The organism is Streptomyces sp. NPDC003720 (genome assembly GCF_042875075.1).
Lineage (GTDB): Bacteria > Actinomycetota > Actinomycetes > Streptomycetales > Streptomycetaceae > Streptomyces.
This window is the reverse complement of record NZ_JBIANZ010000010.1, coordinates 1-226,451: the sequence shown is the minus strand read 5'-3', so window position 1 is coordinate 226,451 and position 226,451 is coordinate 1. Positions and strand designations below refer to the sequence as shown.

The following is a 226,451-nucleotide window of genomic DNA, read 5'->3' as shown; positions in this document are numbered from 1 at the left end:
GACGTCACGGCCGGTTTCGGTCGCCGGCAGGTCGACGTACTCCCGCAGCCAAGAAAGCGGGACCCGCATCAGATCTCCATCCCGAACGGCCGGGTGAACCGGACGTCACCCTCGACCATGTCTCGCATGTCTTCGACGTTGTGGCGGAACATCAGCATCCGCTCGATGCCGAACCCGAAGGCGAACCCGCTGTACTTCTCCGGGTCGACGCCGCAGGCGGCCAGCACCTTGGGGTTGACCATGCCGCAGCCGCCGAGCTCGATCCAGCCCTCGCTGGAACAGGTGCGGCAGGGCCGGTCGGGGTTGCCCACGGACTCGCCGCGGCAGACGTAGCACACCATGTCCATCTCGGCGGACGGCTCGGTGAACGGGAAGAAGTTCGGACGCAGCCGGGTCTTCATGCCCTCGCCGAACAGCGACTGGACCATGTGGTCCAGGGTGCCCTTGAGGTCGGCCATGGTCAGGCCCTCGTCGACGGCGAGCAGCTCGACCTGGTGGAAAACCGGGGTGTGGGTGGCGTCCAGCTCGTCGGTGCGGTACACGCGGCCGGGGCAGATCACGTAGACCGGCAGCTCACGGCTGAGCAGCGAGCGGATCTGCACGGGCGAGGTGTGGGTGCGCAGCACGACACCGGAGTCGGCGGTGCCGTCCGGGCCGGTCACGAAGAACGTGTCCGCCTCGCCGCGGGCCGGGTGGTCCGGGCCGATGTTGAGGGCGTCGAAGTTGAACCACTCGGCCTCGACCTCGGGGCCCTCGGCGACCTCGTAGCCCATGGCGACGAAGACGTCCTCGATGCGCTCCGAGAGCGTGGTCAGCGGGTGCCGGGCGCCCGCCGGGACGCGGTCGTAGGGCAGCGTGACGTCGACGTCCTCCTCGACGAGCACGCGGGCGTCCCGCTCGGCCTCGAGCTCGGCCTGGCGGGCGGCGAGCGCCTTGTTCACGGCGCCGCGGGCCATGCCGACGCGCTTGCCGGCGTCGGCCTTGGCGTGCGGGGGCAGGGCGCCGATCTCGCGGTTGGCGAGGGCCAGCGGGGAGGCGGGGCCGGTGTGGGCGACCTTGGCCTCGTGGAGCGCGTCGAGGGAGTCCGCGGCGGCGAAGGCGGCGAGCGCCTCGTCCCGCATGCGCTCGATCTCTTCCGGTTTCAACGCCTCGACCTCGACAGGGTCGTACGACTTATTCGGTGCCGACATCTCTTCCCGTGCTTCCGATTGGCTGGCGGACGGTCCCCGTCACCGGCTTCGAGCCGGCTGTGGCTCTCTGCGGGCCGTGTGCAGGACACAAAGGTGCCAAAGGCCGATTCTAACGGGGTGGGGCTGGACGAATGGCCCGTGGGCCGCTAGGCGAGATACGCCGGCGTGCACACGGGCAGCGTAAATCGGAACTCGGCGCCGCCGCCGGGGGCGCGGCCGACCGTGATGGTGCCCCCGTGGGCCTCGACGATGCCCTTGACGATGTACAGCCCGAGGCCCGTGCCGCCGCGCTTGCTGCCCCGCCAGAAGCGGGTGAAGACGCGGTTCATGGACTCCTCCGGGATGCCGGGCCCCTCGTCGCTCACGGTGACCGACGTGGCCGTTTCCTCGCCCTCGCGCGGGGACGGCGCGGACGTGATGTCAATGGTGACGGTTCCCTCGCCGTGCCGCACCGCATTTTCCAGCAGGTTGCTCAGCACCTGGTCGACCTTGTCGGGGTCGGCCCACAGGGCGGGCAGCGGCTGCTCGACGCGGAGCAGGAAGCGGTCGGCCCGCTGGCCGGCGGCGACGTAGGCCTGGATGTGCCGCCCGACGGCGGCGCCGATGTCGACGGGCTGCCGGCGCACCTCGAGCCGCCCGCTGTCGATCCGGGAGATGTCCAGCAGCTCGGCGATGAGGCGGGTGACGCGGTCGGCGTCGGCGTCGACGGTCTCCAGCATCAGCCGCTTCTGGTCGTCGGTGAAGCGTTCCCACTTGGCGAGGAGCGTGGCGGTGAAGCCCTTCACGGAGGTGAGCGGGGAGCGCAGCTCATGGGCGACCGTCGCTATCAGCTCGGCGTGGCTGCGCTCGGTGCGGTGCCGGGCCTCGGTGTCCCGCAGGGAGACGACCACTGCGCGCACCGGTCCGAGGGGTTCGTCGCGCACGTACCGCGCGGAGACCAGCACCTCCCGTCCGCCGGGCAGCAGCAGGTTGCGCTCGGGCTGCCGGACCCGGATGGCGAGGCCCCCGTAGGGGTCGGTGAGCTGCCACCAGCGCCGCCCCTCCAGGTCCTCCAGGGGCAACGCCTTCTCCAGACGGCGGCCGAGCGCGTCCTCGGCGCGCAGCGCGGTGATGCGCTCGGCGGCGGCGTTGAAACAGGTCACGCGGCCGTTCTCGTCCGCGGTCACCAGGCCGTCGGGCAGCTCGTCGGGGTCGATGCCGGGGCCGGTTCCGGCGCGGCCGGCGTGCCGGGGCGCGGAGCCGCGGCGCACGTCGCGCCCGTCCGGCGCGGTGCCGCTGCCGACCACCCTCATCCGCGTACCCCACCTCTCAGCCGGCGCAGGGCCCCGAACTGGCCACCCTACTAGCTCTGGGTGACGGAGCGGCACCCCGCGGAGGCGCGCTGGGCGCGCGCCGACGCGTAGAGACATACGGCGGCGGCGGTGGCGAGGTTCAGGCTCTCGGCCTTCCCGTGGATGGGGACGCGGACGACGGCGTCGGCCAGCGCGCGGGTCTCCTCCGGGAGCCCCCAGGCCTCGTTGCCGAACACCCAGGCAGTGGGGCCGCCCATGGTGCCCTTGTCCAGTTCCTCGTCCAGGTCGCGGTCGCCCGCTCCGTCGGCGGCGAGGATGCGCACCCCGGCGTCCTTCAGTCCCCCGACGGCCCGCTCGACGGGCACGCCGACGGCGACGGGCAGGTGGAACAGGGAGCCGACGGAGGCGCGGACGGCCTTGGGGTTGTACAGGTCGACGGAGGCGTCGGTGAGGACAACGGCCTCGGCGCCGGCGGCGTCGGCGCAGCGCAGCACGGTGCCGGCGTTGCCCGGGTCGCGCACGTGGGCGAGCACGGCGACCAGCCGGGGCCGGGCGGCCAGGACGTCCTCGAAGGGGGTGTCCAGGAAGCGGCAGACGCCGACCAGGCCCTGCGGGGTGACGGTGGTGGAGATGTCGGCGATGACGTCCTCGGAGGCGAGGTGCACCCGGGCGCCGGCCTCGCGCGCCGCCCCGACGATGTCGGCGTACCGCTCCGCGGCCTCGACGGTGGCGAACAGCTCGACGAGCGTGGGCGTCCCGTCCACCCGGTGCCCGGCGGCCTCCCGCACGGCCTGCGGCCCCTCCGCGAGGAACAGCCGGTCCTTCCCCCGGAAGTTCCGCTTGCCGAGCCGCCGGGCGGCGGCGACACGAGCGGACCGGGGCGAGATCAGCTCGGGGCTGACGGGGGGCATCTTCTTCTTCACCTTCAGGAGAACCTCGACGCACGGTTCCATCCACCGCGCCGGCAGGGAACAGCGCCCCCCAAGGGGCGCGGGGAACTGCGCGACCAGCCACGACGGGCCCGCAGTCGAACGAATCGCTCCGCCGGGCAACAGCAGGACCCGCAGGCCGTCACGGCCTGCGGGTCCATGAGCCGGCCTAGAGCCAGCGCGGCGTCACGCGGCCTTCGGCGCGTTGACGTCGCTCGGCAGAGCCTTCTGGGCGACCTCGACCAGCGCGGCGAACGCGTTGGCGTCGTTGACGGCCAGCTCGGCGAGGATCTTGCGGTCCACCTCGACGTTGGCGGCCTTCAGACCCTGGATGAAGCGGTTGTAGGTCATGCCGTTGGCGCGGGCAGCGGCGTTGATGCGCTGGATCCACAGCTGACGGAAGTCGCCCTTGCGCTTCTTGCGGTCGTTGTAGTTGTAGACCAGCGAGTGGGTGACCTGCTCCTTGGCCTTGCGGTACAGGCGCGAACGCTGACCGCGGTAGCCGGAGGCCTGCTCGAGGATCGCCCGGCGCTTCTTGTGGGCGTTGACTGCCCGCTTGACGCGTGCCACTTCTTAACTCCTTGTAGCGGGGCCGCGGGGGGTGCTCACGCGGCCCGGAAACGAATGGGTCCCGGTCCAGACGTACGGCGTCGCTGGGCGACGCCGTACGTCACTTGCCGAGAAGCTTCTTGATCTTCGCGGCGTCGCCCGGGGCCATCTCGGCGTTGCCGGTGAGGCGACGCGTCACACGGGACGACTTGTGCTCGAGCAGGTGGCGCTTGCCGGCGCGCTCACGGAGCACCTTGCCGGAGCCGGTGATCTTGAAGCGCTTGCTGGCACCGCTGTGCGACTTGTTCTTCGGCATAGCGCCGTTCTCTCCTCGTCGGTGGCGCTCCGGTGCCCGGTCGTGAAAACCGGGCACGGTGGAGCGTCGCTCTTGTTTCGGTTACATCCTCGGGGACTCGCGTCCCCCGGGATCACGCCTCGGCAGGTTCCTCGGACGGCGCCTCGGCCTCGAGACCGGCCTCGGCGGCGTTCTGCGACTTGCCGGGGTTGGCCTTCGCGTCGGCCTTGCGGGCTTCCTGCGCCTGGCGAGCCTCGGCCATCGCCTCGGTCTTCTTCTTGTGCGGACCGAGGACCATGATCATGTTTCGGCCGTCCTGCTTCGGGTTCGACTCCACGAAACCGAGGTCCTGGACGTCTTCCGCGAGACGCTGCAGCAGTCGGTAGCCCAGCTCGGGGCGGGACTGCTCGCGGCCACGGAACATGATCGTGATCTTGACCTTGTCGCCCTGCTTGAGGAACCGGACGACGTGACCCTTCTTGGTGTCATAGTCGTGCGGGTCGATCTTCGGCCGGAGCTTCATCTCCTTGATGACCGTGTGCGCCTGGTTCTTGCGCGCCTCACGGGCCTTCATGGCCGACTCGTACTTGAACTTCCCGTAGTCCATGAGCTTGCACACGGGCGGACGGGCGTTCGCCGCGACCTCGACCAGGTCCAGGTCGTACTCCTGCGCAAGCTCCAGTGCCTTGGCCAGCGGGACGATGCCCACCTGCTCGCCACTGGGACCGACGAGTCGCACCTCGGGAACGCGAATCCGGTCGTTGATGCGGGGCTCGGCGCTGATGGATCCTCCTCGGTAGCACCACGCGACCGCCTGGCGGACAGCCGCGTATGTCTGTTTCGACAGACCTAACCGCTCCGAGGCACAAAAAATGCCCCGGCCGATCACAGGCGGGGCTCCATGGCTACCGGAGCACCGCCGCGGGGACCGCGGGGCGCGATTTCGGACGGCTCCATCGTCCGTACGGAACGATGGGGGCCGTCTGACCGGGTGACCCGCCGTCCCGGAGGGCGGTCGGGTGGGAAGTCGGAGCCTCCACTTGTGGGCCGGGCACAGCGTGTCCGGCCGGTCGACATCAAGGTTAGCAGGATCGCTTGACAAGGGCTAATTGAGGAGGCGTGCCGGGGAACGCCTATCGTGTGGGGCATGAGTGACACCCCTCCTGAGTCCCCCGACTTCGACGCGATGACCCGGGACATCGCCGAGGTCCCCGCCGTCGAGGTGATCGTGACGGTCGCCGTCAACCTGATGAGCGCCGCCGCCGTGAAGCTCGGGCTGAGCGAGGAGGGCGAGAAGTACAAGGACCTGGACGAGGCCCGGAAGCTGATCGGCGCGCTCGCCGGCCTGCTGGACGCGAGCGCCACCGAGGTCAGCTCCTTCCACGCCGCCCCGCTGCGGGACGGCCTGAAGTCGCTGCAGCTCGCGTTCCGCGAGGCCTCGATCGTGCCGGACGAGCCGGGCCAGGGCCCCGGCGAGAAGTACACCGGCCCGGTCTACGGCTGACCCCGGCCCGTCCGGTACGCGGTCCGCGTACTCAATCCCGTACGAACAAGGGCTCGCCCGGAGGCGTGGTCCCGGCCGGCAGCAGTGCCAGGTCGAGGCCGCGCACCAGGCGGGCCCTCAGCGTCTCGTCGGCGGCCAGCCGCGCGGCGACCGCGCGGGCGGCCTCGGCGGGCGGAGCGGCCGGGTCGAGGACGAGGACCAGGGTGCCGTCGGCCTGACCGGGACCGAGGTGGGCGCGCAGGACCGCCGGCTCGGCGGCCACCGCCCCGCGCACGGCGCCGAGGACGGCCGGGTCGGTGAGCGGGTCGGTGCTGGTGCGGCCCTCGGCCAGGGCCAGCAGCGCCGGGCCGGTCAGTTCGAACGGCACCGGTCCGGCCAGGTCGAGCACGACCGTGTCCGCCTTCTCGTGCGCGGCGGCCTCGAGCGCCTGGTGCAGGGGCACGGCGACGGGCCGGGCCGCCGGGTCCCAGCGGGCCAGGGACTCGGTGGAGGTGAAGGCGGGCAGCGCGGTGCGGTCGCCCGCCTTCAGCGTCGGCACCGCCATGTCGCTGGTCTTCTCGCGGCGCAGGCCGCCCTCCCGTCTCCCGCCACCACCCTTCCGAGGAGCTTCGCGCCCCTCTTGACTGTCCTCCTCGACCTCCCCGAGCACGGCGACCACGGGCACCAGCAGCCGGGCGCCCTTCAGCGCCGCGAGGACCGGGCCCACGGCCGTACGGTCTCCCGCCCAGGCGGCGAGCGCGGCGCTCAGCCGGGGGTCGGCGGAACCGTCGTCGTCGGAGTAGCCGGAGTCGGGAATGTTCTTCTTCGCCACGGTCCCGACCCTATCGGCAGGCAGGCTGCGTGCCCGTCCCGGCCCGGGAGCCGGATCCACAGGGGATCCGTTGGTTCGCTGACGTGGTTCTCAGGTGCGTCCGACGGAGCGCACAGCGGCCGCCCCGAGCATCGCGGGCATGAAGTCCTCCCCGTCCGGCCGCCGTGGCCGCCGTTCTCGCCGCCCGCTGCTGTTCGCCGTCCTGGCCGTGGTGGCGACGGGCGGGATGACGGCGGGCGGCACGGTCTGCGTGACGACCCGGGCGCACTCCGGTGCCAGGACCGGGCCGTCGGCCCCTTCGCCGCCGGCCTCGGCCTCGGCCGCGGCGGGTGAGGAGGCGGCGGAGAGCACGGCACAGCCGGTGACGGTGGACCGGGAGGCGCTGCTGGCGCGGGCCATGGCGTCGGTGACGGTGCCGCCGGGGGCCCGGGTGTCGGCGGCGGTGCTGGCGACGGGCTCCGGGCAGAGCGCCGCGTACGGGACGGACGCCTTCGACACGGCGAGCATCGTCAAGGTGGACGTCCTGGCCGCGCTGCTGCTCCAGGCGCAGGACGCCGGCCGGGAGCTCACCGCGTCGGAGCGGGCGTACGCCACGAAGATGATCGAGAACAGCGACAACACGTCCGCGACCGCGCTGTGGCGCGCGATCGGCCGGGCCGGGGGGCTGGACGCCGCGAACGAGCGGTTCGGGCTCACGCACACCTCGGGCGGTGACGGCGACCTGTGGGGGCTGACCCGGACCACCGCGGCCGATCAGCTCGTGCTGCTGCGGCAGGTCTTCGGAGAGGACTCGGAGCTGAGCGCCGCCTCGCGCGCGTTCGTGCGGAAGCTGATGGGCTCCGTGCAGGCCGACCAGCAGTGGGGGGTGTCGGCCGCCGGTTCCTCGTGGGCGCTGAAGAACGGGTGGCTGGCGCGCAGCACGACCGGGCTGTGGGACGTGAACAGCGTCGGGCGGGTGACGGCGGACGGTGCCGGGTACCTGGTGGCGGTGCTGTCGCGCGGGGCCGCCACGCAGGCCGAGGGGATCGCGCTGGTGGAGGCGGCCGCCGAGGCGGCGGTGTCGGCCTTCGCGGCCGCCTCCCCGGGGACCGCGTCCGCCGGGTCGTGAGCCGGGTCAGCCGTACGCCAGGCTCAGCGCCAGGTAGCAGGCGAAGGTGGACAGGACGTAGTAGGCGGCGGAGGCGGCCGGCCAGCGCGGGGCGCGCGCCCGGAAGAAGCGCCAGCCGGCCCGGGCGGGCAGCAGCAGCGGCAGCAGGGCCAGCGGCGCCAGCAGGGCCTCCGGGCGGGCCTGCGTGACCAGCAGCAGCACCGACAGCACCGGGGCGGCGAGCGCCACGGCGACCGTGCCGCCGAGGCCGAGGGTGCTGACGTAGCTGCGCTCGCCCGGCCTGAGCCGGCGGGTGATCTTCTTGGCGAACTCCAGGTGGACGGTGACCAGCACGGTGATCACGATGGCCAGCACTCCCCCGCGGCCGGCGCCCTGCCCGGTGTCGCCGAGGTAGCGGGTGTACAGGTAGACGTGCAGCAGCAGTTGGGCGGGGAAGCTGATCAGGAGGCTGAGCAGCAGCCGGTCGCCCGGGGGCCAGGCCAGCGCCCGGTCCACGGCCAGCACCAGGGCGCAGTAGAGGAGTTGCCCGGCGAGCACCGCGAGGGCGGCCGGGCGGCCCGCGTTCAGGGCGAGGACCACGGCCGCGCCCGCGGCGCACAGCACGAGCAGGTCGCGCTCGCGCACGGCGCCGGAGACCAGCGGCCGCCGGGGGTTGAACGCGCGGTCGTAGGCGAGGTCCCGGATGTCGTCCACGGCGCGCATCAGCAGCAGCGTGACGGTGAGTGTGAGCGCCGCGGTGAGGGTGCCGAGGCCGGGCCGCCAGGCGGGGTGCGCGGGCTGGACGACCGCGAACAGGCCGGAGACGCCGTAGGCCCACAGGAACGCGAACGCCGCGGACGGCAGCGGCGGGTAGCTGCCCGCCACGAAGCGGGCCCAGCGGCTCAGCACGGCCGTGTCCGATCCGAGGGGCGGACGCGCACGGGCAGTTCCCACACGCCGCGCATGAACATCCGGTCGCGCCAGCTCAGTTCGGCCGGGTCGACGGCGAGTTCCAGTCCGTCGAGCCGTTCGAGCACGGCGGTGAGTCCCTCCTGGAGCTCCACGCGCGCGTGGGCCGCGCCGAGGCACAGGTGGCGGCCGTGTCCGAAGCCGATGTGCGGGTTCGGCGAGCGGTCGGCGCGGAAGACGTCCGGGTCGGGGAAGACGTCCGGGTCGCGGTTGGCCGCGTCGGTGAGCGGGACGACCACCTGGCCGGCGGACAGCACGCGGCCGGCCAGGCGCACCTCCTCGGTGGTGACGTGCGGCTGGCCGCCGGTGCCGGCGAACCAGACCCAGCGCACCAGTTCCTCCACGGCGGCCGGGACCGCCGAGGGGTCGCGGCGCAGCCGGTCGGCGAGGCCGGGCGTGGTGAGGACGTGCAGCACGCACATGGCGAGGTGGGAGGCGGTGGTCTCGCCGCCCGCCATCATCAGGCCGAAGCCGAAGACGGCGATCTCCTCGTCGCTGAGCCTGGTGTCCGGCGGCGCGGTCAGGAGCTGGGTGAGCAGGTCGTCGCCGGGCCGGCCGGCCTCGACGGCCGCGCGGCGCTCGGCGAGCTGCCCGAAGAAGTAGTCGTACATGACGGAGTGGGCCCGGGCGCCCTCCTCCGGAGTGAAGCGCCCGGCCGACATCATGACGGTGACCTCGGGCAGCAGCCGGTCCAGGTCGGCCACCGGCACGCCGAGCATCTCGCAGATCACCCGGTACGGGAACGGGGTGGTGAACTCGGCGATCAGGTCGACGGGGCCGTCGGCGGCGCGCAGCCGGTCCAGGAGCCCGGCGGCGATCTCGGCGATGCGGGGGCGGTCCTCCTCGGCCCTGCGGTGGGTGAAGCGGGCCTGGACCCGGCTGCGGCGCCGGGTGTGGGTGGGCGCGTCGCTGGTGACCAGGGCGAGGGCGCTGGACCTGCGGGCGAACAGGGTGCCGCCGGCCCAGGCCTCGCGGCTGAAGCGGTCGTCGGACAGGACGGTCCTGACGTCCTCGTGGCGGGTCACGAGCAGCGCGTCCCGGCCGTTGCCGAGCCGTACCGGCACCAGCGGTTCCTCGCGGAACCGGGCGAGCCGGCCGGGGTCGAGGCAGATGCCGGGCAGGTCGGGGAAGGGGTAGGCGGGAGGCCGCGGGTCCGGTCCCGCCCCGGTGACGGGGCACCGCAGGGTGGGCGCACCGGTCATCGCAGCCACCCCTCGGCGGGTTCGAGCTCCTGGTCCGGGGCGCCGTGCCAGTACTCGTGGAGGGAGGCGCAGCGGCCGTCGGCGGCGAAGCGGAGCACCAGGCAGCCGGCCGCGTTGCGGGGTGCGCCGGTGGCGGGGTCGTACAGGACGCACCACCACTCCACCGCGGCCCGGCCGCCGGAGACGACGGGCTCGCCGAACCACATACGGGCGTCCCGCTGCCGGGACAGGGTGTTCCGCCAGTGCGCGGCGACGGCCTCGCGGCCGGTGTGCGGGGCGCCGTAGGGGCCCTGGTGGTAGACGGCGTCGTCGGTGAAGAGGGCGGCGACGGCGTCCGCGTCGCGGGCCCGCCAGCCCTCCTTCAGGGCGTCGATCCACCGTTCCACGGCGGTCGTGGCCCCGGGCGCCGGGGCGGCGGTCTGCGGCTGGGTCATGTCCGTTCCTTGTACGGGGAGGGCGTCCCGGTGGCCCAGGACGGGGTGGCGGTGATCTCGACGACGGCGGCGAACAGGGAGACGCCGAAGCTGTTGTTGAGCATCAGCACCCGGTCGCCGGGGCCGACTTCGCGGGTCTCCACGAGGTGGTGGAGGGCGGCGAAGTGGTCGCTGGTGGTCATGTGGCCGAGGGCGCGTCCGAAGTCGAGGACGCCGCGGGCCGGGTCGATGCCGAGGGGTTCGAGGACGGCGCGGATGTACTCGGGGCCGCCGGACAGGACGTGGGTGACGCGGGTGATGTCGCCGGGGGTGAGCCCGGCGTCCTGGATGGCGCGCAGTCCGGTCTCGGTGCGGGCCGCGTCCACGGCCTTGCGGGCCAGGGTGGCGGCGCCGGGGTCGCTGCGGGCGTAGTCGATCATCCGGGCGACCAGGTCGATGCGGCCGGTGCGGGTGCGCCGGGGCGGGAAGAGAGGGCCGCGCGGCCGGTTCATCTCCTCCAGCTCGGGCAGCGAGCCGGAGACGAGGGACAGGACGCGGGCGAAGCCGCCGCGGGTCGACAGCACCACGGCGGTGGCCGCGTCGCCGAGGACGGAGGGGCGTTTCATCCGGGCGCCGCTCTGGTAGCGCCAGCGGTCGACGCGTTCGGTGCCGAAGTTCTCGGCGGCGGTCACCAGCGCGGCCGTGCGGGACGGGTCCGCGCTCAGGTGGCCGTGGGCCAGTTCCATGGCGCCGAGAGCCGCGTTGCAGCCCTGCCGCACCTCCATCGCCGGGACCCGGGTGCCGACCGCGTGCCGGAGCACGTACTGGTGCGGGGTCCACAGTTCGGGTCCCTGTTCGTGCAGCGAGGCGTGCAGCACGAGCGCGATGTCGGCGGCCGGGTGCGCGGAGCGTTCCAGCGCGGTGCGGGCGGCCACCACCGCCATCTCCGGCGGCGAGACGTTCCCGGCGACGGCGGCGCCGGTCCAGCCGCCGGCCCGCCACTCGGCCTCGGCGTACCGGCCCTCGGCGACCGCCTGTTCGGCCGGGTAGGGCTCGGGCAGGTGGCAGCCGAGGCCGTCGATGAACAGGTTCGTCACGCGCACGGTCCGTCCTCCCCCGGCTCGGTGCCGTCGCCGGGCAGCAGGCGTACGGTGCCGGCGGCGCCGTCGATCTCGATCCAGGCGCCGTCCTCGATGGCCGTCATGGCCTCGCGGACCGCGACGACCGTGGGGACGCCGAGCAGCCGGCCGCTGATGGCGGTGTGCGAGACGAGGCTGCCGCGCTCGACGACGATGCCCTTGGCGGCCATCATCAGGGCGAGCCAGCCGGGGTCGGTCTCCTTGGCGACGAGTATCCGGCCCACGCACGCCTCGGGCGGCACAGCGGTGTCCCGGACGACGAGGGCGCGGCCGCGTGCCGTGCCGCTGCTGGAGGCGATGCCGCGCAGCACGCCGTCCGCGTCGGGTCCGCCGGCCGCGGCGGTGTCCCGGCGGGAGGCCAGCGCGACCGGCACGGGCAGGCCGCCGGGGACGGTGAAGTAGGCGGGCGGGTCGGCGGCGGCCGCGCTCTCGGCGAACCGGGCGGCGCGCCGGCGCACCAGCGCGCGCAGGTCGGTGTCGGGCAGGGTGCCGTCGAAGGCGCCGAGCACCTCCTCGGTCTGGAGGTGGACGACGTCCTCGGCCCGGTCCAGCAGTCCCGCCTCGACGAGCCGCCGGGCGAGCCCGCGCATGACCTCGCGGGAGACGCCGTAGAGCTGGCTGCGGCAGAACCGCGTGTCCTCGCGGGCCTTGACGCTGAACCGCAGGGAGGCCAGCACGGCGCCGAGCGCGGCCCGCTTGAGCGGAGCGGGGCAGGCCTCGCGCAGGGCGTCCCGGGCGGCGTCGCGGGCGGCGGCCTCGTCGGCCTCGTTGGCGGCGACGGTCAGGCCCTGGCCGATGTAGGGGCGCAGCGCGGTGACGATCTGCCAGGGTTCCTGGCGCGGGGTGAGGACCTCCAGTTTCAGGTCGTGCAGCGCGCGGTCGCCGTAGGTCCGCAGGTGCCGGGCGAAGGCGTCGGCGGTACCGCTGCCGTACTTCCCGCCGGTGATCTCCCGCCAGACCTCGGGCGCGGGGCGTTCCAGGACGGCGGCGCGCAGGGCCGGGTCGGCGGCGGCGCGTTCGGCGAGGGCGAGCGCCGAACGGACCGAGGCGAGCGTCCGGTTGGGGCGGCCGCCGCCCATCAGCCGGGGCAGCAGCGCGCGGCCGTCCGGCACCCAGCGCTCCAGCAGGGCGTCGGCGCAGGTCAGGGAGACCAGGGCGAAGTAGCTGGCGACCATGGTGACGCCCCAGCGGTGCTCGGCCTCGGTCCACATGGTGCGGTAGCGGGCGACGAGTTCGTCGGCGGTGCAGTCCTCGAAGGAGGGCCAGCGCGCCATCAGGTCGTCCCACCAGCGGAGGAACTCGCGCAGCCGGCGCGGCTGGGCGGCGTAGGCGCGGGCGAGGCGGGGCGCCGCGCGCAGCACCTGCTTCCAGGCGCGGCGGCGGGCCGCCCGGTCCGGGGCCGTGTCCTGGTCGCGTTCGGTGAGGCCGAGGGAGCGCTGCCACATGGGGCGGATGAGGTCGAAGCCGGGGATCTGGCCGTGCAGCGCGAACCAGGCGTCGAGCCGGTAGTAGACCCGCCCGTCGAGGTGCCCGATCATCCGGCTGAGGTGGTGCTGGTTGCGGCGCAGGGAGTCCTCGGGCACGCCGAGCCGCCGGTAGAAGTCGGCGAAGCCGGTCCGGTAGAAGACGCGGGCCTGGGAGTAGGTCAGCGTGGAGGTGACGCCGGGGAAGGACTCGGTGAGGTTGTGGTTGGTCCACGGCACCGGCGGCGCGCTCTCCCCGTGCGGGGTCGCGGCCCGCACCACGGGCCGGGCCTGGACGAGGTGGATCCGGCCGTCGGCGGTGAGGGCGCCCTCGACGTCCTGGGGGCCGCCGAAGAGTTCCTCGGCGCGGGCGGCCAGTTCGCCGATGGCGCGCACCTCGTCGTCGGACAGCACGGGCGGTCCGCCGAGCGCGTCCGGGACGGGCAGCGGCACCGGGCCGGCGTCCGGCCGGGCCGGGTCGAGGCCCACCATCACGGACTTCAGGGCGAGTTCGGCGCGTACGGCGCCGGTGGCTCGGTCCACGAAGAAGTGGTCGATGTCGGCCTTCTCCTGCACGATGCCCTCGCCGATGCCGTGCGCCGCGGCCACCACCGCCTGGTCGGCGCCGCCGCGCGGATCGCTGGTGAACATCACGAAGGACCGCACGCCGGGCACCATCCGCTGGACGCCGACCGCGACCCGGACGGCGGTGGCGTCGACGCCGCGCCGCACGCGGTAGAGCACGGCCTCGGGGTTGTAGGCGGAGGCCCAGCAGTCGGCGACGCGGTCCAGGAGGGCGTCCCGGCGGACGTACAGATAGCTGTCGGAGAGGCCGGCGAACGGGTCGTCGGCGCCGTCCTCGCCGCTGCCGTCCGCCTCGGCGGCGACGCAGCCGCGCACGGCCACCAGCCCTTCGGGGCCGGCGAGTTCGTCGAAGCCGGCGAGCACCTGCCGGGCCAGGGCGGGCGGCAGCGGGGTGGCGCGGACCTCGTCGCGGGCCGCGCGCGCCCAGTCGGTCAGCTCCGCCGTGCTCGCCCCGGCGCCGGGGAAACCGGCGGGGACCGGCACGCAGGCGGCGTACGCCTCGGCGGTCAGCGCGAAGAATTCGGGGACGGGCAGTCCGGCGTCGCGCATCTCGTGCTGCCGGGAGAACTTGTGGCCCACCAGGGCCGGGTCGGCGAGGGCGGCGTCGTGGGCGCCGGCGAGCAGCGGGCCGCGTCCGGTGGCCGGGCCGGTACGGGCGAGCGGGGTGGTGGAGGCCATCGTCTACCACACCCCCGGCAGCAGCCGCGCCCGGCCGCCCGCGTATCCCGGGTATCCGGGGACGGCCCACAGCACGCGCTCCTCGACCCGGATCCGCCACACGATGACCGCGGCCAGGGCGAGCAGGAACAGCACGCTGAGCGGGTTGCAGAAGAACGCCACGAACGCGGCGTTGGCCAGCAGCATCCCGGTGTACGCGGGGTGCCGGACGTGCCGGTAGGGGCCGCTGGTGACGATGGTGTGGTCGGAGTAGCGCACCACGTGGTGGGAGTAGAACCGGCCGAGGGTGCGGATGGCGGTCAGGCGCAGCGCGACGGAGGCGGCGAACACCACGGCCGGCACGCTCAGCCACACCGACCAGGCGTGCCAGGGCAGCGGCCACAGCACCGCGGAGACACCGGTGCCGGCCCGGGTCAGGGCGTACGGCAGCAGGGTGCCGTTCTCGGCGGCGGACTGCTTGGGGTGGCGCACGGTGATGCCGGTCTCGGCGAGGATCCACAGCAGGTAGAGGCCCGCGAACAGGGCGGCCTCGGGGTGCGGGCCGGCGGTGTCCGAGGTGAGCAGCAGTGCGATGGCGAGGACGAACAGGGCGCAGGTCAGCGGCAGCAGGGCGCGCAGGACGAGGACGACGAGGCGCTGGTTCATGCCGCCGCCCCGGCGGCGGCGCGGAAGGCCCGGTAGGCCTCGGGGGTCAGGCCCTTGCTGACGTAGACGAGGCTGCCGATCCGGGTGCCCGGTCCGTCGCCCGCGATCAGCTCGAAGGTGAGCCGGGCCTTGTCGTCGGACATGCGGGTCCGTCGCCAGCGCAGCGCCAGCGGGAGCGTGGCGGGCAGGTCGGCCGGCAGGTCGGCGGTGAGCCGCAGCCACAGCATCTGCACCTCCTCCGGCCAGCCGCCGGCCCGGTGCGAGAGCCAGGTGGCGAACTGGCGGCCGGCCTCGACGACCGACTTCACCGAGCGCCGGCCGGGGCGGCGGCTCGACAGGGTGTGCCCGGCCTCCGACAGCAGCACCTGAGCGGTGAACACGTCGTCGTCGCACACGGGTTCGCCGAGCATGACGTTCTCCGGGCGGGTGCGGTGCACCAGGAACGCGCGGGCGGGCTCGGCGGCGGGGGCGGCCGGTAAGGCCTCCGGTCCGGGCCGGCCGCCCTCGGGGCCGGCGGTGAGGGTGAACCAGCTGTCCGAGACGACGGTCGGGCCCTGGGTGACGCGCAGGGTGTGGCGGCCGTTCTCGGGCGGTGCCGCGTAGAGCACGAGGCCCGGGGACAGCTCGGGCATCACCCGGAAGTTGACGACCCATTTCACCCGGGAGCCCGCCGGGACGTCGACGCGGTCGCTGACGGCGTCCGCCATGGCGCACACCAGGAGCATGCCGGGGACGTGGTCCAGCGGGTGGTCGTAGAAGAACGGGTCGCTCTGGTCGACGGTGAGGTCGGTGAGCCAGGGGTCGGCGTCGTGACCCCGGGCCGCCGGGTGCGGTGCTCCGGCCGGGCCGGTCCGCTGAACGCGTGTCTGGGCTCGGGTCGTTGGCGTGGTCATCCGTCTTCCTCGATTCCTGACTGTGCTTGCCGCTCGGCCCGGCCCGCGGCGCCGGTGCCCGCGCTCGCGGTGGCGGCGCGCCGCCCGGCCCCGGTCCACCGCGTGGGGCGCGTCCGCGGCGCCGGGCCCGGTGGCCGGCCGCATCGGTGCGGGCCGTCGTCGGCCCGGTGTTCGCGGAAGTCTTGACGAGCCGCCTGACATGCCGCTGACCTCTGCCGATGGCAGTGGCGTCCGGCATGACAGCGTTGTCCGCGCGTCAGCGGCGGGTCAGCGGCCGGGACCACGATCGGTCAACCGTTCACTCTTCGAGGGACCGGACGCCGGCGGCGGCCGGCCGGGACCGGTTCCGTGATCCGGCTGGGGAGGCCTTCGCATGATTCTGGTGACGGGCGCGACCGGTGTGGTGGGCGGCCAGGTGGCGCGGACGCTGTCGGCGGCCGGCCCGGTGCGGGTGTTCTGCCGTGACCCGGCCCGGCTGCCGGCGCTCGGTCCGGACGGCGAGGTGGCCGTCGGCTCCTACCAGGACCACGGCTCCCTGCGGCGCGCGCTCGCGGGGGTGGACCGGGCGTTCCTGGTCACCCGTGATCCCGGCGGCGACAGCGACGCGCGTTTCCTGCGGGCCGCGGAGGCGGCCGGGGTGCGGCACGTCGTGAAGCTGTCCGCCTACGCGGCCGGCGAGGACGACGCCGACGACCTGATCACGCGCTGGCAGCGGGACTGCGAGGACCTGCTGCGCTCCTGCGGCCTGGAGTGGACGCTGCTGCGCCCGCGCGCGTTCATGTCGAACACGCTGGCGTGGGCGGGCTCGATCCGTTCCGAGGGCGTGGTGCACGCCCTGCACCCGGGGGCGCCGAGCGCCTGCGTCGATCCCCGTGACATCGCCGACGTCGCGGTGGCCGCGCTGACCTCGTCCGGACACGAGGGCCGGATCCACCCGCTCACCGGTCCGGAGGCGATCTCGGCCGCGGACCAGACCCGCGAGCTGTCCCGGGTGCTCGGCCGCCCGCTGGTGTGCCGGGAACTGACGCCGGAGCAGGCCGCGGCCCGCTGGTCGCGCCGTCATCCGCCGCATGTGGTCGAGGCCCTGCTGCGCGGCGCCGAACGGCGGTCGCGGGGCAGCAAGGCGACGGTGGACGGGTCCGTGTCCCGCCTCACCGGCCGTGCGGCCCGGTCGTACGCGCGGTGGGCGGCGGACCACCGGGAGGCGTTCGGACCGGCGCCCGCCGCGCTTCCCGTGCCCGCCCGGGTCTAGAACCCCCCGTCGCGCCGCCGTCCCGTGTTCCGGCCCCGCCACAGGACGACACCGGCCACCAGCAGCACCGCGCCGGTGCCGCCCGCGAGCGGGCCCGCCCAGCCGGACGTGGCGGCGGCCGCCCTGGCGGTGTCCGGGCCGGGGCCGAAGTACTTCTCCCCGTACGACGCCGGACGCAGACCGCGGGGTTCCAGACGGGCCGCGGCCTTCAGCGCCGCCGCGGGGTCGATCATGCCGAAGCCGCGGGAGTCGTCCCGGCCGCCCACCGGGGCGTCGCGGGCGGTGTCCTCCAGGAGCTTCTTCACCTGGGCCGGGCTCAGCTTCGGATGGGCGGCCTTGATCAGCGCCGCCGCGCCCGAGACGTACGCGGCGGCGGCGGAGGTGCCCCAGCCCTCGTAGTACTTGTGGTCGGGGTCGGCGATCACGACGTTCACGCCGGGCGCGCTGACCGCGGCGTACCAGCGGCGGGTGGAGAAGGAGGCGCGGGTGCCGTAGCGGTCGACGGCGGTGGCGGCGATGACGCCCGGGTAGGCGGCCGGGTAGGAGACGTGGTCGCCCTTGGCGCCGCCGTTGCCCGCGGAGGCCACCACCACCACGCCCTTCTTCAGGGCGTACTGCACGGCCTCGTCCTCGCTCGGCTCGGGGTGGGCGGAGTCGGAGTCGTCGCCGAGCGAGAGGTTGATGACGTCGGCGCCGTGGTCGGCGGCCCAGCGGATGCCGTCGGCGAGGGCGTTGCCCCGGGTGGTACGGGCCTTGCCGCGGGCGGAGTCGCCGTCCTCGAGGATGACCCGCACGGGCAGGATCTTCGCCTCGGGGGCGACGCCCATGACGCCGTCGGCGCGTCCGGCGCCGTGACCGTGTCCGGCGATGATGCCGGCCATGGCGGTGCCGTGCCGGGCCCAGTCGCGGTCGCCGGGGCCCGCGCCGAAACCGATCATGTCCTTGGCGTCCAGGACGTTGCCGGCCAGGTCCGGATGGTCGGCCTCGACCCCGGTGTCCAGCACGGCGACGGTGACGCCCCGGCCCTTGGTGGTCTGCCAGGCCTCGGACAGGCGCAGGGCGGACAGGCTCCACTGCTGGGCGCGGATGCCGTCGGCGTGGGCGGCGGCGGACGGCAGCAGGACGAGGGAGCCGGCGAGCAGCAGGCTCACCGCGCTGCCGCGCAGGCGTCGGCCGCGCCGTGCCGGCCGCCTCATGAGGGGCTCTCCGTGGCCGGTCCGGCGGTCTGGCGCAGCCGGCGTTCGACGCGGTCGGCCAGGCCCTGCGCCTCCTGGCCGAGGCCGGCCTGGGCGGCTGCCGAGCCGGCGCCGGACCGCACGGCGTCCGCGGCGGGCTGCGGCGAGTCGACCGTACGGCCGTCGGTCCAGCCGGACACCGCGTAGGCGACGACGGGGGCGTCGGTCAGGACGGCGACGGTCCAGGTGGCGCGCTGCTCGTCGCCGAACCGGGCCGCCGCGGTGCCCTTGGCCGCGTACGGCCGGGGCATCAGGTCGGCGCGCCGGTCCAGGTGCTCGTCGCGGAAGCGGGCCGCGAGGGCGGACATGGCGGCGGGGTCGCCCTTGGTGAACAGCAGGCCCACGGTGGTGACATGGCTCTGGGTGGCGTCGGTGTAGGTGGCGCGCAGCAGCCGTCGGCAGCCGACCGGGGCGAGGACCTTGCGCAGCAGCGGGTCGAAGGCGCCGGCGCAGCCGGTGTCGGGGGCGACGGCGATCCGCGTCCAGGTCCGGTCGGCGCCGCCGGGGCCCGCGCCGGTGCCCTGGACGGTGGGCGGGAACAGCCCGTCCACGGGCACGCTGTGCCACAGGGTGCCGGCCGCGCTGAACCCGGTGCCCGCCCTGCCGCCGGAACCGTCGCCGGTGAGCCAGCTCCCGGTCACCGCGCCGCCGATGAGGCCCAGTCCGAGGACCAGGCAGGCGGCGGCAGCGGCGGTGCGGGGCCGCAGCCACGCCGGGGGCCGGGTCCGCTCGCCGTACTCGGGTTCCCCGAACGACACCACGGGCCGGGCCGGGCCGCCCGCGCTCCAGGACAGGACGGGGTCCGGCGACACCGGCGCGGGGCTCGCGGGGTGGGCGGGGCCGCCCGGACGCCACGCGGGCCGGCCGTCACGCGCGCCGGGCCCGGACGACGGCGCCGGGACCGGCGGGGCCGCGGCGCCCGGGGTCGGCGTGGGCGGTTGCGCGGGAGCGGGCGGCGGCTGGGAGGCCGGGCGGGCGGGAGACGGGGCGGAGGCCGTACGGGTGGCGGCGGGCTGCCCCACGGGGGCCGGGCGGTCGGAGCCGGACGCCGGGACCGGGCCTCCCCGGCCCGGGGCCGTTCCGGAACGGCGCTGCTCCGGCGCCGACGGGACCGGCCGCAGCCGCGTCGTCGTCTCCGTTCCGGACTCGGCGGAGGCTCCCGCCGCCGCGCCCGAGGTCCCGGCGCGCGCGGAGGCTCCCGCCGCCGGGCCCGCGGTCCCGGAACGGCGCTGCTCCGGTGCGGGCGGGACGGGCCGCAGCCGGGTCGTCGTCTCCGACGCGGACTCCGCGGGAGCGCCCGGCCGGCGTGACGGGGCCGCCGTGCGCGAAGCGTGCGGCGGGGCGTCGGGGAAGCGGGCGGAGGCGGGCGGCGGAGGCGGACCCGACGGGTCGGTGCCGGCGGGCCCGGCGGCGGAGGGGAAGGCGGGGAAGCGGGGCCCGTCGGCCGCGCTCGCGGCGCCGGACCGCTCACCGCCCTGCCGCGTCTCCTCCGGAGCGGGTCCGACCGGGTGCCGCGCGGCGCGCGGCGCGAAGACCGAGGGTTCCTCGTCGTCGGCGTCGTCCGGCGGGCAGACGGGCGCGGGGGCCACCCCGGGACGACGCCCGCCCGGCCGGCCGGCGGGCTCCCCCGGGCCACCGGCCCGCCCGGTGGCCGTAGGAGCGGACGCGGTCGCGTCGGCGTGGGCGATCCCGCCCAGGCCGTCGCCCGGCGCACCGGCACCCCCGGACGCGGTGCCGCCCCGGCCCGTGGACCCGCTCGCAGTCCAGGACTCGCCGACGCGGTCACCCGGTCGGGCGGCGGGCGCGGTGCGGACGGGGTCCGCCCCCTGGGCGACGGTCCCCTGCGGGTCGCCGGTTCGACGGGTCGCCGCAGGAGCGGACGCGGTCGCGTCGGCGCGGGCGATCCCGCCCCGACCGTCGCCCGGCTCAGCGACATCCCCGGACGCGGTGCCGCCCCGGCCCATGGACCCGCTCGCAGTCCAGGACTCGCCGACGCGGTCACCCGGTCGGGCGGCGGGCGCGGTGCGGACGGGGTCCGCCCCCTGGGCGGCGGTCCCCCGCGGGTCGCCGGTTCGGCCGGTCGCCGCAGGAGCGGGCGGGGTCGCGTCGGTGCGGGTGATCCCGCCCAGGGACCCGCTCCCGCTCCAGGACTCGCCGCCCCGGTCACCCGGCCCGGCGGCGGGCGCGGTGCGGACGGGGTCCGCCCCCTGGGCGGCGTTCCCCCGCGGGTCGCCGGTTCGGCCGGTCGCCGCAGGCGCGTCGGTGTGGGCGATCCCGCCCATGGACCCGCTCCCGCTCCAGGACTCGCCGCCGCGGCCGCCAGGCCCGGCGGCGGCCTCGCGCGGGGCGGTCGTGCGGGGTTGCGGTGTGTCGGCCGCGGGGGCGCCCGCGCGCGTGCCCTGGGGCGTCGGGGCGTAATCCTGGGGCGCGGTGGCGGGGCGGGGCGGGGTGGCGGGGCGCGGTGGGATCGGGGCGCGGCGCGCTTCCGTGCTCATGCACCCCCCGTTTCCTCGTGCCCGGGCCGTCTTCCGCGAGCGGGCCGCCGCGCTTCTCGGCCGTGCCCGGTGCGAAGCTCCGTCCGGGCACGCATACCCGTACGGCTGGACCGGCATCCCGGTTCAGGCGATGGGGCCGGGAGCGTTCCGCCGTCGTGCGCGTCACTCTACGGGTTGTCCGGGAGAGAACGAGAACCAGTCCACGAGCCCGTGGCATCTGCCCGTATCGTCCCCCTACCCTGCGGTAATCCTGTCTGGCACGCTTCCGTCATGACTGCGCGCGCCGCCGACCGGGCCCGTTACGACCGGGCCACCGCCCATCTCGACGCCCCTCTCGCGATCGTGGATCTGGAGGCGTTCGACGCGAACGCGGACGACCTCCTGCGCCGGGCCGGCGGCAAGCCGGTCCGGGTCGCCAGCAAGTCCGTGCGCTGCCGGGCGCTGCTGGAGCGGGTGCTGGCCAGGGACGGTTTCCAGGGCGTCATGTCGTTCACCCTCGCTGAGTCCCTGTGGCTGGCGCGCTCGGGGTTCGACGACGTCCTCCTCGCCTATCCGTCCGCCGACCGGTCGGGTTTCGCGGAGCTGGCCGCGTACCCCAAGCTCGCCGGCGCGGTCACCGTGATGGTGGACGACGTGGCCCAGCTCGACCTGATCGACGCGGCGCGCGACGGCGGACGTGAAGTGGTGCGCGTCTGCCTGGAGTTGGACACCTCGCTGCGGCTGCTGGGCGGCCGGATGCGGGTCGGGGCCCGGCGCTCGCCGCTGCACTCCGCCGCCCAACTCGCCGAGATGGCAAGGGCGGTGGCCCGGCGGCCGGGCTTCCGGCTGGTGGGGATCATGGCGTACGAGGGCCATGTCGCCGGGGTCGGGGACGCGGTGGCCGGGCGGCCGCTGCGCTCGCGGGCGATCCGGCTGATGCAGGCCGCCGCACGGCGGGAGCTGGCCGAGCGGCGCGCGGCGGTGGTGCGGGCGGTCCGCGCCGTGGCGCCCGGCCTGGAGTTCGTCAACGGCGGCGGGACCGGCAGTGTGCAGCACACCGCCGCCGAGGACGCGGTCACCGAGATCGCGGCCGGTTCGGGGCTCTACCTGCCGCGGCTCTTCGACAACTACACGTCCTTCACCGGGCGTCCGGCGGCCCTGTTCGCACAGCCCGTCGTGCGGCGGCCGGGCGTGGGTGTCGTCACCGTGCTGGGCGGCGGCTATCCGGCCTCGGGCGCCGCAGGCCCGGACCGGCTGCCCGTGCCGTACCTGCCGGAGGGTCTGGCGTACGACCCGCAGGAGGGTCCGGGCGAGGTGCAGACCCCGCTGCTCGGCACGCCCGCCGACGACCTGCTGATCGGCGACAAGGTGTGGTTCCGGCACGCCAAGGCGGGTGAGCTGTGCGAGCGGTTCGACGTGCTGCACCTGGTCGAGGGCGACAGGGTCACGGCCGCCGTGCCCACGTACCGCGGTGAGGGCCACACCTTCCTGTGAGCCGGTGCGCCGCACCCCCGAGCCGGGCCGGCGGGACGCTCAGGGGACGCGGTCGGCCTGGTCCGGCACCACGGAGCCGTCGGCGCGGCGCACCGGTCCGGGCGTGCCGTCGGGCGCGGTCCAGGCGGTGGTCGAGCACGGGTACGGCTCGGTCCGGCGCGGCAGCGGGTCGATGAACATGGGGTTCACCAGCCAGCGCCGGTCGGCGTCGTCGTAGGCCCGGCACATCAGTTCCGGCTTGTCGCGGTCGATGACGAGGTGGGCGCCGGTGGCGTCGCCGACGAAGGTGACGTCGGTGTCGGCGTCGCCGGCCGCGAGGGCGGGCCGGCGCTCCCAGGGCTGCCGCTGCCAGGCGGCGGCGCCCCGCACGCCGTAGATCTCCTGGTTGATCCAGCAGCGCTTGCCGTCGATGTAGGGGATCACCGCTCCCCGGGTCGCGGGGACGGCGCCGCAGCCCTCGGTCCGGGTGGTGATCCGGCCCCGGCGGTCCAGGACCGGGCGGATGGCGAGGGTGTGCGCCGCGTCCACGCCGACGCCCCGTGACCAGACCTCGGTGACGGGTTCGACGCCCGCCGAGACGACGTAGACCCGGAATCCGGCGCGGTGCAGGGTGCGGATGAGGTCGCGCATCTGGGCGTAGGGGCGGACGTAGGCGGGGACGGTGTGGGTGCCGAGGACGCGGGTCGCGCCGACCGGGGCGGCCAGGGCCTCGCGGCGGGCGGCGCGGGCGTAGGAGGCGAGTTCGGCGGGGGTGCGGCCGGCGAAGAGCTGCGGGACCCAGGCGTACTGCGGGACCGTGCGCCGGTGGTTCCAGCGGCCCGCGAAGGCCGGGACGCCGCTCATGGTGGTGGCGTGCTCGCGGATCTCGAGGATCTCGTCCGTGCAGCGCGGCCGGTCCGAGGTCCGCAGGGACGTGCCCGCCCCGGTGCCGCAGGCGGCGGCCAGTGCCCGGTCGGCGGCCTCGGTCAGCCAGGCGCTGGTGTCCTTCCAGCGGGCGGGGCGGGGCAGGCGGTCGTGGCGCAGGGCCCAGGAGAGGGTGGCGTCGGTGACGTCGTTCTTGGTGACGGTGTTGTCCCAGTCGAACGCGGCGACCGCGCCGGTGCGGCCGGAGCAGGTGCCGCGGGCGTCGACGACGCGTTGCAGGCGGGCGCGGTTGTCGCCGTGCCAGGAGGTGGTCAGCCGGGGGCAGTCGGGGCGCGCCGTCGGCGCGGTGGGCGCGGCCGCCAGGGCGGCGGCCGCTGCCAGGGTCCACGCGAGAAGTTGTCGCATATGCGCGGAACCTACACCTCTGCCCCTTACAGGGGGGTGACGTACGCGCCCGAGATCCCGCCGTCCACCAGGAAGTCGGTGGCGTTGACGAAGGAGGAGTCGTCGCTGGCCAGGAAGGCGACGGCGGCGGCGATCTCCTCGGCCCGGGCGAACCGCCCGACGGGGATGTGCACCAGGCGGCGCGCGGCGCGCTCCGGGTCCTTCGCGAACAGCTCCCGCAGCAGCGGGGTGTCGACCGGGCCCGGGCACAGGGCGTTGACCCTGATCCCCTCCCGGGCGAACTGCACGCCCAGCTCCCGGGACATCGCGAGCACGCCGCCCTTGGAGGCGGTGTACGAGATCTGCGAGGTGGCCGCCCCCATCCGGGCCACGAAGGAGGCGGTGTTGATGACGGAGCCCCGGCCCTGGCGCCGCATGTACGGGATGGCGGCCTTGCAGCACAGGTAGACGGAGGTGAGGTTGACCTCCTGGACACGCCTCCAGGCCTCCAGGCCGGTGTCCAGGATGGAGTCGTCGTCGGGCGGGGAGATGCCGGCGTTGTTGAAGGCGACGTCGACGCTGCCGTAGGTGTCGTGGGCGGCGGCGAACAGCGCCTCGACCTGTCCGGGGTCGGTGACGTCGGTCCGGACGAAGAGTCCGCCGGTCTCGTCGGCGGCGGCCTTGCCGGTGACCTCGTCGACGTCGGCGCAGACGACGTGCGCGCCCTCGGAGGCGAGCCGGCGGGCGCTGGCGAGGCCGATGCCGCTGCCCGCCCCGGTGACGACGGCGGTGCGGCCGGCGAGGCGGCGGCAGACGTGTTCTGCGTTCACTGTGCGGAGCCCTCCGTGCTGATGAAGACGTTCTTGGTCTCGGTGAAGGCGGTCAGTGCGCCGGGGCCGAGTTCGCGGCCGAGTCCGGACTGCTTGAAGCCGCCGAACGGGGTCCAGTAGCGGACGCTGGAGTGGGAGTTGACGGACAGGTTGCCCGCCTGGACGGCCCGTGAGACGCGCAGGGCGCGGCCGATGTCCCGGGTCCAGACGGAGCCGGACAGGCCGTAGGGGGTGTCGTTGGCGAGGCGGACCGCGTCCTGCTCGTCGGTGAAGGGCAGCAGGACGGCGACCGGGCCGAAGATCTCCTCGCGGACGGCCGGGGAGCCGGGCCGTTCCCCGGTGAGCACGGTCGGCGGGAACCAGAAGCCGGGGCCGTCGGGCGCGGCGCCGCGCAGGGCCTCGGCGCCCTCGGGGACGTACGACCGTACGCGGTCCAGTTGCCGGCGGGAGATCAGCGGGCCCATCTGCGTCTTCTCGTCGGCCGGGTCGCCCACGACGACGGAGGCCAGCGCGCCGGCGAGGAACTCGCGGGCGCGCTCGTACACCGGTTCCTGGACCAGGATCCGGGTGCGGGCGCAGCAGTCCTGGCCGGCGTTGTCCAGGAAGGAGAAGGGGTCGAGGGCGGCCTCCAGGTCGGCGTCGGCGAAGACGACGTTGGGGCTCTTGCCGCCGAGTTCCAGGGTGACCGGCTTGACCAGCCGGGCGCAGCGCTCCATGACCTCGCGGCCGGTGGCGGTGGAGCCGGTGAACACGATCTTGGCGACGTCCGGGTGGTCCGCCAGCGCGCGTCCGGCGGTGTGGCCGTGGCCGGGCAGCACCTGGAACAGGTGCTCGGGAAGGCCCGCCTCCAGGGCGAGTTCGGCGAGGCGGAGGGCGGTCAGCGGGGTCGTCTCGGCGGGTTTGAGGACGACGGCGTTGCCCGCGGCGAGCGCCGGGAAGGAGCCCCAGGCCGCGATGGGCATGGGGAAGTTCCAGGGGGCGATCACCCCGACGACGCCGAGGGGTTCGTGGAAGGTGACGTTCCAGCCCCCGGGCGCCGGGATCTGGCTGCCGAGGACGCGTTCGGCGCCGCCCGCCGCGTACAGCAGCAGGTCGCGGGCGTTGCCCGCCTCCCAGCGGGCGTTGCCGAGGGTGTGCCCGGCCTCGCGGACCTCCAGCCGGGCGAGTTCCTCGATGCGGCCGTCGACGGTGTCGGCGAACCGGCGCAGCAGCCGGGCCCGGTCGGCGGGCGGGAGCGCGGCCCACTTCTGCTGGACGCGCGCGGCGCGTGCGACGGCGGCGTCCACGTCCGGCGCGCCGGCGGCGGGGACGGTGGCGACGACCTCTTCGGTGGCGGGGTTGAGGACCTGCAGTTCGTGCGGCTCGGACACGTGAGGACCTTTCGCGGGCGTTCGCTTCACAGGCGTTCGAAGGAGCGGCGCAGTTCCCAGTCGGTGACGGCGGCGTCGAAGGCGGCCAGTTCGACCCGGGCCATGTTCCGGTAGTGGGCCACGACCTCGTCGCCGAAGGCGGCCTTGGCCACGGGGCTGTTCTCCCAGAGCTCGGCGGCCTCGCGCAGGGTGGTGGGCACGTGCTCGTAGTCCGCGGTGTAGGCGTTGCCCGGGCAGGGCTCGGGCAGTTGGAGCCGCTGCTCGACGCCGTGCAGACCGGCCGCGACCAGGCCGGCGACGGCGAGGTAGGGGTTCACGTCGCCGCCGGGGAGGCGGTTCTCGAAGCGCAGGGAGCGGCCGTGGCCGACCACGCGCAGCGCGCAGGTGCGGTTGTCGTGGCCCCAGGCGACGGCGGTGGGCGCGAAGGAGCCGGGCTGGAACCGCTTGTAGGAGTTGATGTTGGGGGCGTACAGGAGGGAGAAGTCGCGCAGGGCGGCGAGCTGCCCGGCGAGGAAGTGCCGCATGACGTCGGACATGCCGTCGGGCCCGGCCATGGCGTTGTTCCCCTCGGCGTCGGCGAGCGAGAGGTGGATGTGGCAGGAGTTGCCCTCGCGCTCGTCGTACTTGGCCATGAAGGTGATCGAGACGCCCTCCTGCGCGGCGATCTCCTTGGCGCCGGTCTTGTACAGGGCGTGCTGGTCGCAGGTGACCAGGGCCTCGTCGTAGCGGAAGGCGATCTCGTGCTGCCCGGGGTTGCACTCGCCCTTGGCGGACTCCACGGTCAGGCCGGCGCCCGCCATGTCGTTGCGCAGCCGGCGCAGCAGGGGCTCGACGCGGCCGGTGCCGAGGATGGAGTAGTCGACGTTGTACTGGTTGGCCGGGGTCAGGCCCTGGTAGTTGGCGTCCCAGGCCTGCTCGTAGCTGTCCTTGAAGACGATGAACTCCAGCTCGGTGCCGACCCGCGCGGTGTAGCCCAGCTCGGCGAGCCGGTCGAGCTGGCGGCGCAGGACCTGGCGGGGCGCGGCGACGACCGGGGCGCCGTCGTTCCAGGCGAGGTCGGCGACGAGCAGGGCGGTGCCGGGGTGCCAGGGGACGCGGCGCAGGGTGGCGGGGTCGGGGTGCATGGCGAAGTCGCCGTAACCGCGGTCCCAGGAGGACATCGCGTAGCCGTCGACCGTGTTCATCTCGGTGTCCACGGCGAGGAGGTAGTTGCAGCCCTCGGAGCCGTGGTGCAGGACCTCGTCGAGGAAGAAGCGGGCGGCGAACCGCTTGCCCTGCAACCGCCCCTGCATGTCGGGGAAGGCCAGGACGACCGTGTCGATCTCACCGCCGGCGACGAGGGCGCGCAGCTCCTCGACGCTCAGTGGGGGTGTGCGGTCTGCCACGGGAGATCCTCCTTCGGCTGTACGGCACTTTTTCGGCCGGACCGGGAGCCATAAGGTATTGCCGGGAACCATTGCCTGGGAAGGGGGCACGACCGGGATGCCTCGGGAGACGGACGCGCGGGGGGCGCGGGAGCGGGCCGCGCGGGACCGGCTCGCCCCGGTGCTGCGTCCGGTGCGGGCGGGCAACGGCTTCGAGGAGGCGCTGGAGCAGATCCTCCAGGTGGTACGGCTCGGCCTGGTGCCGGACGGCGGGCGGCTGCCCGCCGAACGGGAGCTGGCGGAGCGGCTCGGCATCAGCCGGGTGACGCTGCGCGAGGTGCTGAAGGTGCTGCAGGACCAGGGCCTCGTGGAGTCGCGGCGCGGACGCTACGGCGGCACGTTCGTGCTGCCGCGCGCGGACGCCGGCGGCGAGGACGAGCTGCGGCGGCGGATCGCCGAGGTGGACATCGAGGACGTGCTGCGCTTCCGCGAGGTGCTGGAGGTGGGCGCGGCGGGGCTGTGCGCGGCGCACGGGCTGACCCCGGATCAGGCAGGGCGGCTGCGCGAGGCCCTGCACCGCACCCACGAGGCCCCGCTCGCCGAGTACCGGCGGCGGGACACGCTGCTGCACCTGACGCTGGCCGAGCTGTGCGGTTCGCCGTCGCTGGCCGCCCGGTACGCGGCGGTGCGGGCGAGCGTCAACGACCTGCTGGACTGCATCCCGCTGCTGGTGCGCAACCTGGAGCACTCGCAGCGGCAGCACACCGCGCTGGTCGAGGCGGTGCTGGACGGGGACGCGGACGGGGCGCGGGAGACGATGCGCGAGCACTGCGCGGGCACGGCGGCGCTGCTGCGGGGGTTCCTGGCATGACCGGCCTCCGCAAAGGTGCTATGGGGGACCTTTGCGTCCCGGGAAGGGCGGTGGGCCGGTGCGGCCGCTGATCGGTGTGAGCACGTATCTGGAGCAGGGCGCGCGGTGGGGGGTGTGGGAGCTGGCGGCCGCGCTGCTGCCGGCCGCGTATCCGCGGCTGGTGCAGCGGGCCGGCGGGCTGGCCGCCATGCTGCCGCCGGACGAGCCCGCGCGGGCCGCCGCCCTGGTGGCCCGGCTGGACGGGCTGGTCGTCGCGGGCGGCCCGGACGTCGACCCGGCGTGCTACGGCGCCGAGCGGTCCCCCCGGACCGGACCGCCCGCGCCGGAGCGGGACGCCTGGGAACTGGCCCTGATCGGGGCGGCGTTGGCCGCCCGGGTGCCGCTGCTGGGGATCTGCCGGGGCATGCAGCTGCTCAACGTCGCCCGCGGCGGCACGCTGGTGCAGCACCTGGACGGGCACGCGGAGCTGGTCGGCGTCTTCGGCGGGCATCCGGTGAAGCCCGTGCCGGGGACCCTCTACGCCGGGATCGTGCCCGAGGAGGTGACCGTGCCGACGTACCACCACCAGGCGGTGGAGCGGCTCGGCGCGGGGCTGACGCCCTCCGCGCACGCGGCGGACGGGACGGTGGAGGCGGTCGAGCTGCCGCCGCGGGAGGGGTGGGTGCTCGGGGTCCAGTGGCACCCGGAGATGGGGGACGACACCCGGGTCATGCGGGCACTGGTGCGGGCCGCCGCGTCCGGAGCCGGCCCGGCCCGCTAGGCCGTGCCCGCGAAGTCGCGTCTGCGTCACGACGCCCGGCACGCACTCTCGCCGCACCGGCCGAAAGCCCGAGTACACCCAGTACGAGGGCATCCGGCCGGCACTCCCCCAGCCTTCGGCCGGGGGGACCCCCAGAGCACGCACCGGACGCCGCGACGCCCGCCCTGCGGGCGAACGACGCGACTTCGCGGACACGACCTAGCCCCGCGTCAGCGACAGCAGTTCGCGTGCCGGTCCGGTGGGCCGGTGGCCCGTCGGCCACACCGCGCGCAGTTCGCGGCGCAGGGCGACGCCCTCGACCGGGATGCGCACCAGGCGCCGCATCGCCAGCTCCTCCCCCACCGCCAGCTCGCTCAGCACCGACGGGCCGGCGCCGCTCACCGCCGAGGCCTTCACCGCCGTGGTGGAGGACAGCTCGATCAGCGGCCGGGCCAGACCGCCGAGCGCCGTGTCCAGCACCTGGCGGGTGCCGGAGCCGCGTTCGCGCAGGATCAGCGGGGTGGCCGCCAGTTCGGACGGGGTGAGCGGGCGCCGCCGGCGGGCCCAGGGGTGGCCGGGCGCCGTGACGACGATCAGGCGGTCCCGGGCGATCACCGCCGAGTCCAGGCCCGGCGGCACCGTCAGGCCCTCCACGAACCCCAGGTCCGCCTCGCCGTCCAGGAGGAGTTCCGCGACCTTCGCGGAGTTGCCCGCGAGCAGGGACACCGCGGTGTCGGGCCGTTCGGCGTGCAGGGCGAGCAGCCAGCCCGGCAGCAGGTACTCGGCGATGGTCATGCTCGCCGCGACCCTGAGCCGGGAGTCCCGCCGGTCGCGCAGCGCCCGCGCGCCCGCGTCGAAGGCGGCCGCCGCCTCCACCACCCGGCGGGCCCAGTCCGTCACCAGGGCGCCCGCGTCCGTGAGGCGGGAACCGCGCGGCGAGCGGTCGACCAGGGCCACGCCGAGCTGCCGCTCCATCGAGCGCAGCCGGCTGCTGGCGGCCGGCTGGGTGATGCCCACCTCCCGGGCGGCCGCGCCGAGGCTGCCCAGCCGCGCCACGGCGAGCAGGAGTTCCAGCGCGCCGAGGTCGGGCACCCGGTGCGCCAGCGAGCCGCCGGGCAGGCCGTCGTCCGTCGTGTTCCGCTCGCTCATAAGACCAGCTTATGCCCCCATACACGGGGACTCCCTGGTCGGAGGGGGCCGGCGGCGGGATCGTACGGTCATGGTCATCGCAGCCCACTCCCTGCCCACCGCGCGTGCCGTCCGGGTCCGGCACCTCGGCCCCCACTGGTACGCCTCCGTCATGGGAACCTCGGTCGTCGGCACGGCGGGCGCCGCGCTCCCCGTGCACGTTCCCGGGCTGCGCACGGTGTGCACCGCGCTGTGGGCGCTGTCCCTCGTCGCGCTGGCGGCCCTGCTGGCCGCTCGCGCCCTGCACTGGACGCACCACCGGGACCGGGCCCGCGCCCACCTCCTGGACCCGGCCGTGGCGCCCTTCTACGGCTGCCTGGCCATGGCCCTGCTGGCGGTGGGCGGCGGTGCGGCGGCGGCCGGCCGGGACTGGATCGGCACCGGCCCCGCGCTGGCGCTCGACGCGGTTCTGTTCACCGCCGGCACGGCGGTGGGGCTCGCGGCCGCCGTCGCCGTGCCGTATCTGATGGCGGCGCACCACCGGGGCGAGCCCCGCGAGGCCGGCCCGGTCTGGCTGCTGCCGCTCGTGGCGCCGATGGTGTCCGCCGCGGCCGGCCCGCGCCTGGTGCCGCTGCTGCCGCCGGGGCAGCCGCGGGAGACGCTGCTGCTGGGGTGCTTCGCGATGTTCGGGCTGAGCCTGCTGGCGACGCTGGCGACGCTGCCGCTGGTCTTCGCCCGGCCGCTGGTCTCCGGTCCGCTGCCGCTCGCGCTGACCCCGGGCCTGTTCCTGGTCCTCGGCCCGCTCGGGCAGTCCACCACCGCCGTCGGCGTGATCGCGGACGCGGCCCCCGGGGTGGTACCGGCGCCCTACGACCGCGGGCTGGGCGTGTTCGCGGTGCTGTACGGGGTGCCGGTCATGGGCTTCGCGCTGCTGTGGCTGGCGCTCGCCTCGGCGCACGTGGTGCGGGCCCGGCGGCGCGGCATGGGCTTCTCGATGACCTGGTGGGCGTTCACCTTCCCGGTGGGCACCTGCGTCACCGGCGCCGCCTCCCTGGCCGGGCGCACCGGGCTCGCGGCGTACGACGCGCTGGCCACCGCTCTGTACGGGCTGCTGGTCGCCGCCTGGCTGGCGGCCGCGTCGGGTACGGTGCGCGGGCTGCTCAGCGGAGAGCTGCCCGAAGCGCCCCGCCCAGCACCCGCGGCGCCTCGACAAGCGAGGGTCCGTACCAGGTCAGGTGGCGTCCGCTGACGAGTGCGCAGCGCAGGCCCGGGAAGGCCTCGGGGCCGTCCCCGGCGCCGAAGCGGTAGGGCTCGTCCGGCAGGACGACGAGGTCCGGGCCGGCCGCCACCAGTTCCGCGAGGGGCACCCTGGGGTAGCGGTCGGGGTGGCCGGCGTACAGGTGACGCACGCCGAGCCGGTCCAGCACGTCGCCCGCGAAGGTGTCCCGGCCGAGCACCATCCAGGGGCGCCGCCAGACGGGCACGACCGCCGTCGTCCGGGCCGGGGGGCCGGGCGGGTCCGCCCAGGCCGCCTCCGCCTCGTCCAGCCAGCGGGGCCGGGACGGGGCGCCGCACGCCGTGAGCACCCGGTCCAGCTCGCGGAAGGCCTGGGGCACCGTGCGCACCTCGGTGACCAGCACCTCCAGACCCGCGGCCTTCAGTGCGTCGAGGTCCGGGGCGCGGTTCTCCTCCTCGTTGGCGACCACCAGATCGGGGGCGAGGGCGATGATCCGGTCGACGGCGGGGTTCTTGGTGCCGCCGATCCGGGCGGCTCCGATGTCCGGCGGGTGGGTGCACCAGTCGGTGACCCCGGCGAGCACGCCGGGCAGCGTGCGGGCCACCGCCTCGGTCAGCGAGGGCACCAGCGAGACGACGCGCACCACGGCGGCTAGCGCGCCCGGTCCTGCACGGCCTCGATGTGCTCGGCGACGGCCACCACGATCACCCGGGTGTCCGGGACCGTCGCGCGCCAGCGGTGGCGGACCCCGCCGGTCAGGTACAGGGTGTCGCCGCGGCCCAGCCGGTAGGCGCGGCCCTCGGCCTCGATCTCGACGGCGCCGTCGGCGACGTACATCAGCTCGTCGTTGCGGTGCTGGAACTCGCGGCCCGCGTCGTGGTCGCCGGTGAACTCCGAGGCGTGCAACTGGTGGTGGCCGCGCACCAGGGAGCGGGTGCGGGGCAGGAAGTCCGACTCGGTGACGGGCTCGGCGCGCACGACGTCCACGCTGGCGGCCGGGTCGGCGGCGGCGAGGAGTTCCACGGCCGTGGTGCGCAGGGCGTCGGCCAGCTTCTCCAGGGAACCGCGGCTCGGGCGGGCCTTGTCGTTCTCGACCTGGCTGAGGAAGGGCACCGAGAGGCCGGTGCGCTCGGCCACGACGGCGAGAGTCAGCTCCAGCGCGCGACGCCGCCGCCGTACGGCCGCGCCCACCCGCACGGGCTGCTGCTCTTTGTGGTCGCCCATCGCTCCGGCTCCCTCCTTCACTCGTCGTGCCGCCTGCCGGACGTCCGTCGCCGGACGGTTCCCTGAGGAGTTGTCTGCACCCTACGCATGTTCGGCAAACCGTTTCACGCGCCTGTCACATCCCCGACACGCCGGTGGGCCCGCACCCCCACGGTTCACGCCACTGCGGCGCCGCGGTGCGGGACGGGTCTTGCTTGTTCCAAGGCCCGGACGGCCCCCGATGTTCCGCCGCGGCGGGGGTCATGACCCTCCGTGGTTGGCCGGATCCTTACCGTGGAGGGACCTGGGGGCGTCGGTGCGGCCACGAAGCGGTGCCGGGGCCCGGGGAAACCGCGAGGGGTGGGCGCCGGGGGCACGTCCACGGACGTGCGCGCGGCGCCCACCCCTCGGGCGGCGGTCGGAAGGGTCAGGTCACCCGGCCGCCTGGCTCGAGACGCCCTTGCGGTCGATCGGAGCCCACTTGTCGGCCTGGCCCGGATGCCGCTTCAGCCAGGCGCGGACGGCGTCCTGCTCCTTGCCCTTGCCCGCCTTCTGGATCTGCGCCTCCAGCCCGGTGAGCTGCTCCTCGGTCATCGAGAAGTTCTTCAGCCAGGCGCCGACCTCGGGGTTGTCCTCGGCGAAGCCCTTGCGGGCGAGGGTGTGCACCCCGTCGCCCTTGCCCCAGGCGCCCTCGGGGTCCTTCAGCTTCTTCAGGTCGTAGTCGCTGTACGCCCAGTGCGGCGACCACAGGGTGACGACGACCGGCTGCTTCTTGCCGTAGGCGCGCTTAAGCTCGGCGAGCATCGCGGGCGTGGAGCCGTCGACGACCTGGTACTCGCCCTTCAGGCCGTACCGACCCAGGACCTTGTCCTTGAGCAGGCCCATCATGCCGGCGCTGGGCTCGATGCCGACGATCCTGCCGCCGAACTCGGAGGCGTGGCCCTTCAGGTCCGCCAGGGAGTTCACGTCCTTCACGTAGGACGGGACGGTCAGCTCCAGCGAGGTGGGGCCGTACCACTTGCCGAGGTCGTCCAGCTTGTCGCCGTACTTCTTCCAGTACTCGGCGTGCGTGGTGGGCAGCCAGGAGTCGGTCTCGAAGTCGATCTGTCCGGTGGCGAGGCCGGTGTAGAGGGGGCCGGCCGCGTACTGGGTGGTGTTCACCTTGAAGCCGCGCTGCTCCAGGAGCTCCTTCCACAGGAACGTGGAGGCGATGCCCTCGTCCCAGGGGATGTAGCCGAGGTTGATCTCCTTGCCCTGGCCGATGTCGGTGCCGGAGGCCTCGGAGGTGCCGGAGGACCCGAAGACGCCCAGACCGCCCGCGACGAGCGCGAGGGCGACCACACCGGCGACGGCGACCACCGGGCGCGGCCGGTACGACCAGGCGGTCGTCCGGGTCTTGGCGGCGGCCCTGCGGCCGAGCGGGGAGAGCTGGGTGCCGAGGGCGCTGGTGACCCGGTCCAGGTAGATGGCGAGGACGACGATGCCGACGCCCGCCTCGAAGCCGTAGCCGATGTCGACCCGGCCGATGGCCTCGTTGACCGCGCCGCCGAGGCCGCCGGTGCCGACCATGCCCGCGATGACGACCATGGACAGGCCCAGCATGATCACCTGGTTGACGCCGGCCATGATGGTCGGCAGGGCCAGCGGGAGCTGCACGCGCCACAGGGTGTCGCGCGGCGTGGTGCCGAACGCCTCGGCCGCCTCGACCAGTTCGGCGTCGACCTGCCGGATGCCCAGCTCGGTCATGCGGACGCCGGGGGCGAGCGCGAAGATCAGGGTGGCGACGACACCCGCGGCGGTGCCGAGACCGAAGAAGAGCATGGCGGGGATCAGCAGCACCATCGACGGCATCGTCTGGAGCAGGTCCAGGACGGGCCGCACGACCGCGCTGACCGTCTTGGAGCGGGCGGCCCAGATGCCCAGCGGGATGGAGATCACCAGGGCGATCACCGTGGCCACCAGGACCAGGGCCAGCGTGGACATCGCCCGGTCCCACAGGTCCAGCGAGTCGACCAGCGCGAACCCGGCGAAGGCGAGGACGCCGCCGAGCAGACCGCGCAGCCACCAGGCGATCACCCCGAGGATGCCGGCCATGAGCAGCGGCTCGGGCGCGGCGAGGACGGCGTCGATGCCGTCGTACATGCCCTCCATGACCGCGCGGATCGCGTCGAAGAGCCAGGACAGGTGGTCGACGAGCCAGTTGACACCGGAGTCGACCCAGTCGCCGAGAGGGATCCTAGGCACGGGCGATCACCTTTCCGCCGTTGTCGTTGTCGCAGGCGGTGGGGTCGCCCTGTTCGTCGCCGAGGAGGCCGACCAGGCGCCGGCGCGGCACGACGCCGACCAGCTCGCGCCCGGCGTCCAGGACGGCGACCGGGTGGCTGAGGCGGGCGCTGATGGCGCACAGCTCGGTGAAGGGCGTGTCCGGGGCGGCCGTCTCGCAGCCGCAGTCGGCCTCGTCGCCGCGGACGTCGGTGTCCATCACCGACGCGGCGGTCAGCACCCGGGAGCGGTCGACGTCCTGGATGAAGGAGGCGACGTAGTCGTCCGCCGGGCGCAGCAGGATGTCCTCGGCGGTGCCGGTCTGGACGATCCGGCCGTCGCGCATGACGGCGATGCGGTCGCCGAGGCGCATGGCCTCGTTGAGGTCGTGGGTGATGAAGACGATGGTCTTCTTCAGGGTCTTCTGCAGCTCCAGCAGCTGGTCCTGCATGTCGCGGCGGATCAGCGGGTCGAGGGCGCTGAAGGACTCGTCCATCAGCAGCAGGTCCGCGTCGGTGGCCAGGGCGCGGGCGAGGCCGACGCGTTGCTGCATGCCGCCCGACAGCTCGTCGGGCCAGGAGTCCTCCCAGCCGGCCAGACCGCACAGGGCGAGCGCCTCGTCGGCGCGGCGCTCGCGCTCGGCGCGGGGCACGCCCTGCACGGACAGGCCGTAGGCGGCGTTGTCGCGGACGCTGCGGTGCGGGAAGAGCGCGAAGTGCTGGAAGACCATGCTGATCTTCTTCGAACGCAGTTCGCGCAGTTCGCGGTCGCCGAGCCCGGTGAGGTCCTGGCCGTCGAAGCGGACGCGGCCGGCGGTCGGCTCGAGCAGACCGTTGAGCATCCGCAGCAGGGTGGACTTGCCGGAGCCCGACAGACCCATGACGACGAATATCTCACCCGCCTCGACCTGGAAGGAGGCGTCGATCACGGCGGCGGTGGTGCCGTCGGCGCGCAGCTCCTCGCGGTCGGTGCTCCCGCGCAGTTTCTCCACTGCCTGGTCCGGTCGTCTGCCGAACACCTTGAACAGGCGCTCGGCCTCAAGCCTTGGTTGCACGCGTGCCTCTCGTCTCGGCCGTACATGACAGAAGCCGCGCCTCCCCAGATCCTCATTGGTCAAACTTTTAAGTGTCTTAGGTCACAACGGGGCCGTGTCAGTGCCGTACGGCATGATGCGAGCGTGACCGGACGACTCATGCTCCTCGACACCGCCTCGCTCTACTTCCGCGCCTACTTCGGCGTGCCCGACTCCGTCAGGGCGCCGGACGGCACCCCGGTGAACGCGGTGCGCGGACTGCTGGACTTCATCGACCGGCTGGTGAAGGACCACCGGCCGCAGCGGCTGGTGGCCTGCATGGACGCCGACTGGCGGCCGCAGTGGCGGGTGGACCTGATCCCGACGTACAAGGCGCACCGGGTCGCCGAGGAGCACGAGGGCGCGCCGGACGAGGAGGAGGTGCCGGACACCCTCTCCCCGCAGGTGCCGGTCATCGAGGCGGTGCTGGACGCGGTCGGCATCGCCCGGGTGGGGGTCGCGGGGTACGAGGCGGACGACGTCATCGGCACGTTCACCGCGCGGGCCGACGGCCCCGTCGACATCGTCACCGGTGACCGCGACCTGTACCAGCTCGTCGACGACGAGCGCGGCGTCCGGGTGCTCTACCCGCTGAAGGGCGTCGGCACCCTGCAGCTCACCGACGAGGCGGTGCTGCGCGAGAAGTATGGGGTCGACGGGCGCGGGTACGCGGACCTGGCGCTGCTGCGCGGCGACCCGAGCGACGGCCTGCCGGGCGTGCCCGGGATCGGCGAGAAGACGGCCGCCAAGCTGCTCGCCGAGTTCGGCGACCTGGCGGGGATCATGGCGGCGGTCGACGACCCGCGGGCGAGGCTCACGCCGTCGCAGCGCAAGCGGCTGACCGAGGCCCGGCCGTACGTGGCCGTGGCGCCGGAGGTGGTGCGGGTGGCCGGTGACGTCCCGCTGCCGGACGTGGACACCGCCCTGCCGCGCGCCCCGCGCGACCCGGCGGCCCTGGAGGCGCTGGCGGCGCGCTGGGGGCTGGGCGGCTCCCTCGGGAGACTGCTGACGACGCTCGGTTCGTGATGCTAACTTAGGTAAACCTAACCAATGCAGCAGGAGGCCGTGATGGCAGAGCGTCCGGGACGAAAGCCGCGCAAGCCCTATACCGCCCAGGTGGTGCGGACCGAGCGGCTGACCCCGCACATGCAGCGCGTGGTGCTCGGCGGCGAGGGCCTCGCCGACTTCGCCGCGGACACCTGCACCGACCACTACGTGAAGCTGCTGTTCGGCCCCGAGGGCGTCACCTATCCCGAGCCCTTCGACCTGGAGCGCGTTCGGGCGGAGTTCCCGCGCGAGCAGTGGCCGGTGACCCGGACGTACACCGTGCGCGCCTGGGATCCCGAGCACCTCGAGCTGACGCTGGACTTCGTGATCCACGGCGACGAGGGCCTGGCCGGGCCCTGGGCCCTGCGGGCGCGCCCCGGCGAGACGGTGCGCTTCATCGGCCCCGGCGGCGCCTACGCCCCGGACGCCGGTGCGGACTGGCATCTGCTCGCCGGCGACGAGAGCGCGCTGCCCGCGATCGCCCGCGCCCTGGAGACGCTGCCGGCCGGCGCCCGCGCGCACGCCTTCGTGGAGGTGGCTGGGCCCGAGGAGGAGCAGAAGATCGACTCCGACGTGGAGGTCGTCTGGCTGCACCGCGGGGACCGGCCGGTGGGTCAGGCCCTGGTCGAGGCCGTACGGGCGCTGCGGTTCCCCGAGGGCCGGCCGCACGCCTTCGTGCACGGCGAGGCGGCGTTCGTGAAGGAGCTGCGCCGGATGCTCCGGGTCGAGCTGCAGATCCCGCGCGAGGACCTGTCGATCTCCGGCTATTGGCGCCTCGGCCACAACGAGGACGGCTGGCAGGCCTCCAAGCGGGAGTGGAACGCCCGGATCGAGGCCGAGCAGGAGGGCGGCGCCGCGGCTGCCGCCTGAGCCGGTCCGCGCCGGCGACCGGCCGCCGCCCCCGGCCGCCCGGCGCGCGACCGGAGGTGACCGGCCCTCCCGCCGCGCTCGTACGCTTGACCTCGTGAGACGCCGCACCCCGCCCCCGCCCGCCCCGCTCCCCCAGCGCCACGGCGTCGACCCGGTACGGCTGCGGCTGCCGCACGGCGGGGAGTGGGCGACCGTGCGGGAGCACCTCGTGGCGCGGCTGACGGGCGCCGGGCCCGGCACCGTCGAGGCCATGCTCGACGCGGGGCTCTTCGTCGGCGCCGACGGGAGGCCGGTCGAACCGGAAGCGCCCTACCGGGCGGGGACGTTCGTGTGGTTCCACCGCGAACTGCCCGCCGAGGTTCCGGTGCCCTTCCCGCTGGAGGTGGTGCACCGGGACGAGCACATCGTCGTGGCCGACAAACCGCACTTCCTCGCCACCACACCGCGCGGTTCGCACGTTGCCCAGACCGCTCTCGCCCGGCTCCGCGACGAGCTCGGCCTGCCGTCGCTGACCGCCGCGCACCGGCTGGACCGGCTCACCGCCGGTCTGGTGCTGTTCACGGTGCGGCCCGAGGAGCGCGGCGCCTACCAGACGCTGTTCCGGGACCGGCGGGTGCGCAAGGAGTACGAGGCCGTGGCCCCGTACGATCCGGCGCTCGTGCTGCCCCGCACCGTGCGCAGCCGGATCGTCAAGGAGCGCGGGGTGCAGGCGGCGCGGGAGGTCGAGGGCGAGCCGAACGCGGTGACCCGGGTGGAGCTGGCCGAGCACCGGGACGGTCTGGGCCGGTACCGGCTGCTGCCCGAGACCGGGCAGACCCACCAGCTCCGAGTCCATCTGAACGCGCTGGGCGTGCCCATCCTCGGCGACCCGCTGTACCCGGAGGTGACCGGCCCGGTGCCGCCAGGCGACTTCCGCCGCCCGCTGCAACTGCTGGCCCGCCGCCTGGAGTTCACCGACCCGGTCACCGGAGCGCGGCACGCCTTCGCCAGCGGGCGGACCCTGCGGGCGTGGTCCTGCCCGGCCGCGTGGGCCGGGCAGGAGCCGTAGCGGTCCCGCTCACCGCCCGCGGGACCCGCCGCTCACTCCCCGCGCCACCAGCGCAGCAGCCGCTGCCACACGTTCTCGCGGCGGGACGGGTCCGGCGTCGCGGGGACGGGGGCGGGCACGTGCGGGGCGACCGGGGCCGGAACCGGCGGCCGGGGCCCGGCGGCGGGGGCCGGTGCGATGGGCGCGGTGACGGCCGGCGGGCCCGAGCGCTGCGGCGGCACGGTCGACGGGCGGGGCGGCAGACTCACGTCCTGCTGGGCCTTGGGCTCGAAGCGCACCGGCAGCGACACCAGGTGCCGGGAGGCGATCGACGAGCGCCAGCGCAGCTCCTCCTCGGCGCAGTCGAGCTGGACGTCGGGCAGCCGCATCAGCAGCGCGTCCACCCCGACGTCGGCGATCGCCCGGCCGATGTCCTGGCCGGGGCACTCGTGCGGGCCGCCGCCGAACGCCAGGTGGGACCGGTTGCCCTGCATCCCGGCGGAGAGGTCGGGGCGCACCCGGGGGTCGACGTTCCCCGGGGCCGGCGCGAAGAGCAGCCCGTCGCCCCGGTGGATGCGCCGCCCGCCCAGTTCCGTGTCCTGCTTGGCGAAGTAGCCGAAGACGGTGCTGAACGGCGGCTCGTCCCACAGGGACTGCTCGATGGCCTCCGGCACGGTCATCTGGCCGCCGTTGAGCTGGGCGCGGAAGCCCGGCTCGGTCAGCACCATGCGCAGCGCGTTGGCGAGGAGGTTGGCGGTGGCCTCGTAGGCCGCGAACAGCACCAGCCGCAGGTGCTCGCGGACCTCGTCGTCGGTGAGTCCCGCCGGGTGGGCGATGAGGTGGCTGGTGAAGTCGTCCTCCAGCCGGGCCCGGCGGCGGGCGGTGAGCCGGCCGAGCGCCTCCATGACGTACGTGTGGCTCCGGATGGCGGTCTCGGTGCCCTTGAGCGCGTCGCGGGCGGCCTGCACCAGCCGGTCGCCGTACTCCTCGGGCATGCCGAGGATCTCGCACATCACGGCCATCGGCAGGTGCTCGGCGAACTGCGAGACCAGGTCGGCCCGGCCGCGTTCGCAGAAGTCGTTGACCAGGGTCTGGGTGTAGCGGCCGATGTGACGGCGCAGGCCGCGGTGGTCGATGGGCGCCATGGCGCCGGTGACCGCCGCGCGCAGCCGCTGGTGCTCGTCGCCCTCGGCGTGCGAGCAGATGGGCTGCCAGGCGATGTGCGGCATGAGCGGGTGGTCGGGCTTCACCTGCTCCTGGAGCAGCGGGGACCAGATCCGGCTGTCGCGGGTGTACTGGGAGGGGCTGCGCACCAGTTGCAGGTTCTCGGCGTGGCCGAGCACCACCCACATCGGTACGTCGTCGTGGAGCAGCACGGGCGCCACGGCGCCGTGCAGTTCCCGCAGGTGCTCGTAGAGGCCGTCCAGGTCCTCGACGCCGGGGCCGTGGATCCGGTGCGCCTCGCCGGGGCCGAGGCCGTGCGCCGGGCAGCCGGGCGGCGGGCCGGGGGTGGGTTCGGTGCCGGTCAGGGACTGGGGTTCAGACGTCACGGTGCAGCTCCGGAACGGATGGGTGGGGGTCGGTCGGACGCGGGATCAGCGGAGGGCGCCGGACAGGGCCAGGGAGTGCAGGAAGCGCATCAGGGTCATCAGCACGTCCTTGCTGGAGGCCCGGCGGCGCACGTCGCAGTCGATGATCGGGATGTCCGGGGACAGGTCCAGCGCGGTGCGCAGTTCCTCGATCGGGTAACGGGGCGCGTCCGGGAAGGTGTTGACGGCGACGACGAAGGGCACGCCGCGTTCCTCGAGCCGTCCCATGACGTCGAAGCTCACCTCCAGGCGCCGGGTGTCGATCAGGACGACCGCGCCGAGCGCGCCTTCGAACAGGCCGTTCCACAGGAACCAGAAGCGCTCCTGGCCGGGGGTGCCGAACAGGTAGAGCACCAGCTTGTCGGTGATGCCGATGCGGCCGAAGTCCATCGCCACGGTGGTGGCCGTCTTGGTGTCGGAGCCGTAGTTGTCGTCGACCCCGATGCCGGCCTGGGTCATGGTCTCCTCGGTGGTCAGCGGCCTGATGTCGCTGACCGAGCCGACCATGGTGGTCTTGCCGACGCCGAACCCGCCCACGATCACGATCTTCACCGCGGCCTGCGCCGTCTGCGGCAGATGGTCCTCGGTGCGCGGGCCGGGGATGGTGTCAGAGCCGTTGAAGTCCATGCATCACCGCTTCGAGGAGTGAACGGTCGGGGAGCGCCTGGCGGACGATCGGGGCGCGCGCCTGCACCAGGTCGGCCGCGATCAGCTCGGTGAGCAGGACGGTCGTCGCGCTGAACGGCAGGTTGAGGTAGGCCGAGAGTTCGGCCACGGACAGCGGCGCGGTGCACAGCCGGAGCACCGCCGCCTGCTCGGGGGAGGCGGAGGGCGACGGCGCGGAGTGCGCCACGATCAGCGTCACCAGGTCGAGTTCGGCCCGGGCGCCGTCGGCGGGACCGGCGATGGTGTACAGCCGCTCGGGGTTGCCGGGCCGCCCGGGGCCGCCCCCGGCTTTCGCGGGGAGCGGGGGTGGGGGCGGCGGGGGTGCCGGCGGGTGCGGTGGCCGGCGGCGCCTGCGCCGCGGCGGAGTCATACGGTCTGCCCGTTCCGCCGGGGCGGACTCGTCAGATGGGTGCCGATGCGGACGACGAGGTCGCGCATCATGCCGCTCATCCGGCCCGGCTCGCAGGTCACGTCGGCGAGCACCGCGAGGAAGGCGTTGGCGCCGGCGTTCATGAGGTAGAAGTAGCCGCCGTCGATCTCGATGACGACGAGCTTCATGTCCCCGCTGCCCACGATCTCCTGGGTGATGGCGCCGGCCAGGCTCTGCAGTCCCGCGCAGGCGGCGGCCACCCGGTCGGCGGCGTCGGGGTCGCCGCCGTGCCGGGCGATGCGCAGTCCGTCGGCGGAGAGGACCACGATCATCTGGATGCCCGGGACGCCGTCGTTGAGCTGCTTGAGCATCCAGTCGATGTTGCCTCGCTGCTGGATCACTTGAGGTCCCCCTCGTCGTCGGCCTGGGTGGGGCCTGCCGAATCGTCGATCAGGTGCAGGTAAGCGGTCGGGTTCCGGGTGAAGTCGGTCAGCTCGGCCGCGGTGGCGCCCTCGGGCATGCCCTTCTTCAGGCCGTCCCAGAAGGCGTCGACCCACATGCCCGGCGGCCGGTCCTTCAGTTTCTGCGGCTCGCGGTCGATCTCGGGCGCGGGTTCCGGCTCGGGCGCCGGCTGGGACCAGACGGTCGGCCTGCCCTCGCGCTCGGCGCGCTCGATGGCGGCCTGTTCGGCGAACCGCTGGCTGAGCGGCGTCTTCACCCGGCTGCGGCGCTGCGGCAGACCGCCCGCCGTCCACTCGGTGACCTCGGGGACGTCGTCCTCCATGGAGATCCCGGCGGGGATGCGGGGGCTGGTGGGCCGGCGCTTCTTCGGCGGGCGCTTGGGGCCCTCCAGGGCGCCCAGTTCGGGCATGGGCACGGCGGTGGCGCCGATGCCGTGGGCGGCGCCCACGCCGGGCTCCGTGGTGGTCATCACGCGCGGCACGACGAGGATCGCGCGGACGCCGCCGTAGGCGGAGGCGCGCAGCGAGACCTGCATGTCGAACGCCTTGCAGAGCCGGCCGACGACGGCGAGGCCGAGGCGGGGGCTCTCGCCGAGGTTGTGGGCGTCGTCGGCGGCCATGGCGTCGGTGATGGCCTTCTCGATGCGGGCCCGGGACTCCTCGCTGAGGCTGACCCCGGCGTCCTCGATCTCGATGGCGAGCCCGGTCTGCACCTCGACGGCGGTGACCCGCACCTTGGTCGACGGCGGCGAGTAGCGGGTGGCGTTGTCGAGCAGTTCGGCGGCGGCGTGGATGATGGGCTCCACCGAGGTGCCCTTGATGTTGATGTTGACGATGGAGTTCAGGTCGATGCGCCGGTACTCCAGGATCCGGGACATCGCGCCGCGCAGGACGCTGTACAGCGACACGGGCAGGGGCCACTGGCGGCCGGGGCGGCCGCCGCCGAGCACGGAGATGGAGTCGGCGAGGCGGCCGATCAGCGCGGTGCCGTGGTCGATGCGCAGCAGGTCGTCGAAGACCTCGGGGTTGCGGCCGTGGTCCTCCTCCATCTCCCGCAGTTCGCTGGCCTGCTGGTGGACGATGGCCTGCACGCGGCGGGCGATGCTGACGAAGGAGCGCTCGGTGGCGTCGCGCATCGAGATCTCGTGGTCGGCGCCGCGCAGTGCCGTGTGCAGCAGCGTGCGCTGCGAGTCGGGCAGGTGCCGCAGTTCTGGGTCGTTGTCGACGACCTTGCGCATCACCTCCCGGAGCGGTTCTCCGCCGCGCAGGTGGCGCAGCGCGGTGGGCAGGACCTGGGTGCCGAGCCGGACGATCTCCGCGTCGTGGGTGGCGAGGCGGTGCTCCAGGTACGCGGCGTGCCGGGCGTGCTCGGCCCGCGTCTCGCGGAGCTCGCGGCCGCGGCGGACGATCTCCGCGGCCAGGGCGAGGAGCAGCAGCAGGGCCACGGTCCCGCACCCGACGACGGCGATCCGGGCGGCGGGCGGGACCAGTGCGGCGGCGGCCCCGGTCACCCCGGCCATCACGACGGCGGGCGGCAACAGCACGCGGGCGAGGGGAAGTTCACGGCCGCCGGGAGGCTTTGGAACACTCACCATGGATGCCTTCCGAGACGAGTCGGCTGGGTGTCGGGGGAGCTTGCGAGGGGAAGATTCACGGAACGACCCGGACCTTCGGGATATTCGGGGGCAGACGCAGTAATCGGCTCAACCCGGTGCGTCGCGGGCGAGCTTAGTCCGACCGGATCATCGCCGCGTCATATTCGGCAAGCACCTGAATTCACCCGCGCAACAGGAGTACGCTCACTCCATTTACACGCTGTGCATTTGTTCGAACACCATCCGTGACGCCGTACGGGCATACGAAACCCCCTCACCGTGACGAGTGAATGAGGGGGTTCGGCGCCGGACGCGACCGGCGGAAGCCGGCCGCGTCCGGGCGGGGCGGGGCGGGGCGGGCTCAGCCCACCGACGAGTAGGCCACCACGCCCCGCAGGAGCTGGTCCACGGCCTTGCGCGCGGCCTTCGTCACCGTCGAGCCCTCCACGGGCGCGGCGGCGGCGATCTGCCCGAGCACGTCGATCACCTGCTTGCACCAGCGCACGAAGTCGCCCGCGGGCATCTCCGCCTCGCGCAGCACCTCGTCCAGGCCCTTGCCGGAGGCCCACATGTAGGCGGCCCAGGCGAAGCCCAGGTCCGGCTCGCGCTGGCCCACGCCCTCGGTCTGGCTGATCCGGAACTCCTCCTCGACCGCGTCCAACCGGCCCCAGATCCGGACCATCTCGCCGAGCGCGGCCTTCGCCCTGCCCGAGGGCAGCTTGGGCGCCATCGCGTCGTCGCCGACCCGGGCCTCGTACACCAGCGCCGAGACGCAGGCGGCGAGTTCCGCCGGGGCGAGGTCCTCCCAGACGCCCTCGCGCAGGCACTCGCTGGCCAGCAGGTCCAGCTCGCCGTAGAGCCGGGCGAGCCGCCTGCCGTGCTCGGTGACCTCGTCGCCGCGCAGGTAGTCCAGCTCGGTGAGCAGCGCCACGATCCGGTCGAAGGTCCGCGCGATGGTGTTCGTGCGGCCCTCGATCCGGCGCTCGAGCTGCGTGGTGTCGCGCAGCAGGCGGTGGTAGCGCTCGGCCCAGCGGGCGTGGTCCTCGCGGTCGTCGCAGCCGTGGCAGGGGTGCGCCCGGATCGCCGTGCGCAGCCGGGCGATCTCCCGGTCGTCGGCGGCCTGCGAACGCTTCTTGCGGGCCCGGTCCGGCGGGATGTGCCCGGCCTTGGTGCGCAGCGCCGAGGCGAGGTCCCGGCGGGACTGCGGGGAGCGCGGATTGAAGGACTTCGGGATCCGCATCCGGTCCAGCGGCTCGACCGGCACCGGGAAGTCCATCGACGCAAGCCGCTTGACCTGCCGTTCCGCCGTCAGCACCAGCGGGCGCGGACCGTCGTGGTGGTCGAAGCCCCGGTGGCCGTTGGAACGCCCGGCGGGCAGGCCCGGGTCCAGCACCAGCGCGAGGCCCGCGTACTTGCCGGTGGGCACGTGGATGACGTCACCCGGCTTGAGCTTCTCCAGGGCGACGGCGGCCTCGGCGCGCCGCTGGCTGGCGCCCTGCCTGGCCAGCTCGGTCTCCCGGTCCTTCAGCTCGCGCCGCAGCCGCGCGTACTCCTCGAAGTCCCCGAGGTGGCAGGTCATGGAGGCCTTGTAGCCGTCCAGGCCCTCCTCGTTGCGCTGCACCTGCCGGGAGATCCCGACGACCGACTTGTCGGCCTGGAACTGCGCGAAGGAGGTCTCCAGCAGCTCGCGCGAGCGGTGCCGGCCGAACTGCTCGACCAGGTTGACGGCCATGTTGTACGACGGCTTGAAGCTGGAGCGCAGCGGGTACGTGCGCGTGCCGGCGAGGCCCGCGAGGTGCTCGGGGCTCATACCGCGCTGCCACAGCACGACCGCGTGGCCCTCGACGTCGATGCCCCGGCGGCCGGCCCGGCCGGTGAGCTGCGTGTACTCACCGGGGGTGATGTCGGCGTGCTGCTCGCCGTTCCACTTGACGAGCTTCTCCAGCACCACCGAACGGGCGGGCATGTTGATGCCGAGCGCGAGCGTCTCGGTCGCGAACACGGCCTTGACCAGACCGCGTACGAACAGCTCCTCCACGACCTCCTTGAAGGTCGGAAGCATGCCCGCGTGGTGGGCGGCGATACCGCGCTCCAGGCCCTCCAGCCACTCGTAGTACCCGAGGACGTGCAGGTCCTCGGGCGGGATGGCGGCGGTGCGCTCCTCGACGAGGGCCCGCACCTTCTCCCGGGCCTCGTCGTCGTTCAGCCTGAGGCCCGCGTACAGGCACTGCTGGACGGCGGACTCGCAGGCGGCCCGGCTGAAGATGAACGTGATGGCGGGCAGCAGGCCCTCGGCGTCGAGGCGCTCGATGACCTCGGGCCGGCCCGGCGTCCACACCCGGGAGCGCTGTCTGCGCTCCCGCTCCCGGTCGGCCTCGCGCATCGAGCGCCCGCGCCGCCGGTCCTGGTACGAGGGCCGGCTCGCCTCCATGCGGGCGAGCCGGGCGAGGTCGGGGTTGACGGCCTTCTTGTGGCCCTCGCCCTCCTCGAACAGGTCGTACATCCGGCGCCCGGCGAGCACGTGCTGGAACAGCGGCACGGGCCGGTGCTCGGAGACGATCACCTCGGTGTCGCCGCGGACGGTGTCCAGCCAGTCGCCGAACTCCTCGGCGTTGGACACGGTGGCCGACAGCGACACCAGGGTCACCGACTCGGGGAGGTGGATGATCACCTCCTCCCAGACGGCGCCGCGGAAGCGGTCGGAGAGGTAGTGCACCTCGTCCATGACCACGTAGCCGAGGCCGAGGAGGGTCTGCGAGCCGGCGTACAGCATGTTCCGCAGCACCTCGGTGGTCATCACGACCACCGGGGCGTCGGAGTTCACGCTGTTGTCGCCGGTGAGCAGGCCGACCTTGGCCGCGCCGTAGCGGCGGCACAGGTCGGCGTACTTCTGGTTGGACAGCGCCTTGATGGGGGTGGTGTAGAAGCACTTCTTGCCCTGCAGCAGGGCGAGGTGGACGGCGAACTCGCCCACGATCGTCTTGCCCGAACCGGTGGGGGCGGCCACCAGGACGCCCTTCCCCGCCTCGAGCGCCTGGCAGGCCTCGATCTGGAAGGGGTCGAGGCCGAAGTCGTACATCTCGCGGAAGGACGCGAGCGCGGTGGCCTGCTCGGCTGCCCGCAGGCGGGCGGCCGCGTACCGCTCGGCCGGTGAGAGGTCCTCTGTCATCGTGCTTTCGAGCGTACCGGGCCCCGCTGACAACAGGACGATCATTATCCCGATCGTGTACTGAGCGGCAGCGGATCACGCGGCGGGCGGGAACGACGGGTGCCCCCGTCCTCGGGGACGGGGGCACCGGCGGCGCTGCGGGCGAGGGGTCAGGTCACGTCGTCGTAGCCGTTGACCCGCTCCGTGCTCGTCTGCTCGGGCACCGTGCGGGCGGCCGCGACGGGCTGGATCTCGCCGATGTCCTCGGGGGTCAGGTCCAGCTCGGAGGCCTCGTCGTCGGCGGGGCCGGCGGCCTCGCGGCGCCGCCTGCGCTTGTCGTTGAGCAGGGAGAAGCCGACCGCGCCGAAGTACAGCACCCAGATCGGCCCGGCGAGGGCCAGCATGGAGAGCGGGTCGGTGCTCGGCGTCGCGACGGCCGCGAAGACCGTGATGCCGAGGATCATCGCGCGCCACCAGCCGAGCATCCGGCTGCCGCTCAGCACCCCGGTGAGGTTGAGCATGACCAGCAGCAGGGGCAGCTCGAAGGAGAGGCCGAAGACGATCACCATGCGGGTGACCAGCTGGAGCAGGTCGTCCAGCGGCAGCAGGTTCCTGATGGCGCCGTTCGGGGTGAAGTCGATCAGCACCTTGGCGGTGGTCGGCAGCACCTTGTACGCGAAGAAGGCGCCGGCGAAGAACAGCGGGGCGCCGGTGAAGACGAACGCGTAGGCGTACTTCTTCTCGTGCCGGTGCAGACCGGGCGCGACGAACGCCCACAGCTGGTAGAGCCAGACCGGCGAGGCGAGCACGACGCCCGCCATCAGCGAGACCTGCAGCGCGAGGGTGAACGGGGCGAGGAGCCCGTTGATGGTGATCTCCGCGCACTGGTGCTTCGCCGGCGACTTCGCCAGTTGCTCGAAGCTCTCCTGACAGCCCACCGAGTCGAGGATCGGCTTGGTCAGGAAGTTGATGATGTCGTTGTAGAAGAAGGCGGCGACGATCGTCACGACGACGATGGCCAGCATGGCCTTCGCGAGCCGGTTGCGGAGCTCACGAAGATGATCCGCGAGAGGCATCCGCCCCTCGGGATCTCTCTCCTTCTTGCGGGCAGACTTGAGCAACCCACGTCCTCATCTCGTGCGGCGGGCCGGAGCGCTCCGGCCCTGCGTCAGCGCTGGGTGGTGTCCGACGGCTCGTTGACCGGCCGGGAGCTGGTCACGTCGCCGGGGGACGCCTGGATCGTGCGCTGGGACGGAGGCTGCTCGTTGGAGCCGGGCGCCGGGGCGGAGCTGTTGCCGCCGTCCTCCTTCATCGCCTTGGCCTCGCTCTTGAGGATGCGCGCGGACTTGCCGAGCGAGCGCGCCATGTCCGGAAGCTTCTTCGCGCCGAACAGCAGGACGATGACGACGAGGATGAGAATGATCTCGGGGGCTCCGAGCCTTCCGAACATAAGTCTTTACCTTCTCACCGAGGCGACTGGGTGGGTGCTGTCCGACCAGCCGGACACGTGTCCGAACGATCGTGCTGCCAGCGATCGTAACGCTCAGGGGTGAACGTGAGGCAATCCCCGTGCGTACTCCCGGTCCGCGGCACGCGCCTCGTTCTTCGCGCCGCGATCAGCAGCGTACCTGCCCCACCTCTCAGCATGACAGGGCGAAGTGCCCCAAACCGCGTCCCTTACCAGACTCTCGGGGTCGGGACCGTCACAGCGTGTCCACGGCGCGGGCCGCGCTCACCGCCGCCCGCTCCAGGTCCTCGGCGGCCCGGTTGATGCGGCGCGCCGAGTCGGCGACCTGCCGCCCCAGACGCCGGGCCTCGAGGAAGACCCGCACCGCGAGCACCCCCAGCACGGCGAGTGTCACGAATCCCACGGCTACCGCGAACATCGGCCAGAACATGACGTCGACCTTAGACGGTCCTACACCGTGGAGTGCAGCCGCAGGGTGCGCACGCCGCCGCCGGTGAGCAGTTCGACGATCCGCTCCCCCGCGGGCTTGCGCACCGCGGCGCCGCAGTCGGGGCAGGTGAAGGAGTAGAACGTCGTCCGGCTGGTGGCGCCTATGGCCAGGCGCAGGGCGCCCGCGGCGAGTTCGAAGCGGCCCCGGCAGTCCGGGCAGCCGGCCCGGAACAGCACGGGGACCGCTCTTCTCATCCCGGCGAAGGCGGACGCCACGGTCAACTGGCCGCCGCCCCCGCTCGCCTCCCCCCTGGCTCGGCCCGCACCGGACACCGGAGACTCGCTCAACGCTCTCGCTCCTGCCTGTCGTCACGCCGTTCGCCGGCACCGCCGCCCACCGGCGCGGTGGCCGTGTCGTACGCCGCAAGCGCCTCGCGGGCCGCCCGGCGGGCGCTGTCGGCCAGCTCGGGCGGCGAGACGATCCGGCCGTCGCGGCCGAGACGCAGGGCCAGCCGTCTCAGCGACGCCGGATCGGGGGTGCGCAGAGTGATACGCAGCCCGCCGTCGGGAAGCTCATCGGCGCTGTCGTGCGGGTAGTACTCGGCCACCCAGCGGCCGCCGGGGCCGACCTCGATGACCACCTCCGGGTCCTCGGCGGCCGGCTGCACCAGGGCCTCGGACAGGTCCCGCAGCTCCATCTCGGGCGGCGCGGACGGCTCGTCCAGGATCCTGATCTCGGCGACCCGGTCCAGCCGGAAGGTGCGGCGCGCCTCGGAGCGACGGCACCAGGCCTCCACGTAGGTGTGGCCGACGCTGACCAGGCGGATGGGGTCGATCTCCCGCTCGGTGATCTCGTCGCGCGCGGGCGAGTAGTAGCGGATCCACAGCCTGCGGCGCTCGGAGATCGCGCGGTCGACGTCGGCGAAGACACCGCCCTCGGACTCGAAGGTCACCGACAGCCGGGCGCTCGCGCCGGCCGCCTCGCCGGCCGCCGTCTCCACCTTGGCCGTCGCCCGCAGCAACGCCTGGCGGTCGCCCTCTCTGAGGCCCGGCAGGGTGGACACCGCGCGGGCGGCCACCAGCAGGGCCGTGGCCTCGTCGGCGGCGAGCCGCAGCGGCTCGGCCGCCTCCTCGCCGAGCGCGGCCGGGTTGTGCCACCAGATCCGCTCGCCGTCCGTGTCGATGTCCAGCAGGTCGCCGCCGCGGAAGCTGGTGCCGCACATGGGCAGCAGGTCGAGGTCGGAGACCAGCTCGTCCTCGGTGATGCCGAAGGCGCGCGCGACGTCCGCGATCCGAGCGCCGGGGCGCTCCCTGAGGTAGGTGACCAGGGAGAGCATCCGCCGGGTCTGGTCGATGGCGTTCACGGGCCTGACCGGTTTGCCTGCCATGGTTGTGCTCCGCTCCCCCTCAGCCCTTGGCCACGGCACGCAGCCGGTCCACCACGTCCGCGCGCAGCTCGGCCGGCTCCACGACCACCGCGTCCGGCCCGAACTCCACCAGCCAGGCGTCCAGCCCGTGCCCGTACGGAATCTCCAACTCGTCCCAGCCGTCCCCGAGTTCCCGGACCGCGGTGGCCTTCGCCCGAAGGGGGTAACCGGAGCCGGAGCGCAGCCGGATCAGCGCCGAGCGGTCGGCGATCTCACCGGCCCAGCTCGCGACGGTCTCCCGCACGGTGACCACGTCGGGCACGGGCACGGTGAAACCGGTGCCGCGCGAGCGCACCCGGCCGGTGATCCGGGACAGCCGGAAGACGCGCTCGGCGCCCCGGTCCCGGTCGAAGCCGGCCAGGTACCAGTGGCCGCGCCAGCACTCCAGCGCCCAGGGCTCGACGTGCCGGGGCTCGGGGTGGGCGGCGGAGGCCTTGCGGTAGTCGAAGACCACGGGGCGGCGGTCGCGGCAGGCCAGCATCAGCGGTTCGAAGGCGGCCTCGTGCACCGGGATGCGCGGCTCCAGGGCGCCGTGCGCCTCGTAGGGGTCGACGTCCTCGGGGAGCCCGGCGGCGCGCAGCTTCTGCAGGGCGCCGCTGGCCGCGCCGGCCAGACGGGCCTGCTGCCAGACCTTGGCGGCCAGGCCCAGGGCGGCGGCCTCCTCGGCGTCCAGGGTGATGGGGGGCAGACGGTTGCTGTCGCGGCGGGCCAGGTAGCCGACCTCGCCGTCGAGGTTCTCCACGGTCTCGATGACCAGGCCCAGCTCGCGCAGGTCGTCCTTGTCCCGCTCGAACATGCGGTTGAAGGAGTCGTCGCTGCCCGCAGCGCCCCGCTCCGGCCTGGAGGCCTCGACGTACGCCTCGATGGAGTCGCGCAGCTCGCGCTTGCTGAGCGGCCGGCGTGTGCCGAGCAGGCACAGCGCGAGGTTCATCAGCCGCTCGGCCTTGGCAATGGCCATCGACGCCCTTCGCCTTCCCTATGGTGCTTCCGACCGTTGACCGTACCGCCCCGGGGTGTCGGGGCAAAAGCCGGAGCGGGAAGCGGAGCCGTACTGAACAGCGGCGGTCACGCGAGGAGGGCCCGTGCGGACAGCACGGGCCCTCCTTCGACCAGGTTCGGTCAGCGCTTGGCAACGCCCACGAGGTCGCAGACGAAGATCAGCGTCTCGCCCGGGGCGATCCGGCCGCCACCGGCGCCGCGGTCGCCGTACGCGAGGTGCGCGGGGATGGTCAGCTGGCGGCGGCCGCCGACCTTCATGCCCTGGACGCCCTTGTCCCAGCCCTGGATGACCTGGCCGACGCCGAGCTGGAAGTCCAGCGGGGTGCCGCGGTTCCAGGAGGCGTCGAACTCCTCGCCGGAGGAGAAGGCCACGCCCACGTAGTGGACCTTGACGATGTCGCCCGCTTCGGCGACCTCGCCGTCCCCTTCCCAGATCTCCTTGATCTCGAGGTCCGCCGGCGGCTCGCCGCCCGGGAAGTCGATCTCGGGCTTCTCGATGCTCACGTCAAAAGCTCCTGCTTGTGTACGACACGAAACACGGACAGTCTGTCATCCCCGCTGGTCTGCCGCCCGCCACGGCGCCACGACGGGCCCGGTCACATGGCGGCGAGGATGTCCACCGAGAACACCAGCGTGGCGCCCTTCTTGATGCCGCTGCCGCTCGGCGGGGTGTCGCCGTAACCCAGGTCCGGCGGCACGACGATCAGGACCCTGCTGCCCACCTTCTTGCCGGCCAGTCCCTGCGACAGCCCCTTGACGACCTGCTGCATCTGCTCCAGCGAGAACTGGCTGAGCCGTCCGGTGTCGTACGTCTGCTGGAACGGCTTGTCGCTGCCCCAGACCACGCCCTTGAACTGGCACAGCACCGCCTGGTTCGCCTTGACCTCGGGGCCGTCGCCCTCCAGGACGTAGACGGAGGCCAGCTTCCCCGGCGGGGTGCTCTGCTTGGCCGGCTTGATCTCGGGCGCCTTGCCGTCGGTGTTGGTGCCGACGGTCGGCAGCGCCGGGTCGTCCTGCGGCACCTCCTTGCCCTGGGCGGAGCTCTTGGAGTTGAAGGAGTTGATCAGGTCGATGACGAAGACCAGGGTGTCGGTGCCCTTGATGCCCGCCTGCGCGTTGCCCGACTTGCCGTAGCCCCAGGTGGGCGGGACGGCGATGAGCACGCGGCTGCCGGTCTTCTTGCCCTGCAGGGCGTACCGCCAGCCGTCGATGAGGCTGCCCTGGGCGAGCTGCATGACCAGCGGGCGGTTGCGGTCGTAGGAATTGTCGAAGACCTTGGCGCTGCTCCAGATCTGGCCCAGGTAGTTCGCCTCGATGAAGTCGTTCTCCGCGACCGTGCGCCCGCTGCCCGTGATGACCGTCTTGACCGCGAGGTCCTTCGAGGGGTCGCCCGGGCCCTTGGCGACGGTCGGCTTCTCGCCGAACTTCGTGCCCGCCGTGATCGCCGGCAGCGGCCCGTCCACGATCTTGGGCGGCGGCACGGAGGACGCCGGGCCCGACGGTGTCGGCGACGCGCCGGCCTTGCTGGACTCGGACTTGTCGTCGCCGCACCCGGCGAGCGTGACCAGTCCTGCGGGTACGGCGGCGAGGAGGAGTGAGCGTCGGCGCACGGGAAGGGCCTCGTAATCGGTCGATCTTGCGGATTGGCGTGCGCGCAACTCTACGACGCGACACGGGCGCCGTACGGGAAACGTACGGCGCCCGTGTGGCGGTCCGGCATTTCGGCGCCGAAACGCTTGACTCGCGAGCGGTCTCACATTCCGGCGATGAGCTTCTCCACGCGGTCGTCCACCGAACGGAACGGGTCCTTGCACAACACGGTGCGCTGTGCCTGGTCGTTGAGCTTGAGGTGCACCCAGTCGACCGTGAAGTCCCTGCGCTGTTCCTGTGCCCGGCGGATGAAGTCGCCGCGCAGCCGGGCCCGAGTGGTCTGCGGAGGCACCGACTTGCCCTCGAAGATCTTCAAGTCGTTGCAGATCCGGGCGGCTTGGCCCTTCTTCTCCAGCAGGTAGTAAAGACCCCGGCGACGGTGGATGTCGTGATAAGCGAGGTCTATCTGGGCGACCCGCGGATGCGACATGGTCATGTTGTGCTTGGCCCGGTACCGCTCGATGAGCTTGTACTTCATGACCCAGTCGATCTCGGTTCCGATGCGGTCCAGTTCCTCGGTCTCGATGGCGTCGAGGGTGCGGCCCCACAGCTCCAGGACCTGCGCGACCGTGCCGGTGCGGATGCCGCGGCGGTCGCAGAAGTCGACGGCCTTGTCGAAGTACTCGCGCTGCACCTCCAGCGCGGACGCCTCCCGGCCGCTGGCCAGGCGCACCTTGCGCCGGCCGGTGATGTCGTGGCTGACCTCGCGGATCGCCCGGATCGGGTTCTCCAGGGTCAGGTCGCGCATCACGGTGCCCGCCTCGATCATGCGCAGCACCAGGTCGGTCGCGCCGACCTTGAGCAGCATGGTCGTCTCGGACATGTTCGAGTCGCCGACGATGACGTGCAGCCGGCGGTAGCGCTCGGCGTCCGCGTGCGGTTCGTCGCGGGTGTTGATGATGGGCCTGGAGCGGGTCGTCGCCGAGGAGACGCCCTCCCAGATGTGCTCGGCACGCTGGCTGACGCAGTACACGGCGCCGCGCGGCGTCTGCAGGACCTTGCCCGCACCGCACAGCAGCTGCCTGGTCACCAGGAAGGGGATGAGGATGTCCGCGAGCCGGGAGAACTCCCCGTGCCGCGCCACCAGATAGTTCTCGTGGCAGCCGTAGGAGTTGCCCGCCGAGTCGGTGTTGTTCTTGAAGAGGTAGACGTCGCCCGCGATTCCCTCCTCGTGCAGGCGTCGTTCCGCGTCCACCAGGAGTCCTTCGAGAATGCGCTCGCCGGCCTTGTCGTGGGTGACCAGTTCGGTCACGTTGTCACATTCGGGTGTGGCGTATTCCGGATGCGACCCCACGTCCAGATAGAGCCGGGCGCCGTTTCGCAGAAAGACATTGCTGCTGCGGCCCCATGACACGACACGGCGGAAGAGGTACCGCGCCACCTCGTCAGGAGACAGGCGGCGCTGTCCCCTGAACGTGCACGTGACGCCGTACTCGTTCTCCAGCCCGAAAATGCGGCGGTCCATGACTGAACATTACGCCCGATCCCCCGAGCTGAAACGGGGTTCGGCAGCACGATTTGGATCATTTTCCGATGAAGCCGCAACAACCCCGCTCCGCGCGGGAACTGCGAGGACCCGCCCGGTGGCGAGCAGGACCAGCAGGGACACGGCTCCCGCGGCGCCGGGGACGGCGTATCCCCACAGCGGGCCGCCCGCCTGGACCACCGGTCCCGCCAGGCCCGTTCCCACCGAGGCGCCGACGGTGAACGTCGTGACGAGCCAGGAGAACGCCTCGGTGACGGTGCCGCCCGGCGCGTGCCGGTCGACGATGATGAACGCGCAGGCGATGCAGGGAGCCAGGAACACCCCGGAGAGCAGGCTGAGCAGCACCATGGCCACGGCGTCCGGCATCAGCATCAGCGGCAGGTAACAGACCGCCAGAAGGGCCACCAGGACGCGCAGTCGCCGCTCGGGCGCGCCGCTCCAGGCACGCGCGCCGTACACGGAGCCGCCGATGAGCGCCCCGAGGCCCAGCGCGGCCATCAGCCAGCCGTAGACCGCGTCGCCGCCGTGCTCGTCGGCGTACGGCACCGAGGCCACGGTGATCGAGCCGAGCGCGATGCCGACGAACAGGAAGGCGCCGAGCAGCGCGAGCAGGCCGGGCGAGCGCAGGGCCCCCAGCCAGTGCGCCTCGCGCGGCGCCGAGCGCCAGGCGCGCGAGGGCGGCGAGAGGACCACCGAGAGCGCGCCGAGGACGCCGACGGCGTTCAGCACCAGCAGCGCCGCCCGCTCCGACCACAGCGAGACGCACAGCGTCACCAGCAACGGTCCCACGGTGAACATGACTTCCTGGGCGACGGCGTCCATGGCGTACGCGGTGTGCACCTGCTCCTCGCGGCGCAGCACCGACGGCCACAGGGCCCGCAGACCGCCCTCCAGCGGCGGGGTGAACAGGCCGGCCGCGGCCACGGCCGCGCAGGCGAGGGGCAGCGGGTCGGTGCCGGAGAACGCGAAGACGGCCATCGCCAGCGCGGACGCGACGGCCGCGGGAAGCTGGACGCGCGGCTGGCCGTACAGGTCCTCCAGACGGCCCAGCACGGGCTGCCCGACGGCGTTGGCGACGCCGTACACGGCCGCGAGGGCGCCCGCCAGGCCGTACGTGCCGCCCTCGGCGCGGACGAACAGCACCAGCGCGATCGCGGCGGTCGCGTTGGGCAGCCGGCCCACCAGGGTGCCGGTGAGCAGCCGGGCCGCGTGTCTCGCCCTGAGGATCTCGAGGTATCCCGCGGCCATGTCCCGCCTCCAAGTGTTACGTATAACCCCGCCCGTCATACGTACCATGTGCGCTGTTCACCCGTCCAGACGACCGGACGTGAGCCGGCGGGCCGCGAAGCCCCCGGGCGCACGACCGCCAGAACAGGAGCACCCCCGCGGTGGCACGCAGCAGCACCCGCCCGACCAGCCGGGACGTCGCACAGGCGGCCGGAGTCTCCCAGGCGGCCGTCTCCCTCGTGCTCGGCGGCAAATGGCGCGGCCGGGTCTCCGAGGCCACCGCCGACCGGGTCCGGGAAGCCGCCCGCGACCTCGGCTACCGGCCCAACCTCGCCGCCCGCAACCTGCGCCTCGGCCGCACCCGCACCGTCCTGCTCGTCGTCCCCGCGCTCACCACCGAGTTCTTCGCCGGCGTCTACACCGGCGCCGCACGCGTCGCGGCCCGGCACGGCTTCGGCGTCGTGCTGTACCCCTCCCCCGAGGGCATCGGCCCGGCCCGCGACCCCTTCGCCTCCGCGCAGTCCGCCCTGGACGGCGTCATCGCCTCCTCCATGGCCGCCGACGCCCTCACCGCCATCCGCGGCGACCAGCTCCCCCTCGTCATGCTCGACAGCGACCCGGACGGCAGCCTCGGCGCCGCCACCGTGAACCTGGACATCGCCGACGGCGTCCGCCAGGTCACCGAGCACCTGCTGGCCCTCGGCCACCGCCGCTTCCTGCACCTCGCCGCCGACGTGCCCTCCTGGACCTTCGAGATGCGCGCCCGGGAACTCGCCGCCCGCCTCGACGCCGTACCCGGGACACAGCTGCGGACCGCACCCGCGCCGATCTCCATCGACGGCGCCCGCACCGCCCTCGAGGCCGCGCTGGCCGCCCCCGGCCCCCGCCCCACCGCCGTGGTGTGCGACGACGACAAACTGGCCGCCGGCGCCTACAAGGCCCTGCGCCGCCTCGGCCTGCGGGTCCCCGACGACGTGTCCGTCACCGGCCTCGACGACCTGGCCCTCGCCACCGCCCTCGACCCCGAACTCACCACCGTCCGCCTCGACGCCGAACAGTTCGGAGAACGCGGCATGGAAGCCCTCCTCGCCGTCCTGGAGAACCGGGAGCCGGCCGGCGCAGACATTCCCGTGGAACTCGTCGTACGCGCCTCTACGGCCCCGGCAAGCGCCGCCGAGGCCTAGCCAGGCCGCACGTGGCGGCGACAACGCCCGGCGGGGCCCAGCGGGGCTCTGCGACACGACCACCGCACGGCGAGTCCCAGCGCGGCGTCCCGCGAGCGGCACCGGCCCTGGCGCCGGCACGAGGTCCTCGGCGCACCCTCGGCGAGGGTTGGTGCCCGGGCACCGCCCGGCCAGGGCACGATGCTGCTTCGCCGATGCCGGCCAGGCGCGGCTCGAGCCCTGCACCGCACCGGGGCCGGCTCCAGGGGCTTGGCTACGCCCGCCGCGCCGTGCCGTTCCGGCGCCGCCACCGCATCGCCCCGTCCCGGCGCGGCTCAGCCGGCCCCGGCGGCCCCGTTCCCGCGCAGCTCGCGAGCCCTGCACCGCTCCGGGCCCGGCTCCACGACCCGGCTGAACCCGCCCGGCCATAGCGGGGGGCTTTCCGGCGCCGCCACCGCATCGGCCCGTCCCGGCGCGGCGCAGTCGGCCCCGGCGGACAGGCCCCGGCGGTCCCGTTCCGGCGCGGCTCGCGGGCCACGCGCCGCTCCGGCCGCCTTCGGCTCGGCTCCACGACCTAGTGTCAGGCCGCCCTCAGCCCGGCCCCCGGCGCCCCACCGGCACCCATGCGGCTCAACCACCCCCGTGCCGCCCTCAGTCGGTGTCCGGCAGCAAGCCGCTCACCGTCTCCTCCAGGCGCGGCAGTACCCGCTGGCCTGCCAGGGCCAGCGCGATGCCCGCCACCACACCGGCCCAGCCCACCGGCCCCAGCGGGGTGCAGCCGACCGCGCGGCTCACCACCGGGACCTGGATGAGAGCGACCAGGGCCACCGCCGAACCCAGCGACGTCACCCGCACCAGCGGGCTGTCCCGGCGGTCCAGCAGCGTCTGCGCGAGCTGGGTGCCGACCACCCCGCAGAGCGCCATCGTGCTCGAACGGCGCGCCGTACCCGGCGTGAAACGGCCGACCAGCCACGCCGTCAACGCGCCCAGACACGTGGTCAGCGCCCGGTGCCGGATCTGGCGGATCAACGGCTCGCCCAGCACACCGCCCGCCGCGTCCTCCGGCGACCGCGGCCCCGACCGCTCCGCCGCCTGGGCCCCGGCCTTCGGCGTCACGGCCACCGCCATCGCCGGGAACAGATCCGTGAACAGGTTCACCAGCAGCATCTGCCGCGTCGACAACGGCGCCCGGCCCGACACCAGCGTGCCCAGCAGACCGAAACCCACCTCGCCCGCGTTGCCGCCGATCAGGATCGCGATCGCGTCCGCCACGCTGTGCCACAGCGCGCGCCCCTCGACGACCGCGTCGATCAGCACCGTCAGATCGTCGTCCGTCAGTACGATGTCCGCCGCGTTGCGCGCCGCCGCCGAACCACGGGCATTGATGCCCACCCCGATGTCGGCCGCCCGGATCGCCGCCGCGTCGTTGGCGCCGTCGCCCACCATCCCCACCACCCGGCCCGCATCCCGCAGCGCCTCCACCACCTGCAGCTTCTGCTCCGGAGCCACCCGCGCCACCACACCCGCGTCCCGCAGCATCCGGGCCCGCCCCGAACGGTCCGCCGCGCCCAGCTCGTCCCCCGTCACCACCACCGGCTCCTCCGGCCACCCCAGCTCCCGGGCGATCGCCCGCGCCGTCTGCGGATGGTCCCCCGTCAGCATCACCGGCCGCACCCCCGCCTCGTACAGACCCCGCACCAGCGCCGTCGACGTCTCCCGCGGCACATCCGAGAACGCCAGCAGCCCCGAGAAACCCAGCTCCCGCAGCGGCTCCTCGAGCACCCCGGCCGCCGCCTCGCCCTCCGCCAACCGGCGCCCCGCCACCGCGAGCACCCGCAGCCCGTCACCCGCCAGCACGTGCGCCCCGTCCCAGGCGTGCGACGGCAGCTCCCGGCAGGCCGGCAGCACCGTCTCCGGCGCCCCCTTCACCACCAGCACCCGCGCCCCGTCACCCGTCCGCCCGACCGCCGCCGCGTACCCGCGCGCGGCCTCGAACGCCAGCCCCTCCTCCTGCGTCCACCCCGGATCGTCCCCGGCCGCGTCCAGCACCGCCTCGTCCGTCGCGTGCACCGGCCGCTCCGACCCGCCGTTCGGCCGCGGGCACGCACGCGCCGCCGCCCGCACCGTCTCCGCCGCCGCCTCCTCGCCCGCGGCCGACACCCCGCCACCGGCGTCCCACACCCGCACCAGCCGCAGCCGGTTCTCCGTCAACGTGCCCGTCTTGTCGAAACAGACCGTGTCCATCCGCCCCAGCGCCTCCAGCGTGCGCGGCGTACGCACCAGCACCCCGTCGGCGCTCAGCCGCCGCGCCGCCGCCAACTGCGCCACCGTCGCCACCAGCGGCAGCCCCTCCGGCACCGCCGCCACGGCGACCGCCACCCCACCGCTCACCGCGTCCCGCACCGGCGTCCCCCGCAGCAGTGCCAGCCCCGTCACCGCCGCCCCGCCCCCCAGCGTCCACGGCAGCGCCCGGCGCGTCAGCTCCTGCAGCCTCACCTGCACCCCGCCCGCCGGCGGCGTACGAGCCGCCAGATGAACCGCCCGCGCCGCCTCCGTACGGTCACCGGTGTCCACCACCACGGCCCGGGCCCTCCCCGCCACCACCGTCGTCCCCTCGAACACCATGCACCGCCGGTCCGCCACCGCCGCGTGCGGCGTCCGGTCCGTCTGCTTCTGCACCGGCAGCGACTCCCCCGTCAACGCCGACTCGTCGACCTCCAGACCCTCCTGCCACAACAACCGGGCATCCGCCGGCACCACGTCGTCCCCGGCCAGCTCGATCACATCACCCGGCCGCAGCCCACCCGCGTCCACCGTGCGCGTCCCGCCCGCCGGCGCCTCCTCCTCCGACGGCACCACCCGCGCCTTGCGCTTCTGATCCGCCAGCAGCCCCGACAACGCCCGCTCCGCCCGCAACCGCTGCACCCCACCCACCAGCGCGTTCAGATCCAGCGCCCCCACCACCAGCAGCGCGTCCACCATCGAACCCAAGATCGCCGACGCCGCCGAACCCACCGCCAGCACCGGAGTCAACGGATCATGCAGCTCGCCGCTGACCGCCCGGCCCAACCGCACACCCCAGCGCACCGGACTCACCGCCGGATGCCCCGCCACCGCACCCGCCGCCCCACGAACCCCGGCCGCCGCCCGGCCCAGCCCGCTCACCTCGGCAGCCGGCTCCCGGTCCACCCGCTCCCGCGCCTCCTCCGGATCCAGATCGTGCCAGTGCACCCGCGGACGCGGACGGGGCGCCGAAGCCGCCGCCACCCCCAGACCCGCCCGCACCCCGGAGAACAACGCACCCGCCGCCGCCGCATCCACCGGCACATGCCGCATCCCCGGCAGCACCGTCAGCCGCCCCCGCCCACGCCTCGACTCCCCCACCGCCACCAGCAACCCCGAAAGCGCGGCACCCGACCGCGCCAGCGTCTGCGACCGGCCACCCACCGCACGCGCCGCCGGCACCGCCGTCAGCAGCCGCCACACGTCCTGCAGACCACGCCGGGCCAGCACGTCCGCACCCCACACCACCGCGGCGTCCCCATCCACCAGGGCCACCGCCAGATCACCGGCCCGCAACCCCGCCAGCACCCCGCCCTCGTCCACCGCACCCAGCCGGGCGACCGTGATCACGGTCCCCCCGTCACCACGCATCTCGCACACCACGTCGTCCAACGGCCGCCGCGCGTCCACCACCACATCCGCGAGACCCGCGAAATCCTCCAGCACCGGATCGTCCACCACCACGACCCGCAGCCCCGCCCGCCGCGCCGCGTCCAGCACCGGCTCCGTCCACGGATCCGCCGACCCGTCCGCCGCCCGCAGCGCACTCGGATGCAGCACCACCGTCCCCGCCAGCTCCAACTGCCACAACCGCTCCGGCGCCCGCACCAACACCCCCACCCGCGCCAGCGCGGCACTCAACACGGCGTGGAAGACCGCCGGACCGTACCGCGCCGCCTTCGGCGAACCCGACAGCACCGCCTCCGCCGCCTCCGCGCCGTCATGCTTCACCAGCAGCGTCGCCAGCGCGCCGATCACACTCCCCGCCGCCGCATGAGCCGCGTACTCCTGCGCCGGCGTCTCCCGCAACGGCGGCCGCTCCCACTCCCGGCCACCCACACTCACCCGCTCCGGAGCACACAACTCGTCATGCACCGTGTCGAAAGCCGCGGCCCGCCCCACCACCTCCGCCAGCTGACACCCCCGCAACGCCCCGTCCAGCACCAGCGAAGCCGGACTCTGCCCCGCCCCGTGCGCCAGCGCGTTCGCACCCGCCAGCACCAGATCCATCCCCGGCCCGCCCAGCCGCCGGCGCAGCACCGCCCGCACCCGCGGGTTCTCCCGCAGGAGCGTCACCGCCGCCGTCACCGTCCGCGGCGACGGCGGCAACCGCCATGTGTACGCCGCGAACGCCGCGCCCGTCCCCACCACATCCGCCGCGAGCGCCGCCGCCGCCACCCGCACCCCCACCGGATCCGCCGGATGCGACAACTCCTCCGGATCACCACCCAGCTCCAGACCATGGCGCCGCGCCACATCCACCACATGGTCCAGCACCAGGTCCGACAGCGCGTCCTCGGACGCCGTCACCACCAACCGGGCCAGCCCCTCGTCCCAGTAGGCCACCAGCACATCCGGATGCTCCGCCACCGCGGCGGCCACCCGACGCCCCAGACGCTCCCTGCCGTGCCGCGCCGCCTCCTCGTGCGCCGGGTGCAACGCCACATGCTGCCGGGCGCCCGCACGCCACCGGCCCGCACCACCCGGCAGCGCGTTGCCCGCCACCCGGCCCACCCGCACCGCCGCGTCCGCACCACGCACCCCCGCACGCGCCGTACCCGCCGCCACCCCGGCCGCCGCGCCCACCACCGGAACGACCGCCCGCGCCAGCATCCGCGGCGCCGCCGGCACCAGCCGGGCGGCAGCCGACGGAACCGTCAGCAAGGAGAACACCATCGACCGTCCTCAACGCGTCGTACGGCCCGGCCGGGCCGTAGGCCCAAGAGGCCCACCATGCACGCCATGACCACCGTGCACGGCGGAACCGCCATGCTCACCAGCACCGCCGTGCCCAGCAGCACCAGGCCCCGCGGAACCACCGTGCCCGGCAGACCCACCACGCTCACCGGACCCGCCGAGCCGCTGCCCCGGCCCCTCCCCGGCCGGCACCGTCCGGTGCGTCGCCGCCCACGCCATCGCCTCGTCGTCCGGCTCCACCGCCACCGGCTCCTCCGGCACGTCCGCCACATCCGAACGCTCCACCGGCTCACCGTCCTCCACCGGCTCACCGAGCCGCGCCACCCCCGCACCGGCCTGCCCGGCGGACCCGACGGAAGGCCGCGGCTGCGTCAGCCACGCCACCGCCGCACCCGTCAACGCCACCGGCCACTCCACCACCCCCGCCACCCCCAGCACCCCGGCCCCCGTGTACACCGCCAGCCGCCGGCTCCTCGGCGACACCGCCGCCACCTTGTTCAACGTGCCCTCGGCGACCCTGCTCACCGTCCCGGCACCGGGCAACCGGCCCAGCACCGAGGCAGCGCCCCGCACCGGAGCGGTGAGAACCGAGGACGACCTCTGCTCCGCCATGACTCCTCCACCTCCGCACATCCCTGCCGTGCCCCACCGAGTGCCCCCACACAGCGGGCCATCCCACAGGAAAGCGGCAAAACGCCGCCCACACCTCCAGGTTCCGGCCCCCCGGCCCGAGCCGCACGCGGAACAACCCCCCCAGCCGGACGCACAACTGATCGCGCCCCGGCCGAAACGGCCGGGGCGCGATCAGTGAAGAGACGGCGGCGAAACCGCCGCGGACAGACCTACTCCTCGTCCTCCACGGAACTCTCCGCCTCCGTGGCCGCACCGTCCGCCTCCAGAAGACGCGACAGCTGACGGCCCACGATCCGCTTGAACTTGCGCTGCTGCGGCCGCGTACGGTCCAGCACCGCGACTTCCAGACGCTCCGCCGGAATCTCCCGCTCACTGCCGTTCGTGTCCCGCGACAGCGCCTGCACCGCCAGCTTCAGGGCCTCCGCCAACGACATCCCGTCACGATGACGCTGATCCAGGAAACCGCTGATCTGCTCCGCGTTGCCGCCCACCGCCACCGAGCCGTGCTCGTCCACGATGGAACCGTCGTGCGGCAGCCGGTAGATCTGGTCACCCTCGGGCGTCGCGCCGACCTCGGCCACGACCAGCTCCACCTCGTACGGCTTCTCCGCCGCCGAGGAGAAGATCGTGCCCAGCGTCTGCGCGTACACGTTCGCCAGACCCCGGGCCGTCACATCGTCACGGTCATAGGTGTAACCACGCAGATCCGCGTACCGCACACCGCCGATGCGCAGATTCTCGTACTCGTTGTACTTGCCGGCGGCCGCGAAACCGATCCGGTCGTAGATCTCGCTGAACTTGTGCAGCGCACGGGACGGGTTCTCGCCGACGAACACGATGCCGTCGGCATACTGCATGACCACCAGACTGCGGCCACGCGCGATGCCCTTGCGGGCGTACTCCGCCCGGTCGGCCATCGCCTGCTGGGGTGAGACATAGAACGGCGTCGACACCGGTTATCCGTCCCTTTCTGTCATGGTCACTGGATCACCTCGAAAACAGCCGGGCCACGCTCAGAGCAGAGCGGCCTTCGGACCGTCCGGCTCCTCCAGCCGCCGCTGGAGCACCGCACGCGACAGCTCCGAGGACTCGTCCTCGGTCAGCCGGCGGAAACCGTCCTCGGTGATCACGGTGATGATCGGATAGATCCGGCGGGCGACATCGGGACCACCGGTCGCCGAGTCGTCGTCAGCCGCGTCGTACAGAGCCTGCACCACCAGCGTCGTGGCCTGCTCCTGCGACAGGTCCTCCCGGAACAGCTTCTTCATCGCGCCCCGCGCGAAGATCGAGCCCGACCCCGTCGCCGCGAAGTGGTGCTCCTCGGAACGTCCTCCCGTCACGTCGTACGAGAAGATCCGCCCCCGCTCACGGTCCACGTCGTACCCGGCGAACAACGGCACCACGGCCAGCCCCTGCATCGCCATGCCGAGGTTGGACCGGATCATCGTCGACAGCCGGTTCGCCTTGCCCTCCAGCGACAGCTGCGCGCCCTCGACCTTCTCGAAGTGCTCGAGCTCCAGCTGGAAGAGCTTCACCATCTCCACGGCGAGACCGGCGGTGCCGGCGATGCCGACGGCCGAGTACTCGTCCGCCGGGAACACCTTCTCGATGTCCCGCTGGGCGATCATGTTGCCCATGGTGGCCCGGCGGTCACCGGCGAGCACGACGCCCCCGGGGAACGTGACGGCGACGATCGTCGTCCCGTGCGGCGCCTCGATCACGCCCTGGGTGGGCGGGAGCTGCCGCTTGCCGGGCAGCAGCTCGGGCTGGTGCTCGGAGAGGAAGTCCATGAAGGAGGAGGACCCTGGCGTCAGGAAGGCAGCTGGTAGACGCCCGGTGCTACGAGTGTTGGCTTCCACGCGTTTCCTTCCACGTATGCAGCAGCCCGCCTTATGACCTCGGGCTGATCCTTGAACTGCCCCAGTGCGGCATTGCAGCTGAAGCACAGTACGCCACGGACCCTACCCGTCTCATGGCAGTGATCCACATGTGCGGGCACGGCAGCCAGGCATATACAGCAGACGCCCCCTTGAGAGGCGACCAACTCATCGCGCTCGGCCTCGGTCAGGCCGTAATGACGCTTCAGATGACGTGCTCGCCCCTCTGCCGCGCGGCATGCCTTGCATCGGGTCGACAGCCCGTCCGAGGCGGTCGCGTTGCGGTGCCACTCGCTCCACGGCTTCACCTCACCACACTTCAGACAGAGCTTGTGGCCTTCTGGTACGTCCATCTTCGGGCGCACCTTCCGCCCCAGGCTCTCCTGGCGCTTCCGGTGGTAGTCGGATGCGCAAGCTCTGCAGTGCTGCTGCAGGCCATCCAGATTGGACCGCCGACGGTGAAACGCCGTGCGCGGCTTGCTTTCACCGCACCGCACACAGCGCTTCATACTCTCTTCGCTTGCCAAGCCAAACGCCCCCGTGCGCCTTCGATTCGAAGGTTATTCGCCACCTTTTTGCACGAAGCTCCGAACGAAATCCTCGGCATTTTCTTCCAAGACGTCGTCGATCTCGTCCAGGACGGAGTCCACGTCGTCGCTCAGCTTCTCGTGCCGCTCCTTGAGGTCCTCGGAGCCCTGCGCGTCCTGCGCCTGCTCCTCGACCTCCTCGGTGGAGCGCGTGGCCTTCTGCTGGCCGCCGCCGGTGTCCTTGGTTGCCATATCCCTCACCCCGCTCTGTTCGCCCGACATGGTCGACGGGTCGGCATTCCTGCCGATCGGTGATGATCAGACCCTACAAGCCGGGTCCGACATCGGCCCCGCAGTTGCGACAACGTACGGGGGCCAACTCGATGATTCCCGGACGGCGGGGTTTCCACCCCGGACGCCCGGGCGGGTCCGAGTACCCCGCGGTCTCCGGTCAGCCGCCGGACAAGACCCTGACCAGGTCTTCCGCCGTGCGGCAGCGATCCAGCAGCTCCTTGACGTGATTTCGCGTTCCGCGAAGCGGTTCGAGGGTTGGGACGCGCTGCAGCGAGTCCCGGCCCGGCAGGTCGAAGATCACTGAGTCCCAGCTGGCCGCGGCCACGTCGTCGGCGTACTGCTCGAGGCAGCGGCCGCGGAAGTAGGCGCGGGTGTCCTCGGGCGGTGTCGTGCGGGCCTTCTCGACCTCGCTCTCGTCCAGCAGGCGCTTCATGCGCCCGCGGGCCGCCAGGCGGTTGTAGAGGCCCTTCTCGGCGCGTACGTCGGCGTACTGGAGGTCGAGGAGGTGGAGCTTGGCGGCGTCCCAGTCGAGGTCGTCGCGGCGGCGGTAGCCCTCCATGAGTTCGCGCTTGGCGACCCAGTCGAGTTCGCCGGCCAGGCTCATGGGGTCGTTCTCGAGCCGGTTGAGGGTGTCCTCCCAGCGGGAGAGGACGTCCTTGGTCTGGTCGTCCGCGTCGGCGCCGAAGCGTTCCTCGACGTACTTGCGGGACAGCTCGTAGTACTCCATCTGGAGCTGGACCGCGGTGAGTGTGCGGCCGCTGCGCAGGGTGATCAGACGCTGCAGGCCGGGGTCGTGGGAGACCTGATGGAGGGTGCGTACGGGCTGGTCGACGGCCAGGTCGACGGCGATGAAGCCGTCCTCGATCATGGACAGGACCAGGGAGGTCGTGCCCAGTTTGAGGTAGGTGGAGATCTCGGAGAGGTTGGCGTCGCCGATGATGACGTGCAGGCGGCGGTACTTCTCCGCGTCGGCGTGGGGTTCGTCGCGGGTGTTGATGATGGGCCGCTTCAGCGTGGTCTCCAGGCCGACCTCGACCTCGAAGTAGTCCGCGCGCTGGCTGAGCTGGAAGCCGTGTTCGTGGCCGTCCTGGCCGATGCCGACGCGGCCGGCTCCGGCGAAGACCTGGCGGGAGACGAAGAAGGGCGTGAGGTGGCGCACGATGTCCGAGAAGGCGGTCTCCCGCTTCATCAGGTAGTTCTCGTGCGTGCCGTAGGAGGCGCCCTTGTTGTCGGTGTTGTTCTTGTAGAGGTGGATGGGCTGGGCGCCGGGGAGCTGTGCGGCCCGTTCGGCTGCTTCGGCCATGATGCGTTCGCCGGCCTTGTCCCAGAGGACGGCGTCGCGGGGGTTGGTGACTTCGGGGGCGCTGTATTCGGGGTGGGCGTGGTCGACGTAGAGGCGCGCACCGTTGGTGAGGATGACGTTGGCGAGGCCGATGTCCTCGTCGGTGAGCTGGCTGGAGTCGGCGGCCTCGCGGGCGAGGTCGAAGCCCCGGGCGTCCCGTAGGGGGTTCTCCTCCTCGAAGTCCCAGCGGGCCCGGCGGGCCCGGTGCATCGCCGCGGCGTAGGCGTTGACGATCTGGGATGAGGTGAGCATGGCATTGGCGTTGGGGTGGCCGGGGACGGAGATCCCGTACTCCGTCTCGATGCCCATTACTCGCCGTACGGTCATGCGGCCCTCCTTGCCCGGCGGCACCCTCGGTCGTGGGTACCGCTCGCGTACCGCCGGCGCTCCGGTGCGTGTGCGGTGCCCGTCCCCGCACTGTGCGACTCGGCGGTAGGAAAGAGCCTAGAACGCCTTTGCGCTGGTGGGGAGATCATTTGCGTCATTGGCTGCTCCGGTCGTGGCCTGAAAAGCAGTCGGCTGCGGGTACCCGTGGTGGGCACCCGCAGCCGCCCTGGTTTTACAGGTACTGACCGGTGTTCGCCACCGTGTCGATGGAGCGTCCCGTGTCCGCGCCCTGCTTTCCGGTGATGAGGGTGCGGATGTAGACGATCCGTTCGCCCTTCTTTCCGGAGATGCGGGCCCAGTCGTCGGGGTTGGTGGTGTTGGGCAGGTCCTCGTTCTCCTTGAACTCGTCCACGCAGGCCTGGAGGATGTGGGAGACGCGGAGGCCCTTCTGGTTCTTTTCCAGGAAGTCCTTGATCGCCATTTTCTTCGCGCGGCCGACGATGTTCTCGATCATGGCGCCGGAGTTGAAGTCCTTGAAGTAGAGGACTTCCTTGTCTCCGTTGGCGTAGGTGACTTCCAGGAAGCGGTTCTCCTCGGATTCGGCGTACATGTGCTCGACCGCCGTCTGGATCATGCTTCCGACGGTGGTGGCCTTGTCGCCCTCGTGCTCTCCGAGGTCGTCCGCGTGGAGCGGGAGTCGCTCGGTGAGGTACTTGCCGAAGATGTCCTTGGCGGCCTCGGCGTCGGGCCGCTCGATCTTGATCTTCACGTCGAGCCGGCCGGGGCGCAGGATGGCGGGGTCGATCATGTCCTCGCGGTTGGAGGCGCCGATGACGACCACGTTCTGCAGGCCTTCCACGCCGTCGATCTCGGCGAGGAGCTGCGGGACGATGGTGTTCTCCACGTCGGAGCTGACGCCGGAGCCGCGGGTGCGGAAGAGGGATTCCATCTCGTCGAAGAACACGATGACGGGGGTGCCCTCGCTGGCCTTCTCGCGGGCTCGCTGGAAGACGAGGCGGATCTGCCGCTCGGTTTCGCCGACGTACTTGTTGAGGAGCTCGGGGCCCTTGATGTTGAGGAAGAAGCTCTTGCCGGCGGCTTGTCCGGTGACCTCGGCGACCTTCTTGGCGAGCGAGTTGGCCACGGCCTTGGCGATGAGCGTCTTGCCGCATCCGGGCGGCCCGTAGAGCAGGACGCCCTTGGGCGGGCGCAGCTCGTGCTCCTTGAAGAGGTCGGGGTAGAGGTAGGGCAGTTCGACGGCGTCGCGGATGGCCTCGATCTGGTTGCCGAGGCCGCCGATCTGCTCGTACCCGATGTCGGGGACTTCTTCGAGGACGAGTTCCTCGACCTCGCTCTTGGGGACGACCTCGTAGACGTAGCCGGAGCGGGGCTCGAGCAGGAGGGCGTCGCCGGGGCGGATGGTGACGTCGAGGAGGGGTTCGGCGAGCCGGACCACTCGTTCTTCGTCGGTGTGCCCGAGGACGAGGGCGCGCTCGCCGTCCTCGAGGATCTCCTTGAGGGTGACGATGTCGCCGACGCGCTCGAACTCCATGGCGTCGACCACGTTGAGCGCTTCGTTGAGCATGACCTCCTGGCCGCGCCTGAGGTCGTCGACCTCGACGCTCGGGCTGACGTTCACGCGGAGCTTGCGGCCGCCGGTGAAGATGTCGGCGGTGCCGTCCTCGTTGGCCTGCAGGAAGACGCCGAAGCCGGCGGGCGGCTGGGCGAGCCGGTCGACCTCTTCCTTGAGGGCCACGATCTGGTCGCGGGCTTCGCGGAGTGTGTTGGCCAGGCGCTCGTTCTGGGCGGAGACGCCGGCCAGGTTGGTCTGCAGCTCGACGATCCGCTCTTCGAGAATCCTCGTGTGCCGCGGAGAGTCGGCGAGCTTGCGTCGCAGGACGGCGATCTCCTGCTCAAGGTAGGCGATCTGCCCGGCGGGGTCGTCGGACCCTCGTCCCGGGCGGATGCCGCGGTTCATGTCGTCGTCGTGGGCTGCCACGGTCCTCACCTCCTCCAAGGGGAGCTGGACGCTTCCAGACCCTACCTGGGTGGGTGACGATTGAAACCCCTAGATCATAAAGACTGTCAAGGTGTGTCGTCGGTCACCCGGTGCGCTCCCTCTCGCACGGAGGGGATACCCACTGAACGTGATTCGGAAGCCGCTTGTTCCTGGTCGGTGGCGGTCAATACCCGGCGCGTGTGGCCGGAGTTGTCCGTTCCGGGCCGGTCGGCCGGTTCCGGGGCACGCTTCGCCGCGCTCGTGCGGTTGTGACGCAGAGCGACGGTCGGGTCGGTCGTGGTCATCGTCGGGGCGGCTGGAAGTGTTCGCCCGGTTCCGGGGCTCCCTTTCCCGGTCGGGCGCTCGTACCCGAAGGGGTGCCGAGGGAAACCCGATACCCGTGGAATCCGGCGGGTATGCGGGCGGGGGTAGGGTCGAGGTGTTCAACAGCCGCTGGTGCGGACCTCGCTGGCCGTCGGGCCGGGGGCGCCGGGCGGCGATTCGACGGCAGGAGAGGTGACCGTGCGGCAGGAGGCCCCGGAGGGCGAGGCGCTGGAGGTCTGGATCGACCAGGCTCTGTGTACCGGCGACGGTATCTGCGCCCAGTACGCGCCCGAGGTGTTCGAGCTGGACATCGACGGGCTGGCCTATGTGAAGGGCGCGGACGACGAGCTGCTGCAGGCGGAGGGCGCCACGGTGCCGGTGCCGTTGCCGCTGCTCGCGGATGTGGTCGACTCGGCGAAGGAGTGTCCCGGGGAGTGCATCCACGTGCGCCGGGTTCTGGACAAGGTGGAGGTGCACGGTCCGGACGCGGAGTGAGATCCGGCCGGTGTCCGGTCGTGCCGTGCGCGCGCGTGGGTCGTCTTCGGACGGGTCGCGCGCGTGCGGTGTTTTCGGGCCAGGTGTGCCGGGGCCTGGTGGCGCGCGGGGGGTGTGCGGCCGGGGGTGCGTCACACGCTGTGGGACGCGGTGGGGGTGGAGCGGAGGAACACCTTCCCGTTCCAGTGCCAGCTCGTGGGGGTCTTCAGGTCGGGGCAGCAACTGGGTATGTCGGGCGTGGAGTAGCCGAGCAGGGTGGCGGTGACGGTGCCGGCGTGGAAGGCGAAGTCGGTGACGGTGTGCCGGTCCTTGGGGTCGACGAGGGTGGCGACGACGCGCGCGGCGCCGCCGGCCGCGCCCCGGGTGAGGACGTAGACGCCGTCGGGCGGTGTGCCCATGGGGGCGTCGCAGTGGACGACCGCGACGGTCTCGGGGGCGCCGTCGCCGTCGAGGTCGCCGGTGACCTTCTTGACCACGACCGCTTTCACGGGTCCGCAGCTGAGCGGGAAGTGCACGCCGCCGGTGCCGGGCGGCGCGGCGGCGGGGGCGGTCTTGACCTCGGTGCGCGGGGTGGGCTGGGCGGCGGTGGCCGAGCCGGGCTGCACGGCGGATGACAGGGCGACGACGCCGGCTATCGCGGTGGCGGTGGCGACCCAGTGGATGGGCCGGGTGTGCGTGTGGGCGAGCTCCGGAACGGCGGATGGCTGCACTAGGAGTTTCTCCTGTGAGGGCTGTGCCGGTGGGGGGGTGGCCAGCATGGTGCCACACGTCACAGTGCGTGGGAACGGCGGGGTCGTACGGGATTCTCGCAGGCGGGGGGACGCGCGCGTGAGGGCCCGTGCGCGGCCTGGTGCCGTGTCAACGCGTCGGCGCCGTGGCGGGGTTCCCGGATGTGGTGGGAACTCGGCCACGGCGCCGTCGCGTTGTGCCGGTGGGGAGGGGGCCGTTCAGCGGCCGGTGCCGCCGTCGGCGTTGGGGCCGGCGTAGTCCTCGCCGTAGGCGCCCTTGGCGGGGCGGCGGCGGCGCATGGGCGGCTCGACGCCGTCGGCGAGCCGGCGGGCGGTGAGGAGGAAGCCGGTGTGGCCGATCATGCGGTGGTCGGGCCGGACGGCGAGGCCTTCGATGTGCCAGTTGCGGATCATGGTCTCCCAGGCGGTCGGCTCGTTGAAGCAGCCGATCTCCCGGATGGACTCCACGGTCCGGGCGAGCTGGGTGGTGGTGGCCACGTAGCAGCACAGGATGCCGCCGGGGACGAGTGCCTTGGAGACGGCTTCCAGGCATTCCCAGGGGGCGAGCATGTCGAGGATGACGCGGTCGACGTCGGTGTCGGACAGGTTGTCCTGGAGGTCGCCGACGGTGAGCTGCCAGGCGGGGTGGGGGCCGCCGAAGTAGCGCTCGACGTTCGCCTGCGCGATCTCGGCGAAGTCCTCGCGGCGCTCGTAGGAGTGGAGCATGCCCTGGTCGCCGATGGCGCGCAGCAGGAAGCTGCTGAGCGAGCCGGAGCCGACGCCGGCCTCGACGACGCGGGCGCCGGGGAAGATGTCGGCGAAGGCGAGGATCTGTCCCGCGTCCTTCGGGTAGACGACGGCTGCCCCGCGGGGCATGGACAGGACGTAGTCGGGGAGCAGGGGGCGCAGCGCGAGGTAGGCGACGTTGCCGGTGGTGCGGACAACGCTGCCCTCGGGAGCGCCGATCAGTTCGTCGTGCGGGAAGGAGCCCTTGTGGGTGTGGAAGTTCTTCCCGGCTTCGAGCGTGAACGTGTAGTGGCGGCCCTTGGGGTCGGTCAGCTGAACCTGGTCCCCGACCTTGAAGGGCCCGCGCCTGCGGGCGGCACCGGTCGGTTCGGACATGTGACCAGCCTACCGGCGTTTGCGGGGGCCGCCGACCACGGGAGGGCGGGCCGTCAGGGGCGGGCCATGGCCTTGACGAAGGCGCGCTCGACGTCGGCGGCGGAGAGGACGCCGTAGATCTCGCCGGTCTCCTCGACGACGAGGTATTCGGTGGCGGGGGTGGCCCGGAGGGTGTCGAGGAGTTCCTCCCCGGCCAGTTCGGCGGAGACCCGCATGCCGTCGGTGAGGTCCTGGGCGAGGCCGCTGACGGCGACCCAGGGGCGGCGGTGTTCGGGTACGCCGACGATGGCGGCCTCGCGGACGAGGGAGAGGGGGTTGCCCTCGGCGTCGACGACGACGAGGGCGCGGGCGCCGGCGGCGTTGGCGCGGCGGAGGGCTTCGGAGAGCGGGGTGTCGGTCTCGACGGGGACGGCCCGTCGGGTGAGGGCGCGGGCCTTGAGTTCGGGGAGGTGTTCGCGCAGGCGGGCCATGCGCAGGCTGTTGCCGGCGCCGGTCCAGATGATCGCGGCGAGGATGGCGGCGAGCAGGGCGTCGGTGACGGTGTCCATGCCGCCGACGTCCTGGTTGCCGCCGCCGAAGGCGCCGGACTGGTTGAGCAGGGGGAGGCCGACGAGGACGGAGATGGCGAGGGCGCGGCCGACCCAGGCGGCGGCGACGGTGCCGCTCATGGGTTTGCCGGTGATCTTCCAGACGACGGCGCGCAGCATGCGGCCGCCGTCGAGGGGCAGGCCGGGCAACAGGTTGAAGGCGGCGACGATGAGGTTGGAGATCATCAGGCCGGCGAGCAGGACGCCGGGGACGCTGTCCGGCTGTACGGGCTTCATGGCCAGGTAGAACAGTCCGGCCAGGGCGAGGGAGAGCAGCGGGCCGACGAAGGCGAGGACGAACTCGCGTCCTGGGGTCTCGGCCTCCTTCTCGATCTCGGAGACGCCGCCGAAGAACTGGAGCTGGATGCGGCGGACGGGGAGCTTGAAGCGGATCGCGGCGACGGTGTGGGCCAGTTCGTGGACGAGTACGGAGGCGTAGAAGGCGACGGCGAAGAAGAGGGAGACGAGGTAGCGGGCGGCTCCGAGTTCGGGCAGCACCCGGTCGAGCTGGCCGCCGAAGACCCAGGTGATCAGGGCGGCGACGAGGAACCAGCTGGGCGCCACGTAGACGGGGACGCCGAAGGGGCGACCCATGAGGAGTCCGCCGCCGGGTTCCTTGGGCCGTCGCTGCGGGGGTTCGCCCTTGGCGATGCCGGAGTGGGCGAGGGAGCGGTGTTCGCCGGGGTGCGGGCCGGGGCCGGCCTCGGGCGGCTGCTCGCCGGTGCCGGTGTGGGTGGGACCCGTGGGGCCGGTGGCCCCGCCCGTCTCGTGATCGGGGTCCGGGCGCGCGGCCCCGCTGTCCTGTGGCGCGCCGGAGCCGGGGCGCTCGTCCGCATCATGGGATCCGGGGGTGTCGCGGAGGCCGTCGCGGTCGGCCGGGCCGGGCTGCGGGGCGTCGTCGGGCTCCGGACCGGGGTGGTGGCCGGTGGGTCCGTTCGCCGGGGCCGTAGGGGCCGCGGGGTGCTCGGCCGGCTCGTCGTTGCCGGACCGCGGCTGCCCGCTCCCGCCGCTCACGTCCACGCTGTCCCCTCGTTCGAAGCGTCCTCCGCGCCGCGCGGGCGGGAGGTCTCGGGTCGATGGTATGCGGCCGTGGTGGTCCGTTCCGCCCCGGCACCCCTTGTGTTTGCCCCGCTGTCGCGCGCCCTAACGCGGCCCACGGCTGGGTCGCTGTCAGTGCCGGGCCGTATGGTCTGGGGTCATGGACAGCAGCATCGAGGACGCGGGGACCCTGCCGACTCCGCCCGGACAGACCCCTCCGGCGCCGGCGGCGGCCGCCGGGAAGCAGGGAGTGTCCGGCAGGGAGTCGATGGTGCCCGGCGGAGAGCCGATGACGTCCGGCGAGCAGCCGGGGGCGTCCGGCGGCGGCTCGTCGATGTCCGCCGGGGAGCCGATGGAGGCCGGCAGCGAGCCGGTGGTGCCGGCCCAGAAGGCGGTGGCGTCCGCCGAGGAGCCGGTGGTGCCCGCAGGACACCCGGTGGCGTCCGACGGACAGCCGGTGGTGCCCGCCGAGGAGCCGGTGGTGCCCGCAGGACACCCGGTGGCGTCCGACGGACAGCCGGTGGTGCCCGCCGAGGAGTCGGCGACGTCCGCCCAGGAGCCGGTGGTGTCCGGCGGGCAGTCGGTGGTGGCCGGTGGTGAGGCGGCGGCGGTTGCCCAGGAGGCGGTGGTCGCCGGGGCGGGTGGGGAGCGGGAGGCTGTCGCGCCGTCCTCTTTGTCGCCGTCCCGGGCCGGGGACTTCATGCAGTGTCCGCTGCTGTACCGGTTCCGGGTGATCGACCGGTTGCCGGAGAAGCCGAGCGAGGCCGCGACGCGGGGCACGCTGGTGCACGCGGTGCTGGAGCGGCTGTTCGACGCGCCCGCCGTGGAGCGGACGGCGCCGCGGGCGAAGGCGCTGATCCCCGGGCAGTGGGACCGGCTGCGGGAGAGCCGGCCGGAGGTCGGGGAGCTGTTCGCCGAGGATCCGGAGGGCGAGCGGCTGGCCCGCTGGCTGGGCGAGGCCGAGCGGCTGGTGGAGCGGTGGTTCACGCTGGAGGATCCCGCCCGGCTGGAGCCCGCCGAGCGGGAGCTGTTCGTGGAGGCCGAGCTGGAGTCGGGGCTGCGGCTGCGCGGCATCATCGACCGGGTCGACGTGGCGCCCACCGGCGAGGTGCGGATCGTGGACTACAAGACGGGGAAGGCGCCGCGGCCGGAGTACGCGGAGGGCGCGCTGTTCCAGATGAAGTTCTACGCGCTGGTGGTGTGGCGGCTGAAGGGGGTCGTGCCGCGCCGGCTGCAGCTGGTGTATCTCGGCAGCGGTGACGTGCTGACCTACGATCCGGTGCCGGCCGATCTGGAGCGGGTGGAGCGCAAGCTGCTGGCGCTGTGGGAGGCGATCAGGCGGGCCACGGAGACCGGCGAGTGGCGTGCCCGGCCCACGAAGCTGTGCGGCTGGTGCGATCACCGGTCCCGCTGCCCGGAGTTCGGCGGTACTCCCCCGCCCTATCCGCTGCCGGTGCGGTCCGCCGCGGCGGACGGGTAGCGGCCGCGGGCCGCTCCGAGGCCGCCGCCTGCGGCCTGCCGGGGGCAGGGCAGAATGGGTGCGGACTAGCGAAGGAGTGTCACGTGGCCATCCGCGTCCTACTGGTCGACGACCAGCCCCTGCTGCGCACCGGTTTCCGGATGATCCTGGAGGCCGAGCAGGACATCGCGGTCGTGGGCGAGGCCGGTGACGGTCTGCAGGCCCTCGATCAGGTACGGGCCCTGCAGCCGGATGTGGTGCTGATGGACATCCGGATGCCGCGCATGGACGGTGTGGAGGCGACCCGGCAGATCACCGGACCGGGGCGGGACGGCCCGGCGAAGGTGCTGGTGCTGACCACGTTCGATCTGGACGAGTACGTGGTGGAGGCGCTGCGCGCCGGGGCGAGCGGGTTCCTGCTGAAGGACGCGCCCGCGAACGAGCTGGTGCAGGCGATCCGGGTGGTGGCCGCAGGCGAGGCGATGCTGGCGCCGAGCATCACGCGCCGGCTGCTGGACAAGTACGCCACGCATCTGCCGTCCGGTGAGGAGTCCGTGCCGGACACCCTGCACACGCTCACCGACCGTGAGGTGGAGGTGCTGAAGCTGGTGGCGCGCGGGCTGTCCAACGCGGAGATCGCCGCGGATCTGTTCGTCAGCGAGACGACGGTGAAGACGCACGTGGGTCATGTGCTGACCAAGCTGGGGCTGCGGGACCGGGTGCAGGCGGCGGTGTACGCGTACGAGAGCGGACTGGTGCGGCCCGGCGCGAGTTGAGCCGGCGGCCGGGAGCAGAACCGAGGGCGCCCCTTCCCGTGCGGGAAGGGGCGCCCTCGGTGTCGTGCGGGGTGGGCCGTCAGCCGCTCACACCGCGGCCAAGCTCCCACAGCTGGAGCGACGCCACGGAGTTGAGGGCGTAGGAGACGCCCGTGATGTTGTCGCGGGCGGCGACGTACTGCTTGCCCTGCCACAGCGGCAGCACGGGGACGTCCTCGGCGACGGTGTCCTGGATCGCGGTGAGGGTCTTGACCGCGTTGATGCGGTCGGCCTCGCGCCGGGACTCGGGGATCAGGGTGCGCTGGATGGTGCCGTTGGAGTAGGGCGAGCCGAGGAAGTTGCCCTTGTCGAGGAACGGCGCGACGAAGTTGTCGGCGTCGGGGAAGTCGGGGAACCAGCCCATGCCGTAGACGTCGTAGTCGCCCTTGCGCTCGGCGGGCCGGAACGTCGACCAGGGGTGGCCCTGGATGCTGACGTCGAACAGGCCGCTGTCGTTGAGCTGCTTCTGCAGGATCTGGAACTCCTGCTTGGTGGCCGAGCCGTAGTGGTCGGTGGTGTAGTGCAGGGTCAGCTTCACCGGGGTGGTGATGCCGGCCTTCTCGAGCGAGCTCTTGGCCTTGGTGACGCTGGGGTCGCCGTACTGGTTGAAGAACGAGTTGGAGTGGCCGGTGAGGGTGGCCGGGACCAGCGAGTACAGCGGCTGGGCCTGGGTGCCGTAGACCTTGGAGACGAGTTCGCCGCGGTTGATGAGCTGGGCCATGGCCTGGCGGACGGCCTTGTTCTTCACGGTGGGCGCGTTGGTGTTGAAGGCCAGGTAGCGGATCTCGAGGCCCGGCATGTCGACGAGGTCGACGTTGGCCTGGGAGCCGGAGTCCAGCTTGTCGATCTGGGACGGCGACATGGTGCGCGTCATCAGGTCGATGTCGCCCTTTTCGATGGCCTGGCCCATGGCGTCGGCGTCGTCGAAGGAGCGCATCACGACCTCGTCGTTGTTCACCGTCACGCTGCCCTTGTAGGAAGGGTTCTTGGTGAAGGTGGCGGCGACGATCGCGTTGTCCTTGACCTCGGACTTGACCGTGTAGGGGCCGGAGCCGTCGACGTCGAAGCCGTCGCGCAGCTTGTCCTTGGCGTAGTCCTTGGGGTTGACGATGCCCGCGACCGGGGTCGACAGCTTGTACGGGAAGGTGGCGTCGGCCGTCTTGAGGTGGAAGATCACCTCGCGGTCGCCCTGGGTCTCGACCGTGTCGATGGTGTTGAGCAGGGCGGCGACGCCGCTGTCCGCGTTGATGCGCAGGGCGCGCTCGATGGAGTACTTGACGTCGGCGGCCGTGACCTTGTCGCCGTCGGAGAACTGCAGGCCCTCGCGCAGCTTGCAGGCGTAGCGCTCGTTGCCGCTGTCGGTGAAGGAGCAGCTCTCGGCGGCCTCGGGGACGGGGTTGCCCTCGCCCTTGGGCTGGGTCATCAGGGTCTGCACCGTCTGGCGCAGGATGTTCCAGGTGCCGACGTCGTAGGCGTAGGCGGGGTCGAGGGGCGCCGGGGCGTCGCTGGTGGCCTCGAACCGGTCCGTGGTGCCGACCACGATGGCGTCCGCGCTCTTGCTCCCGCTGTCGGATCCGCCGCACGCGGCGAGAACCGGCGTCAGCAGGCCGGCCACTGCCGGCAGCACCAAAGTCTTGCGGTTCATGCGGGAGTTTCTCCAGAGCTGTTCGAGTCCATGTACTCGGCATGCATGGGTGGTGCGGCGAGTCACGGGGGTTGTTTCGATGTTCTCGCGACGAGATTAGTCCGCGCCCGCACGGGGGTTGGCGGGCGTGGGAGTTGAGCGTCCATCACGGAGTGAAACCGGGTGTGGACACACCGAAAACCCGACAGCGGCAGGATTAGTGCAGCGTCTCCCCAATCGGGACACAAGGGCGCGCCGCCACGTCCCGGATCGGGACGGTCTGCACACTTGGGCAACGTTGTCGAGGACTGGAGGCGTGGGGAACGTCACACCTGGGGCTCGGAGTTGGCCGTTACCGGAATTCGGCCGTGCGCCCGCGCGGAATTCAGTCTCCGGTGTACTTCCCCGGATATTTGTCCAACACGCCCATTGGGCCCGGTACTCGGCCGGTCCCCGGCCCGGGGGCGCCCGCGTGAACGGCTAGCGCATTCGCGTCATCAGGCCGCGCAGGAATGGCAGGTCGACCTCTTCGAGGGAGGAGACGACGGTGCGCCGTTCGGCCGGGGCGATAGGGGCGATGGAGGGGACGGCGACCACCTGGCAGCCGGCGGCCTCGGCGGCGGCGACGCCGGTGGCGGTGTCCTCGACGACGGCGCAGCGGGCCGGGTCGACGCCGAGTCCGGCGGCGGCGAGCAGGTAGGGGTCGGGGTAGGGCTTGGTGCGCGAGACCTCGTCGCCGGCGATGGAGAGGCCGAAGTGGTGGGGGCCCAGCACGGTCAGCACGCGGTCGATGATGCGCCGGTGGGAGGCGGAGACCAGGGCGGTGGGGATGCCGTGTTCGTGGAGTTCGGCGAGCAGTCTGGCGGCGCCGGGCATCAGCGGCAGGGCCCGGCCGATGCGGGCCTCGAAGCCGTCGTTGAGGAGCAAGGAGACTTCGGCGAGGGTGATGGCGGCGCCGGTGGCCTCGATGAGGAAGCCGGCGCTGCGGGTCATGGGGCCGCCGACGACGACGTGCCGCCAGGACTCGTCGAGGACGTGGCCGAGGGCGGCGAAGACCTCGACCTCGACGTCCCACCAGAAGCCCTCGGTGTCCACCAGGGTGCCGTCCATGTCGAGGAGCACCGCCTGCAGGGCGGAGCCTTCGGCCGTACGGGTTCCGAGCGCTGGGACAGTGCTGGTCATCCGGGCGCACCTCCTGGGGGACGACCAGGCCGGTTCCCATGCGGGGAACCGGCCTGCGGTGGACCGACCAGTGTACGTCTCCGGCGCCCGAAGCGCCTCGTTTATCACTCCGGGTCGGGGGTAGCCCTTGAAACACCCCCGTGCAGGCCAGGAGGCCCTTCGGCGTGCCCGGGCGCGGGGGCCGGCGGGTGTGTCAGCGGGCGTTGAAGTACTTGGCCTCGGGGTGGTGGATCACGATCGCGTCGGTGGACTGCTCCGGGTGGAGCTGGAACTCCTCGGAGAGCTGGACGCCGATCCGCTCGGGCCGCAGCAGCTCGGCGATCTTGGCACGGTCCTCCAGGTCGGGGCAGGCGCCGTAGCCGAGGGAGAAGCGGGCGCCCCGGTACTTCAGGGCGAACATGTCCTCCATGGCGGCGGGGTCCTCGCCGCCGAAGCCGAGTTCGGCGCGCACCCGGGCGTGCCAGTACTCGGCAAGCGCTTCGGCGAGCTGTACGGACAGTCCGTGCAGTTCGAGGTAGTCGCGGTAGGCGTTGGCCTCGAAGAGCCGGGCGGTCTGCTCGCCGATCCGGGAGCCGACGGTGACGACCTGGAAGCCGACGACGTCGGTCTCGCCGGACTCCTCGGGGCGGAAGAAGTCGGCGAGGCACAGGCGGCGGCCGCGGCGCTGGCGCGGGAAGGTGAACCGGGTGCGTTCGTTGCCCCGCTCGTCCAGGATGATCAGGTCGTCGTCCTTGGAGACGCACGGGAAGTAGCCGTAGACGACGGCCGCCTCCAGCAGGTTGTCCGTCTGGAGCCGGTCCAGGAGGCCGCGCAGGCGGGGGCGGCCCTCGGTCTCCACCAGCTCCTCGTAGGTCGGGCCGTCGCCGGCGCGGGCCTGCTTCAGGCCCCACTGGCCCTTGAACAGCGCGCCCTCGTCGAGCCAGCTCGCGTACTCCTTGAGCTGGATGCCCTTGATGACGCGGGTGTCCCAGAAGGGCGGGGCGGGCACCGGGTTGTCGGTGGCGACGTCGGAGCGGACGTGTCCCTCCTCGGGGCGCTCCTCGACCTCCACGGCGGCCGTGGCGCGGACCCGGCGCTGGCGCAGTTCGGGCAGCTTGGCGCCGGGCACGCCCCGCTTGACGCCGATGAGGGCGTCCATGAGGCGCAGGCCCTCGAAGGCGTCGCGGGCGTAGCGGACCTCGCCGTCGTAGATCTCGTGCAGGTCCTGTTCGACGTAGGCGCGGGTGAGGGCGGCGCCGCCGAGGATGACCGGGAACCGGGTGCCGAGGCCGCGCTGGTTCAGCTCCTCCAGGTTCTCCTTCATGATCACGGTGGACTTGACCAGGAGGCCGGACATGCCGATGACGTCGGCGCGGTGTTCCTCGGCGGCGTCCAGGATCGCGGAGACGGGCTGCTTGATGCCCAGGTTGACGACGTTGTAGCCGTTGTTGGACAGGATGATGTCGACGAGATTCTTGCCGATGTCGTGGACGTCGCCGCGCACGGTGGCGAGCACGATGGTGCCCTTGCCCTCGGCGTCGGACTTCTCCATGTGGGGTTCGAGGTGGGCGACGGCCGTCTTCATGACCTCGGCGGACTGGAGCACGAACGGCAGCTGCATCTGGCCGGAGCCGAACAGTTCGCCGACGACCTTCATGCCGTCGAGCAGGGTGTCGTTGACGATGTCGAGGGCGGGCCGGTCCTGGAGGGCCTCGTCGAGGTCGGCTTCGAGGCCGTTGCGCTCGCCGTCGATGATGCGCCGCTTGAGCCGCTCCTCCAGGGGCAGCGCGGCCAGTTTCTCGGCCTTGCCGGCCTTGAGGGACTTGGCGGTGGCGCCCTCGAAGAGCTGCATCAGCTTCTGCAGCGGGTCGTAGCCCTCGGCGCGGCGGTCGTGGATGAGGTCGAGGGCGGTCTGCACCTCTTCCTCGCTGAACCGGGCGATCGGGAGGATCTTGGAGGCGTGCACGATCGCCGAGTCCAGGCCCGCCTTGACGCACTCGTCGAGGAAGACGGAGTTCAGCAGGATGCGGGCGGCCGGGTTGAGGCCGAAGGAGATGTTGGACAGGCCGAGGGTGGTCTGGACGGCCGGGTGGCGGCGCTTGAGCTCGCGGATCGCCTCGATGGTGGCGACGCCGTCCTTGCGGGACTCCTCCTGGCCGGTGCAGATGGTGAAGGTCAGGGTGTCGATGAGGATGTCCTCCTCGCGGATGCCCCAGTTCCCGGTCAGGTCGTCGATGAGCCGTTCGGCGATCTCGACCTTCTTCTCCGGGGTGCGGGCCTGGCCCTCCTCGTCGATGGTGAGCGCGATCAGTGCGGCGCCGTGCTCCCGGGCCAGCTCGGTGACCTTCGCGAAGCGGGAGCCGGGTCCGGCGCCGTCCTCGTAGTTCACGGAGTTGATCACGGCGCGGCCGCCGAGCTTCTCCAGGCCCGCCTCGATGACGTCGACCTCGGTGGAGTCGAGGACGATCGGCAGGGTGGAGGCGGTGGCGAAGCGGCCGGCGAGTTCCTCCATGTCGGCGACGCCGTCGCGGCCGACGTAGTCCACGCACAGGTCGAGCATGTGGGCGCCTTCGCGGATCTGGTCGCGGGCCATCTCCACGCAGTCGTCCCAGCGGCCCTCGAGCATGGCCTCGCGGAACTTCTTGGATCCGTTGGCGTTGGTGCGCTCGCCGATGGCGAGGTAGGAGGTGTCCTGGCGGAAGGGCACGCTCTGGTAGAGGGAGGCGGCGCCGGCCTCGGGGCGCGGGTCGCGGGTGCGCGGGGTGAGGCCGTGGACGCGCTCGACGACCTGGCGCAGGTGCTCGGGGGTGGTGCCGCAGCAGCCGCCGACGAGCGAGAGGCCGTACTCGCGGACGAAGGTCTCCTGGGCGTCGGCCAGCTCAGGCGCGCTCAGCGGGTAGTGGGCGCCGTCCTTGCCGAGTACCGGCAGGCCCGCGTTGGGCATGCAGGACAGCGGGATGCGGGCGTTGCGGGCGAGGTAGCGCAGGTGCTCGCTCATCTCGGCCGGGCCGGTGGCGCAGTTCAGGCCGATCATGTCGATGCCGAGCGGTTCGAGCGCGGTGAGGGCGGCGCCGATCTCGGAGCCGAGCAGCATGGTGCCGGTGGTCTCTACGGTCACGGACACGATGACCGGCAGGTCCAGGCCGAGGGCGGTCAGGCCGCGACGGGCGCCGAGCACGGCGGCCTTGGTCTGCAGCAGGTCCTGGGTGGTCTCCACGAGCAGCGCGTCGGCGCCGCCGGCGACCAGGCCCTCGGCGTTGCGCTGGTAGGCGTCGCGCAGGGTGGTGTAGGGGGCGTGGCCGAGGGTGGGCAGCTTGGTGCCGGGGCCGATGGAGCCCAGCACCCAGCGGGGCCGGCCGTCCTTCGCGGTGAACTCGTCGGCGACCTCGCGGGCGACGCGGGCGCCGGCCTCGGACAGTTCGTGGACGCGTTCGGGGATGTCGTACTCGCCGAGGGCGGAGTGGTTGGCCCCGAAGGTGTTGGTCTCGACGCAGTCGACGCCCACGGCGAAGTACGCCTCGTGGACGGAGCGGACGATGTCGGGGCGGGTGAGGTTGAGAATCTCGTTGCAGCCCTCGAGCTGCTGGAAGTCCTCGAGCGTCGGCTCCTGGGCCTGGAGCATCGTGCCCATCGCTCCGTCGGCTACGACCACACGGGTGGCGAGTGCCTCTCGGAGCGCGGACGCACGGGTCCGGCTGTCGGTGGAAGGGGACGTTGGCGACGAGGCCATGAAGGGGCTCCCTGGGGTGCGACGGCTGTCGGCTATGCGCCTTCCCCGGCGGGAACCGGGGCAGGGCACGGCGTCAGGGTAACCGGGAGTGGGCTTGGATGGGCACCGGCGTCCACGAGGCGGACGCGGGGCGTGCCGGATGGCCGGATCGCCACCGGCGTGCCGCGCGGGATGTAACAGGTGTCGTCCGAACCATTGGCGGGAGGTCGACATGGACCGGTAGTGTTCGACATTGCCGAACGGGGTGTTGCACGCTGTTCGGCAATGGTCGAAGGGGACGGAGGGCAGGACGGCGATGGCACGGAACATCCAGTCGCTCGAACGGGCGGCGGCGATGCTGCGGCTGCTCGCGGGCGGTGAGCGGCGGCTCGGCCTCTCGGACATCGCCTCGTCGCTGGGCCTCGCCAAGGGCACCGCCCACGGCATCCTGCGGACCCTGCAGCAGGAGGGCTTCGTCGAGCAGGACGGCGTCTCCGGCCGCTACCAGCTGGGCGCCGAGCTGCTGCGCCTGGGCACCACCTATCTGGACGTGCACGAACTGCGGGCGCGGGCCCTGGTGTGGACCGACGACCTGGCCCGCTCCAGCGGGGAGAGCGTCTATCTGGGCGTCCTGCACCAGCAGGGCGTCCTGATCGTGCACCACGTCTTCCGGCCGGACGACAGCCGGCAGGTGCTGGAGATAGGGGCGATGCAGCCGCTGCACTCCACGGCGCTCGGCAAGGTGCTCTCCGCCTACGACCCGGTGGCGCACAGCGAGGCGATGGAGGCGGACCGCAAGCCGTTCACGGACCGCACGGTGTGCGAGCCGGCGGACTTCGAGCACCTGCTGGACCTCACGCGCGCGCGTGGTTACGCGGCGGACGTGGAGGAGACCTGGGAGGGCGTGGCGTCGATCGCCGCGCCGATCCACGACCGGCGCCGGATGCCGGTGGGCGCGGTCGGCATCGCGGGCGCGGTGGAGCGGCTGTGCCGGGACGGCGAGGTGCGCCCCGAGCTGATCGCCGCGGTACGGGACTGTGCCCGCGCGGTGTCGCGGGACCTGGGCGCGGGACGTTTCTGACCGGCGGCGATCCGCTGCCGGGCGAAAGCTGATCGAAGCCGGTCGACACCGGCCAATCGAAGGACGACCGGGACGCTGGGCGGCGTTCCGGTTCTCGCCATACCCTGAAATGGACATATCGGGCGAGTGGGTACGTCAGTGCAGGGAAGAGCGATAACCGGCAGCGATCAATAACGATCCTGTTTTCGATAACAGAACCCTTGACGCACGCGTGAAGCCGAAGCGAGACTCCCGTCCATCGGTCGGCATTGTCGAACACCTAACGGCAATACGCGCTAGAGTGTGACAACGCCAAGGGCCGGCATCGCTCTCACCCCCGAGGGCGCCAGAACCCCCGGAGGGACCCGGGGTTCGGTTTCCCTGGACGAAGGACAAAGGAGTCGCGGGTGTCCAGCTCCGACATCTTCATCGGCGAGACCATCGGTACCGCCATACTCATCCTGCTCGGCGGCGGTGTGTGCGCCGCCGTGACGCTGAAGGCCTCCAAGGCCCGTAACGCCGGCTGGCTCGCCATCACCTTCGGGTGGGGTTTCGCCGTACTGACGGCCGTCTACACCTCGGCGCCGCTCTCCGGCGCCCACCTGAACCCGGCCGTGACGCTCGCGCTCGCGATCAAGGACAAGGACTTCAGCAACCTCCCCGTGTACTGGGGCGGTCAGCTGCTCGGCGCCATGATCGGCGCGGCCCTGGTCTGGGCGGCCTACTACGGCCAGTTCCACGCGCACCTCACCGACAAGGAGATCGTCGGCGGTCCGGGTGCGCAGGCCACGACGGCCAAGGCCGTCGAGGCCCAGGAGAAGGGCGCCGGCCCGGTCCTGGGCGTCTTCTCCACCGGTCCGGAGATCCGGAACGCGGTGCAGAACCTCCTCACGGAGATCATCGGCACGATCGTGCTGGTGCTCGCCGTCCTCACGCAGGGCCTGAACGACAAGGGCAACGGCCTGGGCACCCTGGGCGCCCTGATCACCGCGCTCGTGGTGGTGTCCATCGGCCTCTCCCTCGGCGGCCCCACGGGCTACGCGATCAACCCCGCCCGTGACCTCGGCCCCCGCATCGTCCACGCCCTGCTGCCCCTGCCCAACAAGGGCGGTTCCGACTGGAGCTACGCCTGGGTCCCGGTGGTCGGTCCGCTGATCGGCGGCGCGATCGCCGCAGGCATCTACAACGTCGCCTTCGTCTAGGAAGCACCGAGCCTCCGCGCACGCGCCGTACGTAAAGCCCCATCACCACGGATCTTTCAGGAGCACACAGTGACCGACGCCCACACCGCAGGCCCGTTCATCGCCGCGATCGACCAGGGCACCACCTCCTCGCGCTGCATCGTCTTCGACAAGGACGGCCGGATCGTCTCCGTCGACCAGAAGGAGCACGAGCAGATCTTCCCGAAGCCGGGCTGGGTCGAGCACAACGCCAACGAGATCTGGACCAACGTCCAGGAAGTCGTCGCCGGGGCCATCGAGAAGGCCGGCATCACCCGGGACGACATCAAGGCCATCGGCATCACCAACCAGCGCGAGACCACCGTGCTGTGGGACAAGAACACCGGTGAGCCCGTCCACAACGCCATCGTCTGGCAGGACACCCGCACCGACGCCCTCTGCCGGGAGCTGGGCCGCAACGTCGGCCAGGACCGCTTCCGCCGCGAGACCGGCCTGCCGCTGGCCGCCTACTTCGCCGGCCCCAAGGCGCGCTGGCTGCTCGACCACGTGGACGGCCTCCAGGAGCGCGCCGAGGCGGGCGACATCCTGTTCGGCACCATGGACAGCTGGGTCATCTGGAACCTGACCGGCGGCGTCAACGGCGGCAAGCACGTCACCGACGTCACCAACGCCTCCCGCACCCTGCTGATGAACCTGCACACCATGCAGTGGGACCCGAAGATCGCCGAGTCCATCGGCGTTCCGCTGGCGATGCTGCCCGAGATCCGCCCCTCCGCCGAGGTCTACGGCGAGATCACCGGCGGCAAGCTCGGCGACCTGCTGGGCGGTATCCCGGTGGCCTCCGCGCTCGGCGACCAGCAGGCGGCCCTGTTCGGCCAGACCTGCTTCTCCGAGGGCGAGACCAAGTCCACCTACGGCACCGGCACCTTCATGGTGATGAACACCGGTGACAAGATCATCAACTCCTACGCCGGCCTGCTGACCACCGTCGGCTACAAGATCGGCGACCAGCCGACGGTCTACGCCCTCGAGGGCTCGATCGCCGTCACGGGCTCCCTGGTGCAGTGGATGCGCGACCAGATGGGCCTGATCTCCACCGCGGCCGAGATCGAGACGCTCGCGCTCTCGGTCGAGGACAACGGCGGCGCCTACTTCGTACCGGCCTTCTCCGGCCTGTTCGCCCCGCACTGGCGTTCCGACGCCCGCGGTGTGATCGCCGGCCTGACCCGGTACGTCACCAAGGCGCACCTCGCCCGCGCCGTCCTGGAGGCCACCGCCTGGCAGACGCGGGAGATCGCCGACGCCATGGTCAAGGACTCCGGTGACGAGCTGGTGACCCTCAAGGTCGACGGCGGCATGACCGCCAACAACCTGCTGATGCAGACCCTCTCGGACGTCCTGGACGCACCCGTGGTGCGCCCGATGGTCGCCGAGACCACCTGCCTCGGCGCCGCCTACGCCGCCGGCCTCGCCGTCGGCTTCTGGTCCAGCACCGACGAACTGCGCGCCAACTGGCGCCGGGCCGCCGAGTGGACCCCCCGCATGGACGCGGAGACCCGCGACCGTGAGTACAAGAACTGGCTCAAGGCCGTCGACCGGACCATGGGCTGGATCGAGGACGAGAGCTGAGCTGAACCCGACAGCTCTGACGAGGAGTAAGTACCCGACATGACCAGTCAGTCCACCCTGCAGTCCGTGCCTGCCCTGGGAACGCACCCGGCCTCCGGCTCGAACCCGAGCCGAGCCGAGACCAGGGAGCAGCTCGCCAAGGCGTCGTACGACCTTCTTGTGATCGGCGGCGGCATCCTGGGCATCTCCACCGCCTGGCACGCCGCGCAGTCCGGGCTCAGGGTGGCGCTGGTCGACGCCGGCGACTTCGCCGGCGCCACCTCCTCCGCCTCCTCCAAGCTGCTCCACGGCGGTCTGCGCTACCTGCAGACCGGCGCGGTGAAGCTGGTGGCGGAGAACCACTTCGAGCGCCGTGCGGTCTCCCGCCAGGTGGCCCCCCACCTGGCGAACCCGCTCACCTTCTACCTCCCCGTGTACAAGGGCGGGCCGCACGGCGCGGCGAAGCTCGGCGCGGGCGTCTTCGCCTACTCCGCGCTCTCCGCTTTCGGCGACGGCGTGGGCCACCTGCTCTCCCCCGCCAAGGCGGCGCAGGACGTGCCCGAGCTGCGCACCGACAACCTCAAGGCCGTCGCCGTGTACGGCGACGACCAGATGAACGACGCGCGCATGGCGCTGATGACGGTCCGCGCGGCCGTCGAGGCGGGCGCGGTCGTGCTCAACCACGCCGAGGTCACCGGGCTGCGCTTCACCAAGGGCCGGGTCACCGGCGCCGAGCTCAGGGACCGGATGTCCGGCACCGAGTTCGGGGTCAACGCCCGCCTGGTGCTGAACGCGACCGGCCCCTGGGTCGACCACCTGCGCCGGATGGAGGACGCGAACGCGGCGCCCTCGATCCGCCTGTCCAAGGGCGCGCACCTGGTGCTCAAGCGCACCGCCCCGTGGAAGGCCGCGCTGGCCACCCCGATCGACAAGTACCGCATCACCTTCGCCCTCCCCTGGGAGGACATGCTGCTGCTCGGCACCACCGACGAGGAGTACGAGGGCGACCCGGCGGACGTCTCGGTCACCGAGAAGGACATAGCCCAGATCCTGGACGAGGCCGCGTTCTCCGTCCGGGACCAGCAGCTCCAGCGCGACCTGATGACCTACGCGTTCGCCGGTCTGCGGGTGCTGCCGGGCGGTCCCGGCGACACCGCCAAGGCCAAGCGCGAGACGGTCGTGACCGAGGGCAGGGGCGGCATGCTGTCCGTCGCGGGCGGCAAGTGGACGACCTTCCGGCACATCGGCCGCACCGTGATGCAGAAGCTGGAGGAGCTGCCGGGCCACCCGCTGGGCGACGACTTCGAGCCGATCTCCTCGCTGCCGAAGAAGCTGCCGCTGCCCGGCGTCGCCAACCCGCGCGCGGTCGCCCACCGCCTGCTGGTGGACCACCCGGCGCCCGGCCCGCGCATGGCCGCCGACACGGCCAGGCACCTGGCCACCCACTACGGCTCGCTGGCCTTCGACATCGCCCGGCTGGCGAACGAGCACCCGGAGCTGGCCCAGCGCGTCCACCCGGACGCCCCGGAGATCTGGGCGCAGGTCGTCTGGGCCCGCGACCACGAGTGGGCCGAGACCACGGACGACGTGCTGCGCCGCCGCACCACGCTGACCATCCGCGGCCTCGCGACCGACGAGGTCCGCGCCAAGGTCCAGGAGCTGCTCGACAAGAAGTAGGACCGGGCGGCGGCCGGCCCCCTCCCTGACCAGGGCCGGCCGCCGTCGCCGCGCCGGAACCCGCCGCACCGGGTCCGGAAGGCCGCGAGGGGCGGCTCCACGCCGATGGAGCCGCCCCTTCCGGCTGCCCCTCCCGGTTGTGGAACGGCGCGGTCCGGCGGGGGCGCGCCGGGTGTTCCGGGGTGGTGAACGGGGCAGTGATCCGGGCAGCCCCCGGTCAAGGGGGTCGCGGGCGCTCCCGCCGGACGCCGTAAGGTTGGGTGGTCAGGCGAGAGCACGTCGGAAGGAGGCACTGGGTGATCGAGCTGGAGGGGGTTCCCGAGCTGATCGACCCAGTCATGGTGGCCGCGTTCGAGGGCTGGAACGATGCCGGTGACGCCGCCTCCACGGCGGTCGCGCACCTGGAACGCGAGTGGAAGGGCGAGGTGTTCGCGGCGCTGGACGCCGAGGACTACTACGACTTCCAGGTGAACCGCCCCACGGTGTTCATGGACGGCGGGGTGCGCAAGATCACATGGCCCACGACCAGGCTGTCCGTGGTGCGGGTCGGCGGGGAGAAACCGCGCGACCTGGTGCTGGTCCGGGGCATCGAACCGTCCATGCGCTGGCGGTCGTTCTGCAACGAACTGCTCGGCTTCGCGCACGAGCTGGGCGTGGAGCTGGTGGTCGTCCTGGGCGCCCTGCTCGGCGACACCCCGCACACGCGCCCGGTGCCGGTCAGCGGGGTCACCTCCGACCCCGACCTGGCGCGCCGCATGGACCTGGAGGAGACCAAGTACGAGGGCCCGACGGGCATCGTCGGCGTCCTGCAGGAGGCCTGCACGCACGCCGGCGTGCCGGCGGTGTCGCTGTGGGCGGCGGTGCCGCACTACGTCTCCCAGCCGCCCAACCCGAAGGCCACGCTGGCCCTGCTGAACCGGCTGGAGGACCTGCTGGACCTGCGGATCCCGCAGGGTGAGCTGCCCGAGGACGCGCGTGCCTGGCAGGTGGGCGTGGACCAGCTCGCGGCCGAGGACAGCGAGGTCGCCGAGTACGTGCAGACGCTGGAGGAGGCCCGGGACACCGCCGAGCTGCCGGAGGCGTCCGGCGAGGCGATCGCCCGCGAGTTCGAGCGGTACCTGCGGCGCCGGGACGTCGGCCCGGCGACGGGCGGGCACGCCACGGCGGACGGCGGCGAGGGCGGCTCGTTCCGCCGGGACACGCCCCGGGACACTCCGGGCGGGCGGGCCCGGCCGCCGAAGCCGGCCAAGCCGGACACGGACGCCCCCGGCGGCGCCGAGACCGACGACGAGGACGGCTCCGAGGACTGAGAAAGGGGCGGTACGCGACTCGCGTACCGCCCCTTCGCCGTCAGGCCGGGCCGGCGCCCGGCCCGGACGGGTGGGTCACAGGGCCACGCCGAGCAGCGCGTCCACGGCCCGGGTGACCAGACCGGGGGCGCCGGTGTCGGTGCCGCCCTCCTGCTGCTGCCGCTCGGCCCAGCGGTCGACGGCGGCGAGCGCGGCGGGCGCGTCGAGGTCGTCGGCGAGGGCCGCGCGGATCTCCTCCACGAGCGCGTCGGCGGACGGGTCGTCGGGCCGGGAGACGGCGGCCCGCCAGCGGCCGAGGCGGTCCTGCGCGTCGCGCAGCACCTGGTCGGTCCACTCCCAGTCGGAGCGGTAGTGGTGGGCGAGCAGGGCCAGCCGGATCGCGGCCGGGTCGACGCCGTCACGGCGCAGCGCGGAGACGAAGACCAGGTTGCCCTTGGACTTCGACATCTTCTCGCCGTGCAGGGCGACCATCCCGGCGTGCACGTACGCCTGGGCCATGGGGAACTCGCCGGTGAGCACCTGGGCGTGCGAGGCGCCCATCTCGTGGTGCGGGAAGGCCAGGTCGGAGCCGCCGCCCTGGACGTCGAAGCCCATGCCCAGGTGGTCGAGGGCGATCGCCACGCACTCGATGTGCCAGCCCGGGCGGCCGCGGCCGAGGCTGCCGCCGTCCCAGCTCGGCTCGCCCTCGCGGGCGGCCATCCACAGCATCGGGTCGAGCGGGTTCTTCTTGCCCGGCCGGTCCGGGTCGCCGCCGCGCTCGGCGGACAGCAGCCGCATCGCGGCCGCATCCAGGTTCGAGACCTGGCCGAAGTGCGGGTCGGCCTCGACGGAGAAGTAGACGTCGCCGTCGAGTTCGTAGGCGGCGCCGAGCTCACGCAGGCGCTCCACGAGCGGCACGATGCCGGGTATGGCCTCGACGGCGCCTATGTAGTGCCGGGGCGGGAGCATCCGGAGGGCCGTCATGTCCTCGCGGAAGAGGGCGGTCTCCTTCTCGGCGAGGGCGACCCAGTCGACGCCGTCCCGGTCCGCGCGCTCCAGCAGCGGATCGTCGACGTCGGTGACGTTCTGGACGTAGTGGACCTGCCGCTTGGTGTCGAGCCACACGCGCTGAACGAGGTCGAACGCGTTGTAGGTCGCCGCGTGACCCATGTGGGTCGCGTCGTACGGCGTGATGCCGCAGACGTAGATACGGGCGACGGGACCGGGGTCGAGGGTGACGAGGCCGCCGGTCGCGGTGTCGTGGATCCTCAGGTCGCGGCCCTGACCAGGCAGGGCGGGGACCTCGGAAGCGGGCCAGGCATGCATGTACATGAGCCTAACCGGCCGCGAGCTGCGGATACGAACGGGATCGGCCCGGATGGCCGGTTGTGCGTTCTTGCGGTTCGCGCCGTGGTGTGCTCACACCGGCGGCCAGGGGATCGCGGGCCACTCCCCGCCGGGCTCCGGGTGGAGTCCGGTCGCGAGCAGCGCGTCGACACGCGCGCGTGTGGCGTCGATCTCGGTCTGGGTGATCAGCGGGGCCAGCCGCCCGGCGAGGGCACCGTCCTCGGCGAGGGCGCCGCGCAGCGCCCCGAGCACCTGCTTGGCCTCGGCCGTGAGCGGTTCGCCGGCCCAGCCCCACAGCAGGGTGCGCAGCTTGTCCTCGGTGTTGAAGGCGACCCCGTGGTCGATGCCGTAGAGCCGGCCGTCCGCGGTGGGCAGCAGGTGGCCGCCCTTGCGGTCGGCGTTGTTGATCACGGCGTCGAGGACGGCCAGGCGGCGCAGCCGCTCGTCGTCGGCGTGGACGAGCAGCGCGGTGCGGCCCTCGCCGACGTCGGCGAGCCCGATGGCCTTCCAGCCGGGTTCCGGCTCCTCGGCGTCCACGAGGGCGAGCAGCTCCGCCTCGGCGACGACGTCGATCCACAGCTGGCACATGCCCTCGCCGTACGGGCCGTCGCGCAGCACGGTGGGCGGGACCAGGCCCCAGCCGGTGGCCTCGGAGACCTCGTAGGCGGCCACCTCGCGGCCGGCCAGGGTGCCGTCGGGGAAGTCCCACAGCGGGCGCTCGCCGGCCACCGGCTTGTACACGCAGGAGGCTTCCCGGCCGTCGAGGGCGACCGTGCAGAACAGCGCCGCGTTGGACGCCTCGCGGATGCGTCCGCGCACGGACAGCTCACCGCGCGCGAGCAGCTCGGCGGCGCCGTCGTCCGCGGCGGTCACGCTCCGCGGCGGTATCCGTTCTGGCGCGGACATACGTGTCCTTCCGGGTCGAGCGGGAGGCTGCACAGCGGGCACGGCGGCCGCCCGGCGTTGACGACGTCCAGGGCGCGCTTGGCGAAGGCCCTGGCCTGCGCGCCGGTCAGCCGGACCCGCAGCATCGGGGGCCCGTTCTCCTCGTCCTGGAGCAGCCGCTCCTCGGCCTCGGCGAGGTCCTCCTCGGTGTCGGCGTCCAGCTCGACCAGAGCCTGCGCCTCCACGATCATGCGCTGCTCCTCGCCGTCCCAGGCCAGGGCCATGGTGCCGACGCGGAACTCCTCCTCGACGGGGGTGTCCAGCGGGCCGGTGTCGGCGACCTCCGTGGGCGCCACGGCGGGGACGGCGGCGCTGCCGCCGCTGCGCCGGACGACCTCGTCCAGCAGTTCGTCCATGCGCTCGGCGAGCGCGGCGACCTGGGTCTTCTCCAGGGCGACGCTGGTCACCCGGGAGCCTGCGACGGCCTGGAGGAAGAACGTACGGCGTCCGGGCAGCCCGACCGTGCCCGCCACGAAACGGTCCGGCGGGTCGAAGAGGAACACCTGACGGGACACGTCCTGTCTCCATTTGGAATCGGGGATTGCTGCGGGGCGGGCCGGGGCGGGAGCGACGGGGTGGATCGCTTCACCCTACTGCGGGCGACGATCACGGTGCGCCCGCACCGCCACCGACCGGTGCGTCGCCCTCGCCGGACTCCTCGCGCGGGGCGAGCGAGGCGAAGTCGCCGGTGTCGCCGAGGCGGACGAGGAACGGCCTGAGGCGGGTGTAACGGATCGCGGTGACGGAACACGGTTCCACGGAGATCCGCTGGAAGAGGTCGAGATGGAGTCCGAGGGCGTCGGCGACGAGCGACTTGATGATGTCGCCGTGCGAGCACATGAGGTAGACGGCGTCGGCGCCGTGGTCGCGCTCCACGCGCGCGTTCCACTCGCGCACGGCCTCCGCGGCGCGGGTCTGCATGGCCCGCATGGACTCGCCGCCCGGGAAGGCGGCGGCCGTCGGGTGGGCCTGGACGACCTCCATCAGGGGCTCGTCCTTGAGTTCGGCGAGTTTGCGGCCGGACCAGTCGCCGTAGTGGCACTCGCCGATGCGTTCGTCGGTGTGGGCGCGCAGCCCGGGCCGGGCGTCGAGCAGTGGCTGTACGGTCTCCTGGCAGCGCTGCAGGGGGCTCGCGACTACCTCCGCGAGGGGCAGCCCCGCGAGCCGTCCGGGGAGCGCGGCGGCCTGGGCGGCGCCGCGCTCGTCGAGGGCGACTCCCGGCGTCCAGCCGGCGAGCACCCCCGAGGTGTTGGCGGTCGACCGTCCGTGCCTGACGAGGATCAGCGTGGGCATGCGGCCCAGGGTAAGCGCATCAGTGCACGCACTGGTGACCGGGCGAAGGGAGAATGCGCTCCGTGATCGTGGACTGCGCCGTGTACCGGCACGGGCACCGTACCGAGGGCCCCGAGGACCTGTCCGACGCGCTGGACGAGGCGCGGGCGGCGGGCGGTTTCGTGTGGATCGGGCTGCACGAGCCGTCGGAGCGGGAGTTCGACCTGGTGACCCGGGAGTTCGGACTGCACCCGCTGGCGGTCGAGGACGCCCTCAAGGCCCATCAGCGGCCCAAGCTGGAGGTGTACGACGACTCGCTCTTCACGGTGCTCAAGCCGGTGGTGTACGAGCCGGAGAGCGACACCGTCTCGGCCGGGGAGGTCATGGTCTTCGTCGGCGACGGCTTCGTGGTGACGGTCCGGCACGGCGCGGGGGCGCCGCTGGCGGCCGTACGGCGCCGTCTGGAGGAGGACCCGGAGATGCTCGGCAAGGGCCCCACCTCCGTGCTGTACGCGATCTCCGACGCCGTCGTGGACCACTACCTGGAGGTGGCGACGGAGCTGCAGACGGACCTGGAGGAGCTGGAGGCGGAGGTGTTCGAGCCGGTGAGCGGCGGTTCGCGGCACACCGCGTCGCGGATCTACGCGTTCAAGCGGCAGGTCCTGGAGTTCCGCCGGGCGACCGGGCCGCTCGCGGTGCCGCTGAGCCGGCTGGCCGGCACCGGACCGCTCGGCGGTGGCGGCGGCGGGGTGCGGTTCGTGGACGACAAGGCGCGGCCGTTCTTCCGGGACGTGAGCGACCACCTCACGCGCGTGAACGAGTCCGTGGAGAGCCTGGACCGGCTGGTGTCGGACATCCTGTCGGCGCACCTGGCGCAGACCAGCGTGCGGCAGAACGACGACATGCGGAAGATCTCCGCCTGGGCGGCCATGGCCGCGGTGCCGACGATGATCGCGGGCGTGTACGGCATGAACTTCGACCACATGCCCGAGCTGCACTGGCTGTGGTCGTACCCGGTGGTGATCGTGGTGATGGCCGTGCTGGAGGTGCTGCTGTACCGGCAGTTCAAGCGGCGCGGCTGGATGTGAGCGGGGCGGGGTCCGGGAGTGGACTTCCGGGTGTCGGTGCGGGCCGTCCGCGAGAAGGAGCGCCGGGGGTCGTAACCACCCGGCCTCCGGTGCGTTGTTCTGCGTGACGGCCGTGGCGGGGAAGACCCCCGAGCCCCCACCACGGCCGCGGAACTCGGCGCGCGGTCCCTATCCGAGACCGGCGCGCTCCAGGGCCTCGCTGCCGGCGCGCAGCGAGGCGATCCGCTCGTCGAGCGTGAAGCCCGCGGGGGCCAGGGACAGGGTGGTGACGCCGGCGGCGGCGTAGGCCTTCATCCGGTCGGCGATGCGGTCCACGGAGCCCAGCAGCGTCGTCTTGTCGATGAGGTCCTGCGGGACCGCGGCCGCGGCGCCCTGCTTGTCGCCGGACAGGTACTTCTCCTGGATCTCGGCGGCCTCCTTCTCGTACCCCATGCGCTGGGCGAGCCGGTTGTAGAAGTTCTGCTTGGCGCTGCCCATGCCGCCGACGTACAGCGCGGTGTAGGGGCGGAAGGTGTCCGCGAGCCGGGCCACGTCCTTGTCGTCGCCGACGGCCAGCGGCAGGGTCGGGCAGATGTCGAACCCGTCGAGGGTCAGGCCGGCCTTCTCCCGCCCGGCGCGCAGGTGAGTGATCGTGGTGTCCTCGAGGTGCTCGGCGGACGGGAAGATCAGCAGGGCGCCGTCGGCGATCTCGCCGGTCTGCTCCAGGTTCTTCGGGCCGATGGCGGCGATGTACAGCGGGATGTGCTCGCGCTGCGGGTGCACGGTCAGCTTGATCGGCTTGCCCGGGCCGCCGGGCAGCGGCAGCGTCCAGTGCTCGCCCTCGAACGACAGCCGCTCGCGGGTCATCGCCCTGCGCACGATCTCGACGTACTCGCGGGTGCGGGCGAGCGGCTTGTCGAACCTGACGCCGTACCAGCCCTCGGAGACCTGCGGGCCGGAGACGCCGAGACCGAGCCGGAAGCGGCCCTGGGACAGCGAGTCCAGGGTCGCCGCGGTCATCGCGGTCATGGCCGGCTGCCGGGCCGGGATCTGGAAGATGGCCGAGCCGACGTCGATGCGCTCGGTCTGGGCGGCGACCCAGCTGAGCACGGTGGCCGCGTCCGAGCCGTACGCCTCGGCGGCCCAGCACACGGCGTACCCCAGCCGCTCGGCCTCCTGCGCGACGGCCAGATTGTCCGCGTCCATCCCGGCACCCCAGTAGCCGAGGTTGATCCCGAGCTGCATGGCCGAATCCCCTTACCCATGAGTAACGTCCGTTGGCTGCGACCTTAGCGAGCCGGGGGCGTCCCCGCACAGCCCCCCGCCCGCCGCCGCCCGCCGCCGCCGGCGCCGGCGCGGCCCTGGAATCCGGGCGCCGACCGGGCCGGACCGGGTTGTCCACAGGCAACCCACGGCACCAGTTCCGGCCAGTAATCTCGCGCACATGGAGCAGAGGCATCTCGGCCGGACCGGCCTGCGCGTGTCCCGGATCGGACTCGGCACCCTCACCTGGGGCCGGGACACCGACGAGCACGACGCCGCGGACATGCTGAAGACCTTCTGGGAGGCCGGCGGCACCCTCGTGGACACCGCGGACGTGTACGCGGACGGCGAGGCGGAGTACCTGCTCGGGCGGCTCATGGACGGCCTGGTGCCCCGCCGGGACCTGGTGATCTCCACCAAGGCGGGCAGCGTCGCGGACCCGGACCGCCGCGTCGACGGCTCCCGCGGCCATCTGCTCGCCGCTCTCGACGCCTCCCTCGCGCGCCTCGGCACCGACCACGTCGACCTGTGGCAGATCCACGCCTTCGATCCCGGCACCCCGCTGGAGGAGACCCTGCAGGCCCTCGACCTGGCGGTGAGCAGCGGCCGGGCCCGGTACGTGGGCGTCGCCGACTTCTGCGGCTGGCAGCTCGCCAAGGCGGCCACCTGGCAGCTCGCCGCGCCGGGCCGCACCCGGCTGGCCGGCACGCAGCTCGAGTACTCGCTGCTCCAGCGCGGCGCCGAGCGGGAGGTGCTGCCCGCCGCGCTCGACCTGGGCGTCGGTCTGCTGCCGTCCTCCCCGCTGGGCCGAGGTGTGCTCACCGGCAAGTACCGGCACACCACTCCGGCGGACTCGCGCGGCGCCTCCGAACACCTCGCGCCGTTCGTCGAGCCGTACCTCGACGACACCGCCTCCCACATCGTGGACGCCGTCGCGACGGCCGCGGACGGGCTCGCGGTCACCCCGCTGCAGGTGGCTCTCGCCTGGGTCAGGGACCGGCCCGGGGTGGCCGCCCCGGTCGTCGGCGCGCGCAACGCGCAGCAGCTCACGGCCGCTCTGTCAGTGGAGGCGCTTAGTCTTCCTGACGAGATCTGCCGGGCGCTGGACGATGTGTCGGCGCCCGTGCACCGCTATCCCGATCACGACTGGAGCACGCTGTGAGCACGGAGCCGGAGACCACGGAGGACACCGGGCCCGAGGGCCCGGACGCCACGGAGAGCCCGGACACGGAGCGGACCCCCGAGCAGGGCGCGGCGGCCGGCGACGACCCCGGGAGCACGGGCGCGGAGCCCGCGGGCGAGGCGGGCGGGGCGGGCGAGGCGGGCGACGCGAAACTGTCCGAGGCGGAGGCCGAGCTGGCCGCTCAGCGGTTGGAGCGGGAGCGGATCGAGCGGCGCAAGGCCGAGCGGACGGCGCCCATCGCGAGCGGCACCGCGCTCAGCGGGAAGGCGGCGGACCTGCTCGCCGCGGTCCGGGCGGTGGAGAGCGGCGAGCGGCCGGCCGCGGCGGCCTTCGCCGAGCCCGCGCCGGCCCCCCGCCGCCCGGCGCCCGAGCCGGTCCGGCGGCCGCAGCCCGTCCCGGTCCCGGCGCCCGCCGCGGCCGGGCCCGCACCCGAGGCCGTGGAGGAAGTGCGGCGGGTGCTCGCCGAGGGCGGGGCGCCCGAGGCCCTGGCCGCGCAGGTGGCGGCGGCACTCGGCGAGGGCGCCGGAGCCGCGCTGCGCGAGGACCCCTGGCAGCTGCTGCGGATCGGCGGGGTGCGGCCGGAGCAGGCCGACGGGTTCGCGCGGGCGCTGCTCGGCCCGGAGTGCGGCCCGGACGACGAGCGGCGGGGCCGCGCGGTGACCGTCTGGCTGCTGGAGCAGGCGGCGCTGGCCGGGCACACCGCGCTGGAGCTGACGGCGCTCACCACAGCCCTGGCGCAGCGCGGCGTGCCGGACCCGGACGCGGCGGTGCAGGGCACGATCGCCGAGGCGGAGGCGCTGCTCTTCCAGGACGCCCTGGAGGAGCCGGGCGCCCCGGCCCCCCGGGAGGAGGACGGCGAGGAGGAGGAGCGCCCGGTCCGGGTCCTCGCCGGTCTCGAGCGGTACGCGCTCGCCGAGGAGAGCCTCGCGGACGGGCTGGCCCGGCTGGTGAACTCGCTGCCCAAGGAGGCCGCCGGGCCCTGGGAGGCGGTCGCCGCCGGAGCGTCCGGCTCGGCGGCCGAACTGGCCCGCGCGGTCTCCGGGCACGCCCTGGTGCTGCACACCGGCGGCGAGGCGGCTCGCGCCGAACCGGCCGCGCTGCTCGGCGCGGCCCGGGCCGCCGGGCTGCGTGCCTTCGCCGTCTGCCACACCCCGGAGGGGCGTCGCCGTCTCGCCGGTCTGCTCGGCGACGCGGAGGACGCCCCGGCTGCCGGCACGGTCGCCGGTGTCCTCTCCGGGGCCGAGGGGCCCGGCCGGGACGCGGAGGGCGCGCTGGACCTGGATCTGCTGATCGTGCTGGACGCGCCCCAGCTCGACGTGGAGAGCGGCGCGATGCTGGTGGAGTCGCTGCCCGACGGGGCCCGGCTGGTGCTCAGCGGCGACCCGTCGGTGCTGTGGTCGGCCGGGCCGGGCCGGGTCTTCGCCGATCTGCTGGCCGCCCGCGCCTGCCCGGTGCTCGCCTCCCGGACCCCGGACCCCGGCCCGCTGGGCGAGTTGGTCTCCGGCATCGGGGCGGGCGAGCTGAACCAGGTGGAGGCGCCCGGCAAGGAGATCGTCATCGTTCCGGTGCGGGACGCGGGCGAGGCGGTGCACCGGACGGTGCAGCTGGTCGCGGACTCGGTGCCGCGGGCGATCGGGGTGCCGCCCGAGCAGACGGTGGTGATCACCCCGGGACACGGCGGCGCCGCCGGCACCCGGGCCCTGAACACCGCACTGAAGGAACGCCTCAACCCGGGGCCCGGCCGCTTCGGCGGTTTCGACCCCGGCGACCGGATCGCCTACTCCCCCGCACCGGGCCGCACGGTGCCGGGCCGCGTGGTGGACGCCGACGCCGAGGGGCTGCGTCTGGAGTGCGCGGGCGAGCCCGTCGTCGTACCCCGGGAGCGGGTGGAGCAGTCGGTGCGGCACGGCTGGGCGCTGACCGCGCACCAGACGGTGGGCGGCCGCTGGCCGGCCGCGGTGGTGGTCCTGCCCGGGGACGCCGCGCAGACCCTCACCAGATCCTGGGTGTACACGGCCTTCGGCCGGGCCGAGCGGCATCTGTCGGTGGTGCACGGTGTGGAGCAGGCGCTGCCGAGGGCCGTGGCGGAGGGCCATGCCAAGCCCCGGACGACCCGCCTGCAGACGCTGCTGCGCGCCCAGGTCCCCGCGGCGGGCTGACCGGCCCGCCGCCCCCGGCGGTGCCATACGGGCGGGCGGCCCGGGCGGCGCCGCCGGGCCGCCGGGTCACCGTTCGGCGTCCAGCGGCTCCAGATCGTCGTCGTCGCCGTCCAGCTCGTCGTCGGCGTCCAGCTCGTCGAGGCCCCCGTCGTCGATCCCGTCGTCCTCGTGGTCCTCGTCGTCGTCCTCGTGGTCCTCGTCGAACACCGCGCTGACGTCGAACCGGCACAGCACCCGCTCCGGGTCGACCTCGTCGAACGGGGCCTCCAGCCACTCACCGGGTTCGGCCGGCTCGTCCGCGGCGGTGACCCACAGCGTGGAGTCGCCCTCCTCCAGGCCGAACTCCTTGTGCCGGGAGGCGATCTCGTCCGGTTCGAACTCGCCGAAGAGGACCCCGAGCGCCCCGGGGACGGTGGCGGCGGCCTCTTCGTTCGCGGCCTCGGCGTCGTCGTACTCCGCCGCCTCGACCCGCTGGGCCTGCGCCAGCAGCCGCTGGGGCTCGGCCACGGAGTAGTCGCGGCGGATCAGCACGCTGACGGCGTTCGGCTCCCCGGGGCCCGCGTACGGGGGCAGCGACTCCTCCGCACCGGGGATCTCGAACGGCGTGACCTCGTCGTAGCGGTCGTAGAGCAGCTCGTCGTACGTCTCGGCGGCCGAGGCCAGCTCGTTGAAGGCCTCGTAGACGGCCTGGTCGTCCTCCCCCGTCCTGCGTTCGACCGCGGCCAGGTGACGGTCGAGCGCGGTCTTGACCGCCTCGACGGCGGCGCGTACCTCGGCAGCGGTGGGCTGCGCAGCATCAGACATAGTGCAGACGCTATCCGTACCGGGCACCAGCCCGCACAATAGATGCGATGCCGGAATACGAATTTGTCGACGTGTACGTGCCTCGCGGGGTGTCCCGCAAGGACGCCACGCGTCTGCTGACGGACCATGCAGAGTACGGACACTGGGAGTTGGACCGACTGAGCCTGCTGCGCGACGGCAGCCGCAAGGTGCGGTTGCGCCGGCGGATCATCCGCCAGGCGCGGGCCACGTGGTGAGGCAGGACGACGCATGAACAACGGAGCGGGCCCCGCCGGGACGGCGGGGCCCGCTCCGGTTTCCACGGCCTCTCGGCCACGGTGTACCGGTCCCGGCGTTCCGGCTAGGCGGCCCGGGCCTTGCGGTACAGGACCGCGCCCGCGAGCAGCGCGCCCGCGCCGGCCGGCAGCGCGAGCCCGAGCGGCACCTCGCTTCCGGTGTGGGCGAGTTGACCGCCGCCCACGGACTGCTGCGAGCCGCCCTGGGCGCTGACCTGGGACGAACCGTGCGGGGTCCGGCCGGTGTCGGTGGGCGGAGTGGCCGGCGTGCCCGGGTGGCCGGGGGTGCCAGGCGTATGGGGGTTGCCCGGGTGGCCGGGGTGGCTCGGGTGGCCGGGGTGGCCCGGGTGACCGGGGTGGCCCGGGTGACCGGGGTGGCTCGGGTGACCCGGAGTACCGGGGTTGCCCGGTTGCCCCGGGTTGCCGGGCGGGTTGTGGTGGCCGCCGCCGTTGGCGCAGTCGTTGCCCTTGGCGGCGTTGCCGACGCCCACGACGTTGACGCTGTTGCCGCACACGTTCACCGGGACGTCGACCGGCACCTGGACGGTGTTGCCGGAGCCGACGCCGGGCGAGTGGTCGCTGCGGCCGCTCGCGTGGGAGCCGCCGTGACCGCCCGAGCCGCTGCCGCCGTGGTTGGCGCACGCGTTGCCCGCGGCCGGGTTGAGGAGCCCGATCACGTTCACGGTGTTGCCGCAGACGTTCACCGGTACGTGCACCGGCGCCTGCACGGTGTTGCCGGACAGCACGCCGGGCGAACCGGTGGCGGAGCCGGCCGCGCCGGCGTCGGCGTGTGCGTAGCCGCTCGCGGCGGCGATCACGCCGGTGGCGGCGGCCATGGTCATAAGACCCTTGCGGGTGCTCTGTCGCATAACGGAATTCCCCCCTGCCTTCGAAGATCTCTGCACCCTCCGCGAAAGGGAATTCGCGGAGAAAGGCCGGTCGGCCCCGGAGCGCATGGCTCGCGCTCCGGGGCCGACGGCTCGTAAAGGACGCCCCTCGGGGAGTCGGCGTCAGTCGTTGACGCAGGCGTTGCCGAAGGCGGGGTTCAGGAGCCCGATCACGTCGACCGTGTTGCCGCAGACGTTCACCGGAACGTGGACGGGCACCTGGACGACGTTGCCGGAGACGACGCCCGGCGAGTGCGTGGCGGCACCCTGGGCACCCGAGTCGGCGACGGCCAGGCCCGCCCCCGCGAGAACCAGACCACCGGTGGCGGCCGCGGCAGCGACGACCTTCTTGATCATTTATTCCTCCTAGTTGACAATGCGATCCCAAGGTGCGGGGATCACATCACCTGTAACGAGGAGGGGTTAATGGGGCTACGAGCTTATCGTCGCATTCACTCTTCTCAGTCGATCTCGCACAGCCGCCCGATTACCTCGGCCCAGGACGTCACGACGCGTCGATGAACCGGTCGAGCACCCGGACGCCGAATTTCAGCCCGTCCACCGGCACCCGCTCGTCCACGCCGTGGAACATGCCGGCGAAGTCCAGCTCCGGCGGCAGCTTCAGCGGCGCGAAACCGAAGCCGCGGATGCCGAGGTCGTCGAAGGACTTGGCGTCGGTGCCGCCGGAGAGCATGTAGGGGATCGCCTTGGCGGTCGGGTCCTCGGCGAGCAGCGCGGACTGCATCGCCTCGACCAGCGCGCCGTCGAAGGTGGTCTCGACCGCCTTGTCGGCGTGCACGTCCTCGCGGCGGACGTTCGGCCCGAGGAGCCGGTCGAGGTCGCCGAGGAACTCCTCCTCGTGCCCCGGCAGGAACCGGCCGTCGATGTGCGCGGTGGCCTCGCCGGGGATGACGTTGACCTTGTAGCCGGCGTCGAGCTGGGTGGGGTTGGCGGTGTTGGAGAGGGTCGCGCCGATCAGCTTGGCGATGCCGCCGAGCTTGGCGAGGGTGGCCTCCATGTTCTCCGGGTCCAGCTCGGTGCCGAGGGCGTCGCCGAGCTCGTCCAGGAAGGCCCGGGTGGTCTTGGTGACCCGGACCGGGAACTTGTGCCGGCCGACCCGGGCGACGGCCTCGGACAGCTCGGTGATGGCGTTGTCGCGGTGGATCATCGACCCGTGACCGGCGGTGCCGGCCACGGTCAGCTTCATCCAGTGCATGCCCTTCTCGGCCGTCTGGATCAGGTAGAGCCGCCGCTGCTCGTTCACCGTGAACGAGAAACCGCCCACCTCGCTGATCGCCTCGGTGACGCCCTCGAACAGGCCGGGGTGGTTGTCCACCAGGTGCCGCGCGCCGTACGTGCCGCCCGCCTCCTCGTCGGCGAGGAAGGCCACCACGATGTCGCGCGGGGGCCGGCGTCCGCTCCTGAGCCGGTCGCGCACGACCGCGAGGGTCATGGCGTCCATGTCCTTCATGTCGACGGCCCCGCGCCCCCACACGCACCCGTCGGCGATCTCGCCGGAGAACGGGTCGTGGGTCCAGTCGGCGGCGTTGGCCGGCACGACGTCCAGGTGGCCGTGGATCAGCAGCGCGGGCCGGGACGGGTCCTCCCCCGCGATGCGGGCCACGGTGGAGGCGCGGCCGGGGTGCGACTCGAAGATCTCCGGCTCCAGCCCGACCTCGGCGAGCTTCTCGGCGACGTACTCGGCCGCGGCCCGTTCGCCGGGCCCCGAGTGGTCGCCGTAGTTGCTGGTGTCGAACCGGATCAGCTCGCGGCAGAGGTCCACGACCTCGTCCTCGCCGGTGACGCCCCTGGCCGTGTCCGTCTCGCTCACGCTGATTCCTCCCACTGTCACTGCTGGTGGTCCCGTCCATCCTCCCCCCGGCCCCGCCCCGCGCCCAAGAGCGGGCCCGATCCGTCACACGCCGTTCGCGCCGGGCGGGCCGCGGGGACGGGGTGTGATCGGCCACCCCCGAAAGCCTGGTAGTGTTTCCTTCGTCGCCGCGGGGGAAACCCCGCACGACAGACACCTTGTCCGGGTGGCGGAATGGCAGACGCGCTAGCTTGAGGTGCTAGTGCCCTTTATCGGGCGTGGGGGTTCAAGTCCCCCCTCGGACACCAGTGAGGCCCTCGCTCCGCGGGGGCCTTTCGCATGCCCTGGAAGCGGCCCGGCTGCTCGTCAGCGGGGCGCGGTGGCGTGCAGGGGCCGTGCGGTGAGGGTGCCGTCGTCCCGCTGCTCGACGCGGGTGCCGAGGTCGCGGCCGCACCGGTCGAGCACGGTGCGCAGCCAGGCGGTGTCCTCGGCGGAGGCGTGTTCCAGGCGCATCCGGCGGGCCCGCAGGGGCACCATGCGCAGGCGGGTCAGCCGGCCGGTGCCTTCCTCGACGGTCACCAGGTACAGCAGGCGCAGGTCGTCCCGGTAGCGCTCGTAGCCGCTGATGCCCTCGTAGTCGTCGACGAGGTCGCCGCAGCCGTACAGGACGAGCCGGCCCCGGTACACCTCGGGTACCCGCGGGTGGTGGGACGAGTGGCCGTGGACGACGTCCACTCCGGCGTCGACCAGGTCATGGGCGAAGCGGATCTCGCCGCGGGGGATCCCGTATCCCCAGTTGGGGCCCCAGTGGATCGAGGCGACGACGAGGTCGCCGGGCCGCCGGAGCCGGCCCAGGCAGTCGGCGAAGGCGGCCGCGCCGGCCGGGGTCGGCGCCGGGATCAGCGCCACTCCGGGGCCGTCCGCGGTGGCGGCCCAGCCGTGCGGGATACCGCTGGAGGGCATCCCGAAGGAGAAGACGAGGACGCGTCCGCCCGACCTCAGGGGCACGGCGGCGGGCCGCCAGGCCGCGACCGCGTCGAGGCCCGCTCCGGCCGTGCGCAGGCCGGCCCCGGCCAGGCTGTCGAGGGTCTCCGCCAGACCGGGGGGCCCGAAGTCGAGCACGTGGTTGTTGGCCAGGGCGCAGACGTCGGGGCGGGCCGCGGCGAGGCAGGACAGGTTGGCGGGGTTCATCCGGTAGTGGACGGCCTTGCCGGGCGCGAAGTCGCCGTCCTGGGTGACGGCGGTCTCCAGGTTGATCACGCGTACGTCGGGCGCGGCCCGGTCCAGGCAGGGCAGTGCCTCGCCCCACGGCCAGGCCGGGGCCACCGGGCGGGGTATCGGGCCGTTCGCGGCCTCGGCGAGGGCGACGTAGTCCCGGGCGTCGCGTACGTAGTCCTCCCGCAGGGCGGGGTCGCCGGGGTGCGGCAGGATCTGGTCGACGCCCCGGCCGAGCATGACGTCACCGGCGAGGAAGAGGGTGACGGCGCCCTCGCGCATGGCCCGGGCCTACACGTGGGCCGGGGCCATGTGGTCGGTGAACCAGTCGCGGGCCAGTTCGGTCACCCGCTCCAGCGTGCCGGGCTCCTCGAAGAGGTGGGTGGCGCCGGGCACCACCTCGAGCCGGCTCTCGCAGCGCATCGCGGCCCGCGCCTCCCGGTTGAGTTCGAGCACCTGCCGGTCGGCGCCGCCCACGATGAGCAGGGTGGGCGCGCTCACCTCGGGCAGCCGGGGGCCGGCGAGGTCGGGGCGGCCGCCGCGGGAGACGACGGCGGCGGGGCGCGTGGCCGGTTCGGCGGCGGCCCACAGGGCGGCGGCCGCGCCGGTGCTGGCGCCGAAGTAGCCCACCGCGAGCCCTTCGGCGTCGGGTTCCTCGCGCAGCCACCGGGTGACGTCGCGGAGCCGGCCGGCCAGCAGCGCGATGTCGAAGACGTTGGTCCGGTCGCGCTCCTCGTCCTCGGTGAGCAGGTCGAAGAGGAGGGTGCCGAGTCCGGCCTCGTTCAGTCCGCCGGCGACGAACCGGTTGCGGGGGCTGTGCCGGCCGCTGCCGCTGCCGTGGGCGAAGGCGACCACTCCGGTCGCGCCCGCGGGCAGGGTGAGCCGGCCGCGCAGCCGGACGGCTCCGGCGGCGATCTCCGCCTCCCGGTCCTCGGGGCCGGTGCCGGCGAAGCGTTCGTGGCGGTGGGCCGTCTGCCGCAGCCAGGCGGTGACCTCGTCGTCGGCGACCTGGGTGAAGTCGCCGTAGAACTGGCCGATCGCGTAGAAGTCGGCCGGGGTGGCCAGGCAGACCAGGTCGTCGGCCTCCCCGGTGAGCCGGTGCGGGAAGTCCCAGGGTGCGACGGGGACCGCGAGCACGATCCGGGCGGCGCCCCGGGCCCGGGCGATCCGGCAGGCGACGCGCGCGGTGGAGCCGGTGGCCACGCCGTCGTCGACGATGACGGCGGTCCGCCCGGCGACGCCGGCCGGCCGGCGGTCGCCGCGGTAGCGGGCGGCGCGCTGGGCCAGGACGGCGCGCTCGTGCGCCTCGACCCGGTCCAGCTCGGCCGCGGACACCCCGCTGCCGCGCAGCACCTGCTGGTTGATGACGCGGACGCCGTCCTCGCCGATGGCGCCCATGCCCAGCTCGGGCTGGCTGGGGACGCCCAGCTTGCGGACCAGGCAGACGTCCAGCGGGGCGTCGAGGGCCTCGGCGACCTGCGCGCCGACGGGGACGCCGCCCCGGGGCAGGCCGAGCACCACGACGTCCTGGCCCCTCAGGTACTCGAGGCGCGCGCCGAGGCGCCGTCCCGCCTCGATCCGGTCGGTGAAGAGCACGGTGGGCCCCCTCACTTCATTCCCGGGACAGCCAGAGCGGCGCGGGGGCCTCCCGGTCGTTCGCGCCCATGTCCTTCATGTCGCCCGCGGCCGCGCGCAGCAGCACCCGGCCCATGGCGATCAGCGCGCGTCCGGCGGCGAGTTCGTCGCCGATGTCGGGCACCGCCGTGTCGTAGGGGTTGCGGCGGGCCTCGGCGTGGCTCTCCAGGACGTTGTCTCCGGTGTCCAGGACGATCCGGGCGGTGGTGTCCGGGTCGTGTTCGGACAGGTAGAGGTTCAGCCGCCATTCCTTGACGGACGGAGGACGGCTGCTCAGGGGTCGAGTCATGGTCCGTCTCTCCTCACTGCGCTGCGAGGCCGACGGGGCGCGCCGGCGCGCGTCACCCCTTCCACTGTGCACCGGACGGGCGGGTGCCGCACCGGCGGCGGAGCGGGGCGGCGGCCCGGGCAGAATGAGGTGCATGACCTCACGCGCCTGCCCCTGCGGGCTCCCTCTGTCCTACGACGCCTGCTGCGGCCGTTTCCACTCCGGGCCGGCCACCGCGCCGACCGCCGAGGCGCTGATGCGGTCGCGGTACAGCGCGTTCGTCCGGGGGGACGCGGCCTACCTGCTGCGGACCTGGCATCCGCGGACCCGGCCCGAGCGGCTGGAGCTGGATCCGCGGATGAGGTGGACGGGCCTGGAGATCCTGGAGACCGGGGAGGGTTCGGCGTTCCACCGCGCGGGGACGGTGACCTTCCGCGCCTCCTACCGGGGCGGTTCGCTGCACGAGCGGAGCCGGTTCGAGCGGGTGGACGGGGCGTGGGTGTACGTCGACGGGGACTTCCTCGACTGACCCCGGCCGGTGCGTGCGGTCCGGGCCCGTGCTGGGGGCGTCAGGGCGCGAGGATGTCCAGTTCCTGGAGGGCGCCCTCGGTGATCTCCCGGGTGAGCCGTTCGGCGCGGGCGCGGTCGCCTTCGCGGACCGCCTCGGCGACCTGGACGTGCAGGGTGACGGCCGCCGGGTCGGGGTCCTCGAACATCACCTCGTGATGGGTGCGCCCGGCCAGCACCTCGGCGACGACGTCGCCGAGGCGGGCGAACATCTCGTTGCCGGAGGCGGTGAGGATGACCCGGTGGAAGGCGATGTCGTGGACCAGGTAGTCCTGGAGCCGGTGTCCGCGCGAGTTGGCCACCATCCCGAGGGCGCACTCGGTGAGTTCGGCGCACTGCTCGGGTGTGGCGTGGCCGGCGGCGAGGCCGGCGGCCACCGGTTCGACGGCGGAGCGGAGCACGGTCAGTGAGCGCAGCTGGTGCGGGCGGTCGGCGCCCGCCAGACGCCACCGGATGACCTGCGGGTCGTAGACGTTCCACTCGCACTTGGGGCGGACGGTGACGCCGACCCGGCGGCGGGACTCGACCAGGTGCATTGATTCCAGCACGCGGACGGCCTCGCGCATCACGGAGCGTGAGACCTCGAAGTGCTGTGCCAGCTCGTCGGTGCGCAGCACGCTGCCCGGCGGATACTCACCCGCGGTGATCGCGGGACCGAGGGTGTCCAGTACGCGGCCGTGCAGCCCTCGGCCCGGTGTGCTCATGGACTCAGCGTACGGCCTGGATCACGGAGACAAAAAGTCAGACTTATACGTCACACACTCTTGAATTCGTCGTACCTAATGGGTTTCAGTGTGGCGACGCCGAAGTGGCGTCGGATGTCGAGGAAGACAGCGAGGCAGTCATGCGCACCCCCCAGGTCGTCGTCGTGATGGGCGTCGCCGGGACGGGCAAGACCACGATCGGTCCGTTGCTCGCCGCCCGGCTGGGTGTCCCCTACGCCGAGGGCGACGACTTCCACCCGCGGGCCAACATCGAGAAGATGACGGCCGGCGTTCCGCTCGAGGATGCCGACCGGTGGCCGTGGCTGGAGGCCATCGGGCACTGGGCGCACGGGCGGGCCGGACTCGGCGGTGTGGTCAGCAGCTCGGCCCTGAAGCGGTCGTACCGCGACCGGCTCAGGTCCGTCGCTCCGGGGGTGGTGTTCCTCCACCTCACGGGCGACCGCGAGCTGATCGAGGACCGGATGTCGCACCGGCAGGGTCACTTCATGCCGACGGCGCTGCTGGACTCCCAGTTCGTCACGCTGCAGCCGCTCGAGCCGGACGAGGCCGGAGCGGCCGTGGACGTCGGCGGCAGCCCCGAGGAGATCACCGCACGCGCCGTGCGGGCCCTCGACGCGCTTTCCGAGACCTCCGAGTAACACCTCACCCCCGTCCCCCGTACCTGCAAGGGAACCCCCGTGACCAGACTCAGCGTCGAGATGCTGGCAGCGGACGCACCTCCGCCGATCACCTCCGCCGGCCATGCCCAGCTCGGCATCGCCGTCCTGGTGGGCATCGCCGTCATCGTGCTGCTCATCACCAAGTTCAAGCTCCATGCCTTCCTGTCGCTGACCATCGGGTCACTGGTGCTCGGCGCGGTCGCCGGCGCCCCGCTGGACAAGGCCATCGTCAGTTTCACCACCGGGCTCGGCAGCACCGTGGCCGGCGTGGGCGTCCTGATCGCGCTCGGGGCGATCCTGGGCAAGCTCCTCGCCGACTCCGGCGGCGCCGACCAGCTCGTCGACACGATCCTCGCCAAGGCGGGCGGCCGGTCGATGCCGTGGGCGATGGTGCTGATCGCGTCCGTGATCGGTCTGCCGCTGTTCTTCGAGGTCGGCATCGTCCTGCTGATCCCCGTCGTGCTGATGGTCGCCAAGCGCGGCAACTACTCCCTGATGCGCATCGGCATCCCGGCGCTCGCCGGTCTGTCCGTGATGCACGGCCTGATCCCGCCGCACCCCGGCCCGCTCGTCGCGATCGACGCGGTCAAGGCCAACCTGGGCGTCACGCTGGCGCTCGGCATCCTGGTCGCCATCCCCACGGTGATCATCGCCGGTCCGGTCTTCTCGCGGTTCGCCGCCCGCTGGGTGGACGTCCCCGCTCCCGAGCGGATGATCCCGCAGCGCCCGTCCGAGGAGCTGGAGCGCCGTCCGGGCTTCGGCCCGACGCTGGCCACCGTGCTGCTCCCTGTGGTGCTGATGCTGGCCAAGGCGCTGGTGGACATCGTGGTGGACGACACCGCGAACATGACGCAGCGCGTCTTCGACGTCGTCGGCTCCCCGCTGATCGCGCTGCTCGCCGCCGTCATCGTCGGCTTCTTCACGCTGGGCCGGCCCGCCGGGTTCAGCAAGGGCCGGCTGCAGCAGACGGTGGAGAAGGGCCTGATGCCGATCGCCGGCATCCTGCTGATCGTGGGCGCGGGCGGCGGCTTCAAGCAGACGCTGATCGACTGCGGCGTGGGCCAGATGATCCTGGACATCTCCAAGGACTGGTCGATCCCGGCGCTGCTGCTGGCCTGGCTGATCGCGGTCGCGATCCGGCTGGCCACCGGCTCGGCGACGGTGGCGACGGTCTCGGCGGCCGGTCTGGTCGCGCCCCTCGCAGCCGACATGTCGACCACCCACGCCGCTCTGCTGGTCCTCGCCATCGGCGCCGGCTCGCTCTTCTTCAGCCATGTCAACGACGCCGGTTTCTGGCTGGTGAAGGAGTACTTCGGGCTGAGCGTCGGCCAGACGGTGAAGACCTGGTCGGTGATGGAGACGATCATCTCGGTGGTCGCGGGCGGGCTGGTCCTGCTGCTGTCACTCGTCATATAGACGCGCGGCGACCGAAGGCGCCCCGCGCGGGCGCCGAGAACGCCGCTCACCCCCTCCCCGTGCGCCGAGGAGGGGGTGAGTCGTGTCTCAGGGGCGCCACAGCGGGTGCTCCCGCTCGGCCCAGCGCCTGCTCACCGTGCCGGTCCGCAGCCCGCGCCGCGCCTCCGGATCGCCGAGCGCCATGCCGATGTGCCCAGCCAGCACCACGCCGATCGTCAGGGCGAGCCAGTCGTGCACGAATGTCGCCGAGGTCCGCCAGACCAGCGGGGTGAAGTGGGTGAACCACATCATCAGGCCGGTGCCGAGCATGACCAGCGTGGCCCCGGCGATCCAGGCCGCGTAGACCTTCTGGCCGGCGTTGAACTTGCCCGCCGGCCGGGAGGAGCGGCGCTTGTCCCGGCTCAGCGCGGCCCACAGCCAGACGCGGTCGTGCGGGCCGAAGCGGTTGAGGAAGCGCAGGTCGGCGCGGAACGCGCGGGAGGCGAGGCCCAGCAGCACGGGGACGGGCAGGGCGAGCCCGGCGCACTCGTGGATCCGGACGACCAGTTCGCGGCGGCCGACGAGCACGGCGAGCTGCGGGATGTAGAGGCAGGCCGCGGTGAGCACGCACACGCCCATCAGCGCGGCGGTGCCGCGGTGCACCCAGCGCTGGGCCGGGCCGAAGCGGCGGACGCGGGAGTCCGGCGGCGCGGGGGTGTCAGCTCGTAGGCTCATCGGTCCGTCCGTTCGACCGGCCGACCCAGGCGTCGACGTCGTAGCCGAGCCGCTCCCAGTAACCGGGCTGGACGCGGTCGGTCACGGTGATGCCGGAGAGCCACTTCGCGGACTTGTAGAAGTACATGGGCGCGACGTAGAGGCGGACGGGGCCGCCGTGGTCGTGGCCGATGTCCTTGTCCTGCATGCGCAGCGCGACCAGGACGTCCCGGCGGCGGGCCTGCTCCAGGGTGAGGCTCTCGGCGTAGGTGCCGTCGAAGCAGGTGAAGCGGACCGCCCGGCCGGCGGCCCGGACTCCGGCCGCGTCCAGCAGCCGGGAGAGGGGGACGCCTTCGAAGGGGGTGCCCGGGACCCGCCAGCCGGTGACGCACTGGACGTCCCTGACCAGCCGGGTCTGCGGCAGCGCGCGCAGGTCGGCGAGGGTGTAGGTGCGCGGGTGGTCGACCAGGCCGTCGACGGTGAGCCGGTAGTCGGCGGGGCTCTTGTGCGGGACGGACGCGGCCACCGAGTAGTAGCGGAAGCCGCCGCCGTTGGGCAGCAGGCCGGTCAGGCCGGTCGGGTCGCTGCCGGAGAGGCCGCCGAGGACGCCCTCCAGGCCGCGCTGCACCACCGGTGCGGTGGCGACGCCCAGCGCTCCGAGCGCGAGGGTGCCGAGGAAGACGCGGCGGCCGACGGGCCGGCCCTGGGCGCCGGGGTCCTCGGGCTGTTCGGGGTTCACGTGTTCATTCGAGCACCTGCGGCCGGGGCGGGGCCAGCCCGTGCGGGCCCCGGTCAGAGTTCCGTAATGACTTCCCGTCCCTGTGCGGGAGCGCTCCCGCCGCGCGGGCGCGGGTCCCCGCCCAGCACGCGGGCGCGGGCCGCGCGGAAGGCCGGCCCCGGCTCGCGGTGCGGGTACGACCAGGGGACGGCGGTGGCGTGCCGGCCGATGCGGCGGAACAGGGCCGCCGCCTCGGCCGGGCGGCCGGCGCAGGACATCGCGAAGGCCAGGTGGTTGAGGTCGGTGTGGCGGCGGGGGTGCTCGTCGTGCTCCCACTCCAGCCACCACTCGAAGGCCGCCCGCAGCACACCGCGGGCCCGGGGGCCCGACCAGTGCCCGCTGCCGGACGGGTCGGCGGGGGCCAGGCCGGTGGCGGCCAGGACGCGGTAGCGCTCGGCGTACGCCACGACCGGGAGGACGGCCAGCGGGGAGTCGGCGGGAGCCTCGGCGGCGGCCCGCTCGGCGAGGTCGTACACCTCGTGGGACTCGGCCCGGCCGCCCTGAGGCCGCTCGGCGAGCCGGGCGACCAGCAGATGGTGGGCGTGGTGGTGTTCGGGGTGGCGTTCGCGCAGTTCGGCGAAGGCGCGCAGCAGTTCGCGCTCGGGGCCGAGGACGCGCGCGAGCTGGACCAGGCCGAGCCAGGGCGTGGGGTCGGCGGGGGCCAGGGCGGCGGCGGCGCGGCAGGCGGCGCGGGCCCGGTCGGGGCTCTCCTTGCCGCGTAAGGACCGCCGGACCAGCGCCAGGGCGTACAGGGCGGCGGCGTCGGGCGAGTCCGGCTCGGCGAGCAGCCAGTCCTGGGCCCAGGCGGCGGCGTACGGCGCGCCGGCGAGCACGGTGAGGCGATGGCCGCGGCGGTCCCAGTCGTCGCCGGTGCGCAGCAGCAGGGCGCGGGTCGCCTGCCGCCGGCCCTGGGCCAGCGCGGCGCGGGCGGCGAGGAGTCCGGCGTCGTCCAGGGCCTCGTCGAAGAGGCCCTGGTCCTCCGGGGCGGTGCCGCCCGGCTGGTCCGGGTGGGCACGGCGGGCGCCGAGCAGGGACGGGGTTGGGGGCACCGCGGGACTTCCTGTTTCTCGGGCTGCCATCGACCGATCACGCACAGCAAACCCCCAGCCTTGGTTTGCGTCAAGCGGAACCGGAGTGTTGCCCTCTTCAACCAGGTTGTGACGGCGGGCACTTGGGGCACGGACCCGCTGGTCGCCACCGGATCCGGGGGACGTGCGGACGGGACGGTGTGGCGTACGCCATGGCACGGCGTCGAGGGGACGCTACAGTCGGCCACCAGGGCCTGTCCGGCCGGATGATCGAGGTACGCAGCGTGTCCGTTCTGGTTCTCCTGCTCGCCGTGAGCGCCGCCGCCTGTGTGGGCTTCGGTTTCGTCCTCCAGCAGAGCGTCGCGCAGCAGGCACCGCTCAGCGACTTCCTGTCGTTCCGGCTGCTGCTGGACCTGATGCGGGTGCGGCGCTGGCTGGGCGGCATCGCCCTGATGGTGGCCGGCATGGTGCTCGGCGCCGTCGCCCTCGGCAAGGGCGAGATCTCGCTGGTCGAACCGCTGCTCGCGACGAACCTCCTGTTCGCGCTCGCCCTGTCGCGGCTGAGGAGCGGCAGGTCGCTCGGCCGTCAGGGCTGGGCCGGGCTCGGGCTGCTCGCGGGCGGCGTGAGCGCGTTCATCGTGGCGGGCGAGCCGCGCGCCGGCAGCGCCGTCACCGACCCGGTGCGGCACTGGCTGATCATCGGCACGATGCTCGGCGCGGCCCTGCTGCTCACCACCTGCGCCAAGCGGTCCCGGCTGGACGGGGGCCCGGGGCTGCTGGCCACCGCCGCCGGGCTGCTCTACGGCGTGCAGGACGCGCTGACCCGGATCTGCGGCACCCGCTTCGCGGCCGGCGGCTTCCCGGAGCTGCTCACCGGCTGGCAGCCGTACGGGGTGCTGGCGCTGGGCGTCACCGGGCTGGTGCTGGTGCAGAGCGCGTTCGAGACGGCCGAGCTGCGGATGTCCCTGCCGGCGCTCACCGCGGCCCAGCCGCTGGCCGGGATCCTGTGCGGGGTGGGCTTCCTCGGCGACCGGCTGCGCACCGACACCGGCGCGCTGGCCTGGGAGGCGGCGGGGCTCGCGGCGATCGTCGCGGGCATCGTGCTGCTCGGGCTGCACCCGGCGATGCCGTCCGGCGCCGCGGCGTCCGAGCGGGCCCGGGACCTCCAGGCCCGCTGAGCCCGCGTGCCGGGCCTGCTTGGATACGGGCATGAATCCTGCTGACGAGATCCTCGACATCGTCGACGAGAACGACCAGGTGGTCGCGCGGGTCCCGCGCGGCGAGGCGTACGCCAGGGGCCTGCGCCACCGGTGCGTCTTCGTCCAGGCCCGGGACGCGGCCGGGCGCCTGTTCGTGCACCGCCGCACCCCCACCAAGCTGGTTTTCCCCTCCCTGTACGACATGTTCGTCGGCGGTGTGGTGGGCGCGGGCGAGTCCTACGACGCGGCGGCGCTGCGCGAGGCCGAGGAGGAACTGGGCGTGTCGGGGCTGCCCCGGCCGGAGTTCCTCTTCAGGTTCCTCTACGACGACGGGGCCGGGAAGAGCTGGTGGTCGGCGGTGTACGAGGTGCAGTGCGAGCTTCCGGTGCGGCCCCAGGCCGAGGAGGTGCAGTGGCACGACTTCCTGTCCGAGGAGGAGGTGCAGCGGCGGCTCGGCGAGTGGGAGTGGGTGCCGGACGGCTTGGCGGCCTACGAGCGGCTGCGGGCGTTCCGGTCGGCCGGGTGACGCGCCGGTAGGGTCCTTGGCGTGAGTGAGTTCGTACGCAACGTCCGGCTCTGGTTCGCCCCGGAGCGGGTGCGCGAAGAGGGCGGCACGCCCGACTACCGGTTCTCGCTGGCCAACGAGCGCACGTTCCTGGCCTGGCTGCGGACCGCGCTCGCGCTGATCGGCGGCGGATTCGCGGTGGACCAGTTCCTGCCGGACCTGCGCTGGGCGTGGCGGGTGGGCCTCGCGCTCGCGCTGCTCGGCGCGGGGGTGCTGTGCTCGCTGCGCGCGGTGAACCACTTCGTGCGCTGCGAACGGGCGATGCGGCGGGGCGAGGACCTGCCGGCCTCCCGGTTCCCGGCGGTGCTGAGCCTGGTCGTGGCGGTGGTGGCGGTCGCGATGGTCGTGGTGGTGCTGGCCGGGTGGGCGGGGTGAGCACGGCCGGCCGGGATCCGGGACTCCAGCCGGAGCGGACCCGGCTGGCCTGGCGGCGTACGACGCTGTCGGCCGCCGTGGCCGCCGTGCTCGCGGTGCGGGCCGCGCTGCACGGCGGGGCGTCGGCCGCCGCGGTCGTCGGATGCGCGCTGTGCTGCGTGCTCTGGCTGGGCTTCCTGTGGGTGGCCCACCACCGCATCCGCGCCCTGGCGGCCGGGGCCCGGCCGCCCGCGCTCGCGCCGCGGTACGCGACGGCGGCCGCGCTGTGCGCGGTGGCGATGGCCGTGTGCGCGGTCGCGCTGCTGGTCTGAGCGGGCGCCCCGGCTCGCACCGGGGAACGCCGCTGCGGGGACCAGGAGACGCCCTCGGCGCCCCGGCCCGGGGCTAGGAGGCGCCCTCGGTGTCCCGGCCCGGGTCCAGACAGCGCCCTCGGTGTCCCGGCCCGGGTCCAGGAACACGCCCGCGGCGCCCCGGCCTGAGTCCAGGAACACGCCCGCGGCGCCCCGGCCCGGGTCCAGACAGCGCCCTCGGCGCCCCGGCCCGGGTCCAGGACACGCCCGCGGCGCCCCGGCCCGGGTCCAGGACACGCCCGCGGCGCCCCGGCCGGGGGCTAGGAGGCGCTCTCGGTGTCCTGGCCGACCGTCACCACGATCTTGCCGCGGGTGCGTCCCTCCTGGTTCAGCCGGTGGGCGTCGGCCGCCCGCTCCAGCGGGAAGACCTCCTGGACGTGTACGGACAGCACCCCCTGCTCGGCCAGTTCGGACAGCTTGCGCAGGTCCTCGGCGTCGGGACGGACGAAGTAGTAGCGGCCGCCGAAGCCGGCCACCTCCGGGTCGGCGATCGACACCAGCCGGCCCTCCGGGGCGAGCAGGTTGGCCGAGACCTTCAGGGTGTCGCCGCCGATGGTGTCGAAGACGGCGTCCACGCCCTCGGGGGCGAGTCCGCGTACCCGCTCCGCCAGCCCCTCGCCGTAGGTCACCGGCTCGCCGCCGAGCTCGCGGACGTAGTCGTGGTTGCGCTCGCCGGCCGTGCCGATCACCCGGGCGCCGAGGTGGGCGGCGACCTGGACGGCCAGGGAGCCGACCCCGCCGGCCGCCGCGTGCACCAGCACGGTCTCGCCGCGCTTGACCTCCAGCGCCTTGACCAGGACCTGGTAGGCCGTCAGCCCGGCCAGCGGCAGTCCGGCCGCCTGCTCGAAGGAGAGGTTGCGCGGCTTGCGTGCCAGGGTGCGCACGGGCGCGGCGACGTACTCGGCGAAGGTGCCCCGGGACAGGAAGTCCTCGCGGACGTAGCCGATGACCTCGTCGCCGACGGAGAACTCCGGCGCCGAGGCGCCGGGCCGCACCACCACTCCGCTGACGTCCCAGCCCGGGATCACCGGGAAGACGGCGTCCAGGATCTGGTCCAGATAGCCCTCGCGGCACTTCCAGTCGACCGGGTTGACGGCGGCCGCGCGGACCTTGACCAGCACCGAGTCGGGGCCGACCTTGGGGTCGTCCGCCTCGCCGTACTCCAGCACCTCGGGCCCGCCGTAGCGGCTGTAACTGATGGCCTTCATGCCCACGACCCTCCGGGGTCCTCGTGCGCCACACGACCGTCGTGCCGGATGCGCACCGTTCGCGTGACTGCGTCTGCGTCGCTCCCACCGGTACCCCGAAGGCGGCCGTCATGACCAGCCGCCGCGCGCGCGGCACGCCGATTATGGTGGCTCCGGTCACGTTCGGGGCCCGGTTCGGCACGCACACTGGACGGCATACCGACCGGTCGGCATCATGAGACGCGTTGCTGTTCGCCCGTTCGTAGGAGTGATGTATGAGCGCCGACCACCCGCCCGGACTCGATCTCGACCGGCTGCGCGCGCTGCTCGACCGTGAGCGGCCCGGCCTGGTGACCGGGCCGCTCACGGGCCGGCTGATCGAGGGCGGACGGTCGAACCTCACCTACGCGCTCTCGGACGGCGCCTCGCGCTGGGTCGTCCGGCGGCCGCCGCTCGGGCACGTGCTGGCCACGGCGCACGACATGAAGCGCGAGCACCGGGTGATCAGCGCCCTACACCCGACGGACGTGCCGGTCCCCCGGCCCGTGCTGCTGTGCGAGGACGACGAGGTGCTCGGGGCGCCGTTCTACGTCATGGAGTTCGTCGAGGGGACGCCCTACCGCACCGCCCAGCAGCTCGCCCCGCTGGGCGAGGCGCGCACCCGGGACGCCGTGCTCTCGCTCGTCGACACGCTGGTCGGGCTGCACGCCGTGGACCCGGCGGCCGTCGGCCTCGAGGACTTCGGGCGCCCGGAGGGTTTTCTGGACCGCCAGCTCCGCCGCTGGGGCAAGCAGCTCGACGCCTCCCGCAACCGTGAGCTGGCCGGCGTCGACGAGCTGCACGCCGCCCTCGGCCGCGCGCTGCCCGCCTCGCCCGCCCCGGCCGTCGTCCACGGCGACTACCGGCTGGACAACGTGCTGATCGGCTCCGACGACACCATCCGGGCGATCCTCGACTGGGAGATGTCGACGCTCGGCGACCCGCTCACCGACCTCGGACTGCTGGTGATGTACAGCACGCCGCTGGGCCTGCCGAAGTCGCCGGTGTCCACGACCGCCGAGGCGCCCGGGCACCCCTCGCCCGCCGAGCTGATCGAGCGGTACGCGGCGCGCTCGGGGCGCGACGTCTCCGCCGTCTCCTGGTACACGGCGTTCGCCTGGTTCAAGCTCGCCGTGATCCTGGAGGGCATCCACTACCGGTACACGCTCGGCCAGACGGTGGGCGGCGGCTTCGACCGGATCGGCGAGCTGGTGCCCGTCTTCATCGACCACGGACTGACCACTCTGCAGGAAGGCTGACCGGACATGGACTTCGCGTTCGACGCGCGCACCGAGGAGCTGCGCGCCAGGCTCCTCGCCTTCATGGACGAGTACGTGTACCCGGCCGAGCCGGTCGCCGAGGAGCAGCGGGCCGCGCTGGCCTCGCCGTGGGACACCCCGGCCGTGGTGGAGGAGCTGAAGGCCGAGGCGCGCAGGCAGGGCCTGTGGAACCTCTTCCTGCCCGACGCCGAACACGGCGCCGGCCTGACCAACCTGCAGTACGCGCCGCTCGCCGAGATCACCGGCCGCTCCCCGCACCTGGCGCCGACCGCGACGAACTGCGCCGCGCCCGACACCGGCAACATGGAGGTGCTGGCGCAGTTCGGCGACGAGCGGCAGAAGAAGCAGTGGCTGGAGCCGCTGCTGGCGGGCGAGATCCGCTCGGCGTTCGCGATGACCGAGCCGGAGGTGGCCTCCTCCGACGCCACCAACATCACCACGCACATCGAGCGCGACGGCGACGAGTACGTCGTCACGGGCCGCAAGTGGTACATCTCCGGGGCGATGAACCCGGACTGCAAGATCTTCATCGTCATGGGCAAGACCGACCCGGACGGCGCCGACATCCGCCGGCAGCAGTCCATGGTGCTGGTCCCGCGCGACACCCCCGGGGTGACCGTCAGGCGCGCGATGCAGGTCTTCGGCTACGAGGACCACTCGCACGGCGGCCACGCCGAGGTGGTCTTCGACCACGCGCGCGTGCCGGTCACCAGCCTGATCGGCGAGGAGGGCGGCGGCTTCGCCATCGCCCAGGCCCGGCTCGGCCCCGGCCGGATCCACCACTGCATGCGGCTGATCGGCATGGCCGAGCGGGCGATCGAGCTGATGTGCCGGCGTGCGGTGTCGCGGACCGCCTTCGGTAAGGCGCTGGCCCAGCAGGGCGTGGTGCAGAACTGGATCGCGGACGCGCGGGTCACCGTCGAGCAGCTGCGGCTGCTGGTGCTGAAGACGGCCTGGCTGATGGACACGGTAGGCAACCGGGGCGCGCACACGGAGATCCAGGCCATCAAGATCGCGACCCCGCGCGCGGTGGTCGGCATCCTGGACCGCGCGATCCAGCTCCACGGCGCCGGCGGCGTGAGCCAGGACTTCCCGCTGGCCGAGCTGTACGCGAGCGCCCGCACGCTGATGCTCGCCGACGGTCCGGACGAGGTGCACCAGCGGTCGCTGGCCCGGCGCGAGCTGAAGAAGTACCTGTAGCGGAGAGCTGACGAGGGGCGGCCGCCCGGGCGGCCGCCCCTCGTCAGCGCCCGGTCACGGGCGCACGCGTCTTCGCCGCCGGTTACGGGCGCAGCGCCCGCAGCAGCAGGTCGGCGAGGTGGTCGGCGACCTGCTGCGGGGTGAGCGGACCGTCGGGGCGGTACCAGGTCGACAGGTGGTGGACCGAGCCGAAGTGGTAGTCCACGACCAGGTCGGCCGGGGTCGCGGTGGAGAAGACGCCCTCGCGCTGGCCCTCCTCGATGAGCGCGCGGAAGCCCTCGTGGTAGCGCCGGCGCTCGGCGCGCACCTGCTTGTTCTTCTCCGGGCTCAGATGGTGCATGGAGCGGAAGAAGATCATCGCGTCGTCGAGGTTCTCGATCGTCGTGACGACCACGTCGGCCGCCGCGCCCCTGAGCCGCTTCTCGACCGGCTCGTCCGCGTTCGCGAAGGTGTCGAGGCGCTCCTGCTGGATGCGCAGCACGCGCGCGTACACCTCGTGCAGGAGGTCGTCCTTGGAGCCGAAGTAGTGGTACAGCGCTCCCTTGGTGACGCCGGCCGCCTCCACGATCTCCTGCACCGAGGTGCGGTCGTAACCCTGCTCGGCGAAGAGGCGGGTGGCGGCGTCCAGCAGCCGCTGCGGGACGGGCGTCCCGTCTCCGTCCGTCGTCCTGGGCACTGCCGCCACCCGCCTTCCCGTCGTCACCGACTGTCGTTCCCGCTGCCCTGCGCCCGGGTGCGCAGTTCCCGCCGGAGGATCTTCCCACTCGCCGTCTTGGGCAGGTCGGGCAGGATCTCCACCTGGCGCGGGTATTTGTAGGCGGCCAGTCTCTCCTTGCAGTACACCGCGAGTTCATCCGGGTCCGGGTCGGCGCCCGGGCGCAGGCTGATGTACGCCTTGACGGTCTCGCCGCGGTAGCCGTCCGGGACGCCGACGACGGCCGCCTCCCGCACCGCCGGATGGGTGTACAGGACGTCCTCGACCTCGCGCGGCCAGATCTTGAAGCCGGACGCGTTGATCATGTCCTTCTTGCGGTCGACGACGTAGAGCCAGCCCTGCTCGTCCATGAACCCGATGTCGCCGGTGCGCAGTTCGCCGCCGGGGAAGGTCTCGGCGGTGGCGTCGGGGCGCCGCCAGTAGCCGGGGACGACCTGCGGGCCGCGTACGACGATCTCGCCCTGCTCGCCGAAGGGCAGCTCCTCGCCCAGGTCGTCCACGATCCGTACGACCGTGTCGGGGCCGGGCACGCCCACCGAGAGCGTCCCGGAGACCGGGTCCACGGGGGACTCCAGGCCGGGCGGCACGGAGGCGCAGGGCGCGGTGCACTCGGTGAGGCCGTACCCGGTGCGGATGTACGGCCCGAAGCGCTCGCGGAACCGCTCGACCAGGGCGGGCGGCACGGGGGCGCCGCCGGAGGAGATGTTCACGAAGGACGAGAAGTGCTCCGGGGTGACGTCCGGGTGCGCGGCGAGGGCCATGAAGGCGGTGGACGGGCCCACCGTGTAGTGCGGGCGGTGCTCGGCGAAGGCCGCCAGCACCACACCGGGCTCGAAGCGGTAGGTGAGCACCAGCGTGCCGGTGCTGTTCAGGCAGGCGCCGAGCTGGCAGACCATGCCGGTGATGTGGAACAGGGGCGCGAGCGCGTAGTACACGGGCGCCTCGGGCAGGCCCAGGCCGGTCCGCTGGCGCTCGGCGTTGTACATGATGTTGCCGTGCGTGTTGGTGGCGCCCTTGGGGGTGCCGCTGGTGCCCGAGGTGTAGCTGATCAGGGCGATGTCGCCGGGGCGCGGGTCGCGGCCCGCCGGGGCCCGGCCGCCCCGGCGGGCGACGGCCACGAGGTCCTCGGCGTCGGGGGCCTGGGGCAGCCGCTCGAAGGTGAGCACGCGCGCGTCGTCGCGGGTCTGGAAGTCGAGTTCGCAGCCGGTGAGCACGATCCGCACCGGCGAGTCGGCGGCCGTGTCCCGCAGGTACGACTCCCAGGCCCGGTCGGAGCAGATCAGCGCGGCGACCTCGCCGTCCCGCAGCACATGGGCCACCTCGGCCGACTTGTACATCGGGTTGACGGGCACGACGGTGGCGCCCGCCTTCCAGGCGCCGAGGACCGCGAGCACGAAGTGCGGGGAGTTCTGCAGCAGTACGGCCACCCGGTCGCCGCGCTCCAGGCCGCGCTCCGCGAGGTGGGCTGCGACCGAGTCGGTCAGGTCGTCGACCTCACGGTAGCCGAGGGAGGCGTCGAAGTAGGCGAGGAATGTGCGGTCGGGGGCCTCGGCGGCGGCCCGGCGCAGGGCGTGCACCAGGGAGTCGGCGGGGTCGACCGGGCCGCGCTGGGCCTCGTCGAGCAGGGCCAGCCAGGGGCGGGCCGCGTAGCGGGACTCGGTCACCGGGCCTCCTCCCACTTGCGCTGGATGTGGTTCATGCCGGCCAGCCAGCGGTCGGGGGTGGCGGCCCGCGCCTGGTAGTACTCGGCGACCTCGGGGTGCGGCAGGATCAGGAAGCGGTCCTCCTCGATGCCCCGGAACAGGGCGTCCGCGACGTCCTCGGGCTCGATCGCGGTGGGCTGCAGCACCAGGTCGCCCGCGCTGCCGGTGGCCGCCAGCATGTCGGTGCGCACGCCCTGCGGGCAGATGGCGTGCACCTTGACGCCCCGGTGGCGGTAGGTGAGCGAGAGCCACTCGGCGAAGGCCAGCGCGCCGTGCTTGGTGACCGCGTAGGAGGGGGCGCCGATCATGGTGAGCAGCCCGGCGGCCGAGACGGTGGAGACGAACCGGCCGGCACCGCGCTCCAGCCAGCCGGGCAGCAGCGCCTGGGCCGCGCGGACGTGCGCCATCACGTTGACGTCCCAGGACAGCGCCCAGGCCCGCTCGTCCAGCGGCGCGCCGGCCCCGCCGTCCTCGAAGGCGACGCCGGCGTTGGCGCAGTAGACGTCCACGGTGCCGCCGAGGGCGTCCCGGGCCTCGTCGACGACGGCGGAGGCGTCGCCGGGCACGGCGATCCCGCCGATCTCCGCTGCCACGGACTTGGCCTTGTCGGCGTCCAGGTCGTTGACGACCACGCGGGCGCCCTCGGTGGCGAACCGCCGGGCCAGCGCGGCCCCGATCCCCCCGCCCGCTCCGGTGACGACCACTCCCGCATCCTGCACGGCTTCCACCATCGGTCTCCTTCGACGCGACGCGACTCGGCTCAGCGACGGCCAGACTAACCGGTCGGTATGTGTGAGGGAAGGGCCGCCGGAGCAAACCTAGGCAGGCCCCGGGGGCGCGGGGCCGTACCGATGTGCGGTTCCGCGGCGCGGGCGCGACCCGCCCCGCACGGCCCGCACCTCCCCACCCACGGAGGTCTCCTCGTGCACCTGTCCAGACGGAGCGTACTGGCGGCGGCCACGGCCGGCGCGGCCCTCCCGGCGGCGCCGGCCCTGCTGGCGGCATCCAAGACCACCGCTTCCCTCCCGGCGGCGTCCACGGCCGCCGCCGGGCATCCGCGCACGGGTTTCGAGCGGCTCGCGGCCGACGGATACCGCCTTCTTGACGGCCGGCGCGTCGGCGTCGTCACCAACCCCACCGGCATCACCCGGGACGCCCGGCACATCGTCGACGTGATGCACGCGGACCCCCGGGTGCGGCTGACCGCCGTCTTCGGCCCGGAGCACGGCTTCCGGGGCACCGCCCAGGCCGGCGGCTCCGAGGGCCGCTACGACGACCCGGCGACCGGGCTGCCGGTGTACGACACGTACCTGAAGAGCGGCCGGCCGCTGGCCGACGTGTTCACCGCCTCCGGCGTGGACACGGTGGTCTTCGACATCCAGGACGTCGGCGCCCGGTTCTACACGTACATCTGGACCCTCTACGACTGCATGGAGGCGGCCGCGCTGGCGGGCAAGCGGTTCGTCGTGCTCGACCGGCCCAACCCGGTGACCGGCCGCTCGGCCCAGGGGCCGGTGCTGCACCGGGAGTTCGCCACGTTCGTCGGCCGGCAGCCGATCGCGCAGGCGCACGGGATGACGGTGGCCGAGCTGGCCCGGCTGTTCAACGGGGAGTTCCTGGACGAGCCCGTCCCGCTGGAGACGGTCCTGATGACGGGCTGGGGACGCGACCGGTTCTACGACGCCGCGGGGCTGCCCTGGGTGCCGCCCAGCCCCAACATGCCCACCCCGGACACCGCGCTGGTGTACTCCGGGACCTGCCTGTTCGAGGGCACCAACCTCTCCGAGGGGCGCGGTACGACCCGGCCGTTCGAGCTGCTCGGGGCGGAGGGCGTCGACGGGCGGTGGGCGGCCGAGGCCAACGGGACGGGACTGCCGGGGGTGCGGTTCCGGGAGGCGTACTTCGCGCCCACGTTCTCCAAGTTCCAGGGGAAGACGGTCGGGGGCGTGCAGATCCACGTGCACGACCGGGCCGCCTTCGACCCGGTGCGCACCGGCATCGCGCTGCTGGTGACCGCCCGGAAGGTATGGGACGGCTTCGCCTGGCGCCCGGACAACTGGATCGACAAGCTCACCGGCTCCACCCGGGTGCGGACGATGATCGACGCGGGCGCGGGCACCGACGAGGTCGTCGGCGCCTGGCAGGACGAGCTGGCGGCGTTCCGGAAGGTCCGCGCGGGATATCTCCTGTACAAGTGAGCCGCCCGCTCTGGCCAACTCCCCCGGGCGGCGGGACGATGCGCCCAGATCGCACCGTTTCGGGGCACGAGGGAGCCTGTCATGGCGGATCCTGGGATGAGCGTGACTCCCTACTGGGAGCTGACCTTCGACGCGGACGGCGACGTGGACGGCGCCGAACGGGACCGGCTGCGGGCGGGGCTCGGGGGCGGCGGCGTCCGTGACCTGATCGTCTTCGCGCACGGCTGGAACAACGACCGTTCGGGCGCCACGGCGCTGTACCGCGCGTTCTTCGCCCCGTTCCCGGGCCTCGCCCCGAGGGCCCGGATCGGGTACGTCGGCGTCGTCTGGCCGTCGATGCGGTTCAGCGACGAGCCGATCCCGGACCTGCCCCGGTCGGTCGCCGCCGTCGAGGCGCAGGCGGCACCGGGCCCGGCGCTGGACAAGGACACCCGGCGCGCCCTGCTGGGCGCCTTCCCGGACCGGGCCGCCGTGCTCGACCGGCTGGCCCGGCTGCTGGACGAGCGGCCGGCCGGGGACGAGGGGCTCGCGGAGTTCGGGCGGCTGGTGCGGCTGCTCGTCGAGCCGGGACCCGGCGGGCACTCGGCGGCGGACGTCCCGGAGGAGGACGATCCGGCCCTGTTCCGCTGCGATCCGGTGGCCGCCTGCGCGGAACTGGCCGACGCGTCGGCGGGGCTCGGCGCGCCGGAGGGGCTCACGCTGCCGAACCCCTGGGACGGCGCCAAGGAACTCCTGCGCCAGGCCGCGTACTACACCATGAAGCGGCGGGCCGGGACGGTCGGCGAGCGCGGGCTGGGTCCGGTCGTCGGGCGGCTGGCGGCCGCGGCGCCGGGCGTGCGGGTGCATCTGGTCGGGCACAGCTTCGGCGGGCGGCTGGTGTCGTTCGCGCTGCGCGGACTGCCCGCCGGGGTGCGCGCGGTGAAGTCCGTGACCCTGCTCCAGGGCGCCTTCTCGCACTACGCGTTCGCCGCCCGGCTGCCGCACGACCCGGGCCGCGCGGGGGCGCTCGAAGGCCGGCAGAAGCGGATCGACGGCCCGCTGGTGTGCTGCTACTCGCGCTTCGACTCGGCGCTCGCCACGTTCTACCCGCTGGCGTCGCGCTGCGCGGACGACGACCGCTCGGTCGGCGGCCTCGCGCTCGGCCGGATGCTGGGCGACCGGTGGGGGGCCATGGGCCACGACGGGGTGCAGGGGGTGCCGGGGACCGGCGCCCTGGACCTCGCCGCCGCCCTGCGCGGACCGCTGCCCGGGGCGGGCTGCGTGAACGTCGACGCGGCGGCGGTGGTGCGGCGCGGGGGCGCGCCGAGCGGGGCGCACAGCGACATCCTGCACCCGGAGCTGGCGCGGGTGGTGCTGGCGGCGGGCCGTATCGCCTGACCCGCCGCCGTCGCCGGGACGTCACCGCGGTGAGGTCACCGCCGGGGCGTCACCGGTGCGAGGTGTACTCCACGACCTGCTGGAAGGTCGGCCGGTTCTGCCAGCTGATCCTCCCGTGCTTGACGCCGCCCAGGGGCCGCTGCGCGATGGAGTCGGCGCACCACTGGTCGCCCGCCGAGCACTGGTCGTCGCCGGGGTAGACCTGGGCGGCGGTCTTTCCTGCGGCCTCCTTCAGGGTGCCGATCAGGACGTCCCGGCAGGCGCCCAGGGCGCCGCCGCCGCAGTACTTCTGCGCCAGGCCGTCCCGCACGGGCTCACCGAGCACCGCCCGGATGTCCTTGTCGACATAGCTCCACCAGCCGTACTGGAAGGAGCTGCCGGCGTGGGATCCGGTCGGGCCGTGGCCGGCCGACGGGGCCTCGTCCACGGGCAGGTTGCCGGTGAACGCGCTGTACAGGTCGGTGCCCAGGCCGGGTTCGAACTCGGCCTTCACCAGCAGCGGCCACCAGGCGTCCAGGATCCGGATGGCGTCCGCGTCGGCGTACTTCTTGGAGCCGGCCGAGGTCTCGGTGCGCTTCGCGCCCGCGGTCACCCACGCCTGGAGCCTGCTCACCGCCGCGGCGGCCGTGGGGTCGGTCACCGGCGACGATCCGATCACCTTCAGCAGCCTGGGCAGCACGTCCTCGGCCCGCAGGTCGGCAAGGGCCGCGTCCGCCATGGCCTGCACGAGCGCGGTGCGGGTCACCCCGCCGGCCGCGACGAGTTTCGCCACCCGGTCGTCGAGCAGGTCGCCGCGGTGCACGGAGCCGTCGCCCCAGGACGCGGTCGTGTAGTCGGCGGCCTGCTTGTTGTTCCAGGAGATGTAGTAGTCCTGGTCGGCCGAGTTCGGGTGGGCGGAGGCCGGGGTGTAGTCGGCCGTGTTGCCGGCCGGGTCCCAGTTCCGCCACTCGTAGGCCGGTTCGGCCAGCACCGGGAACTCCGCGTCGACGCCGCTCGCCCGGACCGGGTTGTCGCCGCTGTTGTAGTACGCGGTGTGCTGCGAGTCGGCGTAGAACCAGTTGAAGGTGTAGTTGATGTGCTGGGCCGCGCTCTGGAAGTCCTTCGGGCCCTTGACGTAGCCGGGGTCGTTGAGCATCTGGAAGCCGATGATGGAGTCGGCCTCGTGCAGGTAGGAGGAGCGCAGGGTGGTGTAGGCGACCTTCCTGCCGCCGACGGTCGCGCGGTACTGCACCGGTCCGTACTTCGTGCGCCACACCCGCATCGTGTACGAGCCCGCGGCGGTGCCGTCGGCCACGGTGGGCTTCCAGGCGTTCTTCCGCTCGACCTGCTCCATGGCCGTGCAGGTGCCGTGGTAGAGGTAGTGGTGGTCGTCCTGGCACAGCTCGACGGCGTAGGTGTCGATGATGTCCTGGCCGGAGGTGGTCGCGCTCCAGGAGTAGTCCTGGCCGCGGCCGAGTTCGACGTACATGCTCAGGCCCGCGAAGGAGGCGCCGCGGGCGCTGATGCCGGGCCCCTGGATCTCCTGCAGCAGGAGCAGCTGGGGTGCGAAGTAGCCGGTCTGCGGCCCGAAGACGGCGATGGGACGGCCGCCGGCGGTGTACTTGCCGCTGACCACGAGGGCGTTGGACATGCCGCGGCGGGCGGAGCTCAGGGAGGCCTTCGCCGCCGCGCCGGAGACGCTCTTCGCGCTCGCGGTGGCCGCGCTGCCGGTGCGGTCGTGGACGAGGGGCTCCGCGGTCACCGAGCCGGCGTCGGGCAGCGCCGTGCCCTTGGGGTCGGCGGGCCGGCCCGCGTACGGGAACCTCGTGCCGTCGTGGACGGTGAGGGCCGCCTCGGCGTCGTTGCGCATCCGGAACGACTCCCAGACCCTGGTGCCTTCGGCCACGCCGTACTTGGACTGGGCGGCGATCAGGGAGAGGGCGTTGTTCACCTCGCCGCCCCCGCCCGAGCCGAACAGCGAGCCGACGACGGAGGCCAGCGCCACCAGGTCGGTGATCTTGAAGTGGTCTATGGTGCCGGCGTTGGTGATGGAGTCCTTGTGGCCGGTCAGGACGTACTCGCCGGGGAAGTAACGGCCGCTGTCCGAGGCGTCGATGTAGGAGTTGATGCCGGCGAGGTAGGCGCTCGCGTCGGCGAGGGCCTGCTGGCCGCGGGCGCCGTTGTGCGCGACGGCGTTGTCGATCTGCGCCTGCAGATCGGCCTCGGTGTACGGCGCGTCGCGGTAGAACTGCTGCTCCAGGCCCTGGTTGGCGGCCGCGCCGCCCGCGAATCCGGTGAGCTGCCCGCGGCCCACGTGCCGGAAGACGTCCATCAGCCACAGCCGGTCCTCGGCGGCCGCGTAGCCCGCGCCGAACTCGGTGCCGTAGCGGGTGGTGCCTGTGATGTGCGGCACACCCGTCTTCTTGTCGCGGACGATGGTCACGTCGCCGCGGCCGGCCGGTTTCTCGGTGGAGGCGACCTGGTCGGAAGGGACGCCGAAGGACGCGTCGTTGAAGAAGGTGTTGATCTTCGCGTCGGTGAGTCCCCGGTATCCGGTCGCGAGGCCGGCGTAGGGGCCGAGCTGGTCCTCGGCGTGTGCGGGCTGGGTGCCGAAGGCCTGGTTGAGCAGGATCTGGGCGAGGGTGGCGTTGCCGTTCTCGCCGGGCGGCAGGATGTCCGAGCACTGGCCGCCGCAGTAGTCGTCCGAGGTCACGGCGGCTTGGGCGGCGGTGGCGTGGGTGAGCGGGGAGAGAAGTCCGGCGACGAGAACGCATATCGACGCCGTCTTCAGGAACCCGGTGAGCCTGCGGGGAGTTCTCAGTTTGTCGAGCAGCACGTTGCGTGGGGCGCGCCGTGGCATGGCAGCTCCTCCCGACGGGGGTGGGCCGGACGTTACCGCCGGTATCCCCGAGATTAAAGATGAACATGCGTCAACTTTCGGGGTCACCGGAAGGGCGCCCGGCGGTCAACCCGGGGCGCCTTATGGGAGGGCATCGGAAAACGGATGGAGCCGGATCGCGTGTCGACACGTCTATTCGGCGAGGTCGCGAGGAACCCGTACGACGACGGAGAAGTGACGCAAGAGCGGACGCAGATGTGACGGAGGTGCATGGCGATGGCCGGATTCCGAAGTCTGGCGAGACAGGTACGAGATCCGCGGTGTGATCTGGCGCTGCGGCGTTACTCGCTGCGCAAGTGCCTGGAGCGGTTCGCCCCTTATGGGCACCGGGCGACCTGGGACCATCTGTGCTCCCGGGCCGGTTTCGGTCCGGAGGACCGGTCCCCCGACCCGGTGCGGCTCGTGGCCGCGCTGGAGGAGCTGGAGGAGGCGCGGGCGGTCTGGCTGGGCTACGAGGCCGAGTTCGCCGAGCGCCGCAAGAAGGAGAAGCACGACGGGCTGCGCCGGCCGGGGACGGTGGACGACTGGCACCGGCTGACCTGGGGCGGGTTCGGCGTCGCCTGGTGCGACGACCCCCGGGTCCATCCCGACGAGCCGCTGGCGGAGGTGCTGCGCCGGCTCATCACCGCGCTGAACCGCGAACCGGGCGCGTGCTGCCCGGTGTGCGACGGGGAGCGGCTGGTGTGGAGGTACGGCCTCGACCACGAGCCGTCGTCCGGACCGGTCTGCGCGGACTGCGGCATCCTGGTGCCCCGGCCCGTGCTCACCCCGCAGGCGCTGGCGTACTCCAGAAGCGAACGCCTGCTGATGTCGGCCTGATCCGCGGGCCGGCCCGGCCGAGGGGGAACGCACCGGGGGTGTGCCGGGGAATGCCGCACCCCCGATGTACCCGGCCGCGGCCGCCTGTCAGTGGCCCCTGGCACCATCGGGGCATGGTGCAGGTATGTCTCAACGGACGCCGGTCGGCCGCCGACGGCGCCTGGGTGCCGTCGTCCCCCGAGGAGTTGGCGCGGTCCGCCGCCGAGGCCGTCGCGGCCGGCGCCACGGAGGTCCACGTCCACCCGAGGACGCCGTGCGGGCACGACAGTCTGTCCGCCCGGGTGCTCGCGCCGGTGCTCGAGGCGATACGGGCGCGGGTGCCGGTGCCGGTCGGGGTGACCACCGGAGCGTGGGCCGAGCCCGACCCGGCCGCGCGGCTCGACCGTGTGCGGGCCTGGTCGGTGCTGCCCGACTTCGCCTCGGTCAACTGGCACGAGCCGGGCGCCGAGGACGTCGCCGCGCGGTTGCTCGCCATGGGCGTCGGCGTCGAGGCGGGCATCTGGTCCGGCACGGACGCCGCCGCCCGGTTCGCGGACTCGCCGCTCGGCCCGAGGGTGCTGCGGGTGCTCGCGGAGGTGACGGACCCCTGCCCGGCGACCGCGGAGGCGACCGCGCGCGCCCTGCTCGCGCGCCTGGGCGCCGCGCACGGCCGCCCGGTGCTGCTGCACGGCGAGGAGGGCGGGGCCTGGCCGGTGCTGCGGCTGGCCGGGCGGCTGGGCCTCGCCACCCGGATCGGCCTGGAGGACACGCTGTTCCTCCCGGACGGGCAACGCGCGACCTCCAACGCCCAGTTGGTGGCGGAGGGACTGGTCCAGCACGAGTCGCCCCCGCGCTCGCCCTGACGCCGGGCGGCGGTTCGCGGCGGACGCGCGGCCGTGTCGCCCCCGGCCGGCCGCTACGGCCGTTCCGGCAGCAGGCGGGAGCCCGTCAGACGGCTGCCGGAGATGTCGTCCGGGTTGGACAGGACGCAGTTCTCCAACGACAGGCAGCCGCAGCCGATGCAGTCGGTGAGGTGGTCCCTGAGCCGGTTCAACTGGCGGATGCGCTCGTCGAGTTCGGACCGCCACGCCTGCGAGAGGCGGGCCCAGTCCTCACGGGTCGGGGTCCGCTCCTCGGGGAGCCGGGCCAGGGCCTCGCGGATCGTGGCCAGCGGGATGCCGACCCGCTGGGCCGCGCGGACGAAGGCGACCCGGCGCAGGGTGTCGCGGGTGTAGCGGCGCTGGTTGCCGGCGGTGCGACGACTGGCGATCAGACCCTTGGACTCGTAGAAGTGCAGGGCGGAGACGGCGGCGCCGCTGCGCGCGGCCAACTGGCCGACGGTCAGCTCGTGGACCTTCTCGGGGATCTGGGGCACTCCGCAGACCCTACCGACCCGACCGGCCCCGCATCCGTTGACATCGCCCCCACACCCGACCATGCTAAGCAGTTGCTTAGGAATACGAGCGAGAGGCCGGGAACATGGCAGAACCGAGGACCTTCACCTCCCCCGACGAACTGAAGGCCGCCGTGGGCGAGCAGCTCGGCCACACGGACTGGCTGGAGGTCGACCAGAAGCGGATCGACCTGTTCGCGGAGGCGACCGGGGACCACCAGTGGATCCACGTGGACCCGGAGAAGGCCGCCGCTGGGCCGTTCGGGACGACCATCGCGCACGGCTACCTCACCCTCTCCCTGCTGCCGCTCTTCGGCCCGCAGCTGCTCCGGGTCGAGGGCGTGCGGATGGGCGTCAACTACGGGACGAACAAGGTCCGCTTCCCCTCCCCCGTCCCGGTCGGCTCCCGGCTGCGCGCCACCGCGGTCATCACCGGCGTCGAGGACGTCAAGGACGGCATCCAGGTGACCCTCGCCTTCACCGTGGAGCGCGAGGGCGGGCAGAAGCCCGTGTGCGTCGCGGAGTCGGTGTCCCGGTACTACCTCTGAGCCGGGGCGTCCGGTTCGGAGGTACTACCTCTGAGCCGGCGCGTCCGGTTCGGCGCCCACCATGCGCAGCACGAGGTCGGCGTAGAGCGCGCCGACCTCCTCGGGCGTGCGGGGCCCGTCCACGTTGAACCAGCGGGCCACGTCGATGCACAGCGACAGCACCGCGAGCGTGGTGCCCTGCACGTCCGGCACCCGGAACTCGCCCGCGGCGATCCCGTCGTCGATGATGCCGCGCACCTCGGCGTCGACCTGGCGGCGCAGCGCGACGATCTCGGCGCGGGCCGCGGGGCCGAGCGCGTCGAGTTCGTACTGCACGACCCGCGCGGTGGTCCGCCGACCGGCGTGCCAGCGGACGAAGGAGCTGACCGCGTCGGCGAGCCGCTCGGTGGCGGTGCCCTCGCGGCCGGCCGCCGTGCGCAGGATGTCCAGGGCCTTGTCGTGGCCGATCCTGCTGATGCGGTGGAGCAGCTCTTCCTTGGTCTTGTAGTGGATGTAGAGCGCGGCCGGGCTCATACCGGCGCGGCCCGCGATGTCGCGGGTCGTCGTCGCGTGGTAGCCGCGCTCGGCGAAGGCCTCCACGGCGGCGACCAGCAGCCGCCGCGCCGCGTCAGGGGTGACCTGTTCCCACGGCTCGACCTCGCCGCCGGCCGTCTCCTCCGCCGTACTCATCGCTCGTTCGCCCCTCTCGGTGACAGGAGCACCACCATACCGCCGAAGGTGAGCGCTCGCTTAGAGCAGCCGCTCAGCGAGGTGGCGGACACGGGATCGCTCGGGGCCGCCCGGGACCGCTCAGAGCTTCTCGAAGGGGTCGTGCTCGGCGAGCAGCTTCTCCAGCCGGGCCTGGTCGACGCGGCTGACGATCTGCCCGGCCTCCTGCCGGTCCCGGATCACCTTGGCGAGGGTGAAGGCCGAGGTGACCAGGTAGAGGACGGCGATGGCCAGGAAGGAACGCACCCAGGCGTCGGCGTCCAGCCGGAGGATGCCGATGGCGGTGGCCGCCATGGCGACCGCGAAGGAGGCGACGGCCTGACCGTAGAAGGCGGCCGTGTTCTGCTGCTTGACCGGTGTTTCGCTCATGGACACGAGCATCGGCGGAGGCGGCTCCCGCCACATCCGCCGGAATACTCAGAACGGCTACTCAGGCCGGCCGGGGCGAACGGCTCAGAAGGCGGAGACCCCGGTGAGCTCCCGCCCGATGAGCAGCTTCTGGATCTGGCTGGTGCCCTCGTAGAGGGTCATCACGCGGGCGTCGCGCAGCAGTTTGCCGGCCGGGTACTCGTCGATGTAGCCGTAGCCGCCGAAGACCTGCAGGGCGTTGTTGGCGGCGCGGACGGCCGCCTCGGACGCGAACAGCTTGGCCTTGGAGGACTCGACGGCGAACGGCCGGCCGCGGTCGATCAGGTCGGCGACCCGCCAGGTGAGCAGCCGGGCGGCGTCCACGTCCACGGCGATGTCGCTGATCAGCTCCTGCACGAGCTGGTGCCGGGCGATGGGCTTGCCGAACTGCTCGCGCTCACCGGCGTAGCGCACGGCCGCGTCCAGCGCGGCCTGGGCTATGCCGACGCATCCGGCGGCGACCGACATCCGCCCCTTGGCCAGCGCGGACATGGCGACGGAGAAGCCCTTGCCCTCCTCGCCGACCAGCGCCGAGGCCGGCACCCGCACGTCGTCCAGGACCAGCTCGGCGGTGGCCTGGCCGCGCAGGCCGAGCTTGCCGTGGATGGTGCGGCGGGTCAGGCCGGGGGTGTCCGTCGGCACCAGGAAGGCGGAGACGCCCTTGTGCCCCGGGGCGTCGGTGGACCGGGCGAACAGGAGCACGACGTCGGCCCAGGTGCCGTTGGTGATGAACATCTTGGTGCCGCTCAGGACGAAGTCGTCGCCGTCGCGCACCGCCCGGGTGGAGAGGCTGCCCGCGTCGGAGCCGGTGCCGGGCTCGGTGAGGCCGAAGCAGCCGACGTACTCGCCGGCGGTCAGCCCCGGCAGCCAGCGCCGCTTCTGCTCCTCGCTCCCCCAGGCGGCGATCGACTTGGCCACCAGCCCGAGGGACACCGACACGATCCCGCGCACCGAGGAGTCGCCGCGCCCCAGCTCCTCCGTGACCAGGCAGTACGCGAGGTGGTCGCCACCGGAGCCGCCGTACTCCTCGTCGACGGTGAGCCCCAAAAAGCCGACCTCGCCGAGCTTCTTCACGATGGCCCGGTCGACCTCCTCGGCCCGGTCCCAGGCGACCACGTGCGGGGCGATCTCGCGCTCCACGAAGTCCCGGGCGAGCTGCCGTACGGCGGCCTGCTCCTCGCTCAGCTCCAGGTTCACCACGCGATCACCCCACACGGATACGGATCTTGAAAGACGTACATTTAAATTAGCACTGCTAGTTTCCACTCGCAGCCCTACTATGTGCGCCATGGCCCGACCGCGCAAGCCCCTCCTCAGCACCGACCGGATCGTCGAGACGGCCCGGGAACTCGTGGACGCGGAGGGCCTGGCGGCCGTCTCCACCCGGCGGCTCGCCGCCGAACTGGGCGTGAGCGGGCCCTCGCTCTACAACCACTTCCGCACCAAGGACGAGATCCTGGAGGCGGTCGCGGACTCGGTGAGCGGGCAGGTCGACCTGTCGATGTTCGAGGACGGCCGGGACTGGCGGACCGCGCTGCACGACTGGGCCGTCTCCTACCGGACGGCGCTGCGCGACCACCCCAACATCGTCCCGGTGCTCGCCCGCGGGCCCGGCCGCCGCCCCGCCGCGCTCCGGCTGGCCGACGCCGTGTACGGCGCGATGGTCGACGCGGGCTGGCCGCCGGCCCAGGCCACCTCGATCGGCGCGCTGATGCGGTACTTCATCATGGGCTCCGCGCTCGGCTCCTTCGCGGGCGGCTTCGTGGACGACGCGAGCGCCTACGACCCGTCCGACTACCCGCACCTCGGGCAGGCCCACCTGCTCGCCGAGCAGCAGGAGAAGATCGACGAGCGGGCCTTCGAGACCGGGCTGACCGCGCTGCTGGACGGGCTGGCGCAGCAGTACGAGGCGGCCCGGCAGAGCGTGTGAGGGCGCCCGGACACTTCGGTCCGCGCCGAAGCGTCGGTGCCGCATGCTGGGTGCATGACCGCCAAGGACGTCCGGGCCGCCGGACTCGCCGCGCTCGCCTCGCTCGTCGCCGACGAGACGCGGGCCGCCTGTCTGCTGGCGCTGCTGGACGGACGCGCCTGGACCGCCGGGGAACTGGCCCGGCACGCCGGGGTGGCCCCGTCCACGCTCAGCGAGCACCTGGGCAAGCTGGTCGCCGGCGGGTTGCTGGCCGAGGAGCGGCAGGGCCGGCACCGGTACGTGCGGCTGGCCGACGCGCGGGTGGCCCAGCTCCTGGAGGACCTGGCCGTCCAGGTGGCGCCCGACGACGCCGCACGCCCGCGCACCCTGCGGGCGTCGAGCGCGGGCTCGGCGATGGCCCGGGGCCGCACCTGCTACGACCACCTCGCCGGACGGCTGGGCATCGCGGTCACGGACGCGCTCACCGAGCGGGGGCTGCTGCGCCAGGACACCGGGTTCGCGCTGACGGACGCGGGACTGCGGTGGTACGGCACGGCGGGCATCGCCCTCGACCGGTCGGCCCGGCGCCCGCTGGCCCGGGCGTGCCTGGACTGGACCGAGCGGCGGCCCCATCTCGCGGGCACGGCGGGCGCCGCGCTGTGCCGCCACGCGCTGGAGGCGGGCTGGTGCGAGCGGATCGGGTCCGAGCGGGCGGTGCGGGTGACTCCGTCGGGGGCGCGGGCGCTGTACGAACTGCTGGGCATCGAGCGGGAGGCGCTGTGCTGAGAACGGGGGTGCGGGGCGTGCCGGTGGCCCGGTGCGGGCCCGCTCCGGCCGGCAGCGCCGTTCCACGCATCCCTCGGATCCTCCCCGGCGCCCCCGGCCGCAGGGCGCCGTCGCTTTTCCGCCAGCCGGCCTCACGCCGTCCCGCCTAGCCTCAGGAGCATGATGAGCAACGCCCCGCGTCACCCCCTGCTGCCCGCCGCGGCCGCCGTGTTCACCGTCGTGCTCTGGGCCTCCGCCTTCGTGGCGATCCGCAGTGCCGGCGACGCCTACTCGCCGGGTGCGCTGGCGCTCGGGCGGCTGCTGGCCGGAGCGCTCACGCTGGGCGTCCTGTGCGTCGTACGACGGGAGGGGCTGCCACCGAGGGCGGCCTGGCGCGGCATAGCCCTCTCCGGGGTGCTCTGGTTCGGGTTCTACATGGTCGCCCTCAACTGGGGCGAGCAGCGGGTGGACGCCGGCACCGCCGCCCTCGTCGTGAACGTCGGCCCGCTGCTGATCGCCCTGCTCGGGTCCCGGCTGCTGGGCGACCCCATGCCGCCGAGGCTGCTGGCGGGGATGGCGGTGTCCTTCGCCGGCGCCGTGACCGTGGGCCTTTCGATGTCGTCCGGGGGCGGCGGGGCCTCGCTGCTCGGGGTGGTGGCGTGTCTGCTGGCGGCGATGGCGTACGCCGCCGGGGTCGTGTCGCAGAAGCCCGCCCTCGGGCAGGCGAGCGCCCTGCAGGTGACGACGTTCGGATGTCTCGTCGGCGCGGTGGTGTGCCTGCCGTTCGCCGGACAGCTCGTGAGCGAGGCGGCCCACGCGCCCGTGTCGGCGACCCTGGACATGGTCTACCTGGGCGTCTTCCCGACCGCGCTGGCCTTCACGACCTGGGCCTACGCCCTCGCCCGCACCACCGCCAGCCGGATGGGCGCGACCACGTACGCCGTGCCGGCGCTGGTCGTGCTGATGTCGTGGCTGGTGCTCGGCGAGGTGCCGGGGGCGCTGACCCTGGTGGGCGGGGTGCTGTGCCTGGCAGGTGTCGCGGTGTCGCGGTCCAGGTCGGCCGGACGCTCGCGCCGGGTCGCGGCCGGGGAGCCGCGACCCGAGAAGGTGCGCTGAACCGGGCGGGCGCCGGCCGCCGGGTCGTGTCCGCGACGTCGCGTCGTGGTGCGTGCTCGGGCACTCCCCCGGCCGAAGGCCGGGGGAGTGCCAGCCTGGCCTAGAACACCACCAGCGCGCGGCCGCCCTTGCCCGCGAGCATGTTCTCGAACGCCGCCGGGATGCCCTCCAGGGCGATCCGCTCGGTGACCAGCACCGAGAGGTCGAGCCGGCCCTCCCGTACGTGCTCGGCGAGGACGGGCACGTCGCGGGCCGGGTCGGTGTTGCCGTAGACGCAGCCGGACAGGGTGCGGCCCCAGTGGAAGATCTCCAGGGCGTTGAAGGTGACCTCCTGGTCCTTGCCGCCGATGCCGACGACGGTCGTCCGGCCGCCGCGGCGGGTGGAGTCCCAGGCGGCGCGGATGCTGACCGCGCGGCCCACGCACTCCACGGCGACGTCGACGCCCTGCTTGCCGGTGAGGGCGCGGATCTCGCGCGCGGTGGCGTCGGAGGCGAGGACGTAGTCGGTGGCGCCGGCCGCGCGGGCCAGTTCCTCCTTCTCCGGCGAGACGTCCACGGCGATGATCCGGGAGGCGCCCGCGATACGGGCCGCCTGGAGCGTGGCGAGACCGACGCCGCCGGCGCCGAACACCGCCACCGTCTCGCCGTCGCGGACCCGTGCCGAGTGGTGGACGGCGCCGTAGCCGGTGAGGACGGCGCAGCCCAGCAGGGCGGCGTCGGTGAGCGGGACGCCGTCGGGCAGCGGCAGCACGCAGGACGCGGCGACCACCGTCTCCTCGGCGAACGCGGCGACGTTCAGGCCGGGGTGGAGTTCGGTGCCGTCGCTCGTGCGGGCGTGCACGCCCGCCGCGCCGGACAGGGCGTTGGCGCACAGCCAGACCTCGCCGAGCGCGCAGGCGTGACAGGCGCCGCAGGCCGGCGCCCAGTTGAGGACGACGGGGTCGCCCGGCGCGACATGGGTGACGCCCTCCCCCACGGACACCACGGTGCCGGCGCCCTCGTGGCCGAGGACCGCCGGGACCGGCACCCGCATGGTCCCGTTGGACAGGGACAGGTCGGAGTGGCAGACGCCCGCGGCGGCGAGGCGGACGCGGACCTGCCCCGGGCCCGGGTCGGGCAGTTCGATGCTGGTGATCTCCAGGGGTGCGCCGATGGCGGGCAGGACGGCGGCTCGTACGGCCATGGCTCGCTGGCTCCTCAGAACTGCAGGGACTTGGTCTGGAGGTACTCGGCCAGTCCGTGGCTGCCGAGTTCCCGGCCCACCCCGGACTGCTTGTAGCCGCCGAACGGGGCGAGCGGGTTGAACCGGCCGCCGTTGATGTCGACCTGGCCGGTGTCCATGCGGCGGGCGAAGGCCACCGCCTCGGACTCCTCCCCGGCCCAGACGGCGCCCGCGAGCCCGTACACGGTGCCGTTGGCGATGCGCAGGGCGTCCTCCTCGTCCTCGTAGCGCAGGACGGACAGCACCGGGCCGAAGATCTCCTCCTGGGCGACGGTCATCTCCGGGGTGACGTCGGCGAGGACCGTCGGGCTGACGAAGTAGCCCCGCTCGCGCGGTGCTTCGGGGCCGCCCGCGACCAGGCGGGCGCCCTCGGCGACGCCCTTCTCGATGTAACCGAGCACGCGGGCCTGCTGCTTGGCGTTGACGACCGGGCCGATGCGGTCGCCGTACTTGGCGGCGGCGGCCGCGGCCAGCTCGACGGCCTCGTCGTAACGGTCGCGGTGGACCAGCATCCGGGTCCAGGCGCTGCACGTCTGGCCGGAGTTGGACATCACGTTGGCGACGCCCACGCCCACCGCCCGGGCGAGGTCGGCGCTCGGCAGGATGACGTTGGCTGACTTGCCGCCCAGCTCCAGCGCCACCCGCTTCACGGCGGCGCCGGCCACCGCGCCGATCCGCCGGCCGACCGCCGTGGAGCCGGTGAAGGAGACCAGGTCGACGTCCGGGTGCTCGGCGAGGGCCTGCCCGGCGACCGGGCCGAGGCCGGTGACGAGGTTGAACACCCCGGCCGGGACGCCGGCCTCGTGGACGGCCTCGGCGAAGAGCTGGGCGGTGAGCGGGGTGTCCTCGGCGGGCTTGAGGACGACCGTGCAGCCGGCGGCCAGCGCGGGGGCGACCTTGGCGACGATCTGGTGCAGCGGGTAGTTCCAGGGGGTGATCGCGCCGACCACGCCGACCGGCTCGTGCAGCACGGTGGAGTTGCCGACCTTCTCCTCGAAGGAGTGGGTCGCGGCCAGCTCGGCGTAGGAGCCCGCGACCGCGATCGGCACGCTCGCGTGCACGGCCTGCGAGAACTGCAGGGGCGAGCCCAGCTCGGCGGTGACCGTCTCGGCGATCTCGTCCTTGCGGGCGACCAGGACGTCGCGCAGAGCGGTCAGGCGCGCGGCGCGCTCGGCGGGGGGCGTGGCCGCCCAGGCCGGGAAGGCCGCGCGGGCGGCGCGTACGGCGGTGTCGACGTCCTGCGCGTCACCGGCCGGGACCCGGCCGACGACCTGCTCGTCGGCCGGGTTCACGACCTCGATCACGTCCCGGCCGGCGGCGGGGCGCCAGGCGCCGTCGATGTACAGGCCGTCATGTGCCTTCATGCTGGTTCCTCCCGGCGGGTCTCCGTCGTCCGGCACACAAACTAGCGGCGATAGTTTTCGTGCGCCAGACTCGCCCGGGCGCCGGCGGTCCCCGGTACCCGGACGTACCGGGACATCATCGCCGGATCGGCGGCGGCTCACTCCTCCAGGTCGGGCAGCCTGGCCGGCGCCGGGCAGATGCGGTCGCCGTGCTGGTCGAAGACGAAGAGGTGGGCGAGGTCGACGAGCAGGGGCACCTGCATGCCGTGGCGCAGCCGGATGTCGGGGGTGGTGCGGACCACCAGGTCGCCGGGGAGCCGGCCCTCCGGCGGCGCGGGCTCGGGCACGGTCTCCTGGGGATGCTCCAGCACCACCACGGGGCCGGCCCGCAGCGACCCGGCCCGCTCCCGCAGCCGGTCCAGCACGCCCGCCCCGTCCCGGCGGCGCCTGCGGGCGGCCCGGGCGGCCGGGCGCGGGGCCTCCAGCTCGGGCACCAGGGCGGGGCGCGAACCGGTGTTGAAGTGCACGAGCGTCTCGTGCCCCTGGAACTCCATGTGCTCCACCAGCCCGGTCAGCGGCACCTCGCCGGGCCGGGCGGCGCTGTGCTTGGCGATGCGCACCGCCTCCGAGCGCAGCCCGACGATGATCTCGCGGCCCTGCTGGACGCGGAGCAACTGGTGGTCGAGGGAGAGGGGTTCGGGCAGGCGCAGGTACTGCTTGCCGAGGCTGATGGTCATGGCGCCGTCGAGCGGGGCGCGGACCAGGCCGCGCAGCAGGTTGATGCGCGGGGTGCCGATGAAGGCGGCGACGAAGACGTTGCGGGGCAGCGCGTAGACCTCGCGCGGGGTGCCGACCTGCTGGAGCACGCCGCCGCGCAGCACGGCGACCCGGTCGCCGAGGGACATGGCCTCGGACTGGTCGTGCGTGACGTACACCGTGGTGACGCCCAGCTCGCGGGTGAGCTGGGATATCTCGGCCCGCAGGTGGTTGCGGAGCTTGGCGTCGAGGTTGGACAGCGGCTCGTCCATCAGGAACGCTGAGGGGTGGCGGGCGATGGCCCGGCCCATGGCGACGCGCTGGCGTTCGCCGCCGGAGAGCTGGCCGGGGAACCGGTCGAGCAGGTCCTCGATGCCGAGCATGCGGGCGGTCGCGTCCACGCGCGGGGCCGGGTCGGCGGCGGGGGCCTCGATGCGCAGCGGGAAGCCGATGTTGTCGCGGCTGGTCATGCTCGGGTAGAGGGCGAAGTTCTGGAAGACCATGGCGATGTCCCGCTCGGCGGGCAGCCAGTCGTTGGCGTGCTCGCCGTCGAGGAACAGCGCGCCGTCGTCGATCTCCTCGAGGCCGGCGATCATGCGCAGCACGGTGGACTTGCCGCAGCCGGAGGGGCCGAGCAGGACCAGGAACTCGCCGGGCGCGATGTCCAGCGAGACCCGGTCGACCACCCGGGGGCCCCGGGCGTACGACTTGCTCACGTCGTGCAGAGAGATGGCGCGTGTCATGGGTGCTGCCCCCGGGGGCTGTGCGGAGCGCCGCTGCTCCTTGGGTCCGGGGTCCCGTGCGGACGTACGGGACCCAGGGGCATGCCGTCGCGTTCCCGCCGCGCGGCCGGCGGGAAGGGGACGACAGGCCCCACGAGTCACGGAAGTTAACGGAATGTGCCCGGTCGCGGAAGAGTGGTGACGATGTCCGGGAACACGCCCCAGGCGGGGGCCGGAAACGGAGGGGCGGGTTAGGGCTCCGGACCGCCCGGTGCGGGGCGCGGGAGGCGGCGCCCGGGGCGGGTCAGCCGGTCGCGGTGAGGTGGGCGAAGACCACCACGTTGCTCGTGTAGCCGGTGCGCCGGCTGTACAGGCCGCCGCAGGTGAGCACGCGCAACTCCGGGCGCTTGGCGGGGCCGTAGACCTCCTCGTCGGGGAAGCCGGCCTTGTCGTACACCTTCACCCGGTCCACGCTGTAGACGGCGGTACGGCCGTCCGCGCGCCTGACCTCGATCGGCTTGCCGGGCTCGACCTGGGCGAGGGCCGCGAAGACGGCGGCGCCGGTCAGGGTGTCGCGGTGGCCGACGGCGACGGCGGTGCCGGTCTGTCCCGGCGTGGGGCCGCCCTGGTACCAGCCGACCTCCTTCGGACGGTCCAGCGGAGGTGTCGACAACTGATGGTCGCGGTCCAGTCGCAGACCCATGACCGGGGCGTCGATGCCGAGGGACGGGATGCGGAAGTCCGTCGGCCGGGACCGGGTGGCCAGGGGGCGGGGCGGGGGCGCCTGGTCACCGGACTCCCCCTGCCGTCCGTCGCCGCCGGACCGGCCGCCCGCCTGGGCCGGTCCGTCCGGTCCGCCGCACCTGACCCCCACCGTCACCAGGACGGCCGCGAGCAGGGCCGTCCTGACGAGGCGGTAGGCGCGGGTCCGGTACCACGGCCTGGGTCGGCGCCTACGCGGCGCCATGGGGCCGCCGGCGGATCAGCCGGATGTACACGGCGCCGCTGACCGCGACCAGTCCGACGGCCGCGGCGGCCGCGACCGGCGAGAACGCGCCCGTGGTGTCGACGAGGCCGCCGCCGCCCGCGTGCACACCACCCTTGGGGCCGCCGTCGTTGTGGTCGCCGCCGCCCGAGCCCCAGGCCGAGTCGCCCTGCTGGTCGTGGTTCTGCTGGTCGTGGTTCTGCTGGTGGTCCTCGATCTGGCCGCCGGGACCCTGCTGCCCCTCCACCCTGCCGTCACGGCAGTTGACGCGGAAGACCTTCTCCTTCAGGGCCGTGGGCGTCCCGACGGTCCAGCTGATCTTGTACTGCCCGTCCGCGAGGCCCAGCGGGTCGGTGTGGCCGGCGCCGCCGGCGAGCTGGATGGTGCCCGTCACCATGGCGGCCGTGGGCAGCGGGGGCTGGGGCGTGATGGTGTACGTGATGACGGGCAGCGAGTCGAAGTTGACGGCCTCGAGGAAGAACTTGCAGACCACCGGGTCGTCCTTCGCCGAGCCGATGAACGACGGCGGATTGGTGGAACGCGCGTTGTGGATCCTGATGTCGCCGTTCTCCCCCTGGGCCACCGCGCCCGGGGCCGCCACCCACGACGCGCCCGCCGCGGCGAGCGTGGTCAGGAGGACGGTGGCACCCGCGCGGGAGAAGGTCCGTGGAAGTGTCAGGGTGGGCATGCAAGCTCCTCCGAGTTAGACGATTTTCATACAAATCGCTCTTCTCTGGACTCTCACGCATGCGCTCCACGGCCCGCGGCACCAACGCCGGACGCGCCGTCAGATATCGCTCGTGCGGCGCAACGCCGGGCCCGCACGGCCCTTCTCCGCCGCCGGATCGGCCTCCGTACCGGCCGCGGGATCGGCTTTCCGATCGGCCACCGAACCGGCCTCCGGCGACCGTTCTCCGCCCTCCGGCGAGCGCACCGCCACGGCCGAGGACAGCAGCAGCAACGCGCCCAGCATCACGAACGGCGCGGCCACTCCGGCCACTCCCGCGACCAGGCCCGCGGCGGCCGGGGCGGCGACCTGGCCGAGCCGGTTGCCGGTCAGGCGCAGGGCGAGCGCGGTGGAGCGGGCGCCGGCCGGGGCGGCCTGCACGACCGTCGTCATGGACAGCGGCTGTCCGACGCCCAGGCAGAAACCGAGGACGGTCAGCATCACGCCGAGCGCCCACACCGGCGCCGGCACGGCCACGCCCGCGCACAGCACGGCCGCCAGGAAGCAGGTCACGGTGAGCAGCGCGGGACGGCCCAGCAGCCGCAGCAGCGGGGTGAGGACGAGCCGGCAGGCGATGGTGGCCCCGGCGCGCAGACTGAGCAGGACGCCGACCACGGCGGGGGCGATGCCCCGGTGCTCGCCGACCACCGGGAGATAGGCGGTGAGGATGTCGGTGGCGGAGAGCACGGAGAGGCTGATGAGCATCCCCGCGGGCACGCCCCGGGCGCGCAGGATCCCGCCGACCGGCACCCTGCCGCCCTTCGGCGGGGCGGAGTTGACGGCCGTGCGGTCCTCGACGCGCCACAGCGAGGTGAGCGCGAGCGCCCCGCCCGCGCCCGCCACGACGAGGGCGAGCCCGCTGCTGCCGGCCATGTCGGGGCCGCCGATGAGGGCGCCCGCGGCGATCGGCCCGACGAGCTGGCCGAGGGAGGCGCCGATGGTGAAGTGCCCGAAGTTGCGGTCCTGTTCGTGCGGTGCGGACTGCCGGGCCACCAGCGACTGGGCGCCGATCACGAAGCTGAGGTGCCCGAGCCCCATCACCCCGCTCCACACGGCCGTCGTCCACAGGGAGCCGGCCAGCCCGCTGAGTACGCAGCCGGCGGAGACGAGGACGACGCCCACCGGGAGCAGCGGAGCGCAGCGGCCGTGGTCGGTGCGGCGGCCGAGCGGTACCGCCGCGAACAGCGGGAGCAGGGCGTACACCCCGGCGATGACGCCGACCGCCCGCTCGTCGGCGCCCAGCGCGAGCGCCCGGTAGGAGACGGCGGGCCGGGCCATCGACACCGCCCCCTGCGCGAGACCGAAGGCGACGACGAGGCGGAGCAGCCAGCCGCGGTTCCCACCGGACGCCATGAGACCTTCTCCTTCCGGGAGGCTTTCGGGGTGCTTCCTCAGGTGAACGCCCCTGGGCGTCCGGCGGGTCAGAGGATGCCGAAGACGACGCCCGCGCCGAGCACCACCAGCGAGGTGAGGACGGCCCACTTCACGACGAACCGGGTGTGGTCGCCGAACTCGACCTTGGCCATGCCGACGAGGACGTACACGGCCGGGACGAGCGGGCTGGACATGTGCAGCGGCTGGCCGACGATCGAGGCGCGGGCGATCTCCACGGTGGACACGCCGTGGGCCTGGCCCGCCTCCGCGAGCACCGGCAGGATGCCGAAGTAGAAGCCGTCGTTGGACATGAAGTACGTGAGCGGGATGCTCAGCACGCCGGTGACCAGGGCCATGTGCGGGCCCATGCCGTCGGGGATGTTGCGCACCAGCCACTCGGCCATGTGGTCCACCATGCCGGTGCCCTGCAGCACTCCGGTGAAGACGGCGGCGGCGAAGACCATGCCGGAGACGTTGAGGACGTTCTCGGCGTGCGCGGCGATCCGGGCCTTCTGGTCCGGCATGTGCGGGAAGTTGACGGTCAGCGCGAGGGCGGCGCCGAGCAGGAACAGCACCGGGATCGGCAGCCACTCCATGATCATGGCGGTGAGCAGGGCGACCGTGAGCAGCGCGTTGAACCAGTACAGCTTCGGCCGCAGGGTCGCGCGGCCGGGGTCGAGGCCCTGGAAGCCCTCGTCCTCGGGCGCCTCGGGCAGGCCCCCGCCGGAGCCGGCGTCCCCGGTGCGCTTCGCGGTGCCGCTGGAACCGGCGCCGACCAGCACGGTCTGCGTCTCGGGCGCCTCCACCAGCGCCTCGTCCAGGGTGAGGACGCCGAGCCGCTTGCGCTCGCGCCGGCCGAGGACGTAGGCGAGGACGAGGACGAACAGCAGGCCCGTGGCCAGGGCCGGGATCATCGGGACGAAGATGTCGCTCGCGTCCAGCTTCAGCGCGGTCGCGGCGCGCGCGGTCGGGCCGCCCCAGGGGAGGGTGTTCATCACGCCGTTGGCCATGGCCGCGACGCCGGTCATCACGACCAGGCTCATCTTCAGCCGCTTGTACAGCGGGTACATCGCCGAGACGGTGATCATGAAGGTGGTGGAGCCGTCGCCGTCGAGGGAGACGATCGCGGCGAGGACGGCCGTGCCGACGACGATCCGCAGCGGATCGGCCCTGCAGAACCGCAGGATGCCGCGGACGATCGGGTCGAAGAGGCCGACGTCGATCATCACACCGAAGTAGACGATCGCGAACATGAGCATCGCCGCTGTGGGGGCGAGGCCGGTGACGCCGTCGATGACGTAGTCGCCGAGGTGGGCGCCCTTGCCCACGAAGACACAGAAGAGTGCCGGTATGAGCACGAGCGCCGCGATCGGCGACATCTTCTTCAGCATGATCAGGACCAGGAAGGTCGCGATCATGGCGAAGCCGAGAATGGTCAGCATGAAATGGATACCTAACGTTCGCCCTTGAACATCCCGCCTGGGGCCGGCGGTGCGACGTTAGGTCCCGTCAAACGGCGTTAACAAGTGGTTGACACGCGAGCAATAAGCGCGAAAGTCCAGGTCACAGCTCTACTCACGTCAGCGCGCCCAGCTTCGCCGACACGGCCGCCACCTCGACCGGCACCCCGTTGAGGACCGCGTTGCCGGACAGCGGGTCGAGCAGGCTGCCGTCGAGGAGCTGGTTGACGTTGACGCCGGGGTCGGCGACGGCGTGGCTCAGCCGGACGCCGGGGCGGTCGTGGCCCCAGCCGTGCGGCAGGCTCACCACGCCCGGCCGGACCGCGTCGGTGACCTCGGCGGGCGCGGTCACCTCTCCCCCGGCGCCCTTGACCCGCACCTGTTCCCCGTCCGCTATGCCGAGGCGTGCGGCGTCGCGCGGGTTGAGCTGCAGGGTGCAGCGGTTGCTGCCGCCGGTGAGGGCGGGCACGTTGTGCATCCAGCTGTTGTTGGAGCGCAGGTGACGGCGTCCGACGAGGACCAGTGCGGCGGGGCGCTCGCGCAGGGCGGCGCGCAGCCGGGGCAGGTCGCCGGCGATCGGCCCGGGCAGCAGCTCGATCCTGCCGCTCACGGTCTTCAGGGGCTGCGGCAGGCGCGGGCGCAGCGGGCCCAGGTCGATGCCGTGCGGGTGGTCGAGCAGCCTGCGCAGCGTCAGTCCGTCGGGCCGGGCGCCGAAGCCGTCGCCGTAGGGGCCGAGGCGCAGCATCAGGTCGAGCCGCCGCTCGGGGCCGCTCTCCCCGGTGAGCTGCGCGGCGAGCTCCTCCGGATCGCGCCCGTGCACCGGGGAGTGGGGTTCCTGGACGGCCTTGCCTAGGGTCTGCCCGACGACCATCGCGTCCACGGCGGCCGGGTCGGCGCCGTGCCGGCCCGTCGCGGCCAGGACCAGCCGGGCGAGGATCTCCGTCTCCGCCATGCGGCCGGGTTCGAGGGGGACGGCGGGGCGGCTGTAGCGGACCTGGTTGCGGACCGCGAGGGTGTTGAAGGCGAAGTCGTGGTGGGGGCTCTGCGAGGGCGGCGGCGGGGGCAGTACGACGTCCGCGTGGCGGGAGGTCTCGTTGAGGTACGGATCGACGCTGACCATGAAGTCCAGTGAGTCCAGGGCCTTGTCGAGGCGGTCGCCGTCGGGCGCGGACAGCACCGGGTTGGCCGCGACGACGACGAGCGCGCGGACCGGCTCTCCCGCGTCCGTCGCGGTGTCGATCTCCTCGGCGAGCGCGGAGAGCGGCAACTCGCCCTTGGCCTCCGGCAGCTGCCGTACGCGCGAGTGCCAGCGGCCGAGCGCGAAGCCGTGGCCGGGGCCGGCCGGGCGCGGGGTCCGGTCGGTGGCGGCCTGCGGGAACAGGGCGCCGCCCGGCCGGTCCAGGTTGCCGGTGAGGACGTTGAGGACGTCGACCAGCCAGCTCGCGAGGGTGCCGTGCGGGACGGTGCAGCTCCCGATGCGGGCGTAGACGGCGGCGGTGGGGGCGGCGGCGAGTTCGCGGGCGAGGGCGCGGATGAGGTCCGCGTCGAGGTCGCAGGCGGGGGCCACCGCCTCGGGGGTGAAGTCGGCGAGGGCCGCCCGCAGTTCGTCGACGTCCTTGACGTGCGGGGCGAGCGCGCCGAGGTCGGTCAGCTCCTCCTCGAACAGCACGGTGGCCAGCGCGGCGAGCAGCAGGGCGTCGGTGCCGGGGCGGATCGCGAGGTGCCGGTCGGCGAGTTTGGCGGTGCGGGTGCGGCGGGGGTCCACCACGGTGAGCCGGCCGCCGCGGGCCCTGAGGGCCTTGAGCCTGCCGGGGAAGTCCGGGGCGGTGCACAGACTTCCGTTGGACTCCAGGGGGTTGGCGCCGATCAGCAGCAGGTGGTCGGTGCGGTCGAGGTCCGGGACCGGGATGGCGTTGGCGTCGCCGAAGAGCAGACCGCTGGAGACGTGCTTGGGCATCTGGTCGACCGTGGAGGCGGTGAACAGGCTGCGGGTGCGCAGGGCGGCCAGCAGGACCGGCGGGTAGAGGGCGCCGGCCATGGTGTGCACGTTGGGGTTGCCGAGGACCACACCGAGGGCGTGCGGCCCGTACCGCTCGACGACCGGGCGCAGACCCGCCGCGACCCTGTCGAAGGCCTCCTCCCAGGTGGCCTCGCGCAGCGCGCCGTCCTCGCGGACCAGCGGCCCGCGCAGCCGGTCGGGGTCGCCGTCGACGGCCCCGAAGGAGGCGCCCTTGGGGCAGATGAAGCCCTTGCTGAAGACGTCCTCGCGGTCGCCGCGGGCGCCGGTGACCCGGGTGCCCTCGACGGTGAGGGTCAGCCCGCAGGTGGCCTCGCACAGGGGGCAGATTCGCAGGGCGGTGCGGGGCACGGGTCCTCCCGGAGGATCGGCGGCGGTGCCGGGCCCGCCCCGGTGGGCCCGGGTGGGCTCCGGCGGGCTCGGGGGGTGAGCATACCGACCGGTAGGCATGGAGGGGAGCCCCCGCGTCGGCCGCGTCCGCGGGCCAAGTTCAGTCGAGGACGCGCCCCAGGTACGCCCGCAGCAGCTCGCGGGTCTCGTGGATGATCGCCTCGTCCCCCTCGGGATCGACCCGGAAGGCGAGCTGCACGAGGGTGTCGGCGCTCTCCACGGCGACCAGGAAGACACGGCGCAGATCCTCGCCGGGGGTGCGGCCGAGGTAGCCGGAGAGCAGGTCGGTGAGCCGGCCGGCGACCCGGGTGTTGGGCTCCGCCTGCCGGGCGCCGACCGGGATCTGGTTGCCGAAGTCCACGAGGGAGAAGCCGGGCGCGGTGCGCTTCATGGCGAGGTACTCGTCCAGTACGGCGTCCACGGCGGCCCGCCAGTCCCCGCGCCGTTCGCCCTTCAGCCGCTCCGAGACGCGTTCGGAGTACCGCTCCAGGTTGCGCTGCGCGAGGGCGTCGGCCATCTGCCGCTTGTTGCCGAAGAACCGGTAGACCGAACCGATGGGCACCTCGGCGCGCGCCGCCACCGCGCGGGTGCTCAGGGCCTCGTAGCCGGCCTCGTCGAGGAGGTCGGCGCAGGCGTCGAGGATCCTGGTCAGCCGTTCGGCGCTGCGCCGCTGGACCGGGGCGCGGCGAAGCGATGTCGCGTGGGGCACGGACTTCATGATGCCTCTCCGCCGGGGTCGGGTGAACCTCGCCCCCCAGTACGGAGAAGAGTGGCCGATGCACTCATCGGCGGTGCCGGGGGCGTCCCGCTCATGGGCGGACCGGGGCCGTCGCACCGGCCCGGACAGCGGCAGCAGGACCGAGACCGCGGGCGCGGCGAGGGTCCTGCCCGTCCATGGCCTCCACGACATGCCCGGGAGGTCGGAACAACGTCCCGGCATCCCGAATCCCCCTGAAGTCCGGTTCCCGGCCCATCCCTTCGGGTGGACCCGGCGCGAGAACCCGGGACCCCCTTGCGTCCGGACCCCCACCATTCCTACGGTGATGCATAGGAATCAGGAGCGCAAGGGAGCGATCAATGAGCGATGGGGGTACCTCCCGCGCGAGCGGGTTCGAGCGTGGGGGAGCGCGGAAGACCGCCGAGGGACTGTCGTACCTGACCGGGTTCGGCAACGAGCACGCCTCGGAGGCGGTGCCGGGCGCCCTGCCGGAGGGCCGCAACTCGCCGCAGCGCGCGCCGCTCGGCCTGTACGCCGAGCAGCTCAGCGGCACGGCGTTCACCGAACCGCGGGCGCACAACCGGCGCTCCTGGCTGTACCGCGTCCGGCCGTCGGCCGCGCACCCCGCGTTCACCCGCACCGGCAACGGCGCGATCCGCACGGCGCCCTTCACCGAGACCGTGCCCGACCCCAACCGGCTGCGCTGGAACCCGCTGCCCGAGCCGCCGGCCGGCACCGACTTCCTGGCGGGGCTGTGGACGCTGGGCGGCAACGGCGACGCCACCCAGCGGACCGGCATGGCCGTGCACCTGTACCACGCCAACGCCTCGATGGAGCGGGTGTTCTCCGACGCCGACGGGGAGCTCCTCATCGTGCCGGAGCGCGGCGGCCTGCTGCTGCACACCGAGTTCGGCCGGCTCCATGTGGAGCCCGCACATGTGGCACTGATTCCTCGCGGGGTGCGCTTCCGTGTGGAGCTGCTCGACGAGTCGGCCCGCGGCTATGTGTGCGAGAACTACGGGGCGCCGTTCCAACTCCCCGATCTCGGTCCCATCGGCGCCAACGGGCTCGCGAACGCCCGGGACTTCCGGGCGCCGGTCGCCGCGTACGAGGAGGTGGAGGGGCCGGTGGAGGTGGTCAACAAGTTCTGCGGCAACCTCTGGACCGCCACGTACGACCACTCCCCGCTCGACGTGGTCGCCTGGCACGGCAACCATGTGCCGTACGTCTATGACCTGCGCCGTTTCAATGTGATCGGCACCATCTCCTACGACCACCCCGACCCGTCCATCTTCACGGTGCTGACGTCCCCGTCGGACACCCCGGGCCTGGCCGGCGTCGACTTCGTGGTGTTCGCCCCGCGCTGGCTGGTGGGCGAGGACACCTTCCGGCCGCCGTACTTCCACCGGAACGTGATGAGCGAGTACATGGGCCTCGTCGAGGGGGCCTACGACGCCAAGGCGGAGGGGTTCGTGCCCGGCGGCGGCTCGCTGCACAACATGATGTCGGCGCACGGCCCGGACCGGGAGACCTTCGACCGGGCGAGCGCGGCCGAGCTGAAGCCGCAGCGGGTCGACGACGGGCTGGCGTTCATGTTCGAGACCCGCTGGCCGCTGACGCTCGCCCCGCAGGCGGCCGGGGCCGGCCACCTCCAGCAGCGGTACGACGACGTCTGGCAGGGCCTCGAGCGCCACTTCCGGGCGCTGTGACGGCTCCGTTGCACCGAACGATCCCGAACAGGTACGGATAGCCCCGTGACCTCCTTCGCCCCGGATTCGATCGTCCTGAACCGCAAGCTGCCGCTGTGGTATCAGGTGTCGCAGTCGCTGCGCGCCTCGATACTCGGCCGCTCACCGCGGGACCCGCTGCGCCTGCCCACCGAGGAGCGGCTCGCGGAGCACTACGGGGTGAGCGTGCTCACCATGCGGCAGGCGCTGAAGGAGCTGGAGGACGAGGGGCTGATCAGCCGGCACCGGCGGCGCGGCACGTTCATCGAGCCCGACGCGCGGCGCGGCGCCCCGGTGCGGCTGCTGGGTTCGGTGGACGCGATCGTCGCCCAGCAGTCCGGCATGACGACCGAACTGCTGGAGCAGGGCAGCACGCCGGTGACCGGCGAACTCGCCGAGCACTTCCCGGACCTGGCGGAGGTGGCGACGTACCACCGGCTGCGCAGCGACGAGAAGACCGGCGAGCCGACCAACCACGCCCGCAACCACGTCCGCCCCGAACTCGCGGCGCGCATCGACGTGCGGGACCTGGTCCGCTGGCCGATGACGAAGGTGCTGCGGGACGTCGCGGGTGCGGACATCAGCCGCATCACGGACACCGTGGAGGCCCGGCTCGCCGACCCGGAGACCGCGCGGCTGCTCCAGGTGCCGCTGCTCAGCCCGATCCTGCACTACACGGGCGTGACCTACGACGCCGCCGGACGGGCACTCGACGTGGTGGTGATCCACTACCGGGGCGACCGCTTCTCGTTCACGGTGACCCTGGACGCCACCTGACCCGGCCGTCACCGGCAGGCTCTACGATGCCCAGCGTGACGCACGACGACGCTCCGCCGCTGGCGGACCTCATGCCGTGGTCCGTCGCACCGCTGCGGCCGGGCCGCGCCTGGCCGACGGCGCCCGACCCCGGCTCCCTGCGGGCCCGCTGGGACGCGCTGCTCAAGGCCGGCGGCCCGGACCGGGAGGCCCTGTTCGAGCCGACGCGCTCGCGCACCGCGCACTCCGCGGTGGGCCAGCTCCCCGGCCAGTCCTCCGGCACCGAGCGGCTGGCGCGCGCCGAGGGCCCCTGCGCCGAGCCGGTGCGGGTGCTGGCGGCCCCCTTCGACGAGCAGTGGCTGATCCCGGACCACCGGCTGCTCGACGTGGCCCGGCCGGAGCTGTGGCGGGTGGCGGGCGAGCGGCAGGTGTTCCTGGTGGAGACGGGCGACGACGGCCCGCTGCTCGCGACCTCGCTGCTGCCGCTGCTGCGCCCCGGCCGTGTCCGGCCGCTGTACCGCCGCCCGGACGGCACGGAGCCGAACCTGGCGCCCGGCCTGCTGGACCACCTGGGCGCCCTGCTCGGAGAACGCCCCACCGCCACGGACGTGCTGGCCTGGATCCTGGCGGCGGTCCGGCCCGGCCGCACCGTCCCGCTCACCCGGGACGCCGGGGTCTGGGCCGCCGGCGTGGAACTGGGCCGCCGCATGCTGTGGCTGATGCGCCGCGACGGCGAACGCCCCAGACTGCCCGGCGGCCGCCGCCCCTACGTCCGCGCTCCCCTGCCCGCGCGCCCTCTCACCCTGCGCTACGACCGGGAGGAGGAGACGCTGCACCTCGACGAGGGCCGGATCTCCCCGGTGCCGCCGGAGGCCTGGGACCACGAGGTGGCCGGGGTCCGGACCCTGGAGGCATGGTTCGCGGCCCGCACCGCTGCGGCGGAGCCGGGCACCCTGGCCGCGATCCGCCCCGCCGCCTGGCCGCAGGCCTGGACGTCGGAGCTGCTGGAGCTGGTCACGGTGCTGGCCCTGCTGGTGGAACTGCGCCCGCGGCGGGCCGCGCTGGAGGTCACCTCACCGGTCACCGCGGCCGAGCTGCGCGACGCGGGCGTCCTCCCGGTCCCGGCCTCCGCCCGCCGCCCCGCCTCGGTCCTGGACCACCAGGAGGAGGGCCCGGACGGCCAGTTCGCCCTGCTCTAGCGGTGGCAGCGAGGCCTCCGGCCGGGTGGCGCCGGCGGCGTCCTCGGCTTGTCCAGCAGGGCGAAGCCGCTGTCCGGGCCGTTCCGGGTGAAGTCGAACCGGGGGCCGGGGACCGGCCGGCGCCTGAGCCGGGTCAGGGTGCCGGTGAGGACCCCCGCGTCCCGCGCCAAGGTGCGGCAGCCGCCGTGTCCGAGGTGCCGGAGGGCCTCGCGGGGAAGGAAGTCCAGCGGCCGGCCGCCGCGCAGCCACAGGGCGGGCCCGGGACCGCGGACGGCCGCCGGCAGCCCGGCGGTCAGGGCGAGTCGAGGCCCCGCACGGTCCCGGTCCATGCGGTCAGGGGACGGGTCCGGCGGCGGGGTGCTGACAGGACCGCCGGTCAGAGGAGATCATCCGGCTCATGGATCGTCTGCCGCTGCCCCTGGAGGGCATCACCGTCGTCGCCGTCGAACAGGCCGTCTCCGCGCCCTTCGCCACCCGGCAGCTCGCCGACCTGGGCGCCCGGGTCGTGAAGGTCGAGCGGGTCGACGGCGGTGACTTCGCACGGGGTTACGACACCGCCGCCGCGGGTCTCGCCTCGCACTTCGTGTGGTGCAACCGCGGCAAGGAGTCCATCGCCCTGGACCTGAAGGACCCGCGCGGCCTGGCCGTCGTACGGCGGCTGATCGCGGACGCCGACGTGTTCGTGCAGAACCTCGCGCACGGGGCCGCCGCCCGGCTGGGGCTGGACGCGGCGACGCTGTGCGCGGCGCACCCGCGGCTGATCGCCGTGGACATCTCCGGCTACGGCGACTCGGGCCCGTACGCGGACAAGCGGGCTTACGACATGCTCGTGCAGTGCGAGGCCGGGCTCGTGTCGGTGACCGGGACGCCCGGGCAGCCGGTCAAGGCGGGCATCCCGGCGGCGGACATCGCGGCGGCCATGTACGCCTTCTCCGGGGTGCTGGCCGCGCTGGTCCGGCGGGGCGCCACCGGCCGGGGCGGACCGGTGGAGGTGTCGATGCTGGAGGCGCTCGCGGAGTGGATGGGGCATCCGCTGCACCACGCGATGCACGGGGGCGAGCCACCGGCCCGCACCGGCCTCGCGCACGCCGTGATCGCGCCCTACGACGCCTATCCGACGGCGGACGGCGGCCGGGTGCTGCTGTCGGTGCAGAACGACCGGGAGTGGCGCCGGCTGGCCGAACAGGTGATAGGCAGACCGGAGTTGGGCACGGACCCGGACTTCGCGACGAACGCGGCCCGGGTGGCGAACCGGGAGCGGACCGACGAGCTGGTGGCGGACGCGCTGGTCCTGCTCGGCGCCGACGAGGCGCTGGCCCGGCTGGAGAAGGCGCACATCGCCTGCGCGCGGCTGCGTGACCTGCACGAGCTGGCAGAGCATCCGCAGCTCGCGGCCCGGGAGCGGTGGCGTCGGGTGGGTACGCCGGTCGGGCCGCTGAAGGCGCTGCTGCCTCCCATCACGCTGCCGGGCGGGGACGAGGCACGGATGGGCGACGTGCCCGCGCTCGGACAGCACACCGGTGCCCTGCTGCGCGCCGTGGGGATGACGGACGACGAGATCGCAGCGTTGCGCCGGGACGGTGTGGCGGCCTGAGCGCGGGCCCCGGACGGGCTCCGGGACCGCCGGCCTGCTTCAGGGACCCCGCGGGGCCTCGCGGGGTTCGTTCGGTACTCGGCCGGGCGCCGGCTCAGTGCCCGCCGAACAGCGAGCGGCGCAGCCGGCGCAGGGGCGCGAACAGGGAGACCCGGCTGACCCGCCGGCCCCGGTCGCTGCGCTGGTGCGCGGTGTCACGTGCCGTCAGCTCGAGCATCAGCGAGGTCGCCTCGGCCGTCTCGACCTGCGGTATGGCGGGACCCGCCAGCACCGACAGATGGCGGTCGAGGCGCGAACTGGTCGCGCTGCTCCCGCAGGTGATCGCAGGGACCCTGGCCCTGCTGCGCACTGTTATCTGCTCCATGTCACTCCCCACCCGTACGAGTCCACCCGGCCCGGGCAGGGTAACCCTATCGCCCCGGTGGAGCACCCGTGTATCTCGCCCACAGGATTCACCTTCCCCATAAGGAGGTTGACCATGCGTCGCCGACTACTCTCCGAATCCGACCGCTTTCAGGGTGAGTTGAGCAACCGGCTGACCAGTGGGCTGTGCCGATCCACCGCCGGGCTCGACGGTCACGGCGAGTGACGTCGAGGTCGGCCCGAGTCCCTTGGCCACCAAGGGCGTGTCGCCCGCGAGGAGGCCCAGGGAGCGCGGCAGCGCATGGGGGCGCATGACCCAGAGCTGGTGCACTCGGCCACCGGAAGGGGCGCCGTATCCGCTGAGGGTGACGACGACCCTCCCCTCCGAGGCGGAAGCGATCACTCCGATACCGCGGCCCCGGGCGTCCGAGCTCGCGGTGGCGCGGGCGTCGGGAGCGGCGAGAACGTGGGCGATCTCACGTGCCCGGGCCTGCTCGGCGTCGAGCCGGTCCTGCGTGCGGTTCGCCTGGACGGCGAAGAGGGAGGCGACGACGAGGGCCGCGGCGGCGGTCGCCGTGGCGAACGGGACGAAGAGCGGGCGCGTCCGGGGCGTACGGGCGCGCGCGGGCGGCGGCTGGCCGCCCCAGACGTGCGGGGGCAGCTGGGGCGCGCGCTCCCGGGTGGGCGGCTGCTCCTGGGGGGTGGCGCGGACGGCGGCCAGCACCCGGTCGCGCAGGGCGGCCGGTGCGGGGGCGGCCGTGGAGAAGGCGAGGCGCACCGCGTCCTCGGACAGCGCGCGCGTCTCCGCGGCGCAGCGGTCGCACTTCGCCAAGTGCTTCTCGAAGCGGCGCCGTTCGCCGGCTTCGAGGGCGTCGAGCGCGTAGGGGGCGGCGAGCGAGTGCAGGTCACCGCGGCCCAGCAGGCGGCCGAGAACGCTCACGCGGCACCTCCCAGGCAGTCGCGCAGCCGGGTGAGCCCGTCGCGCATCCGGGTCTTGACGGTGCCGAGCGGCAGCGAGAGCCGCTCGGCCACCTCACGGTAGGTGTAGCCGTCGTAGTAGGCGAGGGTGACGGACTGGCGCTGCAGCGCCGTGAGCCGGTTCAGGCAGCGGCGCACCCACTCGCGCTCCAGACCGGCCTCCACCTCCTCCGCGACGTGGTCGAAGGCCGGTTCCCCGGAGCGCAGGGCCTCCCGCTGCTCGCGTTCGCCGGCCGCGCGCACGCTGCGCACCCGGTCGACGGCGCGGCGGTGGGCGAGGGTGAGGATCCAGGAGAGGGCACTGCCCCGCCGGGGGTCGAACCGGCCCGCGGAGCGCCACAGTTCGAGCAGCACCTCCTGGGACACCTCCTCGGACTGCGAGGGGTCGCGCACCACCCGGCGCACGAGTCCGAACACCGGTCCGGACACCAGTGCGTACAGCTCCTCGAACGCCCTCTGGTCACCGCCCGCCACGAGAACCAGCAGTTCGTCCGCCTCCACTCCGGTTCTACCTCCGTGGCCGCAGCCGGCCCGTCCCCCGCCTCTTGCTCCACGCATCCGCACGAGCGCACACCTCCGGCGGTTGATACGCATCAGCGGGCCGAAAACGCGGGTCCGGGACGGTCCGAAAGAAATTCCCCGGCCGACCAATCCGATCGGCGAACCCGCTCCGTATACCCGTCCGTCAAAGCAAGTCGGTACTGAGGACGGACGGCATGACACCTCTCTTCTCCAGGAGCGGCACCGGTCGCAAGGGCCTGGTCACGCTCATCTGCGGTGCGCTGGCCGCCGGGGGGCTAGCAGCCGCCGGCGTCGCCACGCTGGAACCCGGGGCGGCCTCCGCCTCCTCGCACCGCGAGGCCCCGCTGATCTCGGGGACCCCGCAGTACGACAACACGGACCTGTACGCGTTCGTCAGCCCGGACAAGCCCGACACCACGACGATCGTGGCCGACTGGATCCCGTTCGAGGAGCCGGCCGGCGGCCCGAACTTCTACACGTTCGCGGACGACGCGCAGTATGACATCCACGTCGACAGCAACGGTGACGCGCAGGACGATCTGCTGTTCCGCTACACCTTCAGGACGCACACGAGGAACGGGGACACGTTCCTGTACAACACCGGGCCCGTCACCAGCCTGGACGACCCGGACCTCAACATCACGCAGACGTACGACATCGAGCTGATCCGGACGAAGAACCAGCACGTGGTGTCGCGGACGAAGCTCGCGGACGACGTGCCGGTGGCGCCCTCGAACGTGGGCAAGGCGTCCATGCCTGACTACGGCAAGCTGCGCTCGCAGGCCGTGTACAAGGCGGCGGGCGGCGCCGCGACCTTCGCGGGCCAGGCCGACGACCCGTTCTTCCTGGACCTGCGGGTGTTCGACCTGCTGTACGGCGGCAACCTGACCGAGGTCGGCCGGGACACGCTCAAGGGCTACAACGTCAACACGATCGCCCTCCAGGTGCCGAACGACCTGATACGGGAGTCCGGCGAGCAGCCGGTCGTCGGCATCTGGTCGACCACCCAGCGCCGCAACGCGCAGGGCTACTACGCGCAGGTGTCGCGCCTGGGCAACCCGCTGGTGAACGAGGTCGTCAACCCGCAGAAGGACAAGGACCGGTTCAACGCGTCGCAGCCCTCGTACGACGCCCAGTTCCTGAAGAACGTGACCAATCCCGAGCTGCCGAAGCTCATCGAGGGCATCTACAAGATCAAGGCGCCCGCCGAGCCGCGCAACGACCTGGTCGACGTCTTCCTGAAGGGCGTCAAGGGCCTCAACCAGCCGCCGAACGTGAAGCCTTCGGAGCAGCTGCGGCTGAACACGTCGATCAAGCCGGCCATGCATCCCAAGCGGCTGGGCGTGCTGGACGGTGACAACGCGGGCTTCCCGAACGGCCGCCGGCTCACCGACGACGTCATCGACGAGGCGCTGCAGGTCGTGGAGGGCGAACTGGTCGGCGCCAAGAACGACCTCGGCGACGCGGTGGACAAGAACGACAAGAAGTTCGAGAAGTACTTCCCGTACGTCGCCGAGCCGACCGCCGGTTCGCGCGGCGCGCTCGCCAAGGGCACGACCAAGGGCGCGGACGTGCGCAGCCAGCTCGGCGACGCGCTGCGGCCGGCCGGGGCGGACACCGCCGGCTCCGGGAACACCGTGCTGATCGCCGCCTCGGCGGCCTCGGGCGCGGCCGGCATCCTGCTGGTCGGCACCGCCCTCACCTGGTGGCGCCGCCGGATGCGCCGCCCGTACTGACCCACCCCCGAACCGGCGCGGCCCGTTTCCCCTTCCCCCACGGCGGGCCGCGCCCCTCTCGCTTCCGAACGGCACCAGGCGATCCAGGAGACGGCATGGCCCCGCGCACCAACGACGAGGAGACCGGCGGGCGTACGGCCCGCACGGCCGGATCCGGCACCCCGCCGGCCGGCGCCGGACCGGCACCGCGGCCCGACGCCGGCACGGCGCCGGACGAGCCGCGCGGCGCGGCCGGGGCCGAGGAGCGGGTGGCCGCCGTGCGGCGGGCCGGGGCCGCGGGACGGCGTTGGCGGGCCGTGCGGCTCGCGGGGCCGGCGGCGCTGCTGGCGGTCGCCCTGACCGGCGGGGCGATCGCCGTCGGGGCCGCGCGGGACGGCCGGACGGTACCGGCGGCGGCCTCCGGCGCGGTCGATCCCGGAGTGCTGGGCGGCGGGAACCTGGACGCGGCCGTCACCGCCCTCCAGGCCCATCTGCGGTCGCAGCCCCGGGACCACGGCGGCTGGGCCACGCTCGGTCTGGCCTATGTCGAGCAGGCACGGACCAAGGGCGACCCGGCCCGGTATCCGCAGGCGCAGAAGGCACTCGAGCGGTCCCTGGAGCTGGCCCCCGGCAACGACCAGGCGCTGGCCGGCCGGGCCGCGCTGGCCGCCGCCCGGCACGACTTCACGGGCGCACTCGGCTACGCGGACCGGGCGCTGCGGCGGAACCCGTACGGGGAGCGCGCCCTGTGCTCCCGGATCGACGCCCTGGTGGAGCTCGGCCGGTACGCGGAGGCGTCCCGGGCCGCCGACACCGCCGACGAACGCAGGCCCGGCGTACCGGTGTTCACCCGGTACGCCTATGTGCGCGAGCTGCGCGGCGACGTCCCGGCGGCCCGGCGGGTCCTCCGGCAGGCACTCGACGCGGCCGCCTCGCCCGGCGACGTCGCCTACGTGGCGGCGCAGCTCGGCCAGCTCGCCTGGAACCAGGGCCGGTACGCGTCGGCGCTCGATTACTACTCCCGGGCGCTGGCCGCCGACGACACCTATCTGCCGGCGCTGGAGGGCCGGGCCAGGGCCCAGGCGGCGAGCGGGCACCGGGACGAGGCGATCCGGGGACTGCGGTCCGTGGTCGCGCGCTATCCGCTGCCCGGACCGCTGGTCGCGCTCGGCGAGCTGTACGAGGCCCGTGGCGCGGCCGGCGACAGGGCGCGGGCGCGCGAGCAGTACGCGCTCGTGGACGCCTGGACGGCGCTGGCCCGGGCCAACGGCGTCGACGCCGACCTGGACACCGCGCTGGCGGCCGCCGACCACGGCGACAAGGCGGCCGCGCTGCGGGCGGCCCGCGCCGAGTGGGCCCGCCGGCACACCGTGCACACCGCGGACGCCCTCGCCTGGGCGCTGCACGTCAACGGCCGTGACGAGCAGGCCCTTCCGCTGGCCCGCCGGGCCACGGCCACCGGCTACCGCAACGCCGCGTTCCTCCACCACCGCGGCATGATCGAGCTGGCCGCGGGCCGTACCGCGGACGGGCGTGCCTCGCTGCGGGCGGCGCTGCGGCTGAACCCCGGCTTCTCGCCGCTGGGCGCGGCCGAGGCCCGCAAGGCGCTGGAGGCCGCGAAGTGACGCTCCGCCGCCCGGCCGCCCTGGCCGCGGCCGTCCTGACCGCCGCCTGCGGCCTCGCGCTGCTCCCCGCCGCCGCGGCGAGCGCGCACCCCCTCGGCAACTTCACGGTGAACCGGTACGACGGGCTCGTCGCCGCACCGGGGCAGCTCCGGGTGGACCACGTGGAGGACCTCGCGGAGATCCCGGCGACCCAGGCCGGGCCCGACGTCCGGCGGCTGGGTCTGAGCGCGTGGGCCGAGCGGCGGTGCGCCGGGGCCGCCGGGGACAGCGCCCTGACCGTCGCGGGCCGCGCCACCACGCTGACCCCCGTGAGCGCCCGGGCCCGGCTGCGGCCCGGCCAGGCGGGACTGCACACACTGCGGCTGGAGTGCCGGTTCACCGCGCCGCTGCCGGAGGGCGAGCCGGTCGCCCTCGGCTTCCACGGCGCCGCGAACGGCGGCGGGCCCGGCTGGCGGGAGATCACCGCGCGCGGCGACCGTATGACGCTCACCGCGACGGACGTGCCCGAGCGGTCCGTCTCGCACGAACTGACCACCTATCCCAAGGATCTGCTGTCGTCGCCGGCCGACACCGCCGAAGCCTCCCTGAGGGTGCGCCCCGGCGGTCCGGCCCTCTCCGAGGAGCGGCAGGACGCGCCCGGCGCCGCCGTGCTGCCCCGGGGCGCAGACCGCTGGACCCGGGCCCTGGACGATCTGGTGGCCCGGCACGACCTCACCCTCGGCTTCGCCGTGCTGGCGCTGATCGTCGCGCTCGGACTCGGCGCCCTGCACGCCCTCGCCCCGGGGCACGGCAAGACCCTGATGGCGGCGACGGCGGCCGCGCGCGGGGGCCGGTCCCGGCTGCGGGACGTGCTGCCGCTGGCCGCGTCGGTGACGGTGACGCACACCCTCGGCGTGGTCGCCCTGGGTCTGCTCGTCACCGCCGGATCGGCGGCCACGCCCTCGGTGATCGCCTGGCTGGGCATGGCCGGCGGCGCCCTGGTGCTCACGGCGGGCGCCGGCCTGGTCCGCCGGGCCTGGCGCGACCGGGCGCGCACACGTCCGCATCCGCGGGCTCAACAGGGTGCGCAGGAGCGCCCGTTGGTGCTGGTGGGCGCGGGCGAGGAAGCCGCCGGCGCGGGCCGCCCGCACCAGGAGCACCACCACGAGGGACACCACGACCACGGACACCACCACCACGACGGACACCACCGTCACCACCCCCACGAGGAGGAGCACCACCACTCCCCCCACGACGGCGTGGTGCACACCCACGGCGGCCACACCCACAGCCACCCCACCGCCCCCACCCTGCGCGGCACGATCCTGCTCGGGTTCGCCGGCGGTCTGGTGCCCAGCCCCTCCGCCGTGGTCGTCCTGGTGGGCGCGGCGGCGCTCGGCAAGGCGTGGTTCGGGCTGCTGCTGGTCGTGGCGTACGGCGCCGGTCTGGCGCTGACGCTGACGGCGGCCGGGTTCGCGGTGGTCCGGCTGGGCGCGGGCGTCGCCGGGATGCTGGACCGGCGCCCGCGCTGGACGACCCACCCGGTGGCCGGACTGGTCCGCCGCACCCTGCCGCTCGCGTCCGCGCTGGTCGTCGTGGCCCTGGGGGCCGGATTGCTGCTCAAGGGGGCGGCAACCGCGGTCGGCTGAGCTACTTTTGTGGAGAAATCACGTCAGATGCCGTGGGGGGCGCCCGTGTCCGTAGAGCCGGGCCGCGAACGCGTGATCGCCGGCCGTTACCGTCTGCTGTCCCCGCTCGGCGAGGGCGGCATGGGCACCGTGTGGCGTGCCCGTGACGAGGTGCTGCACCGCGAGGTGGCCGTCAAGGAGGTGCGCGCCCCGGCGGGGCTGCCCGCCTCCGACGTCGAGCGGATGTACGCGCGCCTGGAGCGGGAGGCGTGGGCGGCGGCCCGGGTCGCCGACCGCAACGTGGTCACGGTGTACGACGTGGCGCTGGAGGGCGGCCGCCCCTGGATCGTGATGGAGCTGGTCCGCGGACCGTCGCTGGCCGACCGGCTGGAGCGCGAGGGCCCGTTGCCGCCCGCGCGGGCCGCGCACGTCGGCGCCGAGGTGCTGGCCGCGCTGCGCGCCGCGCACGCGGCGGGGGTGCTGCACCGGGACGTGAAGCCGGCCAACGTGCTGCTGGCCGAGGACGGCCGGGTGGTGCTGACCGACTTCGGCATCGCCACCGTCGAGGGGACTTCCGCGCTGACGATGACCGGAGAGGTGATCGGCTCGCCCGAGTTCCTCGCGCCGGAGCGGGCGCTGGGGCGCACGCCGGGCCCGGAGTCGGACCTGTGGTCGCTGGGCGTGCTGCTGTACGCGGCCGTCGAGGGCAGCTCGCCGTTCCGGCAGGACACCCCGCTGAGCACCCTGCGGGCCGTCGTGGACGAGGAGTTGCCACCGCCGCGCCGGGCCGGGCCGCTGACCCCGGTCATCGAGGGGCTGCTGCGCAAGGACCCCGCCCAGCGGCTGCCCGCCGACCGGGCCGAGCGGGACCTGCGGGCCGTCGCGGCGGGCGGTACGGCTGCGGCCGGGGCGGCGGCGTCGCCGTACGCCACGACGCTCGCGGCCCGGCCGCACCGGCCCTCTCCCACCCCGCCGATGCCGCTGCCGGAGGGGCGTCCGGACCCGGGGACCACGACCGCCGGACCGGAGCGCGGCCGGCGTGCCGGGCCGCTGCTCGTCGCCGGTCTGCTCGCGCTCCTGCTGGCGGTCGGAGGGCTGACGTACGCCCTCCTCGACCACGGCAGCGGCGGCGGCCGCGCGGACGACGGCACGCCCACCGGCAGGACGGCCGGCACGCAGTCCGGCGCCTCCGGCACCGCCACGGAGACGGGCACGGGCACGGGCCCGGGGACCGGGGGGTCGCCATCCGCGCCGGGCGGCGGTGCGGCGGGCAGCCGGCCCGCGACCGCCCAGTCGGTGCACGTCACGCTGGCCGGCACGCACACGGAGTACGCCGGGAGCTGCCCGCCGCCGGACGCGGGGGCGCCCGCGTTCACGGCGACGTTCACCGTCGGGCGGCTGCCGGCGCGGGTGGAGTACCGGTGGGTCCTCGCGCACGGGTCCGTCTCCGACCCGGGGTGGCGGACGCTGGACTTCCCCGCGGACGGCGGGAGGAGCGGGCGGGTGCGGGTGACCGCCACCGCGTACGCCGACGGCGGGACGGTGGAGAACGAGATCAGCGTGCAGGTGCGCGCTCCGGTGCGGACCACGTCGAACGCGGTGCCGTTCTCGGTGACCTGCACGACTGAGACGGAGACCCCGTCGGACGGGGCCTCCGCCTCACCTTCGGGCTCGCCCTGAGAGTTCACTCCCACGGGTCGGCCCCGGCTGGGCCGCGGTTGACGGCCTCACCCGCCCGGCTCAGGCCGCGTTGGTGAGCACCGGCAGATAGCCGCCGGACTGGCCGGTCGCGGTCGGGTGGTACGACTCGCCGATGTCGAGCCAGTTGACGCTGTGCAGCCAGGAGCTGCTGGAGCAGATCTCGTGACCGGTGAACGTGGTGCGTACGTCGCCGAAGACGAAGTTGTGGTCGAGGGCGCGCTTCTGGACGGCGTTGTCGAGGTAGTCGGCCGCGTCGTTGATCGCGGACCGCTTGGTCTCGGAGAGGCCCAGGCAGGTCTGCCCGAGCTTGTAGAAGCGGGGGTAGCCGATGACGACGACCCGCGCGGACGGGGCTTTGGCGCTGATCGCGTCGTACACGGTGTCGAGCTTGCCGGGGAGCGTGGAGTCGACGTACGCCTTGGCGGTGTTGATCTTGGCCAGGCAGGTGCTGTCGGACGAGGTGACACAGGTCGTCATGACGTCGGCGAAACCGGCGTCGTTGCCGCCGATGGTGATGGAGACCAGGCCGGTCGAGGAGTTGAGCGAGCCGAGCTGGTTGGCCAGCACGTCGCCGGTCTTGGCGCCCGAGCAGGCGTTGAAGGCGAAGGAGGAAGGGCTGTGGGCGGCGTTCCACAGGTACGGGTACGCCTTGGTGCTGCGGTCGCAACTGCCGCTGGAGCTGATGTAACTGCCCGATCCGACCCCCGAGGAGTAGGAGTCGCCGAGCGCCACGTAGCCGCCGGTCACGGCCGTCGAGGAGGCCTGCGCCGTGGCGGCCCCGGTGAGGGAGAGGCCGGTGGCGAGGAGGAGCGAGGTCACGAATCCGGTAAGTCGGGAACGTCTCATGGAACCTCCCTTTAGCAGGATCTCTGCCTCAACTGTCGTAGCAACTACGCGTGTTGACTGGAAGTGTCCATGCCAAAAACTTTTCGGCGCTCAACGACTTCTCACGACATCTCGACGCAATCGCCCCGAGACGCTCACCGCACGGCGTCTTGCGCGCCGCGCCGCCCCTGCGCCCGACGGGGCGTCAGGCAGCGGTGGGAACACCCGGACAAGGGGTGGAAATGCCGTGCGCAGCGGGCATCGGTGCCGGATCATGGCGGCATGTCTGCGAACCCACACGACGCTCTGCCGATCCGGCTCCACGTCGACGACTCCGACTCGCCGTCCGACGTCGTCGACGCGCTGTTCCTCGGCCGCTTCGCGACGGGCGAGCAGCCGTACTCGCACGCGGTGAACATCGACCGCGTGCGCTCCGGCGCGACCCTGCTGCCGGACGGCGCCCGGGTGCTGCGGGCCGCCCGCGACGACGACCGCAGCGCCACCCTCGCCGAGGGCGACGGCTGGACCCTGCTGGTGTCCCGCTGGAACCGGGGCGCGGACGTCACGGTGACCGCGACCAGCGCCGAACTGGCGAAGACGGTCCTGGACCGGGCGACGGACGGCGCGGCCGACGAGCCGGAGCCCCAGCCGGAGAACGTGACCATGGGCTTCTGGTACGTCTCCCCGCGCCGCGGCCCGCACCGCACCACCCGGCAGATCTCGGCGGGCGCCTGGGACGAGATCCGGCCCAACTACACCGCGCCCGTCGCGGACGCGATGGACCGCCTGATGAAGACGACCCCGGAGGACATCGCCGGCCGTCTGCTCCTGCTGCACGGGCCGCCCGGCACCGGCAAGACCTCCGCGCTGCGCACGCTCGCCCGTTCCTGGCGCGACTGGTGCCAGGTGGACTGCGTGCTCGACCCGGAGCGCCTCTTCTCCGACGTCGGCTACCTGATGGACATCGCGATCGGCGAGGAGGACGCGGCGGGCAAGGGCCGCTGGCGGCTGCTCCTGCTCGAGGACTGCGACGAGCTGATCCGGGGCGAGGCCCGGCACACCGCGGGGCAGGCCCTGTCCCGGCTGCTCAACCTCACCGACGGCCTGCTCGGCCAGGGCCGCAACGTCCTGGTCGGCGTCACCACCAACGAGGACCTGGAGCGGCTGCATCCGGCCGTCGTGCGGCCCGGCCGCTGTCTGGCCCGGATCGAGGTGGGCCCGCTGACCCGCGCCGAGGCGGTCGGCTGGCTCGGCGCCGAGGAGGGCGTCGGCCGGGAGGGCGCGACCCTGGCCGAGCTGTACGCGCTGCGCCGGGGCACGGCGCCGACGTCGGTGCCGGGGGCGCGGGAGGGGGCGGACGCCGGGCTGTACCTGTGACCGGCGGCCCCTGCGCGGACCTGAGGGCGGCGGCTCCGGATGCTTTCATGGCCGTATGACCGTGTTCGTCGGCACCTCGGGATGGCAGTACAAGGACTGGCGGGACGTCGTCTACCCGGCGGGGGTCCCGACCCGGCTGTGGCTGGAGGAGTACACGCGCCGGTTCCGGACCGTGGAGATCAACAACGCCTTCTACCGGCTGCCCTCCTACGACAACTTCGCCGCCTGGCGGGTGCGGGTGCCGCCGGACTTCGTGGTCGCGGTCAAGGCCAGCCGCTATCTGACCCACATCAAGCGCCTGCGGGAGCCCGAGGAGCCGGTGCACCGGCTGATGACCCACGCGGCGGGCCTGGGCGACCGGCTGGGCCCGGTCCTCCTCCAGCTACCGCCGACCCTGCGCGCGGACCCCGCCCTGCTGGACGCCTGCCTGGCCTGCTTCCCGCCGGGCACCCGGGTCGCCGTCGAGCCTCGGCACGACTCCTGGTGGACGGCCGAGGTGCGCGAGGTGCTGTCGTCCCGGGGCGCCGCCCTGTGCTGGGCGGACGTGCTGGCCCGCCCGGTCACCCCGCTGTGGCGCACCGCCGGCTGGGGCTACGTCCGCTTCCACCAGGGGCGCGCCCAGCCGTGGCCGCGCTACGGCAGGCGGTCCCTGGAGACCTGGGTGGACCGGATCGCGACGACCTGGCCCGAGGGCGAGGACGTGTTCGCCTACTTCAACAACGACCCCGGGGGCGCGGCGGTCAGGGACGCGGTGACGTTCGCGGGGGCGGCGCGCCGGGCGGGCCTCGCCGTGACCCGGACACCGGAACCGGCCCGGGCGCGCTGACGCGGCCGTCGAGGGCCCGGCGGGCACGCCCGCCGACGCGGACGCGGTCTGCGAGTGGTCAGGTCACCGGTCCTCGTAGGCCGCCCGCAGGGCGTCCCGTACGGCGGCCAGGGCGTCCTCCTCCCCCAGGCCGAGCCGGTGCGCCCGCTCCGCGTAGGCCTGGGCGGCCGACGCGGCCTCGCGCACGGCGGCCGGGCCGGCGGCCGCGACGACCGTGCCGTTGCGGCCCCGCGTCTCGATCACCCCGTCGCTCTCCAGCGCCCGGTACGCCTTGGCCACCGTGTTCACCGCGAGCCCGAGCGACTCGGCCAGCCCCCGCACGGTCGGCAGCCGGTAGCCCACCGGCAGGGCCCCGGACCGTGCCTGCTCGGAGATCTGCGCCCGTACCTGCTCGTACGGCGGCGCGCTGTCGTCGATGTGGATCTTCAGGCTCACAGGCCGATTGTCCCGCACCCGGCGGAAAATGGGAGGCACCCCCGGCGCCCCGGCCCGTACGGTGCCTCCCCATGACAGTGATCGTGCGCGATCTGCGCCTCGACGTCCCGGACGAGACGGCGGAATACGCCCGGGTCCGCCAACTCACGCTGCCCTACATGCTGTTCACCCCGGAGTCGGTCCGCCACCTCATCACGAACAGCCATCCCGACGCCCACTTCCGCTCGCTGGTCGCCGTCGAGGACGGCGAGGTCATCGGCGTGGCCGGGGTGTCCCTGGCGCACGAGAGCCCGGAGCCGGGCCAGGGCTTCCTCAACGTCTACGTCCGGCCCGACCGGACCGGCCGGGGAGCCGGCCGGCTGCTCGTCCGCGCGGCCGAGGAGCACCTGGACGCCGTCGGGGCGACCAAGCTGTACACCTGGGTCCTCGACGAGCCCGCCAACCGCGCCTTCGCCGAGCGGCACGGCTTCACCTCCGGGCGCCCGGCCCACTTCCTCCGCCTCGACCTGGCGAACGGCGCCCTGCCGCCGCTCCTGGAGACCCCGCCGGGCGTCGAGCTGCGCTCGGCCGCGGACTTCGCGGACGACCCGCGCCCGCTGTTCGAGCTGGACGCGGCGACGGTGACCGACGAACCGGGCATGGTGCCCGTCGAGTTGACGGACTACGACGCCTGGCTCGAGCAGAACTGGCGGCACCCGCTGCTGGACCGCGAGCTGACCACCGCCGCGGTCGTCGACGGCCGGCCGGTCGCCTTCACCGCGGCGTACACCGACGGCGCCGGCCGCTACACCACCTCGATGACCGGCACCCTGCGCAGCCACCGCGGCCGCGGCCTGGCCAAGCTCGCCAAGATCCACTCTCTGCACCGGGCCCGGGCCGCCGGCGTCACCGAGGCCTTCACGGGCAACGACGCCGGGAACGACCCGATGATCGCGATCAACAGGTGGCTCGGGTACGAGATCTGCGCGACGGAGGTGCGCTATGTCCGCACCGCCGGCTGAGCCGGCCGGCCGGGTGGAGGTCGTCCTGGTCAAGGGCGGCCGTACGAAGATCCGCTACCCGGCGGAGCTGCTGCACGAGGACGGCGCCCGCGTCTCGGTGCGGGCGGCGTGGGCGGGCGACGGCGTGCGCGACTTCGGGTTCGTGCGCTTCGAACCGGGCGACGTCTTCACCGAGCACTACTGGCTGGACCGGTGGTACTCGGTGAAGGAGGTCCGGGCCGCGGACGGCACCCTGAAGGGCTGGTACTGCGACATCACCCGGCCGGCCACCCGGTCCGGCGCCGAACTCGTCGTCGAGGACCTGGACCTGGACCTGTGGCGCTCGGCCGACGGCCGGGACGTACGGCGGCTGGACGAGGACGAGTTCGCCGAGAGCGGGCTGGCGGAGCGGGACCCGGCGGCGGCGGCCGCCGCCGCGGCCGCGCTGGACGAGCTGGAGGCGCTGGCCCGCGAGGGCGGCTTCGACGGCCTGCTGCCCTGAGCCCGCAGGCCCCGCGGGCCCGCCCGCCGCTACACGGTCGCCAGCACCGCGTACCGCTCGTCGTCCACGGCCCCGCCCCACAGCGCCGGGTCGCCGGACAGCCGCTCCACCCGGGCGTCGAGGGTGACCGGCTCCAGCAGGGACACCAGCCGGGCGGCGGGTATGCCCACCGGGCTCAGGGTCCCCCAGACGCCCTCGACCAGCACGAACCGGCCCCCGGGCCGCAGCAGGGCGCGCCAGTGGCGCAGGACGCGCGCGGGGTCGGGCAGGGACCACAGCACGTGCCGGACCAGGACCACGTCGTACCGCTCCTCGCCCACCGGCGGTGACGTCGCGTCCCCGAGGAGGACCGCCGCGTCGCGCCCGGCGAGCTTGGCGCGTGCCAGCGCGACCATGGCCGGGGAGCCGTCCACCCCGGTCACGCGGTGTCCCTGCTCGGCGGCGAGGAGCGACAGGCTGCCGGTGCCGCAGCCGAGGTCGAGGACGTCGGCGGGCCGTGCCGGCAGCCAGTCGCGCAGCCGGGCCGCCCAGGCGGCCCGGACCTCCGGGGCGCGCAGGCCGTGGTCCGGCTCGTCGTCGAAGGACGCGGCCTGCGCGTCCCAGTCCACCTCGGCGTCGGCCGCGGCCCGCTGTCCGCTGTCGTTCGTCATGGCCCGTAGCGTGACATCCGCCACTGACAATCCGGCATCGATGAGCAATTCTCCCCAAAAGCGCCTATCTCCGTGGCAACACGGAACTCGGTGGGCCCTGTGAGGAGGCAGCCATGCGCCGTGTGACCGTGCAGAAGCCGCTGAAGAGGACGGACAGCCGCCGGCTCCGTGAAGAGGCGGAAGAGCGCCCGGCGGGGCGTCCCGAGGTGCGCAAGGACGTCGCACGCACCTGGTGGCCCGACGGGTAGACGGCCCGCGTCCGCCGGTGAGCGGGCCGCCGGGGTCTCAGAACCTGGGGTCGGCGAACTGGACCTGGACGAGCTCGGCGGCCTCCTCCTCGGTCTCGACGGAGGGCGGAGAGCCGGCGAGCGGTTCGTTGGCCGTCTCCTTCATGCACAGGACGGCGACGACGCCCACGACGGAGGCCGCCGTGGCGTAGTAGGCCGGCATGAGGTTGGTGCCGAAGGCGCCGATCAGCGCGGTGATCACCAGCGGGGTCGTGCCGCCGAACAGCGACGTCGACAGGTTGTAGGCGACCGCGAGGGAGCCGTAGCGGACGTGGGTGGGGAAGATCGCCGGGAGCGCCGCCGACATCGTGCCGAGCATCGCCACCAGGGAGAGGCCCATCAGAACCAGGCCCAGGGCGATGAGGACGACGCTGCCCTGCCGGATGAGCAGGAAGGACGGCACGGACAGGAAGAGGAACCCGAGCATGCCCGTCATCAGCAGCGGCTTGCGTCCGAAGCGGTCCGAGAGCCGTCCGACCTGGTTGATGACGCACATCTGCAGCACCATGACCACCAGCAGGATCAGCAGCCCGTGGTTGGTCCCGTAGCCGAGTTCGTCGGACAGGTACGTCGGCATGTACGACAGCAGCATGTAGTCGGTGATGTTGTACGCCGCGACGAGCGCGAGGCACAGCAGCAGCGGCCGCCAGTGGCGGGTGAAGATCCTGCCGAGGTCTCCGGCGGCGGAGGTCTCCACCGCGTCCGCGGCCTCGGTCGCCTTGACCTGGCCGCCCTCCAGTTTCTGGAACGCCGGCGTCTCGTCCAGCTTGAGCCGCAGGTACAGGCCGATGAGGCCGAGCGGGGCCGCGACCAGGAAGGGGACGCGCCAGCCCCAGTGCAGCATCTGGTCGTCGCTGAGGAAGCTGCTGAGGACGACAACGAGGCCGGAGGCCCCGACGTACCCGGCGAGCGTGCCGAACTCCAGGAAGCTGCCGAAGTAGCCGCGCCGCTTGTCGGGCGCGTACTCGGCGATGAAGGTCGACGCGCCCCCGTACTCGCCGCCGGTCGAGAACCCCTGCACCAGCCGGAACAGGATCAGCAGGGCCGGGGCCCACAGGCCGATGGCGTCGTGCGAGGGGATGAGGCCGATGGCGAACGTCCCCACCGCCATCATGATCATGGTCGCGGCGAGGATGCGCTTGCGGCCGAGCTTGTCGCCGAGCGGTCCGAAGACCATGCCGCCGATCGGACGCACGAGGAAGGCGACCGCGAAGGTGGCGAACGTGCTGAGCAGCTGGGCGGTGCCGCTGGCGGAGGGGAAGAAGACCTGGCCGATGGTGGAGGCGAGGTAGCTGTAGATGCCGAAGTCGTACCACTCCATCGCGTTGCCGAGCGCGGCCGCCTTGGTGGCGCGCTTGACCGCCGCCTCGTCGGTCACGGTGATGTCGCTGCGGCGCAGCTTCGGGTGGCGTCGTCGCTCGATCGCGCGGAACAGGGTCCGGTGACGCCTGACCGCTGCGTGGTCCACGGGCTCGTCGTCGGTCGCCGCCATGAACACGTTCCTTTCGCCGTCGTACCCCCTGCGCCTGCACCGATCTCCCGCGCTCAAACGGGCCGCTTCGCCGCGCATCCGTCCGGTCGCCCCGCGTCACCTGCCCGTACGGCTGCCTGAGCCCAGGCTCAGCGCTCCCTTAACGCCGCCATAAGGATCTCCCGGAAGCGCTCCCGGCGGCTGATCGAAGGGCTTCCCGGGGCTAGCTTCAAGACTCCCCACGGGATCCGACCCGCCCCAGAGGACCGTTCCGAGGAGTTCCCCCATGCCCGCACGCCGCAAGGCCGTCGCCGTCACCGTCGCCGCTCTCGGCACGACCGCGCTCGCCGCGGTGCCCGCGTCCGCGCACGGCTCGATGGGCGGCCCGGTCAGCCGGGTCGCCCAGTGCTACGCCGAGGGCCCGGAGAGCCCGCGGTCGGCGGCGTGCGGGGCGGCCGTGGCGGCGGGCGGCACCCAGGCGCTGTACGACTGGAACGGCGTCCGGATCGGCGACGCCGCCGGGCGCCACCGGGAGCTGATCGCCGACGGCGAGCTGTGCAGCGCCGGGAACGAGGAGTTCAAGGGACTGGACCTGGCCCGCTCCGACTGGCCGGCGACGAGCGTGCACAGCGGGGCGTACACCTTCAGGTACCGGGTGACCGCCCCGCACAAGGGCACCTTCACGGTGTACGCGACCAGGCCGGGCTACGACCCGTCCAAGCCGCTCGCCTGGTCGGAGCTGGACCTGGGGCACCCGGTCGCGACGGCCACCGACCCGGTCGCCTCGGGCGGTTTCTACACCTTCACCGGCGCCCTTCCCGAGCGCACCGGCAGACAGCTCCTGTACGCGGTCTGGCAGCGCTCGGACAGTCCGGAGGCCTTCTACTCCTGCTCCGACGTGGACTTCGGCAGCGGCGCCGGTACCACCGCCGGCGGCGATGCCGCCGGGGACAGCGCCGCCGGCGGCGGCTCCACCCCGGCGCCGAGCGCCTCCGCGCCCTCCGACGAGCAGATCGAGGCGGGTTCCGGCAGGTCGACGGTCGAGCACCGCGGGCACGGGGACGACGAGGCGGGCACGTCCGCGCGGCCGGTCGCGGCGGCGGCCGGGGCGGGCCGGCCGGAGGCCGCCGGCGGGGCGCGGAACCTGGCGGAGACGGGCGCCTCCACCGGCACCTCGTACGCCGCGATCGGCGGGGCGGCGGCGCTGGCGCTGGGTTCGGCGGCGCTGTTCCTCTCGGTGCGGCGGCGCGCGGCGGGCGGCCGGCCGGGCCGCTGAGCCGTGCGGGACTCCGGGGCCCGTCCGGCGGCTCAGGCCGGACGGGCCCCGGCGGTGCGTCAGTCGAAGACCGACGCGCAGGTGGTGGCGGTGGCGTGGGCCGGGTCGAGGGCGTTGGCCACCTCGTGGAAGGCGATCCGGTCGAACAGGGCGATCGCCACGTGCTCGGAGAGGTCGAGCGGGCACAGGTCCTGGAGCAGGACGTTGCGGACGTCCGGGCCGCTCAGGTACTGGTTGCGCCAGGGGGTCGCCACCTCGTCGTACTTGGTGGCGATGACGGTGTACCGCACTCCGGGGACGGTGTCGCCGCCCGCGTTGAGCTTGGTGAGGAAGGCGGAGCCGGCGATCTGGTCGGCGAGGCCGGGAGTGTTGGACTTGATCAGGTCCGCGGCGCCCGGGAAGTAGGGCAGCAGGTTGGTCAGTCCGCTCAGGTCGGTGCCGTGGTTGTCGGGGGCGAGGCCGACGAGGGCGTTCACCTTGGCGGCGCCGCCGAGGAACTTGAGGTAGTAGCGGGGCATCATGCCGCCCTGGGAGTGGCCGACGAGGTCGGCCTTGGCGGCGCCGGTGGCGCCGAGCACCTCGTCGACGTAGGCGGCGAGCTGCTCGGCCGACTCGTCGATGGGGCCGAGGCCGTGGAAGAGGGGGACGCCGGGCAGCCGGCCGTAGTCGAGGGAGAAGACGCAGTACCCGCGGTGCTTCAGGTACGGGGCGAGGGAGAGCCAGTTGTCGACGGAGTTGCCGAGGGTGCCGTGGACCAGGACGACCGGGCGGGGATGGGCGGCGGAGGGCTTGCAGGAGTAGTCGTTCCAGCCCGAGCTGGGGGCGGTGGCGGCGTGCGCGGTGGCGGCGGGGACGATGGCGACGGCGGCGGTGAGGAGCAGCGCGGCGAGGGGTCTGAGCACTCGCTTCCAGGGCAGCATCGTGTGATCTCCTTGCGGCTCAAGGGAGGTGCGGCGGACGACCTGTCCCTGTGATCCGGATCACGAGGATGCTGTTCACTCGTCAAGTTACGGGCGAGTAGTGGACGTGTGAAGTTACGCGTCAGTAAAAACTTCCAGTGATAACCGCGCGCTCGCCGGGGTGTTGACGGACCGTCACCAGGCGGGCCGTACGGGGCCGCGGGGCGCGATCCGCAGCAGGCGCTCACGCAGCGCGGCGGCCTCGCCCTCGCCCAGCAGCTCCGCCCACGCCCCCACCACCTCGGCGGCCGCCGCCTCCGCGGCCCGCGTGCACTCCCGGCCGCGCCCGGTGAGCACGACGAGCCGGGCCCGCGCGTCCGCGGGATGCGGGCGCCGCTCGGCGTACCCCTTGCGCACGATCTCCTCCACGAGCTGGCTCGCGGCCTGCTTGGTCACCCCGAGGTGCGCGGCGAGTTCGGTGACGGTGGCGCCGTCCGGCGCGAGCCGCGCGAAGGCGAAGCCGTGGGCGGGCCGGACGTCCGTGAAGCCGCGGGCCCCGACCCCGTCGTGGATGCGCTGGACGAGGTCGCCCGCGGCGGCGAGCAGGGCTGCGGACAGGGCCATGGCTTCGGAGTTCTGCACGCAGGCATTGAAACACCCTTGACGAAAAGGTCAAGCAGCTTGACCATATAGTCAAGCCACTTGACCACTTGGACGGAGACCACCATGCCCGTAGTCCGCGCGGCCGAGGCCGTGACCCATGAGATCCACGGCGCCCGCTTCGTCTCGTACGCCACCCCGCTCACCGGGAGCAGGGAGCTGTGCGCGTGGCGGGGCGAGATCCCCGCCGGGACCAGGGCGCCGGCCCACACCGTCGACCGGGAGGAGATCTTCCACCTGCTCGTCGGCGAACTGCTGATCACCCTCGACGGCGACACCGAGCGCGTCCGCGCCGGCGACACGGTGATCGTCGGCGCCGGTGCGACCCTGGCCGTGGAGAACCCCACCGACCACACCGCGCTCTCGTGGGTCACCACCTCGGTGGGCCTCACGGCCCGGCTGGCCGACGGCACGGTCATCACTCCGCCGTGGGCCAACTGAGCCTCCGCGCCGGGGACTCAGGCGGCCAGCGTCCCCGGCATCACCGCCCGAGGGCCGAACTTCGCCCGGGCGCGGTCCGCGACCTCCTCGATGCGGCGGACCTTCTCGTCCACCGGGTCGAAGGTGAGCTGGTGGGCGGCCTGGTCGGCGGGGGTCAGACCCTCGGCGCGCAGGACGAGAGCCCGGACCCGGGCGCGCTGCAGGCCGAGCGCCTCGTACATGCCGTAGGCCGCCCTCGTCAGGGCCGCCGAGTGCGCGGTCGGTTCCGCCAGGGTGCGGCTGCGGGTGGTCGAGGTGCGGTCGGCGTAGCGCACGGTGAGGGTCAGGGTGCGGCAGACCTTCTCCACCGCGCGCAGCCGGGCCCCGATCTCCTCGGCGGCCGACAGCAGCGCCCCGCGGTGCCGGCCGGGGTCCAGCTCGTCAAGGTCGAAGGGGCGTTCGGCGGCGAGGGAGCGGGAGACCGCGTTCGGCACGACCCGGCCGCGGTCGACGCCGTTCGCCCGCTCGCGCAGCTCGCGGCCCGCCTTCGCGCCGATCAGCCGCTGGAGCGTGGACAGGGGCGCGCCGGCCACCCGGCCGAGCGTGTCCAGGCCGTACTCGCACAGGGTGCGGGCGGTCGCCGGGCCCACGCCGGGCAGCGCGGCCACGGGCCGGCCGGCGAGGAACTCCGCGATGGCGTCCGGCTCGTCGGGGACGGCGCGGGTCACCCCGGGGCGGGCGTCGCGCAGCGCCATACGGGCCAGCATCGGGCCCGGTCCGGCGCCGATCACGCAGTCGACGCCGTGCAGCGCGAGGGCGCGGACCCGGATCACCGAGGCCAGTTCCACCGCGCCGCGCCCGAAGTACCGTTCGGCGCCCCGGAGATCGGCCAGCGCCCCGTCCGGCGGCAGCGCCTCCACGACCGGGGTGAACTCCTCCAGCAGCCCGATCAGGCCGGGCAGGGCCGCCTCGTGCATCGGCGGCAGATGGAAACGTACGCAGAGGATGGTCATCCCGCACTCCCCGGACTCTGGTGCCACAACTTCCTTCCCACCGCGGGCCCTTCGCCCGCGGGGCGCAGATCGGCCCAGGGGTGCATCTCGTACCCCGTGGGCATGCGGATCGTCCGGCCCTCCATCGGGTCGCGGGCCGCCGAACCGGCCGGCCGGGGCAGCCCGTCCGAACCGGCGACGTGGGCCCGGGACGGACCGTCGCCGTCCCGCGGCGCGGGACCGTCCGGGGCGGGGCCGGGCGGGGCGGGGCCGGGCGGACCGGCGAGCCGGGCCGCGACCCCGTCGAGGCCCTCCGCGCGGCGCACCTCCAGCAGTTCGGCGAGGTTCCAGGCGGCCGAGCCCACCACGCTGAGGCTGCGCGGGCCGCGCCGCTGCACCACACCGCGCACCAGCAGCAGCCAGGAGTGGAAGACGGTGTGCGCGCAGGCGTCGTGGGAGTCGTCGAAGAAGGCGAGGTCGACCAGGCCCGTGCCGTCGTCCAGCGTGGAGAAGATGACCCGCTTGCCGGACCGGATGGGCGGCGTCTGGGTGGCCGCCTTGGCGCCCGCGACCAGCACCGTCTCCCCGTGCCTCGCATCGCGCAGCCGGCGCGCGGACACCACGCCCAGTTCCTCGAGGAACTCCCGGTGGTCGTCCATCAGATTGCGCGAGGCGTCCATGGACAGCACGCCCAGCTCGGCGCTGAGCCGCTCCTCCGGGGTCAGGTCGGGCAGGCCGGCCGAGGCGGTCTTGCGGCCCCCGGCGAGGGGGAGCTGGCCCCCGCCGCCGCCCCGGGCGCCCCGGTGCAGCTCGGTCAGGTGCAGTTGCAGGTCACGGCGGTTGGCGCCGAACGCGTCCAGCGCGCCCACCTGGGCCAGCCGCTGGGCGAGCGGGCGGCTCGGGCGGGCCCGCTCCCAGAAGTCCAGCAGGGAGGCGTACGGCTGCCCGGCCGCGATCCGCTCCGCCTCGGCCTCGCTGATGCCGTGCACGTCGCTGAGCGCGAGCCGCAGTCCCCACACCCCTGATTCAGACACCAGTTCGATCCTGTGTGCGACCCCGGACACGTTCACGTCCAGCGGCAGGACCGGCACCCCGCGCCGCCGGGCGTCCGCCAGCAGCAGCCGCTTGGGGTACATCCCGGGGTCGTGCGTGAGCAGCCCGGCGTAGAAGGCGGCCGGGTGGTGCGCCTTCAGCCACGCCGACTGGTAGGTCGGCACGGCGAAGGCGACGGCGTGGGCCTTGCAGAAGCCGTAGGAGCCGAAGGCCTCGACGATCTCCCAGGTCCGCCGGATCGTCTCCGCGTCGTATCCGTTCGCCGCCGCGGCCTGCGCGAACCACACCTTGATCCGCCCCTGCGACTCCGGGTCGGACAGCCCGCGCCGCACCCGGTCCGCCTCGCCGCGCCCGCAGCCGGTCAGGACGGAGACGATGTCGATGACCTGCTCGTGGAAGACGACGACCCCGTACGTGTCCTTCAGCGCCGCCTCCAGGTCCGGGTGCGGGTAGCGCACGGGCGCCCGCCCGTGCCGCGCCTCGATGAACGGCCGCACCATGTCGGCGGCGACCGGCCCCGGCCGGAAGAGGGATATGTCGACCACCAGGTCGTGGAAGGTGCTCGGCTGCAGGCGGCCCACCAGGTCCCGCTGGCCCGGCGACTCGATCTGGAAGCAGCCCAGCGTCTCGGTTGACCGGATGAGCCCGTACGTCGCCGGGTCGCCCGGCGCCACCGCGTCCAGGTCGATCCGCTCCCCCGCGGCCCGCTCCACCTCCGCGACCGCGTGCGCCATCGCCGACTGCATCCGCACGCCCAGCACGTCCAGCTTGAGCAGCCCGAGGTCCTCCACGTCCTCCTTGTCGAACTGCGACATCGGCAGCCCCTCGCCGCTGGTCGGCACCACCGGCGTACGGGCGAGCAGGGAGGCGTCGGACAGGAGCACCCCGCACGGGTGCATGGCGACCCCGCGCGGCAGCGCGTCGAGGCCCTCGACCAGCTCCCAGAGCCTGCCGTACTTCTCCTTCTCCCCCGCCAGCTCCTTCAGCTCGGGCAGTTCCTCCAGTGCCGCGCGGGCGTCCCGGGCCCGGATGTGCGGGAAGGACTTGGCCACCCGGTCGATCTCGGCCGGGTCCATGGACAGCGCGGCGCCCACGTCCCGGATGGCGTGCCGCACCCGGTAGGTCTCGGGCATGGAGACGGTCGCGACCCGCTCGGTGCCGAACCGGCCGATGATCGCCCGGTAGACCTCCAGCCGGCGCGCGGACTCCACGTCGATGTCGATGTCCGGCAGGACCACCCGTTCCTTGGACAGGAAGCGCTCCATCAGCAACCCGTGCTCGACCGGGTCGGCGTGCGCGATGCCGATGAGGTGGTTGACGAGGGAGCCGGCGCCGGAACCCCGGGCGGCCACCCGGATCCCCATCTCCCTTACGTCGTCGACCACTTGGGCGACGGTGAGGAAGTAGGAGGCGAATCCGTGGTGGGCGATGATGTCCAGCTCGCGGTGCATCCGCTCCCAGTACTCGCGCCGGCCGCCGTGACCGAGCCGCACCATCCCGGCCGCCGCCCGCGAGGCGAGCGCCCGCTGGGCGGTGCGGCGGCCCGCGCCCACGAGGTGCGCCTCGGGGAAGTGGACGGTGCCGATGCCGAGGTCGTCCTCGGGGTCGACCAGGCACTCGGCGGCCGTGGCCCCGGTCTGCTCCAGCAGCCGGCGGGCGGTGTCGCGCCGGTAGCCGGCCGCCTCCACCACCCGCTCGGCGACCGCCAGCATGGCCTGCGCGTCCTTCAGCCAGGCCTCGCCCGAGTCCAGCTCCTTGCGGGGGTCGATCGGCACCAGCCGGCGGGCGGCGTCCAGCACGTCGGCGACCGGCCCCTGGCCGGGGTCGGCGTAGCGGACGGCGTTGCTGAGTACCGGCCGGACCCGCTGCTCGGCGGCGAAGCCGACGGTACGGGCGGCCAGCCGCAGGGAGCCGGGGCCGGTGCCCGCGCGGCCGTGCCAGACGGCCTCCAGCCGCAGCGCGTCACCGTAGACCTCGCGCCAGGGGGCGAGCAGCCTCGCGGCCCGGTCGGGGCGCCCGGCGGCGAGCGCGCGGCCCACGTCCGACTCCGGCCCGAGCAGCACGGTCAGGCCGTCGCCGTGGTTGCCGGACCAGGGGAGCAGCGGCGTCCCCTCGCCCTCGTGCGCCGCCGTGACGATCCCGCACAGGTCGGCCCAGCCGCGGGCGCCGTCCCGGGCGAGGAAGGTCACCCGGGGGGTCGACTCGTCGATGAAGGCGCCGCCCCGCACCGGGGTGCGGCGCCTCTCGCGCCGGGCGGCCTCCGGTCCGGCCACCGCCAGGTTCACGCCGAACAGCGGGCGGACCCCCTCCCGGGCGCACGCCTTGGCGAAGCGGACCGTCCCGGCGAGGGTGTCGCGGTCGGTGAGGGCCAGGGCGTCCATGCCCCGCTCCCCGGCGCGCCCGGCCAGCCGCTCCGGGTGGGATGCGCCGTACCTCAGGGAGAACCCGGAGACGGTGCGCAGATGCGCGAAACCCGGCACACGCACCTCCCGCACTCGTGAGTCCCGAACGGCTCTCGAACATCAGTTCCCTACTCCGTCATCCACCATACCCCCATTCTCGAACAAGTGTGCGACATCGCGGGGACCCCCTCCCACCTGCGCAAACGCCGCCCCGGTCGAACATCCGGGCCCTGGCAGCACGAAGTCCCGCCCTCGCGCGCGGGGGCGGGACTTCGGCAGGCGGGCGTGGTGCGGGTCAGCCGATCTGCGAGCCCGTGGCGGACAGCGCCTCGGTGACCGGCTGGAAGAAGGTCTCCCCGCCGGAGGTGCAGTCGCCGCTGCCGCCGGAGGTCAGGCCGACGGCCTTGTCGCCGGAGAACAGCGAGCCGCCGCTGTCCCCGGGCTCGGCGCACACGTCGGTCTGGATCAGACCGCTGACCGTGCCCTCGGAGTAGTTGACGGTGGCGTTCAGACCGGTGACCGTGCCGTCGTGGACCTGGGTGGTCGAACCGCTGCGGGTGACCTTCATGCCGACGGTGGCCTCGGCCGCGCCGGTGATCGGCTGGGCGGAGCCGTTGTACAGGTCGACCTCGCTCGGGTGGTCGACCTGGGCCGTGTACTTGACCAGACCGAAGTCGTTGCCGGGGAAGCTGGACTGCTCGTTCTGGCCGATGACGCCGCCCGAGGAGTCGGACCAGCTCGAGATGGCCTCGGTGCAGTGGCCCGCGGTCAGGAAGTACGGCTGCCCGCCCTTGACCACGTTGAAGCCGAGCGAGCAGCGCCCGCCGGAGCCGCTGATCGCGTCGCCGCCGGCGACGAAGGGCTCGTACCGCCCCTTGGACCGCTTCAGCTCGGCCTTGCCGCCGAGCCCGTCGACGACCTTGCCCAGCCTGCTCCACTCGGCGCCGGAGACCGTCGCGTCGGCGGTGACGACGACCTTGTTGGTCACCGGGTCGGTCGCCCAGGAGGTGCCCGGGATGGTCGCGTCCCGCTTCAGCGTCGAACGCGCGCCGTCGAGTTCGGCGAGCGAGTTGGCGACGACTCTGGCCTTGGCGCCGGCCGCCTCGACGGTCCTGGCGGCCGCGGCGTCCAGCACGTTGACGACGAGGCTCTTGGCCCGGGCGTCGTAGTAGCTGCCGGCCGCGCCGGACCCGAGGTCCCGCACGAGCGCCGAAGAGAGCTTTCCGGCCGCCGGTGCGGACAGGGTCCGCGCCTGCGGGGCGGACTCGGCGGGCTCGCTGGCGTTCGCACTCTGGAAGGTGAACCCCGCTGCGACCAGTGCGGCGACTCCCGCGCCGGCCACGGCGATCCGCCGCCCGGGTATGCGTCGGTGCTTCAACTCACGTCCTCCTGTGGGGGATCGGCTCCGCGGGTTGTGGGGACCGCACGGGCCGGAAGGCTGGTTGACGGGCGCCCACTCTTCCGAACCGCACAGGGAGCACACAAGGTCGACTTCAGGACGCGCGTGCGGAGGACGCGTACGCCCCCGTCCCGCCCGGGAGTTCACGGCCACCCCCGGGAATTCGCACTGCAAACACCCGGTGCGAGCAACGGCTCTGCGGACAGTGACCGTCGCCGCTGGCCGGAATTCGATCCTCCGCATCGGGACCCGGAGGCGGGCGCACGAAAGCCCCCGCACGCGTGGAGCGTGCGGGGGCCCGGTGCCGTCACGTCGCCGTCACGGCCGCGTCCGGCCGCGGGGACACGGGAGGCGGTCCCGTCGGGATCCGTCCTAGTAGACGTGGACTCCATAGGCGCTCAGCGCCTCGGTGACCGGCTGGAAGAAGGTCGTGCCGCCGGAGGTGCAGTTGCCGCTGCCGCCCGAGGTCAGGCCGTACGCCGTGCTGCCGCCGTACAGCGGGCCGCCGGAGTCGCCGGGTTCGGCGCAGACGGTGGTCTGGATCAGGCCGTAGACGACGTCGCCGCCGCCGTAGTTGACCGTGGCGTTCAGCGCGGTGACCCGGCCGCTGTGGGTGCCGGTGGTGGATCCGCGGCGGTAGACGGTCGTGCCGACCGAGGGCGTCGCGGCGCTGGTGATGTCCTGGCTGCCCACGGCGCCGGACTTGGTCACCGAGCTGTTGGTGTAGCGCACGATGCCGTAGTCGTTGCCGGGGAAGCTGGAGCCGGCCGTGGTGCCGAGCGTCGTCGAGTGCGAGGAGTTCGACCACCAGGTGCCCGCGCCGTCGGTGCAGTGACCGGCGGTCAGGAAGTAGTAGTTCCCGCTGGAGTCCTGGACGTTGAAGCCCAGGGAGCAGCGCCAGCTGCTCGCGTAGATCGCGTCGCCGCCGGAGATCAGCTTGTTGAACTTGCCGGCCGTGTGCTTGACGACGAGCGCGCCAGCGTTGCCGCCGGCCTGCCGCTTGATCTTGGCGATCTCGGCCTGGGACACCGTGCTGTCGACGGTGACGACGACGCGGTTGGTCTTGGCGTCCACCGCCCAGGCCGTGCCGGGGACGTCGGCCTGGAGGACGGAGTCGCTCGCCCTGGTGAGCTGGTTGGCGCTGAACGTGTGGGCGTCGCTGGCGTTCGCGGTGGGGGCGGCGAACGCTGCCGCGGCCAGGAAGCCGGTCGCCACGGCGGTCAGCCGGGTCCGTCTTGCGGTGCCGCTGCGGGGAGTGGTGCGCTTGATCCTCACGTTGCATTCCCTCCCAGGGGAAGTCGAGGGCCCGCGTGGGGTCGGGGCCCGGTGAGGCGCAGTCGGGAACTCGTTCGGGGTACCGAACATCGCTCATGTTCCTGACAAGCGCTGAGGGGGAGTATTCGGCCGAACGGCCGGTCGGCACAAGGGTGCCTTTCGGCCGTCAAGCTTTGAACCACCTATGCGCGCCGCCCTCTTGACACCTGCTCAGGGCCGGAGTGGCCGGCGCACGCCGCGCAGGGACCGGCGGACGGCTCCACCCGCCCGTTCCGGCCAGGGCGATGGCGGGTTCACCGGCGCGGACGGGGCCGCACGGGCGTGCGCCGGCCTCCTCTCGGCCACGACCGGGCCGCAGGCCCCGGTGACGGCGGCGGCCCCGGCCCCGCCCTCGGCCGCCCTCGTCCCGGGCATGGCCGGAATTCACCCCTCCGGATGGTCCCCTAGCAGTCGCAGCAGGAACAGCACTCGCAGCATTCGCAGCACTGGCAGGCCTCGCAGCACGAGCAGTCGCAGTTTCCGCACCAGCCCTCGCGCTTCTTCCGGGACCAGGGGCCCTCGTACTCGTCGGCGCAGCACACCTTGCAGGTGCAGCACACCCCCAGGGCGGCCGCGCACCCGGCCCAGAAGCCCCGCTTGTCCGGGCGCGGCGGCTCGCCGCCGAAGGGGGCGCCGTACGGATTGCCCGGCGCCGGCGGCGCTTGGTGCCCCGGGGGCGGCCCGAAGGAGGCCTCGGGCGCGTGCCCGCACGCGTGGTCGCCGAACGCCCGGTCCACCGAGCGGCCCAGCTCGTGCGCGAGCAGCAGGTGGACCAGTTTGCCGTCGGTGAACTCCGCCTCGCGCAGCGCCAGCCGGATGCCGTGCAGGGCGTCGTCGGCGAGCCGGCGGGCCTCGGTGAGCGGGGTGCCGGTGGCGGTGAGCGGGTTCCAGGCGCCCGAGCGCGCGTCCGCCTCCTGATCCTCCACGGCGTCCAGCAGGTGCGCGAGCCGGCCGAAGAGGCGGCCGGCCTCGGCCAGCGTCTCTGCGTTGCCCGGCCGGCCGGCCAGCACGGCGGTGTGCGCGAAGGCGGCCGCGGTCGCCGTCTCGGTCGGCTCGGTGACGGTCAGCAGCGGTGTGCCGAGCCCCGCGAGGGCCTCGATACCGGTCTGCCGGTCGACGGCGTCGACGAGGACGCCGGTGTCGAACCCGACGGCGGCGCCGCTGTGCGCCCCGGCCCTGCCCCAGCCCGCCGCGACCCGGCGCGCCGCGAGGGCGACCGGCCTGCGGGCCAGCAGCCCGTCCCGGTCGGCGACGTGGTCGCGCACCTTGGCGGAGGCGAGGACCAGCGAGACGGCCGCGGCGAGCCGGGCGCCCTCGCCCTGGGCGACGGACGCCGTCCGCATGCCGCGCAGCGCGCACGGCCCGGCGGTGCGCCGGGACCCCTCGACCGGACCGGCCTGAGCCTCCGTCAGGACGGATATCAGCAGGCCGTCGTAGTTGGTCACGACGCGGGCGAACTGTCCGTGGTCACGGCGCAGGGCGAGACACAGCCCGCACAGGTGCGCCATCCACTGGGCCCTCAGGCCCTCCCCCAGCCGGTGACTGCACGGCCGTACGATTCCGAACACGCCGATCCCCCGTGATGTGCCGTGAACGCGAGCCGGGGCATCGTATCGGCCGACTGTCGGCTCGTATCAGGTATGCCGTTCACCCATACGCTCCGTGCATCACCCATACGCCAACGACAATCATATTTCACTCACAGTCAGCAGCCGTATGAGTCATGACCCTTGGGGTACACGGGCTCTCGACGTATCCGCTGTGCACCAGTACCGTCACAAACCCCCCGCGCGGCGTCTATCCACTTGGCGCACCGTCCGCATCATGGATGACCATAGGGATGCCGAAAGCAAGAAGACAGCTGTGAGAGGAGGCGTCCATGGGATCGGTACGCAAGGCGAGTGCGTGGCTCGGCCTCGTCGACGACAACGATGACGAGCGTTACTACGACGACGACTACTCCGAGGGCACCGAGTCCGCGGACGCCTGGGTCACGGACCCCCGGGTGAAGGTGGCCACGGACACGGCCGAGGAGAAGGGCCGCCGGATCGGCACGGTCACCCCGGACAGCTTCCGGGACGCCCGCGCCATCGGTGAACTGTTCCGGGACGGCGTCCCGGTCATCATGAACCTCACGGCGATGGAGCCCTCCGACGCCAAGCGCGTGGTCGACTTCGCGGCCGGGCTGACCTTCGGCCTGCGGGGCACGATCGAGCGGGTCGCGACCCGGGTGTTCCTGCTGACGCCGTCGAACACCGAGATCGTCAGCGGTGAGCCGGCGGCCCGCCGCGAGGACGGATTCTTCAACCAGAGCTGAGGCGGGGCCGCTCACCGGCCCCGCCCCCTCCGGGAGCTCACCGGAAGGCGTCGAGCCCGGTGAGCGCCTTGCCCAGCACGAGCTGGTGCATCTCGACGGTGCCCTCGTAGGTGAGCACCGACTCGAGGTTGGTCGCGTGCCGCATGACGGGGTATTCCAGGGAGATCCCGTTGGCGCCGAGGATCGTCCGCGCCGTACGGCAGATCTCGATGGCCTCGCGGACGTTGTTGAGCTTGCCGAAGCTGACCTGCTCGGGACGCAGGCGGCCGGCGTCCATCCGCCGCCCCAGATGGTGGGCGAGCAGGATCCCCTTGTGCAGTTCCACCGCCATGTCGGCGAGCTTGGCCTGGGTGAGCTGGAAGCCGCCGATGGGCCGCCCGAACTGCTCCCGGGTCTTCGCGTACTCCACGGCCGCCTCGAAACTGCTGCGCGCGGCGCCCATCGCGCCCCAGACGATGCCGTAGCGGGCGTGCGAGAGGCAGCCGAGCGGCCCGCGCAGGCCGGTGACCTCCGGCAGCACCGCGTCGGCGGGCAGCCGTACGTCGTCCAGGACGAGCTCGCTGGTGACGGAGGCGCGCAGGGACCACTTGTGCTTGATCTCCGGCGCCGAGAAGCCCGGGCGGTCGGTCGGCACGACGAACCCGCGGATGCCGTCCTCGGTCTGCGCCCAGACGACGGCCACCCCGGCCACCGAGCCGTTGGTGATCCACATCTTGCGGCCGTTGAGCACCCAGTCGTCGCCGTCGCGCTTGGCGTGGGTGCGCATGGAGGCGGGGTCGGAGCCGTGGTCGGGCTCGGTGAGCCCGAAGCAGCCGATCACCTCGCCGGCGGCCATCCGCGGCAGCCACTCGCGCTTCTGCTCCTCGCTGCCGAACCGGTGGATCGCGTACATCGCGAGGGAGCCCTGCACGGAGACCAGGGAGCGGATGCCCGAGTCGGCCGCCTCCAGCTCCAGACAGGCGAGCCCGTACTGCACCGCCGTGGCGCCGGCGCACCCGTAACCGGTCAGGGACATGCCGAGCGCGCCGATGCCGCCCAGCTCCCGGGCGAGCTCCCGGATGCCGGGCAGCTCGCCCTTCTCGTACCAGTCGGCGACGTACGGCAGCACCCGGTCGGCCGCCCAGCCGCGGACGGTGTCCCGGATCGCCAGGTCCTCGGGGTCGAGCAGGTCGTCGATCCCGAGCGGGTCGGCGGCGTCGAACGGGGGCAGCTTCGCGGACGCGGACATGGGACACCCTCCGGAACACTGGAACTCACCAAAAACTAGCAGCGCTAGTTACGTCTCTCGGGCGACGTTACGGTGCAGTGTCCCGCACGTCCAGAGCGGGGGTCAGGCCGACACCTTCGGCTGCTGCGGCTCCCTCGGGGAGGGCACCGCGCCCACCGCGGGGGTCTCGTCCGCGCCCTGCTCACCGCACTGCATGATCCGCGGCAGCCGCAGCGCCATCATCGCGCCCAGCAGCAGCAGCCCGGCGCTGACCAGCAGGGTCACGTGCAGCCCGTGCACGAAGGAGTCCCGGGCGGCCCGGCGCAGGGCCTCGCCGGCCGGCCCGCCCAGACGCCCGGCGATCTCGTAGGCCTCGCCGAGCGAGTGGCCGGCCGCGCGTGAGGCGTCCGGGGGGACGCCCGGCACCGCGGCGAGGCCCGGCGCGTAGGCCTTGTTCATCACGCTGCCGAGCAGCGCGATCCCGATGCCGGCGCCGAGCTGGTACGAGGTCTCGCCGATCGCCGCAGCCCCGCCGGCCTGCTCGGCCGGGGCCTCGCTGAGCATCGACTCGTAGGCGCCGAAGAGGGTGGTCTCCAGGCCGAAGCCGAGCAGTACGAAGCCGCAGAGCAGCAGCCGCGCGTTGTCCTCGCCGCCCATCGCGGTCAGGGTCGCCACCGCGGCCGCGGTGAGGCAGAAGCCGGCGCCGACCATCCGCCGGGGTCCGAACCGGCGCAGCATCCGGGCGCCCGCGAGGCCCGCCGCCATCGCCGCGACCGTCAGGGGCAGCAGCCGCAGCCCCGTCCGCAGCGGCGACAGACCCAGCACGAGTTGCAGGTACTGCGCCGCGATCAGCTCCAGGCCGACCAGCGCGAGCATGGCGAGCACGATGCAGCCCACCGAGGTGCTGAAGGCCGGCCGCCGGAACATCCGCAGGTCGACCAGCGGGTGGGTCCGGCGCCCCTGGCGCCGGACGAAGAGGTACAGCAGCGCCGCGCCGAGCAGCAGCGGGGCCACGGTGAACGGGCTCGCGGCGGACTCGCCGCCGCCGAGCCGCTTCACGCCGAGGACGACGCCGAACAGGCCGGCCGCCGCCATCAGCGCGCCCGTGACGTCCCAGGGGCCTTCTCCCTCGCCCCGGGACTCGGGTAGCAGCATGCGCCCGATGGGCAGGCTGACCAGCATCAGCGGGATGTTGACCAGGAAGACCGAGCCCCACCAGAAGTGCTCCAGCAGGAAGCCGCCGAGCAGCGGGCCGACGGCCGCGCCGACGGCGGCGACCGCGCTCCAGACGCCGATGGCCAGCGCGCGTTCGCGCCGGTCGGGGAAGACCTGGCGGAGGATCGACAGGGTCGCGGGCATGATCATCGCGCCGCCGACACCGAGCAGCGCGCGGGCGAGGATCAGCGTCTCGGCGCTCGGCGCGAAGGCGGCCACCGCGGAGGCGACGCCGAACAGGGCGTAGCCGAGGAGCAGCACGCGTCTGCGTCCGATCCGGTCGCCGAGCGTGCCGAAGAGGATCAGCAGCGAGGCGCAGACCAGCGGGTAGACGTCGACGATCCAGAGCAGCTCCACGGCGCCCGGTCTGAGGTCCTCGGTGACGGCGGGGACCGCCACGTGCAGCACGGTCGCGTCGAGGGCGACGAGCAGCAGACTGAGACAGAGGACGACCAGGACGACCCAGCGGTTGGCACCGGCACCGGTCCCGGCCTCCCGACGGCGCGGCGGAGCGGCAGCCGTGGTCGTCCCGGACATGTACGTACCTCCCAGATGATCCCTCGCGTGCGGCGGATCGGCGGAGTGGGGACTCTCCGTCGTACGGCCGGAGAGGAGCGGGGTCTCCGGCCCGCGCAAACCCACGCGGGTGACTCGCCAGCGTACGCGAGTCCGTCGTGGGCACACGTGGCGGACCTCTCACACGCGGGACCGAACCCGTGTGGCGTACGCCACCTCGTACGACGTGGGAGCGCCCGGCGGGCGGACCGGTTCCGGACCCGGTCGATAATCGGGCCCGTGACCGACCTTGCGACGCGCGCGGCCCCGGCCCGCGGCACCCTCCCGCGCCGGGCGGCCCCGGCCCTCCTCGGGTACGCGGCCGTCCGTGTCCTCGGCCTGCTCGTGCTGGCCGCGTGGAGCGCCGCGCGCGGCAGCAGCGCGCTCACCCTGCTGGGGGCGCGCTGGGACTCCCTCTGGTACTCCCGGGTGGCCGGACTGGGTTACGGCTACGAGGTGCGCCTGCCGAACGGCGACGTCCACTCGAACCTCGCCTTCTTCCCGCTGCTGCCCTGGCTGGAGCGGCTGCTGCACGGCGTCACGCCGCTGTCGTACGCGCACGCCGGTCTGGTGGTGTCGCTGCTCGCCTCGCTGGCCGCGGCCGGGGGGATCTTCGCGGTCGCGGAGTGGGTGTACGGGCCCCGGGCGGGGGTGTGCGCGGTGCTGCTGTGGGCGGTGCTGCCGGTGGGGATCGTGCAGTCGATGGCGTACAGCGAGTCGCTGTTCACGGCGCTGGCCGCCTGGTCGCTGTACGCCGTGCTGACCGGACGGTGGGTGACGGCGGGTGTGCTGGCGGCGCTGGCGGGGCTCACCCGGCCGGTCGGGCTGGCGGTCGTCGCGGCGGTGTGGGCGGCGGGCGTGCTCGCCTTCCTGCGCGAGCGGGGCGCGCGCGACGCACTGGCCGGCGGCCGTGCTCCTGAACCGGCGGCCGGGGTGCACGCCGGGCGCGTGGCGCACACCGGCGGCGCGGACGGGCCGGCGTGCGCGCACTCCACGCCGGACAGCGCGCGGGATGCGACACGCGCTCCGTCCCGCACCCCTCGCGCTCCCCTCGCGCCCGCTTGGCGCCGCGTTCTCGGGCTGCTCGTCGCCCCGCTGGGCGCGGCCGGCTACGTGCTGTGGGTCGGCCACCGCACCGGCGGGGGGCCGCTCGGCTATCTGGACGTGCAGGCCGGCTGGCGCAACGGGTTCGACGGCGGCTACGCCTTCGCCCGCTTCGTCACCGCCAAGTTCACGTCGTTCCCGGCGGCCCTCGCCGGCGCGGGCCTGATCGTCGGGGTGGCCCTGCTTGTCCTGCTCTACGTGACCGGCGTACGGCAGCGCCAGCCCCTCCCGCTGCTGGTGTACACGGGGGTCGTGCTCGCCCTCGCCCTGTGCGCGTCGAGCTACTTCGGGTCTAAGCCGCGGCTGCTGATGCCGGCCTTCCCGCTGCTGTTTCCGCTCGCCCGCGCCCTGGCCCGATCCCGGACCTCACGATCGGCCCTGGTCACGGCGGGCCTGGCGGTGGCGGCGGCGGTGTACGGGGCGTTCTGGCTGAACGGCTCCGGTCCGCCGTGATCGGCCCCGGCGGCCGATGAGCACACCCTGAATTCCACGCCATGATTCGGTGAACGAATTCATAAGGGCCATATAACCGCCGCCCGGAATGATCAAAGAATTGCAGGAAGCAGGTTCACCGGATTGCGGAATCCTTGGAATTCGGCGGCTCCTGAGAGGTTTCCCACATCACATCGTCATCACAAAGCCGCTGTTTCGACCGGGAACAGAGCGCACTCACTGTAACGTCGATCGGGTGCGTACCGAACTAAACCTCACCCGGCGTCTGGACCGGGTGTTCGCCAGGCTGGACCGTGAGCCGGAACGGCCGGCCCACCTCGACGTGCCGCGGATGAGCCGGCACCGGGTCGTGCTGTTCACCGCGACCCTCGCCTTCTACCTGGCGATCGTCTGGGCCGTGGTGATCACCTCCTGGCTGGTCCGGCTCGACTGGCAGGTCATGTTCTTCCGGCCGTACCAGCAGTGGTCGGAGATCCACTGGTTCGTCGACTACTACGTGGTGCTCGGCCAGCGCGGCCCCACCGCCGTGATGGTCGCCGCCTGGCTGGGCTGGCGCTCCTGGCGGCAGCACACGCTCCGCCCGCTGCTGACCCTCGGCGCCTCGCTGCTGCTGCTCAACATCACGGTCGGCGCCGCCAAGTACGGCATGGGCCGGCTCGGCCCGCACTACGCCACCGTGATCGGCTCGAACGAGATGGGTCTCGGCGGCGATATATTTCCCAGCGGCCACACCGCGAACGCCGTGGTGACCTGGGGAATCCTCGCCTATCTGGCCTCCACCCCGACCGCGCGCCGCTGGCTGTCCGCGATCTCGGCCGTGACCTCGCTGGGCGTCGGGATGGCCACCGTCTACCTCGGTACGCACTGGCTGAGCGACGTGCTGCTGGGCTGGGCCGCCGGCCTGCTGATCCTGCTCGCGCTGCCGTGGTGCGAACCCGTGATCGCCCGCACCGAGACCGCGATCTTCGACCTGCGCGACCGCTGGCGCGCCCGCCGCGGCCGTACCGCTCCCGCGCCGGCCGTGCCGGTCCCGGTGGTGCTCAAGCCGCGCACCGCGCCCGCCGAGCAGCCCGCTCCGGCCCGTGAGCCGGTGGCGTCGGTGCGCGGGCCCCGGACGCCGGTCCATCTGGCCCCGGGCCCGCACACAGCGCGTTCCGAGCGCACTCCGGTCACCCCGGCGGGCAGCCGCAGGCCGCCGCACGCCGACCGGCTGCCGCGCGGCGCCTCCCAGCCGACCCGTCCGGTCTCGGGCGGCTGACCCCGTCGAGGCGGCGGGACCCGGTACGCACGACCGACCCCCGCCGCCACGGCGAAGGCCCCGCTCCCGGTCCGGGAGCGGGGCCTTCGCCGTGGTGGCGGGGTGGTCAGCCCTTCCAGGCGCGGGCCACCCGGCCGTCCCGCACCTCGAAGTTCAGCCGGCCCACCCGGTACTCCATGGTGATGACCGTGCCCGGCGGCAGTGACCGTACCGTCGACCACCCGCGCCGGCGGGCGAGCCGCTCGGCGTTCGGGGCTTCGAGGCCGACGTACCCGTCGGGACTGTCCTGGGGCTCCGCTGGCGGAGTGGGAATCGGTGCCATGCGGCCACGCTAGGCCGCTTCGGGCGGCGACGGAAGCGCCGGGACGGCGAGCCTCGCGGCCCCCTCCTGTCACGCTTCTGTCACAGGTTCCCGGACCGGTTTTCTTCGAACTCCGTCACACGATCGGGGGTTTCCACGCCGTTCGCCGGGGTATTCGAACAGAATTCTCGCGCGCCGGAACACCCTCCCGAATTGTCCGGCACAAAGCTTCCCGGGGCATCGTCCGGAGCAGGTCCGCGGCGTGATTCCGCTCCGAATCCCGGGCGGCGCCGGGAGGGCTGACGCCGCATGGGAAATTCATGGATTCGCCGGGCCGCCCGCCCGCGGTCCCGTCGACCGGGCCAGGGCCCCGTCGAGCCGGTCGCGGATCCTCCTGATCGACTCGGTCAGCCCGGCGGGCTCCAGCACCTCGAACGGGAAGCCGGTCATCATGATGTGAATCACCATCACGTCCAGGCTCGGCGCGCCGCTGCGCAGGACGCAGGCGTCCGGGCCGTCGGCCTCCAGCGTCCCGGCGGACGGTGAGATCCGCTCGGCCGCCTCGTGCAGCGGCACCAGCAGCCGCACCGCGGACCGCTCGGCGTACGCGCGCGTGGAGACGCCCTTGGAGACATAGGCCGCGAGGTCCCCGGCGGGCGGCTCCCGCGGGGTGAAGCGGGGCCCGTGCGGCGGCCGGGGGGTGATGCGGTCGACCCGGAAGGTCCGCCAGTCCGCCCGGTCCACGTCCCAGGCGACCAGGTACCAGCGGCGCTCGGTGCAGACCAGCCGGTGCGGCTCCACGGTCCGGCGGCTCGCGGCGCCGTCGTGCGTGCGGTACTCGAAGCGCAGCCGCTCGGCGTCCCGGCACAGATGGGCGATCTCGGTGAGCAGCGCCGGGTCGACCGGGGAGGCCGGCGGGCCGCCCTGCAGCATCGGCACGGTGAAGGCGTTGAGCGCGCCCACCCGGCGGCGCAGCCGGTTCGGCAGCACCTGTTCCAGCTTGGCCAGGGCGCGTACGGAGGTCTCGCCGATGCCCTCGATGCCCTGTCCCGCCGCGGTGCGCAACCCGACGGCCACGGCGACGGCCTCGTCGTCGTCCAGCAGCAGCGGGGGCAGCTCGGCGCCCGCGCCGAGCTGGTAGCCGCCTCCGGTGCCGGGGCTGGCGTTGACCGGGTAGCCCAGCTCGCGCAGCCGGTCCACGTCCCGGCGGACCGTGCGCGGGGTGACGCCGAGCCGGTCGGCGAGTTCCGCGCCGGACCACTCGCGGTGGGCCTGGAGCAGCGAGAGCAGACGCAGCAGTCGAGCCGAGGTCTCCAACATGGGGCCGAGTGTGCCAGCCGATGCGGACAGCCGCTGTCCTCGACGGGACAGCGGCTGCGGGGCCGCGGCTCGCTCAGAGCGCCAGGCGCCGGCCGGGCACGATGAGGTCCGGGTCGTCGCCGACGACGCCGCGGTTGGTGGCGTAGATCCGCTGCCAGGTGGTGCCGTGCCGGGCGGCGATGGTGCTCAGGGTGTCGCCCTCGCGGACGGTGTAGCCGCCGCGGGCCGCGCCGCGGCCGGTGTGGGCCGACGTGCGCTCGGGTTCCGCGGCCGGCGCCGGCTTCGTCGTCGCGCCGCTCTTGGCTTCCGCCCCCGAGGCGGCCGGGGCGTTCCCGGTGGCCCCGGCCCGGCCCGAGCAGACCGGCCAGGCACCCCAGCCCTGGGCCTGCTGGACCTTGGTGGCGACGGCGATCTGCGCGTCGCGTGAGGCCTGGTCGGCCGTGGGGGCGTAGGCGCTGCCGCCGTACGCGCGCCAGGTGCCGGCGGAGAACTGGAGGCCGCCGTAGTAGCCGTTGCCGGTGTTGATGTGCCAGTCGCCGCCGCTCTCGCACTGGGCGATACGGTCCCACACCCCGTTGTCGGCGGCGGTCGCGTCGCCGGTGGCGGTCAGCAGCCCCAGCGGGGCCAGCAGCGCGGCTCCGGCCAGGGCGGCCGCTGTCGTACGGCTCCTGCGGGCGCCGTCGGGGCGGGTGGTGCGGCGGATGTTGTCGGCACAGTCGGACATGTGACTCCTTCTCCACGGACCCGGGCTCCCCCGGACGGAGCGCGCCTCGCCGCGCAGGACCACGGCTCATCGCGCCCGCCCCGTCCACCGCGGCCGGTGCGGCGATCCTGCTCTGCCTTGCCGGCCGGCGGACGTACCCGAGCGGTGCGTCTGCACACGGCGGAGGAATCTAGAGAGACCGGACGGCCCGTTTCAACCAAATCGCCTTCGTTCCAGGCCAGTTGGCGGTTACCTCAGGTACCGGCGATTTTCGGCCAGCCCTTTCGTACCTTGATTTCCTGATTTTTCGACCACAGGAACGACCGGCGCGTGACCCACTTCACTCATCCAAGTGCCCGACGTTTACGCGGACTTGACACTGAGTGCCCGGTTCCGCACCGGCGGTGACCTTGTGCGGTGGATGGTTCGATTCCGTTGCTCCGGGGGCGTGACCCCCACCACAGGACGCCCGTTGTCTTCTTCATGAGCCCGGAGCACCGGGGCTCAGCGGCCGGGAGCCACCCGGCCGACCCAGCACCGCATCCCGAGGGAGCCACCGTGCCGCGCATGCTCGACGTCAGTGACGCAGTACGCGCCGAGATCGGCGACGAAGAAGCCGACCGGCTGCTCGCCGGAGAGAACGCCCCGGGCAGTTACGACTGCACGTCCTGCCGCACTCCGGGCGACTCCGAGCAGGAGCGCACCAGCACCGTTCTGTTCGTCGGCGACGAGACCGCCGTCCTCGCCTTCGCCCACGCCGGCTGCCTGCCCTCGCAGGTCGTGCAGGTCACCGAGGAGCAGTTGCAGGGCGCCGTCCGGTCCATCGGCGGCCGCCCGACCGCGGACGGCGGCCCGCAGCGGTCCGTCCCCGAGCAGGCCGTGCTCGGCGTGACCAGCGGACTGGTCCTGATCGAGGGCGAGTTGCACCCCGCGCTCGTCGTCGAGCCGACGGCGCCCATCGTGCGCCCCGGCTCCTTCGGCGCCGGCGACGACTTCCTGCCGCTGCTCATCGAGCAGGGCTTCATGCCGGTGATGGAGCTGGCGTCGGTCCCGCCGGTGCTGCACGGCTGGTCGGTCCTGCTCGCGATGGGCCAGCTCCACGCGGTGCTCCAGCCCGGGATGGGCGGCGGCCAGCCGGTCGCCTGGTGGCAGGCGCACCAGCCGCTGCAGGTGACGGACAGCTGGCGGGCCGCCGCCAACAAGCACCAGCAGGTGCTGATGTTCGCGGCGCCGGTGGGGTCCATCGGACGGCAGCCCAGGGAGGACCTGCTGCGCGACTCCCTCGACCGGGCGGCGGCGAGCGGGAAGCTGGTGGCGGCGGCGCTGCCGCTCGCGGGCACCTGAGATCCGTCCGGCGGCGGGCCGGGAGCACGCCCCGACTCGTACGACCGCATCCCTTTCAGATTCCGGTCGTTTGGACATACGTGCACGCATACGACACCCCTCCTCCCCGCCGGTCCTCCTTCGCCTCCGTTCCGTCCGCCCGGGCGGGGGAGGGTTCGGTCGCGCCATCGGCCACGCCGATCTACGACTCGCTCTACGCGGAGTGGGTCAAGGCCTTCCGCACGCTGCCGGGCGATCGCAGTGGCGAGGAGGAGCTGGGGTTCTGCGCCTTCGGCCACACCCCGCACAGCACCGGCTCGTACCGCGTGACCTCCTACAGCGCCTACAGCGCGGGGGCGTACAGCGCCCGGCAGGGCGGCGGTCAGCAGCAGCCGCAGTGGCAGCGGGTCGGCACGCTGGGGCGGCAGCAGGACACCGGGATGCACCACGTCCCGGCGGGGCTGCCGCCCGCTCCCCGGCGCGGCGCCTGAGGCATGGCAAAGGGCGGCTCCCCGGTTCTCCGGGGCGGCCGCCCTTTCCCATGCCTCAGGGGCCGGTCACTTCTTCTTGCCGCGCTTCTCGCGCACCCGCACGGAGATGTGGAGGGGGGTGCCCTCGAAGCCGAACTCCTCGCGCAGACGGCGCTCGATGAAGCGCCGGTAGCCCGCCTCGATGAAGCCGGAGGCGAAGAGGACGAACCGCGGCGGCTTGGTGCCGGCCTGGGTGCCGAACAGGATGCGCGGCTGCTTGCCGCCCCGGACCGGGTGCGGATGGGCCGACACCAGCTCGCCGAGGAAGGCGTTCAGCCGGCCGGTGGGCACCCGGGTCTCCCAGCCGTCGAGGGCGACCTCGATCGCCGGGACCAGCTTCTCCATGTGCCGGCCGGTCCGGGCCGAGACGTTGACCCGGGGCGCCCAGGCGACCTGGCCCAGTTCGGTCTCGATCTCCCGCTCCAGGTAGTAGCGGCGCTCCTCGTCGAGGGTGTCCCACTTGTTGAAGGCGAGGACGACCGCGCGGCCCGCCTCCACGGCCATGGTGACGATGCGCTGGTCCTGGACCGAGATGTTCTCGGAGGCGTCGATGAGGATGACGGCCACCTCCGCCTTCTCGACGGCGGCCGCGGTGCGCAGCGAGGCGTAGTAGTCGGCGCCCTGCTGGAGGTGGACCCGCTTGCGGATGCCCGCGGTGTCGACGAACTTCCAGGTCACCCCGCCCAGCTCGATCAGTTCGTCGACCGGGTCGCGGGTGGTGCCGGCCAGCTCGTTGACGACGACGCGCTCCTCGCCCGCCACCTTGTTCAGCAGGGAGGACTTGCCGACGTTGGGGCGGCCGATGAGGGCGATGCGGCGCGGGCCGCCGACCGCGGCGCCGAAGGTCTGCTCGGGCGCCTCGGGCAGCGCCTCCAGGACGGCGTCCAGCATGTCGCCGGTGCCGCGTCCGTGCAGCGCGGAGACGGGGTGCGGCTCGCCGAGGCCCAGGGACCAGAGGTAGCTGGCGTCGGCCTCGCCGCTCGGCCCGTCGACCTTGTTCGCGGCCAGCACGACGGGCTTGCCCGCCTTGCGCAGCAGGCGCACGACCGCCTCGTCGGTGTCGGTGGCGCCGACCTTGGCGTCCACGACGAAGACGACCGCGTCGGCGGCCTCGATCGCGTACTCGGCCTGCGCGGCCACGGAGGCGTCGATGCCGAGGACGTCCTGCTCCCAGCCGCCGGTGTCGACCACCTTGAAGCGGCGGCCCGCCCACTCCGCCTCGTAGGTGACGCGGTCGCGGGTGACGCCGGGCTTGTCCTCGACCACGGCCTCGCGGCGGCCGATGATCCGGTTCACCAGGGTCGACTTGCCGACATTGGGACGGCCGACGACGGCGAGCACGGGCAGCGGGCCGTGGCCCGCCGCCTCGATGGCGCCCTCGACGTCCTCGATGTCGAAGCCCTCTTCCGCGGCGAGCTCCATGAACTCCGCGTACTCGGCGTCGCCGAGAGCCCCGTGGTCGTACTCGTGCTCAGCCGAGTCGCCGGGCTGGGTCTGGTCGTTCATGAAGTCCGTACCTCGTCGTTCATCGTGGTGATCGGTGGAGCGGCCCTGGTGGGCTGATCCACTACTCAAGTGTGGCTCAGCGCCCGGTGAGGCGCCTGGCGTTTTCCAGGTGGCCGGTGAGCTGCTTCTGGATGCGCTCGGTCGCCTCGTCCAGCGCCCTGCGCGTGCGCCGCCCCGACCCGTCGCCCGCGTCGAACGGGTCGCCGAAGACGACGTCGACGCGCGAGCGCAGCGGGGGCAGCGCCTTTATCAACCGGCCGGGCCGCTCGGTGCTTCCCAGTACGGCCACGGGCACGATCGGCGCCCCGCTGCGCACCGCGAAGTACGCGAGCCCGGCCCGCAGCGAGGCGAAGTCGCCCTCGCCCCGGGTGCCCTCCGGGAAGATGCCCAGCACTCCCCCGGCCTCCAGCACGCCGAGGGCCCGGGTGATGGCCGTGCGGTCGGCGGAGGCGCGGTCCACCTTGAGCTGGCCGATGCCGGTCAGGAAGAGGTTCAGCGGGCCGACGAACGCCTCCTTCTTGATCAGGAAGTGCGTCGGCCGGGGCGAGACGCCCATGACCATCGGGCCGTCGATGTTGTGCGAGTGGTTCACGGCGAGGATCGCCGGACCGCTCGCGGGCAGCTTCCAGGCGCCGAGCACGCGCGGCCGCCACAGCCCGTACATCAGGCCGACGCCGATGCGCCGCCCGGCCTCGGCGCCCCGCTCCGACGGAAGGCTCACTTCCCGGCTCGCTTCTCCTCGACCAGGGTGACGACGCACTCGATGACCTGGGCGAGGGTGAGCTCGGTGGTGTCCACCTCGACCGCGTCGCCGGCCTTGGCGAGCGGAGAGGTCTTGCGGCTGGAGTCGGCGGCGTCCCGCTTGATCAGGGCCTCGCGGGTGGCCTGCACGTCGGCGTCCTTCAGCTCGCCGCTGCGGCGGGCCGCACGGGCCTCCGGGGAGGCGGTGAGGAAGATCTTCAGGTCGGCGTCCGGCAGCACCGTCGTGCCGATGTCCCGGCCCTCGACCACGATGCCGCGCTCGGCGCCGACGGCAAGCGAGCGCTGCAGCTCGGTGATCCGGGTGCGCACCTCGGGCACCGCGCTGACCGCGCTGACCTTGGAGGTGACCTCCTGGGTGCGGATCGGGGCGGCCACGTCGACGCCGTCGACCGTGATGGTCGGGGCGGACGGGTCGGTGCCGGAGACGATCTCCGGCTTGCCCGCGACGGCGGCGATGGCGGTCGGGTCCTCCAGGTCGATGCCGTTGGTCACCATCCACCAGGTGATGGCGCGGTACTGGGCGCCGGTGTCGAGGTAGCTCAGGCCGAGCTGGGCGGCCACGGCCTTCGACGTGCTCGACTTGCCCGTGCCGGAGGGGCCGTCGATCGCGACGATCACGGGCTTGGCGGTCGGGGCGCCGTTTTCCACGGGGACACCTTCCTGGTGCGGTGCGGGGGCGGGGGGCCGGAGCGCGAGAGCGCCCCGCACAAGGTTACTGGGTTCGGGTGACCCCGGCGGACGCCCGCCCGCCTACTGCCGCAGCGCCCAGCCCCGCTCGCGCAGCGCCGCCGTCAGCACGGGCGCCGCCTTGGGCTCGACCAGGAGCTGCATGAGACCGGCCTGCTGCCCCGTCGCGTGCTCGATCCGGACGTCCTCGATGTTGACCCCGGCCCGTCCGGCGTCCGCGAAGATGCGGGCGAGCTGGCCGGGCTGGTCGTCGATGAGGACGACGACGGTCTCGTACACGCGCGGCGCGCTGCCGTGCTTGCCGGGTACCCGCACCTGGCCCGCGTTGCCGCGGCGCAGCACGTCCTCGATGCCCGAGCCGCCCTCGCGGCGCTTGTCCTCGTCGGAGGACTGCAGGGCGCGCAGGGCCCGGACCGTCTCCTCCAGGTCGGCGGAGACCTCGGCGAGCAGGTCGGCGACCGGACCGGGGTTGGCGGAGAGGATGTCGATCCACATCCCGGGATCGGAGGCGGCGATCCGGGTCACGTCCCGGATGCCCTGCCCGCACAGCCGCACGGCCGCCTCCTCGGCGTGCTCCAGGCGGGCCGCGACCATGCTGGAGACCAGGTGGGGCATGTGGGAGACGAGGGCCACGGCCCGGTCGTGGGCGTCGGCGTCCATGACGACCGGCACGGCCCGGCAGTGCGAGACCAGTTCCAGGGCGAGGTTGAGGACCTCGGTGTCGGTGTCCCGGGTCGGGGTGAGCACCCAGGGGCGGCCCTCGAACAGGTCGCCGGTCGCGGCCAGCGGGCCGGACTTCTCCCGGCCGGACATGGGGTGGGTGCCGATGTAGGCGGACAGGTCGAGGCCGCGCGCCTCCAGTTCGCGGCGCGGGCCCCCCTTGACGCTGGCCACGTCGACGTAGCCGCGCGCGACGCCGCGGACCATGGCGTCCGCGAGGACGCCGGCCACGTGGGCGGGCGGGGCGGCGACGACGGCGAGGTCCACCGGGCCGTCGGGGGCCTCGTCGGTGCCGGCGCCCATCGCGGCCGCCGTACGGGCCTGCGCGGGGTCGTGGTCGGCGAGGTGGACGACGACGCCCCGCTGGGTCAGGGCGAGCGCGGCGGAGGTGCCGATGAGCCCGGTGCCGATGACGAGTGCGGTTCTCACTGGGCGATGTCCTTGCGCAGAGCGGCGGCGGCGCCGAGGTAGACGTGGGCGATCCGGGCGCGGGGCAGGTCCGACTCGATGTGCGCGAGCACCCGGACGACCCGGGGCATGGCGCCCTCGATGTCCAGTTCCTGGGCGCAGATCAGGGGGACGTCGACGATCCCGAGCTTGCGGGCGGCGGCGGCCGGGAAGTCGCTGTGCAGGTCGGGGGTGGCCGTGAACCAGATGCTGATCAGGTCCTCGGCGGTGAGCGCGTTCCGCTCCAGGATCGCGGTGAGCAGCGCTCCGACCTGCTCGTCCATGTGCCCGGCCTCGTCCCGCTCCAGCTGGACGGCCCCCCGGACCGCTCGTACCGCCACGGCGCTGCTCCTTGCTGACATGCGTTTCGTTCCTGGCCCGTCCAGCCTAGTCATGCCCCGAGCGGCCGGGCGCGCGGCGCCCGCCCGCTGAGACGCGGGGCCGACCCGGTGACGGCCGCGGCCCCCGTCCCGCGGCCTCCTTCGGCGGGGGCGCCTTTGGTGGCAAGATGTCACGGATCGCGGCTTTTCTTACTTTCGGTTTCCCCTACTCCCGATGTCCGGAGTGACGACATGACCTACAGCACGACGCGGCGCACGGTTCTCGCGACGGGCGCCGCGGCGCTCGCCACCGGCTGCGGGGGCGGCGGCGGGGGTTCGAAGAGCTCCTCCCCGTCGCCCGGCGGCCAGGAGCTGGCGAGCACGAGCGACATCCCGGAAGGCGGCGGCAGGATCTTCAAGGAGCGGAAGATCGTGGTCACCCAGCCGTCCAAGGGCGACTTCAAGGCCTTCTCGGCGATCTGCACGCACGAGGGCTGCACGGTGAGCAAGGTGGCGGACGGCACCATCGACTGCCCCTGCCACGGCAGCAGGTTCCACATCACCGACGGCTCGGTGGCACACGGCCCGGCGACCCGGCCGCTGCCCGCCGAGACGATCAAGGTGGAGGGAAATTCGATCCACCTGGCGTGAGCGCCCGCGTAGGCTCCGCGGATGCAGCCCGAGGACCTGGTACGCGACCACACGATCTACGCCTGCGTCATGGGTTCGCGGGCGTTCGGTCTGGCCACCGGGGCCAGCGACACCGACCGGCGGGGCGTCTTCCTCGCCCCCGCTCCCCTGTTCTGGCGGTTCGAGAAGCCGCCGGCCCATGTGGAGGGGCCGGGCGAGGAGCGCTTCTCCTGGGAGCTGGAGCGGTTCTGCGAGCTGGCGCTGCGCGGCAATCCGAACGCCCTGGAATGCCTGCACTCCCCGCTGGTGGAGCACGTCGACGACACCGGCCGCGAACTGCTGTCCCTGCGCGGCGCGTTCCTGTCCCGGCGGGTGCACGACACGTTCATCGGCTACGCCCTCGGCCAGCGCAGGAAGCTCGACGCCGACGTCCGCACCACGGGCGCCCCGCGCTGGAAGCACGCCATGCACCTGCTGCGCCTCCTGACGAGCGCCCGGGACCTGCTGCGCACCGGGGAGCTGCGGATCGACGTCGGCGACGAGCGGGAGCCGCTGCTGGCGGTCAAGCGGGGCGAAATCCCCTGGCCGGAGGTCGAGTCCCGCATGGCCCGGCTCGCGGCGCAGACCGAGGAGGCTCTGCGGCGCACCCCGCTGCCGCCCGAACCGGACCGCGCGCGCGTGGCCGGGTTCCTGTTCCGGGCGCGCCGGGACTCGGCCCGCCGGGCGGACGCGTACGAGGAGCCCGAGGGGGCCTAGGCGTCCCAGAGCGCTCCCAGTGCCAGCAGGTCGTCCCGGTACTCGATCCGCCCGGCCCAGTCGGCCGGCCAGGCGTCCGCGCCGAGCCAGGCGCCCGCGAAGGCCCCGGTGAGGCAGGCGATCGAGTCCGAGTCGCCGGAGGAGCAGGCGGCCCGGCGCAGGGCGGTGACGGGCTGGTCGGGGAAGAGCAGGAAGCACAGCAGCCCGGTGGCGAGGGCCTCCTCGGCGATCCAGCCCTCACCGGTGGCCAGGCACGGGTCGGTCTCCGGGGAGACCGTGCGCACGGCCTCCTGGAGGCGGCCGAGCACGTCCAGGCACTCGTCCCAGCCGCGCGCGATGAAGTGCTCGGGACTCGGGTCCTGGGAGCGGGTCCACAGGTCGCCGAGCCAGGTGTGGTCGTAGCGGGTGCGGTTGTCGTAGGCGTAGCTGCGGAGCCGCCCGACGAGTCCGGCCGGGTCGGCGCCGCCGGCGAGCAGGTGCACGGCATGGGCGGTCAGGTCGGAGGCGGCCAGGGCGGTGGGGTGTCCGTGGGTGAGCGCGGACTGCAACTGGGCCGCGCCGGACCGCTGTTCGCCGGTCAGGTCGGGGACGAGGCCGATGGGGGCGACGCGCATGTTGGCGCCGCAGCCCTTGGAGCCGACCCGGCTGGCGTCCTGCCAGGCGCGGCCCTCCTCCTTGAGCAGTTCGCACGCGGTCAGGCAGGTGTTGCCCGGGGCGCGGTCGTTGTCCGGCGACAGGTACCAGTCCACGAACTCCTCGCGCAGCGGCCGCTCCAGCCGGTTCGGTGCGAGGTCCCCGCGCTCCATGGCCGTGCGGAGCCCGCGGCCGACGGCGAGGGTCATCTGGGTGTCGTCGGAGACGCGGGCGCGCTGCGACAGCTCCATCTCCCGCCAGGGCCCGAACATCGAGAGGATGAGCGGCACGGTCTTGAACTCGGTCGGGAAGCCGAGGGCGTCCCCGAGGGCGAGGCCGAGGAGGGAGCCGGTGGCGGCGCGGATGCCGGGACGGGTGGTGGTCATGCGGGGTTTCCTTCCCGGGACGGTCGCAGCAGGGGCGGGTGCAGGGCGGTGGCCGGGCCCGCGCGGTAGAGGGCGGCCGGCTTGCCGCGGCCGCCGGTGAGCCGGGCGGCGCCGGGGACGGGTTCGACGAAACCGGGCGCGGCGAGCACCTTGCGGCGGAAGTTGGGCCGGTCGAGGGCGGTGCCCCACACCGTCTCGTAGACCTGCTGCAGCTCGCCGAGGGTGAACTCGGGCGGGCAGAAGGCGAGGGCGGCGCGGGTGTTCTCCAGCCGGTGGCCGACGCGTTCGTGGGCGTCGGCGAGGATGCGGTCGTGGTCGAAGGCGAGCGGCCCCGCCGAGCCGTACGGCAGCCAGCGGGCCTGGGCCGCGTCGCCGCCGCCGCGGGGCTCGGGCGGTTCGGGCAGCAGCGCGGTGAACGCGACGGAGACGACCCGCATCCGGGGGTCGCGGTCCGGCTCGCTGTAGGTGCGCGTCTGCTCCAGGTCCAGCCCGGAGACGTCGTCCAGGGCGGTCTCCTCGGCGAGTTCGCGCCGGGCGGCCGTCTCCGCGGACTCGTCGGGCAGCAGGAAGCCGCCGGGCAGCGCCCACCGGCCGGCGTACGGCTCCTGCCCGCGCTCGACGAGCAGCACGTGCAGCGCGCCCTCGCGGACGGTCAGGACGGCGAGGTCGACGGTGACGGCGAAAGGCTCGTAGGCGTGCTTGTCGTAGCCCTGCAGCACGGACACCCCCTTTAATAGTCACTCAGACTATAAAAGGGGGTGTCCCGGGGGCACAACCTCTTTAGAGGTCGACCTCCTGCATGAGCATCCCGACCTCGGTGTTGGACAGGCGGCGCAGCCAGCCCGACTTCTGGTCGCCCAGGGTGATCGGGCCGAAGGAGGTGCGCACCAGCTTCTCGACCGGGAAGCCGGCCTCGGCGAGCATGCGGCGCACGATGTGCTTGCGGCCCTCGTGCAGGGTCACCTCGACCAGGTAGTTCTTGCCGGTCTGCTCGACCACCCGGAAGTGGTCGGCGCGCGCGTAGCCGTCCTCGAGCTGGATGCCGTCCTTCAGGCGCTTGCCCAGGTCGCGCGGGATGGGGCCGACGATGGCCGCGAGGTACGTCTTCTTCACGCCGTACTTCGGGTGGGTCAGACGGTGCGCCAGCTCGCCGTGGTTGGTGAGCAGGATGACGCCCTCGGTCTCGGTGTCGAGCCGTCCGACGTGGAAGAGCCGGGTCTCGCGGTTGGTGACGTAGTCACCGAGGCACTGGCGGCCCTCCGGGTCCTCCATGGTGGAGACGACGCCGGCGGGCTTGTTGAGCGAGAAGAACTGGTACGACTGCGTGGCGACGGTCAGGCCGTCGACCTTGACCTCGTCCTTCTCCGGGTCCACCCGGCGGCCCTGCTCCAGCACGATCTCGCCGTTGATCTCGACCCGGGCCTGCTCGATCAGCTCCTCGCAGGCGCGGCGTGAGCCGTAGCCGGCGCGCGCGAGCACCTTCTGCAGCCGCTCGCCCTCCTGCTCGGCGCCGGGGAAGGTCTTGGGCAGCTTGACGTCCTTCTTGCCCGCGTACCGCTCCCGGTTGCGCTCCTCGACCCGCGTCTCGTACTCGCGCGAGCGCGCCGGGGCCGTACGGCCGCCGCGCTGCTGGGACTGCTTCGGGCCGCCCTTGGCGCCGCCGCGCGCGGAGCCGCCGCGCCCGGACTTGGGGCCGTCCTGGGTGGCCCCGGGGCCCACGTCGTAGCGGCGCTCCTCGGGGCGGGGCTTGCGGGGCCGGCCCTGCCCCTGCTTCTGGTCCCTGTCGTTGCCGGCACCGCGGTAGTTACCGCGCCCGCCGCTCTTGCCGCTGCCGCTGCTTCGCATCAAGGTTTCCGTCTTAGTCGTCTGCGTCCTGGCCGCCGGGCGCGTCGGGCGCGTCCGGGTCGAACGACGGGACTCCCTCCTGGGTCTCGGCCTCGATCGCCTCCGCCTCCGGGAGGAAGGGCGCGAGCTCCGGCAGTTCGTCCAGGCCGCGCAGGCCCATCCGCTCCAGGAAGTAGTTCGTCGTCCTGTACAGGATCGCACCTGTTTCGGGTTCCGTGCCCGCCTCCTCGACCAGACCGCGCTGCAGGAGGGTGCGCATGACGCCGTCGCAGTTCACTCCGCGCACGGCGGAGACGCGGCTGCGGCTGACCGGCTGGCGGTAGGCGACGACCGCGAGGGTCTCCAGCGCGGCCTGCGTGAGACGGGCCGTCTGGCCGTCCAGGACCAGCCGCTCCACGGCGGGCGCGTACTCGGCGCGGGTGTAGAAGCGCCAGCCGCCCGCGACGAACCGCAGCTCGAAGCCGCGGCCCTGCACGGTGTAGTCGTCGGCCAGCTCGCGCAGGGCGTCCGCGATCTGGCGCCTGGGCCGCTCGAGGATGCGGGCCAGGTGCTCCTCGGTGGCGGGCTCGTCCACGACCATGAGGACCGCTTCGAGGGCGGGCTTGAGTTCCAGCCCGGCGACGGCGCGCGGGTCCGCGGGGGCGTCGGCGGCCGCGGCGGTCGCCTGCACGCGGTTCGTGGGTGCCTCGGTGAGGTCCGTGGGTGCCTCGGTGGTCTCGCTCACGCCTTCTTCTCCTCCTTGGGCTCCTCGGGCGGCCGGTCGAACTCGTCGGTGACCATCGGTGCCGCGTCCGTGTCCCCGCCGGTCCAGCGCACCAGCAGCTCGCCGAGGGCGGCCTCCTGCTCCAGCGCCACGGCCTTCTCCCGGTACAGCTCCAGCAGCGCCAGGAAGCGGGCCACGACGGTGAGGGTGTCGTCGGTGTCCTCGACCAGCGTCCGGAAGCTGGTCTCGCCCAGTTCCCTGAGCCGCGCCACCACGATGCCCGCCTGCTCCTGCACGCTGACCAGCGGGGCGTGGATGTGGTCGACGTAGACCTGCGGCTTGGCCTTCGGCTGCATCGCCTTGACGGCGAGCTGCGCGAACCCCTCGGGGCCGATGCTGATGACGACCTCGGGCAGCAGCTCGGCGTGCTGGGGTTCGAGGCCGACGGTACGGGGGTGGCGGCGGGCCTCCTCGTCCAGGCGCTCGTTGAAGATGTCGGCGATCCGCTTGTAGGCGCGGTACTGCAGCAGCCGCGCGAACAGCAGGTCCCGGGCCTCCAGCAGCGCGAGGTCGGCCTCGTCCTCGACCTGGGCGGCGGGCAGCAGCCGGGCGGCCTTGAGGTCGAGCAGCGTGGCGGCCACGACGAGGAACTCGGTCGTCTGGTCCAGGTCCCAGTCGGGGCCCATGGCCCGGATGTGGGCCATGAACTCGTCGGTGACCTTGGACAGCGCGACCTCGGTGACGTCCAGCTTGTGCTTGGAGATGAGCTGGAGCAGCAGATCGAACGGCCCCTCGAAGTTGGCCAGCCGGACCTTGAAGACACCGCCGTCGGCCGCCTCACCGGCTCCCGACGCCCCACCCCGCTCCGGCTCCCGGGCTCCGGACTCCATCCCCGCCGACGCCTCGCCCCCGGCCACCGGTTCCGGCTCGGCCGGCGCCTCGGCCCCGGATCCAGCCGCCGAAGCGAGCGCGCTCCATCGGGCCGGTCCGGGCGCGGGCTCGGATCCGGCGAGCGGCTGGGGCCCGCCCGAGGTCACCGTCCCGGCGCCGGGCCGCTCTTCCGCATGAACCGCGGACGGCTCGCTCCCGGCCAGCGGTGTCGACCCGGGCGGCGCGGCAAGCCCGCCCCGGGCAGCAGATCCGGACGCGCCGAGCCCCGGCCCGGCAAGCGATTCCGGCCGGGCGGCGCGTGACACCGCCGGCCCGCCTGCGGCCTCCGCCGCAGCGCCGGGCCGCACTTCCGCGCCGGTTACGGAGGACGGCTTCCCGCCGGCCACCGGTTGCGGCTCGGCCGCTGCCCCGGCTCCGGTTTTCGCCGGCGGAACGAGCCCGCTCCTGGCAGCCGGTCCGGGCGCGCCGGGCTCGGGCCCGGTAAGCGGCTCCGGTCGGGCATCCTCCGCCGTCGCCGGGCCGCCCCCGGACGCCGTCCCGGCACCGGGCCACACCTCGGCTGCGGCTGCCGACGGAGAGGGACCGCCCTGGGGTCCGGGCGCGGCGGGCTCAGGCCGGGTGAGCGGCTCCGGCCGGGCATCGCCCGGCACCGGCGGCTCGGTCGACGTCTCGGCTTCCGTTTTCGCCGGCGGGACGTCGGGGCTCTCGGCCGGGGGGTTCGGCGCGGACGCGCCGGATTCGGTCGCGCCCGGGGCCTGCGGCTCGGCCGGGTGGTGCTCGTCGGCGGCCGGCGGTTCCGGGGCGGGCTCAGGTGACGCCTTGTGCGGGGGCATGGGGGCTGCGCCCGGTCCGCGGCCCAGCGCACGTCTGCGGCCGGCACCGGGGCCGGAGGCGGGGGCGTCGTTCGGGGTCATGGCCGTCGCAGGCTATCGCCTGACGCCCGCCCGGCCGACTACCGACCCCGCAGCCGCCGCACCAGGATGCTCGCGTCCCCTCGGGACTCCAGGTCCGCCAGGACCACGGCGACCGCCTCGCGGACGATGCGGCCGCGGTCCACGGCGAGGCCGTGCTCGCCCCGCAGGACCAGTCGCGCGTGCTCGAGGTCCATCAGTTCCTCGGCGGAGACGTACACCGTGATCTTCTCGTCGTGCCGTTCGCGCCCGCTGGGCCGCCGGTTCGCCGCCCGCCCGCGCTTGCGCGGCTGCGCGGCCGCGGCGTCCGCGGCGCCCTCCGGTGGCGCCGGGCGCCGGGACGGCCGGGTGCGCGACTCGCCGGTCCCGGCCGGTTCCGCGTCCGCCGCGGCGTGCTCCGCGCCCTCTCCGTCACCGCCCTGGACGGGCACCGAGGCCGGCGCGTCCTCGGCGGCCGTGTCGTCGCTCTCCCCCGCGGGAGCCGGCACCCGGGCCTCGCCGTTGGCCCCGCGCCGGGGCGTGGACGGCTGGAGCGCCATCCCCCCCGTCGTACGGAACAGTTCGTCGGCCCCGGGCAGACTCACTCGGCGTGACACCGGGCGAGCACCTCCCTGGCGAGCTGGCGGTAGGCGGCGGCGCCGACGGAGTTGGAGGCGTACGTGGTGATCGGCTCACCGGCGACCGTGGTCTCCGGGAAGCGGACCGTGCGGCCGATGACCGTGTGGTAGACGTGGTCGTCGAACGCCTCGACCACGCGCGCGAGCACCTCACGGCTGTGCACCGTGCGCGAGTCGTACATCGTGGCGAGGATGCCGTCGAGCTCCAGGTCGGGGTTGAGCCGCTCCTGGACCTTCTCGATGGTCTCGGTCAGCAGGGCCACGCCGCGCAGCGCGAAGAACTCGCACTCCAGCGGAACGATCACCTTGTGGGCGGCCGTCAGCGCGTTGACCGTGAGCAGGCCGAGCGAGGGCTGGCAGTCGATCACGATGTAGTCGTAGTCGTCCATCAACGGCTTGAGCGCCCGCTGCAGGGTCGACTCGCGCGCGACCTCGGAGACGAGCTGGACCTCCGCGGCCGACAGGTCGATGTTGGAGGGCAGCAGGTCCATGTTGGGGACCGCCGTCTTCAGCAGGACCTCGTCCGCCGACATGCCCCGCTCCATGAGCAGGTTGTAGACGGTGAGGTCGAGCTCCATGGGGTTGACGCCGAGACCCACCGACAGCGCGCCCTGCGGGTCGAAGTCCACGAGCAGCACGCGCCGGCCGTACTCCGCGAGCGCGGCACCCAGGTTGATGGTCGACGTGGTCTTGCCGACGCCGCCCTTCTGGTTGCACATCGCGATGATCTTCGCGGGGCCGTGGTCGGTCAGCGGGCCGGGGATCGGGAAGTACGGCAGCGGGCGTCCGGTCGGACCGATGCGCTCACGGCGCTGGCGGGCCGCGTCGGGCGCGAGCGTGGCGGCGTACTCGGGATCGGGCTCGTACTCGGCGTCGGGGTCGTAGAAGTGCCCCTCGGGCAGTTCGTCGTAGTCGGCGAGTTGGTTGTGGGGCGCGCCACTTCCGTCGCCGGCCATGGCGTTCACGTGATGGCCATCCATGCTGTGGTGTGCTGTCCGGACCGCCTGCGGACCCGGAGTCTGGTGGGCTGCGAAGGTGCGCACAGCGACGGAGCCGACAGCCTCGGATCCCGCGGAACCGGCCTGGCCCCGTACCGGCATTCCTGGTTGACCACCCCCGGGAGTAAATGTCGACTCATTCACAAGTCGTCTTACCTCCTTGGTGACCAGGAAACTTCTAGACAAGGTCAGCGTGGCACCATGCCGACGGTTGGCGACTCTATGGCGTGTCGGCGGTCCGCAGCAACACAATCCGCCGGACCCGGCAGGATGTGTCGGCAATGAAACATCCCTCTGTCAAGGGCGTACGGGCGTCGCACAGCAGGTTTCACCGGTGTGCGAATCGGTCGAAGGGTTACGTTCGAGGCGAGTTGACCGCAAGCGGCAAAGTGACCATACACACATCCGGCCGGACCTTGTCGGGCAAGGTCCGGCCGGGCGTTCGGTGTTGACGACGTGTGTTGACGAATCGCCTTTCACCGGTTGGCGACTTGGCGACACGCCAGGTCGCGAGGGTCAGCCGAGCAGGGACTCCAGCTCCACGTGCTCCAGGCCGAGGGCGTCCGCGACCTCCTTGTAGACGACCTTGCCGTCATGGGTGTTGAGGCCCTTGGCGAGCGCGGCGTCGCGGCGCAGCGCCTCGACCCAGCCGTTGTTGGCGAGGGAGACGATGTACGGCAGCGTGGCGTTGGTGAGGGCGTTGGTGGAGGTGTTCGGCACCGCGCCCGGCATGTTGGCGACGCAGTAGAAGACCGAGTTGTGGACGCGGAAGGTCGGCTCGGCGTGCGTCGTGGGACGGGAGTCCTCGAAGCAGCCGCCCTGGTCGATCGCGATGTCGACAAGGACACTTCCGGGCTTCATGCGCGACACCAGCTCGTTGGTGACGAGCTTCGGGGCCTTGGCGCCCGGGATGAGCACCGCGCCGATGACGAGGTCGGCGTCGAGGACGGCCTTCTCCAGCTCGAAGGAGTTGGACATGATGGCCTTGACCTTGGTGCCGAAGACCTTGTCGGCCTCGCGCAGCTTGTTGATGTCGCGGTCGAGCAGGGTCACGTCGAAGCCCATGCCGACGGCGACCTGGGTGGCGTTCCAGCCGGAGACGCCACCGCCGATGACGACGGCCTTGGCCGGGGTCACGCCCGGCACGCCGCCCGGCAGCACGCCGCGGCCGCCGGCCGGGCGCATCAGGTGGTAGGCGCCGACCTGCGGGGCCAGCCGGCCCGCGACCTCGGACATCGGGGCGAGCAGGGGCAGCGCGCGGTTCGGCAGCTCGACGGTCTCGTAGGCGATGGCCGTGGTGCCGGACTCGAGGAGCGCGTCCGTGCACTCCTTGGAGGCGGCCAGGTGCAGGTAGGTGAAGAGGATCTGGTCCTTGCGGAGGCGGTGGTACTCCTCGGCGATCGGCTCCTTGACCTTCAGCAGCAGGTCGGCGGCGGCCCACACCTCGTCGGCGGTGGCGAGGATCCCGGCACCGGCGGCGACGTACTCCTCGTCCGTGATCGAGGAGCCGAGCCCGGCGCCCCGCTCGACGACGACCTGGTGGCCGTTGCGCACCAGCTCGTGCACACCGGCGGGGGTGATGGCCACCCGGAACTCGTTGTTCTTGACCTCGCGGGGGATGCCGACCTTCACGTCGATCACGGTCCTTGGCTCAGAGGGTATGGGGGTGCATTACAAGACGTACCCAGACATGCAGGGGCATACCGGGAGACACCGCAGGAGAACGAGCGGCAGAGCCAGTTTAATGAAGGCGTTCCGCCTGTCTAGCCTTTCATTGCATCAATCTTCGTGAGCGGCAGTACGGATTTCGCAGGCGTCATCGCCGTAATCCGGCAGGACGTCGTCCTCCTGCCCCTCGTTACCCAGCATGCGCTCGGCCGCGGCCCGGTGCAGTTGGGCGGCGGCGGGGTCGCCGAGCCGGTCCAGGGTGTCGGCCAGCCTGAGCTGCAGTGCGGCCTGCAGCCGGGCGTCCTGGGCACGCCGTGCCCAGTCCACCGCCTCCCGGCAGGTGAGCAGCGACTCCTCGGGCCGCCCCGCGTACTCCTGCACCCGGGCCACCTCGCTCAACGCCCGTGCGTGGGCGGCCACATCGCCTTCTTTGCGGTACCCGGCGGCGGCCGCGCGCCAGTTCCTGAGCGCCTCGCCGTAGCGGCCCGCGTAGGTGTGCGCGGTGCCCGTGCGGCCGTAGAGCCGGGCGGCCTCCGCGCGCTCGCCGCGGGCCAGCCGCTCGGCCAGCGCCCGGCCGAACCAGTCCGCGGCCCGGTCGTAGTCCCCCAGCTCCTGGTGGGCGCCGCCTACGGATTCCATCGCGCGGCCGGTCGCGTACGGGTCGTTCGCCTCACGTCCGGCGTCCAGCGCGGCCCGGTAGCGCGCCAGGGCGTCCCGGGTGCGGCCGGTCTGCGCGTCCACGTCGCCGAGGTTCAGCAGGGCGGCGGCCCGCTCCCGGTGCAGTCCGCGCCGCTCGGCGACGTCGAGGACGAGGCCGTGGACCTCGTACAGGTCGGGTGCGGCGGCCTGCGCGCCGAAGTGCGCGGCCATGGCCCTGACCAGCTGGGACATCAGCCGGCGGGCGAGGGTGTCCAGCTCGCCGTCGGCGACGGCCACGCGGGTGGCGGCCAGCAGGGCCGGCCTGCGCACGCGCAGCCATTCGGCGGCGGCGCGGGGCGTGGGGAAGCGGAGCGCCGGGGGCAGGTCCCGCAGCTTCTCCCGGGCCTGCGGGCTGTCCGTCTCGGTGATCACCCGGCAGGACTGCAGCAGCCGGACGTTGCGCTCCAGCATCCGGGCCCGCGCGAGCTGGAGCTCTCCCGGGCGTTCCTGGCTCTCGGCGCGGGCGCGCAGCAGCGGGTGCAGACAGCCGGGGACGGCGTACTCGGGCAGCGGGGAGTCCACCGGGCGCAGCAGACCGAGCGCGGCGAACTCCGCCAGCGCGGCGCCCGCGGTGTCCACCGAGCACCCGGCCAGCGCGGAGGCGGTGTGCGGGTCGACCAGGCCGGCCGGGGCCAGGCACAGCAGGCGCAGTATCCGGGCGGCCTGGCCGGGGAGCTGGTCGTGGACGAGCCGGAAGACGCGGGCCAGCGGCGTGCCCTCCGCGGCGTCGTCGGCGTCGGTGTGCAGCCGTTTGGCGAGGTCGGAGACGGCCGCCTGGGGCCGGGAGGCGAGCCAGCCGCCGGCGAGGGTCAGCGCGGCCGGCTGGCCCTGGCAGGCCTCGGCGAGGCTCTCGGCGGAGCGCGGGTCGACGGTGATGCGGACCGAGCCGGTCCAGCGGGTGAGGAGTTCCACCGCGGACTTGGTGTCGAGGCCGCCCAGGGTGCAGGGCCGGACGTCGGCGATGCCGGTGAGCGGGCCGCCCGCGACGGCGACGACCAGGCAGTCGGGGGCGTCCGGCAGCAGCGCGTCGACCTGCTCGGCGCCGGCCGCGTCGTCCAGCAGGAGCAGCGCCCGCTTGCCGGCGAGGGCGGTGCGCAGCGCCTCCGTCAGCTCGTCCTCGGCGGCCCCGGCGGGAGCCGGCACGTCGAGCGCGGCGAGCAGTTCACGGGCCGTGCGCGCGACCGGTACGGGGGCGCCGCCGGGCTCGCTGAGCCGGGCCCGCAGCACTCCGTCGGGGTAACGCTCGGCAACCTGCCGGGCGAGTTCCACGGCCAGGGCGGTCCGGCCGGAGCCGGGGCGTCCGGCGATGAGGAGCACACGCGCGCGAGGCGCCTTGCGGCCGGAGAGGGTGTCCAGGCCCGCCCGCTCGATGTCGGCGCGCAGTCCCTTCAACTCCCGCGTGCGGCCCAGGAAATGGTCCTCCGCGGGCGGATGCGCGGGCAGCCGCGCGCCGTCTGTGTCCACCGCCTGATCCGTCACGGGCCACACTCCCGTCCCACCGCACGCGCAAGCCCGCCGGGTCCTCCCGGAACAGGCATTTCCAGAGCCTAGTTCACGCTCTGCGACGTTCCGGTAGGAGCGCGGCGGGCACATCCCCCGATCGGATCAGGCGATCGTCACACCAATGCGCGGACGGGTGGGCGCGTGCTCCGGACGGCGGGTCCGGAGCGGCCCCGGCGGGGCCGCCGGGGCCCTTGCCGGGACTCGGGGCTCAGGACGACTCGGGGCTCAGGACGCGAAGGGACGCGCGGGCCAGGGCGCGTCGGCGGGGCGCAGGTCGTCCAGACCGTCCCCGCCGCGGGCGGCGACCAGCGAGAGGACGCCCACCACGAGGCAGTTGTTGTGCACGTCGCCGGCGAGCACCCGCCGCACCAGCTCGTCGACCGGCACGCGCGCGTACTCCATGTCGGTCTCCTCGTGCTCCGCCTCGAACCGCTCGCCCTCGGCCTCCGAGAGATCGCGCGCGAGGAAGATCCGCACCGCCTCGTCGCAGCCGCCGGGGGTCGTGTACACGTCGGTCAGCACCCGCCAGTCCTCGGCCTTGACATGCGCCTCCTCGTACAGCTCGCGCTGGGCGGCGTGCAGCGGGTTCTCGCCGGGCACGTCGAGCAGGCCGGCCGGGATCTCCCAGAGCTTGTGCCGCACCGGGTGCCGGTACTGGTTGATGAGCAGCACCCGGTCCTCCTCGTCCAGGGCGAGGACGGCGACCGAGCCGGGGTGCACCTGGTAGTCGCGGCGGACCACCGAGCCGTCGGGCATGACCACGTCGTCCGTGCGCACGGAGGTCTTGTTGCCCGTGAAGGGGGTCTCCGTCGCCCGGATCTCCCACTCCGCGGGGGTGTCCTTGATCGTCATGCCCTGTCCTTCCACACGTGCGCGAGCGGCCGGGGCGCGGTCCGTTTGAATGGACGCGCCCCGGCCACCGTACAACTGTCGTGTTACTTGGAGATCTTCCGCTCGACCGAGGCCTTCACCAGCCCGGCGAAGAGCGGGTGCGGACGGGTCGGGCGCGAGCGCAGCTCGGGGTGCGCCTGCGTGGCGACCAGGTAGGGGTGCACGTCGCGCGGGTACTCCACGTACTCCACGAGCTTGCCGTCCGGCGAGGTGCCCGAGAAGAGGATGCCGGCCTTCTTCTCCAGCTCCGCACGGTAGGCGTTGTTCACCTCGTAGCGGTGGCGGTGCCGCTCCTCGACGTACTCCTTGTCGTCGTACACCTCGCGGACGATCGAGCCCTCGGCCAGCTTCGCCGGGTACATGCCGAGCCGCATGGTGCCGCCCATGTCGCCCTCACCGGCGACGATGTCCATCTGCTCGGCCATCGTGGAGATGACCGGGTGCGCGGTGGCCGGGTCGAACTCGGTGGAGTTGGCGTCCGGGATGTCGGCGAGGCTGCGCGCGGCCTCGATCACGATGCACTGCAGGCCCAGGCAGAGGCCGAGCAGCGGGATCCGGTTCTCGCGGGCGTAGCGGATCGCGCCGACCTTGCCGAGCACACCGCGGTCGCCGAAGCCGCCCGGGATGCAGATGCCGTCGACGTCGCCGAGCTGCGCCTTGGCGCCGGCCGGGGTCTTGCAGTCGTCGGAGGTGACCCACTTGATCTTGACCCGGGCCTTGTTGGCGAACCCGCCGGCGCGCAGCGCCTCGGTGACCGACAGGTAGGCGTCGGGAAGGTCGATGTACTTGCCGACCAGGGCGAGGGTGATCTCGTGGTCGGGGTTGTGGACGCGGTCCAGCAGGTCGTCCCAGGTCGTCCAGTCGACGTCCCGGAAGGGCAGGTCGAGCTTGCGCACCACGTAGGCGTCCAGGCCCTCGGAGTGCACGACCTTCGGGATGTCGTAGATCGAGCGGGCGTCCGGGCAGGCCACGACGGCGGCCTCGTCGACGTCGCACATCAGCGAGATCTTGCGCTTGATGGCGGTCGGCACCTCGCGGTCGCAGCGCAGCACGATGGCGTCCGGCTGGATACCGATGTTGCGCAGGGCGGCCACGGAGTGCTGGGTCGGCTTGGTCTTCAGCTCGCCGGAGGGGCCGATGTACGGCAGCAGCGAGATGTGGACCACGAAGACGTTGTCCCGGCCGACCTCGTGGCGGACCTGGCGGACGGTCTCCAGGAACGGCAGCGACTCGATGTCGCCGACCGTGCCGCCGACCTCGGTGATCACCACGTCGACCTCGTCCGTCGCCATGCGGCGGATGCGGTGCTTGATCTCGTTGGTGATGTGCGGGATGACCTGCACGGTGTCGCCCAGGTACTCGCCGCGCCGCTCCTTGGCGATCACCGTCGAGTAGACCTGACCGGTGGTGACGTTCGCGGAGCCGTCCAGGTCGCGGTCGAGGAAGCGCTCGTAGTGGCCGATGTCCAGGTCGGTCTCGGCGCCGTCGTGGGTGACGAACACCTCACCGTGCTGGAAGGGGTTCATCGTGCCCGGGTCGACGTTGAGGTACGGGTCGAGCTTCTGCATCACGACGCGCAGGCCGCGGGCCTTGAGCAGCATGCCCAGGCTGGAGGCGGTGAGGCCCTTGCCGAGCGAGGAGGCGACACCCCCGGTGACGAAGATGTGCTTGGTCGTCGTGGATTTGGGCGTCATGGCCAAGAGGGGGCTCCCGTGGTCGCTGTCTGTCGGGCGGTACGGCCGCCGGTCCGGAGGTCTCCGGGGGTCGCCGTCGCTGCGGTTCGGGGGTTCGTCTCCCACCGGTCCACGGGCTACCAGCGTAACAGCGCCCGGACGAGATGGCTCCCGGCCACGCTCCGCGCCCGGGCCCGCACGCAGCGGTTCCGTCCGCGGGTGGCTTTCGGCACACCCGTTTACACGGGCGCTCGTTCGTCACATGCTCATCACCCGCTGCTCACTCGTTCGGCTCACACGGGTTGCCGGGAGCGGCACGCAGATCATCTGCGTGCGTCGTATCCTGCTCGGACACTCATCTGCCGGGCCCGTCCGGAACGACGGCACACCCCCGCCCACAGCACCCGGAACAACGAGAGCGCGGCAGTTCGTTGAGCAAAGACTGTCGTTTTGCCCCAGGGCTCGGCGGGCTGCTTTGCTTCACCGCTCAACGACGCACAACAACGACCCCTTGACCGCACTAGCGACAGCCCCCTGCGCGGGGGTGACGTGGCCGTTCGACTGGAGTTGCACGTGGCCGGGCGCATCGAAGACTACGCACTCATCGGAGACATGCAGACCGCTGCCCTGGTCTGCCGGGACGGCACAGTCGACTGGCTGTGCCTGCCCCGCTTCGACTCGCATGCCATCTTCGCCGGCCTGCTGGGCACCGAGGAGCACGGCTTCTGGCGGCTCGGCCCGGCGCACGCGGCCGACTCGCAGCCGCCCACGGCCGCCCGGCGCAGCTACCGGGGCGACTCGCTGATCCTGGAGTCCGAGTGGGACACCCCGCGCGGCACCGTGCGCGTGACCGATTTCATGCCCCCGCGTGACGGCGCCCCGCAGCTCATCCGGATCGTGGAGGGCGTCACCGGCCGGGTGCCGATGCGCTCGGCCCTGAGGATGCGGTTCTCCTACGGCCGGGTCGTGCCCTGGGTGCACAAGCACGAGGGCCGCACGGTGGCGGTCGCCGGACCCGACTCCGTGTGGTTCGACACGGAGGCCGAGACCTACGGCAAGGCGCTGACGACCTACGCCGACTTCACCGTGGCCCCGGGCGACCGGATCGCCTTCACCATCTCCTGGGAGCCCTCGCACAAGGAGCCGCCGGCGCTGCCGGAACCGGAGCAGTCGCTGGAGGCGACGGAGACCTTCTGGCGCGAGTGGGTCGAGCACTGTACGTACCACGGTCCGTACCGCGAGGCGGTGATCCGCTCGCTGATCACCCTGAAGGCGCTGACCTACGCCCCCACCGGCGGCATCGTCGCCGCCCCCACCACCTCCCTGCCCGAGGACATCGGCGGCGTCCGCAACTGGGACTACCGCTACACCTGGCTGCGCGACGCGGCGATCACCCTGTCCTCGCTGCTGCGCACCGGCTACCGCGAGGAGGCCCGCGCCTGGCGCGAGTGGCTGCTGCGCGCGGTCGCCGGCGACCCCGAGAACCTGCAGATCATGTACGGCATCGCGGGCGAGCGCGAGCTGGGCGAGGCCGAGCTGGACTGGCTGCCCGGCTACGAGCACTCCGCCCCGGTCCGGGTCGGCAACGGCGCCGCGCACCAGCTCCAGCTCGACGTGTACGGCGAGGTCACCGAGGCCCTGCACCTGGCCCACATGACCGGTCTGGCCCGCAACGACTACGCCTCCCTGCTCCAGCTCAAGCTGATCCGCTACCTGGAGGACCACTGGCAGGAGCCGGACGAGGGCATCTGGGAGGTGCGCGGCCCGCGCCGGCACTTCGTGCACTCCAAGGTGATGGCCTGGGTCGCGGTGGACCGCACGATCAAGCTGATCGAGTCCGGTGACGCGGACGGCCCGCTGGAGCGCTGGAAGGAACTGCGCGACGACATCCACCGGGACGTGTGCGAGAAGGGCTACGACAAGGAGCGCAACACCTTCACGCAGTCCTACGGCTCCCAGGAGCTGGACGCCTCGCTGCTGCTGATCCCGCAGATGGGCTTCCTGCCGCCGGACGACAAGCGGGTGATCGGCACCATCGAGGCGATCCAGCGCGAGCTGTCCACCTCGGACGGGTTCATCCTGCGCTACCCCACCGAGGGCAAGGACGAGGGCGTCGACGGCCTCCCCGGCGACGAGGGTGCCTTCCTCGCCTGCTCGTTCTGGATGGCGGACGACCTGGCGATGATCGGCCGGGTGGACGAGGCCCGGAAGCTGTTCGAGAGGCTGCTCGCGCTCCGCAACGACCTCGGGCTGCTCGCCGAGGAGTGGGACCCCCGGCTGCAGCGCCAGGTCGGCAACTTCCCGCAGGCGTTCAGCCATGTGCCGCTGATCGACACCGCACTGCGGCTCACGGCCTCGGGGGCGTACGGCGGCTGAGCGCGACCGGGCGAGCGGGCCCGCCTAGGCTGGGAAGCGGACCATTGCCCCCGAGCGGAAGGGGGCGGCCATGGCTTCCCCTTCGAAGGCCGGCGCGGCCCTCGCCGCGCTGCGCGAAGATCTGGCCGGCGACGTGTTCGCCCCCTCGGACCCGGGCTACGACGAGGCCCGCGCCGTCTTCAACGCGATGATCGACCGGCGGCCGGCCGTGATCGCGCAGTGCGCGGGCCCGGCCGACGTGGTCCGCGCCGTACGGTTCGCCCGGGACCTGGACCTGCCGGTCGCGGTGCGCGGCGGCGGGCACAGCGTGTCCGGCACCGCGCTGGGCGACGGCGCCGTGGTGGTGGACCTGCGCCGGATGCACCAGGTGACCGTGGACCCGGCGGCGCAGACGGTCCGGGTGGAGGGCGGCGCCACGATGAGCCATCTGGACCGGGCCACCCAGCCGCACGGCCTCGCCACCACCGGCGGCCGGGCCTCGACCACCGGCGTCGGCGGTTTCGTCCTGGGCGGCGGCACCGGCTGGCTGGACCGCACCTTCGGCTACGCCGCCGACAACCTGCTCGGCGTGGAACTGGTGACGGCGGACGCCGAGCGGGTGCGCGCCGGCGCCGACGAGAACCCGGAGCTGTTCTGGGCCCTGCACGGCGGCGGCGGCAACTTCGGCGTCGCCACCTCGCTCACCCTGCGGCTGCACGAACTGCCCGAGTTCTCCATCGCGTTGCTGCTCTACCTGCCCCAACTGGGCCGGGACGTCGTCCGCATCTTCCGCGAGATCGTCACCACCGGTCCCGACGAGGTGAGCGGCGCCGTGCTCTATCTGACCGGCCCGCCCGAGGAGTTCGTACCCGAGGAGCTGGTGGGCAAGCTGGTGTGCGCCGCGCTGCTGACCTACGCCGGCGGCGAGGAGGACCTGCGCAAGCTGGCCGAGCCCCTGCTGGCGCTCCCCCACGAGGCGGAGATCGCCGGCGCGATGCCGTACGCCGACGTCCAGTGCATGCTGGACGACCCGCCCGGGCAGCGGAACTACTGGTCGGCGGAGTACGTGACCGGTATGCCGGACGAACTGGTGGACGTCTACTGCGCCCGCGCGGAGAGCATGCCGGTGCCGACCAGCACCCAGCACCTGCTGTTCCCGCAGGGCGGCGCGATCGCCGCCGGCCCGCACGAGTACCCGGTGCCCTACCGGGACGCGCCGTGGGCGGTGCACCCCTTCGCCATCTGGCAGGACCCGGCCGACGACGAGCGGGCGGTCGCCTGGGTGCGCGAGGTCCGGGCCGACGTCAGGCCGTGGAGCACCGGCGCCGTCTACCTGAACTTCATCGGGGACGAGGGCCGGGACCGGGTCAGGGCGGGACTGGGCGAGGGGAACCTGCTGCGGCTGGAGAAGGTGAAGCGGGCCTACGACCCCGACAACGTGTTCCGCTTCAACCACAACATCCTCCCGGTGTAGCGGGGACACGCGCTGTCGTCCGGGCGTTTGCGCAGGTAGCGTCCGCTGCATGGACAGCGGTACGGAGAGCAGACTCGCCACTCAGGGCGCCGGGATCACCGTTCAGCGGGCGCTGGAGCTGCCGGGGCTGCGCAGCGGGCTGCCGGAGATCCTGGCGGGCGGCGACCGGCTGGGGCGGACCGTGCGCTGGGTGCACGCGGGCGAGGTGCCGAACATCGCCTCGCTGCTCAAGGGCGGCGAGCTGCTGCTCACCACCGGCTACGGGCTGGGGACCCGGCCGGCCGAGCAGCGGGCTTTCGTGCGCACCCTCGCCGAACGGGGGATCGCCGCGCTGGTGGTGGAGCTGGGGCCGCGGTTCACCCGGCTGCCCGCGGCGCTGGTGGACACCGCGCGCGCCGCCGGGCTGCCGCTGGTCCAGCTCCACCGCGAGGTGCCCTTCGTGGCGGTCACCGAGGAGATCCACACGGAGATCGTCAACGGGCACTACGCGCTGCTGCAGCGCGCCGAGGAGGTGCACCGGCGGTGCACGGAGGCCCTGCTCGGCGGTGGCGGGGTGCCTCAAGTGCTCGGCATCCTGGCCGACTTCTGCGCCAACCCGGTGTTCCTGGAGACCGCGGACGGCCGGCTGCTGTACGCCGCCGGGTCGGGGCCGGAGGGCGCCGACCCGCTGCAGGTGTGGGAGGGGCTGCGCGGCCCGCACAAGGACGCGCCGCCGCCCGCGGGTTCGGTGCTCGTGGACGTCCCCGGCGGAGGTCCCGGTGCGGGCGCGGGTGCGGTGCGGGCCCGGCTGGTGCTGCTGCCGGTCCGCTCGCCGCTGGCCCCGGTGCACCGGATGGCCGCGGAGCGGGCGGCGGGCATCCTGGCCGTGGTGCTGATGCAGGCCCGCCAGGAGGAGGAGCTGGCAGCGCGCGGCCGGGGCGACTTCCTCACCGACCTGGCGGAGGGCCGGATCACGGCGGAGGACGCCCCGGCGCAGGCCCGCGTCCTCGGGTTCAAGCCGGGCGGCAGCCCGCTGCTGCCGGTGGTGATGCGGGTCGGGGACTCCCTGTCCCCGTCCGGGGGCTGGGCGGTGCTGGCGCGCGCGGTCTCCGAGGAGCTGGCCTCGGTGGGGGTTCCGGTGCTGCTGGGCGTCCGGCCGGTCGAGGGGCGGGTGCTGGTGCTGCTCGGGCTGCGCGCGGAGTCGGAGCGGCCGGCGGTCGCGGACCGGGTCGCGGCGGCGCTGCGGGCGGGCGTGGAGCGGGCCGGGATGCGGCGGCCGGGCGCCGCCCCGCCGGTCGTGGTCGTCGGGGTGGCCGGCGGCTGGGCGGCCGCGTCCGCCGGGCTCCGGCACGCGGCGGAGACGGCGACGGCGGCGCAGGGTCTGACCGACCGGCCCTGGTACGACGCCCGCCGCCTCGACATCGACCTGCTGCTGTGGCGGCTGCGCGACCATCCGGACCTGGCGGCGTTCGTGGACCGCGCGATCGGTCCGCTGCGCGACCACGACCACCGCTCCAAGCCGCCGCTGCTGCCCACCCTGGAGACCTATCTCGCACACGCGGGCCGCAAGGCGGAGACCGCCCGCGAACTGCACCTGAACCGGCAGACCCTCTACAACCGCCTCGCCCGCATCGGCGAGTTGCTGGGCACCGACCTCGACGACCCGCAGACGGTGCTGGCCCTGAGCCTGGCGCTGCGCGCCCGCCGGCACACGCCCTAGGAGGGGTCGCGGAGGCCCCGTCGCGAGAGCCCTTTCGGGACAGGCCCCTAGGGAAGCGGCCTGGGCTGGGTGAGTTCGTCGTAGACGCTCAGCACCTGGGCGACCGTCTCGTCCTCGGTCGGCCAGGTCGCGGCCTGCCGCGGACCCCGCTCGCGCAGCAGTTCACGGCGTCCGGCGTCGGCGAGGAGACCGCTGACGGCGGCCGCGAGGGCCTCGGCGTCGCCGTACGGAACGAGCTCGGCGGCCTCGCCCACCAGGTCCGGGATGCCGCCGACGCGGGTCGCGACGAGCGGCACGCCCGCCTGCAGCGCCTCCTGGGCGAGCACGGACCGGGACTCCCACCTGCTGGTCAGCAGCGCCAGGTCGGCGGCCGTGAGCAGCTCGGGCACGTCGTCGCGGCGCCCGAGGAGCCGTACCGGCAGCTCCTCGTCCTCGATCCGCCGCTGGAGTTCGGGCCGCAGCGGCCCCTCCCCCGCGACGACGACCAGCGGCACGGGATCGAGGCCGCGCCAGGCGCGGGCCGCGTCCAGCAGGACGTCGTAGCCGCGCTGCCGGTCGAGGGAGCCGACGGCGATGAGCAGAGGGCGTCCGGTGGCGCCGAGTTCGGCGCGGAGTTTGGGCCGCCCCTGGTCGGTGTCGTCGTCGTCGGCGCGACGGCGCCGGCCGGGCAGGGCCACGGCCGCCAGCCGGGCGTCCCGCGCCCCGGTGCGGCGGGCCCGGTCCACCAGGTCGGAGGTGGTGCCGAGCACCACGGCCGCGGTGCGCATCACGCGCCGCTCCAGCAGCCGCAGCAGATGCGCCCGCGCGCCCTCCGCGCGAGCCCGGTTGTGCCAGGTGACCACCAACGGGGTGGTGCGCCCGCTGAGCGCGAGCACGGCGCGGAAGGAGGCGTGCAGACCGTGGGCGTGCACCAGGTCGGCGCCGGCGCACGCGGCCCGGAGCGCGGCCACGGAGGCCGGGTCGCTGCTGCGCGGCACGTGCACGTGGTCGGCGCCGGTCCCGGTGAAGTCGTACGCGTGGTCGGCCTCGGAGGGGGCGCACACGGTGACCCGCACGCCCCGGGCGACGAGCCCCTCGGCCAGGGAGCGTACGTGCGCGCTGCTGCCGGCGTTGCCCCCGCCCAGCACCTGCACGGTGCGCAGCGGCGACTGGCCGTGCGGTGCGTTGCTGCTCACGGGGCTCACGGGGCCGGGGGCTCCTGATTCGGGGCGGGCGTCACGAGAAACGTACCGAAGGTAGCGGGCCGGGAGGACCGAAAGGGCGTACCGCGCGCCTCCCGCACCGACCGCCTCTCCGTCAAGCATGCCAGTACGTACGGCCGTTCCGGCAAAACCCGAGGAGGCGCACAGCACGGCGACCCGGAGCACCGCACCGGAGCACGTTCACCCACACGGGTGAGCGGAGGCCGGTCTCCCGCCGCTGCCCGAACAGGAGCCCTAGAGGTCGGCGCGGGCCGTCGCCAGGAGTTCCTCCGCGTGGGCGCGGGCCGTTTCCGAGTCCTCCTGGCCGGCCAGCATGCGGGAGAGCTCGCGGACCCGCTCCTCGCCCTCGAGGACCTTGACGCCGGAGCGGGTCACCGTGCCGTCGTTGGTCTTCTCGACCAGGAGCTGGCGGTCGGCGAAGGCGGCGACCTGGGGCAGGTGGGTGACCACGACGACCTGCGCGGTCCTGGCCAGCTTCGCCAGCCGCCGCCCGATCTCCACCGCCGCCTTGCCGCCGACACCGGCGTCCACCTCGTCGAAGAGATACGTCGGCACCGGGTCCGTGCCCGCGAAGACGACCTCCACGGCCAGCATCACGCGGGACAGCTCGCCTCCGGACGCGCCCTTGGCGATGGGCCGCGGCGGGGCGCCCGGGTGCGGGGCGAGCAGCAGCTCGACCTCGTCGGCGCCGGCCGGGCCGTAGGCGACGGACCGGCCGCCGACCTCGACGCCCTCCGGGTCCTCGGTCTGCCGGATGTCGAAGGACACGCGCGCGTGGGGCATCGCCAGCGAGGCCAGCTCGGCGGTCACCGCGGCGGCGAACCGCTCGGCGGCCTCCGTACGGGCGTCCGTCAGGGCCTGGGCGAGCGCGCCCAGCTCGGCGCGCAGGGCGTCCCGCTCGGCGGTCAGCTCCCCGGTCCGCTCGTCGTCGCCCTCCAGCTCGGTGAGCCGCGCGGCGCTCTGCTCCGCCCAGGCGAGGACGGCGGCCACGTCGTCGCCGTACTTGCGGGTCAACGTGCCGAGGGCGGCCCGGCGCTCCTCCACCGCGGCCAGCCGCAGCGGGTCGGCGTCCAGGTCGTCGGCGTACCCGGCCAGCTCTCCGGCCACGTCGGCGAGCAGGATGCCGACCTCGCCGATCCGTTCGGCGAGCGCGGCCAGCGCCGGGTCGTGCGAGCGGACGGCCTCCAGGGCCCGGTGCGCGCCCGCGACGAGGGTGGTGGCGTCGATCCCCTCGGGGTCCTCGGGGTTGCCCGCGAGAGCGGCGTGCGCGGCGGTCGCGGCGGACGACAGGGCCTCGGCGTGCCCCAGCCGCTCCGCCTCCTCGGACAGCTCCACGTCCTCCCCGGCCCGGGGCTCCACACCGGCGATCTCGTCGAGCCCGTACCGGAGCATGTCGGCTTCCTGGGCGCGCTCACGCCCGCGGGTGACGATCTCCTCCAGCTCGGCGGAGACGGCCCGCAGCCGCCGGTAGGCCTCGGTGTACTTGGCGAGCGGCACCGCGACGGCGTCCCCGGCGTACCGGTCGAGCGCCTGCCGCTGCCGGGTGAGCTTCAGCAGCCCCTGCTGGTCGGTCTGGCCGTGCACGGCGACCAGGTCGTCGGCCAGCTCGGCGAGCAGCCCCACCGGCACGCTGCGCCCGCCCAGGTGCGCCCGTGAGCGGCCCTCGGCGGAAACGGTACGGCTGATCAGCAGGGCGCCGTCGTCCAGCTCGGCCCCGGCCTCCTCCGCGCGTACGACGGCGGTGGCGTCCGAGGGCACGGCGATCCGGCCCTCCACGACCGCCTTCCCGGCGCCGATCCGCACCAGCGCCGGGTCCGCACGCCCGCCCAGCAGCAGTCCCAGGCTGGTGACCACCATGGTCTTGCCCGCACCGGTCTCGCCGGTGACGGCGGTGAACCCCGGTGACAGCTCGACCACGGCATCGTCGATGACCCCGAGTGACCGTATCCGCATCTCCTCCAACACGGAACAGACCATACGAGGTCCGGGGCGGGGAGCGCACATGGCCCGCCCGTGTCACCCGGGCGAGTGGCCCCCGCCGGGTCCCGGGCCGGCCGCGCGGCTACGTGTGCGGCGCGCCCCGCCAGCCGGTGGTCGGCAGCGCGAACTTCGCGACCAGCCGGTCCGTGAACGAGGCGTGGTGCAGCCGGGCCAGGCGCACCGGCACGGCGCCGCGCCGCACCTCCACCCGCGCGCCGGGCGGCAGCTCGATGGTCCGCCGCCCGTCGCACCAGAGCACGCCCGGCGGAATGTGCGGCAGCACCTCCACCGCGAGCACCGAGTCCGGCGAGGTGACCAGCGGCTTGGCGAACAGCGCGTGCGCGCTGATCGGCACCATCAGCAGCGCCTCCACCTCGGGCCACACCACTGGCCCGCCGGCGGAGAAGGCGTACGCGGTGGATCCGGTGGGCGTCGACAGCACGATCCCGTCGCAGCCGAACGCCGTGACCGGCCGCCCGTCGATCTCGAGGACCACCTCGAGCATCTTCTCCGCGCCGGCCTTCTGCACGGCGGCCTCGTTCAGCGCCCAGTCGGTGTGCACGATGTCGCCGTTGCGGTGCACGACGACGTCGATCGTCATCCGCTCCTCGACCTCGTAGGAGCGTGCCACCACCCGGTCGACGACCCGGTCCAGGTCGTCCCGCTCGGCCTCCGCCAGGAACCCGACCCGCCCCAGGTTGACGCCGAGCATCGGCACCCCGGAGGCCCGGGCGAACTCGGCGCCACGCAGCAGGGTCCCGTCACCGCCGAGGACGATGAGCAGCTCGCACCCGTCGAGGCACTGCGGGGTGGCCTCCTTGACGAGTCCCACCTCGCCGGGGAGCGGCAGGTCGCGCGCCTCCTCCTCCAGCACCCGCACGCCGATGCCGTGCCGCAGCAGCCCCTTGACCACCAGTTCCGCGCTGCGGATGGCCGCGGGCCGCCCGGTGTGGGCGAGCAGGAAAACAGTACGCGCTCGGTTCTGTGTCAACGCGGCCCCTCCGCCACTGCTCGGTCGACCTCGGCCGGGTCCAGGCGGGGGGCGCCGGACCGCAGCCACAGGAAGTACTCGACATTGCCCGACGGACCGGGCAGCGGACTCGCGGTGACCCCCCGCACCCCGAGCCCCAGTTCCCAGGCCTTGTCGGCCACCCCGCGCACGGCCTCCGCCCGCAGTTGCGGACTCCGTACGACACCCCCGCTGCCCAGCCGTTCCTTCCCCACCTCGAACTGCGGCTTGACCATCATCACCAGGTCGGCGTCCGGCTTCACGCACCGCTTCAGGGCGGGCAGCACCAGCCCGAGCGGAATGAAGGACAGATCACCCACGACAAGATCCACAGGTTCCCCATCGATCGCCTCAAGCGTCAACTCGCGTACGTTCGTACGGTCCTTGACGGTGACGCGTTCATCGTTCTGCAGGGACCAGGCGAGTTGGCCGTATCCGACGTCCACGGCGACGACGTGCGCGGCGCCCGCGCGCAGCAGGACGTCGGTGAAGCCGCCGGTGGACGCCCCGGCGTCCAGCGCGCGCCGGCCCTCGACGGCGAGGCCCAGCGGCACGAAGGCCTCGAACGCGCCGGCGAGCTTGTGGCCGCCCCGGGAGACGTAGTCGGGGTCGCCCTCGTCGGTCTGGACCACGATCGCCGCCGCCTTGTCCACCTGCGTGGCCGGTTTGGTCGCCACGGTCCTGCCGACGGTGACCCGTCCGGCGGCGATCAGCTGGCTGGCGTGCTCGCGCGAACGCGCCAGCTTCCGGCGGACCAGCTCCGCGTCCAGACGAAGGCGTGCGACTCCTGCCACGTTCGGTTCAGCTCCTGTTTCGGTACGGCGGTACGGGGACCTGCGGTCCGGGGCGGGCGTCGAGCGCGGTGAGCGCGTCGCGCAGTCCCCTGTGTACATCCTCGTACACCTCCACATGGCCGTCGGTGGCGAGGTGGTCGGCGTCGGCCAGCCGCTGGAGCTGTGCGTCGACGCCGGCGTCGCCGGTGGGGGTGCGCGGGACGCCCAGGGGCGCGGGGGCCGCGGGGTCGTACTCGGGCTCGGGGACGTGTCCGGCGTCGGGATCGGCCACGGGCACGGCCGTGCCGGCCGCCTGACCGGTCGCGGGATCACCCCCGGGCACCGTCTCGGTTTCGGCCTCCGCCGGGGCCTCGGGCACGGACTCGCTCATGCCCAGACGCTACCGCGAACCGCTGGGGTACCGTCGGTGGCCATGGCCACGATCGAGGAGTGCCGCACCGCACTGGGGAAGCTCTCGGACAACATGCAGGGCGCCGAGGGCGACGTCCGGGCGGCCGCCGCCCTGGACCGCTCGGTGAGCTGCCACATCACCGACCTCGACGTCACCTTCGTGGGCCGGATGACGGGCGGCCGGATCGAGGTCGACACCACCCACCCGGGGCCGCCCCGCGAGAAGGCGCAGATCAGGCTCGCCATGGCCGGCGACGACCTGGTGGGCCTGGTGGACGGCGAGCTGAACTTCGCGACCGCCTGGGGCCGGGGCCGGGTGCGCCTCGACGCCAGCCTGCTGGACCTGTTCCGGCTCAGGAAGCTGCTGTGAGCCGTGCCCTGCGGGCCGCCGGGACGACCAGCGGGGTACCGGTCTCCGGGTCGTCGATGACCTGGCAGCGCAGCCCGAACACCTCCTCGACCAGCCCGGCCGTGACGACGTCGTTCGGCGCGCCCTCGGCGATCACCTCGCCGCCGCGCAGGGCGATGAGGTGGGTGGCGTAGCGGGCCGCGTGGTTCAGGTCGTGCAGCACGGCCACCAGCGTCCGCCCCTGCGTCTCGTGCAGTTCCGCGCACAGGTCGAGGACGTCGATCTGGTGCTGGATGTCCAGGTAGGTGGTCGGCTCGTCCAGGAGCAGCAGCGGCGTCTGCTGGGCGAGGGCCATGGCGATCCAGACCCGCTGGCGCTGACCGCCGGACAGCTCGTCCACGTACCGGTCGGCCAGCTCGGCGACGCCGGTCTGCGCCATGGACTCCCGCACCACCCGCTCGTCCTCGGCCGACCACTGGCGCAGGATGCCCTGGTGCGGGTAGCGGCCGCGGCCGACGAGGTCGGCGACCGTGATGCCGTCGGGCGCGACGGACGACTGCGGCAGCAGGCCGAGGGTCCGGGCGACCTTCTTCGCCGGCATCGACTGGATGACCTGCCCGTCCAGCAGCACCCGGCCCTCGCTGGGCCTGAGCATCCGCGACAGCGCCCGCAGCAGCGTCGACTTGCCGCACGCGTTCGGGCCGACGATCACCGTGAAGGAGTTGTCGGGTATCTCCACCGACAGCTCCTCGGCGATGACGCGCTGGTCGTAGGCGAGGGTGACGTTCTCGGCGGACAGGCGGTTCACAGTGCTCCTCGGGGTGTTCGGGTACGCGCCGCGCGGGTCGGGCCCGCCGTTCGCGCCGCTCATATCCGGCCCGCCCTGCGCTCGGCGACCAGCAGCCACAGCAGATAGCAGCCGCCGAGTACGCCGGTGACCACGCCCACGGGGAGCTGGTCGGCGCCGAAGGCACGCTGCGCGGCCCAGTCGGCGGCGACCAGCAGGGCGGCGCCCATGCAGAGGGAGGGCAGCAGGTTCGGGCCCGGCGAGCGGGTGAGGCGCCGGGCGAGCTGCGGCGCGGTGAGCGCCACGAAGCTGACGGGCCCGGCCGCCGCGGTGGCGGCCGCGGTGAGCAGCACCGCGGACACCATCAGCACCAGCCGCACGCGCTGCACCCGCACGCCGAGCGCGTTCGCGACGTCGTCGCCCATCTCCATCATCCGCAGCCCCCGCGCATGGGCGAGGACCAGCGGCACGAGGACGGCGCACAGCCACAGCAGCGGCCAGACCTGCTCCCAGTCACGGCCGTTGAGGGACCCGGTCATCCACACCACCGCGCGGGTCGCGTCGACCAGGTCGGCCTTGGTGAGCAGATAGCCGTTGACCGCGGTGACGATCGCGGAGACGCCGATGCCGACCAGGACCAGCCGGTACCCGTGCACGCCCTGCTTCCAGGCGAGCAGATAGATGGCGAACCCCGTCACCAGACCGCCGGCCAGCGCTCCCGCGGTGACCTGGGCGGCGCTGCCGGACATCAGCACGATCACGACCAGCGCGCCCGCCGTCGAGCCCTGGGACAGGCCGAGCACGTCCGGGCTGCCGAGCGGGTTGCGGGAGACCGCCTGGAACAGGGCGCCGCCGAGGCCCAGCGAGGCGCCCACCAGCAGTCCCACCAGCACCCGCGGCAGCCGCAGTTCGTTGACGATGAAGTCCTGGTAGGCGGTGCCGTCGCCGGCCAGCGTCCTCAGGACGTCCGCCGCCGGGATCCTGGCGTCGCCGGTGCCGATCAGCGCCACGCCCGCGGCGCAGGCGGCGAGCAGGAGCAGGGCGACGACGGTCAGCGCGCGGACGTCCAGGCGCAGGGACAGCCCTCCGGGAGTGCGCACGGCACGGGTCATCCGTCGGGTCCTCACAGCTGGGCCGTCCTGCGCCGTCGTACGAGAAAGATGAAGACCGGGCCGCCGATGAGCGCGGTGACGACGCCGACCTGGAGTTCCGCGGGCCGGGCGACCATCCGGCCGAGGACGTCGGCGCCGAGCAGCAGCACGGGCGACAGGACGGTCGCGTAGGGCAGGATCCAGCGCAGGTCGGGGCCGGTGAAGGAGCGCACGACGTGCGGCACCATCAGGCCGACGAACATGATCGGACCGCAGGCGGCGGTCGCGGCGCCGGAGAGCACCGTCGCCGCGAGCATGGCGAGCGCCCGGGTGCGGTTGAGGTTCGCGCCGAGGGCGCGGGCGGTGTCGTCGCCCATCGCCATGGCGTTCAGCGGCCGGGCGAGTCCGAGCGCCAGCAGGGTGCCGGCCACGAGGAACGGCAGGACCTGCGCGATGGTCGAGTCCGTGGCCGAGGCCAGCGAACCCACCGTCCAGAAGCGCATCTTGCCCAGCGCCGCACCGTCCATGATCATCACAGCCTGGAGGTAGCCGTACAGCGCGGCGCTGACCGCCGTGCCGGCGAGGGCCAGCCGGACCGGGGTGGCGCCGCGGCTGCCGCCGAGGAACCACACCAGTGCCCCGACCGCGGCGGCGCCGCCGAACGCGAACCACACGTAGCCCGTCAGGCTGGTGACGCCGAAGAAGGTGAGCGCCGTGACGACGGCCGCGGAGGCGCCGGCGTTGATGCCGAGCAGCCCGGGGTCGGCGAGCGGGTTGCGGGTGAGCGCCTGCAGCACAGCGCCGGACAGGCCGAGCGCGGCGCCGGCCAGCAGACCGAGGGCGGTGCGCGACATCCGCTCGTCGACGACCACGTCGCCGTACGTCCCCGTGCCGTGGAACAGACCGTGCCAGACCTGGTCCGGTGACAGCGCCTTCGCGCCGACCGCGATGCTCGCCAGTGCGACGAGCACCAGGATCACGACCGAGAGCAGGAGCCCAAGGGCCCGCACCGCCCGGCGGGTTGGGGGCGCGGGGGCGGTGTCCGCGCGCTGTTCCGGAGGACTGTCGACCAACACGAGGTTAGGTTAGCCTACCCTCCTCTGTGATCTCGAGACCGCCTCGGAACCGCCTTCACCGCCGGACCGGAACCGGGCGCCCGGGAACGCCGGTTCCGCACCCGGCGACCGCTCCCCGCTCCCCCGGCGTCCGGTCACCGCCCGGCCGTCACAGTCCCAGCCGCGCCAGCGCCTTCTCCCCGTCCAGCTCGCAGGAACCGTCCCCGGCCGCCGTCCAGGCCGCGGCGCACAGCGCCCGCAGTCCGTCCATCGCCTCGCCGTCGCCTTCGAGCTCCAGCCGGTCCGCCGCGTTCGCCGTCCACCCTCCGCACCGGAAACCGTCACCCTCACGAGTGATTTCCGGCTGCCCCGTGAGCAGCCCGCGCAGGTCGGCGTCCACGTACGTCGGCCGGTGCCGCGGCGGCGCCGCCAGCAGCAGGGGGCCGTCCGTGACGCCGGTCAGCACCAGCAGGGAGTCCACCCCGCCGTTGAACGCGCCCTCGATGTCGGTGTCCAGCCGGTCCCCGACCACCAGCGGCCGCTCGGCGCCCGTCCGCAGGATCGTCTCCCGGTGCATGGGCGGCAGCGGCTTGCCCGCGACCTGCGGCTCCGCGCCCGTCGCGATCCGGACGACCTCCACGGCCGCACCGTTGCCCGGCGCGATCCCGCGTCCGCTGGGGATCGTCAGGTCGGTGTTGGACGCGAACCACGGCACGCCCCGGGCCACCGCGTACGAGGCCTCCGCGAACCGGCCCCACGGCAGGTCGAGACCGCCGAACCCCTGCACCACGGCCGCCGGGTCGTCGTCCGCCGACTCCACCGGCGTCAGCCCGCGTTCGCGCAGCGCCACCCGCAGCCCCTCACCGCCGATCACCAGCACCCGGGCCCCGGCCGGCACCTGCTCGCTGATCAGCCGGGCGACCGCCTGCGCCGAGGTGATGACGTCGTCCGCCCCGGTCGGTATCCCCAGCTCCGTCAGGTGCTCCGCCACGACGTCCGGCGTCCGCAGGGCGTTGTTGGTGACGTAGGCCAGATGCATCCCGCCGTTCCGGGCGCGCTCCAGCGAGTCGACGGCGTGCGCGATGGCGTCCCCGCCCGCGTACACCACCCCGTCCAGATCGAGCAGCGCCGTGTCGTACGCCTCGCTCAGGGGCTGCCCACTGTCCCCGGGCCTGGTCCTGACGCCCTGGCTCATTGCACATCGCTCCTCGTTAGACCGTCTTTCCCCCGATCATCCCCCACCCCGCCGGCACACGTACGATGCCGGGATGAACACAGCAGGTCACTCGGAAGCAACGGAGCGCCGAGGCCTGGAACTGACGCCGTTCCGAGGCCTTCGTTACGACCCCGACCGGGTCGGCAGTCTGGCCTCCGTCACCTCTCCCCCGTACGACGTCGTCGTACGCCCCGACGGCCTGCACCATCTCGAGTCCGCCGACCCGCACAACATCGTCCGGCTGATCCTGCCCCAGGCAGGTACCCCGGACGCCCGCAACGAACAGGCGGCGGACACCCTGCGCCGCTGGCTCGCCGAGGGCGTGCTGGCCCCCGACCCGGACCCCGCCCTGTACGTCTACGAGCAGCGCGACGGCGACGGCATGCTCCAGCGCGGTGTCATCGGCGCCCTGCGCGTCTCCGCCCCCGCCGAGGGCGTGGTCCTGCCGCACGAGGACGTCATGCCCCCGGTCGTCGCGGACCGCGCCGCACTGATGCGCGCCACCCGCGCCAACCTCGAACCCCTGCTCCTGACCTACCGCGGCGACGGCACGGCGGCCGAGGTCGTCGAACGCACCGTGGCCGGACCTCCGCTGCTGGCGACGACCACGGAGGACGGCTTCCGCCACCGACTGTGGTCGGTCACCGCCCCCGCGGACCTGGCCGGCATCCAGTCCGACCTGGCTCAGCACCAGGCCCTCATCGCCGACGGCCACCACCGCTGGGCCACCTACCTGCGGCTGCGCGCGGAGCACCCCTCCCCCAGCCCCTGGGACCACGGCCTGGTCCTGCTCGTCGACACCGCCCGCTATCCGCTGCGCGTGCGCGCCATCCACCGGCTCCTGCACGGACTGCCGGTCAGGGACGCGCTGGCAGCCCTGAGCGGGCAGTTCCGGGTACGGCGCCTCGACGTGCCGCTGGCCAAGGCGCAGGAGGTGCTGGCGGACGCGGCCTGCGCCGGCAACGCCTTCCTGCTGGCCGGCGACGGCTCCTTCCACCTGGTCGACCGCCCGGACCCGGGCCTGCTGGACCGCACGATCCCCGCGGACCGCCCGGCCGCCTGGCGCTCCCTGGACGCCACCGTGCTGCACGCCACGCTCCTCGAGCACATCTGGCACATCCCCGAGGACTCCCCCGCCCACATCGCCTACATCCACGACACGGCGGCCACCGTCGCCAAGGCCGAGCAGGACGGCAGCACCGCCGTCCTGCTGCACCCGGTGCGCGAGGAGGTCGTACGCGAACTGGCCCGGCAGGGCGTGAAGATGCCCCGCAAGTCCACGTCCTTCGGTCCGAAACCGGCGTCGGGGCTGGTGCTGCGCGCGCTGGAGCTCTGACCGGCCCCCGGACATGCGAAAGGGCGGAACCCCGGAGGGTTCCGCCCTTTCACCTTCGCGTTGCGGGACGTCAGTCCTTGTCCTCGACGTCCTTGCCCTCTACGTCCTCGACGTCCTCGGCGTCCTCGGCGTCCTCGTCCGTCTTCTCCACACGGACCTCGTCGTCGGACCGGTCGACCTGGCCGGCGGCGCCGTCGACCTCCTCGGCAGCGTCGCCCTCCTCGGCAGCGTCGCTCTCGTCGGCAGCGTCGCTCTCGTCGAGCGCGTCGACGAACTCGACGCCGTCCAGCTCGGCGAGCCGGTCGGAGGCGTCCGTGCTGCCGTCGCGGTCGGCCTCCACGGCCTTGGCGAACCACTCCCGCGCCTCGCTCTCCCGACCGGCCGCCAGCAGGGCGTCGGCGTAGGCGTAGCGCAGGCGCGCGGTCCAGGGCTGGACCGAGTTGGAGGCCAGCTCCGGGCTCTGCAGGGTCACGATGGCCGCGTCCAGCTGGCCCATGTCGCGCCGGGCGCCGGCCGCCACGAGCCGCATCTCGACCTGACCGGCCTTGTCCAGCTTGTGCACGTCGGGAGCGCCGGCCATGTCGAGGGCCTTCTCCGGCCGGCCGAGGCCGCGCTCGCAGTCGGCCATCACGGGCCACAGCTCCACGGTGCCGGTCATGCGCCGCGCGGCCCGGAACTCGCCGAGGGCCTCGCTGTACTTCTGGTTGGCGTAGGCCGCGAAGCCGGCGGCCTCACGGACGGCGGCGACCCGGGACGCCAGCCGCAGGGCGACCCTGGAGTAGCCGTAGGCGCCCTCGGGGTCCTCGTCGATGAGCCGCGCGACCATCACCAGGTTCTTGGCGACGTCCTCGGCGAGCGTCTTGGGCAGGCTCTGCAGCTCCTGCCGTACGTCCTTGTCGATCTCGTCGCCGGTGACGTCCTCCGGGATCGGCAGCCGCTTGATCGGCTCGCGGTCCCGGTCGCGGTCGTCGCGGAAGCGGCCTCCGCCACGCCGGTCGTCACGGCGGTCGTCCCGCCCGTCACGTCCCCGGAAGCCGCCGGGCCGCCCGCCCCGGTCGTCCCGGCGGGGCCCACGGCCACCCCGGTCGTCCCGGCCACGGAAGCCGCCGCGGTCGTCGCCACGGCGATCGTCACGCCGGTCGTCACGACGGAAGTCACCGCGGCTGTCGTCCCGACGGAAACCACCGCGGTCGTCACCACGGCGGTCGTCACGACGGAAGTCTCCGCGGGTGTCGTCACGGCGGAAGCCCGGACGGTCGCCACCACGGTCGTCGCGACGGAAGCCACCGCGGTCGTCACGACGGTCGTCGCGGCGGAAGGCGGGGCGGTCGCCGCGGTCGTCCCGGCGCGGCCCGCGGTCGCGGTCGTCGCGCTGGAAGCCCGGGCGGTGGCCCCGGTCGCCCTCGCGGCGGTCGTCGCGCCGGCCGTAGCTGCCGCGGTCACCGCGCTCGCCGTAGCCACCGCCACGACGGTCATCACGCCTGTCGTCACGGCGGTCGTCACGACGGTCATCGCGACGGAAACCACCACGATCGTCGCCCCGACGCTCGTCGCGGCGGTCATCACGCCTGTCGTCACGGCGGAAGTCCCCACCACGGTCGTCGCGACGGAAACCACCGCGGTCGTCACGACGGTCGTCGCGGCGGAAGGCGGGGCGGTCGCCGCGGTCGTCCCGGCGCGGCCCGCGGTCGCGGTCGTCGCGCTGGAAGCCCGGGCGGTGGCCCCGGTCGCCCTCACGGCGGTCGTCGCGCCGGCCGTAGCTGCCGCGGTCACCGCGCTCGCCGTAGCCACCGCCACGACGGTCATCACGCCTGTCGTCACGGCGGTCGTCACGACGGTCATCGCGACGGAAACCACCGCGATCGTCGCCCCGACGGTCGTCGCGGCGGAAGTCGCCACGGCTGTCGTCCCGACGGAAACCACCGCGGTCACCACGGTCGGCGTGGCCGCCACCGCGGCTGTCGTCGCGACGGCCGTAGCCACCACGGTCGTTGTCACGGCGGTCGTTGTCGCGACGGTAGCCGCCTCGGTCGCCGCGGTAGCCGCCGCGGTCCCCACGGTCACCACTGTCCCGTCGCCGCTGGTCGCGCTCCGGTCGATCGTCGGGAGAGTTGGTGGACATGGTGACTCCTGTCTTAGGTACCGCAAGCATTGTAAAAACGAAAGGACCCCTGGTCCCAGCTGAACGCTGGGACCAGGGGTCCTCCAAAGATTGTTCGGCGGCGTCCTACTCTCCCACAGGGTCCCCCCTGCAGTACCATCGGCGCTGTGAGGCTTAGCTTCCGGGTTCGGAATGTAACCGGGC

202 protein-coding genes, 1 tRNA gene and 1 rRNA gene (1 of these 204 running past the window's edge) are annotated in these 226,451 nt (G+C 73.4%); 68 read left to right on the top strand and 136 right to left on the bottom strand.

Annotation, left to right across the window (positions count from 1 at the left end):
- From pheT to infC, 7 genes are all read right to left on the bottom strand, one after another.
- Positions 1–69, bottom strand: partial view of a phenylalanine--tRNA ligase subunit beta gene (gene pheT, locus ACFYU0_RS27265; protein ID WP_351664037.1) — the 5' portion only. It extends 2,454 nt beyond the left edge of the window; only the first 69 of its 2,523 coding nucleotides appear in the window; its start codon is at positions 67–69; its stop codon lies beyond the left edge, outside the window.
- Positions 69–1,190, bottom strand: coding sequence for a phenylalanine--tRNA ligase subunit alpha (pheS, locus tag ACFYU0_RS27260; protein WP_351664038.1), 1,122 nt, complete (start codon positions 1,188–1,190; stop codon positions 69–71). Before pheS ends, pheT begins: the two co-directional genes overlap by 1 nt.
- A 146-nt stretch (positions 1,191–1,336) precedes the next feature.
- Entirely contained in the window at positions 1,337–2,482 is a 1,146-nt protein-coding gene (locus tag ACFYU0_RS27255; protein ID WP_351664039.1) for an ATP-binding protein, read from the bottom strand.
- A 50-nt stretch (positions 2,483–2,532) separates the two neighbouring features.
- Positions 2,533–3,393, bottom strand: a complete 861-nt coding sequence (locus ACFYU0_RS27250; RefSeq protein WP_351664040.1) for an RNA methyltransferase — start codon at positions 3,391–3,393, stop codon at positions 2,533–2,535.
- Between the two features lie 204 nt (positions 3,394–3,597).
- Complete coding sequence (rplT, locus tag ACFYU0_RS27245; RefSeq protein WP_030381833.1) at positions 3,598–3,981, bottom strand: 50S ribosomal protein L20; 384 nt, start codon at positions 3,979–3,981, stop codon at positions 3,598–3,600.
- A gap of 100 nt (positions 3,982–4,081) precedes the next feature.
- A complete protein-coding gene (gene rpmI, locus ACFYU0_RS27240) occupies positions 4,082–4,276 on the bottom strand; it encodes a 50S ribosomal protein L35 (protein ID WP_003977225.1) in 195 nt (64 codons plus the stop codon).
- 112 nt (positions 4,277–4,388) lie between these two features.
- The gene (gene infC, locus ACFYU0_RS27235) at positions 4,389–5,039 is read right to left on the bottom strand and encodes a translation initiation factor IF-3 (RefSeq protein WP_351664179.1); all 651 of its coding nucleotides are present in this window, start codon (positions 5,037–5,039) and stop codon (positions 4,389–4,391) included.
- Positions 5,040–5,402: 363 nt separating this feature from the next.
- Between infC and ACFYU0_RS27230 the strand changes: the two genes are divergently transcribed.
- Positions 5,403–5,759 carry a DUF1844 domain-containing protein gene (locus tag ACFYU0_RS27230; RefSeq protein WP_351664041.1) on the top strand — a complete coding sequence of 119 codons (357 nt, stop codon included), beginning with the start codon at positions 5,403–5,405 and terminating at the stop codon, positions 5,757–5,759.
- Positions 5,760–5,790: 31 nt separating this feature from the next.
- Here the strand turns inward: ACFYU0_RS27230 and ACFYU0_RS27225 are convergent, their stop codons facing one another.
- Positions 5,791–6,570 (bottom strand): SseB family protein, encoded by a 780-nt coding sequence (locus tag ACFYU0_RS27225; protein ID WP_389304731.1) that lies wholly within the window; start codon positions 6,568–6,570, stop codon positions 5,791–5,793.
- 139 nt (positions 6,571–6,709) lie between these two features.
- Here ACFYU0_RS27225 and ACFYU0_RS27220 point away from each other — a divergent pair, with 139 nt between their 5' ends.
- Positions 6,710–7,678, top strand: a complete 969-nt coding sequence (locus ACFYU0_RS27220; protein WP_389304730.1) for a serine hydrolase — start codon at positions 6,710–6,712, stop codon at positions 7,676–7,678.
- Between the two features lie 6 nt (positions 7,679–7,684).
- Here the strand turns inward: ACFYU0_RS27220 and ACFYU0_RS27215 are convergent, their stop codons facing one another.
- The 7 genes from ACFYU0_RS27215 to ACFYU0_RS27185 are packed head-to-tail and all read right to left on the bottom strand — an operon-like array spanning position 7,685 to position 15,644.
- Positions 7,685–8,566: a hypothetical protein gene (locus ACFYU0_RS27215; RefSeq protein WP_389304729.1), complete on the bottom strand. Its 882-nt coding sequence runs from the start codon at positions 8,564–8,566 to the stop codon at positions 7,685–7,687.
- The gene (locus ACFYU0_RS27210; protein WP_389304728.1) at positions 8,560–9,828 is read right to left on the bottom strand and encodes a cytochrome P450; all 1,269 of its coding nucleotides are present in this window, start codon (positions 9,826–9,828) and stop codon (positions 8,560–8,562) included. The genes ACFYU0_RS27215 and ACFYU0_RS27210 overlap by 7 nt, the downstream gene beginning before the upstream one ends.
- Positions 9,825–10,262 (bottom strand): nuclear transport factor 2 family protein, encoded by a 438-nt coding sequence (locus tag ACFYU0_RS27205; RefSeq protein WP_389304727.1) that lies wholly within the window; start codon positions 10,260–10,262, stop codon positions 9,825–9,827. Before ACFYU0_RS27205 ends, ACFYU0_RS27210 begins: the two co-directional genes overlap by 4 nt.
- On the bottom strand, positions 10,259–11,344 hold the full coding sequence (locus ACFYU0_RS27200; RefSeq protein WP_389304726.1) for a ketoacyl-ACP synthase III family protein: 1,086 nt from the start codon (positions 11,342–11,344) through the stop codon (positions 10,259–10,261). Before ACFYU0_RS27200 ends, ACFYU0_RS27205 begins: the two co-directional genes overlap by 4 nt.
- Positions 11,335–14,106 carry a PEP/pyruvate-binding domain-containing protein gene (locus ACFYU0_RS27195; RefSeq protein ID WP_389304725.1) on the bottom strand — a complete coding sequence of 924 codons (2,772 nt, stop codon included), beginning with the start codon at positions 14,104–14,106 and terminating at the stop codon, positions 11,335–11,337. The genes ACFYU0_RS27200 and ACFYU0_RS27195 overlap by 10 nt, the downstream gene beginning before the upstream one ends.
- Before the next feature lie 3 nt (positions 14,107–14,109).
- On the bottom strand, positions 14,110–14,751 hold the full coding sequence (locus tag ACFYU0_RS27190) for an isoprenylcysteine carboxylmethyltransferase family protein (RefSeq protein WP_351664049.1): 642 nt from the start codon (positions 14,749–14,751) through the stop codon (positions 14,110–14,112).
- Positions 14,748–15,644, bottom strand: a complete 897-nt coding sequence (locus ACFYU0_RS27185) for an AfsA-related hotdog domain-containing protein (protein WP_389304724.1) — start codon at positions 15,642–15,644, stop codon at positions 14,748–14,750. Before ACFYU0_RS27185 ends, ACFYU0_RS27190 begins: the two co-directional genes overlap by 4 nt.
- Before the next feature lie 373 nt (positions 15,645–16,017).
- On the opposite strand from ACFYU0_RS27185, the gene ACFYU0_RS27180 reads away from it, so the two are divergent.
- The gene (locus tag ACFYU0_RS27180; protein ID WP_389304723.1) at positions 16,018–16,896 is read left to right on the top strand and encodes an SDR family oxidoreductase; all 879 of its coding nucleotides are present in this window, start codon (positions 16,018–16,020) and stop codon (positions 16,894–16,896) included.
- Here the strand turns inward: ACFYU0_RS27180 and mycP are convergent.
- Together mycP and ACFYU0_RS27170 are read right to left on the bottom strand one after the other, a co-directional pair.
- Complete coding sequence (mycP, locus tag ACFYU0_RS27175; protein WP_389304722.1) at positions 16,893–18,092, bottom strand: type VII secretion-associated serine protease mycosin; 1,200 nt, start codon at positions 18,090–18,092, stop codon at positions 16,893–16,895. The two genes, ACFYU0_RS27180 and mycP, sit on opposite strands and share 4 nt — an antisense overlap.
- The gene (locus tag ACFYU0_RS27170; RefSeq protein ID WP_389304721.1) at positions 18,089–20,626 is read right to left on the bottom strand and encodes a hypothetical protein; all 2,538 of its coding nucleotides are present in this window, start codon (positions 20,624–20,626) and stop codon (positions 18,089–18,091) included. The genes mycP and ACFYU0_RS27170 overlap by 4 nt, the downstream gene beginning before the upstream one ends.
- 270 nt (positions 20,627–20,896) lie before the next feature.
- On the opposite strand from ACFYU0_RS27170, the gene ACFYU0_RS27165 reads away from it, so the two are divergent.
- Positions 20,897–22,099: an amino acid deaminase/aldolase gene (locus tag ACFYU0_RS27165; RefSeq protein WP_389304720.1), complete on the top strand. Its 1,203-nt coding sequence runs from the start codon at positions 20,897–20,899 to the stop codon at positions 22,097–22,099.
- 39 nt (positions 22,100–22,138) lie between these two features.
- Here the strand turns inward: ACFYU0_RS27165 and ACFYU0_RS27160 are convergent, their stop codons facing one another.
- Genes ACFYU0_RS27160 through ACFYU0_RS27145 form a run of 4 tightly spaced genes read right to left on the bottom strand, consistent with a single transcriptional unit; the run spans position 22,139 to position 26,932 of the window.
- Positions 22,139–23,368 carry a haloacid dehalogenase-like hydrolase gene (locus ACFYU0_RS27160; RefSeq protein WP_389304719.1) on the bottom strand — a complete coding sequence of 410 codons (1,230 nt, stop codon included), beginning with the start codon at positions 23,366–23,368 and terminating at the stop codon, positions 22,139–22,141.
- A gap of 26 nt (positions 23,369–23,394) precedes the next feature.
- Positions 23,395–24,177 (bottom strand): 3-oxoacyl-ACP reductase, encoded by a 783-nt coding sequence (locus ACFYU0_RS27155; protein ID WP_351664060.1) that lies wholly within the window; start codon positions 24,175–24,177, stop codon positions 23,395–23,397.
- Positions 24,174–25,547 carry an aldehyde dehydrogenase family protein gene (locus ACFYU0_RS27150; protein ID WP_389304718.1) on the bottom strand — a complete coding sequence of 458 codons (1,374 nt, stop codon included), beginning with the start codon at positions 25,545–25,547 and terminating at the stop codon, positions 24,174–24,176. The genes ACFYU0_RS27155 and ACFYU0_RS27150 overlap by 4 nt, the downstream gene beginning before the upstream one ends.
- Before the next feature lie 26 nt (positions 25,548–25,573).
- Complete coding sequence (locus tag ACFYU0_RS27145; protein ID WP_351664064.1) at positions 25,574–26,932, bottom strand: glutamine synthetase family protein; 1,359 nt, start codon at positions 26,930–26,932, stop codon at positions 25,574–25,576.
- Between the two features lie 97 nt (positions 26,933–27,029).
- Here ACFYU0_RS27145 and ACFYU0_RS27140 point away from each other — a divergent pair, with 97 nt between their 5' ends.
- Together ACFYU0_RS27140 and ACFYU0_RS27135 are read left to right on the top strand one after the other, a co-directional pair.
- Complete coding sequence (locus tag ACFYU0_RS27140) at positions 27,030–27,782, top strand: FCD domain-containing protein (protein WP_351664066.1); 753 nt, start codon at positions 27,030–27,032, stop codon at positions 27,780–27,782.
- 67 nt (positions 27,783–27,849) lie between these two features.
- A complete protein-coding gene (locus ACFYU0_RS27135) occupies positions 27,850–28,542 on the top strand; it encodes a gamma-glutamyl-gamma-aminobutyrate hydrolase family protein (protein WP_389304819.1) in 693 nt (230 codons plus the stop codon).
- A 198-nt stretch (positions 28,543–28,740) separates the two neighbouring features.
- Here the strand turns inward: ACFYU0_RS27135 and ACFYU0_RS27130 are convergent, their stop codons facing one another.
- A complete protein-coding gene (locus ACFYU0_RS27130) occupies positions 28,741–29,670 on the bottom strand; it encodes a LysR family transcriptional regulator (protein WP_351664068.1) in 930 nt (309 codons plus the stop codon).
- Positions 29,671–29,740: 70 nt separating this feature from the next.
- Between ACFYU0_RS27130 and ACFYU0_RS27125 the strand changes: the two genes are divergently transcribed.
- Positions 29,741–30,898 carry a TDT family transporter gene (locus ACFYU0_RS27125; protein WP_389304717.1) on the top strand — a complete coding sequence of 386 codons (1,158 nt, stop codon included), beginning with the start codon at positions 29,741–29,743 and terminating at the stop codon, positions 30,896–30,898.
- Here ACFYU0_RS27125 and ACFYU0_RS27120 read toward each other — a convergent pair.
- From ACFYU0_RS27120 to ACFYU0_RS27105, 4 genes are all read right to left on the bottom strand, one after another.
- Complete coding sequence (locus ACFYU0_RS27120) at positions 30,810–31,529, bottom strand: helical backbone metal receptor (RefSeq protein ID WP_389304818.1); 720 nt, start codon at positions 31,527–31,529, stop codon at positions 30,810–30,812. The genes ACFYU0_RS27125 and ACFYU0_RS27120 overlap by 89 nt on opposite strands.
- 8 nt (positions 31,530–31,537) lie before the next feature.
- Positions 31,538–32,110, bottom strand: coding sequence for a helix-turn-helix domain-containing protein (locus ACFYU0_RS27115; protein ID WP_143635319.1), 573 nt, complete (start codon positions 32,108–32,110; stop codon positions 31,538–31,540).
- A gap of 411 nt (positions 32,111–32,521) precedes the next feature.
- Positions 32,522–34,333, bottom strand: coding sequence for an ABC transporter permease/substrate binding protein (locus tag ACFYU0_RS27110; protein ID WP_389304715.1), 1,812 nt, complete (start codon positions 34,331–34,333; stop codon positions 32,522–32,524).
- Positions 34,326–35,405, bottom strand: a complete 1,080-nt coding sequence (locus tag ACFYU0_RS27105) for a glycine betaine/L-proline ABC transporter ATP-binding protein (protein ID WP_389304713.1) — start codon at positions 35,403–35,405, stop codon at positions 34,326–34,328. The genes ACFYU0_RS27110 and ACFYU0_RS27105 overlap by 8 nt, the downstream gene beginning before the upstream one ends.
- A 123-nt stretch (positions 35,406–35,528) precedes the next feature.
- Between ACFYU0_RS27105 and ACFYU0_RS27100 the strand changes: the two genes are divergently transcribed.
- The 3 genes from ACFYU0_RS27100 (at position 35,529) to ACFYU0_RS27090 (ending at position 38,388) form a co-directional block, all read left to right on the top strand.
- Complete coding sequence (locus ACFYU0_RS27100) at positions 35,529–36,449, top strand: 5'-3' exonuclease H3TH domain-containing protein (RefSeq protein WP_389304711.1); 921 nt, start codon at positions 35,529–35,531, stop codon at positions 36,447–36,449.
- Between the two features lie 42 nt (positions 36,450–36,491).
- A complete protein-coding gene (locus ACFYU0_RS27095; RefSeq protein ID WP_351664078.1) occupies positions 36,492–37,340 on the top strand; it encodes a siderophore-interacting protein in 849 nt (282 codons plus the stop codon).
- Positions 37,341–37,704: 364 nt separating this feature from the next.
- Positions 37,705–38,388, top strand: a complete 684-nt coding sequence (locus ACFYU0_RS27090; RefSeq protein WP_389304817.1) for a pseudouridine synthase — start codon at positions 37,705–37,707, stop codon at positions 38,386–38,388.
- Between the two features lie 32 nt (positions 38,389–38,420).
- Here the strand turns inward: ACFYU0_RS27090 and ACFYU0_RS27085 are convergent, their stop codons facing one another.
- The 16 genes from ACFYU0_RS27085 to ACFYU0_RS27010 all read right to left on the bottom strand — a co-directional run bounded on the left by ACFYU0_RS27085 (position 38,421) and on the right by ACFYU0_RS27010 (position 54,903).
- Positions 38,421–39,917: a cytochrome P450 gene (locus tag ACFYU0_RS27085; RefSeq protein WP_389304709.1), complete on the bottom strand. Its 1,497-nt coding sequence runs from the start codon at positions 39,915–39,917 to the stop codon at positions 38,421–38,423.
- Between the two features lie 45 nt (positions 39,918–39,962).
- On the bottom strand, positions 39,963–40,583 hold the full coding sequence (locus ACFYU0_RS27080; RefSeq protein ID WP_389304707.1) for an ATP/GTP-binding protein: 621 nt from the start codon (positions 40,581–40,583) through the stop codon (positions 39,963–39,965).
- Positions 40,564–40,992 carry a DUF742 domain-containing protein gene (locus tag ACFYU0_RS27075; RefSeq protein WP_389304706.1) on the bottom strand — a complete coding sequence of 143 codons (429 nt, stop codon included), beginning with the start codon at positions 40,990–40,992 and terminating at the stop codon, positions 40,564–40,566. Before ACFYU0_RS27075 ends, ACFYU0_RS27080 begins: the two co-directional genes overlap by 20 nt.
- Positions 40,989–41,393 carry a roadblock/LC7 domain-containing protein gene (locus ACFYU0_RS27070; protein WP_351664088.1) on the bottom strand — a complete coding sequence of 135 codons (405 nt, stop codon included), beginning with the start codon at positions 41,391–41,393 and terminating at the stop codon, positions 40,989–40,991. The genes ACFYU0_RS27075 and ACFYU0_RS27070 overlap by 4 nt, the downstream gene beginning before the upstream one ends.
- Positions 41,390–43,048, bottom strand: coding sequence for a sensor histidine kinase (locus ACFYU0_RS27065; protein ID WP_389304704.1), 1,659 nt, complete (start codon positions 43,046–43,048; stop codon positions 41,390–41,392). The genes ACFYU0_RS27070 and ACFYU0_RS27065 overlap by 4 nt, the downstream gene beginning before the upstream one ends.
- Positions 43,049–43,409: 361 nt before the next feature.
- Positions 43,410–46,262, bottom strand: a complete 2,853-nt coding sequence (locus ACFYU0_RS27060; protein WP_351664092.1) for a DEAD/DEAH box helicase — start codon at positions 46,260–46,262, stop codon at positions 43,410–43,412.
- A 104-nt stretch (positions 46,263–46,366) separates the two neighbouring features.
- Positions 46,367–47,317, bottom strand: coding sequence for a twin-arginine translocase subunit TatC (gene tatC / locus ACFYU0_RS27055; RefSeq protein WP_351664094.1), 951 nt, complete (start codon positions 47,315–47,317; stop codon positions 46,367–46,369).
- A gap of 47 nt (positions 47,318–47,364) precedes the next feature.
- A complete protein-coding gene (tatA, locus tag ACFYU0_RS27050) occupies positions 47,365–47,646 on the bottom strand; it encodes a Sec-independent protein translocase subunit TatA (RefSeq protein WP_351664096.1) in 282 nt (93 codons plus the stop codon).
- 253 nt (positions 47,647–47,899) lie between these two features.
- A complete protein-coding gene (locus ACFYU0_RS27045) occupies positions 47,900–48,094 on the bottom strand; it encodes a hypothetical protein (protein ID WP_351664098.1) in 195 nt (64 codons plus the stop codon).
- A 20-nt stretch (positions 48,095–48,114) separates the two neighbouring features.
- On the bottom strand, positions 48,115–48,348 hold the full coding sequence (locus ACFYU0_RS27040; RefSeq protein ID WP_351664182.1) for a hypothetical protein: 234 nt from the start codon (positions 48,346–48,348) through the stop codon (positions 48,115–48,117).
- A gap of 89 nt (positions 48,349–48,437) precedes the next feature.
- Positions 48,438–49,481 (bottom strand): helix-turn-helix transcriptional regulator, encoded by a 1,044-nt coding sequence (locus ACFYU0_RS27035; protein ID WP_389304700.1) that lies wholly within the window; start codon positions 49,479–49,481, stop codon positions 48,438–48,440.
- A 19-nt stretch (positions 49,482–49,500) separates the two neighbouring features.
- Complete coding sequence (locus tag ACFYU0_RS27030) at positions 49,501–50,478, bottom strand: WYL domain-containing protein (RefSeq protein ID WP_351664102.1); 978 nt, start codon at positions 50,476–50,478, stop codon at positions 49,501–49,503.
- Positions 50,479–50,639: 161 nt separating this feature from the next.
- Entirely contained in the window at positions 50,640–51,023 is a 384-nt protein-coding gene (locus ACFYU0_RS27025) for an FKBP-type peptidyl-prolyl cis-trans isomerase (protein ID WP_351664104.1), read from the bottom strand.
- 92 nt (positions 51,024–51,115) lie between these two features.
- Positions 51,116–52,129 (bottom strand): FKBP-type peptidyl-prolyl cis-trans isomerase, encoded by a 1,014-nt coding sequence (locus ACFYU0_RS27020; RefSeq protein WP_389304697.1) that lies wholly within the window; start codon positions 52,127–52,129, stop codon positions 51,116–51,118.
- A gap of 143 nt (positions 52,130–52,272) precedes the next feature.
- Positions 52,273–53,634: a Pup--protein ligase gene (gene pafA / locus ACFYU0_RS27015; protein WP_073899688.1), complete on the bottom strand. Its 1,362-nt coding sequence runs from the start codon at positions 53,632–53,634 to the stop codon at positions 52,273–52,275.
- Between the two features lie 9 nt (positions 53,635–53,643).
- The gene (locus ACFYU0_RS27010; RefSeq protein WP_389304695.1) at positions 53,644–54,903 is read right to left on the bottom strand and encodes an MFS transporter; all 1,260 of its coding nucleotides are present in this window, start codon (positions 54,901–54,903) and stop codon (positions 53,644–53,646) included.
- Between the two features lie 140 nt (positions 54,904–55,043).
- On the opposite strand from ACFYU0_RS27010, the gene ACFYU0_RS27005 reads away from it, so the two are divergent.
- Positions 55,044–56,066, top strand: a complete 1,023-nt coding sequence (locus ACFYU0_RS27005; RefSeq protein WP_351664110.1) for a LacI family DNA-binding transcriptional regulator — start codon at positions 55,044–55,046, stop codon at positions 56,064–56,066.
- A 630-nt stretch (positions 56,067–56,696) separates the two neighbouring features.
- Here the strand turns inward: ACFYU0_RS27005 and ACFYU0_RS27000 are convergent.
- The 7 genes from ACFYU0_RS27000 to arc form a co-directional block, all read right to left on the bottom strand.
- Positions 56,697–61,004, bottom strand: a complete 4,308-nt coding sequence (locus ACFYU0_RS27000; protein ID WP_389304693.1) for an HAD-IC family P-type ATPase — start codon at positions 61,002–61,004, stop codon at positions 56,697–56,699.
- An 863-nt stretch (positions 61,005–61,867) separates the two neighbouring features.
- Positions 61,868–62,611, bottom strand: coding sequence for a proteasome subunit alpha (gene prcA, locus ACFYU0_RS26995; protein ID WP_389304691.1), 744 nt, complete (start codon positions 62,609–62,611; stop codon positions 61,868–61,870).
- 60 nt (positions 62,612–62,671) lie between these two features.
- Entirely contained in the window at positions 62,672–63,517 is an 846-nt protein-coding gene (gene prcB, locus ACFYU0_RS26990; RefSeq protein ID WP_389304690.1) for a proteasome subunit beta, read from the bottom strand.
- On the bottom strand, positions 63,469–64,044 hold the full coding sequence (locus ACFYU0_RS26985; protein WP_389304688.1) for an endonuclease VII domain-containing protein: 576 nt from the start codon (positions 64,042–64,044) through the stop codon (positions 63,469–63,471). Before ACFYU0_RS26985 ends, prcB begins: the two co-directional genes overlap by 49 nt.
- A gap of 51 nt (positions 64,045–64,095) precedes the next feature.
- On the bottom strand, positions 64,096–64,314 hold the full coding sequence (locus ACFYU0_RS26980; protein WP_014671690.1) for a ubiquitin-like protein Pup: 219 nt from the start codon (positions 64,312–64,314) through the stop codon (positions 64,096–64,098).
- Positions 64,315–64,513: 199 nt separating this feature from the next.
- Complete coding sequence (gene dop, locus ACFYU0_RS26975) at positions 64,514–66,025, bottom strand: depupylase/deamidase Dop (RefSeq protein ID WP_351664121.1); 1,512 nt, start codon at positions 66,023–66,025, stop codon at positions 64,514–64,516.
- A gap of 232 nt (positions 66,026–66,257) precedes the next feature.
- Positions 66,258–68,024 carry a proteasome ATPase gene (arc, locus tag ACFYU0_RS26970; protein WP_351664123.1) on the bottom strand — a complete coding sequence of 589 codons (1,767 nt, stop codon included), beginning with the start codon at positions 68,022–68,024 and terminating at the stop codon, positions 66,258–66,260.
- 516 nt (positions 68,025–68,540) lie between these two features.
- On the opposite strand from arc, the gene ACFYU0_RS26965 reads away from it, so the two are divergent.
- On the top strand, positions 68,541–68,843 hold the full coding sequence (locus ACFYU0_RS26965; protein ID WP_351664125.1) for a ferredoxin: 303 nt from the start codon (positions 68,541–68,543) through the stop codon (positions 68,841–68,843).
- Positions 68,844–68,974: 131 nt separating this feature from the next.
- Here ACFYU0_RS26965 and ACFYU0_RS26960 read toward each other — a convergent pair whose 3' ends face one another.
- The 3 genes from ACFYU0_RS26960 to ACFYU0_RS26950 form a co-directional block, all read right to left on the bottom strand.
- Positions 68,975–69,553 (bottom strand): hypothetical protein, encoded by a 579-nt coding sequence (locus ACFYU0_RS26960; protein ID WP_389304686.1) that lies wholly within the window; start codon positions 69,551–69,553, stop codon positions 68,975–68,977.
- 237 nt (positions 69,554–69,790) lie between these two features.
- Positions 69,791–70,693 (bottom strand): tRNA (adenine-N1)-methyltransferase, encoded by a 903-nt coding sequence (locus ACFYU0_RS26955; protein WP_067050546.1) that lies wholly within the window; start codon positions 70,691–70,693, stop codon positions 69,791–69,793.
- A 53-nt stretch (positions 70,694–70,746) separates the two neighbouring features.
- Positions 70,747–72,300: a site-2 protease family protein gene (locus ACFYU0_RS26950; RefSeq protein ID WP_351664129.1), complete on the bottom strand. Its 1,554-nt coding sequence runs from the start codon at positions 72,298–72,300 to the stop codon at positions 70,747–70,749.
- Between the two features lie 580 nt (positions 72,301–72,880).
- Here ACFYU0_RS26950 and ACFYU0_RS26945 point away from each other — a divergent pair.
- Both ACFYU0_RS26945 and ACFYU0_RS26940 read left to right on the top strand, forming a co-directional pair.
- Positions 72,881–73,798 (top strand): RecB family exonuclease, encoded by a 918-nt coding sequence (locus ACFYU0_RS26945; protein ID WP_389304816.1) that lies wholly within the window; start codon positions 72,881–72,883, stop codon positions 73,796–73,798.
- 83 nt (positions 73,799–73,881) lie between these two features.
- Positions 73,882–74,553: a response regulator transcription factor gene (locus ACFYU0_RS26940; protein WP_351664131.1), complete on the top strand. Its 672-nt coding sequence runs from the start codon at positions 73,882–73,884 to the stop codon at positions 74,551–74,553.
- A gap of 79 nt (positions 74,554–74,632) precedes the next feature.
- On the opposite strand, the gene ACFYU0_RS26935 is transcribed toward ACFYU0_RS26940, so the two are convergent.
- The 3 genes from ACFYU0_RS26935 to metH all read right to left on the bottom strand — a co-directional run bounded on the left by ACFYU0_RS26935 (position 74,633) and on the right by metH (position 81,107).
- Positions 74,633–76,237, bottom strand: a complete 1,605-nt coding sequence (locus ACFYU0_RS26935; RefSeq protein ID WP_351664133.1) for an ABC transporter substrate-binding protein — start codon at positions 76,235–76,237, stop codon at positions 74,633–74,635.
- 459 nt (positions 76,238–76,696) lie between these two features.
- A complete protein-coding gene (locus ACFYU0_RS26930; RefSeq protein WP_389304683.1) occupies positions 76,697–77,398 on the bottom strand; it encodes an HAD family hydrolase in 702 nt (233 codons plus the stop codon).
- Between the two features lie 193 nt (positions 77,399–77,591).
- Positions 77,592–81,107, bottom strand: coding sequence for a methionine synthase (gene metH / locus ACFYU0_RS26925; protein WP_389304681.1), 3,516 nt, complete (start codon positions 81,105–81,107; stop codon positions 77,592–77,594).
- 295 nt (positions 81,108–81,402) lie between these two features.
- On the opposite strand from metH, the gene ACFYU0_RS26920 reads away from it, so the two are divergent.
- The 5 genes from ACFYU0_RS26920 (at position 81,403) to ACFYU0_RS26900 (ending at position 87,922) form a co-directional block, all read left to right on the top strand.
- Positions 81,403–82,167, top strand: coding sequence for an IclR family transcriptional regulator C-terminal domain-containing protein (locus ACFYU0_RS26920; protein WP_199209936.1), 765 nt, complete (start codon positions 81,403–81,405; stop codon positions 82,165–82,167).
- Between the two features lie 386 nt (positions 82,168–82,553).
- Positions 82,554–83,348, top strand: coding sequence for an MIP/aquaporin family protein (locus tag ACFYU0_RS26915; protein ID WP_351664139.1), 795 nt, complete (start codon positions 82,554–82,556; stop codon positions 83,346–83,348).
- Positions 83,349–83,417: 69 nt separating this feature from the next.
- Positions 83,418–84,956, top strand: coding sequence for a glycerol kinase GlpK (glpK, locus tag ACFYU0_RS26910; RefSeq protein WP_351664141.1), 1,539 nt, complete (start codon positions 83,418–83,420; stop codon positions 84,954–84,956).
- A gap of 39 nt (positions 84,957–84,995) precedes the next feature.
- The gene (locus ACFYU0_RS26905; RefSeq protein ID WP_389304679.1) at positions 84,996–86,612 is read left to right on the top strand and encodes an FAD-dependent oxidoreductase; all 1,617 of its coding nucleotides are present in this window, start codon (positions 84,996–84,998) and stop codon (positions 86,610–86,612) included.
- 296 nt (positions 86,613–86,908) lie between these two features.
- On the top strand, positions 86,909–87,922 hold the full coding sequence (locus ACFYU0_RS26900) for a PAC2 family protein (RefSeq protein ID WP_389304677.1): 1,014 nt from the start codon (positions 86,909–86,911) through the stop codon (positions 87,920–87,922).
- A gap of 75 nt (positions 87,923–87,997) precedes the next feature.
- Here ACFYU0_RS26900 and mshC read toward each other — a convergent pair whose 3' ends face one another.
- The 4 genes from mshC to ACFYU0_RS26880 all read right to left on the bottom strand — a co-directional run bounded on the left by mshC (position 87,998) and on the right by ACFYU0_RS26880 (position 91,486).
- Positions 87,998–89,227, bottom strand: coding sequence for a cysteine--1-D-myo-inosityl 2-amino-2-deoxy-alpha-D-glucopyranoside ligase (gene mshC / locus ACFYU0_RS26895; protein ID WP_389304675.1), 1,230 nt, complete (start codon positions 89,225–89,227; stop codon positions 87,998–88,000).
- A 93-nt stretch (positions 89,228–89,320) separates the two neighbouring features.
- A complete protein-coding gene (locus ACFYU0_RS26890) occupies positions 89,321–90,154 on the bottom strand; it encodes an SCO1664 family protein (RefSeq protein WP_389304674.1) in 834 nt (277 codons plus the stop codon).
- Positions 90,118–90,708, bottom strand: coding sequence for a DUF3090 family protein (locus ACFYU0_RS26885; protein WP_199209942.1), 591 nt, complete (start codon positions 90,706–90,708; stop codon positions 90,118–90,120). The genes ACFYU0_RS26890 and ACFYU0_RS26885 overlap by 37 nt, the downstream gene beginning before the upstream one ends.
- A gap of 91 nt (positions 90,709–90,799) precedes the next feature.
- Positions 90,800–91,486, bottom strand: coding sequence for a histidine phosphatase family protein (locus ACFYU0_RS26880; RefSeq protein WP_351664148.1), 687 nt, complete (start codon positions 91,484–91,486; stop codon positions 90,800–90,802).
- Positions 91,487–91,548: 62 nt separating this feature from the next.
- Between ACFYU0_RS26880 and corA the strand changes: the two genes are divergently transcribed.
- On the top strand, positions 91,549–92,553 hold the full coding sequence (corA, locus tag ACFYU0_RS26875) for a magnesium/cobalt transporter CorA (protein ID WP_389304671.1): 1,005 nt from the start codon (positions 91,549–91,551) through the stop codon (positions 92,551–92,553).
- 168 nt (positions 92,554–92,721) lie between these two features.
- Here corA and ACFYU0_RS26870 read toward each other — a convergent pair whose 3' ends face one another.
- Positions 92,722–93,777 carry an LLM class F420-dependent oxidoreductase gene (locus tag ACFYU0_RS26870; protein WP_351664151.1) on the bottom strand — a complete coding sequence of 352 codons (1,056 nt, stop codon included), beginning with the start codon at positions 93,775–93,777 and terminating at the stop codon, positions 92,722–92,724.
- A gap of 199 nt (positions 93,778–93,976) precedes the next feature.
- Between ACFYU0_RS26870 and ACFYU0_RS26865 the strand changes: the two genes are divergently transcribed.
- Together ACFYU0_RS26865 and ACFYU0_RS26860 are read left to right on the top strand one after the other, a co-directional pair.
- Positions 93,977–94,957 carry an aldo/keto reductase gene (locus ACFYU0_RS26865; protein WP_351664153.1) on the top strand — a complete coding sequence of 327 codons (981 nt, stop codon included), beginning with the start codon at positions 93,977–93,979 and terminating at the stop codon, positions 94,955–94,957.
- Positions 94,954–97,137: a helix-hairpin-helix domain-containing protein gene (locus ACFYU0_RS26860; protein ID WP_389304669.1), complete on the top strand. Its 2,184-nt coding sequence runs from the start codon at positions 94,954–94,956 to the stop codon at positions 97,135–97,137. The genes ACFYU0_RS26865 and ACFYU0_RS26860 overlap by 4 nt, the downstream gene beginning before the upstream one ends.
- A gap of 66 nt (positions 97,138–97,203) precedes the next feature.
- Here the strand turns inward: ACFYU0_RS26860 and ACFYU0_RS26855 are convergent, their stop codons facing one another.
- Positions 97,204–97,941 carry a hypothetical protein gene (locus ACFYU0_RS26855; protein ID WP_389304668.1) on the bottom strand — a complete coding sequence of 246 codons (738 nt, stop codon included), beginning with the start codon at positions 97,939–97,941 and terminating at the stop codon, positions 97,204–97,206.
- A 47-nt stretch (positions 97,942–97,988) separates the two neighbouring features.
- Here ACFYU0_RS26855 and ACFYU0_RS26850 point away from each other — a divergent pair, with 47 nt between their 5' ends.
- Positions 97,989–98,177, top strand: coding sequence for a DUF5703 family protein (locus tag ACFYU0_RS26850; protein WP_351664159.1), 189 nt, complete (start codon positions 97,989–97,991; stop codon positions 98,175–98,177).
- 104 nt (positions 98,178–98,281) lie between these two features.
- On the opposite strand, the gene ACFYU0_RS26845 is transcribed toward ACFYU0_RS26850, so the two are convergent.
- The 3 genes from ACFYU0_RS26845 to ACFYU0_RS26835 form a co-directional block, all read right to left on the bottom strand.
- Positions 98,282–99,085, bottom strand: coding sequence for a chaplin (locus tag ACFYU0_RS26845; protein WP_389304666.1), 804 nt, complete (start codon positions 99,083–99,085; stop codon positions 98,282–98,284).
- Between the two features lie 141 nt (positions 99,086–99,226).
- Positions 99,227–99,460, bottom strand: coding sequence for a chaplin ChpH (gene chpH / locus ACFYU0_RS26840; protein WP_351671168.1), 234 nt, complete (start codon positions 99,458–99,460; stop codon positions 99,227–99,229).
- Positions 99,461–99,608: 148 nt separating this feature from the next.
- A complete protein-coding gene (locus tag ACFYU0_RS26835) occupies positions 99,609–100,934 on the bottom strand; it encodes a M20/M25/M40 family metallo-hydrolase (protein WP_351671164.1) in 1,326 nt (441 codons plus the stop codon).
- A gap of 199 nt (positions 100,935–101,133) precedes the next feature.
- On the opposite strand from ACFYU0_RS26835, the gene ACFYU0_RS26830 reads away from it, so the two are divergent.
- A tRNA-Leu gene (locus tag ACFYU0_RS26830) sits at positions 101,134–101,221 on the top strand.
- Between the two features lie 58 nt (positions 101,222–101,279).
- On the opposite strand, the gene ACFYU0_RS26825 is transcribed toward ACFYU0_RS26830, so the two are convergent.
- The 3 genes from ACFYU0_RS26825 to ACFYU0_RS26815 are packed head-to-tail and all read right to left on the bottom strand — an operon-like array spanning position 101,280 to position 104,052.
- A complete protein-coding gene (locus tag ACFYU0_RS26825) occupies positions 101,280–102,410 on the bottom strand; it encodes a CapA family protein (protein WP_351671161.1) in 1,131 nt (376 codons plus the stop codon).
- 9 nt (positions 102,411–102,419) lie between these two features.
- Positions 102,420–103,724 carry a phosphoribosyltransferase family protein gene (locus ACFYU0_RS26820; protein WP_351671158.1) on the bottom strand — a complete coding sequence of 435 codons (1,305 nt, stop codon included), beginning with the start codon at positions 103,722–103,724 and terminating at the stop codon, positions 102,420–102,422.
- A gap of 16 nt (positions 103,725–103,740) precedes the next feature.
- A complete protein-coding gene (locus tag ACFYU0_RS26815; protein ID WP_351671155.1) occupies positions 103,741–104,052 on the bottom strand; it encodes a dsRBD fold-containing protein in 312 nt (103 codons plus the stop codon).
- A 133-nt stretch (positions 104,053–104,185) separates the two neighbouring features.
- Here ACFYU0_RS26815 and ACFYU0_RS26810 point away from each other — a divergent pair, with 133 nt between their 5' ends.
- Positions 104,186–104,560: a YchJ family protein gene (locus ACFYU0_RS26810; RefSeq protein WP_351671152.1), complete on the top strand. Its 375-nt coding sequence runs from the start codon at positions 104,186–104,188 to the stop codon at positions 104,558–104,560.
- A 40-nt stretch (positions 104,561–104,600) separates the two neighbouring features.
- Here the strand turns inward: ACFYU0_RS26810 and ACFYU0_RS26805 are convergent, their stop codons facing one another.
- A complete protein-coding gene (locus ACFYU0_RS26805; protein WP_351671149.1) occupies positions 104,601–105,302 on the bottom strand; it encodes a FadR/GntR family transcriptional regulator in 702 nt (233 codons plus the stop codon).
- Between the two features lie 140 nt (positions 105,303–105,442).
- Between ACFYU0_RS26805 and ACFYU0_RS26800 the strand changes: the two genes are divergently transcribed.
- A complete protein-coding gene (locus ACFYU0_RS26800) occupies positions 105,443–105,961 on the top strand; it encodes a gluconokinase (RefSeq protein ID WP_389304662.1) in 519 nt (172 codons plus the stop codon).
- A 39-nt stretch (positions 105,962–106,000) separates the two neighbouring features.
- Entirely contained in the window at positions 106,001–107,398 is a 1,398-nt protein-coding gene (locus ACFYU0_RS26795; RefSeq protein WP_351671144.1) for a gluconate:H+ symporter, read from the top strand.
- Between the two features lie 87 nt (positions 107,399–107,485).
- Here the strand turns inward: ACFYU0_RS26795 and ACFYU0_RS26790 are convergent, their stop codons facing one another.
- The 3 genes from ACFYU0_RS26790 to ACFYU0_RS26780 are packed head-to-tail and all read right to left on the bottom strand — an operon-like array spanning position 107,486 to position 109,918.
- Positions 107,486–108,112 (bottom strand): cytochrome b/b6 domain-containing protein, encoded by a 627-nt coding sequence (locus ACFYU0_RS26790; protein ID WP_351671142.1) that lies wholly within the window; start codon positions 108,110–108,112, stop codon positions 107,486–107,488.
- Positions 108,096–108,830, bottom strand: coding sequence for a molybdopterin-dependent oxidoreductase (locus ACFYU0_RS26785; RefSeq protein ID WP_389304660.1), 735 nt, complete (start codon positions 108,828–108,830; stop codon positions 108,096–108,098). The genes ACFYU0_RS26790 and ACFYU0_RS26785 overlap by 17 nt, the downstream gene beginning before the upstream one ends.
- A 53-nt stretch (positions 108,831–108,883) precedes the next feature.
- Positions 108,884–109,918 (bottom strand): hypothetical protein, encoded by a 1,035-nt coding sequence (locus tag ACFYU0_RS26780; protein WP_389304658.1) that lies wholly within the window; start codon positions 109,916–109,918, stop codon positions 108,884–108,886.
- Positions 109,919–110,163: 245 nt separating this feature from the next.
- Between ACFYU0_RS26780 and ACFYU0_RS26775 the strand changes: the two genes are divergently transcribed.
- Genes ACFYU0_RS26775 through ACFYU0_RS26760 form a run of 4 tightly spaced genes read left to right on the top strand, consistent with a single transcriptional unit; the run spans position 110,164 to position 112,347 of the window.
- A complete protein-coding gene (locus tag ACFYU0_RS26775) occupies positions 110,164–111,075 on the top strand; it encodes a DMT family transporter (RefSeq protein ID WP_389304656.1) in 912 nt (303 codons plus the stop codon).
- A 31-nt stretch (positions 111,076–111,106) separates the two neighbouring features.
- The gene (locus ACFYU0_RS26770; protein ID WP_351671136.1) at positions 111,107–111,622 is read left to right on the top strand and encodes an NUDIX domain-containing protein; all 516 of its coding nucleotides are present in this window, start codon (positions 111,107–111,109) and stop codon (positions 111,620–111,622) included.
- 21 nt (positions 111,623–111,643) lie between these two features.
- Positions 111,644–112,036, top strand: coding sequence for a DUF202 domain-containing protein (locus ACFYU0_RS26765; RefSeq protein WP_351671134.1), 393 nt, complete (start codon positions 111,644–111,646; stop codon positions 112,034–112,036).
- Positions 112,024–112,347, top strand: coding sequence for a DUF202 domain-containing protein (locus tag ACFYU0_RS26760; RefSeq protein ID WP_389304654.1), 324 nt, complete (start codon positions 112,024–112,026; stop codon positions 112,345–112,347). Before ACFYU0_RS26765 ends, ACFYU0_RS26760 begins: the two co-directional genes overlap by 13 nt.
- Before the next feature lie 299 nt (positions 112,348–112,646).
- Here the strand turns inward: ACFYU0_RS26760 and ACFYU0_RS26755 are convergent, their stop codons facing one another.
- Complete coding sequence (locus ACFYU0_RS26755) at positions 112,647–113,594, bottom strand: NADP-dependent oxidoreductase (RefSeq protein ID WP_389304652.1); 948 nt, start codon at positions 113,592–113,594, stop codon at positions 112,647–112,649.
- Positions 113,595–113,848: 254 nt separating this feature from the next.
- Here ACFYU0_RS26755 and ACFYU0_RS26750 point away from each other — a divergent pair, with 254 nt between their 5' ends.
- Both ACFYU0_RS26750 and ACFYU0_RS26745 read left to right on the top strand, forming a co-directional pair.
- Positions 113,849–114,871: a phosphotransferase family protein gene (locus ACFYU0_RS26750; protein WP_389304650.1), complete on the top strand. Its 1,023-nt coding sequence runs from the start codon at positions 113,849–113,851 to the stop codon at positions 114,869–114,871.
- A gap of 6 nt (positions 114,872–114,877) precedes the next feature.
- A complete protein-coding gene (locus tag ACFYU0_RS26745; RefSeq protein ID WP_351671126.1) occupies positions 114,878–116,092 on the top strand; it encodes an acyl-CoA dehydrogenase family protein in 1,215 nt (404 codons plus the stop codon).
- Positions 116,093–116,174: 82 nt separating this feature from the next.
- Here the strand turns inward: ACFYU0_RS26745 and ACFYU0_RS26740 are convergent, their stop codons facing one another.
- From ACFYU0_RS26740 to ACFYU0_RS26730, 3 genes are read right to left on the bottom strand one after another with little or no spacing between them, the layout of a single operon-like run.
- Positions 116,175–116,768 carry a TetR family transcriptional regulator gene (locus ACFYU0_RS26740; protein ID WP_199209961.1) on the bottom strand — a complete coding sequence of 198 codons (594 nt, stop codon included), beginning with the start codon at positions 116,766–116,768 and terminating at the stop codon, positions 116,175–116,177.
- 23 nt (positions 116,769–116,791) lie between these two features.
- Positions 116,792–118,471: a class I adenylate-forming enzyme family protein gene (locus ACFYU0_RS26735; protein ID WP_389304648.1), complete on the bottom strand. Its 1,680-nt coding sequence runs from the start codon at positions 118,469–118,471 to the stop codon at positions 116,792–116,794.
- Positions 118,468–119,241: an SDR family oxidoreductase gene (locus ACFYU0_RS26730; RefSeq protein ID WP_389304646.1), complete on the bottom strand. Its 774-nt coding sequence runs from the start codon at positions 119,239–119,241 to the stop codon at positions 118,468–118,470. Before ACFYU0_RS26730 ends, ACFYU0_RS26735 begins: the two co-directional genes overlap by 4 nt.
- Before the next feature lie 192 nt (positions 119,242–119,433).
- Here ACFYU0_RS26730 and ACFYU0_RS26725 point away from each other — a divergent pair, with 192 nt between their 5' ends.
- Both ACFYU0_RS26725 and ACFYU0_RS26720 read left to right on the top strand, forming a co-directional pair.
- Positions 119,434–120,708 carry an exo-beta-N-acetylmuramidase NamZ domain-containing protein gene (locus ACFYU0_RS26725; protein ID WP_389304644.1) on the top strand — a complete coding sequence of 425 codons (1,275 nt, stop codon included), beginning with the start codon at positions 119,434–119,436 and terminating at the stop codon, positions 120,706–120,708.
- 81 nt (positions 120,709–120,789) lie between these two features.
- Positions 120,790–122,085, top strand: coding sequence for a serine-threonine protein kinase (locus ACFYU0_RS26720; protein WP_389304642.1), 1,296 nt, complete (start codon positions 120,790–120,792; stop codon positions 122,083–122,085).
- A gap of 49 nt (positions 122,086–122,134) precedes the next feature.
- Here the strand turns inward: ACFYU0_RS26720 and ACFYU0_RS26715 are convergent, their stop codons facing one another.
- Positions 122,135–124,924, bottom strand: coding sequence for a penicillin acylase family protein (locus ACFYU0_RS26715; RefSeq protein WP_389304640.1), 2,790 nt, complete (start codon positions 124,922–124,924; stop codon positions 122,135–122,137).
- Between the two features lie 255 nt (positions 124,925–125,179).
- On the opposite strand from ACFYU0_RS26715, the gene ACFYU0_RS26710 reads away from it, so the two are divergent.
- Both ACFYU0_RS26710 and ACFYU0_RS26705 read left to right on the top strand, forming a co-directional pair.
- Positions 125,180–125,782: a hypothetical protein gene (locus ACFYU0_RS26710; RefSeq protein ID WP_351671114.1), complete on the top strand. Its 603-nt coding sequence runs from the start codon at positions 125,180–125,182 to the stop codon at positions 125,780–125,782.
- Between the two features lie 113 nt (positions 125,783–125,895).
- Positions 125,896–126,624: a 3-keto-5-aminohexanoate cleavage protein gene (locus ACFYU0_RS26705; protein ID WP_351671112.1), complete on the top strand. Its 729-nt coding sequence runs from the start codon at positions 125,896–125,898 to the stop codon at positions 126,622–126,624.
- A 53-nt stretch (positions 126,625–126,677) separates the two neighbouring features.
- On the opposite strand, the gene soxR is transcribed toward ACFYU0_RS26705, so the two are convergent.
- Positions 126,678–127,136, bottom strand: coding sequence for a redox-sensitive transcriptional activator SoxR (soxR, locus tag ACFYU0_RS26700; RefSeq protein ID WP_351671110.1), 459 nt, complete (start codon positions 127,134–127,136; stop codon positions 126,678–126,680).
- A 104-nt stretch (positions 127,137–127,240) separates the two neighbouring features.
- Here soxR and ACFYU0_RS26695 point away from each other — a divergent pair, with 104 nt between their 5' ends.
- On the top strand, positions 127,241–127,702 hold the full coding sequence (locus tag ACFYU0_RS26695) for a MaoC family dehydratase (protein WP_351671108.1): 462 nt from the start codon (positions 127,241–127,243) through the stop codon (positions 127,700–127,702).
- Between the two features lie 24 nt (positions 127,703–127,726).
- Here the strand turns inward: ACFYU0_RS26695 and ACFYU0_RS26690 are convergent, their stop codons facing one another.
- The 3 genes from ACFYU0_RS26690 to ACFYU0_RS26680 form a co-directional block, all read right to left on the bottom strand.
- Positions 127,727–128,371, bottom strand: a complete 645-nt coding sequence (locus ACFYU0_RS26690; protein WP_351671106.1) for a TetR/AcrR family transcriptional regulator — start codon at positions 128,369–128,371, stop codon at positions 127,727–127,729.
- 120 nt (positions 128,372–128,491) lie between these two features.
- On the bottom strand, positions 128,492–128,779 hold the full coding sequence (locus ACFYU0_RS26685) for a YiaA/YiaB family inner membrane protein (RefSeq protein WP_351671104.1): 288 nt from the start codon (positions 128,777–128,779) through the stop codon (positions 128,492–128,494).
- An 84-nt stretch (positions 128,780–128,863) separates the two neighbouring features.
- Positions 128,864–130,015 (bottom strand): acyl-CoA dehydrogenase family protein, encoded by a 1,152-nt coding sequence (locus tag ACFYU0_RS26680; protein ID WP_389304815.1) that lies wholly within the window; start codon positions 130,013–130,015, stop codon positions 128,864–128,866.
- Positions 130,016–130,106: 91 nt separating this feature from the next.
- Between ACFYU0_RS26680 and ACFYU0_RS26675 the strand changes: the two genes are divergently transcribed.
- The 3 genes from ACFYU0_RS26675 to ACFYU0_RS26665 all read left to right on the top strand — a co-directional run bounded on the left by ACFYU0_RS26675 (position 130,107) and on the right by ACFYU0_RS26665 (position 132,608).
- Positions 130,107–130,748 (top strand): TetR/AcrR family transcriptional regulator, encoded by a 642-nt coding sequence (locus ACFYU0_RS26675; protein WP_389304637.1) that lies wholly within the window; start codon positions 130,107–130,109, stop codon positions 130,746–130,748.
- A gap of 54 nt (positions 130,749–130,802) precedes the next feature.
- Complete coding sequence (locus ACFYU0_RS26670; protein ID WP_351671100.1) at positions 130,803–131,513, top strand: winged helix-turn-helix domain-containing protein; 711 nt, start codon at positions 130,803–130,805, stop codon at positions 131,511–131,513.
- Positions 131,514–131,672: 159 nt separating this feature from the next.
- On the top strand, positions 131,673–132,608 hold the full coding sequence (locus tag ACFYU0_RS26665) for a DMT family transporter (protein ID WP_351671098.1): 936 nt from the start codon (positions 131,673–131,675) through the stop codon (positions 132,606–132,608).
- Positions 132,609–132,708: 100 nt separating this feature from the next.
- On the opposite strand, the gene ACFYU0_RS26660 is transcribed toward ACFYU0_RS26665, so the two are convergent.
- The 9 genes from ACFYU0_RS26660 to ACFYU0_RS26620 all read right to left on the bottom strand — a co-directional run bounded on the left by ACFYU0_RS26660 (position 132,709) and on the right by ACFYU0_RS26620 (position 144,322).
- Entirely contained in the window at positions 132,709–133,791 is a 1,083-nt protein-coding gene (locus ACFYU0_RS26660) for a Zn-dependent alcohol dehydrogenase (RefSeq protein ID WP_389304636.1), read from the bottom strand.
- Between the two features lie 14 nt (positions 133,792–133,805).
- Positions 133,806–135,194, bottom strand: a complete 1,389-nt coding sequence (locus ACFYU0_RS26655) for an aldehyde dehydrogenase family protein (RefSeq protein ID WP_351671094.1) — start codon at positions 135,192–135,194, stop codon at positions 133,806–133,808.
- A 137-nt stretch (positions 135,195–135,331) separates the two neighbouring features.
- A complete protein-coding gene (locus ACFYU0_RS26650) occupies positions 135,332–136,672 on the bottom strand; it encodes an ABC transporter ATP-binding protein (RefSeq protein WP_389304635.1) in 1,341 nt (446 codons plus the stop codon).
- A gap of 283 nt (positions 136,673–136,955) precedes the next feature.
- Positions 136,956–137,618 carry a class F sortase gene (locus ACFYU0_RS26645; RefSeq protein ID WP_351671090.1) on the bottom strand — a complete coding sequence of 221 codons (663 nt, stop codon included), beginning with the start codon at positions 137,616–137,618 and terminating at the stop codon, positions 136,956–136,958.
- Positions 137,605–138,324, bottom strand: coding sequence for a hypothetical protein (locus ACFYU0_RS26640; protein WP_351671088.1), 720 nt, complete (start codon positions 138,322–138,324; stop codon positions 137,605–137,607). Before ACFYU0_RS26640 ends, ACFYU0_RS26645 begins: the two co-directional genes overlap by 14 nt.
- 99 nt (positions 138,325–138,423) lie before the next feature.
- Positions 138,424–139,716 carry an MFS transporter gene (locus tag ACFYU0_RS26635; RefSeq protein WP_389304633.1) on the bottom strand — a complete coding sequence of 431 codons (1,293 nt, stop codon included), beginning with the start codon at positions 139,714–139,716 and terminating at the stop codon, positions 138,424–138,426.
- Positions 139,717–139,784: 68 nt separating this feature from the next.
- Complete coding sequence (locus tag ACFYU0_RS26630; RefSeq protein WP_389304632.1) at positions 139,785–141,179, bottom strand: CitMHS family transporter; 1,395 nt, start codon at positions 141,177–141,179, stop codon at positions 139,785–139,787.
- 133 nt (positions 141,180–141,312) lie between these two features.
- Positions 141,313–143,565 (bottom strand): molybdopterin oxidoreductase family protein, encoded by a 2,253-nt coding sequence (locus tag ACFYU0_RS26625; RefSeq protein WP_389304630.1) that lies wholly within the window; start codon positions 143,563–143,565, stop codon positions 141,313–141,315.
- 139 nt (positions 143,566–143,704) lie between these two features.
- A complete protein-coding gene (locus ACFYU0_RS26620; RefSeq protein ID WP_351671080.1) occupies positions 143,705–144,322 on the bottom strand; it encodes a TetR/AcrR family transcriptional regulator in 618 nt (205 codons plus the stop codon).
- Positions 144,323–144,681: 359 nt separating this feature from the next.
- Here ACFYU0_RS26620 and hmgA point away from each other — a divergent pair, with 359 nt between their 5' ends.
- Genes hmgA through ACFYU0_RS26605 form a run of 3 tightly spaced genes read left to right on the top strand, consistent with a single transcriptional unit; the run spans position 144,682 to position 148,004 of the window.
- Positions 144,682–146,031, top strand: a complete 1,350-nt coding sequence (hmgA, locus tag ACFYU0_RS26615; RefSeq protein ID WP_351671078.1) for a homogentisate 1,2-dioxygenase — start codon at positions 144,682–144,684, stop codon at positions 146,029–146,031.
- 45 nt (positions 146,032–146,076) lie between these two features.
- The gene (locus ACFYU0_RS26610) at positions 146,077–146,826 is read left to right on the top strand and encodes a GntR family transcriptional regulator (protein WP_351671076.1); all 750 of its coding nucleotides are present in this window, start codon (positions 146,077–146,079) and stop codon (positions 146,824–146,826) included.
- A gap of 26 nt (positions 146,827–146,852) precedes the next feature.
- Positions 146,853–148,004: a type ISP restriction/modification enzyme gene (locus ACFYU0_RS26605; RefSeq protein WP_389304628.1), complete on the top strand. Its 1,152-nt coding sequence runs from the start codon at positions 146,853–146,855 to the stop codon at positions 148,002–148,004.
- On the opposite strand, the gene ACFYU0_RS26600 is transcribed toward ACFYU0_RS26605, so the two are convergent.
- A complete protein-coding gene (locus tag ACFYU0_RS26600) occupies positions 148,001–148,333 on the bottom strand; it encodes a hypothetical protein (RefSeq protein WP_389304626.1) in 333 nt (110 codons plus the stop codon). The genes ACFYU0_RS26605 and ACFYU0_RS26600 overlap by 4 nt on opposite strands.
- 68 nt (positions 148,334–148,401) lie before the next feature.
- Between ACFYU0_RS26600 and ACFYU0_RS26595 the strand changes: the two genes are divergently transcribed.
- On the top strand, positions 148,402–149,598 hold the full coding sequence (locus ACFYU0_RS26595) for a CaiB/BaiF CoA-transferase family protein (RefSeq protein WP_351671072.1): 1,197 nt from the start codon (positions 148,402–148,404) through the stop codon (positions 149,596–149,598).
- A gap of 94 nt (positions 149,599–149,692) precedes the next feature.
- Here the strand turns inward: ACFYU0_RS26595 and ACFYU0_RS26590 are convergent, their stop codons facing one another.
- From ACFYU0_RS26590 to ACFYU0_RS26580, 3 genes are all read right to left on the bottom strand, one after another.
- Positions 149,693–149,962 (bottom strand): hypothetical protein, encoded by a 270-nt coding sequence (locus ACFYU0_RS26590; protein WP_351671069.1) that lies wholly within the window; start codon positions 149,960–149,962, stop codon positions 149,693–149,695.
- A 126-nt stretch (positions 149,963–150,088) separates the two neighbouring features.
- On the bottom strand, positions 150,089–150,901 hold the full coding sequence (locus tag ACFYU0_RS26585; protein ID WP_389304624.1) for an anti-sigma factor domain-containing protein: 813 nt from the start codon (positions 150,899–150,901) through the stop codon (positions 150,089–150,091).
- The gene (locus tag ACFYU0_RS26580; RefSeq protein ID WP_351671063.1) at positions 150,898–151,440 is read right to left on the bottom strand and encodes a sigma-70 family RNA polymerase sigma factor; all 543 of its coding nucleotides are present in this window, start codon (positions 151,438–151,440) and stop codon (positions 150,898–150,900) included. The genes ACFYU0_RS26585 and ACFYU0_RS26580 overlap by 4 nt, the downstream gene beginning before the upstream one ends.
- 215 nt (positions 151,441–151,655) lie before the next feature.
- Here ACFYU0_RS26580 and ACFYU0_RS26575 point away from each other — a divergent pair, with 215 nt between their 5' ends.
- From ACFYU0_RS26575 to ACFYU0_RS26560, 4 genes are all read left to right on the top strand, one after another.
- Positions 151,656–153,197, top strand: a complete 1,542-nt coding sequence (locus ACFYU0_RS26575) for a DUF4331 domain-containing protein (protein WP_389304622.1) — start codon at positions 151,656–151,658, stop codon at positions 153,195–153,197.
- A 95-nt stretch (positions 153,198–153,292) separates the two neighbouring features.
- The gene (locus ACFYU0_RS26570) at positions 153,293–154,801 is read left to right on the top strand and encodes a tetratricopeptide repeat protein (RefSeq protein ID WP_389304620.1); all 1,509 of its coding nucleotides are present in this window, start codon (positions 153,293–153,295) and stop codon (positions 154,799–154,801) included.
- Positions 154,798–156,429 carry a nickel transporter gene (locus ACFYU0_RS26565; protein WP_389304619.1) on the top strand — a complete coding sequence of 544 codons (1,632 nt, stop codon included), beginning with the start codon at positions 154,798–154,800 and terminating at the stop codon, positions 156,427–156,429. The genes ACFYU0_RS26570 and ACFYU0_RS26565 overlap by 4 nt, the downstream gene beginning before the upstream one ends.
- 27 nt (positions 156,430–156,456) lie before the next feature.
- A complete protein-coding gene (locus ACFYU0_RS26560; protein ID WP_389304617.1) occupies positions 156,457–158,088 on the top strand; it encodes a serine/threonine-protein kinase in 1,632 nt (543 codons plus the stop codon).
- Positions 158,089–158,148: 60 nt separating this feature from the next.
- On the opposite strand, the gene ACFYU0_RS26555 is transcribed toward ACFYU0_RS26560, so the two are convergent.
- Positions 158,149–158,955 carry an SGNH/GDSL hydrolase family protein gene (locus tag ACFYU0_RS26555; RefSeq protein ID WP_351671049.1) on the bottom strand — a complete coding sequence of 269 codons (807 nt, stop codon included), beginning with the start codon at positions 158,953–158,955 and terminating at the stop codon, positions 158,149–158,151.
- A 261-nt stretch (positions 158,956–159,216) separates the two neighbouring features.
- On the opposite strand from ACFYU0_RS26555, the gene ACFYU0_RS26550 reads away from it, so the two are divergent.
- Together ACFYU0_RS26550 and ACFYU0_RS26545 are read left to right on the top strand one after the other, a co-directional pair.
- Entirely contained in the window at positions 159,217–160,311 is a 1,095-nt protein-coding gene (locus ACFYU0_RS26550; RefSeq protein WP_389304615.1) for a DUF5925 domain-containing protein, read from the top strand.
- A gap of 55 nt (positions 160,312–160,366) precedes the next feature.
- Positions 160,367–161,137 carry a DUF72 domain-containing protein gene (locus ACFYU0_RS26545; protein ID WP_351671045.1) on the top strand — a complete coding sequence of 257 codons (771 nt, stop codon included), beginning with the start codon at positions 160,367–160,369 and terminating at the stop codon, positions 161,135–161,137.
- Positions 161,138–161,200: 63 nt separating this feature from the next.
- Here ACFYU0_RS26545 and ACFYU0_RS26540 read toward each other — a convergent pair whose 3' ends face one another.
- Positions 161,201–161,572 (bottom strand): GntR family transcriptional regulator, encoded by a 372-nt coding sequence (locus ACFYU0_RS26540; protein WP_351671042.1) that lies wholly within the window; start codon positions 161,570–161,572, stop codon positions 161,201–161,203.
- Between the two features lie 71 nt (positions 161,573–161,643).
- Here ACFYU0_RS26540 and ACFYU0_RS26535 point away from each other — a divergent pair, with 71 nt between their 5' ends.
- Together ACFYU0_RS26535 and ACFYU0_RS26530 are read left to right on the top strand one after the other, a co-directional pair.
- On the top strand, positions 161,644–162,573 hold the full coding sequence (locus ACFYU0_RS26535; RefSeq protein WP_351671039.1) for a GNAT family N-acetyltransferase: 930 nt from the start codon (positions 161,644–161,646) through the stop codon (positions 162,571–162,573).
- Entirely contained in the window at positions 162,554–163,054 is a 501-nt protein-coding gene (locus ACFYU0_RS26530; protein WP_351671036.1) for a DUF402 domain-containing protein, read from the top strand. Before ACFYU0_RS26535 ends, ACFYU0_RS26530 begins: the two co-directional genes overlap by 20 nt.
- 29 nt (positions 163,055–163,083) lie before the next feature.
- Here ACFYU0_RS26530 and ACFYU0_RS26525 read toward each other — a convergent pair whose 3' ends face one another.
- Entirely contained in the window at positions 163,084–163,704 is a 621-nt protein-coding gene (locus ACFYU0_RS26525) for a class I SAM-dependent methyltransferase (protein ID WP_389304612.1), read from the bottom strand.
- Positions 163,705–163,817: 113 nt separating this feature from the next.
- Here ACFYU0_RS26525 and ACFYU0_RS26520 point away from each other — a divergent pair, with 113 nt between their 5' ends.
- Positions 163,818–163,952, top strand: coding sequence for a hypothetical protein (locus ACFYU0_RS26520; RefSeq protein ID WP_351671032.1), 135 nt, complete (start codon positions 163,818–163,820; stop codon positions 163,950–163,952).
- A gap of 37 nt (positions 163,953–163,989) precedes the next feature.
- Here ACFYU0_RS26520 and proP read toward each other — a convergent pair whose 3' ends face one another.
- Positions 163,990–165,483, bottom strand: a complete 1,494-nt coding sequence (gene proP / locus ACFYU0_RS26515) for a glycine betaine/L-proline transporter ProP (RefSeq protein ID WP_389304611.1) — start codon at positions 165,481–165,483, stop codon at positions 163,990–163,992.
- A 265-nt stretch (positions 165,484–165,748) separates the two neighbouring features.
- On the opposite strand from proP, the gene ACFYU0_RS26510 reads away from it, so the two are divergent.
- Positions 165,749–166,738: a lytic polysaccharide monooxygenase gene (locus tag ACFYU0_RS26510; RefSeq protein ID WP_389304609.1), complete on the top strand. Its 990-nt coding sequence runs from the start codon at positions 165,749–165,751 to the stop codon at positions 166,736–166,738.
- A 59-nt stretch (positions 166,739–166,797) separates the two neighbouring features.
- Here the strand turns inward: ACFYU0_RS26510 and ACFYU0_RS26505 are convergent, their stop codons facing one another.
- Positions 166,798–167,658 (bottom strand): lipase family alpha/beta hydrolase, encoded by an 861-nt coding sequence (locus ACFYU0_RS26505; RefSeq protein ID WP_389304607.1) that lies wholly within the window; start codon positions 167,656–167,658, stop codon positions 166,798–166,800.
- A gap of 174 nt (positions 167,659–167,832) precedes the next feature.
- Positions 167,833–168,279, bottom strand: a complete 447-nt coding sequence (locus tag ACFYU0_RS26500; RefSeq protein WP_351671022.1) for a MarR family winged helix-turn-helix transcriptional regulator — start codon at positions 168,277–168,279, stop codon at positions 167,833–167,835.
- 84 nt (positions 168,280–168,363) lie between these two features.
- Here ACFYU0_RS26500 and ACFYU0_RS26495 point away from each other — a divergent pair, with 84 nt between their 5' ends.
- The gene (locus ACFYU0_RS26495) at positions 168,364–168,738 is read left to right on the top strand and encodes a cupin domain-containing protein (RefSeq protein ID WP_351671174.1); all 375 of its coding nucleotides are present in this window, start codon (positions 168,364–168,366) and stop codon (positions 168,736–168,738) included.
- Positions 168,739–168,755: 17 nt separating this feature from the next.
- Here ACFYU0_RS26495 and ACFYU0_RS26490 read toward each other — a convergent pair whose 3' ends face one another.
- The 5 genes from ACFYU0_RS26490 to ACFYU0_RS26470 form a co-directional block, all read right to left on the bottom strand.
- On the bottom strand, positions 168,756–169,730 hold the full coding sequence (locus tag ACFYU0_RS26490) for a hypothetical protein (RefSeq protein WP_351671019.1): 975 nt from the start codon (positions 169,728–169,730) through the stop codon (positions 168,756–168,758).
- The gene (locus tag ACFYU0_RS26485; protein WP_389304605.1) at positions 169,727–173,242 is read right to left on the bottom strand and encodes a DNA polymerase III subunit alpha; all 3,516 of its coding nucleotides are present in this window, start codon (positions 173,240–173,242) and stop codon (positions 169,727–169,729) included. Before ACFYU0_RS26485 ends, ACFYU0_RS26490 begins: the two co-directional genes overlap by 4 nt.
- A gap of 217 nt (positions 173,243–173,459) precedes the next feature.
- Positions 173,460–174,542, bottom strand: coding sequence for a S1 family peptidase (locus tag ACFYU0_RS26480; protein WP_389304603.1), 1,083 nt, complete (start codon positions 174,540–174,542; stop codon positions 173,460–173,462).
- 393 nt (positions 174,543–174,935) lie between these two features.
- The gene (locus tag ACFYU0_RS26475) at positions 174,936–175,838 is read right to left on the bottom strand and encodes a S1 family peptidase (RefSeq protein ID WP_351671013.1); all 903 of its coding nucleotides are present in this window, start codon (positions 175,836–175,838) and stop codon (positions 174,936–174,938) included.
- A 443-nt stretch (positions 175,839–176,281) separates the two neighbouring features.
- Positions 176,282–177,445, bottom strand: coding sequence for a DUF5685 family protein (locus tag ACFYU0_RS26470; RefSeq protein WP_389304601.1), 1,164 nt, complete (start codon positions 177,443–177,445; stop codon positions 176,282–176,284).
- A 311-nt stretch (positions 177,446–177,756) separates the two neighbouring features.
- On the opposite strand from ACFYU0_RS26470, the gene ACFYU0_RS26465 reads away from it, so the two are divergent.
- The gene (locus ACFYU0_RS26465; RefSeq protein ID WP_351671008.1) at positions 177,757–178,194 is read left to right on the top strand and encodes a cell division protein SepF; all 438 of its coding nucleotides are present in this window, start codon (positions 177,757–177,759) and stop codon (positions 178,192–178,194) included.
- A gap of 37 nt (positions 178,195–178,231) precedes the next feature.
- Here ACFYU0_RS26465 and ACFYU0_RS26460 read toward each other — a convergent pair whose 3' ends face one another.
- Both ACFYU0_RS26460 and ACFYU0_RS26455 read right to left on the bottom strand, forming a co-directional pair.
- Positions 178,232–179,422 carry an acyl-CoA dehydrogenase family protein gene (locus tag ACFYU0_RS26460; RefSeq protein WP_351671005.1) on the bottom strand — a complete coding sequence of 397 codons (1,191 nt, stop codon included), beginning with the start codon at positions 179,420–179,422 and terminating at the stop codon, positions 178,232–178,234.
- Between the two features lie 102 nt (positions 179,423–179,524).
- Positions 179,525–181,153, bottom strand: a complete 1,629-nt coding sequence (locus tag ACFYU0_RS26455; protein ID WP_389304599.1) for an MFS transporter — start codon at positions 181,151–181,153, stop codon at positions 179,525–179,527.
- 258 nt (positions 181,154–181,411) lie between these two features.
- On the opposite strand from ACFYU0_RS26455, the gene ACFYU0_RS26450 reads away from it, so the two are divergent.
- Entirely contained in the window at positions 181,412–182,728 is a 1,317-nt protein-coding gene (locus ACFYU0_RS26450) for a hypothetical protein (RefSeq protein ID WP_389304597.1), read from the top strand.
- A 235-nt stretch (positions 182,729–182,963) separates the two neighbouring features.
- Positions 182,964–183,986, top strand: a complete 1,023-nt coding sequence (locus ACFYU0_RS26445) for a phosphatase PAP2 family protein (protein ID WP_389304595.1) — start codon at positions 182,964–182,966, stop codon at positions 183,984–183,986.
- Between the two features lie 106 nt (positions 183,987–184,092).
- Here ACFYU0_RS26445 and ACFYU0_RS26440 read toward each other — a convergent pair whose 3' ends face one another.
- From ACFYU0_RS26440 to ACFYU0_RS26430, 3 genes are all read right to left on the bottom strand, one after another.
- On the bottom strand, positions 184,093–184,308 hold the full coding sequence (locus ACFYU0_RS26440) for an I78 family peptidase inhibitor (protein ID WP_351672776.1): 216 nt from the start codon (positions 184,306–184,308) through the stop codon (positions 184,093–184,095).
- Between the two features lie 297 nt (positions 184,309–184,605).
- Positions 184,606–185,607, bottom strand: a complete 1,002-nt coding sequence (locus ACFYU0_RS26435) for a YafY family protein (RefSeq protein WP_351672778.1) — start codon at positions 185,605–185,607, stop codon at positions 184,606–184,608.
- A 73-nt stretch (positions 185,608–185,680) separates the two neighbouring features.
- Positions 185,681–186,331 (bottom strand): transglycosylase family protein, encoded by a 651-nt coding sequence (locus ACFYU0_RS26430; RefSeq protein WP_389304593.1) that lies wholly within the window; start codon positions 186,329–186,331, stop codon positions 185,681–185,683.
- Positions 186,332–186,868: 537 nt separating this feature from the next.
- On the opposite strand from ACFYU0_RS26430, the gene ACFYU0_RS26425 reads away from it, so the two are divergent.
- Both ACFYU0_RS26425 and ACFYU0_RS26420 read left to right on the top strand, forming a co-directional pair.
- Positions 186,869–187,654, top strand: a complete 786-nt coding sequence (locus ACFYU0_RS26425) for a hypothetical protein (protein ID WP_351672782.1) — start codon at positions 186,869–186,871, stop codon at positions 187,652–187,654.
- A gap of 80 nt (positions 187,655–187,734) precedes the next feature.
- On the top strand, positions 187,735–188,124 hold the full coding sequence (locus tag ACFYU0_RS26420) for a hypothetical protein (protein ID WP_351672784.1): 390 nt from the start codon (positions 187,735–187,737) through the stop codon (positions 188,122–188,124).
- 66 nt (positions 188,125–188,190) lie between these two features.
- Here ACFYU0_RS26420 and der read toward each other — a convergent pair whose 3' ends face one another.
- From der to aroH, 5 genes are all read right to left on the bottom strand, one after another.
- Entirely contained in the window at positions 188,191–189,669 is a 1,479-nt protein-coding gene (der, locus tag ACFYU0_RS26415) for a ribosome biogenesis GTPase Der (protein WP_389304591.1), read from the bottom strand.
- A gap of 76 nt (positions 189,670–189,745) precedes the next feature.
- Positions 189,746–190,333 carry a lysophospholipid acyltransferase family protein gene (locus tag ACFYU0_RS26410; protein WP_389304814.1) on the bottom strand — a complete coding sequence of 196 codons (588 nt, stop codon included), beginning with the start codon at positions 190,331–190,333 and terminating at the stop codon, positions 189,746–189,748.
- A 53-nt stretch (positions 190,334–190,386) separates the two neighbouring features.
- Positions 190,387–191,079, bottom strand: coding sequence for a (d)CMP kinase (cmk, locus tag ACFYU0_RS26405; protein ID WP_351672788.1), 693 nt, complete (start codon positions 191,077–191,079; stop codon positions 190,387–190,389).
- Positions 191,080–191,181: 102 nt separating this feature from the next.
- Positions 191,182–192,267 (bottom strand): prephenate dehydrogenase, encoded by a 1,086-nt coding sequence (locus ACFYU0_RS26400; RefSeq protein ID WP_351672790.1) that lies wholly within the window; start codon positions 192,265–192,267, stop codon positions 191,182–191,184.
- Positions 192,264–192,626 carry a chorismate mutase gene (gene aroH, locus ACFYU0_RS26395; RefSeq protein WP_351672792.1) on the bottom strand — a complete coding sequence of 121 codons (363 nt, stop codon included), beginning with the start codon at positions 192,624–192,626 and terminating at the stop codon, positions 192,264–192,266. Before aroH ends, ACFYU0_RS26400 begins: the two co-directional genes overlap by 4 nt.
- 231 nt (positions 192,627–192,857) lie before the next feature.
- Here aroH and ACFYU0_RS26390 point away from each other — a divergent pair, with 231 nt between their 5' ends.
- Both ACFYU0_RS26390 and ACFYU0_RS26385 read left to right on the top strand, forming a co-directional pair.
- Complete coding sequence (locus ACFYU0_RS26390; RefSeq protein WP_351672794.1) at positions 192,858–193,256, top strand: Rieske (2Fe-2S) protein; 399 nt, start codon at positions 192,858–192,860, stop codon at positions 193,254–193,256.
- A gap of 21 nt (positions 193,257–193,277) precedes the next feature.
- The gene (locus ACFYU0_RS26385; RefSeq protein ID WP_351672795.1) at positions 193,278–193,991 is read left to right on the top strand and encodes a DNA polymerase beta superfamily protein; all 714 of its coding nucleotides are present in this window, start codon (positions 193,278–193,280) and stop codon (positions 193,989–193,991) included.
- Here ACFYU0_RS26385 and ACFYU0_RS26380 read toward each other — a convergent pair.
- The 11 genes from ACFYU0_RS26380 to ACFYU0_RS26330 form a co-directional block, all read right to left on the bottom strand.
- Positions 193,988–195,010, bottom strand: coding sequence for an ADP-ribosylglycohydrolase family protein (locus ACFYU0_RS26380; protein ID WP_389304589.1), 1,023 nt, complete (start codon positions 195,008–195,010; stop codon positions 193,988–193,990). The two genes, ACFYU0_RS26385 and ACFYU0_RS26380, sit on opposite strands and share 4 nt — an antisense overlap.
- Positions 195,007–195,735, bottom strand: coding sequence for an NUDIX domain-containing protein (locus tag ACFYU0_RS26375; RefSeq protein WP_389304587.1), 729 nt, complete (start codon positions 195,733–195,735; stop codon positions 195,007–195,009). The genes ACFYU0_RS26380 and ACFYU0_RS26375 overlap by 4 nt, the downstream gene beginning before the upstream one ends.
- A 55-nt stretch (positions 195,736–195,790) precedes the next feature.
- Positions 195,791–196,855, bottom strand: a complete 1,065-nt coding sequence (locus ACFYU0_RS26370) for a pseudouridine synthase (RefSeq protein WP_351672801.1) — start codon at positions 196,853–196,855, stop codon at positions 195,791–195,793.
- 13 nt (positions 196,856–196,868) lie between these two features.
- Complete coding sequence (gene scpB / locus ACFYU0_RS26365; RefSeq protein WP_389304813.1) at positions 196,869–197,525, bottom strand: SMC-Scp complex subunit ScpB; 657 nt, start codon at positions 197,523–197,525, stop codon at positions 196,869–196,871.
- Positions 197,526–197,575: 50 nt separating this feature from the next.
- Positions 197,576–198,652: a segregation and condensation protein A gene (locus ACFYU0_RS26360; protein ID WP_389304812.1), complete on the bottom strand. Its 1,077-nt coding sequence runs from the start codon at positions 198,650–198,652 to the stop codon at positions 197,576–197,578.
- Positions 198,653–199,401: 749 nt separating this feature from the next.
- Complete coding sequence (locus ACFYU0_RS26355) at positions 199,402–199,956, bottom strand: hypothetical protein (protein ID WP_389304585.1); 555 nt, start codon at positions 199,954–199,956, stop codon at positions 199,402–199,404.
- Complete coding sequence (locus tag ACFYU0_RS26350; protein ID WP_351672807.1) at positions 199,941–201,077, bottom strand: ParA family protein; 1,137 nt, start codon at positions 201,075–201,077, stop codon at positions 199,941–199,943. Before ACFYU0_RS26350 ends, ACFYU0_RS26355 begins: the two co-directional genes overlap by 16 nt.
- 414 nt (positions 201,078–201,491) lie before the next feature.
- The gene (gene ald, locus ACFYU0_RS26345) at positions 201,492–202,616 is read right to left on the bottom strand and encodes an alanine dehydrogenase (protein WP_351672809.1); all 1,125 of its coding nucleotides are present in this window, start codon (positions 202,614–202,616) and stop codon (positions 201,492–201,494) included.
- Between the two features lie 138 nt (positions 202,617–202,754).
- Positions 202,755–204,821, bottom strand: a complete 2,067-nt coding sequence (locus ACFYU0_RS26340; protein ID WP_389304583.1) for a tetratricopeptide repeat protein — start codon at positions 204,819–204,821, stop codon at positions 202,755–202,757.
- A gap of 249 nt (positions 204,822–205,070) precedes the next feature.
- Positions 205,071–205,697, bottom strand: a complete 627-nt coding sequence (locus ACFYU0_RS26335; protein WP_389304581.1) for an NUDIX domain-containing protein — start codon at positions 205,695–205,697, stop codon at positions 205,071–205,073.
- An 83-nt stretch (positions 205,698–205,780) separates the two neighbouring features.
- Positions 205,781–207,430, bottom strand: coding sequence for a CTP synthase (locus ACFYU0_RS26330; RefSeq protein ID WP_351672815.1), 1,650 nt, complete (start codon positions 207,428–207,430; stop codon positions 205,781–205,783).
- Between the two features lie 552 nt (positions 207,431–207,982).
- Here ACFYU0_RS26330 and ACFYU0_RS26325 point away from each other — a divergent pair.
- The 3 genes from ACFYU0_RS26325 (at position 207,983) to ACFYU0_RS26315 (ending at position 212,937) form a co-directional block, all read left to right on the top strand.
- The gene (locus ACFYU0_RS26325; RefSeq protein WP_389304811.1) at positions 207,983–209,785 is read left to right on the top strand and encodes a glycoside hydrolase family 15 protein; all 1,803 of its coding nucleotides are present in this window, start codon (positions 207,983–207,985) and stop codon (positions 209,783–209,785) included.
- A 70-nt stretch (positions 209,786–209,855) separates the two neighbouring features.
- Positions 209,856–211,238: an FAD-binding oxidoreductase gene (locus tag ACFYU0_RS26320; protein ID WP_389304579.1), complete on the top strand. Its 1,383-nt coding sequence runs from the start codon at positions 209,856–209,858 to the stop codon at positions 211,236–211,238.
- 49 nt (positions 211,239–211,287) lie between these two features.
- Positions 211,288–212,937, top strand: coding sequence for a PucR family transcriptional regulator (locus ACFYU0_RS26315; protein ID WP_351672819.1), 1,650 nt, complete (start codon positions 211,288–211,290; stop codon positions 212,935–212,937).
- Positions 212,938–212,984: 47 nt separating this feature from the next.
- Here ACFYU0_RS26315 and ACFYU0_RS26310 read toward each other — a convergent pair whose 3' ends face one another.
- The 5 genes from ACFYU0_RS26310 to ACFYU0_RS26290 all read right to left on the bottom strand — a co-directional run bounded on the left by ACFYU0_RS26310 (position 212,985) and on the right by ACFYU0_RS26290 (position 218,292).
- Positions 212,985–214,121 (bottom strand): glycosyltransferase family 4 protein, encoded by a 1,137-nt coding sequence (locus ACFYU0_RS26310; protein WP_389304576.1) that lies wholly within the window; start codon positions 214,119–214,121, stop codon positions 212,985–212,987.
- Positions 214,122–214,373: 252 nt separating this feature from the next.
- Positions 214,374–216,116 carry a DNA repair protein RecN gene (gene recN / locus ACFYU0_RS26305; protein ID WP_389304574.1) on the bottom strand — a complete coding sequence of 581 codons (1,743 nt, stop codon included), beginning with the start codon at positions 216,114–216,116 and terminating at the stop codon, positions 214,374–214,376.
- A gap of 85 nt (positions 216,117–216,201) precedes the next feature.
- Positions 216,202–217,110, bottom strand: a complete 909-nt coding sequence (locus ACFYU0_RS26300) for an NAD kinase (protein WP_351672824.1) — start codon at positions 217,108–217,110, stop codon at positions 216,202–216,204.
- Entirely contained in the window at positions 217,107–217,922 is an 816-nt protein-coding gene (locus tag ACFYU0_RS26295) for a TlyA family RNA methyltransferase (protein ID WP_389304572.1), read from the bottom strand. The genes ACFYU0_RS26300 and ACFYU0_RS26295 overlap by 4 nt, the downstream gene beginning before the upstream one ends.
- Before the next feature lie 7 nt (positions 217,923–217,929).
- Complete coding sequence (locus tag ACFYU0_RS26290) at positions 217,930–218,292, bottom strand: hypothetical protein (protein ID WP_389304570.1); 363 nt, start codon at positions 218,290–218,292, stop codon at positions 217,930–217,932.
- Positions 218,293–218,334: 42 nt separating this feature from the next.
- Between ACFYU0_RS26290 and ACFYU0_RS26285 the strand changes: the two genes are divergently transcribed.
- Complete coding sequence (locus tag ACFYU0_RS26285; RefSeq protein WP_351672830.1) at positions 218,335–218,682, top strand: sterol-binding protein; 348 nt, start codon at positions 218,335–218,337, stop codon at positions 218,680–218,682.
- On the opposite strand, the gene ACFYU0_RS26280 is transcribed toward ACFYU0_RS26285, so the two are convergent.
- The 4 genes from ACFYU0_RS26280 to ACFYU0_RS26265 all read right to left on the bottom strand — a co-directional run bounded on the left by ACFYU0_RS26280 (position 218,666) and on the right by ACFYU0_RS26265 (position 222,789).
- Positions 218,666–219,532, bottom strand: a complete 867-nt coding sequence (locus tag ACFYU0_RS26280) for an ABC transporter ATP-binding protein (protein ID WP_389304568.1) — start codon at positions 219,530–219,532, stop codon at positions 218,666–218,668. The two genes, ACFYU0_RS26285 and ACFYU0_RS26280, sit on opposite strands and share 17 nt — an antisense overlap.
- Positions 219,529–220,560 (bottom strand): FecCD family ABC transporter permease, encoded by a 1,032-nt coding sequence (locus tag ACFYU0_RS26275; protein WP_389304566.1) that lies wholly within the window; start codon positions 220,558–220,560, stop codon positions 219,529–219,531. The genes ACFYU0_RS26280 and ACFYU0_RS26275 overlap by 4 nt, the downstream gene beginning before the upstream one ends.
- An 11-nt stretch (positions 220,561–220,571) precedes the next feature.
- Complete coding sequence (locus ACFYU0_RS26270; RefSeq protein WP_389304564.1) at positions 220,572–221,615, bottom strand: FecCD family ABC transporter permease; 1,044 nt, start codon at positions 221,613–221,615, stop codon at positions 220,572–220,574.
- Between the two features lie 148 nt (positions 221,616–221,763).
- On the bottom strand, positions 221,764–222,789 hold the full coding sequence (locus ACFYU0_RS26265; protein WP_389304562.1) for an HAD-IIA family hydrolase: 1,026 nt from the start codon (positions 222,787–222,789) through the stop codon (positions 221,764–221,766).
- 73 nt (positions 222,790–222,862) lie between these two features.
- On the opposite strand from ACFYU0_RS26265, the gene ACFYU0_RS26260 reads away from it, so the two are divergent.
- On the top strand, positions 222,863–224,146 hold the full coding sequence (locus ACFYU0_RS26260) for a DUF1015 domain-containing protein (RefSeq protein WP_389304560.1): 1,284 nt from the start codon (positions 222,863–222,865) through the stop codon (positions 224,144–224,146).
- A gap of 70 nt (positions 224,147–224,216) precedes the next feature.
- Here ACFYU0_RS26260 and ACFYU0_RS26255 read toward each other — a convergent pair whose 3' ends face one another.
- The gene (locus tag ACFYU0_RS26255; protein ID WP_389304810.1) at positions 224,217–225,080 is read right to left on the bottom strand and encodes a hypothetical protein; all 864 of its coding nucleotides are present in this window, start codon (positions 225,078–225,080) and stop codon (positions 224,217–224,219) included.
- A 1,280-nt stretch (positions 225,081–226,360) separates the two neighbouring features.
- A 5S ribosomal RNA gene (rrf, locus tag ACFYU0_RS26250) occupies positions 226,361–226,451 on the bottom strand; the annotation flags it as partial.

Coding starts and splice junctions, on each gene's coding strand:
- ACFYU0_RS26645 (WP_351671090.1), bottom strand. CDS start 137,618: ATGGCGCCGCGTAGGCGCCGACCCAGGCCGTGGTACCGGACCCGCGCC.
- ACFYU0_RS26440 (WP_351672776.1), bottom strand. CDS start 184,308: ATGGCACCGATTCCCACTCCGCCAGCGGAGCCCCAGGACAGTCCCGAC.
- ACFYU0_RS26790 (WP_351671142.1), bottom strand. CDS start 108,112: ATGAGCCTACGAGCTGACACCCCCGCGCCGCCGGACTCCCGCGTCCGC.
- ACFYU0_RS26380 (WP_389304589.1), bottom strand. CDS start 195,010: ATGACCACCACCCGTCCCGGCATCCGCGCCGCCACCGGCTCCCTCCTC.
- ACFYU0_RS27165 (WP_389304720.1), top strand. CDS start 20,897: ATGACTGCGCGCGCCGCCGACCGGGCCCGTTACGACCGGGCCACCGCC.
- hmgA (WP_351671078.1), top strand. CDS start 144,682: ATGAGCGATGGGGGTACCTCCCGCGCGAGCGGGTTCGAGCGTGGGGGA.
- rpmI (WP_003977225.1), bottom strand. CDS start 4,276: ATGCCGAAGAACAAGTCGCACAGCGGTGCCAGCAAGCGCTTCAAGATC.
- mshC (WP_389304675.1), bottom strand. CDS start 89,227: ATGCATGCCTGGCCCGCTTCCGAGGTCCCCGCCCTGCCTGGTCAGGGC.
- ACFYU0_RS26935 (WP_351664133.1), bottom strand. CDS start 76,237: ATGAACCGCAAGACTTTGGTGCTGCCGGCAGTGGCCGGCCTGCTGACG.
- ACFYU0_RS27095 (WP_351664078.1), top strand. CDS start 36,492: ATGGCAGAGCGTCCGGGACGAAAGCCGCGCAAGCCCTATACCGCCCAG.
- ACFYU0_RS26545 (WP_351671045.1), top strand. CDS start 160,367: ATGACCGTGTTCGTCGGCACCTCGGGATGGCAGTACAAGGACTGGCGG.
- ACFYU0_RS27115 (WP_143635319.1), bottom strand. CDS start 32,110: ATGGGCGACCACAAAGAGCAGCAGCCCGTGCGGGTGGGCGCGGCCGTA.
- pheS (WP_351664038.1), bottom strand. CDS start 1,190: ATGTCGGCACCGAATAAGTCGTACGACCCTGTCGAGGTCGAGGCGTTG.
- ACFYU0_RS26505 (WP_389304607.1), bottom strand. CDS start 167,658: ATGCTGCCCTGGAAGCGAGTGCTCAGACCCCTCGCCGCGCTGCTCCTC.
- ACFYU0_RS26805 (WP_351671149.1), bottom strand. CDS start 105,302: ATGAGCACACCGGGCCGAGGGCTGCACGGCCGCGTACTGGACACCCTC.
- ACFYU0_RS26980 (WP_014671690.1), bottom strand. CDS start 64,314: ATGGCAACCAAGGACACCGGCGGCGGCCAGCAGAAGGCCACGCGCTCC.
- ACFYU0_RS27255 (WP_351664039.1), bottom strand. CDS start 2,482: ATGAGGGTGGTCGGCAGCGGCACCGCGCCGGACGGGCGCGACGTGCGC.
- ACFYU0_RS26720 (WP_389304642.1), top strand. CDS start 120,790: ATGGCGGATCCTGGGATGAGCGTGACTCCCTACTGGGAGCTGACCTTC.
- proP (WP_389304611.1), bottom strand. CDS start 165,483: ATGGCGGCGACCGACGACGAGCCCGTGGACCACGCAGCGGTCAGGCGT.
- ACFYU0_RS27030 (WP_351664102.1), bottom strand. CDS start 50,478: ATGGCCATTGCCAAGGCCGAGCGGCTGATGAACCTCGCGCTGTGCCTG.
- ACFYU0_RS26575 (WP_389304622.1), top strand. CDS start 151,656: ATGACACCTCTCTTCTCCAGGAGCGGCACCGGTCGCAAGGGCCTGGTC.
- ACFYU0_RS26705 (WP_351671112.1), top strand. CDS start 125,896: ATGGTGCAGGTATGTCTCAACGGACGCCGGTCGGCCGCCGACGGCGCC.
- ACFYU0_RS26920 (WP_199209936.1), top strand. CDS start 81,403: ATGGCACGGAACATCCAGTCGCTCGAACGGGCGGCGGCGATGCTGCGG.
- ACFYU0_RS26555 (WP_351671049.1), bottom strand. CDS start 158,955: ATGAGACGTTCCCGACTTACCGGATTCGTGACCTCGCTCCTCCTCGCC.
- ACFYU0_RS26880 (WP_351664148.1), bottom strand. CDS start 91,486: ATGCCCACGCTGATCCTCGTCAGGCACGGACGGTCGACCGCCAACACC.
- ACFYU0_RS27185 (WP_389304724.1), bottom strand. CDS start 15,644: ATGACCACGCCAACGACCCGAGCCCAGACACGCGTTCAGCGGACCGGC.
- ACFYU0_RS26620 (WP_351671080.1), bottom strand. CDS start 144,322: ATGAAGTCCGTGCCCCACGCGACATCGCTTCGCCGCGCCCCGGTCCAG.
- ACFYU0_RS26850 (WP_351664159.1), top strand. CDS start 97,989: ATGCCGGAATACGAATTTGTCGACGTGTACGTGCCTCGCGGGGTGTCC.
- ACFYU0_RS26800 (WP_389304662.1), top strand. CDS start 105,443: ATGCGCACCCCCCAGGTCGTCGTCGTGATGGGCGTCGCCGGGACGGGC.
- ACFYU0_RS26815 (WP_351671155.1), bottom strand. CDS start 104,052: ATGACTCGACCCCTGAGCAGCCGTCCTCCGTCCGTCAAGGAATGGCGG.
- ACFYU0_RS26590 (WP_351671069.1), bottom strand. CDS start 149,962: ATGGAGCAGATAACAGTGCGCAGCAGGGCCAGGGTCCCTGCGATCACC.
- ACFYU0_RS26665 (WP_351671098.1), top strand. CDS start 131,673: ATGATGAGCAACGCCCCGCGTCACCCCCTGCTGCCCGCCGCGGCCGCC.
- ACFYU0_RS27075 (WP_389304706.1), bottom strand. CDS start 40,992: ATGACTCCGCCGCGGCGCAGGCGCCGCCGGCCACCGCACCCGCCGGCA.
- ACFYU0_RS26745 (WP_351671126.1), top strand. CDS start 114,878: ATGGACTTCGCGTTCGACGCGCGCACCGAGGAGCTGCGCGCCAGGCTC.
- ACFYU0_RS27250 (WP_351664040.1), bottom strand. CDS start 3,393: ATGCCCCCCGTCAGCCCCGAGCTGATCTCGCCCCGGTCCGCTCGTGTC.
- ACFYU0_RS26730 (WP_389304646.1), bottom strand. CDS start 119,241: ATGGTGGAAGCCGTGCAGGATGCGGGAGTGGTCGTCACCGGAGCGGGC.
- ACFYU0_RS26710 (WP_351671114.1), top strand. CDS start 125,180: ATGGCCGGATTCCGAAGTCTGGCGAGACAGGTACGAGATCCGCGGTGT.
- metH (WP_389304681.1), bottom strand. CDS start 81,107: ATGGCCTCGTCGCCAACGTCCCCTTCCACCGACAGCCGGACCCGTGCG.
- ACFYU0_RS26985 (WP_389304688.1), bottom strand. CDS start 64,044: ATGAAGCGCTGTGTGCGGTGCGGTGAAAGCAAGCCGCGCACGGCGTTT.
- ACFYU0_RS26770 (WP_351671136.1), top strand. CDS start 111,107: ATGAATCCTGCTGACGAGATCCTCGACATCGTCGACGAGAACGACCAG.
- ACFYU0_RS26495 (WP_351671174.1), top strand. CDS start 168,364: ATGCCCGTAGTCCGCGCGGCCGAGGCCGTGACCCATGAGATCCACGGC.
- ACFYU0_RS26530 (WP_351671036.1), top strand. CDS start 162,554: ATGTCCGCACCGCCGGCTGAGCCGGCCGGCCGGGTGGAGGTCGTCCTG.
- ACFYU0_RS26510 (WP_389304609.1), top strand. CDS start 165,749: ATGCCCGCACGCCGCAAGGCCGTCGCCGTCACCGTCGCCGCTCTCGGC.
- ACFYU0_RS26930 (WP_389304683.1), bottom strand. CDS start 77,398: ATGACCAGCACTGTCCCAGCGCTCGGAACCCGTACGGCCGAAGGCTCC.
- pafA (WP_073899688.1), bottom strand. CDS start 53,634: ATGGACCGCCGCATTTTCGGGCTGGAGAACGAGTACGGCGTCACGTGC.
- ACFYU0_RS27220 (WP_389304730.1), top strand. CDS start 6,710: ATGAAGTCCTCCCCGTCCGGCCGCCGTGGCCGCCGTTCTCGCCGCCCG.
- ACFYU0_RS26845 (WP_389304666.1), bottom strand. CDS start 99,085: ATGCGACAGAGCACCCGCAAGGGTCTTATGACCATGGCCGCCGCCACC.
- ACFYU0_RS27210 (WP_389304728.1), bottom strand. CDS start 9,828: ATGACCGGTGCGCCCACCCTGCGGTGCCCCGTCACCGGGGCGGGACCG.
- ACFYU0_RS26855 (WP_389304668.1), bottom strand. CDS start 97,941: ATGTCTGATGCTGCGCAGCCCACCGCTGCCGAGGTACGCGCCGCCGTC.
- dop (WP_351664121.1), bottom strand. CDS start 66,025: ATGACCGTACGGCGAGTAATGGGCATCGAGACGGAGTACGGGATCTCC.
- ACFYU0_RS26605 (WP_389304628.1), top strand. CDS start 146,853: ATGCCCAGCGTGACGCACGACGACGCTCCGCCGCTGGCGGACCTCATG.
- ACFYU0_RS27195 (WP_389304725.1), bottom strand. CDS start 14,106: ATGGCCTCCACCACCCCGCTCGCCCGTACCGGCCCGGCCACCGGACGC.
- ACFYU0_RS26630 (WP_389304632.1), bottom strand. CDS start 141,179: ATGCTGACCATTCTCGGCTTCGCCATGATCGCGACCTTCCTGGTCCTG.
- ACFYU0_RS26600 (WP_389304626.1), bottom strand. CDS start 148,333: ATGGACCGGGACCGTGCGGGGCCTCGACTCGCCCTGACCGCCGGGCTG.
- ACFYU0_RS26810 (WP_351671152.1), top strand. CDS start 104,186: ATGACCTCACGCGCCTGCCCCTGCGGGCTCCCTCTGTCCTACGACGCC.
- ACFYU0_RS26825 (WP_351671161.1), bottom strand. CDS start 102,410: ATGCGCGAGGGCGCCGTCACCCTCTTCCTCGCCGGTGACGTCATGCTC.
- ACFYU0_RS27190 (WP_351664049.1), bottom strand. CDS start 14,751: ATGAACCAGCGCCTCGTCGTCCTCGTCCTGCGCGCCCTGCTGCCGCTG.
- ACFYU0_RS27125 (WP_389304717.1), top strand. CDS start 29,741: ATGGTCATCGCAGCCCACTCCCTGCCCACCGCGCGTGCCGTCCGGGTC.
- ACFYU0_RS26390 (WP_351672794.1), top strand. CDS start 192,858: ATGACCTACAGCACGACGCGGCGCACGGTTCTCGCGACGGGCGCCGCG.
- ACFYU0_RS26595 (WP_351671072.1), top strand. CDS start 148,402: ATGGATCGTCTGCCGCTGCCCCTGGAGGGCATCACCGTCGTCGCCGTC.
- ACFYU0_RS27045 (WP_351664098.1), bottom strand. CDS start 48,094: ATGTTCTGGCCGATGTTCGCGGTAGCCGTGGGATTCGTGACACTCGCC.
- ACFYU0_RS26750 (WP_389304650.1), top strand. CDS start 113,849: ATGAGCGCCGACCACCCGCCCGGACTCGATCTCGACCGGCTGCGCGCG.
- ACFYU0_RS26430 (WP_389304593.1), bottom strand. CDS start 186,331: ATGTCCGACTGTGCCGACAACATCCGCCGCACCACCCGCCCCGACGGC.
- ACFYU0_RS26535 (WP_351671039.1), top strand. CDS start 161,644: ATGACAGTGATCGTGCGCGATCTGCGCCTCGACGTCCCGGACGAGACG.
- recN (WP_389304574.1), bottom strand. CDS start 216,116: ATGGTCTGTTCCGTGTTGGAGGAGATGCGGATACGGTCACTCGGGGTC.
- ACFYU0_RS26570 (WP_389304620.1), top strand. CDS start 153,293: ATGGCCCCGCGCACCAACGACGAGGAGACCGGCGGGCGTACGGCCCGC.
- ACFYU0_RS26490 (WP_351671019.1), bottom strand. CDS start 169,730: ATGACCATCCTCTGCGTACGTTTCCATCTGCCGCCGATGCACGAGGCG.
- ACFYU0_RS26865 (WP_351664153.1), top strand. CDS start 93,977: ATGGAGCAGAGGCATCTCGGCCGGACCGGCCTGCGCGTGTCCCGGATC.
- ACFYU0_RS26690 (WP_351671106.1), bottom strand. CDS start 128,371: ATGAGTACGGCGGAGGAGACGGCCGGCGGCGAGGTCGAGCCGTGGGAA.
- ACFYU0_RS26715 (WP_389304640.1), bottom strand. CDS start 124,924: ATGCCACGGCGCGCCCCACGCAACGTGCTGCTCGACAAACTGAGAACT.
- ACFYU0_RS26285 (WP_351672830.1), top strand. CDS start 218,335: ATGGCCACGATCGAGGAGTGCCGCACCGCACTGGGGAAGCTCTCGGAC.
- ACFYU0_RS26320 (WP_389304579.1), top strand. CDS start 209,856: ATGGCTTCCCCTTCGAAGGCCGGCGCGGCCCTCGCCGCGCTGCGCGAA.
- ACFYU0_RS26695 (WP_351671108.1), top strand. CDS start 127,241: ATGGCAGAACCGAGGACCTTCACCTCCCCCGACGAACTGAAGGCCGCC.
- ACFYU0_RS27140 (WP_351664066.1), top strand. CDS start 27,030: ATGCCTCGGGAGACGGACGCGCGGGGGGCGCGGGAGCGGGCCGCGCGG.
- ACFYU0_RS26955 (WP_067050546.1), bottom strand. CDS start 70,693: ATGTCCGAACCGACCGGTGCCGCCCGCAGGCGCGGGCCCTTCAAGGTC.
- ACFYU0_RS26460 (WP_351671005.1), bottom strand. CDS start 179,422: ATGTCCGCGTCCGCGAAGCTGCCCCCGTTCGACGCCGCCGACCCGCTC.
- ACFYU0_RS26640 (WP_351671088.1), bottom strand. CDS start 138,324: ATGCCCACCCTGACACTTCCACGGACCTTCTCCCGCGCGGGTGCCACC.
- ACFYU0_RS26290 (WP_389304570.1), bottom strand. CDS start 218,292: ATGAGCGAGTCCGTGCCCGAGGCCCCGGCGGAGGCCGAAACCGAGACG.
- ACFYU0_RS26650 (WP_389304635.1), bottom strand. CDS start 136,672: ATGACACGCGCCATCTCTCTGCACGACGTGAGCAAGTCGTACGCCCGG.
- tatA (WP_351664096.1), bottom strand. CDS start 47,646: ATGTTCGGAAGGCTCGGAGCCCCCGAGATCATTCTCATCCTCGTCGTC.
- mycP (WP_389304722.1), bottom strand. CDS start 18,092: ATGAGGCGGCCGGCACGGCGCGGCCGACGCCTGCGCGGCAGCGCGGTG.
- ACFYU0_RS26410 (WP_389304814.1), bottom strand. CDS start 190,333: ATGTACGGGCTGTGGCGGCCGCGCGTGCTCGGCGCCTGGAAGCTGCCC.
- ACFYU0_RS26520 (WP_351671032.1), top strand. CDS start 163,818: ATGCGCCGTGTGACCGTGCAGAAGCCGCTGAAGAGGACGGACAGCCGC.
- ACFYU0_RS26775 (WP_389304656.1), top strand. CDS start 110,164: ATGATCGAGGTACGCAGCGTGTCCGTTCTGGTTCTCCTGCTCGCCGTG.
- ACFYU0_RS27065 (WP_389304704.1), bottom strand. CDS start 43,048: ATGGTGAGTGTTCCAAAGCCTCCCGGCGGCCGTGAACTTCCCCTCGCC.
- ACFYU0_RS27080 (WP_389304707.1), bottom strand. CDS start 40,583: ATGGACTTCAACGGCTCTGACACCATCCCCGGCCCGCGCACCGAGGAC.
- ACFYU0_RS26280 (WP_389304568.1), bottom strand. CDS start 219,532: ATGAGCGGCGCGAACGGCGGGCCCGACCCGCGCGGCGCGTACCCGAAC.
- ACFYU0_RS27010 (WP_389304695.1), bottom strand. CDS start 54,903: ATGGCCGCGGGATACCTCGAGATCCTCAGGGCGAGACACGCGGCCCGG.
- ACFYU0_RS27160 (WP_389304719.1), bottom strand. CDS start 23,368: ATGCGACAACTTCTCGCGTGGACCCTGGCAGCGGCCGCCGCCCTGGCG.
- ACFYU0_RS27130 (WP_351664068.1), bottom strand. CDS start 29,670: ATGAGCGAGCGGAACACGACGGACGACGGCCTGCCCGGCGGCTCGCTG.
- ACFYU0_RS26385 (WP_351672795.1), top strand. CDS start 193,278: ATGCAGCCCGAGGACCTGGTACGCGACCACACGATCTACGCCTGCGTC.
- ACFYU0_RS27040 (WP_351664182.1), bottom strand. CDS start 48,348: ATGAGAAGAGCGGTCCCCGTGCTGTTCCGGGCCGGCTGCCCGGACTGC.
- ACFYU0_RS26675 (WP_389304637.1), top strand. CDS start 130,107: ATGGCCCGACCGCGCAAGCCCCTCCTCAGCACCGACCGGATCGTCGAG.
- ACFYU0_RS26685 (WP_351671104.1), bottom strand. CDS start 128,779: ATGAGCGAAACACCGGTCAAGCAGCAGAACACGGCCGCCTTCTACGGT.
- ACFYU0_RS26335 (WP_389304581.1), bottom strand. CDS start 205,697: ATGACGATCAAGGACACCCCCGCGGAGTGGGAGATCCGGGCGACGGAG.
- ACFYU0_RS26890 (WP_389304674.1), bottom strand. CDS start 90,154: ATGTCCGCGCCAGAACGGATACCGCCGCGGAGCGTGACCGCCGCGGAC.
- ACFYU0_RS26315 (WP_351672819.1), top strand. CDS start 211,288: ATGGACAGCGGTACGGAGAGCAGACTCGCCACTCAGGGCGCCGGGATC.
- chpH (WP_351671168.1), bottom strand. CDS start 99,460: ATGATCAAGAAGGTCGTCGCTGCCGCGGCCGCCACCGGTGGTCTGGTT.
- ACFYU0_RS26350 (WP_351672807.1), bottom strand. CDS start 201,077: ATGCCGGTACGGGGCCAGGCCGGTTCCGCGGGATCCGAGGCTGTCGGC.
- ACFYU0_RS26435 (WP_351672778.1), bottom strand. CDS start 185,607: ATGTTGGAGACCTCGGCTCGACTGCTGCGTCTGCTCTCGCTGCTCCAG.
- ACFYU0_RS27170 (WP_389304721.1), bottom strand. CDS start 20,626: ATGAGCACGGAAGCGCGCCGCGCCCCGATCCCACCGCGCCCCGCCACC.
- ACFYU0_RS26550 (WP_389304615.1), top strand. CDS start 159,217: ATGTCTGCGAACCCACACGACGCTCTGCCGATCCGGCTCCACGTCGAC.
- ACFYU0_RS26330 (WP_351672815.1), bottom strand. CDS start 207,430: ATGACGCCCAAATCCACGACGACCAAGCACATCTTCGTCACCGGGGGT.
- ACFYU0_RS27180 (WP_389304723.1), top strand. CDS start 16,018: ATGATTCTGGTGACGGGCGCGACCGGTGTGGTGGGCGGCCAGGTGGCG.
- ACFYU0_RS26635 (WP_389304633.1), bottom strand. CDS start 139,716: ATGGCGTCCGGTGGGAACCGCGGCTGGCTGCTCCGCCTCGTCGTCGCC.
- ACFYU0_RS27205 (WP_389304727.1), bottom strand. CDS start 10,262: ATGACCCAGCCGCAGACCGCCGCCCCGGCGCCCGGGGCCACGACCGCC.
- ACFYU0_RS26275 (WP_389304566.1), bottom strand. CDS start 220,560: ATGACCCGTGCCGTGCGCACTCCCGGAGGGCTGTCCCTGCGCCTGGAC.
- ACFYU0_RS27060 (WP_351664092.1), bottom strand. CDS start 46,262: ATGATCGTCCTGTTGTCAGCGGGGCCCGGTACGCTCGAAAGCACGATG.
- ACFYU0_RS26265 (WP_389304562.1), bottom strand. CDS start 222,789: ATGAGCCAGGGCGTCAGGACCAGGCCCGGGGACAGTGGGCAGCCCCTG.
- ACFYU0_RS26655 (WP_351671094.1), bottom strand. CDS start 135,194: ATGAAGGCACATGACGGCCTGTACATCGACGGCGCCTGGCGCCCCGCC.
- ACFYU0_RS26755 (WP_389304652.1), bottom strand. CDS start 113,594: ATGAAGGCCATCAGTTACAGCCGCTACGGCGGGCCCGAGGTGCTGGAG.
- ACFYU0_RS26670 (WP_351671100.1), top strand. CDS start 130,803: ATGACCGCCAAGGACGTCCGGGCCGCCGGACTCGCCGCGCTCGCCTCG.
- ACFYU0_RS26660 (WP_389304636.1), bottom strand. CDS start 133,791: ATGGCCGTACGAGCCGCCGTCCTGCCCGCCATCGGCGCACCCCTGGAG.
- ACFYU0_RS27000 (WP_389304693.1), bottom strand. CDS start 61,004: ATGGTGTTCTCCTTGCTGACGGTTCCGTCGGCTGCCGCCCGGCTGGTG.
- ACFYU0_RS26465 (WP_351671008.1), top strand. CDS start 177,757: ATGGGATCGGTACGCAAGGCGAGTGCGTGGCTCGGCCTCGTCGACGAC.
- ACFYU0_RS26525 (WP_389304612.1), bottom strand. CDS start 163,704: ATGACGAACGACAGCGGACAGCGGGCCGCGGCCGACGCCGAGGTGGAC.
- ACFYU0_RS26260 (WP_389304560.1), top strand. CDS start 222,863: ATGAACACAGCAGGTCACTCGGAAGCAACGGAGCGCCGAGGCCTGGAA.
- ACFYU0_RS26905 (WP_389304679.1), top strand. CDS start 84,996: ATGACCAGTCAGTCCACCCTGCAGTCCGTGCCTGCCCTGGGAACGCAC.
- der (WP_389304591.1), bottom strand. CDS start 189,669: ATGAACGACCAGACCCAGCCCGGCGACTCGGCTGAGCACGAGTACGAC.
- ACFYU0_RS26560 (WP_389304617.1), top strand. CDS start 156,457: ATGCCGTGGGGGGCGCCCGTGTCCGTAGAGCCGGGCCGCGAACGCGTG.
- ACFYU0_RS27035 (WP_389304700.1), bottom strand. CDS start 49,481: ATGGCAGGCAAACCGGTCAGGCCCGTGAACGCCATCGACCAGACCCGG.
- ACFYU0_RS26455 (WP_389304599.1), bottom strand. CDS start 181,153: ATGTCCGGGACGACCACGGCTGCCGCTCCGCCGCGCCGTCGGGAGGCC.
- ACFYU0_RS26370 (WP_351672801.1), bottom strand. CDS start 196,855: ATGCGAAGCAGCGGCAGCGGCAAGAGCGGCGGGCGCGGTAACTACCGC.
- ACFYU0_RS26870 (WP_351664151.1), bottom strand. CDS start 93,777: ATGCAGCTCGGGATCAACCTCGGCTACTGGGGTGCCGGGATGGACGCG.
- ACFYU0_RS27230 (WP_351664041.1), top strand. CDS start 5,403: ATGAGTGACACCCCTCCTGAGTCCCCCGACTTCGACGCGATGACCCGG.